The following is a 222,299-nucleotide window of genomic DNA, read 5'->3' on the forward strand; positions in this document are numbered from 1 at the left end:
CAGCGGAACGCGCGGCGGTCTCGGTGCTGGCGTCTATCAAATCGGCAATCGCCTCGGCCTGCGCCAAGTCGATTTTGTCGTTCAGAAAAGCCCGCTCGGTGAACTCGCCGGGCTGGGCCAGGCGCAAGCCGGCCAGCCGCGGCTGGCCGCTAGACGGGTCCAGGTCGGCGGCGGCTTCCAGGCAACGTGCCAGCAACAACTGCAGCACCACCGGCCCGCCGTGGGCTTGCAGCTCGAGCACGTCTTCGCCGGTGTAGGAATGGGGCGCCGGGAAATAAATCGCCAGGCCCTGGTCAATCACCTGGCCTTGCGCATCGCGGAAAGGCAGGTAACTGGCCTGGCGCGGCGACAAGGCGCGGCCGCAAATGGCGGCAATCACCGGCGCCAGCTGTTTGCCCGACAGGCGGACAATGCCGACCGCACCACGACCGGGCGCGGTCGCAATGGCAGCAATGGGGTGGTGATGGCGAGCCAGCATAAGCTGCAATGTTAAAGGGCCGCGGTAGCGGCCCTTTTTTTTATTTGAACTTCGGCAAATTAAACTGCGGCGGCACACCCATGCGGGTGTTGATCACCCACTGCTGTGCAATCGACAGAATGTTGTTGGTGATCCAGTACAAGACCAGGCCGGCCGGGAAGAAGAAGAACATCACACTGAAAATCAGCGGCATGAACCACATCAGCTTGGCCTGCATCGGATCCGGCGGCGTCGGGTTCAGCGCCGTTTGCAACATGGTGGTCATCGTCATCAACAGCGGCAGGATGTAGAAAGGATCGGGCGAGGACAAGTCCTTGATCCACAAAATCCAGGGCGCACCGCGCATCTCGACGCTGGACAGCAAGACCCAGTACAGCGCAATAAACACCGGGATCTGGATCATGATGGGGAAGCAGCCGCCCATGGGGTTGACCTTTTCCTCACGGTAGATTTTCATCATCTGTTGCTGCATTTCCTGAGGTTTGTCTTTCAGGCGCTCGCGCATCTCCATGATCTTGGGGTTGATCGCCTTCATCTTGGCCATGCTGGCGTAAGCCTTGGCATTGAGCCAGTAAAACGCGATTTTCAGCAACACCACCAGCGCCACGATGGACCAGCCCCAGTTGTGGATAAAGCCATGCAGCTTGTCCAGCAGCCAGTACAGCGGCTTGGCCAGAATCGTCAGCCAGCCATAGTCCTTGACCAGTTCCAGCCCGGGGGCAATGGCTTCCAGTTTCTTTTCTTCCTGCGGGCCGACAAAGAAGGTGGCGTTCACGGTTTTGGTCGTGCCGGGGGCAACCGCGTCCAGCGGCGTGATCATGCCGACGGCGTAGAGGTTGGTGTCCACCTTGCGCATGAAAATATCGCGCGGGATGCCGTCCGGAAGAATCCAGGCGCTTGCAAAATAATGCTGGACCATGGCCACGTAACCATTGGTCGCGTGTTTCTCGACATCAACCTTGTTCTTTTCGATGTCCTTGAATTCGACCTTCTGGTATTTCTTAGCATCCGTATAAATCGCCGGACCGGTGAAGGTGGAATAAAACGAGGACTCGCCAGGCGGCTTGTTGCCGTCGCGCACCAGTTGCAGGTACAGCTGCGGCGAAATTGCGTTGCTGCCGGCGTTGACCACGTCGTGGCGCACCGTCATGTTGTAGTCACCCCGCTTGAGCGTGTAGGTTTTGACCAGCTTGACGCCATCAAGCTCGGCCGATTCGAATTTGACTTCCAGGCTGTCCTGGCCATCCTTGAGCTGGCGCTCGCCGGGCACCACCGTCATCGGTGTTTTGTGGGTCGGGAAGCTGCCGCCGCTGGTGCCGGCAATCAGACCGGACTGGGCCACATACACCCGTGATGGGCTTTCGTCGAGCAAGACAAAACCGGAACTCTTGTCCGTCATGTCCTTCAGATGGGTGAAGGCCGAACCGATCAGCGTGCCGCCTTCGGTGTCAAAGGTCAGGGTCAACACGTCGGTTTTGACGACCACATGTTCTTTGGTGTTTGACGGCGTGGTGGCGGGCAGGGCGCCTGGCATGGCCGTGCCCGGCACTTGCGCCGAAGGCACCGCGCTGCTGCTGGCCACACCCGTGGGCACACTGGCGGAGGTGGCCGGCGTGCCGACTGGTGCGGTGCTGCTCACCGCTGGCGCGGACGACGGGAAAAAAGTCGCCTTGTTGCCGTTGAACACCTGCCACTGATCCCACAACAGGATCATGGAAAAACCAAAAATCACCCACAAAATGGTGCGGCGTATGTCGTTCATGACGGTTTCTTTTTAGAGGAGATCGAAGTCACGGGCGTGACCAGACGGGTGAAAAGGGAAACACGAGCGGATGACGGGTCCCGCGCCGACGAGGGCACCGGATCGTAACCACCATGGCACCAGGGATGGCAGCGCGCCAGGCGGTAAAGCGTGAGGTAACTGCCTTTGGTCGCACCATGCTGCTGCAGCGCCTGCAAGGAGTAGGCCGAGCAGGTGGGCTCGAAACGACAAGACGAACCCAGCCAGGGGCTGAGCAAGAGACGATAACCCTTGACCAAGGTCACCAGTGTTTTTTGCGGCAGCCGGCTGAGCCTGAACAAAGTGCCGCGCAAGGTGGACAAAACACTCATGCCGCGGGTGCTCCGGCGCGCATCAAGGCCAACACTTCACTGCGAACGGCTTGTTTGAGCGCCTCGGAGCTGGCGCTGACAAATTCCTTGCGGGAAAAATCGCGGCGCAGGCGAACCACCCAGGCGGCCTGGGAAGCTTGGGGCAAAAAATCAGCGCTCACGGTGTAGATCTGTCTTTTGATGGTGTTGCGCGTGACGGCACGTTTGGCCCAGCGCTTGGGCACCATCGCCCCCACCCATGTGTCCTGAATCGGAAACAGGTCAGATGTTGCGTGGGTCTTGGCGGACACGGTTTGCGCGTTCATGACATTCAGCACATTGCGGTGCAATGCGAAATGCGTTGTTCTTGCAACTATGGCGCCGGCAAGGACTGCCTGGAACTGGGGACGGGTTTGAAGCCGCTGCACTAGCGCCAAGCGTCAGCTCAAAAGCAACAGAAACCTGTCAAAAACAGGTTTAGACAGCCAGGCGTTTGCGGCCTTTGGCGCGACGGGCAGCAATCACTGCGCGGCCGCCACGCGTTTTCATGCGTGACAAAAAGCCGTGCGTACGTGCGCGCTTGACTTTGGAAGGTTGGTATGTGCGTTTCATGATGGGTCCTACGAGCCGGTTAGCTACAAAAGCTTTCCCTGGGTGATTCGAATGATCTTGGTGGCCGTACAACACGACCAGCTTTGCAAGTCCGCAGGACTTGCAACAGACCGGCACAACCCGCGCAAAGCCATGAAATGGACTCGGCAAACAAGGTCACGCAGGCAGTATCAATCCGCTACGAATCGGGGAAACCCATGATTATCGCAGATTTCCCAACGCTGGCAACAGCTTAGCGCCGGCATTGGACGTAAAGACAGAGATCAAAGGTCTGCTCGGTCACTACGCCAGAGGCAAATTCCAGCGCCAAACCCCTTTTTTTGCGGCATGCGACTCAAATTTTCGCCGTGCACGGCGAAAAAATTTGTTTTTTGAGCCGCGGAACGTACGAAAAGACAGACCGCCGCCGGAGTTTTTGCGCGGGGAAGTTGTTCCCTGTCTCTATCTTCATTTCTTTAATTCAAAATAGTAGTAATAGTAAGGGCCGGCCCATTCTGTGGATAGCTTGATTTTTTCCTTTTCGATCAAGGACTTGGCGTTTGTTTAACCATGTGGTGAGAGAACGCTGAAGTCAGCGCCCCGATATGAACAACTTTGACTATTTGGCTTCCCCTGTGGATAAGTCATGGGTTGTTCAAAAGTTGTCCCCATGGTTGTTATTTGGGGCTTCACAGTGTAAAAAAGTAATTCAAAAGTGTTAATTTCATATCACGACGGATTTCTTTTGATTGCCTCTGTTTTGGTCAATGACCCTGTTTTTCTTCGGACATCCGTGTACGAAAACGCAGGCTCAAAAATAAGAGGCTGGCCTTGGCGCTAACACAAAAAGAAGGGGACAGCGGTTTGGGACTAGGTTGAAACCCGGGGGAGATTTTTGTGGATAACTAGGCCAGCCGACTACAATGCGGGGTGCCAAAATTTAATAATATCCACAAGCAAAAGCATGCTGGCTACTGCGACCAACCAGCCAGAACCGCGTATGAGTGAGGGATCCGTTCTCAGTTCCAGCCAGGACCTGTGGCAAAGCTGTGTAGATCATCTGGCTCAGGAGTTGCCTGAGCAGCAGTTCAACGCCTGGATCCGTCCACTGGTGGCCGAGGTCGCCACCGATCTGTCCAAAGTCACGATTCAAGTCGGCAACCGTTTCAAGCTCGACTGGATTCGTGCGCAATATGCCGGCCGCATCTCCGCCCTGCTGGAAAAAATCTCCGGCCACAGCATTCCGCTTGAACTGGCGTTGGCCCAGCGCGAAGCCGTGGTCCGTTCAGCGCCGCTGACCCGCAGCTTTGAAGGCAACGGGGTGTCCGAGCCCGTTGGGCTGGGTGTGCCCGAAGAAGCACCGGGTGCGCCTTTCAAAAGCCGGCTGAATACCGCGCTGACCTTTGACACCTTGATCGAAGGCACGGCCAACCGCATGGGCCGCGCTGCCGCCATGCATGTCTCCAGCAGCCTGGGCCAGCTTTACAACCCGCTGTTTATTTATGGCGGCGTCGGTCTGGGCAAAACCCACTTGATGCATGCCATCGGCAACAAGCTGATGGCCGACAACCCGGCGGCCAAGGTGCTTTACATCCATGCCGAGCAATTTGTCTCGGATGTGGTGAAAGCCTACCAGCGCAAGACTTTCGACGAGTTCAAAGAGCGTTATCACTCGCTGGACCTCTTGTTGATCGACGACGTGCAGTTTCTGGCCAACAAGGACAGGACACAGGAAGAGTTTTTCAACGCCTTTGAGGCCTTGCTGACCAAAAAATCACACATTGTGATGACCAGCGACACCTATCCCAAGGGTTTGACGGACATCCATGAGCGCCTGGTGTCACGTTTTGACTCTGGCCTGACGGTGGCGATTGAGCCGCCTGAACTGGAAATGCGCGTGGCGATTCTGATCCGCAAAGCCGAGGCCGAAGGCACGGTGATGCCGGAAGAGGTGGCGTTTTTTGTTGCCAAAAACGTGCGTTCCAACGTGCGTGAGCTGGAAGGCGCCCTGCGCAAAATCCTGGCGTATTCGCGTTTCAACCTCAAGGAAATCTCCATCCAGCTGGCCCGGGAAGCGTTGCGTGACCTGTTGTCGATTCAAAACCGCCAGATCTCGGTCGAGAACATCCAGAAGACCGTGGCCGACTATTACAAGATCAAGGTCGCCGACATGTATTCGAAAAAGCGCCCGGCCAGCATTGCCCGGCCGCGCCAGATCGCCATGTACCTGGCCAAGGAACTGACGCAGAAGAGCCTGCCCGAGATCGGCGAGCTGTTTGGCGGCCGCGACCACACCACGGTGTTGCATGCGGTGCGCAAAATGGCGGCCGAGCGCCAGCAGATGACCGAGCTCAACCAGCAATTACATGTGCTGGAACAAACCCTGAAAGGCTGACATGACACATGTTTCAGCCGCTTTCCCCCGGTTCCAGGCCTGCCTGACAACCATGGGGACAACTTTTGAAGAACTGATGGCTTATCCACAGCGAGGCTGGATTTCCAAAAGTTGTTCATACCGGACAGCAGGGTTAAGGCGTCGTCTGACCACAAGGTTAAACAAACGCCAAGTCCTTGATCAAAAAGAAGAAAATAGACCTGTCCACAGATGGGTGCTGCCCTTATCTACTACTACTAATTTGAATTAAAGAAATAAGAGGTTAAGACAGTGATCGTTCTCAAAGCTACTCAGGATAAAGTTTTGGCAGTTCTGCAATCGGTTGCAGGCATCGTGGAGCGCCGGCATACCTTGCCCATCCTGGCCAATGTGTTGATCCGCAAAACCGGATCGCAATTGCAGCTGACGACCAGCGATCTTGAAATTCAGATCCGCACCACGGCCGAGCTGGATGGCGACACCGGCAACTTCACGACCACCGTGGGTGCGCGCAAACTCATCGACATCCTGCGTTCCATGCCCAGCGACCAGACCGTGTCGCTGGAGTCGGCGCAGAACAAGCTGATCCTGAAAGGCGGCAAAAGCCGTTTCACGCTGCAGACCTTGCCGGCCGAAGACTTTCCGCTGGTGCAGGAAGCCGCCAATTTCGGCCCCAGCTTCTCGGTGCCGCAAAAAGTCCTGAAAGAGCTGCTGAACCAGGTTTCGTTTGCGATGGCGGTGCACGACATTCGTTACTACCTCAACGGCATCTTGTTTGTTGCTGAAGGCAAACAGCTCAGCCTGGTCGCCACCGACGGCCACCGCCTGGCCTTTTCGTCGGCCACGCTGGACGTTGAAGTGCCGCGCCAGGAAGTGATCCTGCCGCGCAAGACGGTGCTGGAAATGCAACGTCTGCTCAACGACAAAGAAGGCGCGATCGAGATGCAGTTCGCCGGCAACCAGGCCAAGTTTTCTTTCGAAGGCATGGAGTTTGTGACCAAGCTGGTCGAAGGCAAATTCCCGGACTACAACCGCGTGATTCCTAAGAACCACAAAAACATCGTCACCCTGGGCCGCGTGCCGCTGCTGGCCTCGCTGCAGCGCACCGCCATTTTGACCAGCGAGAAGTTCAAGGGCGTGCGCCTGAACATCGAACCCGGCACCCTGCGTGTGGCGTCCAACAACGCCGAGCAGGAAGAAGCGGTGGATGAACTCGACATCGACTACGGTGGTGACGCCATCGAAATCGGCTTCAATGTGACCTACCTGATCGATGCGCTGGCCAACATGGACCAGGACATGGTGAAGATCGAGCTGGCGGACTCCAACAGCTCGGCCTTGTTGACCATTCCGGACAATGCGGCGTTCAAATACGTCGTGATGCCGATGCGGATTTAAGCAAAAAAGACCTGTTATTCCGGCCCGCAATGACAGTCAGCGTAAAACCCGATCTGCCCTCAAAAGCAGCTTGGGTCATTCAAGAGATTGAGAAAAGTTAGTTATGACCGAAGCAAATCACTCCAGCGATGCCACTCCCAAAGAGGCCGGCCGTGAAATTGAAGGTGTTCATTCCGGTGAGGGCGGCGAGGGCAGTTCCAATTTCCAGCCCAAGATCGACTCCAACCAGGCCGGCGCATCCGAAGGCTACGGCGAAGGTTCGATCCAGATCCTGGAAGGCCTGGAGGCCGTGCGCAAACGTCCCGGCATGTACATCGGCGACACCTCGGACGGCACCGGTTTGCACCACCTGGTGTTCGAGGTGGTCGACAACTCCATCGATGAATCGCTGGCCGGTCATTGCGACGACATCATGGTCACCATCCATCTGGACAACTCCATCAGCGTGGTGGACAACGGCCGGGGCATCCCGACCGGCATCAAGATGGACGACAAACACGAGCCCAAACGGTCCGCGGCTGAAATTGCGCTGACCGAGCTGCATGCCGGCGGCAAGTTCAACCAGAACAGCTACAAGGTCTCGGGTGGTTTGCACGGCGTGGGTGTGAGCTGCGTGAACGCGCTGTCCAAAATGCTGCGCCTGACGATTCGCCGCGAAGGCAAAGTCCATGTGATGGAGTTTTCCAAGGGTTTTGTGCAGAACCGCATCATCGAAAAAATCGACGGTGTCGAGGTTTCGCCCATGCAGATCCTGGGTGACACCGACAAACGCGGCACCGAGGTGCACTTTTTGCCGGACACCGACATCTTTCAGCAGAACAACGATTTCCATTACGAAATCCTGAGCAAACGCCTGCGCGAGCTGAGCTTTTTGAACAACGGCGTGAAGATCCGCCTGAAGGACGAGCGCAGCGGCAAGGAAGACGACTTTGCCGGCGCCGGCGGCGTCACCGGTTTTGTCAACTTCATCAACAAAGGCAAGACGGTTCTGCACCCCAACGTGTTCCACGCCATGGGCGACCGCCAGAGCGACCAGAACACCAACATTGGCGTCGAAGTGGCGATGCAGTGGAACAGCGGCTACAACGAACAAGTCCTGTGTTTCACCAACAACATTCCGCAGCGTGACGGCGGCACCCACCTGACCGGCTTGCGCGCCGCGATGACACGGGTGATCAACAAATACATCGACGACAGCGAGCTGGCCAAAAAAGCCAAGGTCGAGGTCACCGGCGACGACATGCGTGAAGGCCTGTGCTGCGTGTTGAGTGTCAAGGTGCCCGAGCCCAAGTTCTCCAGCCAGACCAAAGACAAGCTGGTGTCCAGCGAGGTGCGTGGCCCGGTCGAAGACATCGTCAGCAAGCTGCTGACCGACTACCTGCAGGAACGCCCGAACGACGCCAAAATCATCGTCGGCAAAATCATTGAAGCCGCCCGCGCCCGCGAAGCCGCGCGCAAGGCCCGCGACATGACACGCCGCAAAGGTGTGCTGGACGGCATGGGCCTGCCCGGCAAGCTGGCCGACTGCCAGGAGAAAGACCCGGCGCTGTGCGAAATTTACATCGTCGAGGGTGACTCCGCCGGTGGCTCTGCCAAACAGGGCCGCGACCGCAAGTTCCAGGCGATTTTGCCGCTGCGCGGCAAGATTTTGAACGTGGAAAAAGCCCGTTATGAAAAACTGCTGACCAGCAACGAAATCTTGACGCTCATCACGGCGCTTGGCACCGGCATCGGCAAGGCCGGAGGCAGTACTGGCAACGATGACTTCAACGTCGCCAAGCTGCGTTACCACCGCATCATCATCATGACCGACGCCGACGTGGACGGCGCGCACATCCGCACCTTGCTGCTGACCTTTTTCTATCGCCAGATGCCTGAGCTGGTGGAGCGTGGCCACATCTACATTGCGCAGCCGCCGTTGTACAAGGTCAAGTCGGGCAAGGAAGAGCAATACCTCAAAGACGGCCCGGCCCTCGACAGCTTCCTGCTGAAAATTGCGCTGAAAGATGCCGTGGTGCAAACCGGCGCCGACCCCACCAATGGCCAGGGCACGGTGCTGACTGGCGACACGCTGGCCGAACTGGCGCGCAAGCATCAGTTGGCTGAATCCGTCATCGCGCGTCTGCGTGGCTACATGGACGCCGAAGCGCTCAAAGCCATCGCTGACGGCGTGGCCTTGAACCTGGACACAGTGGAAGACGCTGAACGTTCAGCCGCCGCGCTGCAGGCGCAGTTGCCCACGGCTGAAGTGGCCGGTGAGTTTGACGCCCGCAACGACAAGCCGATTCTGCGCATCAGCCGCCGCCACCACGGCAACGTCAAGAGCAGCGTGTTGACGCAAGATTTTGTGCACGGCGCCGACTACGCGGCCCTGGCCGAAGCGGCCTCCACCTTCAAGGGTTTGATGAGCGAAGGCGCCAAAGTCACACGTGGTGAGGGTGATCGCCAGAAGGAAGAAAAAGTCGAGACCTTCCGCGATGCCATGGCCTGGTTGATCCTGCAGGCCGAAGGCGCCACCGCACGCCAGCGCTACAAAGGCCTGGGTGAAATGAACCCCGCCCAGCTCTGGGAAACCACCATGGACCCCGCTGTGCGCCGCTTGTTGCGCGTGCAGATCGACGACGCGATCGAAGCCGATCACGTGTTCACCATGTTGATGGGCGACGAGGTCGAGCCGCGCCGAGAGTTCATCGAGGCGAATGCCTTGCGGGCTGCAAATATCGACGTTTGATTCAGAAATTGATGAACTCACCTGTAGCGGAATAGCGCAAGCAACTATGCGTTATTGGTGGGTAAATCAAAATCAGACTTACAAACACGAGGTGCCGGGAGGGTACCTCTGGTCGCCAAAAACCAAGGCGAATGGCGCGAGAAATCCGTTCTACGAGTTCATGCGGGAAGTTTCTCCCGGCGACGTGATTTTCTCGTTCTGCGATACCGTTATTAAAGCAATTGGTATTGCCCAATCTCACGCATACGAAGCCCCTAAGCCACTGGAATTCGGTGCGGTTGGCGCCTATTGGGACTTGGTGGGATGGCGAGTTGAGGTTCGTTTTTCCGAACTTCATGGACCGATAAAGCCGGCGGAGCATATGGATCTTTTAAGACCATATTTGGCCCCAAAATACGCCCCTTTGAGAGCTAATGGACATGGTCAGCAGAGTACTTATCTCACGGAACTGTCCGTCTCTCTGGGCAGTTTGTTGGTTGACCTCATTGGGACTCAAGGCCGCGCTATTGTTCAGAACTGGCGGGTCGAGGAATTCTCGTTAACCACTCCTAATCTCGGGCAGCTAGTCTGGGAGGAACATCAGCTCACATTGGTTAGAAGCAATGAACTTCTGAGGGAGACCGAGAAACAAGCAATCGTTCTTGCCAGACGAGGTCAGGGGTTGTTTCGTCAGCGTGTTGCCTCGGTGGAGCGCGCATGTAGGGTGACACGGGTTTCACAACCGGAGTACTTACGTGCGAGTCACAGCAAGCCGTGGCGTGACTCTAACAATGAGGAACGGCTCGATGGTGAGAATGGTTTGCTGCTGACCCCTGATGTTGATTCTCTGTTTGACCGTGGGTTTCTCAGTTTCGAAGACAACGGTGACGTATTGGTATCACCCGTTGCGAACCGGCCTGCAATGGCGAAGATGGGTTTGAGCGCAGACTTACTTAGCAATGTGGGCGCCTTTTCGGAAGGGCAGAAGAAATTCCTCCAGTTTCATCGTGAGAAAATTTTTCTCGAAGCGAAAGTTGCGAAGTCGCGAGCATCTAGAACGGGCTAAAAGCATTTTCAGAGCGGGCGGCAGCCATATGCTTACCTTCGACAAGGCCGCGATGCGTACCGCCAACATGACGCTTTGGTCTGAGCGCTGCACATGAGCCTCATCGCCGTCATCGACTTTGAAACCACCGGCCTGTCGCCGGCCATGGGCGATCGCGCCACCGAGGTGGCCATCGTGCTGGTCGAGGGTGGCCAGGTGGTGGACCGCTTTCAGAGTTTGATGAATGCGGGGGTGCATATCCCGGCCTTCATCACCAGCCTCACGGGTATCAGCAACGCCATGGTGGCAGCGGCGCCCGATGCCGCCACCGTCATGACCGAAGCCAATCGTTTTGTCGGCGCTACGCCCATGGTTGCGCACAACGCTGCTTTTGACCGCAAGTTCTGGGAGGCTGAGTTAACGCGCGCGGGCGTCACTGCGGTGCAGCCGTTCGCCTGTACCTTGCTGGTGTCGCGAAGGTTGTATCCCCAAGTACCCAGCCACAAACTGGGCGTGTTGGTGGACTACCACCGGCTGCCGCGTGGCGGTCGCGCTCACCGGGCGCTGGCGGATGCGGAAATGGCGGCGGCCTTGCTGGGCCAGATTCAGAACGACCTGCGCAGCCGTCACGGCGTGGCCAGACCGGACCATGCTTTGCTGATGGCCTTGCAGCGTTGCGCCAAACCGGCGGTGCGGGCGTTCATGGCGCAATACGCGGGCGCCTGAGTTGCGGCGGCATGCCTGCTTCGGAAAGACAGTTGGAATGCTATTAATTCAATAGCTTACTTCGAGCAATATACAAGGGCCGGAGACCGAATACGCTCAAAGTTTCGACTCCAAATCGCTCACCCGGTTCTTTCTGTCGGTACGCCTGCGCTGCCTAGAGAGTTTTACTGGCAAGGAATGCGAAACTGTTCATCCCTTAACTTCTTTCGCTCTCCTCTTATCCAGTCTTGCATTTGCCCGCTGTGCGGTTGACGTGCCATGGCATCTAGCCCCTTGATTTGCGCATCAATGGCTTCGCATTGAGCCTTGCTGTTGTCAATCGAGGGCGCGCTTTGCGTGACAACGATTTCCTGGCTGAAAGTCGTTTCCGTGGAGGTGACCGTCGGCGGCCGGGCGGCCACCATCAGGTTGTGATCAGCTCGGGTTGTGACTTGGCTGGTGACGGCGCCATGCGCGCAGGAGTTGTCGCCATAAGTGGTTTTTCCATTCACGACGCACTTGGTGACGGTGCGGGTGTTGCTTGTCGCGTCAGACTCGTTTTGATAGGTGGGTGTTTGCGGAGATGGTGGAACTGGCGGTTCAGCAGGACGGGGCATAGTCGCGATGGGTGCGACGGGCTTTTGGCTGGCGATGCCCGCTGCGCGCTGGTTGAGCTTCCAGTCGGCTGCTTTGTAGATGACGAAGAGAAGGATCACAAAAATGAACACCTTGCTCAACGTGCTGAAGCGATCGGGGGGCGGGCTGAAAGGGCGCTGGCGATCTTTGTCGTGCATGTAGTCGCGGTCCATCAAGCCCATGGTTGCCTCCTGCATTTTTGTGTTTATGGCTCAACGATAACGCACACCGCGTATCGGTTAATGGTGCCTTGGCTGAAGAGAGCGCGAGTTGCAAGCCAAATCGACCTCCAGCCCTTTACTCATGTGCACTATCAGCTATTTATTTGGTAGCGTCTCAAGCTAGACACGTTCATAATCGCGCTCAAACTTCAAGGGGCATGTGATGGCGATATTGATTCTGGGACTGGTTATTTTTCTGGGTGTGCATTCCACTCGCATCTTCGCGGACGACTGGCGCACGGCCATGATGGGCCGCATCGGTGAAAAGGCGTGGAAGGGCGGCTATACGCTGCTGTCCATCCTTGGTTTTGTGCTGATCGTCTGGGGCTTTAGCCTGGCGCGGCAGCAGCCGCTGCAGTTGTGGATGCCACCGCGTGGCATGCGGCATCTGGCGGCGCTGCTGACCTTGATCGCTTTTGTGTTGTTGGCCGCGACCTATGTGCCGCGCAATGTGATCAAGGCGCGGCTGCACCACCCCATGGTGCTGTCGGTCAAGGTCTGGGCACTGGCGCATTTGCTGGCCAATGGCAACCTGGCGCATGTGCTGTTGTTTGGGGCTTTTCTGGTGTGGGCGGCGCTGAGTTTTCGTGCAGCACGTGCGCGTGATAGCGCGGCGGGGACGCTGTACCCGGCGGGCACGGCGGCCGGCACGTTGGCCACGGTGGTCGTGGGGATTGCGGCCTGGGCAGTGTTTGCCTTCTGGGCGCATGGCCTGCTGATCGGTATCCGGCCTATTGGTTGAGGCTTGATGTAGCATCGCGATGCGCCATGGCATACACATTGCGTGTGTACGGTCACCGGTCTTAAAACCGGGACAAGATTTATCATCCACGGCGCTGATAAAAATTATTCATTTGGAGAAAGTTTAAGTTTATGCACATCGCAGTTCGTTTTTCATCGCTGGCGCTCGCCCTGGGCGCGGCTTTTGCCGGTTCTTACGCCATGGCGCAAACCGCCAGCCACACGGCCGACATCGAGCGCATTCTGGCCAGCCCGGCCTTCAAGACGGCGGCGGCCACGATCGACAAGGAGCATGGCCGCATTGTGGAAGACGGCATCAAGTTCACCGAAATTCCTGCGCCGCCGTTCAAGGAAGAAGCCCGCGCCAAGGAGTTTGCCAAGATGCTCAAGGCGGTGGGCCTGGCCGATGTGAAAATTGACGAAGAAGGCAATGTGACCGCGCTGCGCAAGGGCACACGCAGCGACGGCAAAGTTGTGGTGGTGTCCGCCCATCTGGACACGGTGTTTCCGGCCGGGACCGATGTGAAGGTCAAACGCCAGGGCACCAAGCTGTACGCACCGGGTGTGGGCGACGACACCATGAGCCTGGCCGTGTTGCTGGGTTTTGTGCGCGCCATGCAGGCCGGCAACATCAAGACGCGTGACGACATTTTGTTTGTCGGCACGGTGGGTGAAGAAGGCCCGGGCGATTTGCGCGGCGTGCGCCATTTGTTCACCAAGGGTGAATACAAAGACAAGATCAAGAGTTTCTTTTCGCTGGAGTCCGGCAGCGTCAGCCAGATCACCAACGGCGGTGTGGGTTCCAAACGTTATCGCGTGACCTACAGCGGTCCTGGCGGCCACAGCTTTGGTGCGTTTGGTCTGGTGAACCCGATGTTTGCGCTGGGCCAGGCGGCCAATGAGTTTTCGCGCATCCAGGTGCCGGCCACGCCCAAAACCACGTACAGCATTGGCGTGATTGGCGGCGGCACCTCGGTGAACTCGATTCCGCTGAGCGGCTGGATGGAAGTCGACATGCGTTCGGAGTCGGTCACCGAACTCAAACGTGTGGAAGAGCGCCTGCTCAAGCTGGTGCAGGAAGCCGCCGAAGGCGAAAACTTTGCGCGCTCCACCAAGGAAGGCAGGATCAAGGTCGAGGCCAAGTTGATCGGCGACCGTCCGGCCGGCAATACCGATGCCAAGTCGGACCTGGTGCAGATTGCCAAGGCGGCGATCGAGGCCGGCGGCTACAAGGTGGCTTACAACTGGAGCTCCACCGATTCCAACCTGCCCATGAGCCTGGGCATTCCCGCGATCACCATAGGCCGCATGGCTCCGGACAAGAGCGGCCGTTCGCATTCGCTGGACGAGTGGGTTGATGTGGAAAAAGAACCCATGGTCAAAGCCATGGCGACCAGCCTGAGCATTGTGCTGGCCACCACAGGCATGGAGTAAACATGAACCACAGGGTGTGGGGAGACCGCTTATGAATCGCCGTCAGCTCGCGGTTTCTCTCGCTCTGTGGCCGGTGGTGCCGGCCTTGTGGGCCGCGCCGCCGCGGATTCGGATGTTTGAGCTCTACAAAGACGATTTGAGCTTTTCAAATACCGCCAAAGAGCTCAACGGCAAAACCATCACCATCCAGGGTTTCATGGCGCCGCACCTGAAAGTCGAATCCGACTTTTTTGTGTTGTCCAACTCGCCGGTGGAGACCTGCCCGTTTTGTGCATCCGAGGACGAATGGATCAACACGATTATTTTTGTACGCATGAAAAAGCGCCAGGAAGCGGTCAAGCCCGGTGACCTGATTCAGGTGCTGGGCCGGCTGGAGATTGGGCCGCAGACCGATGCGGCGACCGGTTTTGTCAGCCGGGTGCGCCTGGTCGACGCCAGCTTTCAGCGTTTATGAGCGCGGACGTTTTGCACAGCGGGCTGAGCGCGCGCTCGGTCAGTGCTGTTTTTGCCGATGCCGGCGGCGCCAGCATCCAGGCGCTGCAGGATGTCAGCGCCGAATTTTTACCCGGCCACCTCACGGCCATCGTCGGCCCTTCGGGCTCCGGCAAAAGCACCTTGTTGCATGCGCTGGCCGGCATTGTGGTGCCGCAACAGGGCGAGATCCGTTTCGGTGCGACCGTGGTGAACCAATTTGGTGAGCGGCAACGCGATGCCTGGCGCCTGGCCCATTGCGGCATGGTGTTCCAGGACTTTCGCCTGATCGATGAACTGGATGCCTTGAGCAACACCTTGTTGCCCGCGCAGTTTCAGCGCGCACGGCTGCCCGAGGCCTTGCGCGAACGTGCGCGGGTTTTGCTCGCACGGTTTGAGGTGCCTTTGCGCGCCGGGCCGGTGGCGCGGCTGTCACGCGGCGAGCAGCAGCGGGTGGCGCTGGCACGCGCCTTGTTGCTGGACCCGCCCATCATTCTGGCCGACGAACCCACGGCCAGTCTGGACCCCGGCAACGGGCAACGCATTGCCAATGAACTCAAAGCCATGGCGCAGGCCGGCAAAACCGTGGTGACGGTCACGCACGACCACAAGTTGTCGGCCTTGGCCGACCAGGTGATACGCATGACGGCGGGACAAGTTCTTTCTCAACAGTTTGCAGACGCGGTGTCATGATGAATCCCTGGCCCGGCATTCGCGCCGCCCTCATACGTTATCGTTTCAGCGCCCTGGCGTTTGTCTTGTTGGTGGCGGCGGGTGTGACCCTGTCGGTGGCCATCGTGTCGCAAGAGCGGGCCTTGCGCAGCGGCAGCGCCCTGGCGGCGGACCGTTTCGACATGATTGTGGCGCCGCCCGGCAGCCGCACCGATGCCTTGATGACTGGCGTCTTTTTGCGGCCCGGCTCCAGCCAGTTGCTGAGCCCGACCTTGACGGCGGCGCTGCTCAACGACAGCCGCGCGAATTTTGTCTCGCCACTGGCGTTTGGTGACAGCCACCGCGGTGCACCGGTGGTGGGTGTGATCGCGGCCCTGGTCGACCATTTGTCTGGCGGGCTGGCCGAGGGCCGGTTGTTTGCGACGCGCCATGAAGCCGTGGTCGGTGCCGCGTCGGCGCTTAAGGTGGGTGACACGTTTCAGCCAACGCATGGGGTGCACCATGGCGGCGAAGAACACGGCGGTGATGACCACCTCGATGCGCATGACGCGACGGTGACCGTGGTCGGACGCATGAAGCCGACCGGCTCGCCCTGGGACAAGGCGGTGACGGTGCCGGTGGAACTGGTCTGGTCGCTGCACAACTTGCCGGCCGGCCACGCGCCTGAGTCGACACAGCTGGGTGCGCCTTTTGACGCGGCCCACACACCCGGCATTCCGGCGGCCGTGGTGCACACTGGCAACCTGGCCAATGCCTACAAATTGCGGCGTGTCTACACCGGCAAGGAGTCCATGGCGTTCTTTCCGGCTGAAGCCCTGGTGCAGTTGTATTCCATTCTGGGTGACATGCGCCAGTTGATGAGTTTGCTGGCCGTGGTGACACAGGCGCTGGTGCTCTTGTCCATCATCGCCAGCGTGTTTATTTTGTTCCGCCTCTTGATGCCGCAGTTTGTGACTTTGCGCGCCTTAGGCGCGCCGCGGCGTTTTGTGTTTGCCATGGCCTGGGGCTTCACCGCCTTGCTGGTTGGCCTGGGCGTGTTGCTCGGGTTGGCCGGCGGTTATGCGCTGTCGTTTGGCATCAGCACCTGGCTGGCGCATCTGACTGGTGTGGCCTTGCGGCCCACGCTGGGTGAGACCGAGTGGCTGATGGCGCTGGCAATTCTGGTGGTGGGCCTGGTGCTGGCTTCCTTGCCGGCCTGGCACATGCAGCGTGTGTCTTTGTCCGCGGCCATGAAAGAATATTGACGCGTCGACGCTATAACCAGCGTGCGCGTTTGAAGCCCCAATACAGCAGGGCGCAGGCGATGAGGATGGTGCTCAGCGCGATGAGGTAGCCGTACTCCCATTTGAGTTCGGGCATGTGTTCGAAGTTCATGCCCCAGACGCCGGCAAAAGCGGTCCACACCGCAAAAATACTGGCCCAGGCCGCCAGGCGTTTGGTGACTTCACTTTCCTCGATGGTGGCCATGGCCAGGTTCACCTGGATGGCGGTGGCGATGGTGTCGCGCATGGTGTCTATCAAGGCATTGATACGTGACAAATGATCCACCACGTCGCGAAAATAATCCTGCACCCCGGCGCAGATTTGCGGCACACGGCCGCCGTGCAACTTGCTGGCACCTTCCAGCAGCGGCGCCACCGCATGTTTTAACACCATGACGCGGCCTTTGAGTTCGTACAGGCGCTCGATGTTGGCGCGCGCCGTGCCTTTGGTGAAGATGTCGCGTTCTATGGTTTCCAGCGCGGTCTCGAAGCTGTCGATCACCGGAAAATAGCGGTCCACAATCGCGTCCATCAAGGCGTACAGCACAAAACCGGAGCCGTGCCGCAGCAGCTCGGGTTCACGCTCACAACGCGCACGTACGCCCAGCAGGCTGATCGAACTGCGGTTGCGCACCGACAACACATAGTTGCTGCCGGTGAAAATGTCGACCTCGCCGACATGCAGCTCCGAGGTATCGCCGGGCACGGGCTCGACCAGGTGCAACACGGAAAACAGCGAGCTGCCGTACTCCTCGATTTTCGGCCGCTGGTGGCCGTGTTGTGCGTCTTCCACCGCGAGTTCATGCAGGCCGAACTCCTGCCGCATTTCTTCCAGTTCCGCCGGCGTGGCGTCTTGCAGGGCGACCCAGACAAAGGTGTCGGGGCGGTCCAGGTAGTCGCTGATCTCGCTGATGGGAATGTCGGCGAGTTTGCTGCCGTCTTGATACACCACACAGTTGATCAGCATGCGCTTCTCCCAAAGATAAACCGCGCCTGACCTACGCGTTCAATGTGTCAGCACCCAGTTGCTGATTTTGCCGACGGCCTCGGCCTCCAGCCCGTTGAAGCCGTGGTAGGCCTTGGCTTCGCAGGGGTCGCCTTGGCTCTGGCCGCCGCTCAGGGCGATCAGTTCGGCCTTGGGGGTTTTGGCCAGCGGGGTCATCAGCAGGGGCATGTCGCTGAAGGCGCAATGTTTGCAGCCGTCTTGTGTGTGATGCACCACCAGCACCGGGATGGTCAGTTTTTCCAGCGGCATCTTGGGCACGGCGCGGCCCGTGTTGTCGGTCAGGATGGTGGCGGTCAGCACCAGGCCGTCGGGGCCGCCCGCTGCGGGGCTGAGTTCGGTGGCGACGTAGGCGGCCGACTGCGTGCCGCGGCTGGTGCCGACCAGCCACACCGGCACCGGCGCCTGCTGTTTGAGCCAGGCGATCACGGCGCGCACGTCGCTGGTGTGCTCCGGCGTTTGCCGAAAGCCGCTGAGAAAAGGTGGGGACTGGCGGTCGGAGGGCGCATCAATCACGGCAACCGCCAGGCCGGCGTCGGCAAACTGCTGGCGCGTGCGCACCAGGAAGTTGCCAGCGCCCCAGGTATAAGCGCCGCTGGCCGAGATCTGCAGGCCGCCGTGGCCGCCCGCCAGCAGGATGACCGCGGCCCTGGGCGCGGCCGGGCTGATGTAGACAAAACGCTGTGTGATACCGGGGCGGCTGGGGATGTCCACCACCTTTTGTGTGGTTTGCGCCTGCACGCCCTGGCCGGCCAGGCCCAGGCAAAGCAGCGCGGTGCTCAGGCTGTAGCGAAGCCATGTGCGGCGATGGGGTGTCATCAGCGATTCTCCGGAGTGTGTGGGCTGATTGTGTCTTGGGGGGCCGGGGGTGGCAAGCCCGCGGCTTATCAAGCAAATTGACCTCTAGCCCTTATGGGATAAGCGCAAGAAGCTACTAAAGTGATAGCGATTGGATTGACTCTAGTTGGCGACGCTGGCCTTGATCCAGGTGATGATCTCGTCGCTGGCAACACGGGGGGTGTCCAGGTGGCCGCCCGAAACTTCCAGGTATTTGTTTTTCGGGTTGGCGGGCAGTTTGTCGACGTAGTAGCTTTTGACCAGCTTGAACAGCGAGTCTTTTTCACCCACCACCGTCATCACCGGCGTGTTGGCAGGAATACGCGGGGCCGTGACCGACATTTCGGCATCCGATGTCGGGTCGAAGTAGGACAGGAAGTTTTTGGCCGTGGTGACCACGGTTTGTTGCCGGCCCTGGTTGATGTCGCTGAAACGTTCGCGCGAATCGCCCTTGCCGGCCGCCACCAGGGCACGTGCCTCATCCACGCTGTCGTGCACGGCCTTGAGGCTGGCCACGGTGTAGTAGCGCAGCGGAACGTGGCCCGGTGCCAGCAGCACCAGCGCATCAATGTCGCCCGCGCGCACCGCATGGCTGAGCGCCGCGGGCACGCCCATGCTATGACCGACGATGACGATTTGGGTCGCGCCCTGCTCGCGCAAGGTTTTCACGTGGCCGGCCATTTCGGCCATGGCTCGGTCCCAGTGGCCATCCAGGTAACGACCGCGTGACCAGGGCATGTCGGGCACGGTGGCGAGCCAGCCCTGGCGCTCGAAGGTGGCTTTCATGGGGCTGAAGTTGGGGTCCTGGTTGTTGCCCGGGCTTTTGCCGTGCAACATCAGCACGCCTATGCGCGGCTGGGCCTGGACGGCGCTGCTGCCGAAGGCGACAACAAGGAACAGGCCGAGGGCCAGGAGCAGGCGGTGGGACATGGTGTGTGCTTTCGGGTGGATCAGGCGTTGACCCTGAGCTCAATTTACCTGTGCCTGCCCGCTGCGTCAGCCGGGTTTTCACGCGGGCGCCGGCAGGCCCTGAGGCGTACAGGGGTTTGGATTTTTGGGCGGCACAGGGCCATACTGGTGGCTCAGGCGGAACGCAGGGTTCGGCCCTTCACTCGGGAGTACGCCATGCTGGATTGGGTCAAATACCGTCAGGAACTGATGGATCGCCTGGGCGAGTTTGGCAGCTTGAGCCCCGACACCCTCAGGGGTTACCAGGCGCTGTCGGGTGCGGGTCAGAAGACCGGGCACCTGGATGCGAAAACGCGCGAGTTGATTGCGCTGGCCGTGTCGGTGACGACACGTTGTGACGGCTGCATCACCGTGCATTCGGCGCAGGCGCTGAAACTGGGCGCAACGCGGGAAGAAATTGCCGAGGCGCTGGGTGTGGCCGTGGCCCTGAATGCGGGCGCGGCCATGGTGTATTCGGCCCGTGTGCTGGATGCGGTGCAGGCGCACGAAGGCAGTTAAGCCAGCGCGCGGCGATGCGGCACAGCAGCACCGGCCCGGGGCCGGTGTTTTGCCGTTTTTTCTAAGCGAAAAATGGCTCTGGCCCAGGCGTACCGGGCGCAAGCAGCTATCAAATCGGGAGCGAGCGATTCGCTCCCCGCCTCACTTGTCGGGCAGCTCGATCTTGACTTCCAGCACATCCAGGTTGTCCTGGCGTTCCAGGTGGACCTTGATGTCTTGCGGGCTGATGTTGATGTATTTGGAAATTACCGCGATCAGGTCGCGCTGCAGCGCCGGCAGGTAGTCGGGCTCGTGGCCCTGGCGGCCCGAACGTTCGTGCGCCAGGATGATTTGCAGCCGCTCTTTGGCGACGCTGGCGGTCTTTTTCTTCTCGCCGAGCAGGAAGGACAAAAATGATGCCATGGCGTTTTACTTGCCTCCAAAGACACGTTTGAAAAAGCCGGCCTTGGGTGCGTCGATAAAACGCAGCGGCTTGTCTTCCCCCATGAAACGGGCGATCACGTCCTTGTAGGCCTCGGACACGTCGCTGCCGGTCATGTGCACGGCGGGCACACCCTGGTTGGAGGCTTGCAGCACGGACTCGGACTCGGGGATCACGCCGATCAGCTTGATGCGCAGGATGTCCTTGATGTCTTCCAGCGACAACATCTGGCCCTGGTCGACGCGGCTGGGGTTGTAGCGCGTGATCAAGAGGTGTTCCTTGATCGGGTCGCCGCCTTCCATGCCGCGTTTGGTCTTGCTCGACAACATGCCCAAAATGCGGTCGGAGTCGCGCACCGAGGACACTTCCGGATTCGTCACGACCAGCGCTTCGTCGGCAAAATGCATAGCCATCAGCGCGCCGGTTTCAATGCCGGCCGGGGAGTCGCAGATGATGTATTCAAAGTCCATGGCGGCGAGGTCGTTCAGGACTTTCTCGACACCTTCCATGCTCAGGGCTTCCTTGTCGCGGGTTTGCGAGGCGGCCAGCACAAACAGGTTGTCGCACTGCTTGTCCTTGATCAGCGCCTGGTTCAGGTTGGCCTCGCCCTGGATCACGTTGATCAGGTCGTACACCACGCGGCGTTCGCAACCCATGATCAGGTCGAGGTTGCGCAGGCCGACGTCAAAGTCGATGACAGCGGTTTTGTGGCCGCGCAGTGCCAGGCCGGTTGCAAAGCTGGCGCTGGTGGTGGTTTTGCCCACGCCACCCTTGCCGGAAGTGACCACGATGATTTTTGCCATGGGTAAAAAGTCCTTTGGGAATTAACTGGTGAAGGGGTTTATGCAAGCGCCAGGCAGCGCAGAAACAAGCGTGGGGGCCTGGCCATTTTTCGCCGGGCCGCCCCAAGAAAATAAGCCCCCTAGGGGGGCAGCGAAGTACACGGAGTGACAAGCGTGGGGGCGATCTCATGCTTTGATGGACTCCATCACGAGTTTGTCGCCGCCTGGGCCGGCCACCAGGCGAACCTGCGTGGCTTGGCCCCACATGCCGTCGGGCAGGGGCACGTCGCTGGTGCGGTAAATGCCGGCGATGGAGAGCAGCTCGGGCTCCAGGCACAGGGAAAAAATTCGCGCATCGGCATTGCCGCGGGCACCGGCCATGGCTTTGCCGCGCAAGGGCGCATAGACGTGGATGTGGCCGTCGGCAATCACTTCGGCGCCGGGGTTGACCATGGCCAGCACCACCAGGTCGCGGCCGCGCGCATAGACCTGCTGGCCGGAGCGCAGCGGTTTGTCGATGATGAGGGCGCCGGGCGGCGGGGCCTCGGCCGGGGGCGGTTCCGGCTTTTGGGCGCTTGGGGGGGCGGGTTGCGACGGCGGCACATGCACACGCGCGTCCGGCGCGGCCACCAGACCGGCTGCGGCGGCCGCGGCCATCTGGGCCGGGCTGCCGCCGCGTGCGGCGATCGGTGCCACACGGTAAGGACGTATCAGCGCCACCAGCGCCGCAAAATCGATAGCTGTGTTGTCGCTGGCCAGCGGCGAGAGGTCTATGACCAGCGGGTCGTTGTCAAAAAAGTCGGGAATGTCGCCAAAACGCAGCGTCAGGTCGCGGGACAAGGCGGCCAGGTCGGTGGACTTGAGCAACAGCGCGACCAGGGGCAGGTTGGCGCTTTTGATTTCGAAGCTGGCGGGGGTGCTGGCCGGGAGGGCAACGGTCATGGGCAATAGGCGTCGCGTCGTCGCGGGAAAAACAGGAAAAATCGCTCGCTGGAAAGCGTAGCCCGAAAAGTGAAGAATCTTAACAGCGGGGCCTGGCGCAGTTGTGAAGGAATGAAACGCGGAGGCTTGTGGGAGGATATTGTTTTTAGGAGTCTGCCATGCCTGTGCCAGTCCATGTTTTGCGTCTGCAGCCCGGCGAGGACTTGCGCGGCGCGCTGGAAACCGCGTTTCGCGCCCTGCATGCCGGCGGTGTGGGTGCGGCCTGTGTGCTCTCGGCGGTGGGCAGTTTGTCCTGTGCGGTGTTGCGTTATGCGGACCAGCCCGCCGGTACGCCGTGGGTTGCGCCGCTGGAATTACTGAGCCTGTCGGGCACCCTGAGCGCCGACGGCCCGCATTTGCATGCCAGTGTGGCCGATGGCCAGGGTCAGGTGCGCGGCGGCCACGTGATGCGGGGCTGCACCGTGCGCACCACGGCCGAGGTGGTGCTGGCCTTGTTGCCAGGCTGGCAGTTCAGCCGGGAAGCCGATGCGACCACCGGTTTCCAGGAACTGGTGGTACGGCGGCTGGATCAAGCGGAATAGCCGGATTCTTGAGAAAAAAGGCCTGTAGCCCTTGAAGTATGGGCGCAGATAGCTATGAATACCATAGCGTTGCGCCGGCCGTGTCGCGATGGTGAGATGGCGTGCCGCTCCTACAGGGCGGCGCGGTGGCTGCCGATACGGACGGTTGCGGGGCGGTCTACACTGGCTGGCGGGGCCGGTTCTTGGGCTTGGCCGCACCCTTTCGCACTCATTACCGCGCCGAGAAGGAGTCATGATGAACAAGCGTTTGCCGATTTTGCTGGTGTTGCTGCTGGCCAGCGGCTTTGTTGTGGCGGCGCAGCGCGAGGCCCCGGCGCCCAAACCACGTATCAACCGCAACCCGGCGTTTCGCGAGAGCTTGCCGCCGGGACCCACCTTGCCGCCGGATGCGCGTGACGCCGCGGTGCCGGCGCCGGATTCGTCGCGCGACTCCAGCAGCCGGCCGGTGTTGCCACCAGGCAGCAGGGATGACCGTGATGTGGTGGTGCCCACGCCGGACACGACGCCTCAGCCCAATCTACGCAGGCCTTAAGCCTGAGCCTCAGGCGGGCTGCAGGCGAAACAGGTCGGCCGCTTCGGCCCTGTCCGAGTCCTCGGGCCTGTCGGCAGGCAGACAGGGTCCGCCGCCTGATCGAACGCTCCGGCGATGGAAGGTGCGCCGGTAAACCCTGAGCCAAAGTTGTTCGCCGGCGTCGAGCGCGGGCGTATCGGCTTTTTGGGCGCCGGGGCCGAAGTGCAACTGGGCGCCGTCCCATTCGGCGCTGCACTCGGGCGTCAGCAAGGCCCAGCGCATTTGCCGGAAGCGCCGCGCAAAAAACGGCGCGACGGTTTCAACAATGTGGTGTTGGGGTTCGAACCAGGCGACATGCAGGGGCCCGATCGCGGGCTGGTTGGTGAAGGCCTCGTCCTGCACACGGCGAAAACGCACAAAGGCCTTGAGTTCGTGGATGTCACGGCGCACTGCTTGCGCCAGGTTCTGGGCCAGGGCCCAGTCGGTGTCCAGCGGCTGGTGTTGCAGATCGGGCTCATGCTGCAGGCGCCAGAGCAGGCGGTACAGCAGCTTGAAACGGTCGGGGTCGCGGTGCTGGATGACGGCTTCAGCCAGGGCCAGAAATTCGGGCGGCAAAGAGAGCTGCGCGCTGTGGCCGGACACGGGGAGGCGGGGACGTGTGTCGTCGTTGCAGCACCAGCTGACTTGTCCGGGCAGGATGTGCTGCGCCAGCAAGCCCTGTGCGGCATGGCAAAAACCTGGCAAATCCGTTTGTCCCTGCAGTTGTATGGGCAGCGGGGCCTCAGGGAAAAGGTCGCTGGTCAGGCGGTCGTTCATGGCACCCATGGCTGGCTCCTTGTTTCTGCACTCACCCATGGTGGCGCAAGCGCCTGCCCCTGCGCTGTAGGCCAAGACGCAAAGCTTGCGCACGCCGTTGGCGCGGCCTGCGCAAGGACGGCGTCGGGCCAGGCGATGGGGGTAGTTTTTGAAAACACTGTATTAATATACAGTCATCTGGAGATTTTTGCACGGGAGTTCCCCCCAGGTGTGGTGCCAAAGCTCGGCTTTGGCGGCCAACGGGGGCTGAACGGGGCTTAACGCCTGGCGAAAAATCCGCACTGCCGTCAGCGGGGGTCTGGGGCCTGTGGTGTGGCCCGGCTTTCGGTGGCGAGGTAGAACAGGCTGGCCGCGGCCAGGGGCAACAGGTAATAAATGACGCGGTAAGCCACCAGCCCAGCAAGCAACTCCGTGGTGGGCATCAGGTGCGACAGCAGCGCAACAAACACCGCTTCGAGCACACCGAGCCCGGCCGGCACATGGGTGATGACACCCGCGACGGCGGCGACCAGCAACACACCAGCCACGGTGGGCAAGGCGACTTTTTGCTGCAACAGCATGAAAATCACCCCACTCATGAGCAGCCAGTTGGCGGCGCCCAGGCCCAGTTGCAAAAGCGCCAGCCGCCAGGAGGGCAGGTCCAGTTCATGGCCGCGCAGGACAAAACGGCGCTGGCGGGAAAAAGCACACAGCAGCGGGTAGGCCAGCGCAATGGCCAGCAGGGCAAAACCCAGCAGCTGCAGGCCTTCGCTGCCCATGGCCCAGTCGGGCGGCAGGGCCGGGGTATCAAAGCCAAAAATGACACCGGCCAGCAGCAGGTAGCCAATCCAGTTGGTCAACATGCTCAGGGACATGACGCGGGTGATCACGCCGGTGTCCAGGCCCAGCCGTGAATACAGGCGGTAACGAAAGGCCACACCGCCGACCAGCGAGCCGAGGTTGAGGTTGAACACATAACTGATGAAGGTGACCCCCATCACCGTGGGCGCACGCAAGGTGTGGCCGGTGTAGCGTCGCCCCAGCAGGTCAAAGCAGCTGTACAAGGTCAGGCTGCTGACCGCCAGCGCGGCAGCCAAGCCCAGCGCGCGCAGCGGGTAGTTGCGCAAGGTGGCCCAGACCTCGTTCCAGGCGATGGCGCGCGCCTGCGAGGCCAGCAGCCACAACACCAGCGCAAAAAATACCGCGGTGAGTGCGCGCACCAGCCAGGGCCACCAGGTCTTGCCGCGGAGGCCGCGTGGTCTGGCAGGGGGGCGCGCCGGGCGGGTGTGGTCCAGCACCTGTTCATGGCTCATGAGGCCTGGCCTTCGCTGATGTGGTCGGTGCCCGGCGTGGCCAGCAGGTGTTCGGCCGGCATCAGGCGCGGCGTGTGGGCCGGCAGCCAGCCAAACCATGCCGGGTAACGGCGCAACAAATGGAACACAAAAAAACTGCGCAGTGTGACCCAGGCGCCGGACTCGGTCAGATCCGCAGCGTGGACTTGTTGGCAGTGCTGGTCCATCAGCTGTGTCAGGTGCTCGCCCAGTTGCTGGTTGAAGGCGTGGTCCTTGATGATGACGTTGGCCTCGAGGTTGAGCGCCAGGCTCAGCGGGTCCAGGTTGCTGGAGCCGACGGTGGCCCATTCGTCGTCGGTCAGCGCGACCTTGCCGTGCAAGGGGCGCTCGCGGTATTCGTAAATTCTGACACCGGCCCCCAGCAGGTGGTGGTACAGCATGTTGGCCGCGGTTTTGACAATCGGCATGTCGGGTTCGCCCTGCAGGATCAGTTGCACGTTCACGCCACGTCGGGCTGCCTTGCGCAACTCCTTGAGCAGGCGGTAGCCGGGAAAAAAATAGGCGTTGGCGATGATGACGCGGCGCCGCGCACCACGGATGGCGATGCGGTAATGGCGCTCGATGTCGGTTTTGTGTTCGCGGTTGTCGCGCGTGACAAACAGGGCTTCGGCGCTGCCCGCCGCCGGTACGTTACTGCTGGCCGGGACGGCCGGCGTACGGCGAAACAGGTGGCGTTTATAACGCTGCGGGTGGCGCTGGCCGATCAGCAACTGGGCCCGCACAAAGTGGTGGATGTTGGTCACCAGCGGCCCTTGAATCTCCACCGCATAGTCCTGTTTGGCCAGCGGGCCAAAGTCCGCCAGGTGGTCGGCCGAATAATTGATGCCGCCCACAAACGCACGTGCACCATCCACCACCACGATCTTGCGGTGCATGCGCCGGAACAGGTTGGTGCGAAAGCCCCATAGCCGGGGCTGCGGGTCAAACACGTGGATCCGAACGCCGGCCTGCGTCAACGCCGAGATGAAGGCGGTCGACAGGTCGGGTGAGCCGTAACCGTCGATGGTCAGGTCGACCTGCACACCACGCCGCGCCGCCGTCAGCAGCGCCGCCTGCAGGGCGGTGCCAACCTTGTCTTCAAACAGGATGAAGGTTTCCAGCAACACCTCGCGCTGCGCCGCGGCAATAGACGCGAACACGCGGGGGGAAAAAGCCTCGCCGTTTTCCAGCAAGGTGAAATGGTTGCCACCGACCCATGGGGTCATGAGGTCAAGGCCCCCACGCTTTTCGCTTCGCGTAATGCGCTGCCCCCCGAGGGGGCGCTGCGCCTGCGGCCCGGCAAAGCCGGTTCCGCGGCCCCGGCTGGTAGGGCGGGAGCCCCGGGGGGCAGCGCACCGCCGAAGGCACACGCAGTGGCAAGCGTGGGGGCCATGTTCACAGTTCGATCTCCGCTGCCAGTGGCGCGTGGTCGGACAGGTGCGACCAGGGTTTGATGGGCAACACCACGGGCGCGTGGCCGATGGCGTTGCGTACATAAATGCGGTCCAGCTGCAGCAGGGGAAAACGCGCGGGAAAGGTGCGGGCGGCTTTGCCATGGGCCTGCACAAACACCTCGTGCATGTTGGCGCCTTTGGCCAGCACATGGTGGGCGCGGCGGCGCCAGTCGTTGAAGTCACCGGCGGCGATCACCGGCGCGCTGGGGGGAATGTCTTTGTGCACCAAGTCGCACAACATCTGGAGTTGTTTGAGGCGGTGGGATTCGGCCAGGCCCAGATGCACACAAATGACGTGCACGTTGGTGTCGCGGCCTGGCACGTCCAGCACGCAGTGCAGCAGGCCGCGCCGCTCCGGTCCGCTGATGGACACGTCACGGTTTTCGAAACGGATGATGGGAAACTTGGACAACACGGCGTTGCCGTGGTGACCGTTGGTGTAGACCGCGTTGCGGCCATAGGCAAACTGCGGCCAGATGCTGTCGGCGAGGAATTCGTAATGCGGCGCGGTCGGGTAGTTGGCCACCTTGCTTTCATGTCTGGCGTGGGTGCCCGTCACTTCCTGCAGGAACACCACGTCGGCACCCACGGTACGCACGGCCTCCCGCAATTCATGCAGGATGAATTTGCGGTTGAAAAAGGTGAAGCCTTTGTGGATGTTGACCGTCAGCACCTTGATGGAAAAACTCAGCGAGGCGGTGGCAATGGCTTGCTGGGTGGCGGCCAATGCATCGTCATCGCTGTGCAAAGGCACAGGCACGGCGGCCGTTTCATGGACCTGGATGAGGGATTCGGGAGAAAGCATGAGGGACAAGGACATGGCAAAGAGACATTGTTGCGCAGCCCCGCCCCAGGCCGGCGTAGGACAGCAAGCCCATTTGCCGTTGGTAAGGTCTTTAAGCGCCGCTTAAGAAGATTTTGAAGGGGGTGATGTCCTACGTTGCCGGACGAGGCCCGCCGATACCCCACTGGGGGCCTGGGCCCTAAATTCATACCAACCAAGCCCTCTGGGGGTCTGGCTTTGCAAGGCGTCCGGTATGCCTTGCAGGATGGTTTTCCCTTCCCAGGCGTTCTTGTCAGGCCTTGTCCGTTTTGGGCTTTTTATCAGGAGTTAGACATGAAAAAACTTTCAATGCGTTTTCTTCCCCTTGTTGTGGCATTGAGCGCCACCACGCTGGCTTTTGCGGCCCCAGCCCAGATGGGCGGCAGTGTGCGAGACGGCAGCAACACCCATATCGACAGCGATGCGCGTGCTCATGCCATGGCCTCGGTGAACGGCAGCACGCCGGCCCAGACCCAGACCCCGGTCGCTGCGCAAAACACTGGCGGTGCCAAAGGCACGATGGGCCGGACCGTTGACAAGGTGGAAGGCGCCATGGGCAAGGCCGCCGACGCGACAAAACGCGGTGTCAAACGCGCAGGCACTGCCGTGGGCAATGTCGCTGAACGTGCGGACCGTGGCATTCAAAACGCCTTGCCCGGCAAGGCAGCCGGCAGCCCGTCGCAATAAACCCGGACAGGTTCCAGTTCACGCAGGCAGGCCTTGTGCGTTTCAGCACGGGCAGTTCGGAATCTTCCATGGCGGGCATGGGGTCTTCAGGGATCTCCCCCAACGCTTTCATTCAAAGATCAAAGGAAACACAGATGCACAAGTCAACGATGTCGATTCTTCTGGCCAGCATGATGGCCGTCTCCGGTTTTGCGGTGGCGCAAACCACCCCTGCACCGGTTCAGGCCCAGGGCGGTGCGACCACGGTTGCCCCGGCGGCTGACGCCGGCACCATGCCGAATACCCGTGCGGATGTCAAAAGCGAAATCAACACCCGCTCCGGCGCCAAAGTTGGCGCACCGGCCCAGGGTGGTGCCATGCCTTCAGGCGCGGCCAGGACAAGCGCAAGCGGCGGCATGTCCGGCACCACCCGTGCGGATGTGAAAGCAGACATCCCCGGTGGCAGCAAAGCCGGTGCGTCGGCACAAGGCGACTCCAGCGTGTCGGGTGCACCGGCCGCCGGTGCCAAATCGTCGACCTCTGCCGAACGCAAGGCCAAGCGTGCCGAACGCAAAGCGGCACGCAAGGCCAAACATGATGCCGCGGCTAACAGCACCGGCAAAGGCATGGACACGGGTCCCAGCAGCACGGCCAAGACCGCACCCCAATAATTCAGTTCTTCACTCGCCCTGACAGGGCTTGGCAACAGCGCCCGCTTCGCAAGAAGTCGGGCGTCTTTTTTTGTGGGATGGCATCAGCGTCGCTGCCATGCCTTAAGCTGCCGAATCCGTTGTCTCTTGAAGGAGTTCTCCATGCCCCGCGCCATTCTTGACGAATCCCGCATCCACCCCGCCATCCGGGCCAAGGTGGCCCAGCATCAACAAGCCATCGTGCAGGAGGTGCAGGCCGCCGTGGCCGCCCATGCCGTGGTCGTGGTGGGCATGGGCCTGAACCCGTTTCCGCGCAAGGCGCGCCGCGCGCTGGACGCCGCCGGCGTGGCCCACCACTACCTGGAATACGGCAACTACCTGAACACCTGGCGCGCGCGCAATGCCCTCAAGATGTGGACGGGCTGGCCGACCTTGCCCATGGTGTTTGTGCGCGGTATGTTGATAGGCGGGGCCAGCGACCTGGAGCAGCTGATCGCCAGCGGGGAACTCACAACGATGCTGGCCGGCGCCTGAGCGCCACAAGAAAAAGCCCGCCACGGCGTCGGGGAGACGCTGTGGCGCGCCGGGTGGTCGCTGTGGTTTAACGCACAGCGTTCAGCCTTTGTGCGGCTGACCGTGGTGTTCACCATGGTGTGAGCCGCGGTGGTCCATGGGCAGGCTGTCAAAGATCTTTTTCTGGTCGGCGTTGAGCGCCGCATAAAAAGTCTTGGTGGCCTCACCGCGTTTGTCCATGGCCGCGGTCATCTCGGCCATGCGCTGGGTGCGCATCGCACGCATTTTGTCAATGCGTTCGGGCGTCGTCAGTTTGGCGAATTCGGCACGCATGGCGGCGCGGTCGGGCCGTGCCGAGGTATCGCGTGCCGCTGGTTTCATGGCAGCGGTGTAGGCCGACCAGGCGCCTTCCTGGGCCGGCGTGATGGCGAGTTTGGCTTTCAGCTCGGCCGCACGTTTGGCCATGCGCGCCTGCATCTTGGCCGGGTCGTGGCGGTGTTCCCCGGCTTTGGCGGCGGGTTGGGCCGGGGCGGCCGAGGTGGCGGGTGCTGCAGGCGCCACGGTTTGCGCTGTGGCGGCCAGTCCCATGGAGGCCATGATGCCGACCAGGATCAGGCTGTTGACGGACTTCAGGGGTTTGAAAACGGATGTCATGAGAGCTTCCTTTCAAGAGAAGACAAAGCCTGCGACCGGGAATTGGCGTCAGGTTGAAGGCAAGTTTGCGCGGCCTGTGTAAGCGCGCCATGACGCGTGCGTGAGGATTTTGTAAAGTTTTTTGCAAATTTGCGGCGTCTTTTGCCAGCGGGTTCTGGCCAGGCGCGTCCGCCCCGGCCCGGCGTTTCTGTACCTCGGATTGAGCATGAAAAAGGCCTGCAGCCCTTGTCCTGTGCACGTCATCAGCTATTGAATCGGTAGCGACTGACGCGCCGCATTCGGCCGTGCTTCAGGCGTCGTCGCGGCCCGCAACCAGCACGGCGTTGGTCCCGCCAAAAGCGAAGGAGTTGGACAAGGCGTAACGCAGGCCGGGTGCGTCACGCGCCGCACCGCGCACGAAGTCCAGCGCAAACGCCGGGTCGGGCGTGTGCAGGTGGGCGGTGGGTGGCAGCGCCTGGCGCGCCAGCGCGCGCAGGCAGGCAATCAGCTCGACCGAGCCGCCCGCGCCCAGCAGGTGGCCGTGGATGGCCTTGGTGGCGCTGACCGGCGCCGCTGCGCCAAACACCTGGTGCAGGGAGCTGGCTTCGGCGGCATCGCCGGCCAGCGTGGCCGTGCCGTGGGCATTGATGTGGCCGATCTGCGCGGCGTCGAGGCCGGCGTCGCGCAGGGCGGCGCGCATCACGCGGGCCTGGCTGGCTGCATCGGGCTGGGTGATGTGGGTGCCGTCGCAGTTGGTGGCGTAGCCGAGCAGCCGCAGGGCGCTATCGGCACCGCGCGCGCGCGCATGGGCCGGCGACTCCAGCACCAGGGCGGCCGCACCTTCGCCCAGCGCGAAACCGGCGCGGTCGGCAGCGAAAGGCCGGCAGGCGGTTTCGGGCGCGCCGGCCGGCGGTGGCGCCATCACCCGCATGCCGTGCCAGCCGGTCATCATGCCGGGTGTCAGCATGGCGTCGTGGCCGCCGACGATGGCCACATCCAGCCAGCCGCCGCGGATGGCACGCATGGCCTCGCCGATGGCGACGGCCGAGGAGGCGCAGGCGCAGGCGTAACTGATGGCGCTGCCTTGCGCGCCGAAATGCAGGGCCAGCTCCGCCACCGCGGCGTTGGGCATCACGGTCAGCACGGTGGTCGGCCGCATGCGGCGTTGTTCGCCGTACAGGGCGGCGGCGGTGGTGTCGAAAAAGCCGGCGCCGGCCATGCCGCTGCCCCAGAAGATGCCCAGGCGTTCGGGGTCCAGGCGGCTGGCGTCCAGTCCGGCGTGGACGGCCGCGTCCTGCGCGGACGCCAGGGCCATGGCCGTGCCCCGGTCCAGCGGCAGGCGCGAGGCGCTGCGCTGGCTGGTGACGTCAAAATCGCAACGGGCGACGGTGATCTGCACGGGATCAAAACCGTTGATGGCCACGCTGTGGGCGCTGACGGCCGAGATGCCGCCAAACAACGCCGCGTCAAAATCCGCCAGCGTGCGGCCTATGGGCGTGAGCAAGCCCAGGCCCGTGACCCACACCGGGGTGGCCGCGGGGTGGTTCATGCCGGCAGGGCTCCGGCGATGGTTTCGTCAATCACCTCGCACAGGCGCTGCAACGTGATGCCGGCCTCGCGCGGGTCGAGTTTTTCTTCGGGAATACGCAGGCCGAACGCGTCTTCCGCGGCGAAGACAAACTCCATCAGGGTGAGCGAGTCCAGGCCCAGATCGCTGATCGCGACGCCGGGCAGGATGGCCTCCGGCTGGACATGGAACTCTTTTTCAAGAAGGCTGGCAATTTTGTGGAAGGTCTGGCTGGTCATGCAACATGCTCCTTGAAAACAGCGGGAAAGAGGGACGGAAAAGCCTGGGATGTGCCATGGGCCACGCTTTCCGCAAAGCTGACGGTTTCGCGCACCACCTGCTGGCGGTCGTTGTCTATGGTGATCATGTGGTAGCTGTTGCCCAGCACCACGGTGCGGAAGGCGCCGCAGCGCAGGCCTTTGGCCAGGATGTCGAGGTTGGCCACGCTGGCGACTTCGTCCTGCTGCGCGTGCAGGGCCAGCACGCTGGCGCAGCGCACCTCGCCCAGGTGGCGCTTGACATGGCGGATCAGGCGGTCGTGTTCGCGCAGGTGGCTGATGCCTATCACCGAGCTGCCGGCACGCGAAATTTTGCGGTCGCGTAATTCGCGCGCAATCCAGGCGCGCACACGTTCGTTCTTGACGCCGTAAGGCGGGCGCTCGCGGTATTGCCAGAAACGCCCGATCGGTGTGTACAGCGCCAGCGGCAGCAGCACCTGCGTGCGCGGAATCGCCCAGCCGTCGAACTTCAGCGTGGTCGACATCAGAACCAGCGCGTCGATGGCCTCGCCGCAGCGGATGGCGGCGCCCAGCGCCAGCGCAGCGCCGGCCGAAATGCCGACCAGGATCACGCGGTCGTGGCTGCTGCGCAAGACCGCCACACGCGCCGCGATGGTGTCCAGCCACGCGCGGTAGGGACGGGCGTGTTGCAGCGGCGCGCTTGCGTCGTAGGAGTAGCCGTCTATCGACAGCGGCTCCACGGCGTAGCCCTGCTGGCGCAGGCCGGCTTGCACGGTGAAGAGCTCGTCCGGCGTGCTGCACAAGCCGTGCAGCAACACCACGGCCGTGCGCTGCACCGCCGGGTGCACCACGCTCAGCAGGCCGCTCGGGTCACGTGAACTCACGGCAGCGCCTCACCTTCCGGCAGCAGCGTTTCTTCGCCGCCCGCCGGTGGTTTGTCCTTGCTGAACCAGGCCACGTACAGGACCGGCAACACCACCAGCGTCAGCAAGGTGGCGGTGATCAGGCCACCAATGATCACGATGGCCAGCGGCCGCTGCGTCTCCGAACCGATCTCATGCGACAAGGCCATGGGCAGCAGGCCCAGCGCGGCCAGCATGGCGGTCATCAGTACGGTGCGCAGGCGTTGCATGGAGCCGAGCTTAACCGCATCCAGCACCTTGTGGCCGGCGTTTTGCAGTTGCTGGAACACCGACAACATCACCACGCCGTTGAGCACGGCCTGGCCCGACAGGGCGATGAAACCGATGGCCGCCGAGACCGACAGCGGGATGGTGAACACCCACAGCGCCACAAAACCTCCGATCAGCGCCAGCGGCACGTTGATGAGAATCAGGGTGGCCATGCGCAGGGACTTGAAGGCGTCGAACAGCAGCACGAAGATCAGCAGCAGCGAGATCGGCACCACCACCGACAGCCGCTTCATGGCGCGCTCCTGGTTCTCAAACTCGCCCGACCAGCCTATGGTGTAACCGGTCGGCAGCTTGACGTTCTGGCTGATGCGGTCTTGCATGTCCTTGACCACGGAGCCCATGTCGCGGTCCTTGATGAAGATGCCAATCGCCGTGGTGCGGCGGCCGGCTTCACGCGCGATGTTCATCGCGCCCGTGCCTTCGTAGATGCGGGTGACCGCACCCAGCTGCACATAACCGCCGTCCGGCGTGGCGATGGGTGTGTGCGGCAGGTTGGCGATGACACGTTCGTTCGAGGGCAGGCGCACGGCCACGGCGAACTTGCGCTCTCCTTCCCACAGGCTGGTGGCGGCCTTGCCCGCCAGCGCGGCCTCGATCACGTCCTGGATGTCGCCCACGTTCAGGCCGTAACGTGCGGCCCGGTCGCGGTCGATGTCGATCAGCAGTTGCGGCACCTGGCCGTCGCGGTCGATTTCGGCACGGGCCACGCCGCGTACCTGCTTGATTTCGCGGGCAATGGCGTCGGTGATTTTTTTCATCTCGCCCAGGTCATCGCCGGCGAGCTTGATCACGATCTGGCCCTTGATCTGCGAGATGGACTCCAGCACGTTGTCGCGTATGGGCTGCGAGAAGGCGGGGTCTATGCCCGGAATGGCCCTGAGCACGCGGTTCATTTCCTCGGTGATCTTGTCGCGCGTCATGCCCTTGCGCCATTGGTCCTCGGGCTTGATGTCGACGAAAATTTCCGCCATCGAGATGGTCTTGGGGTCGGTGCCGTCTTCGGGCTGGCCGGCCTTGGAAACCGTGGTGCGTACCTCGGGCACCGTCAGCAAGGCCTTGCGCGCCATGCGCAGGATGCGTGTGGCTTCCTCGCTGGAGGCATTGGGCGACATGGTGAAGTTGACCCAGGTGGTGCCCTCGTTGAGCTCGGGCAGGAATTCCGAGCCCAGGCGGGAGGCGACAAAAATCGACAGGCCGAAGGCGCCCAGCGCGGCGATCACCACCAGGCGGCGATGCTCCAGCGCCCAGTCCAGCACCGGCGTGTACAGGCGTTTGCAGTTGGCCACCAGGCGGTTGTCGCCGTGCGGCAACTTCTTGCGCAGCAGCCAGAAGGCCAGCAAGGGCACCAGGGTCAGGGAGAAAATCAGGGCCCCGATCAGCGCCGTGGTCACGCTCAGTGCCATGGGCTGGAAGATGCGGCCTTCGTGGCGCTGCAGCGCAAAAATCGGAATGTGCGCGGCAATGATGATCAGCATCGAGAACAGCGTGGGGCGGCCGACCTCGGTGGCCGCGTCGATGATGACGTTGCGGCGTTCGGCCTTGCTCATGGCCTCTTTTTTCTCGGACAGCCGGTGCATGATGTTTTCAATCACGATCACCGCGCCGTCCACGATGATGCCGAAGTCCATGGCGCCCAGGCTCAGCAGGTTGGCCGGCACGCCCATGATCTTCAGGCCCATGAAGGTCGACAGCAAGGCCAGCGGAATGATCACCACCACCGCCAGGCTGGCGCGCAGATTGGACAGAAAGAGGTAGAGCACCAGCGAAACCAGCAGCGCACCTTCGACCAGGTTGCGAAACACCGTGGTCAGGGTTTTGTCCATCAACCAGGTGCGGTCGTAAAAAGGCACGATCTGCACGCCTTTGGGCAGGCCGCGTGCGTTGAGGTCGGCGATTTTTTCCTTCACGCCTTTCAGGACCACGCTGGGGTTTTCGCCTTTGCGCATGATGACGATGCCGGTCACGATGTCGTCATCGTTGTCCTGGCCGACCACACCCAGGCGCGGCACGGCGCCGGTTTTGACCTGGGCGATGTCGCGAATCAGGATGGGGGTGCCGTTGCGTGCGGCCACCACGATGCGGCCGATGTCGTCGGCCGACTGCAGCAGGCCCAGGCCGCGTATGGTGTATTGCTGCGCCCCTTGCGCCACATAGCTGCCGCCGGCGTTGGAGTTGCCGCGGCCCAGGGCGTCGAGCAGGTTCTGGAAGGTCAGCTTGTAGGCGCGCAATTTGTCCAGGTCGGGCTGGACCTCGTATTGCTTGATGGCGCCGCCCATGGCGACCACGTCGGCCACGCCCGGCACCTGGCGCAAGGCACGTTCGACGGTCCAGTCCTCCAGGGTGCGGATGTCGGTGGTGGTGAGGCCATCGCCCTTGAGGCGGTAACGCATGATTTCGCCGACCGGTGTGGCGTTGGGCGCGATTTCAGCTTGCACGCCGGGCGGCAGGTCCACGCTGGACAGGCGTTCTGCCACCTGCTGGCGCACGATGTTGACGTTGGCGGCGTCGTCGTAGGTGACCACGGTGAAAGACAGGCCGAACTGGGTGTGCGAAAAAACGCGGATCGCATTGGGCAGGCCGGCCAGCGCCACCTCAATCGGCAGCGTCACCTGTTTTTCAACTTCTTCCGGCGCACGGCCGGGGTAGAGCGCGATGACGGTGACCTGCGTGTCGGTCACGTCGGGGAAAGCTTCCACCGACAGGTTCTTGAAGGAGAACACGCCTGCCATGACAAACAGCAGCGTGCCGAGCACGATGAACAGCGGCTGGTGCAGCGCGTAATGAATCAGCCTTTTCATGGCTTGGCCTGCGGAGCGGAGGCCGCAGGAGCCGGGGTTGCTACTGATTTTGTAGCTATTTGCGCTGATGGGGAAAGGGCTGCAGGCACTTTTTTGTCTGAAACGCCGGCGGGGGCCGCGTCATCCTGGGCATTGCGGAACTCGCGTGCCAGCAGCAGCATGTTTTCGCTGACCACCTGTTCGCCGGCTTCCAGTCCGCGCGACACCACGGTTTCGTGCGGGCCCTGGTAACTCAGCGTGACCTCGCGCATTTCAAACACGCCGGGTTGCACCTGCACCAGCACGGTGTGCTGGGAGCCTTGCAAGGCGATGGCCTGCGAGGGGATCACCACGCCCTGGCCGATGATGCGCTCGATACGCGCGGTGGCCAGCATCTCGGCCTTGAGGATGCGTTCCGGGTTGGCGACCAGGCCCCTGACCTTGATGGTGCGGGTGCTCGGGTCGATGAAGTCGGCGGCGGCGGTGACGCGGCCCTCGAACTTGCGGCCCGGCAGGGTCGGGATCACCAGCTCGAAGGCGGCGCCGGGCTGCAGGGTGCCGATCTCGGTTTCGCGGGCGTCGATTTGTACCCACAGCGAGCTCGGGTCGGTCACCACAAACAGCGCGGGCACGCCCGGGCCAGACTGGTCGGGCCGCACTTCCTGGCCGGGGTTGAGGTTGCGCTCGACCACCGTGCCGCTGATGCTGGACAGCAGGCCCAACTGCTGGTTGACGTTGCCGCTGCCGCCGCCATACATCCGGGTACGGGCTTCGGCGCGTTGGCTTTCCGCCGTCGAACGCGCGGCATCGGCTTCGGCCTGCTCCAGGTCCTTGCGGGCGACGATGCCGGCCTCAAACAACTCGCGCTGGCGCTGCAGGGATTTTTGCGCCAGGCGGGCATCGGCCTGGGCCTTGGCGGTATCGGCCTGTGCGCCGCCGAAATCCGGCGAAGCCAGTTGTGCCAGCAAGGAGCCGGACTTGACGGCCTGACCCACGTCGGCCTTGATCGCCATCACCCGGCCGGCAAAAGCCGGGTAGATGCGCTGGGTGTGTTCTTCGTTCCAGACCAGTTTGGCGGGCAGCTCCACCACAATGGCCTTGCCCGGGGCGGCGGCCGTCACCCCCAGCAGCGCCAGCTGCGGGTGGCCGGCGGGAAATTGCAGCTGCTTGCCCTGCAGGATGGGTTCCGGCATTTGTTGCGCCGGTGGCGCGGCCTGGTTGCAGGCCGACAGCAAGGCGAGTGCCGAGGCGGTGAGGGTGAGAAGAAGGGTACGTTTCACGATGGAGGTCCGAAAAAGAAAAGAGCCGGTCCGGCGAGGCGTCGGGAAAGGGGTGAAAGTCAGGGCTGGCGCAGCTGCCAGGCCTGGGCCGCCTTGGCGTAGTCGGTGCGCGCGGCCAGCTCTTCGAGCAGGATGGAACGCAAGGTGCGGCGCGCGTCTATCAGGTCGGTCAGGGACAAGGCGCCCTTGTTGTAGGCCAGCTCGGCCATCTCCGCGACCTGGCGCGCGCGCGGCAGGATGGTGTTTTCGTAGCTGAGGGCGCGGGCGGCGGCGCTTTCGCGCTCCTGCTGCAGGCGTTGCAAGTCCGCGCTCGCTTCGCGCCGGGTTTTTTCCAGCAGATCCTGGGCCGCGTCGAGTTGCGCCAGCGCGCGGGCGATTTCGCCCTGGAAGTTGTAGCCGCCGAACAGGCCGTAGAGCGGCATTTGCAGGCGCAGCTCCAGCAGGCGGGTCGAGGTGCCGGGGTAATGGTCCAAGGAGCTGCCCACCGTGATGTCGGCCTTTTTTTGCGCCGAGGCGACGTCCAGCGCGGCCTGTGCGGCTTCGACCCGTTGCCGCGCGGCAATCACGTCGGCGCGGGCTTCGATGGCCGGGTACAGGGCAGCATTGCCGGGAAGCGCGTCCATGGCTTGCCGTGTCGGCCAGTCGGGCAGGGCCTGCAACACGCCGGGTCCGGTGAAACCGGTCAGTTGCGCCAAGGTCAGGGCCGCGCGCTGGCGGTCCAGCTGGGCGGTGCGCAGATCGGTGCTGGCACGCTGGGCCTCGATGTCGGTGCGTGCGGCATCCTGCGCGGCCAGGTCGCCGGCTTTCACGCGGCGTGCCGCCGTGGCGGCGATCTGTTGTGCGCTGCGCTCCAGGACGCTGACCTGCTCGATACGTTCCTGGGCCGACAAGAGGTCGAAAAAGGCGGCGCTGGCGGCCAGCTGTTGCAGCACCAGGGCATCCTCGACGTCGGACTGGGCGGCGGCGGCATTGCGCTGCGCGGCCCGGGTGCGCAACACCCGCTTGTCGCCGCGTTCCCAGGTCCAGTCCAGGCCGACGGATTTGTCGATGCGTTTTTGCGTCAGGATGTTGCCGCCGCCTATGCCGTTTTGCAGGTCCATCTGCGAGGCCTTGGCCGACAGGACCGGTGCCGGCGCATGGTCGGCCGCCGTGACGTCGGCCTGGGCGGCCGCCAGCGCGCGGCGCGCCAGCGAGATGTCGAGGTTGTTGCGCGCGGCTTGCAGCGCCTGCGCCAGGGACAGGCTGGACGTGGCGGGGGTAAGGGGGGCGGTCGCGGCGGCGTTTTGGGCCATGACCGGCAAGGCCACGGCCAAGCCGGCTGCGAAGATTAACTGTCGTATGCTCATGCGGTGTTTATCGCCTGCAGTGGCTGACCGGTGGCTGACCTGGTCACTGCGTAATTCTGCGTAGAAAGTGTCCCCAGTCCATGCGAATCCTCCTGGTTGAAGACGATGTCGTGCTCAGCGGCCTGATGCAGCGCAGCCTGTCCAGCGCGGGTCACCGGGTGGACATGGCCAGCACCCTGGACGAGGCGCGCCACTGGTGGCGGGTCCAGCCTTTTGACGCCGTGTTGCTGGACCTGAACCTGCCGGTGTCCACCCATGAACGCAGCGGCCTGGGCAATGGCCTGGTGGTGCTGCGCGAGGCGCGTGCGCGCGGCGACCGCACGCCGGTGCTGGTGCTGACGGCGCGTGACCGCACGCAGGAGCGGATTGACGGGCTGGATGCCGGGGCCGACGACTATTTGGGCAAACCCTTCGATCTGGCCGAGGTGGAGGCGCGCCTGCGCGCCCTGGTGCGCCGCGTCCACGGCACCGACGACCGGGTCAGCCTGGGCCTGCTGGTGCTGGAGCGCAAAACCCGCCGTTTTTTCCTGCAGGGCCAGCCCTGGGATCTGCCGGCCCGCGAATTCGAGGTGCTGTGGGAGCTGATGACACCGCCGGGTCGGGTGGTCAGCAAACGGGTGTTGTCCGCCAAACTGTCGGAAACCGACGGGGCGCTGGGTGACAACGCGCTGGAGGCCTTTATCTCGCGCCTGCGCAAAAAACTCGCGGGCAGTGGTGCCAGCATTCGCACCTTGCGCGGCCTGGGTTATGTGCTGGAAGAGGACACGGCCAGCACATGACACATCCGCCAGACGCCGATGAAGCGGCCGCCAGCGCCGGGCCGCCCCAAGCCAGGCCCGCCCCCTCGGAGGGCAGCGTCTTGCACGAAGTGAAAAGCGTGGGGGCCCTAAAACCCTCCTTGCGCAGCCGCTTGACCCGGCATGTGGTCTTGCCCCTGGTGTTGACCTGGGCGCTGGGCACGGCGGTGGCCTTGACGGTGGCCAATTATTTTGCCGGGCAGGCCTATGACCGTTCCTTGCTGGACGATGCCTATGCGATCGCGGCCAATGTGCGCAGCGGGCCTTCGGGGCCGGAACTGAACCTGACGCCGCGGGAAATCGCCAAGCTGCTGTTTGACCAGAGCGAGTCCATTTTTTTTGCGGTGTTGCGGCCCGATGGCGAGCTGGTGGCCGGCCATCCCGGCCTGCATGCCTTGCCGCTGTCGGAAACCTCGGCCCATGTGTTTGCCGATATCCGTTTTCAGAACCGTGAGTTGCGTGCCGCCACCTTGAATCGTGGCGACCCGGTCGAGTTCCAGGTGGTGGTGGCGCAAACCACCGCCAGCCGCAACAGCCTGTTGCACCGCATGCTGTTTTATGCCGTGGTGCCGCAGGTGCTGCTGCTGGTGTTTCTGGCCGGCTGGCTGCTGCGGGTGATCCAGCGCGACCTGCAGCCGCTGGCCGAATTGCAGAGCGCGGTGAACCGCCGCGATGCCCGCGACCTGACGCCGGTGCCGTCCTCCGTGACCCGCGGCGCCAGCACCCGCGATGTCGAACACCTGGGCCTGGCCGTGAATTCCATGCTGGCACGGCTGGACCAGAGCATAGGCGCGCAGCGCGAATTCGCCGGCAACGTGGCCCACGAGCTGCGCACCCCGATGGCCGGCATACGCGCCCAGGCCAGCTACGCCCTGTCTCACGCGGACCCGCTGGTCTGGCGCGAGCAGCTGCAAGGCATCGCCGAAGGCGAGGCCAGGGCCAGCCACCTGATTGACCAGCTGCTGGCGCTGGCGCTGGCCGACGAGGCGCGCGCCGGTCTGCGGCTGGAAACCGTCGCACTGAACGAGGTGGCGCGCAACGTGTTGCTGCGTTTTTTGCCCAAGGCCGATGCCACCGGGGTGGACCTGGGTGGCGAGGGCCTGGACGACCGTGTGATGGTGCAGGCCGATGTGGCGCTGCTCGAAGGCATTCTCGGCAACCTGCTCGACAATGCCTTGCGTTACGGCGTCGCCGAGCACCCGCGTGTGACGGTGACGGTGGGGCAGCACGATGGTGCGGTCGTGTTGGCGGTGACCGACAACGGCCCGGGCATGAGCGAGCCGGACACCGCGCAGTTGCGCAAGCGCTGGACCATGGGGGCGGCCGGCCAGCGGCTGGGAGCGGGCGCCGGCCTGGGGCTGGCCATTGTCAGCCGTTATGCGGAGTTGCTGGGTGCCCACTTCAGCCTGGAGGTGGTGGACGGTGAACCGGGGCTGCGTGCCAGCGTGACGTTTGTGTTGGGGGCCGCAGATGGGGGGCCTGTCATCGTTCCGACATAAAGAGCGGGCTACACTCCCCTGTTTTTCCTGCGCGAATCCAGGTCATGCCCCATGAAGCGGTTTTTTCTCCCTTTGACTCTTTGCCTGGCGGCCTGGTTGCCCCTGGCTGCGGCGGCGCAGGACGCGCCTGAGCCGGAACGCGCAAGCGCCAAGTTCCAGGCCACCTACCTCTGGCAGAGCAAACCCGGATTCCCGGCCGCTTATTCAGGCGTCAACAGCCTGTCGCCGCTGCCGGAAAAAAGTTATTCCTTCACGTCCACGGCTTACCTGGGCCTGCGTCTGGCGCCGGACACCGAGCTGTATTTCAACCCCGAACTGGTGCAGGGCGTGCCCATGTCACGCCTGACCGGCCTGGGCGGCTTGACCAATGCCGAACTGCAAAAGACCGCGGGCAGCAACCCGACCTTGTACCGTGCCCGGCTGTTTGTGCGCAAGACCTGGGGCCTGGGCGGCGAGCGCGAGGCCGTGGCCTCCGACTTCAACCAGCTGGCGGGTTTGCGCGACAAGGACCGCGTGGTGCTGACGGCCGGCAATCTGGCGGTCAGCGATATTTTTGATGCCAACGCCTATGCCCATGACCCGCGCACGCAGTTCATGAACTGGTCTTTCCTGACCCATGGGGCCTATGATTTTGCGGCGGATTCGCGCGGTTATTCCTGGGGCGCGGCGCTGGAGTATTACCGCGGCGACTGGGTCATACGCGCCGGGCGTTTCATGCAGCCCAAAGAGTCCAACGGCCTGGCGCTGGACCATGCCTTGCAGAGGCATTACGGCGACCAGTATGAGCTGGAAAAAGCCTACAGCCTGGCCGGTCGGCCGGGCACGGTGAAGCTGCTGTATTTCCGCAACCGCGCCATCATGGGCGGTTTTTCCGACGCGCTGGCCCAGGCGGCAGGCGGCGTGCCCGAGATCGCCCCGGTGCGCAAGCTGCGTGTCAAGCAGGGTTGGGGCATCAACCTGGAGCAGTCGCTGAGCGACAACGTGGGCATGTTTGCGCGGCTGGGCCGCAGCGATGGCGAGTCGGAGACCTATGCTTTTGCCGAAATTGACCACTCGTTGTCGCTGGGCGTGGCGATCAAGGGCGCAAGCTGGGGCCGCGCGAAAGACACCCTGGGGCTGGCTTATGCGCGCAATGGCCTGTCGGCATCGCACCAGGCCTTTCTGGCGGCGGGCGGCAGCGGCTTTTTTGTTGGCGATGGCCGGCTGAACTACCGGCCGGAAGCCATTGTGGAGGGTTATTACAGCCTGGCGCTGGATGTTTTGAAAAACAGTGCGATCAGCCTGGGCCTGCAATACATACGCAACCCGGCCTACAACGCGGACCGCGGACCGGTCAGGGTCCTGTCGGTCCGCTTGCATACCGAGTTTTAAGGGCAGTCCTCAGGCCGCCAGGGCCGGGTAGTCGGTGTAACCCTTGGCGCCGCCGCCGTAAAACGTCATTTTGTCGGGCGTGTTGAGCGGCGCATTGTGGCGCAGGCGCGCTACCAGATCCGGGTTGGCGATGTAGGGTTTGCCAAAGGCGACGATATCGGCGCCCTCGGCCACGGCTTGTTCCGCCAGTGCTTTGTCATACCCGTTGTTGACCATCCAGGCGCCCTGGCCGCCGGCCGCGCGGTAAGCGGCTTTCAGGGCCGCGTAGTCAAACGGCCGATCATCCAGCTCACGTGGGCCGCCGGTGGCGCCTTCGATGATGTGGACATAGGCCAGGTCCAGCGTCGCCAGCTGTTTCACGAGGTAGTCGAACAGCGGCTGCGGGTCGGCGTCGTAAGCGTCGTTGGCCGGCGTGACCGGTGACAGGCGAATGCCGGTGCGGCCACCACCGATGGCGGCCGTGATGGCACGTGTCACCTCGAGCAGCAGGCGGGCGCGGTTTTCTATGCTGCCGCCGTAGTTGTCCTCGCGCTGGTTGGAGCCGCGTTTGAGAAACTGGTCCAGCAGGTAGCCGTTGGCGCCATGGATTTCGACACCGTCAAAACCAGCGGCGTTGACCGCAGCGCGCGCCGCGACTTCGTAGCTGTGCACGATGCCGGGCAACTCGTCGGCCGCCAGGGCACGCGGCGCGGAGGTGTCGACAAAGGTTGGCACACCGTCCCGGATCAACACGGTTTTGGTGTTGGCGGTGATGGCCGAAGGCGCGACCGGCTGGCCGCCGCCCGGCTGCAAATCGGTGTGTGAGACACGGCCCACATGCCAGAGCTGCACCACAATTTTCCCGTCCTGGGCATGCACCGCGTCCGTGACCTGTTTCCAGCCGGCGAGTTGTGCGGGCGCGTACAGGCCGGGCACGTCGGAATAACCCTGGCCCTGGTGGCTGATGGCGGTGGCTTCCGTGATCAACAGGCCGGCGCTGGCGCGCTGGGCGTAATACTCGGCCATCAGCGCGGTGGGGATGGCATCGGGCGCACGGTTGCGCGTGAGCGGCGCCAGGGCAATGCGGTTGGCCAGCTGCAGCTCACCGGCCTGGACGGGGTCGAACAAAGAGGGCATGGGGTGGGAATCCGGAAAGTGAAAACAAGCTGCAGTGTGGGCCGATATGAATGGGCCGTGTGCAACACGGGCTGCTGGATTCGTGTTAGTTGCAGGCGCAGGCGTTGCACCTGCGGCCCAAGACAGATCCGGGACGCAGCGTGAAGCCGCGCCACGGAGTCTGAATTTACCCCAGCAAACCTTCATGTTTCATCGCCAATTGCACCGCCGGACGCGCGGCCATGCGTTCGCGGAAAGCCGCGATGTTGGCAAAGCCGGTGATGTCCACGCCGACACGGGGTGCCCAGTTGGTCACGGTGAAGAGATAGGGGTCGGCCACGCTGAAGGCATCCCCCATCAAATACTGTTTGCCGGCCAGTTGCTGGTCCACCCATTTCAGGCGCGACAGCACTTTGTCGATGACCATGGTTTTGTATTCCGCGGGTGTGGCCGGGTTGAACAGCGGGCTGAAACCCTTGTGGACTTCGGTGCTGATGAAGTTGAGCCAGGCCTGCAACTGGGCCCGTGCGACGGTGCCGTTGGCTGGCGCCAGTTTTTTGGCGGGCACCTGGTCGGCGATGTATTGCACGATGGCCGGGCCTTCGGTGATGCGGGTGCCGTCGTCTAGCTCCAGCAGGGGCACATAACCGAGGGGGTTGATCGTGTAGTAGTCGGTGCCGTCTTCGAGCTGGTGGGTTTTGGTGGGCGCCAGCAGATGTTCAAAGGCCAGGCCCGACTCGTGCAGGGTGATGTGGGGTGACAGGGAACAGGCGCCGGGGGAGTAATAAAGCTTCATGGGAGTCCTTGAAAGAAAGATGAGGTGGCACAGGTTGGCGTTGATACCTGTCCGTGGGCCACCCCGCATGCTAGCGCGTGCCGGCTTTTCCTGCAGCGGAGCGTCGGGGGGCGGGCGAACTCGCCACAATACGGTCATGGCAAGATTTTTCAAATGGCTGTTGCTGCTGAGCCTGGCCGTGTTGCTGCTGCTGGGCGCCGTGGCGCTGGCGTTGCAGCACTGGGTCGGCAGCGACAACTTTCGGCAAGACATGGCGCGAGAGGCCTCGGCGGCACTCGGCCTGCCGGTGCAGCTGGGCGGTATCGAGCTTGCGTTGTGGCCGCTGCCGGCGGTGGCGGTGCGCGACATCCGCGTGGCGAGCCAACCGGCCTTGACCCTGGCCCGGGTCGAAGTGCGGCCGGGCTGGACCGCTTTGTTGAGCGGCCGACTGGAGATTGCCACGCTGGTCTTGCGCCAGGCCGTGTTGCCGCAGCAGGCGGTTGATGCGATTTTGTTGTCGCTACAAAAAAGAAGCTATCCACGCCCGCTGCATCTGGGACAGAGGCCGAAAAGGCTCGCAAAAATAAGGCAAGCGGCGAGGCCGCGGTGAGCGACTGGTTGCCGCGGCGCACGCTGCTGGAGGGCGTGCGCTGGGTCAGCCTCAAAGGTATCAGCACCACCTTGGACGCCGAGCTACGCCTGGGGGCCGACAGTTTGCCCGACGAGGCCACACTGAAGGTGGTGCAAGGGCATTTGACCGGGCTGCAGGCCAGGCTGCAGCGTGAAGAGGCCGGCCAGTGGGGCTTGCGTGTCACGGTGGGCGGCGGCACGGTGGCGGGCCGGATTGGCCTGCAGCAGCAGCCGGCCCAGGGCGGCCCCTTGCTGGTGGTGCGGGGCCAGCTGGAAACGCGTGGTGTGGAGGTGGCGGCTCTGACAGCACCGAACAAACCGCTGAGTGGCCGGCTCGAGGCCTCAACCACGCTGAACGCGAAGGCGGCCACCACCGGCGGCCTGGTGGACGCCTTGCAGACCCAGACACGTTTCACCGTGAAGGATGCGGTGGTGCATGGTTTGGATCTGGTCAAGGCGGTGCAGACCGTGGGCCTGAACCGCGGCGGGCAGACCCGGCTGGACACCTTGGCCGGCCAGGTTCATTCGCAGGGCCGTGCGCTGCAACTGAGCAACCTGGTGGCCAGCTCGGGCGCACTGAGTGCCACCGGCAACGTGGCGGTGTCGCCGGCCAAAACACTGAGCGGACGGATCAGCGTGAACCTGGCCGGCGACAGCAAGCTGGGCCAAACCCTGGGCGGTGCGGTGGGTGTGCCGCTGATGGTGAGCGGCACGCTGGACGCGCCCGAAGTCACGCTGACACGCGGTGCGCTACTGGGCGCGGCGATAGGCACGGCGGTGATGCCGGGCGCGGGCACGGGTGCCGGTTTGCAGCTGGGGGACAGGTTGGGGCAGGGTCTGAAAAAACTCTTCGGCAAATAGGGTCTTGTTTCCTTTTCATCAGATAAAGCCGGCGCTGGCCCTCATTGGACGGACGCAAGCAGCTATGAATATCAGAGCGAATGCGGGCAGGCCCGGTCTTGTCCTACAGGGGCTGGGGCCGGCTGCTTAGCTGGTGGCATCTAGCTGCCGCCTACCATGGACTTCATCCATCGCGCGCACGCGGCGCGACTGTTCTTCTGGAGAGAAACCATGTTGAAGTACGCGATTATTTTCGGGATTATTTCCCTGATCGCCGGGGCCTTGGGCTTTGGCGGTATTGCCGCCGGCTCGGCCGGTATTGCCAAAATTTTGTTCGGCCTGTTCCTGATCCTGGCCGTGGTGTTTGTTGTGCTGGCGGCCCTGGGTGTGGGTGCGGTGAAAAAGGCCCTCAAATAGATGCCGCTTTTTTTCCTGCAGAAACCGGTGTTGTCATGTCCGGCGTAAAGGGGCGCACGCCCGAGAGCAAACCACAAGAGGTCGCGCGGCGCGACGAGGTGCAGCGCGCCAGTATTGCCGAGTTGTTGCTGGTGGCACGCCTGCGTGCACGCAACCGGCGCGATCTGGCGGTGGACACGCTGGAGCGTGCGGCCCAGGTTTTGTGGGTGACCTGCAAAAACTGGTTCACCCGCAGCAGCCGCAAGCCTAGCGACCAGGACGATTCGTCCGGCCCCAACCGCGAGGCTTGACTAGGTGCGTGCGGTGACGGTGGCCGCGGCCGGCTTGCCGCTGCGCCGCAACACCAACAAGCCGAACAAGGTTGCCGTGAGGTACATGCTGACCGAATAAATCGCGGCCGGCAACGCGAGCTGGAAGTTGTCCAGTACCGCCAGCGCGACAAAAATCGCCAGGGTCGAGTTGTGGATGCCGATTTCGTAACTGATGGCCGTAGACATGGGTTTGTCCAGACCGGCCACGCGCGAGAGGTAATAACCGGCCAGCAGGCTGATCAGGTTGAAGGCCACCACGGCCGGACCCAGGCTTGCAAAACTGCTGCTCAGCGCCTGCCATTCCTTGAGCAAGGCGCCTATGGCCACCACGGCCAACACCACGGCGCTGAAAATTTTCATGGGTTTTTCGCAGCGGGCGGCAAAACCAGGCTTCAGGGTGCGCACCCACATGCCGATGAAAACCGGAATCAGCACCACGGCAATCACTTCCACCACCTTGCCGGTTTGCAGCGGCACGACCTGGCCGGTTTTGGCAAAGGTGCTGATGGCCCAGTTGCTGATCAGCGGCAGGGTGACGATGGACAAGACGGTGTTGATGGCGGTCAGCGAAATATTCATGGCCACATTGCCGCCGAACAAATGGCTGAACAAATTCGCCGAGATGCCGCCTGGCGAGGCGGCCAGCAGCATCAATCCGACGGCGAACAACGGTGGTACTTTCAGCGCAACAATCAGCCCGTAACAGGCCAGCGGCAACACCACAATTTGCAGCAGCAAGGCCACGACCACGGCCTTGGGGTGTTTGAACAGGCGTGTGAAGTCCTGCGTGCTCAGCGACAGGCCCAGACCCAACATCACCAGGGCCAGCGCAGCCACCAGCAACTGGGTGACGAGCGGCGAGCCGCTCATGTTGCGTAGCTGCTGTCGAGGCGGTCCAGCTTGCGGATCAACGAGGGCCAGACAAAAGCACCGCCCAGGCCGCCGGTCTGCACGCGCATGGCTTCGGCCACGCCTTTGACAATGAGCGGGTTCACCTCGGTGAGTTCACCACCGGCCTGTGCGTCGATCTGGATGCGGCAGGTGTTTTCAAAGGTGTACATGCTGAGAAATGCATCGGCAACGGTTTTGCCGACCACCAGCAGGCCATGGTTGCGCAACATCAAAAAGTTGGCACTGCCCAGATCGGCTTGCAGGCGTGGTTTTTCATCGTCGCGGAAAGCCACACCTTCGTAGGCGTGGTAGGCCAGCGAGCCCAGCACAAACGTCGATTGCTGGCTGATGGGCAGGATACCGGCCTTCTGCGCGCTGACGGCGACACCGGCGCGGGTGTGGGTGTGCAAGACACAGCCGGCGTCGGCGCGGGCCTCATGCACGGCGCTGTGGATCACAAACCCGGCCGGGTTGACCGGGAAGGGCGACTCAATCACCTTGTTGCACAACTCGTCGACCTTGACCAGGCTGGACGCGGTGATCTCGTCAAACATCAGGCCATAAGGGTTGATCAGGAAATGGTGCTTGCCCGCGCCGGTAACCGACTCGGGCAGCTTGGCGCTGATGTGGGTGAACACCAGGTCGCTCCAGCCGTAAAGCGCCGCCAGCCGGTAACAGGCGGCGAGCTCGCAGCGCAACTGCCATTCTTCAGCACTGACAACTTCTTTGAGGGAGGGGATGTGCATGGCGGGTCTCCTGGTGTGGACGGAATGAATCATCTGTTGCTATCAATAAAAGAGCTATTGGCGTCTGTGGGTATTGGGCTAGAGGCCTATTTGATATTTGAACCTCAATGCGGGAGCAAACCCGCCGCGTTTTGGTGTGCGGCCTGGCGCAACTCGCTGGGGCTGTGTCCGGTGTGGCCGCGAAACACGCGGCTGAAGTGCGAGAGGTTGTTAAAGCCCCAAGACAAGGCGATGTCGGTGATGGCGCGGGCTTGTGGGCCGGTGCGTTGCAACTCGCGGCTGCAGGCCTGCAGGCGCAGGCGCAGGATGTAGCTGGCCAGGGTGTCGTCTTCGTCGCTGAAGGCGTTGTGCAAATGGCGCTTGCTGCAGTTGAGCGCCTGCGCAATTTGCTCGATCGACAAGGCCGGGTCGCGCAGGTTGACGCTGACGTAGGCACGTATGCGGTCTTTCAGCGCCTCGCGCTGGGTCACGGCCGTGCCCTGGCCGGCCAGTTCGATCAGCGAGAGCCGCACCAGTTGTGCAATCAACTCGCCCGCACCCTGGGCGGCGGCCGCGCTCATATTCGGCAGTTCCTGGTAGGTGCTGCGCATGGTGGCCAGCGCCACACGCGAGATGCCGCTGGCGCCACCGACATGGCGCGCCATCAAGCTGTGCAAGGGCAGGCCGCGTTCGGCGATCTGGGCCTTGGGCAACATCACGATCAGGTGTTCGACACGGTCGGGGTTGTCGACGGCGTAACAACCGGTGGTGTCGTAAATGGTCCAGCCGCCGGGGCTGACCCAGGCCTGGCGCCCCATTTGTTCGACACCGGCGCGGCCCTGCATGGGCGCGACAATTTTCAGGTAACCGGCGTCGCTGGCACGCACCATGTCGGCGGTGCGCACCACGCGGTGGCGGTTGGCTTCGAGCTTGGTCAGGATCACCTCACCGGCGCGGCCCGAAGCCATGTGGCCATCGAAGTCGGTGTCGCCGTAAAGGTCGGACTGCAGGCCACCAAAGTGTTTCCATATCCATTCGCGCCACACCGGCGCACGCTCGCGCGGGCTGACGTTATCGGTGGATACCTCTGTGGCGGTCATGCATGTCTCCGGTTGGGGGGCTCAGAGCCCATGGAAAGATTATGGGCGCTGGGCCCGCTGGCGGCGCGTCGTGGGGACAAGGGTTAACCCCAGCGGGCATGCGCTGCTGGACTAGCGCTTTGTGCACGCTCAGCAAAGCGGCCAGATCGACCTTTGCCTACCATCCCTTTTTCCGCAGCCCGCCGGGCGCGTACACAGGAGACACCATGGTCCAGCCATCCAAACGTCATTTGCTCAAAGGCGCTGCCGCCGCCCTGGGCGCCGCTGCTTTTGCCCCGCAACTGTGGGCCCAGGCCAAACCGGTGCGTATCGGTTATGCCATGTCCCGCACCGGCCCGTGGACCGGTGGTGCGCAGGTCAGCCAGGAGCCCAACTATTTGCTCTGGGCCGAACAAGTCAACGCGGCGGGCGGCCTGGATGTCAAGGGTGTCAAACGCCCTATCGAGCTGATCAGTTCGGACGACCGCAGCGACATCGAAACCTGCGTGCGCTCTTATGAAAAACTCATGGGCAGCGACAAGGTCGATCTGATCCTGCCGCCCTGGGGCAGCAATGCCAACTTCGCGATTGCGCCGCTGGCCAATCGTTTTGGTTATCCGCTGATGGCGCCCACGGCCTTGTCGCGCAAGCTGATCGACATGAACCTGCCGTTTTTCTTTTCCATCCTGCAGCAGCCCGACCGCATGATGGGCGCGCTGGTCGACATGCTGGTGGCCAACGGCGCCAAAACCGTCGCCATTGTCTACATGGACGACTTGTTCGGCCTGGAGAATTTTGCGGCGCTGAACAATGCGCTGAAGAAAACCAGCATCCAGGTGGTCGAGCGCAAGAGTTACCCACTGGGCGTGAAGGATTTGTCGCCGGTACTGCGTGGTATCAAGGGCCTGAACCCGGATGCCTTCATCGGCATCACCTACCCGCCCGACACCATTCTGGCGAGCAAGCAGGCGAAAGAGATTGGTTTCAATCCGAAGTTTTTCTACGCCTCGGTCGGCACGGCTTTCCAGCTCTACAAAAACGTCATGACACCGGCCGGCGCCGAAGGGGTGATCGGCATGGGGTCGTGGAACAGCAAGACCAGCCCGGGCGCCAAGGCTTATTTCGATGCCCACACCAAAAAGTTTGGCGGCAAGGAACCCGATCGTTGGGCCAGCGGCCACTGCTGGGCCGGCCTGGAAGTCCTGCAGGCGGCTGTCGCCAAGGTGGGTCTGGACCGCAAGGCCATGCGTGACTACATCGCGGCCAACACCCACAAGACCATCATCGGCGACGTCAAGTTCACCGGCAGTGAAAACACCGCCGTGCCGGGCACTGTGAGCCAGTGGCAAAACGGCGAGTTCGAAGTGGTCTGGCCGACAAACCTGGCCACAGCCAAACTCAACCCGAACAAGTCCGCCTGGAAATAAACCGCCAGACCTGCCACCCTCACCGTTCAGGCTGAGGCTACCGACGCCGCTGTCAGCAGCGCTTCGGCAGTCTCGCTGCGAACGGGTTTTTTGCGACCTCATGTCTTCCCATGTCATTTACTTCCTGGCTTGAACTGCTGGCCTCCGGTCTGATCACCGGCGGCATTTACGCATTGGTCGCGCTCGGGCTGAATCTGCAGTACGGCCTGATGCGCATCCTGAACATCGCCCATGGCGAGTTCCTGATGCTGGGCGCCTACCTGACCTGGATGGCCCAGACCTCGTTAGGCCTGTCACCGCTGTTGATGGTGCCGGTCTCCTTCCTGATCCTGATGGCGCTGGGCCTGGTGATACACAAGCTGTGTTTCAGGCGCCTGACCGCCACCTCGCCGAACCTGGACATCTTCGAGGCGCGTGGCCTGATGGTGGCGTTTGGCCTGATGTTTCTGGTGCAGAACTTTGCCTCCTTCATGTGGGGCGGCGACCTGCGCGGTTACGACTACCTGACCGATCCGGTGAAGTTTGGCGAGGCCCAGTTTGCCGGCAACAAGCTGCTGGTGTTTGGCCTGGCCCTGGTGTTCAGTGGCGCGCTGATTGTGCTGCTGCGTTACACCTTGCTGGGCAAAGGTGTGCGTGCGTTGATGCAGTCACCGACCGGTGCGCAACTGGTCGGCATAGACACCCAGCGCCTGCACCCGCTGATGTTCGGCATTGGCCTGGGCCTGTCGGGTGTGGCCGGTTGCCTGCTGTCCATGGCTTACACCATCACGCCGTCCATGGGTGAGCCCTACACCGTGACCGCGCTGATTGTGATCACCCTGGGCGGCTTCGGCAGCATGAGCGGCGCCTTGGCCGGTGGCCTGTTGCTGGGAGTGATCGAGGCCTTGGGCATGCATTTCACCAACCCCTCGCTGAAAGCCTTGTTGTCTTACAGCGTGTTTATCGCCGTGTTGCTCTTGCGCCCTCGCGGCCTGTTTGCGAAATAAAAAGAAAAATGAAAGATAAACAAATCCTGGTTCGCGACCTGCTGCTTCTGCTGGCTTTTGCCGGCTGGGCGCTGGCGCTGCCGCATTACGGCAGCGAGTTTGTTGTGTCGATGGTGTTGACCTGCCTGATGTATGTGGCCCTGTCGTCGAGCTGGGGCCTGTTCTGCGGCAACACCCGTTACCTCTCGCTGGCAACCTCGGCTTTTTTCGGCATAGGCGCGTACACCAGTGCCGTGGCGCTGGAGAGTCTGCCCTGGCTGGCGGCCATCGCCCTGGGTGCCGGCCTGGCCAGCGTGGTGGCCGTGGTCATGGGTGCGGCCGTGCTGCATTTGCGCGGCACTTACTTTGCCGTGTTGACCTTTGGCATGACCGAGTTGATACGCCATGCGGTCACCTATTTTGAAAAAGCCGTGACCGGCACCGTGGGCCGGGTGTTGACGGTGGTGCCCGACCGCGACACGATTTACCTGACGGTGCTGGGTCTGGCCGTACTCGCGGTCTTGGTGTCCATCGTCGTGCGGCGCAGCCGCTTCGGCCTGGCGCTGATGGGCATAGGCGCCGACGAACAACGTGCGCAAACCTTGGGCGTGAACACACGCCTGATCAAGATCGCCGGTTTTGCCATGACGGCGGCTTTTGCCGGTGCCGTGGGTGCGGCCATGGCCGTGCGCTGGACCTACATCGATCCACACACCGTGTTCAATCCCTTCATCGGTTTCCAGACCGTGTTGATTGCGCTGATAGGCGGCGCGGTCACGCTTTGGGGGCCGCTGATTGCCGCCGTGGTGTTCAGCGTGTTGGCCGAGACCTTGCGCCTGCAGGCACCGCAGGTCTACATGATGTCGCTGGGCCTGTTGCTGATCCTGAGTGTGCTCTACCTGCCGGGCGGCCTGGCCTCGCTGCGTGGCAGCACCTTCACGGCCTGGTGGCAGGACAGCCGCGGCTGGCTGCGTGGCCTGGGTGCCAACAAGGGGCGCGACCATGGCTGAAATGTTGTTGCAAGCCCGTGAGGTCACGGTGCGTTTTGGCGGCCTGACGGCGGTTGACGGCGTGAGCGCCACCTTTCATGCCGGCGAGCTGGTCGGTATCATCGGCCCCAACGGTGCCGGCAAGACCACTTTTTTCAATGCGATTTCGGGCGTAACCGCGCCGACCTCGGGCCAGTTGCTGGCGGGCGGGCGCGAACTGAGTGGCCAAGGCCCGCACCGTTATGCGGCGGCAGGCATTGCGCGCACCTTCCAGACACCGCGTGTGTTTCCCGAGATGACGGTGACGGCCAACATTGACTTCGGTCTGCAGTTCGCTGGCCGGCAGCGCCAGGGCGCGCGGCAACTGCGTGACGCCGCCAGCATTCTGGCGCTGATTGGCCTGAGCGCGCAGGCCGCGCTGCCGGCGGGCGACATCACCCCCTCGCAGCAACGCCTGCTGGAAATCGGCATGGCGCTGGCGACACGCCCGCGTCTATTGCTGCTCGATGAAGTGGCGGCCGGTCTGACGGAAGTGGAGGTCGAAAACATGGCCTTGTTGATCAAACGTATGCGCGACGAACTGGGCTTGAGCGTGGTCTGGATCGAACACGCGGTCACCACCTTGTTGCGCCACGTGGAACGTGTGATCGTGTTGCACCAGGGCCGAAAAATTGCCGATGGCACGCCGCAGGAGGTGGTGCGTGACACCGAGGTGATTGAAGCTTATTTGGGCGATGAAATGGCGACAGCATGATGTGGTTTGCTCCTCCTTTTGTTCTGGGCGCGCAAAACCAGGGTGCCCATCTCCAGGTGTCAGGCCTGAGTGCCGGTTACGGCGCTTTCCTGGTGTTGCGTGATTTGCAGCTGGAGATCAAACCCGGCCTGACCGTGATCCTCGGCCCCAATGGCGCCGGCAAAACCACTTTGTTGCGGGCGCTGGCCGGGCTGATTCCACGTGGTGGCGAGGTCATGCTGAACGGCCAGGCCTTGCCCACCAAAACCAACGAAATTGTGCAAAGCGGCATGGCCCTGGTGGCCGAGGGCCGGCAGTTGTTTCCGCAGATGACGGTGACGGAAAACCTGGAGCTGGGCGGCTGGCTGGTGGCCCGCGCCGAACGGGCCCGGCGTCTCGAACAAGCGTTTACCGATTTCCCGAAATTGCGCGAACGCGCGCAACAACTGGCCGGCACCATGAGTGGCGGCGAGCAACAAATGGTGGCCGTGGCCCGCGCCATGATGAGTGCGCCGCGCCTGCTGATGCTGGACGAACCTTCCTTAGGCCTGGCGCCACGCATGGTGGACGAGTTGCTGGCGATCACACGCCGCATCGCCGACGCCGGCACCACCGTCTTGATGGTCGAGCAAAACGTCAAGAAGGCGCTGGCCGTGGCCGACCGCGGCTACGTGCTGGAACGCGGCACCTTGGTGGCCAGCGGGCCGGCCGCGCTGCTGGCGCGTTCGACGGTGATACGCGAAGCCTATCTCGGTGCCGGCGCGGCCGCACCGGCCAACCCGGTTTGAATTTTTCCTTGTTTGATGGAGTACCCGAATGTCTGACCTGACCATGTTGATCAACGGCCTCAAAGTAAGCGCCGAGAAAGGCGCGACCTTTGAGCGCCGCAACCCGCTAGACAACAGTGTCGCCACCCGTGCGCCGGCTTGTTCGCCGGCCGATGCGCTGATGGCGGTGGAGGCCGCGGCCGAAGCCTTCAAGTCCTGGAGCCAGACCGGCCCCAGCGCGCGCCGTGCGCTGCTGCTCAAGGCCGCCGATGCGCTCGAAGCCAAGGCGCCGCAGTTTATTGAGGCCGTGGCCGCCGAGACTGGCGCCTCGGGTATGTGGGCCGGCTTCAACGTGATGCTGGCCGCTGGCATGTTGCGCGAAGCCGCTTCGCTGACCACACAAATCAGCGGCGAGGTGATTCCCTCGGACGTGCCCGGCAGTCTGGCCATGGGTGTGCGCCAGCCCGCCGGTGTGGTGTTGGGTATTGCACCGTGGAACGCGCCCGTGATCCTCGGCGTGCGCGCGATTGCGACGCCACTGGCCTGCGGCAACACGGTGATTTTCAAAGGTTCGGAAAACTGCCCGCACACGCATCAACTGATCGTCGAGTCCTTCCTGGATGCGGGTTTTCCGCCTGGCGTGGTGAACTACATCACCAATGCGCCTGAAGATGCGGCCGTGGTGGTGGACACCATCGTCGCGCACCCGGCGGTGCGGCGTGTCAACTTCACGGGTTCGACCCGGGTCGGCAAAATCATCGCGATGACCTGCGCCCGTTACTTGAAGCCCGTGGTGCTGGAACTGGGCGGCAAGGCGCCGCTGGTGATCCTGGACGACGCCAACATCGACGATGCCGTCAACGGTGCGGCCTTTGGCAGTTTTGCCAACAGCGGCCAGATCTGTATGTCCACCGAACGCATCATCGTGGACCAAAAAATCGCCGACGAATTTGTCAAACGTTTCACCGCCAAGGCCAAGGCTTTGCCGCTGGGCGACCCACGCAAACCCGAGCCGGTGGTGTTGGGTTCGGTGGTGGGCATGAGCACGGTCACCCATTGCAATGCGCTGATCGACGATGCGCTGGCCAAAGGCGCCAAACTCATGTGTGGCGGCAAGTCCGACACCACCTTGATGCCGGCCACGGTACTGGATCATGTCACGCCGGCGATGAAGATTTACCACGAAGAAACCTTTGGCCCGGTCAAATGTGTGGTGCGTGTGAGTGGTGTGGAAGAGGCCGTGGCCTGCGCCAACGACAACGAATACGGCTTGTCGTCGGCGGTGTTTGGCGCTGACGTGGCGCGGGCCTTCACGGTGGCGCAGCGGATTGATTCGGGCATCTGCCACGTCAACGGCCCGACCGTACACGACGAGGCGCAAATGCCTTTTGGCGGCGTCAAGGGCAGCGGCATGGGCCGTTTTGGCGGCAAGGCCGGCGTGGCCGAGTTCACCGAGTTACGCTGGATCACGATCCAGACCACGCCGCGTCACTACCCCTTCTGAACCTCTGCAGGCGGCCTAGCGGGCCGCGGCGACCCGGCTGAGGAAGGCCGCGACGGCCAGCAGCCTTTCGTCGTCGCCATAAGCGCCTATGGCTTGCACGCCCAGCGGCAGTCCCGCCGGTCCTTGGGTCACGGGCAGGGAGATGCACGGCAGATGCAGCAGACTCCAGAGGGCGCCAAAACGCGGCGAGCCGGAGTCTGCAAGCCCGACGTCCGCCTCACCCTCCGCGGGCGGGTAGAGCAGCGCGTCCACGTCCGCAAAGAGGGCCTGGACCTTGACGCGGGCCAGGGCCGCGCGACGCCGCATGTCCAGGTAGTCCTGGGGCGTGATACCGAGGCCGCCGTCCAGGCGTTTGTGCAAGCGCTCACTGAACTGGCTGCTGTTGTTCGCCCGTTCGCAGGCCAGGGACTGACGCGCTTCGAACGCGAATAGCCGTGCTTGCAGGTCGACCAGATCTTCGATGTCCGCCGGCAGGGTGATGCGCTGTACGCTGGCGCCCTGACGTTGTGCGTCGGCCGCCAGTTGCTCGATGGCCTGCGTCATTTCAGGGCGGGCATGCGCCCATTGACGCGACTCGCAAACGGCCAGGCGCGGCCGGATGTCGGTTTGGCTCGTGATGCGGGCGCCGTGCAAGCCGAAGCTGAAGAAGGCGGCATCGGCCACGGTTCGGGTCAGCAGGCCTATCGTGTCCTGCATCGGGCTCAGCGGCTTGAGGCCGGCCACGCCGATGAAGCCGAAGGTCGGTTTGTAGCCAACGACGCCGCAGTAGGACGCGGGCCGCACGATGGAGGCCGTGGTCTGGGTGCCGAAAGCGACCGGCACCATGAAGTCGGCCACGGCAGCGGCCGACCCGCTGGACGATCCGCCGGGCGTGTGGCCCAGGTTCAGGGGATTGCGCGTTTTGCTTGGGCTCTGGGTGGCGAATTCGCTGGTGGCGACCTTGCCCAGCACCACGGCCCCGCGCTCACGCGCAATGGCCACACAGGCAGCGTCAATACGCGGGCGGTGGCCGGTATAAATCGGCGAACCGTAGGCCGTGGGGTAGTCTGCCGTATCGATCACGTCCTTGACCGCGAACGGAATGCCGCGAAGCGAGGCCGCGGCAGAGCGGTCGGCCAGCCGGGCATGGTGCAGTGCGGTATCCACATCGAAGGCCGTGAAAGCGAGCACGGCGTCGTTGCGTTCCGCGATGCGGTCCAGGCAGGCCCGCACGAGCGCTTCGCTGGTGAGCGTGCCGGCCTCTAACGCGCGCGCAGCGTCCAGTGCACTGAAATGGTTGGCGGGGGTCATCGGGTGAATGTTCCTTGTGGTTTATTGCAGCGTGATGCCGGTGTCGCGGATGATCTTGGCCCAGCGATCGTGTTCCTTCTTCACAAAGGCGGCGAACTCTTCGGGAGAATTTCCCACCGGCTCGGCACCTTGGGCCAGCAGCTGTTCCTTGACCTTGGGGTCCTTGAGAATATGAACGACCTCGGCATTGAGGCGCTGCAGGATGGGCTTGGGAACGGCGGCCGGGGCGAACAGCCCGAACCAGCCTTCCACCTCGTAGCCTGGCACCCCCGCTTGTGCGATGGTCGGCACCTCGGGCAGCAAGGGTGAACGGCGTGGTGAGGTGACGCCCAGCGCCGTGAGCTTGCCCGCGCGAATGTGTTGCAGGCACAGCGGCAGATTGCAGAACATCGCGCTGACGCGTCCGCCCATCACATCGGTGACAGGCGCACTGCCGCCTTTGTAGGGAATGTGCAGCAGGTCAGGCGTCTGGGTCATCACCTTGAACAACTCGCCCGCGAGGTGCATGCTGCCACCCGCGCCGCTGGAGGCGAAGCTGTACTTCTCCGTGCGGGCGGCCTGGATGAAATCCTTGACCGTTCGCGCGGGCACCTGTGGCCCGACCACCAGGACGTTGGGCACGGATGCCACATTGGTGATGGGTGCGAAATCGCGCAGCGGGTTGAAACGCAGATTTTTGTGCAGGCTGGGGTTGATGGCGTTGGTGCTGGCCGCGCCCATCATCAAGGTGTAGCCGTCCGGTGCCGCTGCTGCCACATAGGCGGCGCCGATGTTGCCGTCGGCGCCGGCCTTGTTGTCCACCACGACGGGCTGGCCCAGAGCCTCGCCCAGGCGCTGCGCCACGATGCGTGCCAGCAGGTCGGTCACGCTTCCGGCCGCAAAAGGAACGACCAGCTGTATCGGCTTGCTGGGGTAGGGCGCCGCGGTCTGGGCCAGCGCGGTGCCGGCGCTGGCGAAAACACAGAGGGCACCGCCCACAAGCATGCGGCGAAGGAGTTGCAGTTCCATATCGGGGCTCCAGAAATAAAAGAAGGGCGGCGCTGAGGCCGGTGAGTTGCTCAGAATAGGCGCCCCTTATTGATATGTCTAATATAAAATTTGCTGCATATTGATTTGAATAACGACCTAATGTCTTTGCTCTCACGTTCGCTCAAGGCTTTTATCGTGGTTGCCGAAGAACTGCATTTCGGCCGGGCGGCCAGGCGCCTGTACATCAGCCAGCCACCACTGAGCCAGCAAATACGGCAGTTGGAGGAGGAGGTCGGGGCGCAACTGCTGACGCGCACCACACGCGCTGTGCAACTGACGCCGGCCGGCAAACTGATGCTGGAGCGTGCGCGCCAGATGCTGGCGGAAGCCGATGCCGCGGTGAAGGCGGTGCAGCGTGTGGCCCGTGGCGAAGCGGGCAGCCTGACGCTGGGTTTCACACACAGCTCGGTGTACCGCGTGTTGCCGCAGGCACTCATTGCCTACCGCGCGCGTTACCCTGACGTGACGCTGGACTTGAAGCAGCTGACCTCGGACCTGCTGATCGAGGGCGTCCATTCCGGGCGCATTGACGTCGCCTTGTTACGGCTTTCCGCTTCCATGATGGCGCCGGACTTTGAGGTGTCTGTGGTGGCGCGCGATCCGATGCTGCTGCTGTTGCCGGCCGGCCATCCGCTGGCGGCGCTGGAGGTGGTGCCTGTGCAAGCCTTGCACGGTCTGCCCTTCATCACGTATGACCCCGTAGGCGCACGTTACTTCCACGAACTGGTCGAGAGCATTTTTGCGGCGGGCGGGGTGCGGCCACAAGTCACACACACCAGCATCCTGCCCACGCTGCTGGCGCTGGTGGAGGCCAGAATGGGCGCGGCCCTGGTGCCGGCGCCGGTGGTGCCCCTGCACGAAGGTTCGCTGGTTGCCCGGCCGCTGTCGGGCGTGGGTGAGGCGGCGTTGGCGACCCTGTGTTGTGTCTGGCGGCGCGACAATGCCAACCCGGCCGTACGCGCCTTCGCCGATACCCTGCCCGGCCATGGGCTGGGCACTTCCGCGTAAACCTGAGAGCCTCAGGCGGCGCCGGGCTGTGTCTGCCGTTCCAGCAGGCTGAGAAAACGCATGGCCTGGAGGCTGGAATCGCCGCACATGTCCGCCGAGGGCTTCAGCTGGCCACAGACGGCAGGCCGCTCGGGTCGGCCGAAAATGCGGCACTGGTTGGCCTCGTCCAGCTGCACGCAGCGCACCCCGGCCGGCTTGCCATGGGGCATGCCGGGAATGGGCGAGCTGATGGAGGGGGCGATGCAGCAGGCGCCGCAGCCGGGTCGGCAATTCATGGGTGGCGATTCGCTATCAAAACAGGAGCTGATTGCGCCCGTGTGGATTGGGCGAAAGCCCTATTTGATCATCAAATCGCCAGGCTCGGGCGTGTGGGGGCTTGTCGGCTTAATCCGGTTTGATTTTGGCGCGGTCGGCGACCAGCTTCCAGCGCGCCTGCTCGGTCTTGATGAAGGCGGCGTATTGCGCCGGCGTGTCGCCCACGGGCTGGGCCGTGTCGCCGCGTAACCGTTCGGTGGCCAGCGGGTTGCGCATGGCTTTGGCGCAGGCCTCGGCAATCCGGTCGATGGCGGCTTGTGGCATGTTGGCCGGGGCATTCAGGCCGTACCACTGGGTCATTTCGAAACCGGGGTAACCGCTTTCGGCCACGGTTGGCACATCGGGCAGTTGCGGCAGGCGCTCCTTGGTGCCGGTGGCGATACAGCGCAGCTTGCCCGACTTGATATGCGCCAGGATGGCCGGTGCGCCCACGCTGGCGGCGTCCAGGCGGCCCGCCAGCAGGTCGGTGAGTTGTGGGCCGGTGCCGCGGTAGGGCACATGCAGCACAAAGGTGTTGGTCACCATCTTCAGGTATTCAAAGGCCAGGTGGCCGGCGCTGCCGTTGCCGGCCGAGCCGTAGTTGAGCTGGCCCGGTTTGGCCTTGGCCAGGGCGACAAATTCCTTGAGGTTGTGGACCGGCAGGTTGGCGTTGACCACGTAGAGGCTGGGCACCTTGGCCAGCAGCGAGATCGGTTTGAAGTCGCGGTTGGTGTCAAACGGCAGCTTGTCGAAAATATAGGGGTTGACCGCAAAGGTGCCGATGTGGCCCAGGATCATGGTGTGGCCGTCGGTCGAGGCGGCGCATTCCTGCATGGCGATGTTGCCGCTGGCACCGGGCTTGTTTTCCACATACACGGTCTGGCCCAGGCTTTTGCCGATTTCATTGGCGGCTGAACGCGCCACGATTTCAGAGCTGCCGCCGGGCGCAAAAGGCACGAGCAGGCGGATCGGCTTGCTGGGCCAGTTGCCCTGTGCGTGGGCCGTGCTGAGCAGGCCGGGAAAGGCCGAGACGGCCGCCAGGGGTGCTACCGGCCTTGAGGCCGAATTGAAGGGCGCTGCGGCGCGTTTTGAGGTCTTGCATGGGTGGTCTCCCAGTTGTTATCGTGGGGCCCAATATAGGCCCGCCCGTGAGACCCCGGCCTACGTGGTTCCGCTAATGCGGGCGTCCCCATGTGTCAGCTCGTCAGCCGGCCAGCCGGCTGCTGGCAAACAGCACCTGGTCAATCACCGCCTGCACATTTTTCAGGTGGGCTTCGCTCTGCAGCTTGCCGTCGGCATCAAAGGCCTCACCGGCGTGGCCCAGCGCAAAGGCCTTGGGGGCAACCCAGCATTGCGCATTGAGCAGCAGCGGCACCAGGTGGCTTTGTGAGCGCAGGCCGCCCAGGCCGCCGGGCGAGGCGCTGAGCACCCCCACGACCTTGCCGCGAAAGGACTTGAAGCCTTCCTGCCAGGCCGGGTCGCTCTTGACCGGGCTGGAGACCCAGTCGATGGTGTTTTTGAGCAGGGCGGTGTAGCTGCCGTTGTATTCGGGTGAACAGATGATCCAGGCCGGGTGCTCAAACATGATTTGTTTGAGCCGGATCACGTCAGCCGGCGTGCCTTGGGCTTCGAGGTCGGCGTTGTACATGGGGATGTCGAAGTCGGCCAGTTCAAGGTGGGTGACCTCGGCGCCGCTGGCCCGCGCCAGCGTGGCGGTGGTTTGCGCGAGCTTACGGTTGTAGGAGTTTTGGCGGGTGCTGCCAGCGAAGATGAGGAGTTTCATGCCCGCTATTGTGGCGCGGCCGCCGCCCTTGGGTTGGGCTTCAAACGTTTCAGGCCTCCCGCCCATGCTCGACAAGCGCCATCAGCTATTAAATCCATAGCAAATCAGCGGCCAGCCATCGGGGCCAGACGGGCAAGGCATAAGCCGTGGCGCAGCACAAAACAGGGCCCGCCTGATAAAATGCCTTTTTGGGTCCTGCGTGGCAGGCCTGGCGTTTTGTGGCGCCGGCCGCAGCAGGTATGACCGGCCCGGGTCATTCACCCAAATCGGGCAGCTCCATGGCGTACAGGCATCTGGCCTGAAGGCCGCTTTATTGAAGGAGGCGTGATGCACTCGCCTTATATTTATCCGCAAGAATTTGACGTGATCGTGGTCGGTGGCGGCCATGCCGGGACCGAGGCCGCGCTGGCTGCCGCCCGCATGGGCTGCAAGACCCTGCTGCTGACGCACAACATCGAGACCCTGGGCCAGATGAGCTGCAACCCCTCGATAGGCGGTATCGGCAAGGGCCACCTGGTGAAAGAGGTGGACGCCATGGGCGGCGCGATGGCGCTGGCCACCGACGAGGGCGGCATCCAGTTTCGCATCCTGAACAGCTCCAAGGGCCCGGCCGTGCGCGCCACGCGGGCCCAGGCCGACCGCATTTTGTACAAGGCGGCGATACGCCGCATGATCGAGAACCAGCCGAATCTGTGGCTGTTCCAGCAGGCGGTCGATGACCTGATGGTCGAAGGCGACCGCGTGGTCGGTGCCGTGACCCAGGTCGGCATCAAGTTCCGTTCGCGGACTGTGGTGTTGACGGCCGGGACCTTTCTGGACGGCAAGATCCATGTCGGCCTGAACAACTACGCGGCGGGCCGGGCAGGGGACCCGCCGGCGGTGTCGCTGAGCGCACGCCTGAAAGAACTCAAGCTGCCGCAGGGCCGGCTGAAAACCGGCACACCGCCACGGATTGACGGCCGCAGCATAGATTTCAGCAAATGCACGGAACAGCCGGGTGACGGCATGCCGGGCGGCATCGCCGGGCCAGTGCCGGTGTTCAGCTTCATGGGCGGGCAGATCGCCCACCCCCAGCAGGTGTCGTGCTGGATCACGCATACCAATGAACGCACCCACGACATCATTCGCTCCGGCTTTGACCGCAGCCCCATGTTCACCGGCAAAATCGACGGTGTGGGTCCGCGTTATTGCCCCAGCGTGGAAGACAAGATCAACCGTTTTGCCGACAAGGACAGCCACCAGATTTTCCTGGAGCCCGAAGGCCTGAGCACGCATGAGGTTTACCCCAACGGCATCTCGACCAGCCTGCCGTTTGACATCCAGTACGAGCTGGTGCGCTCCATGGTGGGCATGGAAAACGCCCACATCCTGCGGCCTGGCTACGCCATCGAATACGACTACTTCGACCCGCGTGCGCTGAAAACCAGCTTTGAGACCCGCGCCATTGGCGGCCTGTTCTTCGCCGGCCAGATCAACGGCACGACAGGTTACGAAGAGGCGGCAGCCCAGGGCATGTTTGCCGGCATCAATGCCGCGCTGCAGTGCCAGGGCAAGGAGGCCTGGCTGCCCAAGCGCGACGAGGCCTACCTGGGCGTGCTGGTGGATGACCTGATCACCAAGGGTGTGACCGAGCCTTACCGCATGTTCACCAGCCGGGCCGAGTTCCGCCTGATGCTGCGCGAAGACAATGCCGACATGCGCCTGACCGAAAAGGGCAGGGCGCTGGGCCTGGTCGATGACGCGCGCTGGGATGCTTTCAACCGCAAACGCGATGCTGTTTCACGTGAAACAGAACGCCTGCGCGCCATCTGGGTGAATCCGCGCAGCCTGCCGGTGGCCGAGGCCGAACGGGTGTTGGGCAAGGCGATTGAACACGAATACAACCTGCTGGACCTGCTGCGGCGCCCGGATGTGAACTACGCGGCACTGATGTCGCTGAACGAAGGCAAGTACCTCAACCCCGAACTGGCGCCGGCTGTTTCACGTGAAACATCGGCCGTCGCCGACATGGCGCGCAGCGTGATCGAGCAGATTGAAATTGCCGTCAAATACGCCGGCTACATCGACCTGCAGAAAACCGAGGTGGAGCGTGCTTCCCATTACGAGAACCTCAAACTCCCGGCCGACCTGGACTACCTGCAGGTCTCGGCCCTGAGTTTCGAGGCAAGGCAAACCCTGGCCAAACACCGGCCGGAAACCTTGGGCATGGCTTCGCGTATCTCCGGTATCACGCCAGCCACGGTGTCGCTGCTGCTGGTACACCTGAAGAAAAACCTCTGGAAAAACACGACACCCCTGACTGCCACCGCGCAGGTCGACGCCTGATGTCGGGCGCGGAACAGGATTTGCGCGCGGGCCTGAAAGCGCTGCAGCTGGAGTTGAACGACCAGCAGGTGGGCCAGTTGCTGGACTACCAGGCGCTGATCGGCAAATGGACCAAGGTCTACAACCTGACGGCGGTGCGCGACCCGGCGGAAATGATGACCCATCATCTGCTGGACAGCCTGGCAGCCATCGTGCCTTTGCAGCGTCATCTGCAACAAGCCGGGCTGGGGCAGGGCAGCCGTTTACTGGACGTGGGTTCGGGCGCCGGCTTGCCGGGCGTGGTGATCGCCATCTGTTGTCCGGCGGTGGCCGTGACCTGTGTGGACACAGTGGCCAAAAAAGCCGCGTTTATCAAACAAGCCGTCTTGGCGCTGAAGCTGCCGAACCTGACCGGCCTGCACGCCCGGGTGGAAAACGTGGCCCAGCCCTTTGACGTGATTTGTTCGCGGGCCTTTGCCTCGCTGGTCGATTTCACGCAGTGGTCAGCCGGGGCGCTGGCGCCTGCCGGGGTCTGGCTGGCCATGAAAGGCAAACACCCGGCCGATGAAATCACCGCCCTGGCGCCTGGCGTCGAGGTGTTTCACGTGGAACAACTGCAGGTGCCCGGCCTGGCGGCCGAGCGCTGCATCGTCTGGTTGCGGCCCAAAACCACGGTTTGAGACGGCCGGGCCGCGTTGAAGTGGCCCGGCAAGCGTTGATATTGTTGAATCGCCTGAATCCCAGCCGCGTGGGCTGACGTAAACTCAAGACCTCAATTTCTGGGGATTTCCATGCTGGGCTCATTTGTCGGCGTTGCCGATTACGGTGCTTTTGTTGTCGCCATCATCGTGTTTCTGCTGATTCCCGGGCCCGGCAACCTGGCGCTGATCACCTCGACCGGCAAAGGCGGCCTGGCCGGCGGCATGGGCGCCACCTTGGGTGTGATTGCCGGTGACCAGCTCCTGCTCTGGGCCGCGGTGGCCGGCGTGTCGGCCTTGATGGCGGCTTACCCCACGGCCTTTCATGCGGTGCAGTGGCTGGGCGCGGCCTACCTGGCTTTCCTGGGCATCAAGATGCTGCTGGCCAAACCCGGCGATGCGCCCCTGCTGCAGATCAAGCCGCACCACTACTTTCGCCAGGCCATGTTGATCACCTTGCTGAATCCCAAGGCGATTGTTTTTTACATGGCCTTTTTCCCGCTGTTTGTTGATCCGGCCCACCATCAGGGCCTGAAAACCTTTGCCGTGATGGCCGCGACCATTGCCTCCTTGACCTTTTTGTATGGCCTGATCGCCGTGCTGCTCACCTATTACCTGGCCGAACGTATCCGGGCCAATCCTAAAATCTCGACCGCGCTGGAAAAAGCCGCGGGCGTGTTTTTGATTGGCTTCGGTATCAAGCTGGCCATCTCCAAATGAACACAGAACCCCAGCCCCTGCCCACCGCTCACTTTTTTGCTGCCATGCCCCCGGAAAAATTAGTCCCCAATGCGGCCAACGAACGCGGCGACGGCTCGCCTCCCGTCAATTCCGCTTCGTCGGGCAGCAGCCCAAGCGCCGAAGTGAAAACGGTAGGGGCCAAAAAAGCCAAGATTTTCTGTGTGGCCAACCAGAAGGGCGGGGTGGGTAAAACCACCACCACGGTCAATCTGGCGGCCGGCCTGGCCCAAGTCGGCCAGCGCGTGTTGATGATTGACCTGGACCCGCAAGGCAATGCCACCATGGGTTCGGGCGTGGACAAACGCAAGCTGGAACTCACGGTCTACGACGTCTTGCTCGAATCGGCCACGGTCGCCGAGGCGCGTGTGCACAGCGAAAAATGTGGCTACGACGTGTTGGGCGCCAACCGCGAGCTGGCCGGTGCCGAGGTCGAGCTGGTGGAAGTCGAGCGCCGCGAAAAACGTCTGAAGCTGGCCCTGGAAGCCGTCGCCACCGACTATGACTTCGTGCTGATCGATTGCCCACCTTCGCTGTCCATGCTGACGCTCAACGGCTTGTGTTGCGCCCATGGCGTGGTCGTGCCCATGCAGTGTGAATATTTTGCGCTGGAAGGGCTGACCGACCTGGTCAACACCATCAAGCAGGTGCACGCCAACCTCAACAAGGACTTGTCCATCATCGGGCTGCTGCGGGTGATGTTTGATCCGCGCATCACCTTGCAGCAGCAGGTCAGCGAGCAGCTCAAGGATCATTTCGGCGACAAGGTCTTCAACACCGTGATCCCGCGCAATGTGCGCCTGGCCGAAGCGCCCAGCTACGGCTTGCCCGGCGTGGTGTTTGATCCTTCGTCCAAGGGCGCGCAGGCCTTTGTCGCGTTTGCCGAAGAGATGGTGCAGCGCATCAAGGTCATGTGAGGCCGCATTTATATAAGAAATCGGCCTCCAGCCCTGGCAGCATGAGCGTAAATAGCTATCAAAAACAGAGCAAAAAGCCCCTCCAGCAATGAAACCTTCGAATGTCCTGATGCTTCCCGGCTGGCAAAACAGCGGCCCCGACCACTGGCAAAGCCTGTGGGAGAAGGCGCATGGTTACCAGCGCGTCGAGCAGCACGACTGGCAGCGGCCACTGCGCGGCGACTGGGTGGCCAGGCTGGAGGATGTGGTGCTGGGCAGCGACGAGTCCGTCGTGCTGGTGGCACACAGCCTGGGTTGTATCCTCACCGCGGCCTGGGCCGCACACTCGCGCAACACCCATCGCGTCAAGGCGGCGCTGCTGGTGGCGCCGCCCGATGTGGACCGCGAGGAAGTGCGGCAGATGCTCACCAGCTGGGCGCCTGTGCCTTTGCAGAAGCTGCCGTTTCCGTCCGTGGTGCTGGCCAGCAGCCGCGACCCCTATTGCCGGCCCGAGCGTGCCCGTGAGTTCGCTGCAGCCTGGGGCGCCGAGGTTGTCGATGTCGGCCCGCTGGGCCACCTCAACGCCGACAGCGGCCTGGGTGATTGGCCCGAGGCCCACGCCCGGTTGCAGCGCCTGCAGGCGCTGGCGGCACCCACTCCGCAGGCCGCAGCTTGAACGCCCGCATGCCCCGCGCCGCATGGCTGCTGGCCGCCTTCGCGGCACTGGTCACGCCGGCCTGGGCCGAACCCGATGAAGCCTTGCTGGGCAAGGCGCAGAACTACCCGCTGGGCACGGCTCGCACCTGGTACGACAACCCCTACCGTGTGGGTGCCTGGTCGGCGCTGAACAAGGTGCCCGGTATCCTGACCCGGGCGGTGCCGCACGCGGCCGAGGCCAGCGCCTTGCCCCAGGCCGCACAGCCGCCGGCCATCCGTTACCGCTATCGCAACATTAGTTACACCCTGGCCGAGTATCTGGAGCGTCAGCGTGCGACGGGTTTGCTGGTGCTGAAAAACGGTGAAATCGTCGCCGAGTATTACCGCTACGGCCGCAAGGACGACGCGCGCTTTTTGTCCTTCTCCATGGCCAAAAGCGTGACCTCCTTGCTGGTCGGCAAGGCGAACGCGCTGGGCCTGATCGCCTCGCTGGACGACAGGGCCGACCAATACGTTCCCGCCCTGGCCGGCAGCCCTTACGGCGCCACGACCATACGCCAGCTGTTGCGCATGAGTTCTGGCCTCATCTTCACGGAGCGGTATGACGGCACTGACGACGTCGCGCGTCTGGCGCGTGCAGCAGCCGGTGCACCGGGTGCCGGCAAGCCGCTGGATGTGCTGAAGTCCATCACCGACCGGCACTCGCCGGTGGGTGAAAAATTTGTCTATGCCGGCGCCGAAACCGATGTGTTGGGCCGTGTGCTGGTCGCCGCCACCGGCAAAAACATGGCAGCCCTCACCAGCGAGTGGTTGTGGCAACCCATGGGTGCCGAACACGACGCCTTCTGGCGTGTCGGTGTCGATGGGCAGGAACTAGCCCATGGCGCCTTCAATGCCAGCCTGCGCGACTGGGGCCGGCTCGGCCTGCTGCTGGCCCATGACGGCCAGGTCGGCACACAACAGGTGCTGCCGCGCGACTACCTGCTGGACGCCACCGATCCGGCGCGCCAGCCGCCGGCCTTCAAGCCGCGCCGGGCCACGCCGTATTTTGGTTACGGCTACCAGTTCTGGCTGATGCCGATGAAGGCGCGCACGTTTGCGATGCAGGGCATCCACGGCCAGGCCGTTTACGTGCAGCCCGCCAGCGGCGTTGTGCTGGTGCTGACCTCGGTCTGGGAGCGCGCCAGCGGCCGGCAGGATGCGCAGCCTTATGAAGAGCGTGACGCCTTGTGGCGCGGCGTGTTGCAGTCGCTGGGCGGCAACACGGCCGAATAAGCCAAAACCGAATATCTGAGAAAAAGGAAACCATGGTCACGAAAAAACCCAAAGGCTTGGGCCGAGGATTGCAGGCTTTGTTGGGCCCCACCGTCGGCGAGTCGGCCAACGTGCTGGAAAACAGCCCGGGCAGCCCCAGCAACCCGGGGCTGCCGGCCTCCTTGCTGCTGACCGACCTGGTCGCCGGCCAGTACCAACCGCGCACCCGCATGGACGAAGGCGCGTTGTACGAGTTGGCCGAGTCCATCAAGGTCCAGGGCATCATGCAGCCCATCCTGGTGCGGCGCCTGAGCAGCGGTGTCAACGACGGCAAATACGAAATCATTGCCGGTGAACGGCGCTTCCGCGCGGCCAAAATTGCCGGCCTGGACAGTGTGCCGGTGCTGGTGCGTGATGTGCCCGACGAGTCGGCCGCGGCCATGGCCTTGATCGAAAACATCCAGCGTGAAGACCTGAATCCGCTGGAAGAGGCTCAAGGCCTGCAACGCCTGGTGAAAGAGTTTGGGCTCACTCACGAAATGGCGGCCCAGGCCGTGGGACGTTCGCGCAGTGCCGCGTCCAACCTGCTGCGCCTGCTGAATCTGGCCGATCCGGTGCAGACCATGCTGATGGCCGGTGACATCGACATGGGCCATGCGCGGGCCTTGCTGAGCCTGGACCGGGCCACCCAGATCACCGCCGGCAACCAGATTGCCGCGAAAAAAATGTCGGTGCGTGAAGCCGAAAGCCTGGTCAAAAAACTGGGCGCCGAGTTTTCCCTGAGGCCGCAAAAAGTGCACAAGGAAAAATCCCGCGACACCCGCCGCGTCGAGGAAGAGCTGGCCGACCTGCTGATGGCCGAGGTCGAGGTGCGTGTCAAAAAGCAGGTCAAACGTAATGGCCGGCGTGAAGACATGGGTGAAGTCGCGATCCAGTTCAGCTCCCTGGACGAACTCAACGGCCTGATCGAACGCCTGCGCGGCGGCAAATAAGCCGCGCCGCAGGGCGCTTAAAACATGGTGTTGGTATTGGCCGAGGTTTTAGGCACCTGCTGCAGCACATCCCAGTGTTCGACAATTTTGCCTTCGTGGTCGAGGCGGAAAATGTCGATGCCGGCCCAGTCGTCGCCGCCCGGCCATTCCTGGTGGCAGTGCAGGACCACGTAGTCGCCCTCGGCGATCACACGTTTGAAATGCACGCGTTTGCCGGGATATTCCCTGGCCATATGTTCGAAGTAGGCAATGAAGGCCGGGATGCCATCGGCCACCTGCGGGTTGTGCTGGGTATAGGCCAGGCCGACGAAATGGCGCACCGCCTCGGCCGGCTGGCACTGGTTGAACATCAGCTCGTAAAAACTCGTGACGTTGTGTTTGTTGCGTTCCAGTTGCGTGCTCATGCCCACTCCTTGTAATTGAGTCTGCTGACCGGTCCCGGGCCGTCCGCTTACTGCTCGCGCTGGCGCCGCCTGAGGCCGAAAAACGCGGCGATCACCAGCACAACCACCGCCAGCATGCCCAGCCGTGCTATCCAGACCAGGTTGGACGAGCCGCCACCGGCCCGCAAGCTTTTCACCTGCTCGGCGCTGACGCGGGCTTGCGGGTTGCCGTAACGCTGGCCCAGGTAGGTGCCCAGGGTGGCAATCTGCCGGTCGGACAGCTGCTTGGCGAAAGCCGGCATGCGGATCTCGGTCGTGTCGGCCTGGCGCTGAATGCCTTCCAGCATCACCATGACCAGGTTGTTGGTGTTGGCCCGGCCCAGCGCCGTGTTGTGAAACAGCGGTGGCAAACCGCCATCGAAACTGCCCTGGCCGCGGGCCTGGTGGCAGGTGGCGCAGTGGGCGTCGTAGAGTTGCGGGCCGGTCATGTCGTTGAGGTCCTTGGGCAGGGCCACGCCGCGTATGCTGTTCAGGTCATCGGAGGCCTTGCCCCAGGCGTAGACCGGCTGGGTGTCGGCCGCATCGCGTTGTGCCGGCACGGTTTTCAGGTAGACCGCCATGGCGCGCAAGTCGGCCTCGTTCAGGTGGCGCAAGCTGTGGTCTATGGCTTCGGCCATGGGGCCGGAGGCCTGGGCCTTGTTGGCGGCATAACCCTGGCGCATATAACTCACCAGCTCTTGCTCGCTCCATCCGCCTATGCCGCTGTTGCTGTCCGAGGTGATGTTGGGCGCATGCCAGGGGCCGACATCACCACCGCCCAAATCGCGCGAGAAGTCCTCCGCCATCATCAGGTTGCGCGGACTGTGGCAGGTGCTGCAATGTGCGAGTCCGCGTGCCAGGTAGGCACCGCGGTTCCACTCGACACTTTGGCTGGCATCGGGGGAGAAGGTCCGGCCGTCGAGAAACAACAGGTTCCACGCGGCCATGGACAGCCGGATGTTGAAGGGGAAGGGCAGGGCTGTGGCCGGCGGCGCGCTATCGACGGGCGGGACCGCCTGCATGAAATAGGCATACATGGCCTTGGCGTCATCATCGGTGACCAGCGCGTAAGAGGTGTAAGGCATGGCCGGATAGAGGTGTTGCCTGTCCGCGCGCACGCCCTTGCGCAAGGCATCGGTGAACTGCGCCAGCGTGTAGTTGCCTATGCCGTGGGTTTTCGAGGGCGTGATGTTGGTCGATACGATGGCGCCCAGCGGCGTCGGCAGCGATAAGCCGCCGGCCATGGCCTTGCCGCCGGGGGCGGTGTGGCAGGCCACACAATCCCCGGCCGTGGCCAGGTATTGGCCGCGCTGGACCAGGGCCGGGTCGGCGTTAGCTGCTGCCTGGGCCGCAGCCGGGCCGTGAAGCGCCAGCAGCAACGCGGCGAGAGGCAGGGCCAGAGGCGTCAGCGCTTTCATCGTGTGGCCCCTTGCGTGGGCGCACCCGGGGTGCCGGGGGCCGCACTTTTTGGCAGGATGTGTTCTGCCGTTCGCAGCGCCACGGCCAGCCCGGTTTGTGTCGAGTTGCAGGTGCCCGCGGTCGGCAACACGCCGGTGCTGGTGATGAACAGGTTCTCGTGGTCATGGCAACGGCCGAACTCGTTGACGACCGAGGTTTTCGCGTCCTTGCCCATGCTCATGGTGCCGCAGATATGCTGGTTGTTCGCGAAGCTGCCGTCCTTGCTGTAACGCAGGTTGCTGCCGCCCATCAGCTCGGCAATACGCGCAAAGTCGGCCTTGGACACCTCGGCGCCTTTGCGTGTGTACTCGTCGATGGCGTAATGCGCCTGCGGCTTGGGGATGCCCATGGCGTCTTTCTGGTCGCTCAGGGTGATACGGTTGTCCGGGTGCGGCAACACCTCCAGCACGTTCTTGACGTTGAGTTCATGCGCGGCGCTGTAGCGCAAACGTTTTTCCAGTTCCGGGCCATACACGCCCTGGTCAATCAGGGCCTGCGTGGCGCCGGCCACCCGCGAGATGTTGGTGAAGTCCAGGCGGTACGGCGCATGTTCGGCGCGGAAGGCGCCATCACGCAAGGTGTTGATGGAATTGGGGCTTTGTGGCCCGCGTCCCAGCCACAACTCTTCCTCGGCATCGAAGGTCAAGGAGGTGCTGGGGTGGTCCATCAGGTTGCGGCCCACCATGCCGGAGCTGTTGGCCAGGCCTTGGGGATATTTGTCGCTGGCGGAGAGCAACAAGAGTCGTGGGCTTTCGATGCCGTTGGCCGCCAGAATAAAGGTCTTGCCAGTGACGCGGTGGCTGGCCTTGTCGGGGTCGTAATAATGCACCGCCGCGATGCGCCCCTGCGCGTCATGTTCGATCCGATAGACATTGGCGTTCGGGATCAGTTTGGCGCCAGCGGCTTCGGCGTCTGCAGCCGCAATGCCGCCGTGGTACTGGGCATCAATCGGGCAAATCGGCTGGCAACTGTTGTTGCCGCAGCAGGCGGGCCGGCCGCCGTAGGTGCGGCTGTTGCGTGCGACCGTGTTGCCCACCACAGCATAAACCGGTGCCAGCCGCTCACGCAGACGGCGCATGGCATAAGGCTCGGCCACAGGCTGCATGGGAAAGGGTTTGCTGCGCGGCGAGCCGGTGTTGGGCGCGCCCGCGACCCCCATGATCTCCTCGGCCTGCTGGTAATACGGGTCCAGCTCTTCGTAGCTGAAAGGCCAGTCAACACCCACGCCATACAGGCTTTTGATCCGCATGTCGTTGGGCACCATGCGCCAGGCCTGGGCCGCCCAATGCCAACTGGTGCCACCGACCACACGGATGTATTCGGCGGGGTAGGGGTAGGGGCCGGCCTGGACCAGGTAGCCGTCGTCCTTGGGCTGGTACACCGGGTGTGGCGCCCAAGGGGCAGCCGGGTAGGGCGACATCCAGTCGCTTTTGCGGGGGGAGTTGCGAAAACGCACAACAATTTCATCGCGTGTGACACGTGGCCCCGCCTCCAGGATCAGCACGGAGGCACCGAGTATTAAAAAATGCTGCGCCGTGATGGCGCCCAGGATTCCGGAGCCGATGACAACGAAGTCAGCCGACAACTGCTCTGCCATGTTGCGCTCCTCAGGTTGGTTTCTTTTCCCAGCTGGCGTAAACACCGTAGGAGTAGGTCGGCGGTTTCAGGATGTCTTCAACCACCGCGGCGTTGAGTGCATGTTCATAAGCCAGGCAACGCGCCTTGTCGCCGTTGCCGACGATGCCCATGTACCAGGCGGTGACGATTTTGCGCGGCAGCGCGGCGAGTGGCGACTGTTCGCTATCCAGCAGTTGCTGCAATTGCAGGGGATCGATCTTGCGTTCGTTGATCAGTGTGAGCAGGGCTTTGGTCGCCGCCGGAAAGCCGGGATCGTCCGCCTTTAACGCGTCGTAGAGGCGTGTGGCCAGGACGTTGTCCAGGGCCTGACGTCCGGCCAGCAGGGCAGAGACAGCAACAAACGAACCCTGCTCGGCGCCGGCCACCGGTTGCGCCAGCGCCCAGGGAATCAGGGAAGCGGTGTAGGCCGATAACAGGCCCACCAGCAAGACACGCCGTGTGGGCTGGGAAGGGCTGGCGGCGTTGTCCAGCAAGTCGTCGAGAGTTTTCATCGCGCGTACCTGCCTTTGTGGGTTTAATTGTTGTTTTTGGCATCCTACGCTTTCCGGCCGAAATTGCAAAAACGCCGGATCCGTTCATGCATCCAGCCGTGACCTGCGTACGCAGGCGGCGTCGTTGCGTTGTGGCGTGGCACCAAAATACAAGTCAAATAGGCCTGCATCCCTTGCCTGGCAAGCACAAGCAGCTATCAAAATGAAAGCAAAATCTGCGTCGCGGGTGCGTGGGACCGCGTGGCCGTGATAATCGTTTTTTACTTATTGTTTTTGAAGGTGGCTTATGCGTTCTGATGCCCTTGTCCGTTACCCTTCTTTCCGCCCACACGTGCTCGTCGTGGCGCTGGCCCTGGCCGCAAGCGCCGCGTATGCCGCCCCGGTGGCCGAGGTGTATACCTTGGCCCAGCAGCAGCAGCAGCCCCTGCTCGACACGTTGCGTGACCTGGTGCACATCGAATCGGGCAGCAAGGACATAGAAGGCCTGACGAAGATCGCCGCGCTGGTGGCCGATCGCTTCAAACAACTGGGCGGCCAGGTGCAGGTGTTGCAGCCCAGCGATGTCTACCGCATGGACGACACGCCGGAAAAGGTCGGCCCCATGGTGCAGGCCGAGTTCAAGGGCAAGGGCACACGCAAGATCATGATGATTGCGCACATGGACACGGTCTACCTGCGCGGCATGCTCAAAGACCAGCCTTTCCGCATCGACGGCGAGCGCGCCTACGGCCTCGGCATCTCGGACGACAAGCAGGGCGTGGCGGCCATCATCCACACCGTGGCGATGCTGCAAAAACTCCAGTTCAAGGACTACGGCACACTCACCGTGCTGATCAACGGCGACGAGGAAATCAGCTCGCCCGGCGCGCGCAGCACCATCACCCGCGTGGCCGCGGACCAGGACGTGGTGCTGTCGTTTGAAGGCGGCGGCACCGACGGCAGCCTGCGCCTGGCGACCAGCGGCATAGGCGCGGCCTACCTGACGGTCGAGGGCAAATCGTCCCATGCCGGCGCCAAGCCCGAAGACGGCGTGAACGCGCTGTACGAGCTGTCGCACCAGTTGCTGCAGATGAAGGACTTGTCGAAGCCTGAAAATGGTTTGAAACTGAACTGGACCGTGGCCCAGATCGGCACCAACCGCAACGTGATCCCGGCCCTGGCCAAGGCCCAGGCCGATGCGCGCGCGCTCAAGGTGTCCGACTTCACCGCCCTGCAAACCGCGTTGCAGGACAAGGTCAAAAACAAACTGCTGCCCGACGCCAGGGTGCAGGTCAAGTTTGAAGTGCGCCGCCCACCGCTGGAAGCCACGGCCGCCAGCCGCAGTGTGGCCAAGCTCGGTCAGGCCATCTACGAAGAGCTGGGCCTGCCCATGAAGGTGCTTGATGTGGCAACCGGCGGCGGCACCGATGCCGCTTTTGCCGCTTTGCAGACCAAGGGTGGTGTGGTTGAAGGCATGGGCCTGAGCGGTTATGGCGCACATTCGAACAACGCCGAATACGTGCAGATCAACACCATCGTGCCGCGCCTCTACCTGGCCACACGCATGGTCATGGACCTGTCGCAAGGCAAGGCGAAATAAGGCCAGCAGCGTTTCAGGTGACATTTGCCTGAAACGCTGGCAGCGGTCAAAAAAACAAAGCCCTGGCGAGGAGGCTCGCCAGGGCTTTGTGCTGTCAGCGCCTGTCTGTTTGATCCGGCAGCGTCATGCCGGTCGCAACGTGACGCCGGTTATTTCCCGCCGCGGCTGGCCTGGGCGACGTAGGCCGACAACGCCTGGATCTGCGCTTCGCTCAGGCTGGTCTTGAAAGAAGGCATGCTGCCCAGGCCATCACGCAAGACCTTGGCGACACGCGCCGCGTCGGGCTGCAACTCGTCCAGCACCGGGCCGACAGCGCCTTCAGCACCGGCGTCCTTGAGCGTGTGGCAGACCGCGCAGGCTGGCACGGAGGTGGAGAAGAGTTTTTTGCCGATGGCCAGTTGGTCGGCGTTGCCGGCCGCAGCGGCCAGGCCGCAGCTCAGCAGCAGCGCCGGCAGGGCCAGGGCGCGCAGGTGGCGGGAGGAGGATGTCTTGAAAATCATGGTCATGGTGTCTTAAAAAATGAAGGGGCTTGCGTCAAGCAGCGGCCCACCCAGGCCCGAGGGACCAGGGTGGGGCGGCGCTGTGAAACGGCAGGTCGGTGCTTAGGCCACGGTGACCTTGACCGCGTGGTCGGCCCAGCTGGTGTTGTTGTAGCCGCTCTGGTTTTCACCACGCGTCTCGGGCTGGACGTTGCCCGCTGTGTCGGTGGCGCGGCTGGCCAGGGTGTAGGTGCCGGCTGGCAGCTTGGCCTGCAGCACGAACTGGCGCCAGGCGTATTTGCCCATGTCGGGGCCGATGAAACGGGCCTTCTGCCAGCTCTTGCCGCCGTCGATCGACACCTCCACACCCTTGACGGCATGCAGGCCACCGAAGGCCACGCCCTGGATCTGCACCACGCCGCCAGCGGCCAGCGTGCCGCTTTCGGGCAGGGGCGAGTTGATCCAGGACTTGACACTCATCTCCTGCACCGAAGGCTGGCTCGGGTCGCCCTTGCCGCCTGGGGGCGACATGCGGTAGCCGTGCGACATGATCTTGGCGTCGCTCTCCTGCGCCGTGAAGGCCAGCTGTTTGATGTACTTGATGTTGTTCACACCCTGGTAACCCGGCACGATCAGGCGCAGCGGCCCGCCATGGGCCAGCGGGATGGGCTCGCCATTCATTTCCCAGGCCAGCAGCGCATCCTGCATGGCGGCGGCGGGTACCGAACGCTCGACGATGATGCTTTTCGGGTCAATGCCTTCGGGCAGCTTTTCGCCGCCTGTGCCGGTCAGGTAACGCATGCCGGCGCTCACGCCACCCAGGGACTCGACCACGGCGCGCACCGGCACGCCGCTCCAGACCACACAACCGGCGGCGCCCACTGTCCAGGGTGTGCCGCTGGGTTTGCTCGGGAAAAAGCCGCGGCCGTTGCCCGAACACTGCAACACCGTGGTCACGGTTTCCAGGCCCAGGGTCTTGAGCTCGCGCACAGTCAGCTTGCGCGGGTTTTTCACACCGCCCACGGCGATTTCCCAGGCGTCACGGTCGGCCACGATGGCGGCATCGGGTGCCGGCAGGTTGTTGCGGATGTAGAGCTGGCTGCTGGGTGTGATGCCGCTGGTGCCGAAGGCGCTGCGTTTGGTTTCCAGCGTGGTGCTGCTGTGCACGATGACGTCGGACGCGTTTTTCCAGCCCACGTAGGCCGGCAGCGGCTTGGCGGCAGCGGCCTGCGCCAAGGCGCCTTGTGACCAGCTGGCCAGGCCGACGCCGGCAAGGGCGGCGGCGCTGCCTGTGAGCAGGCGGCGACGGGGCAGGGAAGTGAGGGCAACAGTCATGGAGTCTCCTGTGAAATGGGTGGGGTGGGAAAAACAAAAGAGCCCGGCGGCGGTGTTGCCGTGGACGGTCGAGGGGAAGTGACGGCTGACGTGAGCGGCGGCGCGGCCTGCAGCGCGGCTTGCGCCACGCCCAGGGCTTTTTCTTTTTGCGCCACCAGCACCAGCGGTTTGCCATTGCGCGCGGTGATGACTTGCCAATAGACATTGCCCCACCAGCCGCTGGCGTCGGGCAGGGCGGTGGCGTCGTCGAAGGCAAACACCGTGACCATGCCGCCTTTTTCAAAAAAGGTGGTCAGGTGGTAGGCCAGGTGGCCGTCGATGTCGCAGGGACGAATCAGTTGCGGGTAGCCGGGCAGCGCCTGTTCCGGGCTCAGGCCCAGGTGTTGCAAGACTTGGCGGCTGTCGATGAAGTTGCCGCGCAAGGTGCGTTCGTAATATTCGTGTTCAATCGCGTCGCGCACCAGGGCCGGCGGACGCATGGCCAGCACGGCCGTGGTGCCGGTGGCGGCCAGCAGCAGGGCGGCTACCGCGCGTTGCACGCCGAGACGCGCCCACAGCGGCGTGTGGCGAAACAGTTGCGCGGGCGGCTGGCCGGGGTCGAAGGCCAGGGCCAGTTCGGCGCGGGCGCGCAGATCGAAGGCGCTGTCGGGGGGGCGTTGATCCGGCATCTCAGACCTTTCGCAGACGTCTGTCCAGGGGCACAGCGGCCACAGTGGCCGGGGTGAGGGCGGCGGTGGGGCGCATCGCGGTTTTCAGCGCTTCGCGCGCCCGTGCCAGCCGCGACAGCACGGTGCCGGGCGCGATTTCCAGCGCCTGCGCCATCTGCGCGGTGGGCATGTCGTCGAAATAAAACAGCACCAGCACCTCGCGGTGTATGGGTGCGATGCGTGCCAGGGCCTTGACCACGTCGAGCTGGTCGTCCAGGCTGCCTTCGGGCGCGGCCTCGTCGGCCAGCAGGTCGTCGTCATCCAGCGCCTGCGGTTGCGGCGCCATGTGGCGCAAGGCGTGGCGCCGCATGATCTGGAACAGCCAGGCACGCGCCAGCGCCGGGTCGCGCAGTTGTTTGCGGTGTTTCCAGGCGCTGGTGAAGCAGTCCTGCACCACGTCTTCAGCGACCGCGCGCGAACCCATCAGCGCCCAGGCGCTGCGTAGCAAGAAGCGGTAGTGCTCGCGCACCCATAGGTTGTAGCGGGACTCCGCCGTCAGGATCATGCGCATAAGAGCGCGGGGCGCAGGGTTTTATTCCCTCGGATGCGAAATAATTTTCGGCCGCGCCAGCAGCGGACTCGTGGCTTATCAAAATTGATAGCTGCTTCCGCAGGTGAGGTCAGGGCTGGAGGCCGATTTGGCTTGAAAAATGGCGCCACGGGCTGGGCCTGGCGCCCAGCCTCTTACAGCGTAAAAATCTTGCCCGGGTTCATGATGTTTTTCGGGTCCAGCGCCCGTTTGATGGTGCGCATCATGTCCACCGCGCCGTGGCCGGCCTCGGTGACCAGGAAGTCCATCTTGTGCAGGCCCACGCCGTGTTCGCCGGTGCACGTGCCTTCCAGGCTCAGGGCGCGTTCCACCAGCTTGTGGTTCAGGGCTTCGGCGACTTCGCGTTCTTCGGGAATGGTCGGGTCGATCAGGTAGCCGAAATGGAAGTTGCCGTCGCCCACATGGCCGACCAGGAAATAAGGGATGCCGCTGGCATCGACCTCGGCGATGGACTCCAGCAGGCAGTCGGCCAGGCGCGAGATCGGCACGCAGGTGTCGGTGGAAATGGCGCGGCAGCCGGGCCGGCTCTGGATGGCGGCGAAATAGGCGTTGTGCCGAGCCGTCCACAGCCGTGTGCGTTCTTCGGGCGTGCTGGCCCATTCAAAGGCGTTGCCGCCGTGGCCGCTGGCAATTTCCTGCACCAGCTCGGCTTGTTCCTTGACACTGCTGGGCGAGCCGTGAAACTCCATCAGCAACATCGGTTCTTCGCGCAGGCTGAGTTTGGAGTGGGCATTGACCATACGCACGGTGTTGTGGTCTATCAGTTCCACACGCGCAATTGGCACACCTAACTGGATCACTTCAATCGTGGTGCGCACGGCCGCTTCAATGCTGGGGAAAGAACAGATCGCCGCCGAGATCGCTTCCGGCAGGGGGTAAAGCTTGACGGTGACTTCGGTGATCACGCCCAGGGTGCCTTCGCTGCCCACCATCAGGCGCGTCAGGTCGTAGCCGGCCGATGATTTTTTGGCGCGTGTGCCGGTGCGGATGACCTCGCCGCTGGCCGTCACCACTTCCAGCGCCAGCACGTTTTCACGCATGGTGCCGTAACGCACGGCGTTGGTGCCGCTGGCGCGTGTCGCGCTCATGCCGCCCAGGGTCGCGTCGGCGCCCGGGTCGATCGGGAAAAACAGGCCTGTGCTTTTGACTTCTTCGTTGAGTTGTTTGCGGGTCACGCCGGGCTGCACGGTGACCGTCAAATCTTCGGCATTGATATGCAGCACCTTGTTCATGCGGCTCACATCGATGCTGATGCCGCCCTGCACCGCCAGCAAATGGCCTTCCAGCGAGGTGCCGACACCAAAAGGGATCACCGGCACGTTGTACTGGCTGGCGAGTTTCACGGCGTCGGCCACATCGGCCGTGGTTTCGGCAAACACCACGGCGGCGGGCGGCGGCGCGGCAAACGAGGACTCGTCGCGGCCATGCTGCTCACGCACCACCAGGGCGGTGGAACAACGTTCGGCAAAACGGGTCTTCAGCGCGTCTATCAGCGCGGCCGGTGTTTCACGCTGGGCGATTTCGGGGAGCAAATGCGAGGGCAGGGGTGCGTTCATGGTGGCTTTCCAAATACTTCACGTCGTGATGTTTTTTCTCGGCGCGCCAGGGCGTGGGGCGCGCAGATCCGGTTTACAGGATACCAGCGGCCTCCTAAGATGCCCGAGGCTTCAAACAACAAAACATTATGGAGTAGCGCAATGGATTCAGCAAAATTGACCGGCTGGGTAGACCAGGCCCAACCCATCCTGGTGGCTTTTGGTCTCAAGGCCATAGGCGCCATCGCTGTTTTTATCATCGGGCGCTGGCTGATTGGCCTGGTGACACGCCTGGTGGGCGCCGGCATGACGCGGCAGGAAATCGACCCCACGGTGCAGCGTTACCTGGTGAGTCTGATCACCGTGGCGCTGAACATCATCCTGGTGGTGGCCATCCTGGGTTACTTCGGTGTCGAGACCACCAGTTTCGCGGCCCTGGTGGCGGGCGCGGGTGTGGCGATTGGGGCCGCCTGGAGCGGGCTGCTCGGCAATTTTGCGTCCGGCATTTTCCTGCTGGTGCTGCGCCCTTATGTGGTGGGTGACTATGTCAACGCCGGCGGGGTGGAAGGCACGGTGCTGGAGATCGGTTTGTTCGGTACCACCCTCAACACGCCGGACAACGTCAAAACCATTGTCGGCAACGGCAAGGTCATGGGCGGCGATATCAAGAACTACACCGCGAATCCGCACCGCCGTGTGGAACTGGTGGCGCAACTGGCGGGCAGCGCCGACGTGCACAAAGCCATCGTCCTGCTCAAGGAGGCCGTGGCCCAGGTGGCCAACATCACCCAAACGCCGGGTGTGGATGTGGAGATTCTGGAGTTCAACGAGTTTGGCCCCAAGCTGGCGGTGCGCCCGCATTGCCATACCGACCACTACTGGCAGGTGTATTTCGACACCAATAAAACCATTGCCGACACCCTGGGTGCGGCCGGTTTCCCGGTCGCCACACGGCCGGTGAAGGTCTACCCGGTCTGAGGCCTTGCCGCCTGCACCGAGCGCAGGCGCTTGAGGGGATCAGGAGCCTGCGGCCTTGATGAACTCGTCGCGCGAAATAAACGCGTCGTGGTTGAGGTCGATTTGTTCGAAGCGTTGCTCCAGGGCCGGAAAACGTTCGGCTTCCTGGCGTGTCAGCCGGCCATCGTGGTTGGTGTCTGCCCGGTTGAAGGCGGCATCCAGCTCCCGGTTGGTGATGGCGTTTTGCGGGATGGCTGTGCTCGTGGTGACAACATGCGCTGCTGGGGCGTGCGTATCGACCGGTGACGGGGCGGTCTGGGCCCGCACGGCGCCTGCCGCACCCATGGCCAAGGCGGCGAGCAGCCAGACGCTGGGGACGCCGACGTTGGGAATAGAATGTTTTTGAACGCGCATGCCGATGCCCTTGGAGATAAAACGAAGGGGCTATTGCATCGCAGCAAGTGAGAAGCGGCCAGCACTTTTGCAGGGTGTTTCCTTGCTGACATGTGGGCGCACGACCTCACATTTCCTTGCCTCGCGTAACGCTTCTCGCGCAGGCTTTGCGCTTAGGCGCCCACCTCTTTTCACCGAGTTTCTTATGGCCAACAGACTTTCACAAATCGCCACCCGCACCGGCGACAACGGCACCACCGGGCTGGGCGACAACACGCGGGTCTCCAAGGACAGCCTGCGGGTCCATGCCATGGGGGATGTGGACGAGCTGAACTCGCAGATCGGCTTGCTGCTGTGTGAAGAGATGCCGGCCGATGTGCGTGAGCTGCTGGTCGACGTGCAACACCAGCTCTTCAACCTGGGCGGCGAGTTGTCGATTCCCGGCTTCGAGCTGCTCAAGGCCGAGGCGGTGGCACAACTGGACACGGCGCTGGCCACTTACAACGCCACCTTGCCGCGCCTGGCGGAATTCATTTTGCCGGCCGGCTCACGCGCGGCTTCACAAGCCCATGTCTGCCGCACGGTGGCGCGCCGTGCCGAACGCGCGGTGGTGGCGCTGGACAAGCTGGAGACCTTGAAAGAGGCGCCGCGCCAATACCTGAACCGCCTGAGTGACCTGCTGTTTGTGTTGTCGCGTGTGCTGAATCGCATGAACGGCGGCGACGACGTGTACTGGAAAAGCGAACGTATGGCCCGGGCTGCCAGCGAATAAGTGCAGCGATTTTTTTTGCTATCAAGTAGGTAGCTACTTGCGCCCGCTGCATATGGGCTAGAGGCCAATTTTCCTTAAAAACAGCTTGGCCTCAGGCCGTTAAACCTTGTTTGCCCGCATGTCCCCGGTTTTGACATAACGCTGGTGCCAGCTCAAGGCCTCGTCCAGCAAATGTGGCGTGTGGCGGCCCGGGCCGTGGTCCCAGGCGCGTTCGGTGTAGTCCAGCAAGGCGTCCTTGAAATCCGGATGGGCGCAGTTCTCGATGATGCGTTGGGCGCGCTGGCGTGGTGACAGGCCGCGCAGATCGGCCAGGCCTTGTTCGGTGACGATGATTTGCACATCGTGTTCGGTGTGGTCCACATGCGAGACCATGGGGACGATACAGGAGATGCTGCCGCCTTTGGCCACCGAGGGCGTCACAAAAAAGGACAGGTAGCCGTTGCGTGCAAAGTCGCCCGAGCCGCCTATGCCGTTCATCATGTTGGAACCCATGGTGTGGGTGGAGTTGATGTTGCCGTAGATGTCGGCTTCTATCATCGCGTTCATGGCGATGATGCCCAGACGCCGCACCAGCTCGGGGTGGTTGCTGATCTCTTGCGGGCGCAGGACGATGCGTTCGCGGTAAAAGGCCAGGTTGGCCGTGAAGTCGGCCAGCGCCTCGGCGCTCAGCGAGATCGCGGTGGCCGAGGCGAAGTCCATCTTGCCCGAACGCAGCAGGTCCAGCATGCCGTCCTGCAACACTTCGGTGAAACCCGTCAGGTGTTCAAACGGCCCGTCGTTCAGACCCGCCAGCACGGCGTTGGCGACGTTGCCCACGCCGGACTGCAGCGGCAGCAGCTTCTCGGGCAGCCGCCCTTGTTTCACTTCCTCTTGCAGGAAGTCGATGATGTGGCCGGCGATACGCTGGGAGTTGTCATCGGGCGCGGCAAAACTTGTGTTGCGGTCGGCCTGGTGCACACCGACGATGGCGACAATTTTGTCCGGGTCGCAGCGCAGATAGGGCTCACCAATGCGGTCGTCGGTATAGACCAGCGGAATCGGCTTGCGGTTGGGCGGCAGCGCCGTGCCGTAATACACGTCGTGCATGCCTTCCAGGGCCTCGGGCTGCAGGGTGTTGACTTCGATGATGACCTTGTCGGCCAGGTCCAGCCAGGTCTTGTTGTTGCCCACGGCCATGGACGGGATCAGGCGCCCGTCCGGCAGGATGCCGACCACCTCGATCACCGCCACGTCCAGCTTGCCCAGAAAGCCGAACCAGGCATGTTGCGCCACGTGCGACAAATGCATGTCGGCGAAATGCATCTGGCCGGAGTTGATTTTCTGGCGGCAGATCGGGTCCGACTGAAAGGGCAGGCGCATTTCGATGCCGTCCACCTGCGCCAGCGCGCCGTCCAGCTCGGGCGCGGTCGAGGCGCCGGTCCAGATGCTGATGCGGAATTCTTCGCCGGCGGCGTGCAAACCTTCAATACGTTTGGCCAGTGCCTGCGGCACGGCCTTAGGATAACCCGAGCCAGTGAAACCACTCATGCCGACGTTGGCGCCGGCGGGAATCAGCGCGGCGGCCGCTTCGGCCGACATGATTCGGGATTGCAGGCCAGGGTGGCGTACACGGTCAAGAACAGACATCGGGGGACGGCTCCGTAAGAGGGACGACGGCGCCAGGGCGCACGACTGAAGTCCCAAATCTTAGCAGCCGGCAACCTGAAATCTAGGGTAAACCCTATATTCCGGTGCGGGCTAAGCCGTCATTTGCTCCTGAACCCATAGCGGCTTGCGCCCGTCTTGCAAGGGCTGGAGGCCGATTGGATGCTTAACGTGGGCTCAACATGGCCATGGTGATACGCGAGACACAGGTCAACTCGCCGGCGTCGTTGGTCAGTTCGATGGCCCAGACCTGGGTGCTGCGGCCAATGTGCACCGGGCGGGTGATGCCGGTGACCCAGCCGCTGGTGGTGCCCTTGAGGTGGTTGGCGTTGATGTCCAGGCCCACGGTGCGGTGGCCGGCGGGGGCGGCAAACGCGGCGCCGCAAGAGCCCAGCGTTTCGGCCAGCACCACCGACACGCCGCCATGTAACAAGCCATAAGGCTGGCGCGTGCGTTCATCGACCGGCACGCGGGCGCGTATGAAGTCGTCGCCGACCTCCAGGAACTCGATGCCCAAGTGAGTCACCGCGCTGTTGGCGTTGTTGGCGTTCAGCAGTTCGAGCGAAATGTCTTGTTTCCAGATACGCATTGCAAATGTCCCATGGCTTGAATGCCTTGACTATAAAGAGATTGCAGCCTACATGGCGGGCCCAGACCGGCGGCTAAGCTGGGCTGACATGCAAGCTAGACACAAATGGATGGTGGGCGCCGGCGTGCTGGCCACGCTGGCGGGCGCCGCGTGGCTGGCTCTGGCGCTGTGGCTGCCCCATGACGCATCGCTGGCCGCCAGGGCAGCGGCCGAGTTGCAGCGCCGCCTGGGTGTTCCGGTGACGGTAGGTGCGCTGCGCTGGCAACTGCTGCCGGTGCCGGCCGTGGTGTTGATCGACACGGCGACCCAGCAGGCGCCAGCCATCACGGCAAAAAAAATCACGGTCTACCCGAACCTGAAGGCGCTGCTGGCGCGCCGGCTCACACTGGATCGCCTGGCGCTGGACGGCGCCGTGGTGCCGCAAGTGGCCTTGCGCGCGCTGGACCAGACGCTGGATGTGGCCAACGAGCATGCCGGGAGCACGCCTTTGGCGCGTTTGGAGTTTCGTGACTTGACCTGGGTCTCGCGCCGCGGCGTGGCCGTGGTTTACGAAGGCGAGATCGACTTTGACCCGGCCTGGCGGCCCCGCACGGCGCAGCTCAGGCGCCCGGGTGTGCAGCCCGTCACCGATCTGGCTCTGAGCCGGCAAGGGCAGGGCGGCGTGTGGGCAGTGCGCATCCGTACCGGCGGCGGCACGGCACACGGCCAGGTGCAGCTGCAAACCAGCGCCCATGGCCGGCTGCAGCTGGACGGCCAGTTGCAGCCGCGCGAGATCGAGCTGACGCAGGCGTTGGCGGCCTTCAACCGCCGCTCCGTGATTGCCGGCAAGGTGTCGGGGGAAACCACCTTGTCGGCCCGTGGCGACACGGTGGGCCAAATCGCCCAATCGCTGCACACCCAAACCCGCTTCACCATGGGCCGCGCCACCTTGCTGCGCTTGGACCTGGACAAGGCCATTCGCAGTTTCGGCCAAAGTTATGGGGGGCAAACCGCGCTGGATGCCGTTGCCGGCCAGCTCGCCACGCAAAACACGCCGCAGGGCATGGTGCTGACTTACACCGGCATCACCGCGCGGTCGGGGGCGTTCAGCGCCACCGGCCAGGCCCGCATCGCCAACCGGCAAATCGAAGCCGAGTTTGCGGTCGATCTGGTGGACGGTGTGGTCGGGCTGCCGCTGAAACTCAGCGGCCCGCTGGACCAGGTGAAGGTCTCGGTGCCCCGGGGTGTGGTGACCGGCGCCGTGTTGGGCACAGCGGTGTTGCCAGGTGTCGGCACGGCCATAGGCGCGCGGCTGGGTGCCACCCTGGGCAAGCTGTTCAACTCGCCGCCCGAGCCTCCCAAAAGCGGCCAAACCGCGCCCGGAAAGTCGCCGCCTTGAGGTCCTCCTGGTGATCTGGCGGCTTAAAACCCGCTCGCGGTATGGGCCTTTGCCTGGGCCCTACCCGTCGCGGGGTATATTGGCTGTGGCGCTGAGGGCCGCGTCGCTCGTCGCGGTCAGTCCACGCTCCGTTCCATCCACCACCTTATCTCCATCATGCCCCAGCCGTCCAAAACCTCTACCGTGACCACGCCCCTGGAGCGTGCGCTGGATCAGAACGAAGCCGTCAAAGACACGGTGGCGCAATCGGCCGACGAGTTGCTGGTGATCAACACCGTGCTCAAGCAGGAAATTCCCGGCCAGCTGCAAACCGGTGAAGTGGCGCAAGCGCTGCAGAAAACCGATTTGCTGGAAACCCGTATCCAGGCCTCGGCCGAGGACCTCGCGCAGGTGAATCAGGTCTTGGAGCAGGAAATTGATGAACGCGCCAGCCTGGAGCAAGAGCTGGAAAAAACAAAGGCCGCCCTGGCGCAAGCCAAGGCAGCCTCATCGAAGTAAGCCTCCGCGCAGGGCGTTAGCTTTTGGCCTGGCGGTTCAGCAAGGCGTAAAGCAGGATGGCGCCAAAGGTGGCGGTCCCGATGCCGCCCAGCGCGAACTGGCCGAACTTCAGGGTGAAGTCGCCTGTGCCCAGCACCAAGGTGATGGCCGCGACCAGCAGGTTTTTGTTGTCCGAAAAGTCAACCTTGTTGGTGACCCAGATCCGGGCGCCGGCAATCGCGATCAGGCCAAACACCACGATGCTCACGCCGCCCATCACCGGCAGCGGAATCGCCTGGATCAGCGCGCCGAACTTGGGGCTGAAACCCAGCAGCACGGCAATCAGCGCTGCCACCACAAACACGGCGGTCGAATAAATCTTGGTGGCCGCCATCACGCCTATGTTTTCGGCGTAGGTGGTGACACCGGTGCCGCCGGCGCTGCCCGAGACCATGGTCGCCACACCGTCGCCTATGAAGGCCCGGCCCATGTAGACGTCCAGGTTTTTGCCGGTCATGGCCGTCACGGCCTTGATGTGGCCCAGGTTTTCGGCGACCAGAATAATCACCACCGGCACGATCAGCATCATGGCGTTGGCCGTGAACACGGGGGCCGTGAAGTTCGGCATGCCGACCCAGGCGGCGTTGGCGATGCCCGAGATATCAATCGGTTTGCCCCAGCCCAGGCCGTTGGTCAGCAGCGCATAAATAATGCTGGCCATGATCAGGCCAACCAGGATCAGCAAGCGCTGCACCATGCCACGTGTCATCACGGCGACCAGCGCCACGCTGACAAAGGTGACCACCTGCATCCATGAATCAAAGTTGCTGGCCGCCATGTTTTTGACCGGGATGCTGGCCAGGTTCAGGCCGATCACCGCGACCACCGCGCCGGTCACCACGGGTGGCATGAAACGTTCGATCCAGTTCGTGCCGATGGCCTGCACGATGAAACCAACCAGGGTGTAGACCGCGCCGCAGGCAATGATGCCGCCCAGCGCCACACCGATGTTGGCATTGGCGCCTTTGCCGGCATAAGCCGTGGCGGCAATCACCACACCGATGAAGGAAAAGCTGGAGCCCAGATAACTCGGCACCTTGCCGCCGGTGATGACGAAGAAAATCAGCGTGCCTATGCCGCTCATCAAAATGGCAATGTTGGGATCAAAACCCATGAGCAGGGGCGCCAGCACCGTGGAGCCAAACATGGCGATCACGTGTTGCACCCCCATCACCGAGGTTTGCGGCCAGGGCAGGCGCTCGTCAGGGCCTATCACACCGCCTTGTTGCAACACATCGCTGCTTTTTTCTGTCCAGCTCAACATTCCCATCAATCTCTCTCCTCAAGTTGTAAGTGCCGCAATGCTAGGGGCAATGTTGGCCCGGCACAAGAGGAAAAAAGGTGGGTCGCGGCGCAGGCCGGAAGCGCTGCGATGTCTTGCAAAAGCACCGTGTCGTTGAGGAAGCGACGGAGTCAACGTCCTGCGTGGCCAGTAGACGCGCACCGAGGATGGCCTCGCAGTCGGCAAAGCGGTTGATGCTGTCGTGGAGGTCTACACCACCACCAGCGTCGGCGGGTGAATGCGCTGGCTGACCGCGGTGGGCTCAAACTGTGGCATCCAAATGCCCTCGCGCGAACCTATGCGCGAAAAACACAGCGCTTGGACAAACCCAGCCGGTCGGCAACTGTGTGCGGGGTGATCGCCTCCAGTCCGGCACGGGGAAATTCGCTTTTTTGGGTTTTAGCGTCCATGGCGCGAATATCAGCATGATCGTGCGAAATTTCAAACATGCTGCCCAATCCTTTTCTTTTTTAGGTCGCCGGCGGCGACTGGGCCATCAGCGAAACGCCTGGTGGTAACACCTGCATCCGGATATCTGCCAAAAGAATATCCAGCAGGCGTTGTGCGCTGGGTGAGAGCGAGCGTAGCCGACGCGTGATCAGGCAAATTTCGCGAGACAGGGGTGGGTCGTGCAACTCGCGGAATACGAGTTCCGGGAACTCCCGGCCCTTCAGCGCCAGGGCAGGCAGAATCGAATAGCGATTGCCCAAGCTGAGGACGGCGAACAACGACGTAGTGCTCGCGACCTCATCGTGCATGCCTCCCAGAACCGGCCAGTGTGCAGCGTGACTGCGCAGGAACTGGCCGATGCCTGTATCGGCGCTAAACGCCACGTATTGATCCGGCAGCAGGTCGGCCCAACGCAATGGGCGATCATTCCGGGCCAACGGCGAAGCCCGGTGACACACCAGGCCGTAGCGGTCGGCCACGAGGGGCGTGTAATCCAGGCCGTCGTAGCCCTGGTGCTTGCTGTCGATGGCGAAGTCCACCTCGCCTTCGACCACCAGCCGCTCCACCTGCTGCGCCGCAGGGTCGCGCAGGGAAATGGTGATATTGGGATAACTGTCACGAAACTTCGGGATGGCGTGCACCAGGAACTGATAGATCACGGATGCCGCCGCGCCGATGCGGATGTGGCCTCGCTCGCCCTGAGCGAGTGCCATCAGGTCGCCGATGGCGCTGTCGAAGGTGTTCACCACTTTTTCTGCTTCCGGCCTGAAGCGTTCGGCGGCCTCCGTCATGGCCACGCGGCGTGTTGTGCGGTCGAACATTCGCAGCCCGATGGCCTCTTCGAACTGCTGGATGGTTGCCGTCAATGCGGACTGCGTGAGGAACAGGCGCGAAGCGGCGATGGTGAACGAACCGGTCTCCGCCACGGCGAGAAAGCAGCGCAGGTGCTTAAGCGAAACATGGTGTCGCATGCTTGTATTTTTCGTCAAATCAGAATAATCAAGTACTTTAATTTGTTTGTCACGATCAAAGGGCCCGCCTAAAATTTTTTTTGTCACAGGCAAGTGACGCGCTGCCAAGCGCTTGGAGACACCGTTTTTCGATAAAAAGGAGCAACCCCCATGAAGGTCTTGACGCGCGCAAGCGCCACACTTCTCGCCTGCCTGACACTGTTATCCGCTGCGACCACCACGCATGCCCAGGACGATGGCTACCCGAACAAGCCGGTACGCATCGTCGTGCCGTTTGCCGCGGGCGGTTCGACCGACGTGGTGGCACGCCTGCTGGCGGACAAACTGACCGCCGAATTCAAGCAGCCCTTTGTCATCGACAACCGGGGGGGCGCCGGCGGAAATATTGGTGCCGACGCGGTTGCGAAAGCGCCGGCCGACGGCTACACCCTGCTCATGGGAACCACCGGTGTTCTCTCGATCAACGGCTATCTGTACAAGAACATGAGCTACGACGCGCTCAGGGACTTCGCCCCGGTCAGCTATACCTCGCTGATCACCAACATCCTGGTCGTGCCAACCGAGGTGCCGGTGCGTTCGGTCGCCGAACTCGTCGCGCTGGCCAAGGGCAAGCCCGGTTCCCTGAGTTTCGCTTCGTCGGGCGCGGGCAGTTCCACCCACCTGTCGGGCGAACTGTTCAAGGCGATGGCCGGGATCGACATCCTGCACGTGCCGTACCGCGGCAGTGCCCAGGCCTTGACCGACGTGGTCGCGGGCCAGGTGACCATGTTGTTCGACAACGCGCCGTCGTCCATCGGCTTTATCCAGCAAGGCAAGTTACGCGCCCTGGCCGTGACCAGCAGCAAGCGCCTGTCCAATCTGCCAGAGGTACCCACCGTGGACGAAGCCGGGATCAAAGGCTACGAATCCCTGTCCTGGAGCGGCATCGTCGCGCCGACGGCAACACCCAAGCCGGTGATTGCCAAGCTCAACCAGGCCATTGACCGCATTCTGAAAAGCGATGAGATCAAGCGCAGGCTGGCCGCGTTGGGCGTCGACCCCGTGGGCGGCCCGCCCGAAGCCTTTGCCCGCCACATTCGCACCGAAAGCGACAAATGGGGCAAGCTGGTCAAGAGCGCCAACATCACCGTCAACTGATTTTTCAGCCCATGCCGAGCCATGCAGAACAAAGCATCCCTGCCATGAACATACGCGGCAAGACAATGGCCGAAAAGCTGCTTTCGCGTGCCGCAGGCCGCGACCTGCACGCCGGGGCGGTCGCGGTGTGCGAGGTCGATGGCGCCATGGGCACTGACGGGTCGATTCCGATGGCGCTGGACTACTTTCAGGACATGCAGGACGACGGCGGCCTGCCTGCCCCGGCCCGCCCGGATCGGCTGGCCTTTGCCCTCGACCATTACGGGCCGTCTTCCGGTGCGCGTGCCTTGCAGTTGCAGGAGCGAGCCCGCCGCTATGCCCATGCCCATGCCATCCGGGTGTTCGAGGTCGGAGAGGGCATTGGCCACCAGCGCATGCTGGAATGCGGCCGGGTGCTGCCGGGTTTGCTGATTGCCGGCGCAGACTCGCACGCCGTGTCCTACGGTGCCCTGAACGCGTTTGGAACGGGCATCGGCTCGTCCGATCTGGCCGGAATACTGCAATGCAACCAGCTCTGGCTGAAGGTGCCGGCATCCCTGAAGATCACCTTGCTCGGCGCCCTGCGCGGCCAGGCATCGGCCAAGGATGTGGCCCTGACGCTTGCGCGCAGGCTGGGCGCGGACGGCGCCAGCTACCTGGCGCTGGAATTCGACGGCCCGGGTGTGGCCACGCTCGACATGGACGACCGCATCGTGCTGGCCAACATGTCTGTGGAAATGGGCGCCAAGGCCGGCCTGTTTCCGTTTGACGCGACAACCCAGGCTTACCTCGAAGGCCGCGCCGGGCGGCCGTACACCCCGGTCCACGCCGATGCGGATGCCCAGTATGCGAAGACCCTGGTGCTCGACCTGGCTGAGGTGGTGCCGCAGGTGGCCTTGCCGCACCGCGTCGACCAGGTGGTGGACCTGCTGGAGGTGCCTGCCACGGCAATCGACATGGTCTACCTCGGTACCTGCACCGGAGGCCGCACCAAGGACTACCGCGAAGCCCTGGAGGTGTTGCGCGAAGGGGGGGGAGTGGCAGCCGGTGTGCGCCTGATCGTGACCCCGGCCTCCGAAGAAGTGCGTGCCGAACTGCAAAGCAGCGGCATGTTGTCGGCCTTCGAAGCGCTGGGCGCCGAGGTTCAAGCGCCCGGCTGCGGCGCCTGCTGCGGAACCTGCGGCAGCATTCCGGAAGATGGCGCGCGCGTCGTCTCGACTGCCAACCGCAACTTCAAGGGTCGCATGGGCAACAGCCAGGCACATATTTACCTGGCCTCGCCGAAAGCCTGCGCAGGCGCCGCGGTGCGCGGCAGCCTGGGTGGTGCGGCAGCATGAGCGACCGTGCCATCCGGGGGCGTGCCAGGGTGCTGGGCAACGACATCAATACCGACTACATCATTTCCTCGCGCCGCAAGAAGGAAAGCCTGGATCCCTCCGTGCTGAGAGGCTTCCTGCTGGAAGACCTGGACCCCGGGTTTGCCGCCAGTGTGTCCGAGGGCGACATCCTGGTCGCCGGCAGCAACTTTGGCTGCGGCTCGGCCATGGAGGTTGCGGTGACCGTTGTGCTTGGCGCCGGCATTCGTGCGGTGGTGGCAAAGAGCTTCTCGCGGACCTACTGGCGCAACGCGATCAACAACGGATTGCTGCTGGTGGTGGCCGACACAAGCGGCATCGCCGAAGGCGCACCCCTGGCCTTGCGCCTGGACGGTGCCCGGCCCGATGTAAGCGTCGGCGCCGAGCCTGCAAGCAGCATCGCCTGCGAGCCTGTTTCCGACTTCATGCGGGCCATGCTGGAGGCCGGCGGCCTTGTTCCCTATTTGCGCAAGCACCGCAAGCTGGCCTGAACCCTTTCAAGAAAGACTTTTCCATGCGTTTTATTGCCGACCGTCTCAACCGGATCAAACCCTCCCCGAGTTCCATGGCGGGCCAGCGTGCACGCGAACTGCGCGCCACGGGCCGCGACATCATCGGCCTGACCTCAGGCGAGCCGGACTTCGACACGCCGCCCAACGTCTGCGTGGCGGTTATGCAAGCGATGACGGCATCCAAGACCAAGTACACCGACGTCGGCGGCACGCCCGAGCTCAAGGCCGCGATCCAGGCCAAGTTCCGCCGCGACAACGGCCTGGACTATGCGGCCAGCGAACTCATTGTCGGCACGGGCGGCAAGCAGATCATCTTCAATGCGCTGATGTGCACGGTGGAGACCGGGGACGAGGTGATCGTGCCGACTCCCTACTGGGTGTCCTATCCCGACATCGTGCTGCTGGCTGACGGCAAGCCGGTGTTTGTGGCCTGTCCGCCGGACAATGGCTTCAAGATGCGGCCGGCGGACCTGGAGCGCGCGATCACGCCCCGCACCCGCTGGCTGGTGCTGAACGCCCCCAACAACCCCAGCGGCGCGGCCTACTCGCACGAAGAGCTGAAAGCGCTGGCCGAGGTGCTGCTTCGCCATCCGCATGTCTGGATCATGACGGACGACATCTATGAGCACATCCTCTACGACGGCCGGCGCTTCGCGACCATTGCCGAGGTCGAGCCGGCGCTCAAGGAACGCACACTGACGATCAACGGCGTGTCCAAGGCCTACGCCATGACCGGCTGGCGCATCGGCTACGGCGGCGCGCCGGCGGCGCTGATTAAGGCCATGGTCAAGCTGCAGTCGCAGAGCACCTCCAATGCTTCGTCCATCAGCCAGGCCGCGGCACTGGAGGCGCTCTCCGGTCCGCAGGAGTTCATCGCCGAGCGGACCCGCATTTTCCAGAGTCGCCGCGACCTGGTGGTCGCGGAGCTCAATCGCATGCCGGGCATTGTCTGCCATTCTCCGGAGGGCGCTTTCTATGCGTTCCCTTCGTGCGCGGGCGTGATCGGAAAGACCACGCCCGAGGGCAAAGTGCTGCGCAGCGACGAGGACTTCGTGCTTTATTTGCTGGAAGCGCAGAACCTCGCCGTGCTGCAAGGCGACGCCTATGGCGTCTCGCCTTTCTTCCGTATCTCGTTCGCGACCTCCGTCGCACAGCTTGAGGAAGGCTGCCGCCGCCTGCGCCTGGCCTGCGAGGCCTTGCGTTGACCCACCATTCAAAAAAGGAAAAACCATGAGCATCGGATTTCGAATTCTTCCTGCTGCACAGCGCGCACCCGATGCGCTGCTGGACCGCTTTGCCGGCGTGATCGCGGCCCACCTGAGCGACAACATGAGCCGCCTCGTGGCGGGTGGCCCGCGGCTGCGGCCCATGCACAAGGGCGGCCACCTCGTCGGCAACGCGCTAACGGTCAAGGTGCGCCCGGGCGACAACCTGATGGTGCACAAGGCCATTGACATGGCCCAGCCGCGCGACGTGATCGTGGTCGATGCGGGCGGCGACCTCACCCAGGCCATCATCGGTGAACTGATGATGCGCCATGCGCAAAAGCGGGGCGTGGCCGGGTTGGTCATCAACGGCGCGATCCGCGACCTGGCAACGATAGGCGCGGACAGTTACCCGGTCTATGCCGCCGGCGCGACCCACCGCGGCCCCTATAAAGACGGGCCTGGCGAGATCAACGTGTCGATCGCGATCGACGGCATGCTGGTGCAGCCCGGTGACATCGTGGTCGGCGACGAGGACGGCGTGGTCGCCGTGCCGCTGGCTGAGGCCGAACTGCTGCTGGAGCTGGCCGCCAGGCATCGCGCCAAAGAGGACACGACCATGGCGCAAATCCTCGCAGGCACGGTCGACCGCAGCTGGGTCGACGCGCTGCTCAAGAGCCGCGGCTGCGAGGACCTGCGGTAGGGCGCAGATCCTCTTGCCACCCGAAAAGCATCGATCCCAAAGCAACAACCGTGAATCCCACCGGCGTACTGCAGATTCCCTCGATGAAAGCGCATTGCTCCGAAGCCGAGTGGCAGGCGCGGATCGACCTGGCCGCGTGCTACCGGTTGATCTCCCTCTACGGCATGTCGGACATGATGGCCAACCACATCTCCTCGCGCGTGCCCGGCGAGGACGGCGCCTTTCTCATCAACGCCTACGGCCTGATGTACGAGGAGATCACGGCGTCCAGCCTGATCAAGGTGGACCACGACTGCAAGATCCTGTCCAGGCCAAACTTCGGCGCGCTGGACTATGGCATCAACAAGGCCGGCTACGTGATCCACAGCGCGGTGCACGCGGCGCGGCCCGAGGTCGGTTGTGTGATCCACACCCACAGCTGGGCCTCGATGGCGGTGTCGGCGCTCGAGGGCGGCTTGCTGCCCATCACGCAGACCGGCATGCGTTTCCTCAAGATCGGCTACCACGACTACCAGGGCGTGGTGCTCAACCTGGACGAACAGGTCTCGCTGGTGCGCGATCTCGGCGACGGCGAAGCGCTGATCCTGCGCAACCACGGCGTGCTGACCGTCGGCCGCAGCAACGGCGAAGCCTTTAACTGGATGCACCGCCTGGAGTTGGCCTGCCGCGCCCAGCTCGCGGCCATGGCTTGCAATGTGCCTCTGAGATCGGTGCCTCAGCCGGTGCTTGAAGAGACCTGGAGCAACTACCAGCCGGGCACGCGCCGTCCCTATGGCTTGATGGAGTGGCCGGCGCTGCTGCGCAAGCTCGATCGCCTGGACCCGAGTTACCGGACCTGAACCCGTGCGCCTGCCGGTTCGTTATTCGTGACAAAGGAGACAACCATGCAAACTCGCCCACGCCCGAACGTCTTGAACGACCTGCTGGCGGGTCGTCGTGCGCGAGTCGGGTGCGACCGTAGACCAGGAAAGCCATGCCGACGCCTTTGAGAATCCTTTTGTCTGACCAGGCGCGCGCGTGCCTGGAGGAGCGCATTGCCAAGGCCCTCGGTCCGCGGCCATTTCGTCTGGTCTCGATAGATGCGATGGGCACGCAGCCGTCCGGGGACGTGGACATCGCCTTCATCTCACGCGATGTGACCGGGCGCTCCACCAAACATGTGCTGAGCCCTTCGCTGCAAGCCTGTTATGACGCCTTGCGCAGCGCGCCCAGCCTGCAGTGGGTGCACATCCATTCCGCGGGAGCGGACCGGCCCGTGTTCGCCGAACTGCGGGAACGCGGCGTGGCTGTCACCACCTCCTCGGGAACCAACGCGCAGGTCGTGGCGCAGACGGCGATTGCGGGCCTGCTTGCGTTGGCGCGGCGCTTTCCGCAGCTGATGGCTGCCCAGCGCAGCCACACCTGGGCGCCGCTGATTGGCACCGAGCTGCCGCGCGACCTCGACGGGCAGACCGCCGTCGTGGTGGGCTGGGGCCCGATCGGCCAGTATGTGGGGCGGCTGTTGGACGTCCTGGGGCTGCGCACCATCGTCGTACGCAACAGCGCGCGCCCTGTGCAGGGTGTTCACAGGGTTGTGGGCTTCGATGCGCTGAACGAAGTCCTGCCGCTGGCGGACTGGCTGATCCTGGCCTGTCCGTTGACTCTGATCACCCGCGAACTGATAGGCCGCGGCGCACTGGATTTGCTGCCATCAGGCGCGCATCTCGTCAATGTCGCCCGCGGTGAGGTGGTGAACGAGCCGGACCTGATCGAGGCCTTGCGCAACGGGCGGCTGGCGGGGGCCTTCCTGGATGTCTTTGCCCATGAGCCCCTCAGCGCGGATTCACCGCTGTGGGATCTGCCCCATGTCATTGTTACGCCGCATGCGGCCGGCCACTCCGACGGGCACTTTCGGCGTGTCGCGCAGGTATTTGCTGACAACCTGGCGCGGTGGGCGGCCAACGAAACCCTGGCGAACCGGGTTGCTTGAACACCCGTCCACCCGGCGGAGCGGTTTGTGCCGTGCTACCGCGACGCCAGTGTGACGGCGCCGTGGACTGTGAGCTGTTATCTTTCCTGCATGACAGTTCCCTACATCCCCCAAATCGCGCTTTACCGCAACTGGTTGCGAGACTCCCGTAGTCTGGAATTCGATTCCTACGATGCCTTGTGGCGCTGGTCGGTCACCGATCTGGACGCCTTCTGGCAAAGTGTCTGGGACTACTTTGAGCTGCAGTCACCGACGCCACACAGCGCCGTGCTGGCCGACAGGCGCATGCCGGGCGCACGCTGGTTTCCCGGCGCGCAGTTCAACTACGCGCAGCAGGTGTTCCGGCATGTGGACCCAGCCCATGCCGCCGGTTTTCCGGCCCTGATCAGTCACAACGAAAAAAGCCTGGCCGGCGGCGAGCCGGCGCGCGAGCTGAGCTGGCCGGAACTGCGCCGCCAGGTCGCGTCGCTGGCGCTGCACCTGCAGGCGCAAGGCGTGTTGCCGGGTGACCGTGTCGCCGCCTATCTGCCGAATATTCCCGAGGCCATGGTGGCGTTTCTGGCGGTGGTCAGCATAGGCGGCGTCTGGAGTATTTGTGCGCCCGACATGGGCACGAACGCCGTGCTGGACCGCTTCAAGCAGATTGAACCCAAGGTGCTGATTGCCTGCGACGGCGTGAGTTATGGCGGGCGCGATGTGGACCGGACTGCCGTGCTGGCCGAGTTGCGCGCGGCCTTGCCCAGCGTGCAACATGTGATTCTTCACAACAACTTAAATGCTAGCAATTCAATAGCTGGTTGCGCCCTGTTTGAAAGGGCTACGGCACGAAATGATGCACAAACGCAGGCCTTTGAGCCGATGTGGCTGCCGTTTGACCATCCCTTGTGGATTGTTTATTCGAGTGGCACCACCGGCCTGCCCAAACCGATTGTTCATGGCCACGGCGGCACCGTCATCGTGGCGCTGGCGCTGAAAACGCTGCACAACGACATCGGCTGCAGCTACGCGGCCAACTCCTGGGGCGAACGTTTTCACTGGTACAGCTCCACCGGCTGGGTCATGTGGAACGCGCAGATGAGCGGCCTGCTCAACGGCACGACTTGCTGTATTTACGATGGCAACCCGGGCGGCAGCAAGGAGCAGCCGGACTGGACCACCTTGTGGCGTTTTGGCGCCCAGGTCGGTGCGACATTTTTCGGTGCCGGCGCGGCCTTTTTTGCCAACTGCATGAAGGCCGGTATTGATCTATCGAGTTGTGGCGACCTGACGCAAGTGCGTGCGCTGGGCACCACCGGTTCACCTTTGTCGGAAGAGTCGCAGCGTTGGGGCACGGCGCAGTTTGAAAAGGTCGGCACACCGGACATCTGGTGGTGCAATATTTCGGGAGGTACAGATTTCGCAGGTGCGTTTATAGGCGGCAACCGCGAGCTGCCACAAGTCCCCGGCGAGATGCAATGCCGCTTGCTCGGCTGCGCCGTCGAGGCCTGGAACGAAGCCGGCCAGCCCGTCATCGGCGAAGTGGGTGAACTGGTCTGCAGCCAGCCGATTCCATCCATGCCGCTGTATTTCTGGGGCGACACCGGCAATGCGCGTTACCTCTCCAGTTATTTCGACATGTACCCGAATGTCTGGCGCCACGGCGACTGGTTGAAGATCACACCGGCCGGCGGCTGCATTATTTACGGCCGTTCCGACGCCACCATCAACCGCCACGGCCTGCGCATGGGCACCAGCGAGTTGTACAGCGCGGTCGAGGCCTTGCCCGAGGTGATCGACTCGCTGGTCGTTGATCTGGAGTATCTGGGCAAGGACAGTTACATGCCGCTGTTTGTGGTCTTGCGCGATGGCGTGACGCTGGACGATGCCATGACGGTCAAACTGAACAACGCCATCAAGACCGCCTTGTCGCCGCGGTTTGTGCCCAATGCGATTTTCCAGGTGGCCGACATCCCGCGCACCCTGTCGGGTAAAAAGCAGGAGTTACCGATCAAGAAGTTGTTGTTGGGCCAGCCGCTGGAGAAGGTCGTCAACCGCGATGCCATGGCCAATCCGGCCTGCCTGGCATGGTATGTTCAGTTTTCGGAAAACTACCTGAACAAGAGAGCGCTATGAAACGACGACTGATGACCATGGCCGCGCTGGGTGTGTTCGGTTTACTGACGGCTTGTGCCACGGGCCCGGCCTCTTCGCCGCCGGCCACAACGCCGGCCACGCCCGCCGCATCCACCGGCTTGCGCGTGAGCGGCACGATTTCTTATCTGCAGCGTATCGCGCTGCCGCCCGATAGCGAGGTGATTGTGCAACTGCGTGATGTTTCGCGCATGGACGCCAAGGCCGACATCCTGGCCGAGCAACGTTTCACGACACGCAGCCAGGTACCGCTGCCTTTCGAGTTGATCGTGGACCCCGCAAAAATCGACCCGCGCGCGCGTTATGCCGTGGCCGCACGTATCGAGCTGGGCGGCAAACTGCTGTTTATCAACGACAAGCTTTACCCGGTGCTCACACAAGGCAAGGGCAACCGTGTCGATCTGATTCTGCACATGGTGGCCCGGCCCTGAGCCAGGACGGGCTGCTTTAACGGTTGCCCAGCTCCGCCAGGATGGCGGCCCGGTCCTGGTCCAGCAGCGGCGGCTGGCTGCGCACCGTGGCGCCATGGCTGCCGACACGCACCGGGTTGCCCGCCACCGTGAGTATTGTTCCGTCAGCGGTGGACACCGAGGTCAACATGCCGCGCGCCTTGACTTGCGGGTGGGCCATGATCTCCGGCACGGTGTTGTATTCCCCGGTGGGGATGCCGTTGCGGGTCAGCAGGTCGCACCAGTGCGCGCGTGACGCGCTGGCCAGGCGGGCCTCCAGCAGTGTCTTCAGCGCCTGATGGTGTTCGCAACGTGCGGCATTGCTGGCAAAACGCGGGTCCTCCAGCAAGGCCGGCAGCTCCAGCAAGGGGCACAGGCGCTGGAACACCGCGTCGCTGCCGGCGGCGATGACAAACCAGCCATCGGCGGCCTTGAACACATCGAAGGGCGTCATGGACGGATGGCGTGAACCGATGGGCCCCGGCACCTGGCCGCTGGCGCTGTAACGTGCAATGGGGTTCTCCAGCAGCGCCACCTGGCAGTCCAGCATGGCCACGTCGACGCGTTCGCCCAGGCCGGAACGTTCGCGTTTCAGCAGGGCGGACTGCGTGCCGATGACGGCATACAGGCCAGCGCCCATGTCGCCGATGGACACGCCCACACGCGCCGGTACGCCGTCGGGTGCGCCCGTGACACTCATGATGCCGCTCATGGCCTGCACCACCATGTCGTAGGCCGGTAAGGTGCGGTAGGGGCCGGTCTGGCCAAAACCCGAGACCGAGGTGAACACCAGGCGCGGGTAGCGACGGTGCAACATCTCCCAGTCGTAGCCGAGTTTCTCCATGGTGCCGGGGCGAAAGTTCTCCACCAGCACATCGGCGCCTTCCAGCAGCGCTTCAAAAACCTGGCGGTCGGCCGGCGCTTTCAGGTCCAGCGCAATCGATTCCTTGTTGCGGTTCACTGACATGAAATAAGCCGATTGCCCATCCACAAAGGGCCCGATCTGGCGCGCGTCGTCACCCTGGCCGGGTTGCTCGACCTTGATGACGCGGGCACCGAGGTCGGCCAGCATCTGGGTGCAGAAAGGACCGGCAAGCACCCGTGTCAGGTCCACGATGGTGATGCCGCTCAGCGGGGCGTCGGTGGGCACGGCGGAGTGATGGGTCATTGCAGGGAGGCTCCGGATTGCTGCGTCAGTCCCTTGGAGATACGCCCCTCGGCCAGAGCCCACTCGCGGAAGGCCTCGATCGAGGCCGATGGCGCCGCTTCATTGCCGGACTTTTCCAGCCTGGCCTTGACCTCGGGGTCCTTCAGCGCTTCGACGCTGGCATCAAACAGCTTCTTGCTGACGTCTGCGGGCAAGCCGGCCGGGCCGAACAGCCCGAACCAGAAGGTGAAGTCGTAACCCTTCACACCGGCGTCCGCCATGCCTGGCGAGTTGGGAAACAGCGCCGAGCGTTGCGCCGTGGTGGCCGCCAGAATACGCAGCTTGCCGGCTTGCACCAGCGGAAGGATGGAAGGCGGTGTGCCGAAGGTCATTTGCACGTCGCCGGCGGCCACCGCCTGGATGGCGGGCGCGCCGCCCTTGAAGGGGACATGCAACATGTCGATGCCGGTGGCTTGTGTGAAGGACAGGCCGGCCATGTGTGTGATCACGCCGCTGCCGGACGAGGCATAGGTGAGTTTCCCCGGGTTCTGGCGTGCCAGCCGGATCACATCGTTGACCGACTGGGCGTCGAAATCCTTGTTGACGGCCAGCAGCAGGGGCGCGGACGACCAGCGCGAAATCGGCGTGAAACTGCGGGCGCCATCGTATTTGACACTTTTGTACAGCAACTGGTCCGAGCCATACAGGTTGGCACTGCCCAAGAGCAGCGTGTAGCCGTCGGCGGGCGCTTTGGCCACCAGGTCGGAGCCTATGGTGGTGCCCGCGCCGGCGCGGTTGTCGATGATGATGGGCTGGCCCAGGATGCGGCCCATCTTGTCGCTTACCAGGCGGGCCACGGTGTCGGCGCCGCCGCCGGGTGGAAAACCCACGACCAGGGTGATGGGTTTGGCCGGGTAGCCCTGCGCCAGGGCCCCGGTGCACAGGGCGAGCAGGGCCAGGCCCAGCGTGGATCGAATTTTTTTCATGTTTTGTCTCCTAGGTTTTTTTGAGAGCCCGCGCCCAAGGCTGTGGATGCGGGTCGGCGGCCGGCTTTATCGGCCGTGGAACAGCGGTGCCCGTTTTTCGCGCCAGGCCAGGCCACCTTCGCGCAGGTCGTCCGAGGCGATGCTGCGTTGCACCTCGCGGGCGATCGCGTCCGGGTCCGTTTGGCCCCGGGCAATCAGGTTCAGATGTTTCTTCATGCCCAGCAGAGCGATAGGCGCCATGGCGGCCAGGGTCTGGCTGAGGTCTTGCACTGCCGCTTCGGGCGAGGGGCCGTCCACCAGCTGGGTGAGGAAGCCGCAGTCGCGCATGGCCGCGGCGTTGAGTTTTTCGGCGGTCAGGAACAGGCGTTTGGCGGTGTCCAGGCCCAGGCGGGTCACGTAACGTGTCAGCCCGCTTTCGTAAAAATGCAGGCCCAGGCGGGCGGCCGGCATGAACATCTCCGCGGTTTGACCGCCGACCCGGAAGTCGCAGGCCAGGGCCATGTCGGTGGCACCGCCATAAATGCCGCCGTGGATGGCGGCGATGGTGACGGCCCGGCAGGCCTCCAGCGCATCCACCATGTCGCCAAAGGCGCTGCCCTTGTTTTGGCTTTGGCCGACCTCTGATATATCATAGCCGCTGCAAAAATGTTTTCCCTGCGATTGCAGGACCAGCACCCGCACCTCGGGCGCCTGGTTGACCGCTTCAAAGTGACGAATCAGGACAGGCAGGTCGTCCGGCGTGAGTTTGTTGGCGACTTTGGGGCGGTTCAGCGTGATGCTGGCGATGGGGCCAGCGATGTGAAGCAGGGGTAACATGTGTATTAGATTGACTATTAGATATATCTGAAAATTTAATGGATATCCCTATGAGCCGGCAACCCGTAAAAACCCTAGACCCCGACCGTTTGCAAGACCGCATTCGCCTGCAACTGGAGCAAGACATCCAGACGGGAAAGCTGGCGCCCGGCATGGCGATTGACGAAAAAGCCCTGGCGCAAAGTTTTGAAACCTCACGCACCCCGGTGCGCGAGGCCTTGTTGCTGTTGGGCGCCAAGGGCCTGGTCGACATCATTCCGCGCACCGGGATTTATGTGCACCGGCCCAGTGCCAGTGAGTTGGTGGCCATGATGGAAGCGCTGGGGGAGCTGGAGGGCGTGTTGGCCCGGCTGGCCGCCCTGCGGCTCAACCCGGCACTGGCCGAGGCCTTGCGATTGGCCCTGCAGGGCACGGCCGAGCAGGCCGCGGCCCAGGATGCGGCGGCTTATGAACGCGCCAACGCCGCGCTGCACGAGGTGATTTACACGGCCAGCAGCAACCCGTTTATCGTGGAGCAGACACGCACGGTGCGGCTGCGCATGTCCGCCTTCCGGGGGCAGTTGTTCGAGAAAGCCGGGCGGCTGGCCCGCTCACAGGCCGAACATGAGGCCGTCGTGAGCGCCATCCTGGCGGGTGACGCCGAGGCTGCGGCCGAGGCCATGCGCGAGCATATTTCGCAAGGCGGCAAGGTGTTTGCCGATCTGGTGCTGAGCCACCAGCTGCAGTGAGCCGGCCAGCGCTCAGGCGGCGACACGCGGCTTGCGGTTGACCAGCACAATGCCTAACGCCACCAGCACCAGTGCCGCCAACAGGCTGGGTGTCGCCGCTTCTTTCAGCCACCAGGCGCCGAACAGCAGGGCAAACAGCGGCGTCAAAAACACAAACACCGAAATTTTGGTGGCCGGGTAACGGCCCAACATCCACATCCAGGCCAGGTAGCTGGCAAAAGCACCAACCACGGTTTGCAGCACCAGCGAGGAGATGGCAAACGGGCTGAAGGACCAGACCCGGGCTTCGCCCAGCGCCAGTGACAAGACCGGCAAGGCCAGCGTGCTGACCGCCACCTGGTAGAACAGCAGCTTTTCCGCCGACACCTTGGCCAGCGACGAGGCGCGTATCACCACCGTGGTCAGCCCCCACAACATGCCGGCGACCAGCGCCATGGTGTCGCCGACCCAAGTCGAGGCGACGCCGGCGCTGAACCCTTCGCGCAAGGCAAACGCCACGGCCGCAAACGCACAGGCCAGGCCCACCCATTGCACCGGCCTCAGGGTTTCGGACTTCACCCAAAAGGGCAGCAAGATAGCCACCCAGAACGGCGAGGTGTAGAGAAACACCGTGAGCCGCGAAGCACTGGTGTATTGCAGCCCCACATACAGGCAGGCAAATTCGGCCGCAAACAGGCCGCCAGCCAGCAGGCCCGCACGCAGCGAGCCGTCGGCCGAAAACAGCTTGACCCCGCGCCAGGCGCACCAGAGCAGCAGCAGCAAGGTGGCACCGGCAAAACGCAGCGAGGCCTGGAAAGCTGGCGCCATCTCCACCAGCGTGGCCTTGACCAACACCTGCTGGAAACCCCAGAACAGGCAGCAGGCCAGCAGCAGGGACATGGACAAGGTGTCGAGGTGGGTTTTGCGTGGGGTCATATGGAGGAAAGGTTGAAATTCAGGGCGCTTGGACCGCGTAACGCGGCTTGGCCCGGGTGCCTGTCATCAGCAGGGGCACCACGGCTTCGACGTCCGGCACGGCTTGGGCCGCCTGCACCAGGCGCGGGATCAGGGCGGACTGCGATACGCAACCTTCAAGAAACACCCAGCGCCGCTGGATGGTGACCCAGACGCTGCTGGCGGCCATCCCCGGCACCGCCTGGAGCGCGGCCTGCACCGGTGCGGCCAGCGTTTTGTCGTAGCGGTAGGCGTTGAAATCCTGGCACTGGCCGGCCCTGAAGCAACGGGTGCCGCGTTCGATGCGGCCGTGGGCTTGCTGGCGTTGTTCGTCCTCGGTCAGCAGCGGCCCCAGCGGCACCGGACAGGCCGGCAGGCCGCTACTCACCTGGAAAAACGGGTCGTCGAACCAGTTCTTTTTTTTCGGGCGCGGCTTGTGCATGAACGTTGGCGGCCAGCAGCGCCATCAGCACGCCAGGCAGGCAGGACAAGGGCGACCAGGTCCGCGCCATGGGTTCACAAGGGATGTTCGGTGTAAAACCGGCCACCGTGAAACAGCAGCGGCGCCGCCCCGGCGCGGTGGCTGCAGCGCTCCACCTCGCCGACAAAAATCACATGGTCACCTTCTTCATAACGGCTGCGGTTGAAACATTCAAAGGTGGCGGCGGCGCCGGTCAGCAGCGGTGCACCGCCCACCCCTTCGGTCCAGGCCACATCGGTCCAGCGGCCTTCGCGCTTGGCGGCAAAACGCTCGGCCAGCTCTTTTTGGTCGGCTGCGAGGATGTTGATGGCGTAATGGGAGCCGGTGCTCAGGGTGGGCATGGAGCCGGCCGCCTGCGCCAGGCTCCAGAGCACCAGCGGCGGCGCCAGCGAGACCGAATTGAAGGAGTTGGCCGTCAGCCCGACCAGTTCGCCGCTGGCGGTGCGCGCGGTGACGATCGTGACCCCGGTGGCAAACATGCCCAGGGCGGCGCGGAACTCGCGCGGTGAAAAACTTGGTCGGCTGGCTTGACGTGGGGGAGCGGGGGGCAACATCCGGCTAATTTACCTGAAGCGCCATGAGGTTGCCCGGCCCCGCTCGCCACAGGCCGCCGCGTAAACTTGCTGAATGCAAATCCGTTGGCCCGCCGCCGCCCTGGCTGCTTCACTTTTTATAGCGGCTGGTGTTCATGCGGCGGCGCCTTGTGATGATTTTGTTCGTAGATTGCCGAACGTCAAGCGCAGCCTGTGCGAGGCCGCCCAGCTCCAGGCCACGACGGCGCGGTCGGTTCAGGGGCGGACTTTATGGGCGCGCGACATCCAGCCGGAAGAGACCAAGCTGCGTGTGCTGGTGCTGGGCGCCATCCATGGGGACGAGTTGTCCTCGGCCGCGGTGGCGCTGCACTGGATCACGTTGGCCGAGCAGACGGCGGCGCCCTGGTCGCAGGCCATCCACTGGCGTTTTATCCCCGCGCTCAATCCTGACGGCCTGCTGGCCACGCCGCCGCGCCGCGTCAATGCCAACGGCGTGGACCTGAACCGCAACTTCCCGACACCGAACTGGGCGCGGGATGCCAAGGTGTATTGGGAAAAACGCACGCGCAAGGATCCGCGCCGCTGGCCGGGCCACCAACCGCTGTCGGAGCCGGAGTCGGCGTTTTTGCATAGCGAGATGCAGCGCTTCCAACCGAACCTGATTGTCAGCATTCATGTGCCTTATGGGGTGCTGGACTTTGACGGCCCGTCGGTGCCGCCGTCCAGGCTCGGGCGCCTGTACCTCGACCAGGTCGGCATCTTTCCGGGATCGCTGGGCAATTACGGCGGTGTGCACAAGGGCGTGCCGGTGGTTACCATCGAGCTGCCCAACGCGACACGTACACCTCTGGACGCCGAAACGCGCCAGATGTGGCTGGATTTGTTGCGCTGGATGGGGGAGCGCCTGGGCCCCGAGCAGCCGCAGCGTTTGCCGCGCGCACCGTGAAGATTTTTTGCCGCGCGTCGGTCCAGGGCTGAATTTTTAAGAAAATTAGCCGTTAGGCCTTCAGGGGATGACTGCAACAAGCGATAAAAGGACGCGCACTTGCCGTGGCCAACGCGATGGCGTTTGCGTTTTGGACAAACGGTGACCACTTGGACGTTTTTTGCAAAAAAACATCAATACGCACCTTGTCCAAGTTTGTTTCGACGGGCTACGATGACAGCCTCAGTTGCACGGGGCTGACAGTGTCATTCGTCCGGCACACTCGTCTTGTCCAGCCGGGCAGGGCGCACGGTGGCTGTGAAAAATAGAAAGGCACAAGAAGGCGATGGCATGTTGAGTTCATGGGGATTGCGCTCCCGGTTGGTCTTGCTGGTCGGGGTGGCGCTCACGCCGGTGTTTGGCCTGTTTGGCTGGGTTTCTGCCGAGAACCAGGACGCGGCGCTGCGGCTGGCCCAGGCCCGCCTGCAGTCCGATGCCCTGCTGATCGCGGCGCACGAGCAACCCCTGGTGGAGTCCGCCAAGCAGTTGCTGGGCGACATCGCCAACTCCTCTACCGTTCAAAACAAGCAGGCCAATTTGTGTGGCGACTACCTGCGCAGCCTGCAGGCCTTGCAGCCGGCCTATGCCGGCCTGGGCGTGGTGGCGACGGATGGCACGGTTTTATGCCACTCCAGGCCGGTGCGGGTCGGTATTGACGCCAGCGCGCACCCCTTGTTCAAGCGGGCCTTGCTCAGCCGGCAATTCGAGATCGGGGAGTACGACACCGAACGCAGCAGCGGCAAAGCCGGCGTGGGGTTTGTGATGCCGGTGTACAGCCCGACCGGGGTCCTGAGCGCCGTGGCCTTTACGGCGGTGGACGTGCATGCGTTCCGCGCCGCACTGGCCGAGGTTGCGGTTCCGGCGGGTGTCAGCGTGAGCCTGACCGACCGCAAGGGCACGGTTTTGGCGACGCACCCCGTGGGTGGCGCGGCCGTTGGCACGGTGTTGTCTGACGCCGCGGTCCGCGCGTTTTTGCGGGACCCGCAGACCGGCACCGACGAAGCGCTGGACGCCGAGGGCCAGCAGCGCCTCTACGCTTTTGCGCCCGTGCCGGGGGCCGCGAGCGGCGCGCTGTTTGTGGCGGTCAGCATGCCGCGCGCGTTGATTGCCGAGAAATCCTGGCACGTGTTTGTGCTGGAGCTGGTCGTCCTGCTGGGCACGGCCCTGTTCGGCATGGCTTGCGCCTGGTGGATGGGCCGGCGCCTGATTGTCACGCCGGTACAGGCCATCCTGCACGAAGCCAATGAGCTGGCTGTCGGCAACCTGGCGGCCCGGGTCGAAGTCGGGCCTGTGGGCCAGGGGGAACTGGGCCACCTCGCCAGAACCTTCAACCGCATGGCCGAATCACTGCAGCTGCGCCAGACCGAGCTGGACGGCGCGCTGGCCCGCATCGGCAAGGAGCACGGGCTGCTGGAGCTGATCATCAACAGCATGAGTGAAGGCGTGATTGCGGCCGACGTCGATGGTCGTTTTCTGCGCTTCAACGCGGCGGCAAAAAAACTCTTTCCCACGGTGGAGGCTGGCACCACGCTTGAGGAGTGGCGTGGGCACCACACGCTGATCTCGCCGGACGGCCAGACAATTTATACGTCGCAGGACAGGCCGTTGAGCCGTGCCATACGCGGCGAAAGCATAGACAACTGGGACCTCGTGCTGCGCAGCAAAAAAGGCGGTGATCGGGTGTTGCGCATGAACCTGCGGCCCTTGCGCGACCAGGGGGGCGGGCTGATAGGCGGGCTGGCGGTGTTCACCGACATCACCGAGCGCCAGCTCGCGGACCAGGAACTGGCGCGCACCAACCGGGCGCTGAAAATGCTCAACCGCTGTAACGAAGCCCTGACCCGCATGGACGACGAAGCCGGCCTGTTGCAGCAGGTGTGCCGCCTGGCGGTGGAAGGCGGCGGTTATCAGATGGCCTGGGTCGGTTATGCGCAGGACGATGCGGCGCGCAGCATCCTGCCGATGGCGCATGCCGGTCGCGAGGAGGGCTACCTGTCCAGCATCCATCTGAGCTGGGACGCCGACCGGCCCAACGGTCGTGGGCCGGCCGGTCAGGCCATACGCAGCGGCCAGGCCACGGTCAGCGAAGACATCACACGTGGCGACAACCAGTTCCACTGGGCGGAGGAGGCTGTGCAGCGCGGCTACCGCAGCGCCGTGGTGTTGCCTTTGCGTGACAGCAGCCGCACCTTTGGTTTGCTGGCGCTGTACTCCGCATCGGTGGAAAAACTCGCCGACGACGAAATCAAGCTGCTGCAGGAACTGGCCGACAACCTGGCCTTCGGCATCGGCAACGTCCGCTCGCGCCTGGAGCGCCAGCAGGCCCAGGCAGAAATCCTGCGCCTCAACGCCGGACTCGAAGAACGTGTGCGGCAACGCACGGCGGAGTTGCAGATGGCCAACCAGGAGCTGGAGGCGTTTTCGTATTCGGTCTCTCACGACTTGCGCACACCGCTCAGCGCCATCGACGGTTTCAGTGGTTTGCTCGAGAAGGACTTCAACGAAGGCGGCGTGGTCAGCGACAGTTGCCGGCATTACCTGAACCGCATACGCGCCGGGGTGGCGCAAATGGGTGAGCTGATTGACGCGCTGCTGTCGCTGGCCCGGGTCTCGCGCACCAACTTGCGCTGGGACCGCGCCGACCTGAGCGCCATGGCCAACGCGGTGCTCGGCGGTTACCGCGAGCGTGAGCCTGGCCGCAACGTGCAACTGGCCATCGCGCCCAACCTGCGGGCCCAGGGCGATCCACGCCTGTTGCAGCAGGTGCTGGACAACCTGCTGGGCAACGCCTGGAAGTTCAGCGCCAAACAGCCGCAAGCCCGCATCACCTTTGGCTGCGCGCGCGGCCCGGACGGCCAGGCCGTGTACGCCGTGCGCGACAACGGCGCGGGGTTTGACATGACTTATGCGGACAAGCTGTTTGGCGCCTTCCAGCGCCTGCACACGGTGACCGAGTTTGCCGGTACCGGCGTGGGCCTGGCCACGGTGCACCGCATCATCACGCGGCATGGCGGCCGGGTCTGGGCCGAGTCGGCGCCGGGCCAGGGCGCCACGTTTTATTTCACCCTGGGCGAGGCGCCGGGGCTGGCCGTGCCGGCGATGGCCTGAACGCGTGAATCGGCGCTGAAGCGCTAGAAATTCTGGGCCAGCAGGGTTTCGCGCAGGTTTTGCGCCTTGTCGGGGTCAAACCCGCCTTCAACCCGGGCCAGCACCTCGCCCCGGCGGTTGATCACCACCGCGTAGACCTGGTCGGTGCCGTTCAGGCCGGCGGCGCGGACAAACTGGTCGCGGTCGGTGAAGACTGGCATCAGCCGATCGCGTTCGGCCTCAGCCGGGTACTTGCGCGACAGCTTGGTTTCAATGGCGCTGCGCCTGTCGGCGTTGCCCGTGTCGTTGAGCACCGGCATACGAACCCAGACGATGGCCGGATCATCCTGCAGCCGCAGGCCATGAATCCAGCCTTCGATAGACGCCTGCTGGGCGCCGTGGAAGGTGATCAGGGCCAAGGTGCGTTCGGCCGGCAAGCCGTGCGGCAGGGCGATCGCCTGTCGGTCCGGGGTGTGCGCCGTGAGCACGGGCAACTGGCCCATTACGCGGGTTTCATTGGGGGCGAGCCAAGCCAGCAGCAGGGCGGCTGAAACGGCGCCCAGCCAAACCAAGGCGGAAGTCCAGGTTTTTCTCATGATCATCCTCCGGGCACCCCTGGCAAAGAACCAAGGCATAAGCACAAGATACAGCGGCGGCAAGAAAAAAGGAACGCCGATTTGAAACAAGCCGTGCATCAGGACTGAGTCACGGCCTGGCCCAAAGGTTCAAAAACCCGGCGCCGGTGTTTTCCGGGCTGTATCGGGGGGCTGCTGTTTGCTATAAATTTAATAGCTAGCCATGCCTGAGGATTAAGGGCTAGTTGCCTACTTTGATCAGAAGATGGGGCTGGTAGCCGTCCTGCTCGCCATTGCGCGCATACCCCAGTGGGTTGGCCATCACGCGGCAGCCGCTCTTGACATAGTCGATGGGGCAATGCAAATGACCATGCAGCCAGAGCTGGGCCAGTGGCAACAACTCGTCGATGGAATTGCAAAATCCTGCCGTGCCGGGGGTCAGGCCATAACGCGGGTCGGCGCTGAGCAGGCTGGGTGCAAAGTGGGTGATGACCACGGTGGGGCCGTCAAAGGGCTGAGCCAGCGCCTGCCGCAGCCAGGCCTGGCTTTGCAGGCCTTGCTCGCGCACGGCCTCGGCCAGCATGGGTTCGCCGTTTTGAAAGCTGTGGTTTTTGTTGAGGTAAAAATTCGCCGCGCGAAAGGCTTTTTCCCGCGCCAGGAGTTGCTGGCCCAGCGTGATGTCGCCGGCGCGGGCGGCGTCGGCGCTTAAGGCATCAAAGTCGGCCCACAAGGTGCAGCCGATAAAACGCAGGCCCTGAAAAACCACGGTTTCACGCTCCAGCCAGACCATGCCCAGACGCTTGCAGGTTTCGCGCAGGCGTAGGTGGGTGGCCTCGAAGTCCAGTCCGTCGTACTCGTGGTTGCCGGGCAGGAAAAACACCGGCGTCGGCCAGCCCGCGCCGCCCTGCGCCAGCGGCAAGGGCGAAAAACGCGCCAGCCCGAAGTCGCTGACGCCCAGTTCGCTGAGCCGCGAGCCCTGTTGGTAAGAGCCTATGTCGCCGGCCAGCACCAGGAGATCGGCGCCGGGCAGGGGCTGGGCCGTGAAGTGTGGGTTGGACTCAAGGTGCAGGTCGGAAAGGAGCTGGATATTCACCCCTTGATTGTGCGGGAAGCCCGGCTATGCCCGCCCGCTGCGGCAACTATGCGTTTTATGCATGAGAATCGGACGCTTCTAGGCTTGCAAACCTAGGGAAAACCCTTAATCTCAAGTCATCGCCATTTTTCAACATCTTGAGGTGACTTTGTCATGAACACGCTGATCGCTCGACTCGCCCGTTTGCTGCCTTTTTCCAAAGCCTTGGCCCCGGCCCAGGACTTTGCGCAAAAACTGATGGAAAGCGCCGGTGACCGTGCCGGCCGCAACCCGGAGCAGGCCCAGGAATTGCGCCGCGCCGCATTTGCCTATCTCAGCGTGGTCCGCTGAGGTTTTGAACTGCTACCAATAAGATAGCTGTTTGCGCCCGCGTAGCAGGGGCTGCGGCTATGATTTATATCAATTCCGGGGTGACGCCGGAAAACGCATGTTTGGCGGCCCGCATGACGGCTTGGCGCAGCCACATGTGGGCGCTGCGTTGCTCGGAGCGCCGGTGCCAGAGCGCATCGACATGCACCGGCGACACGTCAAAGGGCAGGGAGCGGCGCACCAGTTGATCGGCGATGCCGGTGACGCTGATGAAGTTGCGCGGCAGCACGGTGAGCAGGTTGGAGTTGGCGACCACCCGGCCGGCGGTGAAAAACTGGTTGACGGTGAGCACCACGTGGCGTTTGCGCCCCAGCGAGGCCAGTGACTCGTCGATAAACCCATACGGCCGGCCGGAAAAACTCACCAGCATGTGGCGGGCGGCGCAATAGCGGTTGAGTGTGAGCGGGCCGCTGGCCAGCGGGTGGTCTTTGCGCATCACACAGACGTATTCGCCGTCATACAGCCGGTGAAACAAAAATGGCATGGGTTCGCCGCTTTGGGCGTGGGCCGTCAGGTCGGCCAGCACCGAGGGGAAGTATCCGACCGCCAAGTCGCAGCTTTCTTCGTCCAGCAGGCGCCGCGGGTCGCGGGTGGTGAGCGGCACCACACGTATCGAGACGCCGGGCGCTTCATGCTCCAGGATGTCGGCCAGGCCGGGGATCAGCGTCGCCGCCGTGGCGTCGGCCATGGCCAGCACAAAGGTGTTGCTGGCGCTGGCGGGCACAAAGGCGTTGGGCACCAGCGACTCCTGCAGTTGCTGCAGGGCTTCACGCACGGCCGGCCAGATCGCGAGGGCGCGGGGTGTGGGCGCCATGCCCTGGCCGCTGCGCTGCACCAGCTCGTCGCCCAGGGTTTCACGCAGGCGGCGCAAGGCATTGCTGACGGCCGGTTGCGTCAAAGACAGGTTGCGCGCGGCCCGGGTCAGGCTGCGTTCGGCCATGACTTCGTCAAACACGCGCAGCAGGTTCAGGTCCAGGGTGCGGAAGTTGAGCTGATCCATGAGTTTTCCATTGGAATCATCCAATTATCACTGTTGTGAATGAATTGAATCACAAAGATAAAGTTGAGTAACATCAGTAAAAACCCTAATATTCGTCTGTGCCCAAACCAATGTCGGTGGTGGCACTCTTTCAGGAGAACCACTATGAGCAGCAGTTTCGTCAACATCAGCTATCCCACCGAACACCCCGCCGTGGCTCGTTTCGAGTCGGCTGTGGACGCGGCTGGTCAGCTTCGCCGCAACTTTGACAGCGGCAAAGGCCTCGCGACCCTGCTTTTGGCCGCCCTGGTGGCCGCCATGATGGTGGTGGCCGACCAGTTGATCGCGAGCTGGGCCGACGGCCATCTGCTGGCGATCTGGGTCGCTTTCTGGGCGGTGACGTTTGCCGCGCTGGCCCTGTTTGCCGGCACCGCACGCCGTCTGGCGGCACGTGTGATCACGGGTCTGGACGCCTGGTCGAGCAGCATTGCCCGCGGCCGCGCCGACTTGCGCATGTGGGAAGCGGCCAAAGCCGACCCCCGCATGATGGCTGACCTGCAGGCCGCGATGGCACGCCGTGAAGCTGACACGGAAGTGGCAACGGCGCCCCAGGTGGCCGCAGCGGTGGCGGTGTTGCCCATGCTGCCAGTCTTGCCGAAGCGCAGCATCCGTCTGGGTGGCGCAGAACTGCGTGCCTACCAGCGCAACTACATCTAAGCGCTGACACCGGCCGCCCTTGCGGCGGCCATAAAAAGCCACCGGATCGGTGGCTTTTTTGCGTCTGGACGATTTGACTAAGACGCGCATCAGGCAAGGCGCAGGTCATGCGCCCTGCCGCAACTGCGGCAGGGTCCTGGGGGCCGGTCAGGCTGCCAGGCGGCGCTCAATCGCAGCTTTGGTCTCCTCCAGCTCTTTCGGCAGGTGATGTTCGAGTTGCTTGAACAGTTCGGCGTGTAATGCCAGCTCCTTGAGCCAGGCGGCCTTGTCGATGCTGGTCACGCTGTCGAACTGCTGGGCGCTGAAGTCCAGGCCCTTCCAGTTGATGTCTTCATAACGCGGGCTGACGCCGGTGATGTGTTCCACGCCCTGGCCGGTGCCTTCAACGCGATCAATCATCCACTTCAGCACACGCATGTTTTCGCCGTAACCTGGCCAGACAAACTTGCCGTCTTCGCCTTTGCGGAACCAGTTGGCGGTGAAGATTTTCGGCAGTTTCGCGCCGGTGGCTTCCAGTTGTTTGCCCATGTTGAGCCAGTGCTGGAAGTAGTCCGACATGTTGTAGCCGGCAAAAGCGATCATGGCGAAGGGGTCGCGGCGCACCACGCCAACCTGCCCGGTGATGGCGGCCGTGGTCTCGGAGCCCATGGTGGCAGCCATGTACACGCCTTCGACCCAGTCGCGGCTTTCGGTGATCAGCGGCACGGTGTTGGAACGGCGGCCGCCGAAGATGAAGGCGTCGATGGGCACGCCGGCCGGGTCGTTCCAGGCTGGGTCCAGCGCCGGGTTGTTGGTGGCGGCGACGGTGAAGCGCGAGTTGGGATGGGCCGCTTTGGCGCCGGTTTCCTTGGCGATTTGGGGTGTCCAGTCCTTGCCCTGCCAGTCGATCAGGTGCGCTGGCATGGGGCCGTCTTTTTCCATGCCTTCCCACCAGACGTCGCCGTCGTCGGTCAGGCCGACGTTGGTGAAAATCACGTTACGGTCCAGGCTGCGCAGGCAGTTCGGGTTGGTCAACATGTTGGTGCCCGGTGCCACGCCAAAGTAGCCGGCTTCCGGGTTGATGGCGTACAGACGGCCGTCCTGGCCGGGTTTGATCCAGGCGATGTCGTCACCGATGGTGGTGACCTTCCAGCCCTCGAAACCTGCCGGTGGCACCAGCATGGAGAAGTTGGTCTTGCCGCAGGCGGACGGGAAAGCCGCTGCCACGTGGTATTTTTTGCCTTCAGGCGAAGTCACGCCCAGAATCAGCATGTGTTCGGCCAGCCAGCCTTCGTCCCTGCCCATGTTGGAGGCGATACGCAACGCAAAACATTTCTTGCCCAGCAGCGCGTTGCCGCCGTAGCCGGAACCGTAAGACCAGATCTCGCGCGTCTCGGGGTAATGCACGATGTATTTGGTCTTGTTGCAAGGCCAGGTCACGTCTTTCTGGCCTTGGTTCAGCGGCGCGCCCACGGTGTGGACACAGGGCACAAACTCGCCGTCCGTGCCGAGCACGTCGAACACGGCCTTGCCCATGCGCGTCATGATTTTCATGTTGACACCCACATACGGGCTGTCGGACAGTTCGATGCCGATGTGGGCAATCGGCGAGCCCAGCGGACCCATGGAGAAAGGCACCACATACATGGTGCGGCCTTTCATGCAGCCGTCAAACAGCGGCTGCAGCGTGGCACGCATCTCGGCGGGCGCCATCCAGTTGTTGGTCGGGCCGGCGTCTTCTTTCCTGGCCGAGCAGATGAAGGTGCGGTCTTCCACGCGTGCCACGTCGGTCGGGTCGGAGCAGGCCAGAAAGCTGTTCGGGCGTTTGGTTTCGTTGAGTTTTTTGAAGGTGCCGGCATCGACCAGTTGCTGGCACAGGCGCTGGTATTCGGCGTCGCTGCCGTCGCACCAGTAAACACTGTCAGGCTTGCACAAGGCCACCATGTCGGCGACCCAGGCGATCAGTTTGGCGTGTTTGACATAGCTGGGCGTATTCAGCGTAAGCCCTTGCATGGCGGGGTGGTTCATCGAAAGCTCCAAAGTTAAAAAACGTTATTTCGGCAAGCGTCGGATGGGGACATCGAGACGTTTGTCGAAATGGCGCTTCAAGCGGCTTCACAATCTGGCCCGCCAAGCCGTTAAGCAGATACGGCGTGCCCTCACACGTTTCCCGGTCGGCGGGTGGGGGCTGCAGCCGAAGGGGCTACGTCGCCAAGCCTCAAAAAAAGCAGCAGGTCACCTGCTTTTCCAGGCGCCACGGATCGACCAGAAAATTCATTTTAAGAACTTCGGGCGGAGTTACCTGGCGGTTACGGGTAAAACATATGCAAAACTTGCATGAGGTTATGCATAGACTTTGCTGCGGTTCTGGTAGTGATGACAATCCGGGCGGGAATGCGCCGGCCGCGCGTGAGTGCCGGTCTTGCGGCCTGATCAAACCCGCAAGAGGTGGCCGCTTCAGAGGGGTCTACGACCCCGTCCGTGAATCAAGATGTTTGTGCTGGAGGGGGTGCGTGACACAGCAACAGCGTTTTTTCAACGATCTCTTGCACGGAGGCATCGTTGACATCCGCCGAGTTCGAACAAACAAAGGCGATGCCCGGCCGAGGGTGGAGCCGCCATTCCGGCTGGATGGCGGCGCTGAACAGACCCAGCACGGGTGTGGCGGTGGTGGCCGCCAGGTGCATCAGGCCACCGTCGGTGCAAACCGCCACCCGGGCGGCGGCCAGCAGATCATGGCTTTGCGCCAGCGAACATTTGCCCACGTAGTTATGTATTCGCGCCGAAGCGCCCAGTTCCTGCTCTATGCGCTGCGCATCGGCCAGGCCGTTGTCACTGCCGATAAGAAGAAATTCATGGATGCCATGACACATCAAGGCCGACATCACCTGGGGCCAGGCGCTGTAGGTGCGCAAGGGGTCCACGCCGCCTATCGACAGGGCAACCGCCTTACCCAGGTGCGCGGTTTCCTGCTCAAAGCCGGCAGGCGCCAGGCGCGGCTTGAGCTTCTGGCGGGCGTGCTCGGTAAATTCGGTAGGGCTTAGTTCCAGCCCCAACAAGTCGGCAAGGCGCTGGGTGGCGTAACCCGAGCGATCGAAATTCGGGCCCGTGAAGTTTTCCAGGATGGACACCCAAGGCAGCTTCTTGAAGTGTTTGCTCTTGGGTTGGAGCGAGCGTCGCTTGTGGCTCAAGACGATGACAAAATCGTAAGGCACCGCGGCCAGCACGGAGGCGTCATCCGTGACACTTGCAAACCATGGGTCGTCCTGAAACAAGCGGGCCAGGTGCGGGTCGGTCAGCAAGTCCATGTGAAAGCCCTGACCTTGCAGCAGCGATCGCGGCGCCAGGTCCATCAAGGCATCACCCACTTGCCCTTCGCCAGCATAGAGCCACAGTCCTCTTTTTCCGGCATTTTCCAGTGAATTGATCTTGACGTTTGCCTGACCCGAAGCCATGAACACCAGGCTTCGTCGCCAGGCTCGCCACCCGACCTTCTGATAGCCAGCCTCGGCAATGTACTGTTGCGGAGACGCGGTGCCGATGGGCTTTGTCAACTGCGGCGTGGTGGTTGCCAGGGCCAGTTGCTTCAAGCGGCCATCCAGCGCGGAGGTGAGTTTTTTGAGCATGCGCTTAAGCAACTTCTGGGGATGCAGAAGATCGCAGCTTGGCTGCGTGCACTACGGAGATGTCCGGGTTAAGGCATGCCGCGCTGTTCGGGTTGCGTCAATCATGATGGATGCGGACGTCAACAAAAACAAGTAGAGCCATCAAGCGGCGTGTGAAGGCCGTCAGGCAATGACTTGTTTGAGCGCAGAGACTTGATTTCGGCAACAAATGCAGTTACCGAAAATGTTGGGAAATTAGCCTTGACGCCTCAAGCCATGTAGACGGCGATGAAGGCCAACAGGAACATCAAGACGCCGCCCGCAAGAGGCAAGACCAGGGGCATCAGCGGCACGATGGCTTCAACGGCGTCCTGTTCCTGGTCCTGGAGAGGGTTGCTGTGCGCGGCGGGGGTAGCGTGGTGGGAGCTGGACATGGTGATGATTCCTGGAAACTGGGACAACTGATCTATTTTACCTTTTTGAGCCGATGGATCACAAACCGGCCCGCGCGCTACTAATATCTTGTTGTGATGGTCCGGCACTGCGCCGGACAACATTTGTTTTGGAGTTCGAGATGTCTCTTTTTGCCAAGCGAGGACTTGTCGTTGTGTCGGTCTTGCTGCTGGGTGGCTTGACGGGTTGTGCCAGTACCGGGGCCAACAGCCCGTCGGCTCGGCCGGTGTTGTACCCCAACGCGACCTTGAACCGCGTCGGTGATGCCCAGGGGTGTGCCGAGGCGGATGCTTGCATGGTCAGGGCCGTGTCTGCCGGTCTGAGCCCTGACGAAAAAACCAATGCCGTCGCTCGTGGTGCCGGGGCGGGTGCCGCGACTGGTGCAGTGGCGTCTGCCGTGGGCGCATTGATCACTGGTCGGGGCAGTGAAGGTGTCTTGCGTGCCGGGGTCGGAGGGGCTGCCGTGGGAGGTTCGGCCGGCGCGGTGCAGGGCGCTTTCCGCAATGACCGGCCCAGCGGTACCTACCGCAACTTTGTGCAGCGCTGCCTGGGCGAAAAGGGTTTTGATGTGATTGGTTGGAATTAGGCGCCTGTAGTCTGGGCGGATGACCGGCTGTACCAGCCGAGCGCGAGCATCAATCCCAAGGTCACGCAGAAGAAATCACCAATGGTTGCGTCAAACAGGCTGGAGTTGAACAGACAGACGAGGGCCATCGCCGCCAAGACTGACTGGGTGGCTCTGGCCATGGGTGTGTTCATGCGCAAGGCATCGCGATAGACCGCCAACAAGATATTCAACAACAACAGGATGCCGATCACACCGGCCTCGACGCCCCAAAGCAGGTATTCCTGGTGAGGATTGCGTACATTTTGAGAGTCCGCTGAGCCTTTGCCCTGGTCCAGTCGCCGGTACTCGGCGTTCCAGCTGCCTACGCCCGATCCGATGACGGGGTGTTGCGACATCGATTCCAGGGAACGGGACCAGTAGTTCAGTCGCTCGCCAGAGGAGGAATCGATTTTGCCTACCGTTGCGTAAGAGTTAATCTCTTGACCCACTGCCATCATCCGGTCGCGCACCAGGGTCGAGCCCAGCATGACAGCCAGCAACACGACAAAGGGGACGACGACGGCCAGCAGCCGATAGGGCTTTGGCAACGCCCACATGATGGCCAGCGAGATCAGTGCGATCAACACCACATGGCCGCTTCGCCCATTCATGACAAAAAGGACGTTAGCCAGTGCTAGTGCTATCACCGTCAAAACGAGTGTGCGCCCCCAACGCCCTGGCGCCAGATGCCTCAGGTGCCAGCACAGGGCCGCCGTGACGCTGCTCATGATGGACTGGTCCAAGTAGCTGGAAAAAACCGCGTAGTGCGTCAAGGCCATGTCCGAGGTTGCCCAGGGCAAGGGGACACGCAGGACCAACAGCCATGAACTGAGCAGAAGAAACACCTGGGCGCCCATGAAAGACAGAAAGGCCAGCTTGGCGTCGCGTTCACTGCGTATCAACCACAGGAGCACCGGAATCACAAGCAGTTTGGCATGTTTGGCCCAGGCTTCCAGCGCTTGCTGCAATGGCGCGTCTGACCAGGTGATGCTCAAAGCCAGGCCGGCGAGAGCAAGCAAAATGGCCGTCGGGGTGCGCAGGGCCCTCAAGTGGGCAGCGGACACTGGCTTGCGACCCAACCAGAGCAGCGACGCCAGGGCAAGCAGCAGCAAAGCCGCCTTGGAGAGGCTGATGATGGCCATGGACAAACCGACTGACGCGGCAACCAGGCAAACGAGGATCAGGCGAAAATTGACGGCAATAGGGGGCATAAGAGCGGAGGAGGCCGTGAAATGAGCAGGCCTGCATTATCGTGGAGCCACTGAAGAGGCAGCGAGAATCCCTTGAAAAGCGCTATCGTTCCCGGAGGATCGGAGAAAGGCCCGCTCAAAGAACTTAAGAAGAGCGCAAAAAGTCTATCTTGGCGAGGGTTTCTTCCGGCGCGTTACAACAGCGCGTAGGTGGTCGTGACGCGGCTCACACTTTTGCCGTCATCGGCGCCGCGAATGTCGATCTCACCAAAGGCCAGTGATTTGCCGGCGCGTAACACGCGTGCCTCGATCAGCGCATCCTGACTGGACAGGGGTTTCAGAAAACTGCTGTTCATTTGCACCGTGGTGCAGGGCCTGAATTCGCCGAAGTGGTTGATCAGCGCCAGCACCATGGCGGTATCTGCCGCCGCCATCATGGCTTGTCCGCACAACATGCCCACCGACGCGTGAAAGCGCGGTGTTCTGGGGCAGGCGCAGTAGGACGCTGTGTTCGTCCCGCGACTCGACGATCAGTCCCAGCGCCTGCACCCAGGGTGCAACATATTCCGGCAGGGCCGCTTGCAATAGCGCTGGGTTCATAGTTGTTCCTCGGCCTCAAAACCGGCGGTTTTCAGAACTGCCAGGACCTGGACGATATGGTCGCGTCCGCGGGTCTGGATCACCAGTTCAATGTCCACGTTTTGCGCCGACAACATGGTGAAGGCCCGCTGGTGGTGCACTTCGTCGATGTTGGCGCCGGCATCGGCCACGGTGGCGGTGATTTTGGCCAGCGAGCCCGGCACGTCGCGCGCGCTGACACGGATGCGGGCCAGCCGTCCGGCGCGCACCATGCCGCGCTCGATGATGGCCGCCAGCAACAGCGGGTCTATGTTGCCGCCGCACAGCACCAGGCCGACTTTTTTGCCTTTGAAACGTTCCGGGTACTTGAGCAAGGCGGCCAGGCCGGCCGCACCCGCGCCTTCGACCAGGGTTTTTTCAATTTCGAGCAACATCACCATGGCTTGCTCGATATCGCCCTCGTCGACCAGCACCAGGTCATCGACCAGGCGCGCGATGATGGCCTGCGGAATCACGCCGGGGCTGCCGACGGCAATCCCCTCGGCAATCGTGCTGCTGCCTTGCGGGTAATGGGTGCCCTTGATGGCATTGACCATGGCCGGAAAACGCGAGGTTTGCACGCCTATGATCTCGATGCTTGGCTTCATGGCTTTGGCTGCGGTGGCCATGCCGGCGATCAGGCCGCCGCCGCCTATCGCCACGACCAGGGTGTCGAGTTCGGGCACGGCGCGCAACATTTCCAGGCCCACCGTGCCCTGGCCGGCAACGATGGCTTCGTCGTCATAAGGATGGACAAACACCAGGCCCTCGCGTTCGGCCAGCGCCAGGGCATGGCTGCGTGATTCTTCTAGTGTGTCACCATGTAACACCACTTCGGCGCCGAAGCCACGAGTGCGATCGACTTTCACGCCGGGGGTAAAACGCGGCATCACAATCACCGCGCGTAAACCGAGGCGTTGCGCATGGTAAGCCACGCCCTGGGCGTGGTTGCCGGCGCTCATGGCAATCACGCCGCGGCGCTGTTCTTCAGCCGAGAGCTGCACCAGTTTGTTACAGGCCCCGCGCTCCTTGAAGGATGCGGTGTACTGCAGGTTTTCAAACTTCAGAAAAATCTCCGCCCCGGTGATCTGGGACAGCGTTTTGGACGCGACACAGGGGGTGTCGAGCAACTGGCCTTGCAAGCGCAGCGCTGCGGCCTCAATATCGGTCAAGGCCAGCATGTGGTTTCCTTTGGGATGACGAACAAACGTGAGCGTGGGGGCGCATATTTTCTCCGGGGGCGTATCGATTGTGGCCGGTTTTGTGGCGCAATCCACGGGCGCTTGAAAGCCGCGTCTTCCCTCATGCCTCAAGCTGCGTTATGGTTAGGTTTGAGTCAACTGTGCGTGCAGGTGAAAATCGTTTTCCTTCTATGCCGGAGGTCCTCCATGAACAAGCGTTTGGGTGCCGACAAGCAGGGTCCACTGCTGCTGTCTCCCGGCCTGAAGGATGCGCCGGTGCTGGACCTGATGTGTTCCCATTTTGTGCTGACTCTGGCGGCGCGCCAAGGCGCCAAATTCAATGTGCGGCGCGACCTCAACAGCCTGCTGTCGCTGTCGGGCCGCCACCTGGTGTGGCCCTTGCCCGCGTTGCAGCGCCTGCGCGAATTCCTGGGCCGGCGCTGCAAGGACAACGAGTTCTGGCGCGGCCATGAGGCGCTCAGCGACACTGCTTTCATGAGCCGCCACGGCGCCTGGCGTGGGCCGTATGAAGAAGGCACCTTGTTTTTTTACCTGGACGAACACGCCAAGGACCAGCCCAAGGACTTGTTGTCGGTGCTGGGCGCCACCGGCGACTGGTTGACCCATGCACTGAAAAAACAGTCCACGCTGGTGGAGAAAAACATCGATGCTCTGGCCAATTTGCTGCAGCTCAACCAGGCCGAACGCGCCTTGTTGCTTTACGGCACGCTGGCACGTTACCAGCGCGACCTGCGCTCCCTGCTGGTGGAGTTCAAGGTCAGCAACGCGCCGGAAGCGTATGCGGCGATCGCCGAGGTGGCCGGTGTCAAGGCCAACGAGGTGGCCGAAGCCTTGCGTGCCGGCTCGCGGCTGGAGCGTATCGGCATGGTCGAAAACCTGATTTCCGAACACAACATCACCGACCTGGCCGACCTCATGAAAGTCAGCGAAAAACTGCCGCCGGTGTTGATGCGCGAGTACCGCGACCAGAACGAGTTGATGGCCGTTTTTACCCGGCCGGTGGAGCGCAGCACGCTGGGGCTGGCCGATTTTGCTTTTGCCCGCGAAGATACCCAGGTGCTGGTGTCGTTGTTGCGCCATGCGGTTGCGGCCAGGGAGCTCGGTGTCAATGTGCTGCTTTACGGCCCGCCGGGCACGGGTAAAACCGAGCTGGCCAAGGTGGTGACGCAGGCCGCCGGGCTGGACTTGTTCGAGGTTGAATACGCCGACCGCGACGGCAATTCCCTGAGCGGCCGTGACCGTTACCGCTCCCTGCAGATCGCCCAGGTGTTTCTCAAGGGCAGTGCCCATGCGGCCTTGTTGTTTGACGAGGTGGAAGACGTGTTCCCGACCATCTCCAGCGAGGCTGCGCAACTGATGGCGCGCTCCGAACAAATGGCGGCACCCGCGACAGGCTCGGTCAGCGGCAAGGCCTGGGTCAACCAGATTCTGGAGTCCAACACCGTGCCCACCTTGTGGGTGACCAACCGCATCGAGCAGATCGACCCGGCCTTCCGACGGCGTTTTGCCTACCACCTGGAGCTCAAGTCGCCGCCGCCTGGTGCCCGCGAGGGCCTGGTGCGCAAAACCCTGGAAGGGGTGGCCGTCAGCGACGCCTTTGTGGCCAGGCTCACCGGGCGCAAAGGTTTGACGCCGGCGCAGATCCGCACGGCGGTACGTTTTGCCAAACTGGCCAGCGAACCCGGCAAGGACACCGATGGCGAAGGCATACAAGCCATTCTGTCTGGTGGGAACACGGCCCTGACGGAATCGCTGATCGAGCGCCAGCTCAAAAACGCCGATCTGGCGCTGGGCAACAAGGCCGATGTCTCCGGGCGGCGCAGCGTCACCACCTACGACCTGGCCATGCTGAACGTGGAGTCGCGTTTTGACGTGCCGCGCATCGTGCAGGCGCTGAAAGCCCGCGGCCACGGCAGCTTGTGTTTTTACGGCGCGCCCGGCACCGGCAAAACCGCACTGGCCGAACACCTGGCCAAGACGTTGGAGCGCCCGCTGATCATCAAGCAGGCCAGCGATTTGATGAGCAAATACGTGGGCGAAACCGAGCAGAACATGGCGGCGATGTTCAGCGAGGCCGAAACCGAAAAGGCGGTGTTGCTGCTGGATGAAGCCGACAGTTTTCTGCAGGACAGGCGCGGTGCGCAACGCACTTACGAGGTCACCGAGGTCAACGAGATGTTGCAGGGCATGGAACGTTTCGGCGGTATTTTTGTCTGCACCACCAACCTGCTGGAAAGCCTGGACCAGGCGGCCCTGCGGCGCTTCACCTTCAAGATCAAGTTCATGCCGCTGACGATGGTGCAGCGCGAAACCATGTTTGTCACTGAAGCGCTGGCCGGCGAGGCGGCGGCGCTGACTGCCGACATGCGTGACCGTCTGGCCAGGTTGACGCAGCTGTGCCCCGGTGACTTTGCCGCCGTCAAGCGCCAGATCGACATACTCGCGGCGGCGTTCACGGCCGACGAATTTCTCGGCCAGCTCGAAGCCGAACACCGCATCAAGCCCGAGGTGCGGGAGGCCCGCCCGATTGGCTTCAAGCCTTGATGCCGGCCGTCGCAGGCAAGATTAACGAAGCCGGTCAATGGACCGGAACACCCGGCGCAGTTCGGGGTCCGACGAGGTGGCCCCGGCCTCGATTTGTTCGGCGAAGTGCGCGAGAAAACGCTGCGCAGGGAGCGAAGGTGTTTCGTGCCGGCGGCGCAGAGTGCCGACGGTCCGGAGCGCAAATTCCTCCTTCAGGAGCAAGGCTTGTACGCCGGCGTTGCGGAGCAGGTCGGTTTCGACCAGCGGCCATGGGCACAGGGTGAGCATGTCGGAATGCTGCACCATGTTGAGCATCAGCGACGCCGAGTGCGCGATGTGAATACGTTTGGGCAAGGGCGCGCCGTGCTGAAGGAACAGGTCGTGTTGCCAGGCGCTCTGCTCTTCCTGCGTGAAATTCAGTATCCACTCCTCGTCAGCGAGCTCGTGTATCGACCGCGCCTTTTCCTGCGGGTGGCCCGCACGTGCCACGACGGTGGCGCTGTAGGAAAAAAGCGGCACCACATCCAGGTCGGTCAGGAGCTTGCCTTGCGGAATGCGCCCGAGCAGCAGGTCGATGGCACCGTCGCGCAGGCGCGGGTAGGCGACAGCGGACAGGCCCTCGAACAACTCCAGTTGCACATGGGGCATTTCCGCACGGAATGAGTGCAGCACACGCGGCAGCAAGGCCTGGGCAATCCACGGTGTGACACCAATGGACAGCCGCGCTGCCGCGGTCGGGTTGCGCCGCTGGGCCATGTCCTCGCCGGCTTTGGCCATCTGTTCTACAACGAGGTGCGCATGTTGCTGTAGCGCGCGGCCGGCCTCGGTAAAGCTGATGCCGCTGCTGTTGCGCTCGAACAGCGCCACGCCGCATTCCGCCTCCAACTCGCGCAGCCCCTTGGTGATGGCCGCTTGCGTCACGCCCAGGGTCCGCGAGGCGGCGCGAATGCTGCCGCAGTCCGCGATGGACACCAGGTAGCGAAGTTGGTGCAGTTTCATCGCTCCCATTATCCGGGGAGGGGACGACCACAGGTGTGCATGACGACTTTTTGGCGTCTTTCGGGACGACGGGTCCACTCCTACACTTTCTGATCGAGACGGCGCTGCGCAGTCCCACGCGCACCCGCCCTGTCAACAAATAAGGAGAAATTGCCGCATGGACCCTGTATTGCCCGGTATCCGGAACATCGAAAAGGACATGGTGGCGCTGCGCCATCACCTGCATGCCCACCCCGAACTGGCGTTCGAGGAGCATGCCACGAGCGAACTGGTGGCGCAGCGTCTGGCCGAGTGGGGCTACGACGTGCATCGCGGCCTGGGCGGCACCGGCATCGTCGGCACCCTGAAGCTGGGGGCCGGCACGCACACCCTCGGCCTGCGGGCCGATATGGACGCCTTGCCGATTCATGAACAGACCGGGCTGCCTTACGCCAGTCGCCATGCGGGCAGGATGCACGCCTGCGGCCACGACGGCCACACCGCGATCCTGCTTGCCGCGGCGCGGCACCTGGCCAGCGAGCGCGCCTTCGACGGCACGCTGCACCTGATCTTCCAACCCGCCGAGGAGGGCTTGGGCGGGGGCCGCAAGATGATCGAGGACGGCTTGTTCGAGCGCTTCCCCTGTGACGCGATTTTTGCCCTGCACAACATGCCGGGTTTTCCGACCGGCAAGTTTGGTTTCCGTGCCGGCTCCTTCATGGCCTCGTCCGACACGGTCATCATCAAACTTCATGGCCGCGGTGGCCATGGCTCCTCACCGCATTTGGCGGCGGACCCGGTGCTGGCAGCAGCGCACGTCATCCTGGCGCTGCAGGGCATCGTGTCGCGCAACACCGATCCGCGGGACATGGCGGTTATCACGGTGGGCGCCATCCATGCCGGCGACGCGCCGAATGTCATCCCCGAGGTGGTGGAGATGCGGCTGTCGGTGCGTGCCTACCGGCCCGAGGTCCGCCAGATGCTGCGCGAACGCATCACAGAGGTGGTGCAGGCGCAGGCGGCCACACTGGGTGCCCGGGCCGAGATCGAGTACCGCTGGCGTTACCCGGCGCTGGTCAACGACGGGGCGGCGACGGCGTTTGCGCGCGAGGTGGCGCTGGACTGGCTGGGAGAGGACGGCCTGATTGCCGATCTTCAGCCGCTGACCGGCAGCGAGGACTTTTCCTTCATGCTCGAAAAATGCCCGGGCAGCTACCTCATCGTCGGTAACGGTGTCGGCGACACCCATGGGACGGGCGGCTGCATGGTGCACAACCCGGGCTACGACTTCAACGACGCCTGCCTGCCGATCGCGGCCACCTATTGGGTCAAGCTGGCCGAGCATTTTCTTTTCGAGCAACCGCGCGGCATGGTGAATCGCCTGCCTTTCTTTTACCTCCCACTCCTCCTTCCACCATGAACCTATCCTCACTTCTGGCTTGCCGCCGTACCATCCTCGCCGCTGCCCCGGTCCTTGTGGCCGCCATGGCAGCACCATGGGCTGCAGCCCAGTCCGACTTCCCGTCCCGGCCCATCAAGATCATCATCGGTTACCCGCCCGGCGGGTCGGTGGACTTTGTCGGCCGTGTGGTGGGCGAGGCCCTGGGGAAACACTTGCAGGCCACGATCGTGATCGACAACCAGGGCGGCGCTGCCGGCACCATTGCGACCCAGCGCACGGTCGGCAGCCCGGCGGACGGTTACACACTGCTCCTGGGTTCCAGCAACGAACTGGCCGGCACCGGCGCCATCAACAAGGTGCAGAAGTACGACGCGCAGAAGGACTTGTATGCCCTGGGCCTGGTCGGCACCGCACCCGTGCTACTGGTGGCCGGCCCCAAGGGCAAGGTGAAAACGACCGGCGAGTTGATTGATGCAGCCCGACGCATGCCAGGCCAGTTCAGTTATGGCAGCTCCGGCGTGGGCTCCTCCCTGCATTTTGCGGGTGAACTTTTCAAGCAGAAGGCGGGCGTCTTCATGACGCATATTCCCTACCGCGGCGTGGCACCACTGACCAGCGACCTGGCCGGCGGCAACATTGAACTCGGGGTGTTGTCATTGAATGCCGCGCTGCCGTTTCTGCAAACCGGCCGCTTGACGGCCCTGGGCGTCACCAGCGCCAAACGCCTGCCGAGTTTGCCCAACGTGCCGGCCTTGGGTGAGCATCCTGCGCTGAAGGGTTACGAGCTGGTGGGCTGGTTCTCCCTGATGGCGCCGCGCAAGCTGCCGCCGGAGATTGCCCAGAAGATCAGCCAGGCCTTGCAGGCCTCGCTGCAAGAGCCCGACGTGCGCCGCAAGCTCGATGAAATGGGTATCTTCGCGGCCACCGGCAAGGAAGACCTGCCGGCACTGATTCGTCAGGAAACGGCCAAGTACATCGGTTTGGCTGAATACGCCAACATCCGCGATTGATTCGGCTGGCGTGCAGAGATCATGAGCCGGTTCCAGCACTTTCCTCCGGCTACGCCGGCGCCGGCCATGTGGTCCGGCCGTCTTCTAGCCGCGTGGCCAGTCAGATGCACGCCCTCACAGTTGAACCAGGCGAATCGCCTTGCGTGAACCGTCGTTCATGTCCTTGACCACCTGCAGCAGCTGAGCTAGGCAGTCCTGCGGCTTTGTTTTGGCCAGTCTGGCCGGGTCGGGCATGTAGCCGATGGCGATGCGAAAAAGCAGCGGGTCGGCGTCGGGCAAGCCCCGGGACGGTCGCAAGCCGCTGGCCAGAATCTTGGTGGCCACGTCGTTGACCGAGTCGCTGGTCATGGGCCCTTCCATCAGCAAGGCGAAGTGGCTGTCGCCGACCCGGGCCACTGTGTCCGTGGTCTGGGCCACGGCGCGTATGCGTGAGGCGGCCATCACCATGGCGCGGTCACCGGTCTCGCGGCCATGTTGGCGTTGCAGCAAGGGCAGGTTGCCCAAATGGATGATCAGCAGGGCGCAGGGTTGCTGGTAACGTTCTGCCGTGCTCAGGGCCTGGCGCAGCTTGTCCAGCAGCAGCTGGGTGGTTCCCAGGCCAGTCAGCGGGTCGGTGGTTTGCAAGGCGGTGGCCCGGACCTCGGGTTCGCGCTGCTGCGTGACGCGGCGCAGCAAGCCGTAAAACAAAATCGGTGCCTCGATCGCCGAGCCCAGGATCAAGGCGTTTTCCGTCAGAAAGCTGGAGGCCAGCACGCCATAGTTGCGCAGCAGCGGAAAGACCGTGGCAATCAGGATGGGCAAAAAGCCCAGCGCAATCCAGCGCGTGTGGCGGTCGCCTTCAAACAAGGACACGCCGATCACCATCAGCAACACCGCGATGCCGGCGCTGACCAGGACGTTGCAGATGGCAAAAACTTCGGGGCTGGGGAATAGGGTGTCAAAAATGCCTATCAGCGGCAGCAGCCAGATCAGGGCCAGCATGAACCAGTCCAGCGCCCGTGAAAAACGTTTGGGCGTGGTGATGGTGCGTACGAACCACATGGCGGCCGCGGCGGCGAGCAGGGGCAGCAGAAAAGTGGCGGCGTTGTTCAGCACCGGCCATTCGGGCCACCAGTACAAGCCGGCCACGCCGGTGAACGCCCCTATCGCCCCGGCAAAGGTGGCCAGGTAAACGGCATAGGAAGCAAAGCCCCAATCCCGGTACGTGATCGCGTTGAGCAGGGCCAGCAAGGTCACCAGCACGGCCAGGCCGAAGTACGCGCCCAGCAGAATGTGGTCGAGTTGGCGCGCGGTGGTCATCTCGGCGTCGCTGATCGCACGTGGCATCACCGAAAAAGGCACACGTGCGTGTTCGATACGCACGTAATAACGAACCACCTGGTCCTGTACCGGGCTGAGCGACAGCGCCGGGTAACGGCCGGGTTGCGGCCAGGCACTGATGGGCAAGGTGTCGCCGGCTTGCTGCACCACCCATTGGCCCTGGGGGCTGCGGTAATACAGCGCGATTTTGTCCACCCCGGTCATGGGCAGTTCGAGTTTCCAGTGAAAGCGCGGGTCCCGCACTATGGCATCAAAACGCAGCCAGAGTGCCGCGTTCTCCAGCACTTGGGGCTGGCCGACTAGCACGGGGGCAAACGGCAGGGTCTGGGCGCCGGCCTCGACCTTGTCAACGGAGCTTTGGCCTTGCGGGTCCAGCCAGTACTCCAGCACGGTCGTCATGCGGATGGGGCCGCTGCGTTCGCCCAGGTTCAGCAGCTCGGCCGCGCTGGCCAGCAGCGTCATCTGCAGGAAAAGCAGGCTCAGCCATGCCCGGGCCAAAGCGCTCAGTCTCCCACCGACGCTGATTTTTTTTGGAGTTCTCACGAGTGCGTATTGTGCCGCAGCTGATCGCGAAAGAGGTGTGAGAGCAGGAGGGCAATCAGGCCGCTGCTTGGCTGAACAACTGGCGTTGGAACAGCCGCTGGCGCCCAAGCGGCTTGGGATCAGGCTGTTTAAGCGTCGGCGGCGCAAACGCGCAACACCTCGCTGCCATAAGCTTCCAGCTTTTTGACACCGATGCCGCTGATGCCTTCCAGGTCGGCGATGTTTTGCGGCGCCCGTTCGGCAATGGCGCGCAAGGTGGCATCGTGAAAGATCACAAAAGCCGGCAGATTGTGCTCGCGTGCCACCTCGGCGCGCCAGGCTTTCAGGCGGGCCAGGCGCTCCAGCGCGCCGGCATTGAGCGTGGCTTCGGCCAGGCCCTTGGTCGAGGTCTTGGTGTTTTTTTTGCGTCTGTCGGCTTTGTCGCCCGCAGCCTGCTCGCGCAGCATCACGCTGACGTCGCCCTTGAGCACCTGGCGCGCATCGGGCAGCAGTTGCAGGGTGTTGAAGGCGTCGGGGTCGACCCGCACCATGCTTTTGGCGATCAGCTGGCGCAACACGCCGCGCCACTGCACCTCGGACAGGGCTGTGCCTATGCCAAAGGTGCTGAGTTTGTCGTGGCCGTATTGCAGCACTTTTTCGGTGGACTTGCCGCGCAGGATATCCATCAGGTGGCCGGCGCCGAAGCTGATGCCGCTGGCCTGCTGCACGCGGTAAATACAACTGAGCATCTTGCGCGCCGCTTCGGTCGCATCCCACACGGCCGGCGGGTTCAGGCAGTTGTCGCAGTTGCCACAAGCGCTGCTTTCTTCGCCGAAATAATGCAGCAAGCTGACGCGGCGGCAACGCGTGTCTTCGGCCAGGCTCAAGAGCGCGTCGAGCTTGCCGCGCATCACCTGCTTGAACTCCTCGCTGGCCGCGTCGCTGGTATCTATCATGCGGCGCTGGTTCACCACGTCCTGCAGGCCATAAGCCATCCAGGCGTTGGCCGGTAGCCCGTCGCGGCCACCACGCCCGGTCTCCTGGTAGTAGCCTTCGATGTTTTTCGGCATGTCCAGGTGCGCGACAAAACGCACATCGGGTTTGTCGATGCCCATGCCGAAGGCGATCGTCGCCACCATGATCATGCTTTCTTCACGCAGAAAGCGGTCCTGGCGTTGCTGGCGCAGGCTGCTGTCCAGGCCGGCGTGGTAGGCCATGGCCTTGAGGCCGGCGCCTTGCAGTGTTTCGGCGATTTCCTCCACACGTTTGCGCGACTGGCAATACACAATGCCGGCTTCGCCCGTGTGTTCGCTCTCGATAAAGCGCAGCAACTGGCGCGTGGCATCGGTTTTTTCGACGATGGTGTAACGGATGTTGGGCCGGTCAAAACTGCTGACAAATTCGCGTGCGTCCTCGAGCTTGAGGCGCTCGATCATGTCCTGCCGCGTCAACGCATCGGCGGTGGCCGTCAGCGCGATACGCGGCACATCGGGGAAAGTCTCGTGCAGCAGGCTTAAAGACCGGTACTCGGGCCGGAAGTCATGGCCCCACTGGCTCACGCAATGCGCCTCGTCAATCGCAAACAGACTCAGCAGGCCACGCTCGTGCAGCGAGCCGAGCAGGCCTTTCATGCGCGGCGTGTTGATACGTTCGGGCGCGGCGTAAAGCAGGGTCAGCTCGTTGCGCAGCAGCTTTTTTTCCAGCTCATTGCTTTCTTCGTAAGTCTGGGTGGAGTTGAGAAAAGCCGCCGAAACGCCGGCCTCATGCAAGGCGCCGACCTGGTCGTGCATCAGCGCAATCAGCGGCGAGATCACCACCGTCACGCCGTGGCCGGCGTTTTGCCGCGCAATCGCCGGGATCTGGTAACACAGCGACTTGCCGCCGCCGGTCGGCATCAGCACCAGGGCGTCGCCGCCTTGCACCACGTGGTCGACGATGGCTTGCTGCGAGCCGCGGAAATCCGAATAACCAAAAACTTGGCCAAGAATGTCCAGCGGAGAAGGGTGGGGCGTGGCGTTTGGCAAGGGCGAAAGGTTGTGGGTAGGGCGCGATTTGCTATTAAAAGAGTAGCTGTTTGCGTCCGTGGGATATGGGCTAGAGGCCAATTTTCCTCAAGAAAACAGGCTACATCTGCTCCCAGGGCAAACCGTCAAAACGCCAGCCGGTCAGGGTTGAGCGGCGAAACTGCTCGTCCAACTCGCCTTCGAAACCGTGCATGACGTTGATCACCTCGCTGAAACCCGCGGCTTCCAGCGCCTGCGCCGCCGCCAAGGTGCGTTGGCCTGAACGGCAGATCAGCAACACCGGCTGCGCCTTGCTGCTGGCTTCACGCGAGACAGTCTCGGCAAACTTGGCTGGGTCGGGCAGCAGGTCGGGGTATTCGTACCAGGGCACGTTGACCACGCCGGGCGGTCGGCCCACGTACAGCGACTCGATTTCCATGCGCACGTCGACAAACAGGGCGTCGGGATGCTGCTGCAGGTAGTTCCAGGCTTCTTTGGGAGGGAGGTGTTTCATGGGTCGGGCTCAGACGGAAGCGCTATTGTCAGGCATGTTGGCGGCGCCGCGGAATTCGGGGGACAAGCCGGCGGGTTATGACCGGTGATGGGGCCGGCTGTGGCGGGTCGTCCTAAAATGCAGCCATGAAGCAAGCCATCTACACCCGCGGAGCCGCGCTCCCAGCCATCCTGGAAAAACGCATCGCCATTCTCGACGGCGCCATGGGCACCATGATCCAGCGCTTCAAGCTTAACGAAGCGCAATACCGCGGGGAACGTTTCAAGGACTTTCACAAAGACGTCAAGGGCAACAACGAGTTGCTGAGCCTGACCCGCCCCGACGTGATCCAGGACATCCACGAAGGTTATCTGGCCGCCGGCGCCGACATGGTCGAGACCAACACCTTTGGCGCCACCACCGTGGCCCAGGCCGACTACGACATGGCCGAGCTGGCCATTGAAATGAACTACGAATCGGCACGTATCGCCCGCGCCGCCTGCGACAAATTCTCCACGCCCGAGAAACCGCGTTTTGTGGTCGGCGCCCTGGGCCCCACGCCCAAAACCGCCAGCATCAGCCCCGACGTCAACGACCCGGGCGCACGCAACACCAGTTTTGAAGAACTGCGCAAAGCCTATTACGAACAGACAGAAGCCCTGGTCAAAGGCGGCGCCGACGTCTTGCTGGTCGAGACGATTTTCGACACCCTCAACGCCAAGGCCGCGCTGTTTGCGATCGACGAATATTTCGACAACTCCGGCGAGCGCCTGCCGCTGATCATCAGCGGCACGGTCACGGACGCCTCGGGCCGCATCCTGAGCGGGCAGACCGTCACCGCCTTCTGGCACAGCATCCGCCACGCCCAGCCGCTGGCCGTCGGCCTGAATTGCGCCCTCGGTGCGGCGCTGATGCGCCCTTACATCCAGGAACTGGCGCGTGTCGCCGGCGACACCTACATCAGCTGCTACCCCAACGCCGGCCTGCCCAACCCCATGAGCGACACCGGTTTTGACGAGACCCCCGACGTGACCTCGCGCCTGCTGCGCGAGTTTGCCGACGAAGGCCTGGTCAACATCGTGGGCGGCTGCTGCGGCACCACGCCAGAACATATAGGCGCGATCCACCAGGCGGTCCAGCCGGTGGCGCCACGCAGCATCCAGCGCGGGTTTTTCTACAAGGACGCGGCTTAACGCGCTTTTGTCTCGCGCTGCGTCCGGCAAGCCACGGGCGCAGCGTGACGCCCTGCTTCCGATTCGGAAGCCCAAGGCCCGCAACACGACCGAAGTCGGCATCTGCAGGGCCGCATTTTCACCACCGCCGACGCGGCAGGCGCCTACAGTGATCTCCAACAGGAGAATCACCATGAGCGCAAAAACTGTAGCAACATCACAAGACTTCATGCGGACTGAGGCGCAGTTTTGTGCGCGTAACTACCATCCGGTGCCGGTGGTGGTGGACCATGCGCGGGACTGTCTGGTGTGGGATGTCGAGGGCCGCGAGTACCTGGACATGATGAGTGCCTACTCGGCCGTCAGCCATGGCCATTTGCATCCGCGGCTGGTGGCTGCGGCGCAGCGGCAGCTGGCGCGGGTGGCCGTCACGTCGCGGGCTTACCACGGCACGACCTTGGGGCCGTTTCTGGAAAAACTGTGCCAGGTGGCCGGTTTTGAGCGGGCTCTGCCCATGAACACCGGCGCCGAGGCGGTGGAAACCGCGATCAAGGCGGCGCGGCGCTGGGGCTACCGGGTCAAAGGCGTGGCTGACGGTCAGGCCGAAATTTTGGTGGCGCGCGGCAATTTTCATGGTCGCACCACCACCGTGATCAGCGCTTCCAGCGAGGCCGATTACCGCGCCGGTTTCGGGCCGTTCACGCCGGGGTTCAGTTTTTTTGATTTTGGCGACATGGCGAGCGTGCGCGCCGCGACCTCGCCCAATACTTGTGCGGTGCTGGTCGAGCCCATTCAGGGGGAGGCCGGCATTGTGTTGCCGCCGGCCGGTTTTTTGTCCGAGCTGCGCGACTGGTGCACGCAGCAAGGCATGTTGTTAATCCTCGACGAGGTGCAATCCGGCCTGGGCCGCACCGGCCGCTGGTTTGCGTTTGAACACGAGGGCATACGCCCTGACGGCCTGATCCTGGGCAAGGCCCTGGGCGGCGGCCTGCTGCCGGTCAGCGCCTTCCTGGCGGACCAGGCGGTGATGGATGTGTTCACGCCGGGCAGCCACGGCTCGACTTTTGGCGGCAATGCGCTGGCCGCCGCCGTCGGGCTGGAGGCCTTGCAGGTCATGGAAGACGAAAACCTGGTGGCCCGCAGCGCGGCCTTGGGCCAGCATTTGCTGCAACGCCTGGTCGCGGTGCAAGGGCTGGCCGCACCGCTGGTGCGCGCCGTGCGCGGCCGCGGCCTGTGGGTGGGGGTGGACATGGACCCGGCTTTTGCGGATGCGCGCGAAGTGGTCGAGCGCCTGGCCGCGCGCGGGGTCTTGTCCAAGGAAACCCATGAGACCGTGATCCGTTTTGCGCCGCCGCTGACCATCAGCCGGGCGCAGATAGACACCGCGGTGGATGTATTTACGGCGGTGCTGCTGGAGATGAAAGGGCGTGCCGTGATCCATCCCGTCGCGGCTGCCTCGGAAGTGGCCCCGGTTGCGGCCACGGCGCCACAACTGCTGATGAGCCCGCCCGATTTTTTTGAGGTGAGTTACACCATCAACCCCTGGATGGACCCGGACCAGTGGTCGCTTGATGCCCACCGGCTGGCGCAGGACGCACGCAGCGGCTGGGCCGCGCTCAAAGCCTGTTACGAGGCCTTGGGCGCGCGGGTAACCGTCAAGCCGGCGGTGCGCGGGCTACCCGATCTGGTGTTCACCGCCAACTGCGCGCTGGTGCTGGACGGCAAGGTCTTGCTGGCGCGTTACCTCAAACCCGAGCGGGCCGGTGAAGAAGCCCATGGCCGGCGCCTGTTTGAACAACTGCGCCTGCGCGGCGAGGTGGATAGCTTGCATGCCATGCCGGCCGGCGTGTTTTTTGAAGGGGCGGGCGACGCGATTTTTGATGCCGGCCGCGGCATGATGTGGATGGGTTACGGCCAGCGCTCCAGCCTGGCGGCGCGTGACAGCGTGGAACAGGTGTTTGCTATTCCCACCTTGTCGCTGGAACTGGTTGATCCGCGTTTCTATCACCTGGACACCTGTTTTTGCCTGCTCTCGGGCGGCGAGGTCTTGTATTACCCGCCGGCCTTCAGCGAAGCCGGTCGGGCGCAGATCCAGGCGGTGGCCGGCGATCAGTTGATAGCAGCGGGCAGCGACGATGCCTTGCACCTGGGCATCAATGCGGTGTGTATAGGCCGCGACGTGGTCATGTGCCACTGCAGCGCGGCGACGCGGCAGGCGCTGGAGGCACGCGGTTATCACGTGCATGTGGTGCCGCTGGGCTCCTTCAACCGATCCGGCGGCGCGGCGTATTGCCTGACACTGAGCTTGAACAATCTGTACCGGGGCCGCAGCGCTGCCGCCGGGCGGGTGTGGCCGCAGGCCGCGTAAACTTGAGGCCATGCAGCTTGCGCCGTCCCAACTTCAACAACACCTTCAGCGCGGCCTGAATTCCCTTTACACCCTGCACGGCGACGAGCCCTTGCTGGTGCAGGAGTTTGCCGATGCGCTGCGCACGGCGGCCCGCGCACAGGGTTACACCGAACGCACGGTGCACACCGTGGCCGGCGCACATTTCGACTGGAGCGAGGTGCTGGCCAGCGGCGGTTCCTTGAGCCTGTTCGCCGACAAGCAAATCATCGAAATCCGCATTCCCAGCGGCAAACCCGGCAAGGACGGCTCGGCCGCCTTGCAACAAATCGCCGAACGTTCGAAGGGCGACGACAGCACCCTGACCCTGGTGCTGCTGCCGCGGCTCGACAGCATGACCACCAAAGGCGCCTGGTTTGGCGCGCTGGAGAGTTTTGGCACCACCGTCAAATTCGACCCGATAGACCGCCGCAGCCTGCCGGCCTGGATTGCCCAGCGCCTGCAGCAGCAGGGCCAGCGTGTGGCGGCCGGCGAGGAAGGCCAGCGCACCCTGCAGTTTTTTGCCGACCGGGTCGAAGGCAACCTCTTGGCCGCGCACCAGGAAATCCAGAAGCTCGGGCTGCTGTATCCCTCCCCGGAAGAAGCGGTGCTGAGTTTTGACCAGGTTGAAAACGCCGTGCTCAATGTCGCGCGTTACGACGTCTTCAAGCTGTCCGAAGCCGTGTTGGGTGGCCAGGCGCTGCGTGTGCAACGCATGCTGGACGGCTTGCAGTCCGAAGGCGAGTCCGAGGTGCTGGTGCACTGGGCCTTGGCCGAAGACATCCGCAGCCTGAAACGGGTGAAAGACGCCTTGAACGCGGGCCGGCCCATGCCCATGGCGCTGCGCGAAAACCGCGTCTGGGGCATCAAGGAAAAACTGTTTGAACGGGTGTTGCCCCAGATCGGCGACACCGCCCTGGCGAATTTGCTGCACGCCGCACACAAGGTGGACGGCATCGTCAAGGGCCTGAAACAGCCCGACTGGCCGCAGGATGGCTGGCAGGCGCTGCAGCGCCTGGCCGGCATGGTGTGTGAACAGTGCACGCCCAAGGGCCGGGTTCACTAAGCGAACGTGGGGGCTTGAGGTTTTGGAGGAAAATGGGGGGATGAACGCGCCCGATTCCTCCTCCGCCCTGGCTGCCCGCAGCGAGCTCCCGGCCCTGATCCAGACCATGGGTTCCAAGGCAAAAGTGGCCTCAGCCCAGATGGCGCGGGCGTCAACAGCTATCAAAAACAAAGCATTGCTGGGGCTGGCGACCTTGCTGCGCAGCCAGCTTGCGCCGCTGCAGGCGGCCAATGCCATCGATATCGAGCGCGCGCAGACCGCCGGCCTGGCCGGGCCGATGCTGGACCGCCTCAAGCTCACCCCCAAAATTCTGGAAACCGTGGCCATCGGCTGCGAGCAGTTGGCGGTCATGCCCGATGTGATCGGCGAAATCATAGGCATGAAACAGCAGCCCAGCGGCATACGCGTCGGTCAGATGCGTGTGCCCATCGGCGTGTTCGGCATGATTTACGAAAGCCGGCCCAACGTCACAATCGAAGCCGCTTCGCTGGCCATCAAAAGCGGCAACGCCTGCATCTTGCGCGGCGGCTCCGAAGCAATTGAGTCCAACAAGGCCTTGGCCGCGCTGGTGCAGCAGGCGCTGCTGGACGCCGGCCTGCCGGCCGACGCCGTGCAACTGGTGCCGACCACCGACCGCGAAGCCGTGGGCCTGTTGATCACCATGCCGGCGTACGTGGACGTGATCATTCCGCGCGGCGGCAAGGGTCTGATCGAACGTATCAGCCGCGACGCCAAAGTGCCTGTCATCAAACACCTGGACGGCAATTGCCATGTTTATGTGGACGATCCCTGCGACATCGCCATGGCGGTGAGCGTGGCCGACAACGCCAAGACCAGCAAATACAGCCCCTGCAACGCCACCGAAGGCCTGCTGGTGGCGAGCGGTGTGGCCGCCGAATTTTTGCCAAAAATCGCGGCCATTTATGCGGCCAAAGGGGTGGAAATGCGCTGCGACGAGGCGGCGACCCAGATTCTGCGCGCGCAACCCGCGATGGCTTCGGTCGCCAAGATTGTTCCGGCCACCGAGCAGGACTGGTCCGAGGAATACCTGGCGCCCATCATCTCCATTCGCGTGGTGGCGGGGCTGGACGAGGCGATTGCCCACATCAACCAGTACTCCAGCCACCACACCGACGCCATCCTCACGCGTGACCACATGCATGCGCAGCGCTTTTTGCGTGAGGTGGACTCGGCTAGCGTCATGGTGAATGCGAGCACCCGCTTCGCGGATGGTTTTGAATACGGTCTGGGCGCCGAAATCGGCATCAGCACCGACAAGTTCCACGCCCGTGGGCCGGTCGGCATCGAAGGCCTGACCTCGCTCAAATACGTGGTGCTGGGCCAGGGCGAAGTCCGCCTCTGAGGGCGCGCGCCGACTGCCCATCCGGCCATTTTCCGCTGCTTGTTGCCTCTTGTAACCGGGACGGCCATCCCAATATCCCTAAAATCCGGTCAAGATATAGCCGAAACATATAACAACATCTTCCATTGAAAGTGGCCGCATGGTTCCGCACCTCATCACCGCCCTGAACGGCCCCATCAACGAGCTGGAGCAACGCATCCTGGACTTCACGCCAGCGATAGAGCGCTGGTTCCGCCTGGAGTGGATGGAGCACACGCCGCCGTTTTACAGCTCGGTTGATGTGCGCAACGCCGGTTTCAAGCTGGCGCCTGTGGACACCAATCTTTACCCCGCCGGCTGGAACAACCTGACGCCCGAGATGTTGCCGCTGGCGGTGCAGGCGGCGATGGCGGCGATTGAAAAAATCTGTCCCGAGGCGCGCAACCTGCTGGTCGTGCCCGAGAACCACACGCGCAACAGCTTTTACCTGGCCAATGTGTTGCAGCTCAAGCGCATTTTTCACCAGGCCGGGCTCAACGTGCGTTTTGGCTCGCTGGACCCGGAGATCAAGGCCCCCACCACCCTGACCCTGCCGACCGGCGAGCAGATTACCCTGGAGCCGCTGATCCGTACCGACAGGCGCCTGGGCCTGAAAAACTTCGATCCCTGCACCATCCTGCTGAACAACGACTTGTCGACTGGTATTCCGGGCATGCTGGAAGACCTGAACGAGCAGTTCCTCTTGCCGCCCTTACATGCCAGCTGGTCGGTGCGGCGCAAGTCGCGCCACGCCCAGGCCTATGAAGAAGTGTCCAAACGCTTCGGCAAGTTGTTGGGTGTGGACCCCTGGCTGATCAACCCGATGTTTGCCAAATGCGGTGAAGTCAACATAGCCGAGGGTGTCGGCATGGACTGCCTGACCAGCAACGTCGATGCGCTGCTGACCAAAATCCGCCGCAAATACAAGGAATACGGCATCAACGAGAAGCCTTTTGTCATCGTCAAGGCCGACAACGGCACGGACGGCAAAGGCATCATGACGGTGCGCGACGTGAAAGACCTGGACGCACTCAGCCCCCAGACCAAAAACAAGATGAGCATCACCAAGGACGGCCAGCCGCTGTCCGAAGTCATCATCCAGGAAGGCGTGCAAACCCACGAACGGATCAACGACGCGGTGGCCGAGCCGGTGGTTTACATGATGGACCGTTATGTGGTGGGCGGTTTTTACCGCGTGCATGCAGACCGCGGCATCGACGAAAACCTGAATGCGCCGGGCTCGAGTTTTGTGCCGCTGGCTTTTGCCGACAGCGGCCGCCTGCCGCAGCCGGGTGAAAAACCAGGCTCCAGCGGCCCGAACCGCTTTTATATGTATGGCGTGATTGGCCGCCTGGCCATGCTGGCCGCCAGCTACGAGCTGGAAGCCACAGACCCGGACGCCGAGGTGTACGACTGAAAAAGGCCCTTCGGGGCCTTTTTCACAAGCTTTTTTGGCCTCCAGCCCATATCCCACGGGCGCAAGTAGCTATCAAAGTCGTAGCGAATGCCGCGCCCGCGCTGGTGCTCAGTTGTTGCACTGCAACACAAAACCGGAATCTCGCATTTAGGTATCTCTCCCAACTTGCTTAGTCCCGGGCGAGGCGCAAAATAGCGTTCCTCCAGTTACCATTCCCGCCGCCAGGGGCCAGCTTCTGACCTCCGGCCTCCGCGGGAATTTTTTGTGTCAAGTAAAAAATCCTCTCTTGCGGCGCTGACCCTAGGCGCCATCGGTGTTGTCTACGGCGACATCGGCACCTCGCCCCTTTATGCCTTCAAGGAGGTTTTCGGCGGCGGCCATGTCCCCATCACCACGGACAACGTGCTGGGGGTGTTGTCCCTGTTTTTCTGGACCCTGACGGTGGTGGTGTCCATCAAATACGTGGCCCTTATCATGCGTGCCGATAACGCCGGTGAAGGGGGCTTGATGGCCTTGCTGGCCCTGGCGTCCCAGTCGGTCAAGGACCAGCCGCGGCTGCGGCGCGGCTTGCTGATCCTGGGTGTGTTTGGTGTGGCCCTGTTTTTTGGTGACGGCATCATCACGCCGGCGATGTCGGTTCTGTCGGCGGTGGAAGGGCTGGAAATCATCACGCCGGCCGCCAAGCCCTATGTGGTGCCGATTTCGCTCTTGGTGCTGTTTGCGCTGTTTGCGGTGCAAAAACGCGGCACAGCGGACATCGGCAAGTTTTTTGGCCCCATCACGGTCTTCTGGTTTCTGGCCATCGCGGCCACCGGCCTGGTGCAAATTGTCCAGAACCCCAGCGTGCTGGTGGCAGTTTCCCCCTGGTATGCCTTGCGTTTTGCGGCGGAGCATTACGGGATCGCCTTCATCACCTTGGGCGCCGTCTTCCTGTGTGTCACGGGCGCCGAAGCGCTGTACGCCGACATGGGGCATTTCGGCAAACGGCCCATCCAGCTGGCTTGGTTTGGGCTGGTCATGCCCTCCCTGATGCTCAACTACTTTGGCCAGGGTGCGCTGGTGTTGGCCAACCCCAAGGCGGCCAGCAATCCGTTTTACCTGATGACGCCGGAGTGGGCGCTGATCCCCATGGTGATCCTGGCCACGCTGGCCACGGTGATTGCCTCGCAAGCCCTGATCTCCGGGGCGTTTTCAGCCGCCAAGCAGACGATTCAGCTGGGCTTTTTGCCGCGTTTGACCATTCGCCATACCTCGGTGCGCGAAACCGGGCAAATTTATATTCCCGCGGTGAACTGGACCTTGCTGGCCGGCGTGGTGCTGGCGGTGTTGATGTTCGGCTCCTCGTCGGCCCTGGCCGCGGCCTACGGCATCTCGGTGAGCCTGCTGATGGTGATCACCACGGCGCTGACCTTTTTTGTGATTCGTTACGGCTGGGGTTACCCGCTGTGGCTGTGTATTGCCGCGACCGGCTCTTTCTTTGTGGTGGACATCGCCTTCTTCGCTTCCAACGCGCTGAAAATTGCCCACGGCGGCTGGTTCCCGCTGGTGATGGCCGGGGCCTTGTACATCCTGATGACCACCTGGAAAGACGGCCGCCAGTTGCTCAACGACAAACTGCATGCCGACGCCATTGACTTGCCGAGTTTTCTGGACGCCGTGTTTGTCAGCCCGCCGGTGCGGGTGGCGGGCACCGCCGTGTTCCTGACCGCCGAGCCCGGCTCCGTGCCCAACGCGCTGCTGCACAACCTCAAACACAACAAGGTGCTGCACCAGCAAAACCTGTTCGTGACCGTGCGTTACCACGAGGTGCCCTGGATAGGCCTGGAAAAACGCCTGGAAATCCACGCCCTGGGGCACGACAGCTGGCAACTCACGGTGCACTACGGTTTCAAGAACGACCTGGACCTGCCCAAGGCGCTGCAACTGATGCGGGGCCGGGGCTGCGAGCTGGAGGCCATGACCACCAGTTATTTCCTGTCGCGCGACACCGTGGTGCCGTCGATAGGCAGCGGCATGATGCCCTGGCGCGAAAAACTCTTTGCGCAAATGCACCACAACGCCAGCGGCGCGGCGGACTTTCTCAACCTGCCCAACAACTCGGTGGTGGAGTTGGGCAGCAAGATTGAGATCTGAGTTTTTGGGTGTTTCTGGCTGCCAGACCTTATTTCACGGGCGCTGGCAGCTATTTAATTGGTAGCGAGTGATGGGCGGGCGTCTCCATCGCCCAGCGGGGCGGCGCGAGCCGCTCGCAAGCCTGCCAGAATCCCCCCATGCAATTTTTCAAAGACCTCAACCTCTCGGCCTTCACCGCTGGTTTTGTCGCCGTGCTGGTCGGCTTCACCAGTTCGGTGGCCATTGTTTTCCAGGCGGCGCTGGCCTTTAACGCCACGCCGGAGCAGATCAGTTCCTGGATGTGGGCCTTGGGGCTGGGCATGGGTTTGTGTTCGGTTATTCCTTCCTTGTGGTTGAAAAAGCCGGTGATGGTGGCCTGGTCCACACCGGGGGCGGCGGTGCTGGCCACGGCCGGGCTGGCGGGTGGTTTTTCCATGACCGAGGCGGTGGGTGCGTTCATGGTCAGTGCGGCGCTGATCACCTTGTTTGGCGTGACTGGCTGGTTTGAAAAAGTCATGAACCGCATTCCGATGGCGATTGCTTCGGCGCTGCTGGCCGGGGTGCTGGCACGGTTTGGCATCCAGGCTTTTGCCGCCGCACAAAGCGCGCTGGTGCTGGTGGTGTTGATGCTGGTGGTCTACCTGCTGGGCAAACGCCTGCTGCCGCGTTATGCGGTGGTGCTGACTTTGCTGGCCGCCGTGATGTATGTGGCGGCGCGTGGCCAGATGGCTTGGACCGCGATCACCTTTGACTTTGCCAGACCGGTGTTTGTGATGCCCAGCTTCACGCTGGCGGCGGTGGTCAGCCTGGCCTTGCCGCTGTTTGTGGTGACCATGGCGTCGCAAAACCTGCCCGGCGTGGCGGCGATTCGTGCCGCTGGCTACGGGCCCGACAGCGCCGACGGCGGCATCCCGGTGTCCAAGGTGATCACCCTGACCGGACTGGCCAGCCTGGTGCTGGCGCCGTTTGGTGCGTTTGCGCTCAACCTCAGTGCCATCACGGCCGCGATTTGTATGGGCAAGGAGGCGCATGAAGACCCGGCCAAACGTTACACCGCGGCCGTGTCTTGCGGTGCGATTTACCTGGTGATCGGTATTTTTGGCGCGGCCGTCACCGGCCTGCTGACGGCTTTCCCCAAGGAGTTGGTGATCGCGATTGCCGGGTTGGCCTTGCTGGGCACCATCAGCAGCGGCCTGGCGCAGGCGTTGCGCGACGAGCCGCACCGTGAGGCCGCGCTTATCACTTTTCTGGTCACGCTGTCGGGCGTGGTGATTGCCGGCATAGGCTCGGCCTTCTGGGGTGTGGTCGCCGGCGCGCTGGCGCTATTTGTACAACAATACCGGCAGCGCACGGCCTAAGCCGTCTTCAAGCAGCCCCGTCCCTTTTACCGACTGACCCGCTATGCACATTCTTTTTGTCGCCGATCCGCTTGCCTCTTTCAAGATCTACAAGGACACCACGTTTGCGATGATGCGCGAGGCCCAGCGGCGCGGCCACCAGATCAGCGTGTGTGAGCCCAAAGACCTGCGCTGGCAGACCGGCGAACAAGTCACGGCCCTGGTGACCCCGATCACCCTGACCGGTGATGCGACCGACTGGTTCAGTGCTGCGCCGGCCTTGCGCAGACCGCTGCAGGCCTTTGACGCCGTGATCATGCGCAAGGACCCGCCTTTTGACAGCGAATATTTCTACAGCACCCATTTGCTGGAGCAGGCCGAGCGTGAAGGCGCACGGGTGTTCAACAAGCCGCGCGCCTTGCGCGACCACCCGGAAAAACTCGCGATCCTGGAGTTTGCCCAGTTCAGCGGCCCGACCCTGGTCACGCGCAGCGCGGACGACATCAAACGTTTTCACGCCGAACACCAGGACATTATTCTCAAACCGTTGGACGGCATGGGCGGCATGGGCATTTTCCGCGTCAAGGCAGACGGCCTGAACCTGGGCAGCATCATTGAAACGCTGAACAAGGATGGCGCGCAAAGCGTGATGGTGCAGAAGTTTCTGCCCGAGATCAGCCAGGGCGACAAACGTGTGCTGGTCATAGGCGGCAAACCCGTGCCTTACAGCCTGGCACGTATTCCCCAGGGCAGCGAGGTGCGCGGCAACCTGGCGGCCGGCGGCCTGGGTGTGGCGCAAAAACTCTCGGCCCGTGACCAGGAGATCGGCGACGCGCTGGGGCCGGTGCTGGCGGCGCGCGGTTTGTTGCTGGCCGGGGTGGACGTGATTGGCGACTACGTGACGGAAATCAATGTCACCAGCCCGACCTGCTTCCAAGAAATTTTTGACCAGACCGGTTTTGATGTGGCGGCGATGTTTATCGATGCGCTGGAAGCTGCTCTGAAGAATTGATCAAAAAGGCCTGTGGCCCTTATTCAGCGAGCGCCAATGGCTCCTGAATTAATAGCGATCTGATTCAGGTGCGCAAGGCGCCGCCCTCAAACACCTTCAGCTCGCCGGGCGCAAACGCCTGCCAGGCTTCGTTGGTGGTCAGCGGCGCCGTCACCACCACAGCGACCCGGTCGCCCGGTGCGGCCTGGTCGGCAAAATTGACGCTCAGATCCTCGTCGCTGAGCGTGGCGTGCGAAAACGGGTGTTTGCGCTCCACGTAATACAGCTGGGTCGAGGCGTGGGCCCAAAGCGCCAGGCCGTTGCTCAGCAAAAAATTGAAGGTGCCATGTGGCGCGATGTGTGCCGCCAGTTCGCGCAGGGTCAGGGTCAGCTCTGCGATGCTGGGCACGCCGGCGTGGGACTTGGCCAGCTCCTGCATGATCCAGCAAAAAGCCCGTTCGCTGTCGGTGTTGCCGACCGGCCGGAAGCTGCCATGCAGGCGCGGATTGAAGTCTTTCAGGTCGCCGTTGTGCGCAAACACCCAGTAGCGCCCCCACAACTCGCGCACAAAGGGGTGGCAGTTTTCCAGCGCCACGCGGCCTTGTGTGGCCTTGCGGATATGGGCGATCACATTGCGGCTTTTGATCGGGTAGCGGCGTATCAGCTCGGCCACCGGCGATTCGCTGGCCGACTGGTGGTCGACAAAATGGCGCAGGCCCTTGTCGCAATCCGCCCCTTCACCACCTTCAAAAAACGCAATGCCCCAGCCATCGGCGTGGTGGTCGGTTTTGCCGCCCCGCTGCGCAAAACCGGTGAAGCTGAAGGTCACGTCGGTGGGCGTGTTGCAGTTCATGCCTAAGAGTTGGCACATGGCTCAGTCTCTGTGGGGTGGGATATTGTCATCGCGCGGGCCACCGCCGGGCCGCCCCAAGGTGGCCCTGGCCCCCTCGGGGGGCAGCGAGGACACATCGTGCCGAGCGTGGGGGCGTAACCCCCAGGCCGCCAGCAAGGCCAGCGTACACAGGGCCGCCAGCAACATGAAGGACTCGTTGAAGGCGGCGAGCCGGGCCGGGCTGGTGGCGCTCTGGCTCAGGGAGTCGCCGTGGGCGGTCAGCCGCCATTCGAGCACGATGCCGCACAGACTGACCCCGATCGCGCCGCCCAGCATGCGCACAAAATTGATGGCGCTGGAGCCTTGTGAAATCAGGTCGGAACTCAGCGGCCGCAAGGAGCCGAGGTTCAGCGAAGGCAGGATAAAACCCAGGCCGATACGCCCCAGAATCGCCCAGAGCACCAGCAGCCAGATCGCGGAGCTCAGTGTCACGGTCAGCATCAGGGCAAACGACAGGGCCAGCAGCGCCAGCCCGATACACACCAGCAGCCAGGTCGGCTGGCGGTCGGCCAGGCGGCCAACCAGGGCAATTGTCACGGCCAGCACAAAACCGGCGGGCAGCAAAATGCTGCCGACATAAGAGGCCGACAGCCCCAGGCCCAGCTGCATGTAGACCGGCAACAGATAGGTCGAGCCGAACAGCGCCGTGCCGTAAATAAACGCCACGATGCTGCCCATCGCAAAGGGCCGGTAGCCAAACAGCGCGAGGTTCATCAGCGGCTCGCGCCCGGTCTTGGCCATGCGCCGCTGCCAGGCGATAAACACCAGCAAGGCCAGCACGGCGGCGGCCAGCAGCAGCGCCGCCTGCAGCGTTGCGCCTTCATGCAGGGCCACCATGCCATTGAGCAGGCACAAGGTGCCGGCGCCGCCCAGCAGCAGGCCACGCCAGTCCAGCGTCGCGCCATTGCGGTTGGCCGCCGCGCCGCCCGGCGCCGTGACCGGCACATAACGGTAGGCCAGCCACAGCGAGGCCAGGCAAAAAGGCACGACCATGAAAAAGATGGAGCGCCAGCCGAACAGATCCACCAGCACGCCGCCTATGCTGGGCCCGATGGCGGGCGCCAGCACCACACCCATGCCGAAGATGCCGCTGGCCCGGCCCTGCTCGTGCGGCTCGAACGCCCGCATGATGATGATGGCCGGAATCGGCTGCACCACACCGGCCGCCAGGCCTTCGGCCACCCGGGCGCCCAGCACCAGGGTGAAGCTGTTGGCAAAACCGCCGACGATGCCGCCGACCAGCAGCAGCAACATGGTGCCCACATAAGTGCGGCGGTAGCCGTAACGCGAGAGCAGCCAGGGCGTGGTCAACATGGACACCGTCATCGCCACCATGAAACCGGAAGTCACCCACTGGGCCCGCCCCTGGCCCAAGGTGAAGTGGTGGCTCATGTCGGGAATCGCCACATTGACGATGGTCGAGGACATGATGGAGGCCATCGTGCCGACCATCACCGAGAGCAGCAGCAACCAGCGGAAACGCGGGCCATAACGCGCGCGCATTTCGGGCAGGGTGGACGGGTTGCTCACGGGTGGCTGCGGGTAAAGCCCGGGACGCGTGGAGGCATCAGCCGCGCGGCTCGGACCAGAGTTTGCCGCCTGTGGCCCAGTTTTCGCGCTTGATGTCGGTGATGATGATGTCGACGGCATCCGGCGCACCGCCCAGGATTTCAACGCTGACACGGGTGATTTCCGCGACCAGTTTTTTCTTCTGCTCGACGGTGCGGCCTTCCATCATTTCGACGTGGTAAGTGGGCATGGTGATCCTTGGATTGATTGACGCGGGGTATGACATGATAAAAGAAGCCCCGGCGTGAATCGCTATTGTCCGTCAGCCCAGGCGCGTGATCAGGGGCTTTCTTGGTCCAGGTTTTTCATCTCCCAGAGCACCCGCCCCAGTTCCGCCTTGAGTTGCAGGCGCGCTGCTTCTTCATGCAGGCCAGCCAGGCTGTGTGTCAGGCTCATGTGGCGCGGTGAAATCGGCTTGCCCCTGGACGCAAACACCAGGCTGTTGCTTTTTTCGGCGGCAATGACTTCGACCGCGTTGCCGCTGTAGCTGCGGCGGATGCGTTCAACCAGCACCGGGTAATCGGGGTGCTCGTAATGCAGGTTGACCACCAGCACGCCGTCGGTGCTCAGGGCCGCAAAACAGTCGTCGTAAAACCCTTGTGAACACAAGGCGGCAGGTTGCCCTTCGTGGTCGAAACCGTCGACCAGCAAGACATCAAAATCCGGCGTTTCGGTCTGCAGAAAAAGCGCGCCGTCGGCGGCGATGACCTGGAAACGCGCGTCATCGTCGGGCACCTGGAACTCCCGGCGCAAGGCCAGCACATGCGGGTTGATCTCCAGCACCGTCATCTGGCTGGCCGGCAATTGCCGGTAACAGAATTTGGCCAGCGAGCCGCCGCCCAGCCCGATCATGCCGATGTGGGCCGGCACCGGCTGGAACAGCAAAAACCCCATCATGGTCCGGGTGTAGTCCACCGCCAGGTCCCAGGGCCGGTGTCTGAGCATGCGGCTTTGCAACTCGCCCAGCGTGAAATGCAGCGACTTGCCGGTCTCATCTTCATGCACAAACGGCTGGGCGTGTTGTCGCGAGTAGAAGTCGCCGCAGGCCGAGGCTTCCAGGCCTGCAGCTTCCGGCATGGCGGGCGCGGCTTTCACGGTGAGCGCGCCATTCTGCGCAGATCAATCACGACCGACGGCAAAGCCATGGCCACCAGCAGCAAGGCGAGCGGCAAGGTGGCGCTGAAACCCATGGCCCGGAAGGCCAGGGCGCCAACCAGGCCGCCGGAAAAGAACAGGCCAAGCAGGGCGGCGTGGATGAACAACTTGTCGGTGTTGGCCCGGACAATCTGGATGTCGTTGGCTTTTTTGGAATGGTTCCAGTAGATCAGTCGCCCCAGTTCAATGCCCAGGTCGGTGATCACGCCGGTCATGTGGGTGGTTCGGATCTCGGCGTTGGAAATCTTGGTGACGATGGCGTTTTGCAGGCCCATGATGAAACACAGCAGCAACACCGCCGTGGGCACCAGCAGGCTGGCCAGTGAACTCAGGTTGGCACCCAGCAGGCCGAACATCAGCAGCAGCGCCGCTTCCAGCAACAAGGCCAGCGCGTATTTGCTGCGCAGCTCGTGGCGCCTGGCCCAGCTGATCAGCAGCGTGGTGGTGATGGCCCCGCCGATAAACGCCGCCAGCGACACCAGGCCAGCCAGCGCCAGCGCGATGCTGCCCACCACCAGGTCATCGGCGATGGCGGACACGATGCCTGTCATGTGTGAGGTGTAACGGTGCACCGCCAAAAACCCGCCGGCATTGATCGCCCCCGCCACAAACGCCAGTATTCCGCCGAATTGCCGATTGCTGCGGCGTGTGCGTTCCCGGGCGGTAAGCTGGAGCAGGAAGGAGAGGAGCATGGAAGCGCTTCATTATCGGCCTGTGGTGCGGCCAGCGCTTTTTCTAGCTTGAGGCGCGAGCAGGGCCGATGGCGCTGCTCCTTCGGGATGTACAAGCGGTATTGAGCCTTAGCCCTTTCCCCATAGGCTTGAGAAGTGATTGAATTTATAGCGGATGACTTCCCCCGTTCGAGCGGCGTTGGTCGAAGCCGTTTTTGCGTCAGCCCGCCCGGCTTGGGCGGACAAGGCCCTAGCTCAGCACCACGCTGCTCAAACGCCGGCGGTAGGTGGCCACGGTCGGGTCGTCTGGCGGGATCTGGCCGTCGGCGACCTTGACCTTGGGTGGCTCGATGATTTCCAGAATCGAGACAAAAGTCTTGCGCGCCAGTTCCTCGTTCCAGGATTTGTCGCGCATCAGGATTTCCAGCAACTCGTCCATGGCCGGCACCCAGTGCTGCTGGCTCATGTGGAGCTGCGCCAGGGCGTAACGGGTCTCAAAATCCCGCTTGTTGGCCAGCAGTTTGGCATCAAAATCGGCCTGCGCCCTTGCCAGGTCTGCGTGAGTAGCTCCTGTTTCAATAGCGTTGAACCAGTGCCGCAAGGCTTCGAACTTGCGCACCCCCGCAGCCTTGTCGGCTACCGGTGCAAACGCGGCCTGGGCGTGTGCTACCTGGCCGTGTTGCAGCAGCAGGCGGATGTAGTCAAACCGTGCGTTGTCGTTGGCCGGATCGGTGGCCACGGCTTCCTGCAGTTTTTCCAGCACGGCGGCCGGGTCCATGTCTTCCGGGGCTGGGGCATCCTCCTCGGGCGGCAGTTCGTCGGCCTGCGGCAGGTGTTTGTCGAGAAATTCCTTGACCTTGCCCTCGGGCAGGGCGCCGGCAAAACCGTCCACCGGCTGGCCGTTGATCATCAGGATGCAGGTTGGAATGCTCTTGATGCCGAAAGCGGCGCCCAATTGCTGCTCCTGGTCCGAGTCAATCTTGACCAGCTTGAACCGCCCGCCGTAGGCCACTTCGACCTTTTCCAGAATCGGCCCCAGCGATTTGCAAGGCCCGCACCAGGGCGCCCAGAAATCAATCAGCACGGGGGTGGTCATGGAAGCCGCAACGACTTCCTCTTCAAAGTTGTGTATGGTGACGTCGATCATGATGCGGGGCAGGTAGGGGTGAGGCGATGGTTTTCAAGCGGCGTGCGTGCCGGGATGGGACGATAGCACGCCGGCGTCCGGCCCAGCCCTTAAAATCAGGGCCGGCAAGCGCCCGGCCCGTAAACCTTCCCAGACCTTGAAGATCCCCCTATGACGACGACAAGCAACAATCCGGTCAGCCCCCTGGTGGGTGTGGTGATGGGCTCCAGCAGTGACTGGAACACCATGCAACACGCCGTGCAAATTCTCCAGCAGTTCGGCGTGGCGCATGAAGCCCGTGTGGTGTCGGCCCACCGCATGCCTGACGAGTTGTTTGCCTACGCCGAACAGGCCGCCGGCCGCGGCCTGCGGGCCATCATCGCCGGCGCCGGCGGCGCGGCCCACCTGCCGGGCATGCTGGCCGCCAAAACCGCCGTGCCGATTTTGGGTGTGCCGGTGGCCAGCAACCATCTGCAGGGCGTGGATTCCTTGCACAGCATCGTGCAAATGCCCAAAGGTGTGCCGGTCGCCACCTTTGCCATCGGCAACGCCGGTGCGGCCAATGCGGCCTTGTTTGCAGTCGCCATGCTGGCCACCCACGACCCCGTCCTGGCTGACAAGCTGCAGGCGTTTCGCGCGGAGCAAACCGCTGCCGCCCGCGCCATGACCTTGCCGCCGCTATGAAAGCCGTGTTTCCCGGCACCGTGTCGGCCTCCGGCCAGCCCGCCACCCTGGGCGTGATGGGCGGCGGTCAGTTGGGCCGCATGTTTGTGCACGCCGCGCAACGCCTGGGTTATTTCACCGCCGTGCTGGACCCCGATCCCCACAGCCCGGCCGGCCGAGTCAGCCACCACCATATCCAGACTGCTTACGACAACAGCGCCGGCCTGACGCAACTGGCGGCCTTGTGCGCGGCCATCACCACCGAATTTGAAAACGTGCCGGCGCAAGCCCTGCAAGCGCTGGCGACCAGCCGGCCGGTGGCGCCCGGCGCCGCGGCGGTGGCGATTGCGCAAAACCGCATCGAGGAAAAAGCCCACTTCACGGCCAGCGCCGGCGTGGCGGGCGTGACCTGTGCGCCGTATGCGGTGATAGAAACCCCAGCGCAGCTCAGCGCCGTGCCGGAAAATCTGCTGCCCGGCATTCTGAAAACCGCACGTATGGGTTATGACGGCAAGGGCCAGGTCCGCGTCAAAACCGCCGCCGAACTCGCCGCCGCCTGGGCCGATTTGAAGCAGGTGCCCTGTGTGCTGGAAAAGTTGCTGCCGCTGAAGGCCGAATGTTCGGTGATCGTGGCGCGCGGCTGGGACGGCCGCACTGTCGGGTTTGCACCGCAATACAACGTGCATGTGGACGGCATTCTGGCGGTGACCCTGGCTTATGAAGGAAATATGCCTCCCGCCCTTGCACAACGGGCGCAAGCAGCTACTAAGTTGATAGCGAATCACATCGGCTACGTGGGTGTTTTGTGTGTCGAGTTTTTTGTGATCGACGACGGCAGCACCGACGGCGCGCTGGTGGTCAACGAAATGGCGCCGCGCCCGCACAACAGCGGCCACTACACCCTGGACGCCTGCGATGTCTCGCAGTTTGATTTGCAGGTCCACGCCATGGCCGGTTTGCCGCTGCCCCAGCCGCGCCAGCATTCGCCGGCCATCATGCTGAATTTGCTGGGTGATGTGTGGCTGGATGCCCAGGGCCAATCCCGCACACCCGACTGGCAGGCCGTGCTGGCCTTGCCCGGCACGCATTTGCACCTGTACGGCAAGCTGGAGGCGCGCGCCGGCCGCAAGATGGGCCACCTCAACATCACCGGCGCCGACATCGCGAGCGTGCAAGTCGTGGCGCGCCAGGCGGCAGCCATCCTGGGCCTGCCCGGCCTCGAGAACCTCTGATGATTTTTCCCGGCTCCGATCCGCAAGCCATTCAGGACGCCGCCCGTTGCATCCAGGCCGGCGGGCTGGTTGGTTTTCCGACCGAGACGGTGTATGGCCTGGGCGCCGATGCGTCCAGCGATGCGGCGGTGGCCGGCATTTTTGCCGCCAAGGGCCGGCCCGCCGATCATCCGCTGATTGTTCATGTGGCCGAGGCCGCGCAGGTGCTTGAGTACGCCAGCAGCGTGCCGCCGTTTGCGGCCAGCCTGATAAAGGCCTTCTGGCCCGGCCCGCTGACCGTGATCCTGCCGCGCAAGCCCGGTGTCGCGGCCGCGGCCGCCGGCGGGCAGAACTCCGTGGGCCTGCGTTGCCCGGCGCACCCGGTGGCGCTGGCGTTTCTGAAAGCCTGCAACACCGGCGTGGCCGGCCCCAGTGCCAACCGTTTTGGCCGCGTCAGCCCGACCACGGCGCAACATGTGGCCGGCGAGTTTGGCGATACCTTGCTGGTGCTCGACGGCGGGCCGTGTACGGTCGGCATCGAGTCCAGCATCGTCGATTGCACCCGTGGCCGGCCGGTGCTCTTGCGTCCCGGCGTGCTGACCCGCGACCAGCTGGAAGCCGCTTGCGGTGAGCCGGTGCTGACCAAGGACGAAGTCCTGGCTGAAGAAGGCGACGCCCCACGCGCCTCCGGCACGCTGGACGCGCATTACGCGCCCAACGCCAAGGTGCGCCTGATGGACGCCGCCGCCATCCAGGCCGCGCTGGACTTGTTGGGCGCCGACGCCGCCCACCTCGCGGTTTATGCCCGCAGCATCGTGCGTATCTCCTCCAGCCGGGTGGTTTACCGCCGCATGCCCGATGATGCGTTGGCCACGGCGCAGCAACTGTTTGCGGTGCTGCGTGAGTTTGATACCCAGGGCGTCAAGCTGATCTGGATCGAACACCCGCCCGAGACAGCGGAATGGGACGGCGTGCGGGACCGTTTGGGGCGGGCGGCGGCGAGCTGAGATGCGACTCTTGTCCGAAACCTCGTCCACCGACACAACACCCACCGTCGCCGCCTTGCTGCAGCAATGGCCAGGCGGCAGCGAGCACGCCGCGGCGCAGGCCATCCTGCGCATCACCACCGACCTCGAAGATCAGCTGCGCCAGCGCAGCGCCGAGCTTGCCGCCGCGCACCAGGCGCTGGAGTCGTTTTCTTATTCGGTGTCCCATGATTTGCGAGCGCCGCTGAGCACCATAGACGGCTTCAGCCGTTTGCTGGAAACCTCGTTGACCAAGGGGACAACGGAGCGCAGCCCGCATTACCTGGCGCGCATCCGTTTTGGTGTGGGCCAACTGAACGAGTTGATCACCGCCTTGCTGACGGTCTCGCGCCTGCTGCGTGCCAAACTGGTGCCACAAGCGGTCGACCTGAGCGCCCTGGCGCAAGCGGCGTTTGCCACCTTGCAGGCCACCGATGTGGCGCGCACGGTGCGCCTGGATGTGCAGCCGGACCTTGTGGTCCACGGGGACCCGGCTTTGCTGGCGCAACTGGTGCACCACCTGGCCAGCAACGCCTGGAAGTTCAGCTCGAAAAAAGGCAGCGCCGAGATCACGCTGGGCAGCCAGCCGGGGCCGGACGGCGAAACCATTTATTTCTTCCGGGACAACGGCGCCGGGTTTGAGATGGCGCAGGCCGACAAATTGTTTGGCATCTTCCAGCGCCTGCATACCGCGTCGGAATTTCCTGGCCTGGGGGTGGGCTTGATCAGCGTGCAGCGTATTGTTGCGCGGCATGGCGGGCGGGTCTGGGTGAAGGCTTCACTTGAGCGGGGGGCTACGGTTTATTTCACCCTGGGGCACGGGTCTTTGGCCGCCTGACCGGTACGTGTGCTTCGGGCAAGCCGGGTCTCGGCCCGGCGGCCGACTTACTTTCTTTTGCTTCGCCAAAAGATAAGTAAGCAAAGAAAAGGCGACCCCGCTGTCTGCGTCCCCTTCGCTGACGCTCAGGGGCAACCTGCGGTGCTCGGTCCAGTCGGGGTCGAGCTCGAACTCGCCTGCGGCTCAGACAATCGCTCGCCCTGATCCGACTGGCCCTGCGCTCCTAGTCGCAGACAGAAGGGGTTGAGGAAGAACCGGAACGGATGCGGGGAGACGATGACGCGCTTTGCGCGCCATCGTGGGCTCAAGAGGCTGACATTCATGCACGCGAGCGCAGCACACGTAGCCAAATGAAGTCCCCCTCCATCGCCCAGCGGGGCGAGGGAGGGGTTAGGGGTGGGAGTGGGGAGTTATGCCTACTGTCCAAAGCCAACCCGAGGCGCAGCGTGACACCAACCGCCCAAGGCCACAAAAACTCAGCGCTCCTGCACCGCCCACTGAATCAAGGCATCCAGCGCGCCGCGCCCGGCCCCGGCGTTCGGGTGGTTGATGATGCCGACCACGATGTAACGTGCGCCGCTGGCGCCGTTGGCATAACCAGCCACGGCGGCCACGTCGCGCAGCGAGCCGGTTTTGATAAAAGCCTGGCCGGCCACGCCTTTGGCGCGTTCGCGCATGGTGGCGTCGGTGCCGGCGATGGGCAGGGAGTCGAGCAGGTCTTGCGCGACCCGGCTTTGTGCCGCGTGTTGCAACATGGCGGCCAGGCTGGCGGCGCTGATACGTTCGCTGCGGCTCAGGCCCGAGCCGTTGTCCAGGATAGGCGCGGCTTGTTGCGGCAGCGATTTTTTCCACCAGGCGGCCAGGGCAGTGCGGCCGGCTTCCGGCGTGGCCTGGGGATTGGGTCCCGGCTGGGCCTGGCGGCCCATCGTGAGGAACAGGTGCTGCGCCATCACGTTGTTGGAAAACTTGTTCACATCGCGCACGATGTCGCGCAGCGGCAGCGAAGGCGCGTCCAGGCGCAGCGATGCCTTGTCGCCGGACAAGCTGCCGCGGGCGCGCAAGGTCGCCAGTTCCACCTCGCTGGCGTCACGCACGGTGCCGGTTAGCAAACCGCCGAGTGCACGCCAGGAACCTTCAATCGCACGTGCCGCAAAGCTGTCGGGTTCGGGGTAGGCCGTGGGCCAGAAGCGTTCGCCGCAGGCCGACGCATAGGTGCCGGCAAACTGCAGGCGGTTCGGGTTGTCCACGCTGGCGCGTAGTTCGCTGCGCCAGTCGCCGCAGCGGCCGACGCGCAACATGGGCACACTCTCGTCGATCACGATGCCGGCCAGGGGCGGCTCGACCTGCACCAGCGCGCGCTGGTTGAGCGGGTCCGGCGTGAACTTCAGAACCAGCGACTTGAAGTTGATCAGCAAGGCATCGGGGCTGGCGTTGTAGGGCCGCAGCGGCTCACCGTCGAAGTCGGCGGCGTCGCGTGCCGGCATCCGGAAGGCGCTGCGGTCCAGCACGATGTCGCCGCGAATCGCCTTGACACCGCTGCTTTGCACCTGCGCCAGCAAGGCCTGCAGGCGCTCCACCACCAGTTTGGGGTCGCCGCCGCCGCGCACCACCAGGTTGCCGTTCAGCACACCGTCGGTGATCTGGCCGTCCATCAACAACTGGGTGGTCCAGAGGAAGTCGGGGCCCAGCACGTCCAACGCGGCGTAAGTGGTCACCAGCTTCATGACCGAGGCCGGGTTCATGGGCACCAGACTACGGTAATTCAGGCGCGCCGGCTGCTTGCCCGCGGCATCCACCACCAGCAGGGTCACGGCCTCGCGCGGAATCTGCGCACGGACCAGGGCCTTGTCGATGGCGGCGGGCAGCAGCGTTTTGGGGGAAGAGGGAGAGGGGGCGGTTTTCTGGGCCAGCACCCAGGCTGGGGCCAGGCCCAGCGCAACAACAGCAGCCAGCCGGCCAACAAGAGGAGTCAAGAACATGCGGCCGATTATCCGTGCAGCCCTTGGCCGGGCCGGGTGAACAGCTTGCCCGGATAATCGGGACATGCGTTTTTCTCCCAAGACGGTCGGTGTGGCGGCTGCCATCGTGACCGTCGCCATCTGGACCTCCTTCATCGTGATTGCCCGCGCCACCGCGCACCGCAACCTCACGCCACTGGATATCTGTCTGCTGCGTTTTGCCGGCGCGGCCCTGGTGCTGCTGCCCTGGGGCGGCTGGCTGGTGTGGCGGCGCGCGCGGGACAGCCGCGCTGCCGACCTGGCCGTCCCGCCCAGTTGGCTAGCCTTGTCACCGCTGGGGTTCAAGCTCACCGCGCTGATCGGCAGCCTGGGCGGACTGGGCTATGCCTGTCTGGCCTACAGCGGCTTTTATTTCGCGCCGGCGGCCCATGCCTCGGTGCTGCTGCCCGGCACCTTGCCGCTGACCACCACCTTGATGGCGGTGCTGATCCTCAAGGACCGAGTCACGCCGGTGCGCGCCATCGGCCTGGGCCTGATTTTCCTGGGCGACGTGCTGGTGGGCGGGGCCAGCCTGCTGCAGGCCTGGACCCAGAGCGGCAGTCAGGTCTGGAAAGGCGATCTGTTGTTCCTGGGCGCGTCGACCTGCTGGGCCGTGTATTCGGTGCTGGTGCGCAAAACACGCGCTGCAGGCCGTGCAGGCGACGATTGCGATCAGCGTGTTTGCCTTTGTGGTCTATGTGCCGGTGTATGGCCTGCTGACCCTGTCGGGCGCCTTGGCCACCCAACTGGCCAGCACGCCCTGGGGTGAGATCCTGTTCCAGGTGGTGTTCCAGGGCATGGGATCGGTGGTGATTTCCGGCATCAGTTTCACCAAGATGGTCCAGCATTTCGGTCCGGTACGGTCCACCATGATCACGGCCGTGGTGCCTGGCCTGTCGGCGCTGGGCGCGGTCTTGTTCCTGGGCGAGCCGCTGTATTGGCATTTGCTGGCCGGGCTGGCGCTGGTGACGGTGGGCATTCTGTTCGGCGTGCGGGTGCAGGCCAAGCCGGGGCTTGCCGTTGCTCCTGATTTAATAGCTGGTCGCATAGACCCTACCAGGGCCAAGGCCTGATTTGACTGTGAATCCCATGAAACTCCTGGCTTTTGACACCAGCACCGAAAACCTGTCCGTGGCCGTGACGGACGGCAGCCGCACCTGGCAACACACCGGCCCGGGCGCGGCGCTCTCGTCGACCACCTTGATCCCGTCCATCCTGGACCTGCTGGCCCAGGCCGGGCTGAAGTTAGGCGAGCTGGACGCGCTGGTGTTTGGCCGCGGCCCCGGCTCCTTCACCGGCTTGCGGACCGCCTGTTCGGTGGCGCAGGGCCTGGCCCTGGGCGCCAAGCTACCGGTCCTGCCCCTGGACACCTTGCTGGCGGTGGCCGAAGAAGCGCGTTTCCAGCGTGCGGGCGACCTGGGCACCGGCCGCCAGCAGCTCACGGCGCTGCTCGATGCACGTATGGACGAGATGTATGTGCAGCGTTTTATGCTGGAGAACGGGTTGTGGACCGCGCAAGCCGCCTGCACCTTGATCCGCCCTGAAAATTTACAGCTCACGCCGGCCGACACGTTTCTGGCCGGCAATGTGTTTGGCGTGTACGCGGAGCGCCTGCCGGCCTGGCCGGCGTCTGTGCAGTGTGTGACGGCCTTGCCCACGGCCACGGCTATGTTGCGCCTAGCCCCGGCCTTGCTGGCCGCCGGTCAGGGTGTGGACGCCGAACAGGCCTTGCCGCTTTATATTCGCGATAAAGTAGCATTGACCACCGAAGAGCGCGCCAAGGTCAAAGCCGATGCGGCCCTGGCGGCCCGGGGATGACCCTATTTATTTCACGCACCCATGAGCGCCCTCCTGCAACCTCGCGAAGCCCAGTTCGAGCCCATGACCCCGTCCTGGTTCGAGGCCGTGTTGCGCGTCGAGCAAAGTGCCTACGACCATCCGTGGACGCAGGGCAACTTCAGCGATTCGCTCAAGGCCGGTTACCAGGCGCAACTGCTGACGGCCGGCGAGCCACCCCAGGCCGAGTTGCTGGGCTATTTTGTGGCCATGAAAGGCGTGGACGAGGTGCACCTGCTCAACATCACCGTGGCGCCGGTACACCAGCGCCAGGGCTGGGCCCGCGTGATGCTCGATGCGCTGGTGATCTGGTCGCGCGGCCAGGGCGCGCAATGGTTGTGGCTGGAGGTGCGTCTGGGCAATGCCCGCGCCCGCGCCGTGTACGAGGCTTACGGTTTTCGCCATGTCGGCACCCGGCGCAACTACTACCCCGCAGCGCAGGGCACGCGCGAAGATGCGGTGGTCATGAGCCTCGCGTTATGAGGGCGTTGCCATGAGCCTGGACCTGGACAAACGCCAGCGCGCCATCTTGCGCGAGATGGGCATACGGGTGTGGCAGCCGATGGCGCCCGCCACGGCGGTCGAGGTTGCTCCTGATTTGGTAGCTGCTTCCGAACAACCAGCAAGGGCTGCAGGCCAATTTGATGCTGAAAGGCCAGTGACGCCCGCTGTGATGGCACCTGCGGCCGCGCGCCCCATGCCCGCGACTGTTGTCCTGCAGAAAACCCCTGTGCCAGAGCCGGTCCCCGGCCTGCAGCCGCATCCGGACGGGATCGAACTGATGAGTTGGCCCGCCCTGCAAAACGCGGTGGCCGAGTGCCGCGCCTGCGCCTTGTGCCAGAGCCGCAAAAACACGGTGTTTGGTGTGGGCCCGGCCTTGGCCGGGCAAGCCGCGCCGCAGGTGGACTGGCTCATCGTCGGCGAAGCGCCGGGTGAAAACGAAGACATCGCCGGCGAGCCTTTTGTCGGCCAGGCCGGCCAGTTGCTGGACAACATGTTGCAGGCCATGCAATTGCAGCGTGGCAGCGCGGACGTACCGCCCAAAACCGGCCTGTCGCAACGCGTGTTCATCACCAATGTGCTGAAGTGCCGGCCGCCCGCCAACCGCAACCCCGAGCCGGCCGAAGTCGCGCAATGTGCGCCTTATCTCAAACGCCAGGTCGAGTTGTTGCAGCCCAAAATCATTCTGGCACTCGGCAAGTTCGCTGCGCAGTCGTTGCTGCAGGACAGCGTGCCGGATCTGCAAAAAATCCCGCTGGGCAAGTTACGCGGCCAGGTGTATCGCTACCTCGGCGTACCGGTGGTGGTCAGCTACCACCCGGCGTATTTGCTGCGCAGCCTGGGCGACAAGGCCAAGGCCTGGGACGACTTGTGCCTGGCGATGGGGCAGATTTAGCCCCCACGCTCCCCGCTGCGTGTGGTCGCTGCCCCACTAGGGGGCCGTTGCGCCTGCGGCCCGGCTAAGCCGGTTCCGCGGCCCTGGCTGGTTGGGGAGGGCGCTTCACGCGTGTCGTTGCGCTCCCTTGGCCGGCACCAGCACCGAAGCCATTGCCACCACCATCAGCCCGACCGCGGCCCAGTCCTGCCAGTGCAGCACCTCGCCCAGGCCGATGGCGCCTGAAAACACACCGAGGATGGGGATCATCATCACGCTCAGGGACGAGGCCACCGGCGGCAGGCTGCGCGCCAGGACGTACCAGACGGCATGGGCAAAACCAAAAATCAGCACGGCGTTGTAAAGAATCGAAAACCAGGTGGCGCTGCTGGGCGCTTTCCACTGCGGCATCTCGAACAGCAGGCTGAGCCCGCTCAGCACCACGGCGGTCATGACCGTCATCCAGAACGAAATCGTCAGGGTCGCCACCGGCATGGTGGTGCGGCTCAGCTTGCGGGTGCCCAGCGCCCAGGTGGCCGCGCCTATCAGTGTGCCCACCACGGCCATCGGCTGACCGCTCAGGTTGGTCAGCTCGTACCACAGCAGCAGGCCCACGCCCAGCGTCGCTGCGCCCACGCCGACCCAGCTGCGCGCCTTCAGGCGGTCGCCGAAAAACCAGGCGCCTATCAGCGCCGAAAAAATCGGCATGGTGTAACCCAGGATGGCCGCGCGGCCGCTGCTCAGGTGTTTGACCGACACAATGATCAAGGCGTGCCAGACAAACATATTGGTGAAGGCCAGCCAGAACAACTCGCGGTAACGTTCGCGCGGCACAAAAAACGGCACTTTCATGAGGACCAGCGCCAGGCCCAGCACCGGCACGCCCAGCCAGATCGACATCGCACGGAAAGTCAGCGGCGGAAAATCGGCCAGGCCGAACTTCATGACCGGCCAGTTCAAGCCCCAGACCAGCGTGAGCAGGACCAGAAGAATCAGTTGTTGACGGCTCAGTTGCATGGTCTGTCGGTCTCCCTTATTGATATGTATGCTTATTGTGCGGCTTTGCCGCCGCGGCCGTTTTTGCGGATTGCGGCGGGTTCTTACAATAGGGCATGACTTTTCTCGACATGCTGGGCGCCGCAGAACGCCAGAACAACTCCATGCTGTGTGTGGGCCTCGACCCGGAGCCGACCCGTTTCCCCGGGAAATTCAAGGGCGACTCGAACAAGATTTACGATTTTTGTGCCGCCATCGTGGATGCCACGGCCGACCTGGTGATTTCTTTCAAGCCACAAATCGCCTACTTTGCCGCACACCGCGCCGAAGGCCAGCTGGAGCGCCTGATGGAACACATGCGCCGCGTCGCGCCGCAAGTGCCCATCATCCTGGATGCCAAGCGCGGCGACATCGGCAGCACCGCCGAGCAGTACGCCATCGAGGCCTTTGAGCGCTACGGCGCCGACGCCGTGACCTTGTCGCCCTTCATGGGTTTTGACTCGGTCGCGCCCTACCTCAAGTACCAAGGCAAGGGCGCCTTTCTGCTGTGCCGCACCTCCAACCCCGGCGGCGATGACCTGCAGAACCAGCGCTTCGCCTCCATCGAAGGCCAGCCGCTGCTGTACGAACATGTGGCGCGCCTGGCGCAAGGCCCGTGGAACCTCAACGGCCAGCTCGGGCTGGTCGTGGGCGCCACCTACCCGGCGGAAATCGAGCGCGTGCGCAGCGTGGCGCCGACCTTGCCGCTCTTGATTCCCGGCGTGGGTGCCCAAGGCGGCGATGCGGTGGCGACGGTCAAGGCCGGCTGGAAGCCGGGCGCACCCATCATCGTGAATTCCTCGCGCGCCATTTTGTATGCCTCCTCGGGCGACGATTACGCCGAGGCCGCGCGCCGCGAAGCCCTGAAAACCCGCGACGTGTTGCAGGCCGCCCGGGCCTGAGCCCCGGTTTGCCCTTCTGGCCAGCATGCAGATCAAGTGGCTGGAAGATTTTGCCGCGCTGGCGCAGACGCGTAATTTCAGCCGCGCGGCCGAGTTGCGCCATGTCACGCATCCGGCTTTTGGCCGGCGTATCAAGGCGCTGGAAGCCTGGGCCGGCGCGCCGCTGATCGAACGCGGCAGCAGCCCGGTCACGCTGACGGCGGCCGGCACCAGCCTGCTGGACAACGCCCAGCAAATGATGCGCAGCCTGGGCCACGCCCGGGAAGAGTTGCTGGGCGCGGCCGGCCGGCAGCAAAACACCGTGACCCTGGCCACCGGCCGCACCCTGGCGCGCACCCTGGTCGCCGACTGGCTGACGGGTGTGCAGCCCTTGCTTGTGGCGGCCGAGGGCGAGTTGCGCATCCTGACCCGGGCGCTGGCCGACACGGTGCTGCTGCTGGAGCGCGGCGACGCCGACTTCATGCTGACCTACCACCACCCGCTGCTGGCGCTGCCCATCAATGCCCGGCAATACAGCCATCTGTCGCTGGTCCAGGACGGCCTGGTGCCGGTGACTCGCGCCAACGCGCTGGGCCAGGGACAACACCACTTCCAGCCCGGCCGCGCCGCACCTTACCTGGCTTATGCCAGCACCCTGGCGCTGGGCCGGCTGGTAGAAGACCACTTGGCCAACAACCCCGATGCGCCGGCCTTGCGCCGCATCGTCGAGTGCGACTCGGCCGACGCCCTGATTGAATACGCGCTCAAAGGCCTGGGTGTGGCCTGGTTGCCGCGTTCCATGGTGGCGGGCGCCCTGCAGGCTGGGCAACTGGTGGTGGCGGGCGACAAACGGCTGGAGATTCGTTTTGAAGTACGTATCTACCGCGCCAAACGCCGGCTCAGCCCGCTGGCCGAGACACTCTGGCGCAGTTTTGAGCGCAGCTAGCGTGGCATGAGGTTTGCTTATAAAGCATAAGCCTGTGCTTTATTGGCACCAAATCGTAACCCAGCCATCCGCACAATGGGCCGACTCATTTCATCCAGGATTTGCCCCATGACCTCCTTCACTTTTTCGCGCCGTCTTGCCGTTTTGGGCGGCCTGGCCTTGCTGGCCTCCGTGCCTGTCGCGGCCCAGACCGACAGCTACCCGAACAAACCCATCACCATGGTGATTGGTTATCCGCCAGGCGGCAGCACCGACCTGACCGGCCGCATCATGGCCCATGAGTTGTCGAAAAAGCTGGGTGTGCCGGTGGTGATCGAAAACCTGGGCGGCGCCGGCGGCGCGATCGGTGCGCAAAAAGTGGCCAATGCCGCGCCCGACGGTTACACCCTGCTGGTGGGCGCCAACAACGAAATCGCCATCAGCCGCCTGGTGTCCAAGTCGGTCAAGTACCAGATCAAGGACTTCACGCCGATTGGCCTGATTGCTTCCCAGCCTCTGGTGCTGGTGGCTTCGCAGAAGTCCGGCGTCAAAAACCTGGGCCAGTTCCTCACCCTGGTCAAACAAAACCCGGGCAAATACAGCTATGGCAGTTCGGGCGTGGGCACCTCCCTGCATCTGGCGGGCGAGATGGTCAAGCAACAAGGCGGCCTGTTCATGACCCACATTCCTTACCGCGGCGTCGCGCCGCTGGCCAATGACTTGCTGGGCAACAACATCGACTTCGGCGTGTTTGTGTTGTCCAGCGGTATGCCGCACATCCGCAGCGGCAAGGTGGTGGCGCTGGGCACGACGGAAGCCAAGGCCTCGGCCCAGATGCCCGAAGTCGCGCCCATGGCGACCAACCCGCAACTCAAGGGCATAGACATCAGTGTCTGGTTTGCGCTGATGGGCCCGGCCAAGCTGCCCGAGCCGGTGCTGACCAAGTTGAAGAAGGCCTATGTCGAAGCCATGCAGTCGCCCGAGCTGCGCAAAAAGCTGGAAGACAGCGGCTCCACACTGGCCTCGCCGAATTTGGACCTGGCAAAGTTTCTCGAGACGGAAACCGTCAAGTACAAAAAAATTGTTGACTACGCCAACATCACAGAATGAACACCACGTTGACGTTTGATCTGGCGCAGCCGGACATCTCGACCTGGCGCGCCGGCAACACCGGCGTCGAAGGTGTCTGGCACTTTGACTCCGGGATCAGCGGCCCCACGGTCATGATCAGCGCGCTGGTGCACGGCAACGAGTTGTGCGGCGCCTGGGCGCTGAAAGGCCTGCTCGAAGCCGGCCTCAAGCCGCAACGCGGCCAACTCACGCTGGCCTTTTGCAACCTGGCGGCGTTTGACCGTTTTGATCCCGCCAGCCACGATGCCTCGCGTTTTGTCGATGAAGATTTGAACCGGCAATGGCTGACGGATCGCATCGACAGCGGCAACACGCGGGAGCGCCGCCGCGCCGCCGAGCTGCGGCCTTTTGTTGAGCGTGCCGACTGGCTGCTCGATTTACATTCCATGCACGAACGCGCCGCACCGCTGTTGCTGGCCGGCATGCAGGCGCGCAACCTGGAACTGGCCAAACAACTGCGTGCGCCCGAATACATCGTGGTCGATGCCGGCCACAAGGACGGCGTGCGTATGCGCGACTTCGGTCGTTTCGGCGAGCTGGCGCCCGAGGGTGCGGACGCGGACACACGCTCCTTGTTGCTGGAATGTGGCTTTCATGGCGACGTCATCAGCCGCACCGTGGCCTATGACATGTGTGCACGGTTTTTGCGCGCCGCCGGTACGCTGGACGCCGAGTCCCTGCAACAAACCCTGCCGGGCTGGCTGCAGGCCGATGCGCCGCGCCAATGGGTGCTGGACGTCACAGGCCCGGTGGTGGCCAACAGCAAACACTTCCGCTTCACCGAACCTTTCCAGGGCCTGGAGCTGATAGAAAAGGCCGGCACCGTGATCGGCTGGAACGACGCTGAGCCCGTGACCACGCCTTACGACAATTGTGTGCTGGTGATGCCTTCTGTGCGCCAGGCGCGCGCTGGTGTTACTGTGGTTCGCTTCGCCCGGCGCCGGCCCTTGTGAACGTTAAAAGCCCTGCACTGCGGGGCTTTTTTGGCATTGTTTGTGAGGGTGGCTGGCCGGGGGTAGCCCGGCGGCTAGCAACTTTTCTTTGCTTCGCCAAAGAAAAGTCACCAAAAGAAAGGCGACCCGCAGTCTGGGTCCCTTCGCTGCGCTACGGGCAACCTGCGCTGCACAAGAAAAGCGGGGGGCCGCGCAAACTCGCCTGCGGCTCAAACAGCGCGCGGCCCTGATCCCGCTTTTCTCGCACAGCACAGGCCCAGCCAGAACGGGTTTGGGGAAAAGAAATTGGGAACGGGGTCGGGGAGCAGAACGCGCAAAGCGCGTTCTGCGGAGCGTGGTGGTTGGTATTGGCTGTTTGCATTCTTTCCCCACCCTTTCTGAATGCGCTGAGGAGCGGAGGGCCAGACGGATCAGGGCTCGTGCTTGTCTGAGCCGCAGGCGAGTTTGCACGAGACCCCGGCTGGACCGAGCACCGCAGGGTGCCCGTAGCGCAGCGAAGGGTCGCAGACAGCAGGGTCGCCTTTTCTTTGCTTACTTTCTTTTGGCGAAGCAAAAGAAAGTGAGTAGCCGCCGGGCTACCCCCGGCCAGCAGAATCAAAAAAACCAAGCAGCTATCAAATAACTAGCAACTTACGCAAGTATTGATTGGGCTGCAGCCACGTATTGTCGCGAAATGATGCCGCCCAGGGCTTCCAAGCCAAGGCCAGCAGCTAGCGCAAGGAAGACAGACCTGACGCCATGTACTGCAACATCTTGTTGGCACCAAACGAAAGCTTGCGCCCGGTTCGTGTGATCAGATGGGCTTCCGCGTTTTCAAGGATGCTTTGCCGCACCGGCAGGGCGAACAGCTCGCCGGCCGCAAGCTCGCGGCTCACCACGAATTCGGGCAGAAAGGTCACGCCCAACTGCAGCTTCACAAACTGCCGCAGGATGTCAAAGGAGTTGGTCGTCAGCCTGGGGCTGAGCCGGATGTTCTCGGTTTCCTCCGCCAGCTGCAACACCTGACGCATGCCGTAGCTGACATGGTTGAGTGCCAGCGGATAGGGCAAAAAGTCGGCCATGTTGAATGGCCCGGCCTGGCCCAGCAAAGGGAAATCCGGCCCGACAATCGCCTTGACCGCTTGCTTGCTGATGCTGCGTGAGACCAGCTTCACGTCGGGCGGCGGGCTGAACACCAGGCCTATGTCAGCCTCATCCTCGACCACCCGGCGCATCACTTCATTGGTGCCGCCCACATCGAGGGCGACCGACATGGCCGGGTAGTCGCGCGCAAAACGGCTCAGCGGCCCGGCCATCAGGTCGGACACAAAACCTTCGCCCAGCGCAATGCGCACGGTGCCGCGGCGCAGCCCGCGTATCTCTTCGAGCTGCGACAACAGGTCTTCCTGGTGCGAACGTTGCTCGCGGAAATACGCCAGCAGCAGTTGGCCGGCCTCGGTCGGTTTGACGCCGCGGGTGTGGCGCTCGATCAGCGGAATCGCCAGCTCCTGCTCGAGCAGGCCGATTTGCCTTGTCACGGCGGAAGGCGCAACATTGAGTGCGTCGGCGGCCGCCCGCATGGTGCCGCGCTGCACGGATTCGAACAGGAAAACGATGCGTGCGTCACGGATGTTGTCGTGCATGGCAGGGCTCCTGTGATTCTGAAAATCAGAATGAATTTTGCAGCCAAGTGATATTGATCATAGGACGGAATCCACGGATGATGCGGGGCGCAAAAGCCCCGCAGCGCGCTTTCAGGGCACCGCATCACAGACACCGGAGACACCATGGAACATCGCATCGCCCTTGCAACGGGCGGCAACGAGGGCTTTCGCTATGCGAAGCTGTATTTTTTTGCAGCCATCCTCCTGCTGATCGCCGAGCTGATAGGTTCCGTCAGCTTCAACGTGGGGCCGGGCAAGGTGGTGTTGCTGCCCATGATCTGGGCGCTGCTGCTGGGCGCGGCCTGGGGTTTGGCGAAAGACCGCCTGCCCAGCTTTCTGAGCGTTGACACCCGCATGCAGTTCAGCGCGGCCGCTATTTTGCAGCCCGCGCTGCTGCTGTTTGTGGCCAAGCTGGGCTTGCTGGTCGGCTCCTCGCTGCCCAGGCTGGCCGAGTCGGGCTGGGCGCTGATGTTGCAGGAGTTTGGCCACTTTGTCGGCACCATTCTGATTGGCCTGCCGCTGGCGTTGCTGTTGGGTATCAAGCGCGAGGCGATAGGCGCGACCTTTTCCGTCGGCCGCGAGCCCAGCCTGGCCATCATTGGCGAAAAATACGGCATGGACTCGCCCGAAGGCCGGGGCGTGTTGGCCGAATACCTGACCGGCACGGTGTTTGGCGCCGTCTTCATTGCGATTTTGGCGGGCTTTGTCACCAGCCTGGGCATTTTCGATCCGCTGGCCCTGGCCATGGGTTCGGGCGTGGGTTCGGGCAGCATGATGGCCGCCGCCGCCGGCGCCATTGCGGCACAGCAAAGCCCCGAGGTGGCCAAGGAGGTGATGACCTTTGCCGCCGCCAGCAACCTGATCACCACCACCATAGGCACTTACTTCACGCTTTTTATCTCGCTGCCGCTGGCGGTCTGGGCCTACCGCGTGCTGGAGCCGGTGATAGGCCGCACGCGCGCCAACGCGCCGCGGGAAGAAGCGAAAGTGGCGAAGGTCGCGCAGGCCGATGAGCGCCTGGGTGCGGTGGGTACCGCCTTTGCCTGGGTGGTGTCGGGCGCACTGGCGCTGATGGCCGACTGGATTGCCCGCGGCAGCCAGCCGCTGGAATCGCTTCCCGGCATGGCCATCGTCATTGGCGCCGTCGTCGTGGGTGTGCTGCTGAACCGCGCCACGGGTCGGAAAATTCCGGCCGTCTGCTGGGTCTCGCTGGTCGCCATGGCGCTGACCTCGCCGATCTGCCCCTGGGCGGCGCAAGTCGACACCCTGACCGGCAAAATCAACTTCCTGGCGCTGATCACGCCCATGCTGACCTTCGCCGGCCTGTCGATTGCCAAAGACATCCCGGCCTTTCGCCGCCTCGGCTGGCGCATCGTGCTGGTGTCGTTTGCCGCCAATGCCGGCACTTTTCTGGGTGCGACGCTGATTGCGCAGTTTTTCCGCCATTGAACGCTTCGCCTTCATTTTTAAAGGTTAGACATGTCCATCCCTGAAGCCCTGATCGCCGACATGATCCAGTGGCGGCACACCCTGCACGCCTGCCCGGAAATGGCCTTCGAAGAGGTGTCCACCGCCCAACTCGTCGCCTCGGTGCTGCGCGCCCACGGCATCACCGTGCAGGAAGGTGTTGGCCGGACCGGCGTGGTTGGCAGCCTGAGCCGGGGCACGGGCCCCAGCATAGGTTTGCGCGCCGACATGGACGCGCTGCCGCTGGTCGAGAAAAACCAGTTCGCCCACAAATCGCAGCACGAAGGCAAGATGCACGCCTGCGGCCACGACGGCCACACGGCCATGCTGCTGGGCGCGGCGGTGGCGCTGAGCCAGCGCAGCGACTGGCAGGGCACGGTGCACTTTATTTTTCAACCGGCCGAGGAAGCGGCGGGCGGCGGCCGCGTCATGGTGGAGGACGGCCTGTTCGAGCGTTTTCCCTGCGACGCGGTGTTTGGCATGCACAACTGGCCCGGCCTGCCGCTGGGGCGCTTTGCCATCAACCACGGCCCCATGATGGCCTCGTTCGACACCTTCGAGATCCAGATCCAGGGCGCGGGCGGCCATGCCGCCATGCCCGAGAAAAGCATTGACTCGCTGGTCTGTGCCAGCCATCTGGTGGTGGCCCTGCAGACCATCGTCAGCCGCCGCCTGCCGCCGCAGGAAACCGCAGTGGTCAGCGTGACGCAAATCCACGGCGGCGAAGCCTGGAATGTGCTGCCCGACAGCACCGTTATACGCGGCACGGTGCGCTGCTTTTCCATCGCCACCCAGCGCCGCATCCATGCGCTGCTGACCGAACTCAGCGAAGGCACGGCCAGGACGCACGGCGCCACGGCCAGTGTCAGCTACCACTACGCCTACCCGGCCACCATCAACTCGGCGGCCGAAACCGACATGGCCATAGTCGCCGCCACGGCCACCGTGGGTGCCGGCCAGGTGCAGCGCGACTGCTCGCCGTCCATGGCCTCGGAAGATTTCGCCTTCATGCTCAACAACAAACCGGGCGCCTACATCTGGCTCGGCGTGGACCAGGACAGCTCGGTTCCGCTGCACAACCCGCATTACGACTTCAACGACGAGGCCCTGGCCCTGGGCGCGGCCTACTGGGTGGCGCTGGTGAACAGCCGGATGGGGCCGGGCGCGCGCTAGTTTGCTATTGTTTTCGTAGCTGCTTGCGCCCGTATCTGTTGGGTCGACTGTCGATTCGGCTTTAGTTGGCCACGGTGAAGCGTTTTTGCAGATGGCGCGGCTGCTCGATCTCGTCGACGATGGCCACGGCCAGGTCGGCCACCGAGATGCCGGCCGGCTGCTCGCCCTGGCCCGGCAGCAAGTTGTCGGCGCCAAGGCGGTACTGGCCGCTGCGTGCCCCCGGAGCCAGGCCGATCGGCGGCGAGACAAAACTCCAGTCCAGCGTGGTCTCCGACTTGAGCCGGTTCAGCGCTTCGCGTGCCGCCAGCGCGCCCTGTTTGTAGGCGGTAGGAAACTCCGGCGTGTCCACCAGTTGCAGGCCGGGCGCCACATACAAGCTGCCGGCGCCGCCGACTACCAGCAGGCGTTTCACCCCTGCGGCTTTGACGCCAGCGATGATCGCCTGGCTGCCCTGCAAAAACAAGTCGTGAATTTTCGGCTCGCTCCAGCCCGGGTTGTAGGCGCTGATCACGGCGTCGTGGCCGGCCACCGCTTGTGCGACCTGGGCCGCGTCCAACACGTCCGCCTTCACCACCGTCAGGCCGGTTTGCGGCGCCAGTTTGGCGGGGGTGCGGGCCAGCACGGTGACCTGGTGGCCGCGGCTGAGTAATTCGGGAAGGATGGCCGAGCCGACAAAACCGGTGGCGCCTATCAGTGCGATGTTCATGGCAATCTCCTGCAAATGAAAGAAGCCTCTAGTTTGATGACTTCATAAATACTTGAATAGATGGATCAATCCGCTAATACTGTGAAGCTCAGCTAACTAATCACCGTTTAAACCATGGACCAACTCAGACGTATGGCGATTTTTGCCGAGGTCGTGGCCGCCGGCTCCCTGAGCGCGGCGGCACGCCAGCTGGGCATGACACCTTCGGCCGTCAGCCAGCATTTGCGCCAGCTGGAGCAGGCCCTGGGGCTGGCCTTGTTACATCGCTCGACGCGGCGGCTCAGCCTGACCGAAGCCGGTGAGCGTTACCACGCGGGTTGCGCCGCCATGGTGGCGGCGGCACGTTCGGCCGAGCAGGCGCTGGCCCGTATGCGGGACGAGCCCGAAGGCGAGTTGCGCCTGGCCGCGCCCATGGGTTTTGGCGGTCTGCTGGCCCATGCGCTGGCGCCGCTGCGGCGCTACACCAAACTCCGGCTGCAACTGCTGCTGGACGATGTGGTGATTGATTTGATAGACGCCCGGGTGGATATCGCCTTGCGCGTCGGGGCGTTGGCCGACTCCACCCTGGTGGCGCGCAAGCTGGGCAGCATGGCGCGGCAGTTGTGCGCCTCACCGGCCTACCTGGCCGAGCGCGGCTGGCCGGCCCATCCGCAAGACCTCTTGCAACATGACTGGCTGGGCGGCAAACCCGGCAGTACCGGGGCGGAAATCCTGGAGCTGCAAAACCCCGCCGGTGAACGCGAGACCTTGCGCCTGGCGGCCCGCGTGCAGGCCTCGCAGGTGACGGCCTTGCATGCGCTGTGTGTGGCGGGCTGGGGTCTCAGCGTGGTGGTGAGCGAGGATGACAGACGGGCGCTGGCCGACGGGCGTTTGTTGCCGGTGTTGCCGGGCTGGCGGCTGGACGATTTGCCGGTGTACGCGGTGACACCCAGACGCGGCGAACAGCCGGCCAAGGTGCGGCACACGCTGGACCTGCTGGCGCAGTATTTCGGCCAGGCGAACGGCCAGCCGGCGGCGTCCTGAGCAAGCCCCTGGCGGCAGGAGGCCGGCGCAGGCCGCAGTAAGATGAATTGACGGCCGCACGCAGGCGCGGCAACACGGAGACGCAGATGGAGCCCAGGGCCAGCAGTGGCAAGACCGCTTTTGTGTTTGCCGGCGGCGGCAGTTTCGGCGCGATTCAGGTCGGGATGTTGCATGCGCTGGTGGCCCACGGTGTGGTGCCCGATCTGGTGGTGGGCGCCTCGGTAGGCGCCATCAACTGCGCGTATTTCGCTGGCCACCCGACCCTGGCCGGGGTCACGCAGCTGGAGCAGCTCTGGTGCCAGCTCAAACGCAGCACCATTTTCCCCATGACCTTGAGCCGCATCGCCGGCCTGTTTTCGCGTTCGCCTTCGCTGGTTGATGCCAGCGGGCTGCGCGACTTGATCACCCAATATTTGCCTTTCCATCTGCTGGAGCAGGCGACGTTGCCGCTGCATGTGGTCGCCACCGGGCAGTTACACGGCAACCCGGTCTGCCTGTCGTCCGGCCCGGCGGTGGAGGCCATCCTGGCCAGTTGTGCGATTCCGGCGATTTTTCCGCCGGTGCTGATAGGCCAGAACTACCTGATCGACGGTGCGATTGCCAGCAACACGCCGGTCACCACGGCGGTGGCGCTGGGCGCGACCCGGCTGATTGTGTTGCCCACCGGTTACGCCTGCGCCCTGACCGAGCCGCCGACCAGCGCCATCGCCAGCGCCTTGCATGCGCTCAACATGCTGATTGCGCACCAGCTGGTGCAAGACCTGGAGTTGCTGGCCGATCGTTTCGAGGTCTTGACGGTGCCACCGCTGTGCCCGCTGTCGGCCTCGGCCTATGATTTTTCGCGTGCGCCCGAACTGATAGACCGGGCCAAACAAACAACCCGGCACTGGCTGGAAACCGGTGGCTTGTTGCAGCCACGTATCCCCGGCGCCTTGCGGCCACACGTGGACTGAAGCCCGCGCAAAAAACGGCTAACGGCGCCGGAACAAGCCGCCCAGCACCACGCAGCCCAGCGCCGCCACCACCAGCGCCACGCCGGCCCATTGCCAGGGCGTGATGCTTTCCCCGAGGATGCCCATGCCGGCCGCCAGCCCGACCACCGGCACACCCAGGCTGAAAGGCGCGACGCGGTTGGCCGGGTGGCGCTTGAGCAACCCGGTCCACAAGGCGTAAGCCGTGATGGTGGCAACCCAGCCCAGATAAGCCGCCGAGGCCCAGCTGCGCCAGGGCGCGTTGACCCATTCCCAACGTGTGGCTGCCGGGTCAAACACCAGGGTCAACAAGACAAAAGGAAGAATAGGCACCAGGCTGCTCCAGACCACAAAACCCAGGGCGTCGAAGTCGCTGCTGGCCTGCTGGGCTTTGCGTGCCACGATGTTGGAGGCCGCCCACATGGCGGCCGAGCAGAGGTTGAGCACCAGACCCCACAAGGTGGTGGCGGGCGCCGCGCCGGGTGCGGCGTAATTGATGCCAAAGCAGCACAGGCCCAGCGCCGCCAGCAGCAGGCCGAGCTGCAGCGGCCGGCTGGCGCGTTCGCGCAGCAACACAAACCCAAACACGGCGGTGAAAAACACCTGGGTCTGCATCAGTACCGAGGCCAGCGCCGCCGTCATGCCGACACGCAGCGCCGAAAACAAGAACCCGAACTGCCCCACGCCCTGCGCCAGGCCATACAACAAGACCCATTTCCAGTGCAGCCGCGGCGCCTTGACAATAAAAACCAGCGGCAGGATGGCAAACACATAACGCACGGCGCCCAGCTGGAAGGGTGTGAAGTCCTGCAGCGCGAACTTCATCGCGACAAAGTTGGAGCCCCAGATCACCACCACCGCGAGGGCGGCGGCATAGTCGCGGGCGCTGAAACGGGCCGGCGCCTGTGTCACGGCGCAGCGGGCGCGACGCCGGAAAGCGCTGCGAGGTTCGCAGAAAACAGGGTGACGGCGGGCATGGGCTTCCTTGTTTGCTAGCTATTTGATAGCTGATTGCGCAGGTGGGACAAGGGCAGGGGCCCGATTTTTCTTAAGGATTGACGTGGTGAGCCGGCTGGCGCTTCAGACGCCGGGTGCCGCCGCGCGGGCCGCATCCAGGTGTGCCTTGACGCGTTGCGCCAGCGCAATGTCGCCGGGCGTTTCGGGCAACCAGGCCTGCACCGGAATGGTTTGCCCGTCCGGCTCCACCGCCACAAACACCACCAGGCATTCGGTGATCACCGCCATCTGGCCGGTTTTCATATCGCCGGCACGCACCTCGACCGCGATGTTCATGCTGGTGCGGCCGGTGTAGGCCAGCCGCGCTTCAACCTCCACCAAATCGCCAATCATGATGGGGCGCTGAAACCGAATGCTGCCCACCGAGACCGTGACGCAATAACGCTTGGCCCAGCTGGTGGCGCAGGCGTAACCGGCCTCGTCTATCCATTTCATGACGGTGCCGCCATGTACCTTGCCGCCGAAGTTGACGGTGCTGGGTTCGGCCAGAAAACGCAGGGTGATGGAGGACATGGAAATCCTTGCTAGCTTGTGGTGAGTGTGGTGGGTTTGCCTGGAGAATTATCCGGCAAGCGGGTTCAGGTGCGCGCCGGCTTTTCTTCCTTGGTCACCAGCCAGATGCCCCAGCAGACCAGCAACAGCGCCGCGCCGTTTTTCCATTCGAGAAAACGCTCATCCAGGAACAGCGCCGACAACAAGGTGCCAAACACCGGGATCATGAAGTTGAACACGGTGATCATGCTGACCTTGTTGTACTTGAGCAAAATCGTCCACAGCGAAAAAGCGGCGGACGACAGCAACACCAGGTAAACCATCAGCGCGACGGACTCAAGCGTGAAGCCGGTGAGTGTGCCGCCGGTGGCAAAACCGATCAGCAGCAGGGCCAGGCCGCCTATGCTCAGTTGCCAGCCCGTCAGCACCACCGAGTCCACCTGTTGCGACACTTTTTTGCCGTAGATGCTGGCGGCGGACAAGACAAAGGCCGCGATCACGACAAACCCTTCGCCCAGCAACGTGAAGTCAAAGCTCAAAAGCCCATCGCTGAAGTTGACCACCATCACGCCGACAAAACCGACCACGCAGCCCAGCACCTTGTTGAAACTGAGCCTGTCGTTTTTGTAGATGTAGTGGGCCAGCAGCACGCTGAAAAAAGTGCCGGTGGCGTTCATGATGGAGCTTTTCACACCAGTGGCATAGGCCAGGCCGATGTAGAAAAACACATATTGCAAGCTGGTCTGGGTCAAACCCAGCAGCGTGATCTGGCCGAAGGTGCGCCCGCTCAGCCGGAACACCGGCCGCTGGCTGAGGGCCGCAAACACCAGCAACACCAGGCCGGCAAACACAAAACGCCAGCCGGCAAACACCAGCTTGGACGGGATGTCGTTGGCGGCGATGTGAAACAGCGCGTAGCCGTTTTTGATGGCCGGGTAGGCGCTGCCCCAGAGCAGGCAACACAGCGAGGCCAGAAGAAAAACCACCTTGCGGTTGGTGAAAAACGAAGAGCTGCGCACAAGCCACCCTGTGAAAAAAAGATGCGCCTGACGCGCGGGGAAAAAAGAAAGAAAGCCCTATCGGCGCTCAGAGCAAACGGGCCAGGTAACGCCCGGTGTGGCTGGCCGGGTTGGCCGCGATGTCTTCCGGCGTGCCCACCCCCACCACCGTGCCGCCGCCATCGCCGCCTTCCGGGCCCATGTCGATCAGCCAGTCGGCGGTTTTGATCACGTCCAGGTTGTGCTCGATCACCACAATCGTGTTGCCGGCATCACGCAGCTGGTGCAGCACCTTGAGCAGCAGGGCGATGTCGGCGAAATGCAGGCCGGTGGTCGGCTCGTCCAGGATGTACAAGGTGCGGCCGGTGTCGCGTTTGGACAGTTCCAGCGCGAGTTTGACCCGTTGCGCCTCGCCGCCCGAGAGTGTGGTCGCCGCCTGGCCCAGCTTGATGTAACTCAGGCCCACGTCGAGCAGGGTGTGCAACTTGCGCGAGATGGTCGGCACGGCCTTGAAAAACTCGGCCGCCACTTCCACCGTCAGGTCCAGGATCTGCGCGATGTTTTTGCCCTTGTATTGCACCTCCAGCGTCTCGCGGTTGTAACGCATGCCTTTGCAGATATCGCAGGGCACATACACGTCAGGCAAAAAGTGCATCTCCACCTTGACCACGCCGTCGCCCTGGCAGGCTTCGCAACGGCCGCCGGCCACGTTGAAGGAAAAACGCCCGGGGCCGTAGCCGCGTTCACGCGCGCTGTTCATCTCGGCCATCAACTCGCGGATCGGCGTGAACAAGCCGGTGTAGGTGGCCGGGTTGCTGCGCGGTGTGCGGCCTATCGGCGACTGGTCCACATTGATGACCTTGTCGAAATGTTCTATGCCTTCAATCGCTTCATGCGGCGCCGGCTCTTCATGCGCGCGGTACAGGGTACGCGCCACGGCGGCATACAAGGTGTCGTTGACCAGGGTGGATTTGCCCGAACCCGAAACACCGGTGACACAAGTCAGCAGGCCCACGGGGAACTCGACGCTGACGTTTTTCAGGCTGTGGCCGCTGGCGTTGACCACCCGGATCGCCTGCATGTCGCCCTGCGTGAGCAAATGCGCGGCTTCACGCGCGGCGCGTTTCACGCCGGCCGCGCTGGGCGGGAATTTGGACGGTTTGGCCGGATCGCGAAAGGGGGCTTGCACCACCGTTGGCAGCCAGGGCGTGCGCTGCATGGGCACGGCGATTTTCAGGGTCTGCGCCAGGTATTGGCCGGTCAGCGAATCCGGGTTGTCCCGCACGTCTTCAAACGTGCCTTGCGCCATCACGCGGCCGCCATGCACGCCGGCGCCCGGCCCCATATCTATCACATGGTCGGCGGCGCGGATCATGTCTTCGTCGTGTTCCACCACCAGCACGCTGTTGCCGATGTCGCGCAGATGTTTGAGCGTGCCTATCAGCCTGTCGTTGTCGCGCTGGTGCAGGCCGATGCTGGGTTCGTCCAGCACATACATCACGCCGGTCAGGCCGGAGCCGATTTGCGAGGCCAGGCGAATCCGCTGCGACTCGCCACCCGACAGGGTTTCGGCGCTGCGGTCCAGGCTCAGGTAGTTCAGGCCCACGTCGTTCAAAAACTTCAGGCGCAGGCCAATCTCGCGCACCACCTTGCCGGCGATTTCGGCCTTGGCGCCTTCCATGACCAGGCTGTCGAAGTAGTCGAAACTTTCGCGCAGCGTGACGCTGCTGATTTCGAAAATCGCCTTGCGGCTGGTGGGTCCGCCAGCGCTCACCGGTGCACTCACCAGGTAGACATGGCGGGCTTCGCTGCGCAGGCGTGTGCCCCGGCAGTCCGGGCAAGGCTGCACGCTGCGGTAACGCGAGAGTTCTTCGCGCACCACGGCCGAATCGGTTTCGCGGTAACGCCGCTCGAAGTTGGTGATCACGCCTTCAAATGCGTGTTTTTTGCTGACTTTTTTGCCGGCGCTGGCGCCCGAATCCATCACATAACTGAACTTGATTTCTTCCTCGCCCGAGCCATGCAAGACCACCTGGCGCACTTCCTCGGACAGGTTTTCAAACGCCGTGTCGATGTCGAACTTGTAGTGTTTGGCCAGGCTTTCCAGCATGGCGAAGTAATAACCGTTGCGTCGGTCCCAGCCTTTGACGGCGCCGCTGGCCAGGCTCAGCGACGGAAAAGCCACGACCCGCGCCGGATCAAAAAAGTCGCGGTGGCCCAGGCCGTCGCAACTCGGGCAGGCGCCTACCGGCGAGTTGAAGGAAAAGAGGCGCGGTTCCATCTCGCTGAGCGAGTAGCTGCAGATCGGGCAGGAAAACTTGGCGCTGAACAGATGTTCCTTGCCCGTGTCCATTTCCATGGCCAGCGCCTTGCCGTCGGCCAGGCGTAACGCGGCTTCAAAACTTTCGGCCAGGCGTTGCTGCATGTCGGGCCGCACCTTGACGCGGTCTATCACCACGTCGATGTTGTGTTTTTCGGCTTTTTTAAGCTTGGGCAGCTCGTCAAACTCATAGGCTTGGCCATCCACCCGGAAACGCACATAACCCTGGGCCTGCATCTCGGCAAACAGCTCGACAAACTCGCCCTTGCGCTCGCGCGCCACCGGCGCCAGGATCATCAGCTTGGTGTCTTCCGGCAGGGCCAGCACATGGTCCACCATCTCGCTGACCGTTTGCGCCTGCAGCGGCAGATCATGTTCGGGGCAATAAGGCGTGCCGGCGCGTGCAAACAGCAGGCGCAGGTAGTCGTGGATTTCGGTGACCGTGCCCACGGTGGAGCGCGGGTTGTGGCTGGTGGCTTTTTGTTCGATGGAAATCGCCGGCGACAGACCCTCGATCAGGTCCACGTCGGGCTTGTCCATCAGTTGCAAAAACTGGCGCGCGTAAGTGGACAGGCTTTCCACGTACCGACGCTGGCCTTCGGCGTACAAGGTGTCAAACGCCAGGCTGGATTTGCCCGAGCCGCTCAGGCCGGTGATCACCACCAGCTGGTTGCGCGGAATGTCCAGGTCTATGTTTTTGAGGTTGTGCGTGCGCGCCCCGCGGATGCTGATGCGTTGCGCCGCCAAGGCCTGGGCCAGGTAGCGGCTCTGATCGGGTTCGGTCACAGTCCGGCCGTCTGCGGCTGCGGGAGCGAGGTATTGGCCGTCGGTAGAGGAGTTCACTGTGTTGGGGCGCCGCAAAACCCACCATCATAGACGGATGTGCGTTTTTTGGCAGGGCAGTCGCCGGTGGCCTTTGTCATGGGATTTGGGGCCGGCCGGCGGGCTGTCAAAGCCCCAAGGCCAATTCAAAGACAATAGACGTTTTGCCCGCTGGCGCCCGCCGCGTCCCCTTCACCAGTTTGAGCCCTTGACCGTGCCTGTCGCTCCCTCCGCCCCGCCTTCCTTTCCCATGACTGCCACAGAGCGGCGCGCCAGCCTGTCGCTGGCCTCGATTTTTGCGCTGCGCATGCTCGGCTTGTTTCTGGTGCTGCCGGTGTTTGCGCTGGAAGCCGCGCGTTACCCGGGCGGTGACGACCCGGCGCGTGTCGGCCTGGCCATGGGGATTTACGGCCTGACCCAAGGCTTGTTACAAATTCCCTTCGGCCTGGCCTCGGACTGGTTGGGCCGCAAAAAGGTGATCGTGGCGGGCCTGGGCCTGTTTGCGCTGGGCAGTTTTGTCGCCGCCTGGGCGCCTGACCTGAACTGGCTGGTGGTGGGCCGCTCCCTGCAGGGCGCCGGCGCCATCTCGGCGGCCGTGACCGCGCTGCTGGCCGACACCACCCGCGACGAGGTGCGCACCAAGGCCATGGCGCTGATAGGCGCCAGCATAGGCCTGATGTTTGCGCTGTCGCTGGTCTTGGCCCCGGTGCTGGCCGCGCAGGTCGGCCTGGCCGGCCTGTTTGTGCTGACCGGCGGCCTGGCACTGGCCGGCATGGCGGTGGTGATCTGGTGGGTGCCGCCCGAGCCGCTCCAAGCCGTCAACCGGCCGCGCGGCAGCCTGGTCGAAGTTTTGCGCCATGTGGCTTTGTTGCGCCTGAATTTCGGCGTGTTTGTGTTGCACGCGGTCCAGCTGGCCATGTGGATGGCGGTGCCGGCGCTGCTGGTGCAGGCCGGGCTGGACAAAAACAACCATTGGCAGGTTTACCTGCCGGCGGTGCTGGCCTCGTTTCTGGTGATGGGGCTGACCTTGTTCCCGCTGGAAAAACGTGGCTACCTGCGCGCGGTCTTCCTGGCCGCTGTGGGGCTGATTGCGCTGGTGCAACTGGGCCTGATGGGTGCGGCGGCGCAGGGCACGCCCAGCCTGGTCTGGCTGGGGGCCTTGTTGTTCCTGTTTTTCTGCGGCTTTAATGTGCTCGAAGCCAGCCAGCCCAGCCTGGCCTCCCGCGTGGCGCCGGCGCATTCGCGTGGCGCGGCGCTGGGTGTTTACAACACCTTGCAGTCGCTCGGATTTTTTGCCGGTGGTGCCTTGGGCGGTTGGCTGGCCAAAACCGCAGGTGCACAGGCGCTGTTTGCCGGCTGTGGTGCCTTGATGCTGCTGTGGCTGCTGGTGGCCTGGCCGATGCGGGCGCCGGGTCGGCACGCGGCGGCGCCGGCTTCCGGCCCGGCTGGTGCGGGAACGGCTCAGCCAGTTAAACTGTGAAGATTAGGAGTAAAGCCAATGGCATCCGTCAATAAAGTCATTCTCGTCGGCAATCTCGGCCGCGACCCCGAAGTTCGTTACCTGCCCAGCGGCGACGCTGTGGCCAACATCGCCATTGCCACCAGCAGCAAATACAAGAACAAGGCCGGTGAAATGGTCGAAGAGACCGAATGGCACCGCGTCAGCTTCTTCGGCCGCCAGGCCGAAATCGTCGGTGAATACCTGAAAAAAGGCCGCTCGGTTTATATCGAAGGGCGCCTGAAAACCCGCAAATACACCGACAAAGATGGTGTTGAAAAATACGCCACCGACATCGTCGCCAGCGAAATGCAGATGCTGGGTGGCCGTGAAGGCATGGGTGGCCCCGGTGGTGATGGCGGCGGCGAGGGTGGCGAACCCCGCCAGTATTCGCGTCCGCCAGCCGCCGCCCCGCGTGCGCCGGCCCCCGCGCCGCGCCCGCCCGCACAGCCCAAAGCCGCCAGCGGCTTTGACGACATGGACGACGACATTCCGTTCTGATTCTTTCACGCAACGCTTTTGTCCACCGCTGCCCTGGCACGTTGTAGGCGCCGGCCCTGTTTGCAGGCGCGGGCTGCTTCTGCGGCGCTTTGTTGGCTAGGATCCAAGCTTGTCAACCCAGGGAGTCCGTGGCCATGTGCCTGAACAACAACAAAAATACACCGCGGGTGCCCCGCTTGCGAACTTGGCTGGGCGCTGCCCTGCTGGCGGCCGGCAGCCTGGCTTGGGTGCCGGCGCAGGCTGACATCGATCCTTTTGGTGACTTGCTGGTGGCACCCGGCAGCGCCGGCCTGGGTTTTGTCGTGCGTGCCGAGCAGTCGCCTTATGTAGGCGGCGGTACGCGTTATGACCTGTCGCCGCTTTACCTCTACGAAGGTGATCGCCTGTTCCTGCACGCCAACCGTGTCGGCGTGAAACTGTTCAAGGACGAGACGCATCGTGTGGACCTGTTCCTCGACCAGCGTTTCGAGGGTTACACCAAGGACCATATGCCGACCAGCGTGGCCGGCATGGCCGAGCGCGGTGCCGGCCTGGATGCCGGCGTGTCCTACCGCTACCGCCAGCCCTGGGGGACGGTGCAGGCGGAGTTTGTGCACGACGCCGGTGGTTTTTCCAAGGGCAATGAGGCACGGCTGTCCTACGCCTACGACTGGCGTTCCGGCCGGCTGGCCTTGCGTCCCAGCCTGACCTTGTCGGCACGTGACGCCAAGCTGAACAATTATTACTACGGCGTGCGACCCGGTGAAGCCACGGGCACGCGGCCAGCCTACGAGCCGGGCAGCGGCATCAACACCAGCGTGAGCTTGTATGCCACTTACGACCTGAGTGAGCGCTGGCGCCTGCTGGGTGGTGTGAGCTGGACCGCGCTGGACAGCAAGATCAAAGCCAGTCCCATCGTCCAGCGAGGGACGCAGACCGCGCTGTTTTTGGGCGCCGCCTACGATTTCGGCAGCCCCCAGCGGAGCTGGGGCGGGAAAACTCGCCGACCTATGTGAAGGTCCTGTACGGCAAGTCGACGGAAGACGGCTGCCACCTGGCCAAGATCGTGACCCTGCGTTGCGCCTCGACGGCCAAGGTCAATTCGACCCAGATCGCCGGCGTGCAGATCGGCAAACCTTTCATCGAAAAGCTCAACGGCTGGCCGGTGGAGATTGTGGGTTATATCGGTCTGCTGCAGCACGATGACCGCGGGCTGGCGCCCAACGGCCTGCAAATCGATGCCTTCATGAAGGCCTATTATTCCGGCTTCCCCTGGAACGACCGGGTCAAGACCCGGCTTGGCCTGGGTGTGGGCTTGTCGCTCGCGCAACGTGTGCCTTACAGCGAGGCCAGCAGCCAGGCGGAACGTAACCGATCCACCTCGCGCTTGCTGAACTACCTGGACCCGAGTATTGACTTCAGCGTGGGCGACCTGCTGGGCAGCCGCCGTCTGAAAGACACCTACCTCGGCTTCGGCGTGTCGCACCGCTCAGGCATTTTCGGCGCCTCGCGCCTGCTGGGCAATGTCAACGGCGGCTCCAACTACATCTACACCTACCTGGAAACGGTGTTGTAGAACCGAAGGCGGGTCGCAGTCGCTATTTAATTCATAGCTGCTTGCGCCCAACCATCAAGGGCCGAAGGCTGATTTGGCTTAAGAAAAGGCTGAAAAGCCGGGTTTAAAGCAGGTTCTGCACATTGCTGGCGGTGATCACGCCGCCACCCAGGCAGACCTCGCCCTGGTAGACCACGGCCGACTGGCCCGGCGTCACGGCCCACTGCGGCTGCTCAAACGACAACTCGGCCTGGGTCGCCGATGACGCGACCAGGGTGCAAGCCGCGTCGGCTTGGCGGTAACGCGTTTTGGCGGCCATCGCCCCTTGGGCGGGCGGCGTGCCGGCGACCCAGCTGCAATCCTGGGTCTGCAACACCGTCGACAACAACCAGGGGTGGTCGTGGCCTTGCACCACCCACAAGGTGTTGCTGTCCATGTCCTTGCGTGCCACAAACCAGGGCTCGTGTTCGCCCACGCCGCGCTGGCCCAGCGCCTGCACCGCCTTGAGTTCGGCGCCGCGCGCTTTCACGCCGCCTATGCCTAGACCCTGGCGCTGACCCAGGGTGTAAAAAGAAAGGCCCACATGTTCTCCCAGCACCCGGCCCTTGTCGTTTTTGATGGGGCCCGGCGCCTTGGCGATGTAGCGGTTCAGAAAATCACGAAACGGCCGCTCACCGATAAAACAAATGCCGGTCGAGTCTTTTTTCTTGGCGTTGGGCAGGCCGATCTCGTCGGCGATACGCCGCACCTCGGTCTTGTGCAGCTCGCCGACCGGGAACAGGGTTTTGGACAGCTGGGCCTGGTTCAGGCGGTGCAAAAAGTAGCTTTGGTCCTTGGCCGGGTCCAGGCCTTTGAGCAGTTCGTGCAGGCCGGTGGCGCTGTTCTGGCGCACGCGTGCATAGTGGCCGGTGGCGATTTTTTCGGCGCCCAGGCGCATCGCGTGGTCTAAAAAGGCCTTGAACTTGATCTCGGCGTTGCACAGGATGTCGGGGTTGGGCGTGCGGCCGGCCTGGTATTCGCGCAAAAATTCGGCAAACACCCGGTCCTTGTAGTCGGCGGCGAAGTTGACATGTTCGATCTCGATGCCGATCACGTCGGCCACGGCGGCCGCGTCGACAAAGTCGATGTTGGACGAGCAGAACTCGCTGTCATCGTCATCTTCCCAGTTTTTCATGAAGATGCCTATGACCTCGTGGCCCTGCTGTTTGAGCAGGTGCGCCGTCACCGCGGAGTCCACGCCGCCACTTAAACCGACCACAATGCGTTGTTTTTGCATCGCCGGATTTTAGGCGGGCGGCCTGAATCGGGCGGTTTCAGGGTTTTGTGTCGTAAACGCTGGGGTCGGTCGTGATGAGGTCCAGCGGATAACGTTTGCCGGCCAGGTAGTCTTCCATACAGGTCAGCAGCAAGGGGCTGCGGTGTATGTGGGCACAAGCCCGGATCTCTTCGGGGCTGAGCCACAAGGCGCGCACAATGCCGTCGTCCAGCGCCTGGCCAATCACCTCGTCACCCAGGGTGCCACAAAAAGCAAAGCGCAAATAGGTGACGTCCAGCGGGATGTCCTGGCCGGGCACCGGCCGCTCGAAGCGCGACATATAGATGCCGGTCAGCGCATCGGGCCGAAAGTGAAACGCGGTTTCTTCCAGCGTTTCCCGCACGCAGGCCTGGGCCGGACTTTCGCCCGGGTCCAGGTGGCCCGCCGGGTTGTTCAGGCGCAGGCCGTCTTGCGTGTGTTCTTCCACCAGCAGGAATTTGCCCTCCCGCTCAATAATCGCCGCGACCGTGACGTTGGGTTTCCATCGTGTGTTCATCGCTTCATTATCAGCGGCGGCGGGCTCGTACCGGCCCTGTTACCGGTCGGCCAAAAAGGCGCGAAACTTCATGTAAGCTTGCCGACAGCTTTAATTTCACCCAGAACGACATACACGCAACGAGGAGACACGCATGCGAATAGGGGTACCGGCCGAAATCACGGCGGGGGAAACACGCGTCGCCGTCACGCCAGAGACGGTTAAAAAACTCAAAAGCCAGGGTCACACCGTCAGCATCCAGTCGGGTGCCGGCGTCGCTGCCAGCGTGCCGGACGAGGCCTATGCCGCCGCCGGCGCCGAGATCACCGATGCCGCCGGCGCCTACGCTGCCGACATCGTGCTCAAGGTGCGTTGCCCGCTGGACAGCGAAATCGGTCTGGCCAAGGCCGGCTCGGTGCTGGTCGGCATGCTCAACCCCTTTGATGCGACTGGCCTGCAACGCCTGGCTGGCGCCCAACTGACCGCGTTTGCGCTGGAAGCCGCGCCGCGCACCAGCCGTGCGCAAAGCATGGACGTCTTGTCCTCGCAGGCCAACATCGCCGGCTACAAGGCCGTGATGATGGCGGCGGACAACTACCAGCGCTTTTTCCCCATGTTGATGACCGCCGCCGGCACCGTCAAGGCCGCCCGCGTGGTGATCCTGGGTGTCGGTGTGGCCGGCTTGCAAGCCATTGCCACGGCCAAGCGCCTGGGCGCGGTGATTGAAGCCAGCGATGTGCGGCCCAGTGTCAAGGAACAGGTCGAGTCGCTGGGCGCCAAGTTCATCGACGTGCCTTACGAGACCGACGAAGAGCGCGAAGCCGCCGTCGGTGTCGGTGGTTACGCCAAACCCATGCCGCCCAGCTGGCTGGAGCGGCAAAAGGCCGAGGTCGCCAAACGTGTGGCCCAGGCCGATGTGGTGATCACCACCGCCTTGATCCCGGGCCGCGCCGCCCCCGTGCTGGTGACCGAAGAGATGGTCAAGGCCATGAAACCCGGCAGCGTGATTGTCGACCTGGCCGCGCCGCAAGGCGGCAACTGCCCGTTGACCGAGCCCGGCAAAACCGTGATCAAACACGGCGTCACCCTGATCGGCGAGACCAATCTGCCGGCGCTGGTGGCGGCCGACGCCAGCGCGCTGTATGCGCGCAACCTGCTGGACTTCCTCAAGCTGATCATCAGCAAGGACGGTATCCTCAACATCGACCTGGAAGACGACATCGTGGCGGCCTGCCTGATGACCCAGGGCGGCGACGTCAAGCGCAAATAAGCTTTCGCGAAGTTCAAAGAAATCAACCATTTCAGTGGCTGGCGGCAAGGCCAGCTCACCAGGAGAAGAAGACCATGGATGCCGTGTCACCCACCATCATCAACCTCATCATCTTTGTGCTGGCCATTTACGTGGGTTACCACGTGGTGTGGACCGTCACGCCCGCCCTGCACACACCGCTGATGGCGGTGACCAACGCCATTTCGGCGATTGTGATTGTCGGCGCCATGTTGGCCGCCGCCTTGACGGTCACGCCGCTCGGCAAAACCATGGGCGTGCTGGCCGTGGCGCTGGCCGCCGTCAATGTGTTCGGTGGCTTTCTGGTCACGCGCCGCATGCTGGAGATGTTCCGCAAGAAAGAAAAGAAAGTCGTCGCCGTTGACGCAGGAGCCGCGAAATGAGCATGAATCTCGTCACGCTGCTGTACCTGGTGGCTTCCGTCTGTTTTATCCAGGCGCTCAAAGGCCTGTCCCATCCCACGACCTCGATTCGCGGCAACCTGTTCGGCATGGTCGGCATGGCAATTGCCGTGCTCACCACCGGTGCGCTGATTGTTGAAACCGCCGGCGGCAAGGCCACAGGCATGGTGTATGTGCTGGCCGCGCTGGTGGTCGGCGGCGGCGTGGGTACCTTGATGGCCAAACGCGTCGAGATGACCAAGATGCCCGAGCTGGTCGCCTTCATGCACAGCATGATCGGCCTGGCCGCGGTGTTTATCGCCGTGGCGGCCATGGCCGAGCCCGATGCTTTCGGCATCGTGGCGCATGGCTTGTCGACGGCCGCGATCCCGGCCGGCAACCGGCTGGAGTTGTTCCTGGGGGCGGCGATTGGCGCCATCACCTTCAGCGGCTCGGTGATTGCCTTCGGCAAACTCAGCGGCAAATACAAGTTCCGCCTGTTCCAGGGCGCGCCGGTCACCTTCGCCGGCCAGCACATGCTGAACCTGGTGCTGGGTGTGGCGACCTTGGTGCTGGGCCTGGTGTTCATGTTCACCGGCAACTGGACGGCTTTCTTCGCGATGCTGGCACTGTCATTTGTGCTGGGTGTGTTGATCATCATCCCCATCGGCGGCGCCGACATGCCGGTGGTGGTGTCCATGCTCAACAGCTACTCGGGCTGGGCCGCGGCCGGTATTGGTTTTTCGCTGAACAACGCCATGCTGATTGTTGCCGGTTCGCTGGTCGGCTCCTCCGGTGCCATCCTGTCCTACATCATGTGCAAGGCGATGAACCGTTCCTTCTTCAACGTGATCCTGGGCGGCTTCGGCGGCGAAGCGGGCACGGCCGTGGCCGGCGCCAAAGAGCAGCGGCCGGTCAAGTCGGGTTCGGCCGATGATGCGGCCTACATCCTGAGCAATGCCGAAACCGTCATCATCGTGCCGGGTTATGGCCTGGCGGTGGCGCGTGCCCAACATGCCGTGAACGAACTGGCCGAAAAACTCATCCACAAGGGTGTGAATGTCAAATACGCGATTCACCCGGTGGCTGGCCGTATGCCCGGCCACATGAATGTGTTGCTGGCCGAAGCCGAAGTGCCTTACGACCAGGTCTTCGAGATGGAAGACATCAACGCCGAGTTTGGCCAGGCCGACGTGGCCATCATCCTGGGCGCCAACGACGTGGTGAACCCCGCCGCACATGTCAAGGGCAGCGCGATTTACGGCATGCCGATTCTGGAGGCCTACAAGGCCAAAACCGTGATCGTCAACAAACGTTCCATGGCCGCCGGTTATGCCGGTCTGGACAACGAGTTGTTCTACATGGACAAAACCATGATGGTGTTTGGCGATGCCAAAAAAGTCATTGAAGACATGGGCAAAGCCATCGAGTAATTGCCGCCGTTTGGCTGTCTTGCTGCCAAAAGATTGGAATTAGAGGGTTTCCCCCTCTAATTTCCAGGTTTCCTAGGGAAAACGTAATAACCCCGCAGAGGGTGAAGCCATGAAAATCCGTGGCTGATATTCAATCGTAATCTGGAGAAGACAAGCATGACCGCATCCACCGCTGAGCGTCCCTGGCTGAAGGCCTATCCCCCGGGCGTGCCTGCCGACATCGACGCCTCCCAGTATCCGTCGCTGGTGGCGCTGATGGAAGAAAGCTTCCGCAAAAACGGCAGCAGCGTGGCTTACAGTTTCATGGGCAAGGACATCACCTTTGCCCAGACCGACAGCCTGTCGCAGGCCTTTGCGGCTTATCTGCAGGGGCTGGGTCTGGTCAAGGGCGACCGCGTCGCCATCATGATGCCCAACGTGCCGCAATACCCGGTGACGGTGGCGGCCATCCTGCGTGCCGGTTTTGTGGTGGTCAATGTCAATCCGCTGTACACCCCGCGCGAACTGGAGCACCAGCTCAAGGACTCCGGCGCCAAGGCGATTGTCATCATCGAAAACTTCGCCGGCACGCTGGAGCAGTGTATCGCCAACACGCCGGTCAAACATGTGGTGCTGACGGCCATGGGCGACCAGCTGGGCATGCTCAAGGGCGCGCTGGTCAACTACGTGGTGCGCAATGTCAAGAAGATGGTGCCGGCTTTTAATTTGCCCGGCGCCGTGCGGTTCAACGACGCGGTGGCGCAAGGCACACGCGGCACGCTCAAGCGCCCCGAACTCAAGCCCGACGACGTGGCGGTGCTGCAATACACGGGCGGCACCACCGGTGTGTCCAAAGGCGCGGTGCTGCTGCACCGCAATGTGATCGCCAATGTGTTGCAATCCGAAGCCTGGAACGGCCCGGCCATGGCCAGCATGGTGGCCGGGGTGCAGCCCACCTATGTGTGCGCGTTGCCGCTGTACCATATCTTCGCCTTCACGGTGAACATGATGCTGGGCATGCGCACCGGCGGCAAAAACATCCTGATCCCGAATCCGCGCGATCTACCGGCCGTGCTCAAGGAGCTGGCCAAACACAAGATTCACAGCTTCCCGGCCGTCAACACCTTGTTCAACGGCTTGGCCAACCACCCCGACTTCAACACCGTGGACTGGTCGCACCTGAAGGTGTCGCTGGGCGGCGGCATGGCGGTGCAAAGTGCCGTCGCCAAGTTGTGGCTGGAAAAAACCGGCTGCCCGGTATGTGAAGGTTATGGCCTGTCGGAAACCTCGCCTTCGGCCAGTTGCAACCCCACCAACAGCAAAGCCTTCACCGGCACCATAGGTGTGCCGATTCCGGGCACGTATTTCAAGCTGCTGGACGATGACGGCAACGAAGTGCCGGCCGGCCAGCCCGGCGAAATCGCCATCAAGGGCCCGCAGGTGATGGCCGGTTACTGGCAACGTCCCGATGAAACCGCCAAGGTCATGACACCCGACGGTTATTTCAAATCCGGCGACATCGGCATCGTGGACGAGCGCGGTTTTTTCAAGATCGTGGACCGCAAGAAAGACATGATCCTGGTCAGCGGTTTCAACGTCTACCCGAACGAGGTCGAAGACGTGGTCTCCGGCATGGAAGGTGTGATGGAATGCGCCTGCGTCGGTGTGGTCGACGACAAGTCGGGCGAAGCCGTCAAGCTGGTCATCGTCAAGAAAAACCCTGACCTGACCGAAGCCCAGGTGCGCGAGTTCTGCAAGGCCAACCTGACCGGTTACAAACAGCCCAAGGTGGTGGAGTTCCGCACCGAACTGCCCAAAACCCCGGTCGGCAAAATCCTGCGCCGCGAATTACGCGACAAGAAGTAAGCTCTGCGCGCGCAGACGGATTCAAGGCGGCTCAGGCCGCCTTTTTCTTTGGGCCAGCGCTGGCGAGCCGGCCATTTCGGGCACACTGGCGGCCATGACTTTCACCGCCATTCTCAGTGCCCTGGCCGAAGAGCAGCAGGGCTTGCTCGAACTGCTGCAGCAGCCGCAAAAAATCAATCACGCCGGCCGCGACTTCTGGCAAGGCAGCTTGTACGGCCAGCCCGTGGTGCTGGCCTTGTCGCGCATAGGCAAGGTCGCGGCGGCCACCACCGCCACCGCGCTGATCGAACGTTTCAAGGTGAGCCGGATTGTGTTCACCGGTGTGGCCGGCGGTTTGGGGGCCGGGGTGCGAGTCGGCGATGTGGTGGTGGCGACCGAGTTTGTGCAGCACGACCTCGACGCCTCGCCGATTTTTCCGCGTTACGAAGTGCCGCTGTACGGCCAAAGCCGCTTTGCCTGTGATGCGGCGCTGAGTGCCTTGCTGCTGGCGGCGGGGCGGGCGAGTCTGCAAGGCCTGGCGCTGTCCCCAACGGTGACGCTGCACCATGGCCTGATCGCCAGCGGCGACCGTTTTGTCTCCGGCGCGCAGGAGGCGCAAGCCTTGCGGGAGTCCTTGCAGGACCAGGGCCATGCGGTGCTGGCGGTGGAAATGGAAGGCGCCGCGGTGGCGCAAGTGTGTTTTGACTACGGCCTGCCGTTTGCCGCGGTGCGCACCATTTCCGACCGCGCCGACGACCAGGCGCATGTAGATTTCCCGGTGTTTGTCCGGGACGTGGCCAGCCTGTATGCGCAGGCCATGGTGCGGCAGCTGCTGCAGTCGCTATAAAAACAATAGCTGCTTGCGCTCACTCTATATGGGTTGGAGGCCAATTTCATTCACAAGTGCGGCCCCAGGCCGCACAAAACCCCTATTTCAGCCAGCCGCGTTTCCTGAAATAAATCATGGGCACCACGGCGCTGGCCACCATCAGGGCCAGGGCATAGTGGTAACCCAGTGACCAGTCAAGTTCGGGCATGAACTTGAAGTTCATGCCGTAGACGCTGGCGATCAGGGTGGGCGGCAGCAGGGCGACGCTGGCCACCGAGAAAATCTTGATGATCTTGTTCTGGTTGATGTTGATGAAACCGACGGTGGCATCCATCAAGAAGTTGATCTTGTCGAACAGGAAGGCCGTGTGTGAGTCCAGCGAGTCGATGTCGCGCAGGATTTGCCGCGCTTCCTCGAATTGTTCGGCGTTCAGCATCTTGCTGCGCATCATGAAGCTGACGGCGCGGCGGGTGTCCATCACATTGCGGCGTATGCGGCCGTTCAAGTCTTCGTGGCGGGCGATGGCGCCCAGCACTTCGCCAGCCAGGGCGTCGGTCACGTCGCCGGACAAGACCTTGGTGCTGACTTTTTCGAGCTCGTCGTAAATGCCTTCCAGGGTGTCGGCCGAATATTCGGCATCGGCGTCGAACAGCTTGAGCAACACTTCCTTGGCGTCTTCCAGCAGGCCCGGCGCGCGGCGCGCACGCATGCGCAGCAGCCGGAACACCGGCACGTCTTCGTCGTGGATGGAAAACAGCACACCCTTGCTTTTGAGGTTGTCGTTGACCAGGTTCAGGATGAAGGCGACCCGCACCGTGCGGGGTTCGTCGTCGGCAATCAGGAAGTCGGAGCGGATATGTAACTCGCCGTTGTCTTCTTCGTAGAAACGGGCGGACTCCTCAATGTCCTCGTCCATCGCGTCTTCGGGAATCGACAGGCCGTAATACTGTTTGATCCAGCGCTTTTCTTCCAGCGTGGGTGATTCCAGATCAACCCAGATGGGCTGGAACTTGGAGAGCTCTTCCAGGGATTCGATTTCTTCCTGGAACAGGCGCCCGTTGGCGAGCGTGAAAATATTGAGCATGACTGGTTCCCAATCGGTTTGGGGCACCGGCACCAGGGCTTAACCGGGTGGACGGCGGGGGTTGCGGATGGTGGCATCGCTTTCAACCCCGGCAACATCAGTCTGCGGCGTTGAAAGCTAGCGACTGGGGCTGCTTTCCAAGGATTTCTCCATCATTAAGATGGCGTGATTATGGCATCAGCCCGGCTTCAAGCACCTGTTCCCGGCCCTAAACCAGGCCAAAAAAGGCCAGCAATTCGTCCTTGCGCGTATAGGCGTCGCGCTCCCCCAGGGCCATCAGCGCCCGGATAAAACCCGGTTCAAACAAGAGGTAGCTGGCCAGGGCCGCGCCGCTGGGGCCGCTCCGCGAGCCCAGCGCGCCCAGGCCGGCCATGGCGTTGTAGGTGGCGGCGGGCAGTTCGCCGGCCTGGGCCTGGGCCAGCGCGTCCAGGGACTGCGACGGGGCGATGGCCAGCACGTCGACCGCCCGGTAAGGCATCAGGGCGGCCGTTTCTCTCGGCATCTGGCGCAGCGTGTGGGTCACGCGCTGGGCTTGTTCGACATCGGCTTGCAAGGTGTCCTGAAAAACGCTGGCCAGGGCGTGACCGGCAATGGCGCCCAGGGTAGGCCGGGCCGCGACGGACGGGTTGCCATTGCCCGCCAGACCGGCGCGTTCCGGCTGGCCGACGCCTATCACCAGGATTTTGTTGGCGCCCAGATGTAAGGCCGACGACAGCGGTGCGCTCTGGCGCATGGAGCCGTCGCCAAAATACTCGCGGTGGCCGTCCACCCACAAAGGCGTGGCCGGAAAAAGAAAGGGAATGGCGCTGGAGGCCGCCAGGTGTTCGATGGTGATGGGCTGGAACTCGGCGCGCCGGCCCGGCCGGTCCCACAAACCGGCGCTGTCGCCGCGCGCGGTTTGACAAAACGTCCAATGCACACCGCTGGAATAACTCGACGCCGTCACGGCCAGCGCCAGCAGGGTGTTGTCCTGCAAGGCCTGGTCGATGTTGGGCAGGGAGATCACGCGGTGCAAGGTGTTCACCAGCGGCGTGTTGTTCAAAAAAGCCTGTTGTTTGCGCACATGTTGCGACAAAAACAGGGCGGCGGCAATCCGGCTGGAGCGTATCCAGCCCGGCACCTTGAGTTCATAGACCTGCGCCGAACGCAGCGTGGTCCAGAACTCGGCCAGTTGCTCGAACGCGGCCAGGCCTTGGCCGGCCCGGCTGGCCAGGTAGCTGGCATTGAGCGCGCCGGCCGAGGTGCCGGCCAGGATCTTGAACGGGAAGGGCTGGGCGCTGTCGCCCTGCAGGCTCAGGATGCGGGCCAGCGCCTGTAACACGCCGGCCTGGTAAGCGGTGCGGGCGCCGCCGCCCATCAGCACCAGGGCGTTCAGGCCTGGGGCAGACATAAAAAGAACTTGGCCTGAGGGGTGTCCATGCGCTGCCCGGTTAGACGTGAGGGAACCGGTCCTGATTCTAGGACGGCGTTGCGCAAGAGGCGCGGCGGCGGCGACCACGGTCTTGCCAAAAGCTTGAGCAAAGTAGCAGGCCTTTCGCTGCAGCCTTCGAGTGGCTGCAAGCTGCCCTGGGCCACCGGCGGTTTGTCGGTGACTGCAAAAACACCATACAAATCAACAACTCTTGCGGCGTGGCCGACCGCGATTTTTGGGGCTTGCAAGTTCGCCAGAAACGGCCGTCAAGCGCCTTTGCAGACCGTTGCATTTTTTGTTGCGGCGCGGGATTGTTTTTGCCAGGGTTCGGGCGCATAGTGAAAGCAAGAGAGTTGCCCGTCCGCCGTTTTGCACCCTTGCCAAAGCGGTGTTTTTAACCCCCCTCCAGCCATGGAAAAGGAGTCTCTTTATGAATTTGACGATCAGCGGCCACCATCTTGAAGTGACACCCGCCCTGCGCGGCTATGTGACCAGCAAGCTGGATCGAATTACCAGGCATTTTGATCAGGTAGTAGATGTAAAAGTCCTTTTGACAGTGGACAACATGACGGAAAAGGATAGACGACAGAAAGCGGAGTGCAACGTACGCGTCAAGGGGCGTGATCTGTTTGCCGAAAGTTCACATGCTGATTTGTACGCCGCGGTCGATGAGTTGACCGACAAACTGGACCGCCAGGTCGGGCGTTACAAGACCAAAACCCAGGATCATCACCACGAGACCGTCAAACGGCTGGCGTGATGGGCGGGCGGGATGGTTTTCCCGCTGAAAATTTGAAGCAAAATCTGAAAGCCGCCCGGTCAACGAGGCGGCTTTTTTGCGCCCATCATGCCCCTCTCCTTGCGAAAGTGCATAATTCGGCGACTAAAAGATCGTTATGAACCGTCTTTCGCAAATATTGCCCCCTACCCAAGTGCTGGTGAGTGTTGAAGCCACCAGCAAAAAACGCGCTTTTGAAGAAGCCGGCCTGCTGTTTGAAAATCAGCATGGCCTGAACCGCGCGTTGATCACCGACAGCCTGTTCGCGCGTGAGCGCCTGGGTTCGACCGGTCTGGGCCATGGCGTGGCCATTCCCCACGGCCGTATCAAGGGCCTGAAGGCGCCCATGGCGGCGCTGTTCCAGTTGCGGACCCCGATCGGTTTTGATGCGCCCGACGAGCAAGCGGTGGCCTTGCTGATTTTTCTGCTGGTGCCCGAGGCGGCGACCCAGAAACACCTGGAAATCCTGTCCGAAATTGCCGAATTGCTCAGCGACAGTGCCTTGCGCGAACAACTCAAGGCCAGCACCGATGCGGCCGCGCTGCATCAGCTGATTGCCTCCTGGCAGTCCAGCCACGCCGTCAGCTCCTGACTACATGAGCCCGGTTTTTTCGCGGACTAAGCGGGCATGAAGCCTACCGTCGTCAGTGCCGATGTCCTGTTCGAGGACCACCGCGCCGCCCTGAAGTGGGAATGGATTGCCGGTCTGGGCGCTTCGGAGCGACGCTTTGACGAGGTGGCGGTGCGCGCCGCCCGCTCCGGAGCCGACCTGGTCGGTTACCTCAACTACATCCATCCCTACCGGGTACAGATACTGGGAGAGCGCGAGGTCGCCTACCTGACCAGCGCCAGTCCCGAAGACTGTGCGCGCCGGATTGCGCGCATCGTCACCCTGGAGCCGCCGGTGCTGATCATTGCCGACGGCCAGGTCGCACCCGATACCCTGCTGTCGATGTGCGAACGCGCCCAGATCCCGATGTTTGCGACCAAGGAGTCGGCCGCCTTTGTGATCGACGTGCTCAGGGCCTATTTGTCCAAACATTTTGCCGACCGCACCTCCATGCACGGCGTGTTCATGGACATTCTGGGCGTGGGTTTGATGATTACCGGTGAGTCGGGCCTGGGCAAAAGCGAACTGGGCCTGGAGCTGATTTCGCGCGGCCACGGCCTGGTGGCCGACGACGCGGTGGATTTGTACCGCATCAACCAGACCACCATCGAGGGCCGCTGCCCGGAACTGCTGCAAAACCTGCTGGAAGTGCGCGGCATTGGCCTGCTCGACATCAAGGCGATTTTTGGTGAAACCGCGGTGCGGCGCAAGATGCGGCTCAAACTCATCGTGCACCTGGTGCGGCGCGAGACGCTGGAGCGCGAGTACGAACGGATTCCCTATGAACCGCTGACGCAGGACGTGCTGGGCATTCCGGTGCGCAAGGTCGTGATCCAGGTGGTGGCCGGGCGCAATATCGCGGTACTGGTGGAGGCGGCGGTGCGCAACGTCATTTTGCAGTTGCGCGGCATAGATACCTACAAGGAATTTGTCGACCGGCACCGCCAGGCGATGGAGCGGGGCGGCTAGAAATAAGCCCCTGCGCTTGTCGCTTCGCGCACTGCGCTACCCCTCCTGGGGGCTAATTTTCCTTGGGGCGGCCCGGCGGAAAATTGCTGGCAACCTCCGGTTGCTATCAAATTGATAGCTGTTTGCGCCCGTCCATCAAGGGCTAGAGCCCTATTTTTCTTGAAGCTTTGAGGGAAAGCCGCCTGTCAGGCCACTTCAGCCATGGTGCCGCGGCGAGGTCGGCCGGTTCGGGCACTTGTCCTTGGTGCAGTTGGCGTACATGGACAGCGAGTGGTCGGCAATCGCAAAACCCTTGGCCTTGGCGACCGCGTGTTGGCGTTTTTCAATTTCCGCATCGTAAAACTCTTCGACCTTGCCGCAATCCAGGCACACCAGGTGGTCGTGGTGCTGGCCTTCGTTGATTTCATAAACGGCTTTGCCGGACTCGAAGTTGCTGCGGTTGAGCAGGCCGGCCTGCTCGAATTGGGTCAACACCCGGTACACCGTGGCCAGTCCGATGTCGGAGCGGTCTTCCAGCAAGACCCGGAAGACGTCTTCGGCCGTCATGTGCCGCTGTTTGCCGGCCTGGAAAATTTCGAGGATCTTCAGGCGTGGCAGTGTCGCTTTCAGACCGGTGTTTTTGAGTTCGTCGATGTTGCTCATGGACATATCCTGAGGAAAAGAGGGCATAAAAAAGGGTCGCAAGGCGGGGGCGTCAAAGCCGGCCCGCAGGACAGTGGGGGTGCTCGGGCAGGGCGGCACCCTGCCGCTACAATGATTGATCATATCGCTACACCCTATCCCATGTCTGCAAAATACCGTTACGGCATCCAAACCGCTCTTACCGTTCTGGCGTGCGTCGGGCTGGCCGCCTGCGGCAGCATGAAAAGCGGCTTGAGCGAAAGCAAAGTCAACCCCGTCAACTGGATCACCCCTTACAAAATTGATATTGTCCAGGGCAACTTTGTGTCCAAGGAGCAGGTGGAGCTGCTCAAACCCGGCATGGGCAGGGCGCAGGTGCGCGAAGTGCTGGGCACGCCCTTGCTGACCAGTGTGTTCCACGCCGATCGCTGGGACTATGTATTTACTTTCAGGCGCCAGGGCGCCGAGCCGCAGTCGCTCAAGCTCACCGTGTTTTTCAAGAACGACGCTTTGGAGCGTTTTGAGGGCGACACCATGCCCAGCGAAACTGAATTTGTCTCCAAGCTCGATACCCGCCGCAAGCTCGGCAAGGTGCCGGTGCTGGAGCTGACGGACGAGCAACTCAAGGCCATGGAAAAGAAACCTGCCAGCAGCACTGCGGCCGCCCCGGTGACAACGCCCGCGCCCCTGGCGCCGGCCACCAGCTACCCACCGCTGGAAAGCGCGTCCAAGTGAGCGCGGCCAACATTGCCGGCGGTGCAGCCCGCCTTCGTATTGCCGTGGCCGGTGCCAGTGGCCGCATGGGCCAGATGCTGGTCGAGGCCGTGCGCGCCAGCGACGACTGCCAGCTGACCGGCGCCCTGGATGTGGCCAGCAGCCCGGGCCTGGGCTCCGACGCCACGGCTTTTCTGGGCCATGCTAGCGGCATCGCCATCACGGCAGACCTGACGACCGGCCTGAGCGGCTCGCAGGTGCTGATCGACTTCACGCGGCCCGAAGGCACGATGGTGCACCTGGCCAAATGCCGTGAACTCGGCGTCAAGCTGGTGATAGGCACGACCGGGTTTTCCGACGCGCAAAAAGCCGAAATCGCCGCAGCCGCCAAAGACATCGCCATCGTCATGGCGCCCAACATGAGTGTGGGCGTCAACGTCACACTCAAGCTGCTGGAGATGGCGGCCAAGGCCATGGCCACTGGTTACGACATTGAAATCATCGAAGCCCACCACCGCCACAAGGTGGATGCGCCTTCGGGCACCGCGCTCAAGATGGGCGAGGTGATTGCCGGCGCGCTGGGTCGCGACCTCAAAGACTGCGCGGTTTATGCCCGCGAAGGTGTGACCGGCGAACGTGACCCGTCCTCCATCGGTTTTGCCGCCATACGCGGCGGCGACGTGGTGGGCGACCACACCGTGATGTTCCTGGGGACCGGCGAGCGCATAGAGATCAGCCACAAGTCGTCCAGCCGGGCAGGTTATACGCAAGGCAGTTTGCGTGCAGCGCGCTTTCTGGCCGGCCAGCGTACCGGTCTGTTCGACATGTTTGACGTGCTGAATCTGAAGTGACACGATGAACGTGCTCGCGCTGATCACCCAGGGCGACGCCGTGACTGGCCTGGTGGCGGTCTTGCTGCTGGCGATGTCCGTGGCAAGTTGGGTCGTGATTGTCTGGAAAGCCTGGCTGCTCCAGCGGGCGAGCGGCGATGTGGCGCGCAGCACGGCGGTGTTCTGGCAGTCCACGGCGATCACCGACGCGCAGCAAAAAGTCGCTGCCTTCGACCGTGAAGCACTGGTTCTTCCCCTGATCACCGCCACCAACCTGCAGGCCAGCGGTACCCTGGCCTCGGCCGGCGACAAATCCCAGCAACTGACACGTGTGTTGCGCGATGCCTTGCATGCCGTTTTGAACAAGCTGCAGCACGGTCAGGTCTTGCTGGCCACCGTCGGCTCCACCGCACCGTTTGTCGGCCTGCTGGGAACGGTCTGGGGTATTTACCATGCACTGGTGGGGATGGCCGCCGCCGGCCAGATCACCATCGACAAGGTCTCGGGCCCGGTCGGCGAGGCCCTGATCATGACGGCCGCCGGCCTGGCGGTGGCGATCCCGGCGGTGCTGGCTTACAACATCTTTGGCCGCCGTATCAACCGCATCGAAGCCGATCTGGAAGGGTTTGCGCGCGACCTGCGTGAACTCTTGCTCAGCCGCAAGGATTGACTGTCGTGGGCTTTGGTCGGCTTGAACGCACCCCCGGCGCCCAGCCCATGAGCGAGATCAATGTCACGCCGCTGGTCGATGTGATGCTGGTGCTGGTGGTGATTTTTATCCTCACCGCACCTTTGCTGGCCGGCTCCATCAAGCTCGATTTGCCGAAAAGTGATGCGACCCAGCCGAATGAAGCGCCCAAATACGTCACCTTGGTGGTCGACAAGGCCGGCCAGACCTATCTGAACGATCAGGCGATGACGCCGGCCCAGCTGACCCAGAGCCTGCAGCAAAGCGCCGCACGCAATCCCGACACCGAAGTGCAACTGCGCGCCGATGAAACCGTACCTTATGGCAAGATCGTCGAGGTCATGGGAATGGCCCAAAAAGCCGGGCTGAACCGCATCGGTTTTGTCGCAGATGCCCCGAAAACCGCCGCCACCCCGGCCGCGCCAGTCGTCCGGCCCTGAGCCTGCTGACGCTGCGACCCAGCCCGGCGGGTTCAGCGCCTAAAATCCCTGCAGTCGGCAGCATTGTGCTGCCTTGTCATTTTTTCTTTTCCGTGCGCCATGCAAGACAAATACAACCATCTCGACGTTGAGCGCCATGCGCAAACCCACTGGACTGCCGCGGACGCTTACCGCGTGACCGAAGACACGTCCAAAAAGAAGTATTACGCTTGCTCCATGCTGCCTTACCCCAGCGGCAAGTTGCACATGGGCCATGTGCGCAACTACACCATCAACGACATGCTCACGCGTTACCTGCGCATGAAGGGTTACAACGTGCTCATGCCCATGGGCTGGGACGCGTTTGGCCTGCCGGCCGAAAACGCCGCGCTGAAAAACGGCGTGCCGCCGGCGCAGTGGACTTACGACAACATCGCTTACATGAAGAAGCAGATGAAGGCGATGGGCCTGGCCATCGACTGGAGCCGCGAGATCGCCACCTGCGACCCGAGTTATTACAAATGGAACCAGTGGCTGTTCCTGAAAATGCTGGACAAGGGCATCGCCTACCGCAAGACCCAGGTCGTCAACTGGGACCCGGTGGACCAGACCGTGCTGGCCAACGAACAGGTCATCGACGGCAAGGGCTGGCGCACCGGTGCGGTGGTCGAAAAACGTGAAATCCCCGGTTATTACCTGAAGATCACGGCCTACGCTGAAGAGCTGCTGGGTAGCGTGAGCGGCGGCCTGCCCGGCTGGCCGGAGCGCGTCAAGCTGATGCAGGAAAACTGGATTGGCAAAAGTGAAGGTGTGCGTTTTGCGTTCACGCACGACATCAAAAACAGTTCTGGCGCGCTGATCAGCGACGGCAAGATGTATGTTTTCACGACACGCGCCGACACCATCATGGGTGTGACTTTTTGCGCCGTGGCACCCGAACATCCGCTGGCCGTGCATGCCGCGACCAGCAACCCCCAGCTCGCTGCCTTCATCGAAGAATGCAAGGCCGGCGGCACCACCGAAGCCGAACTCGCCACGCAGGAGAAAAAGGGCCAGCCCACCGGGCTGATGGTCACGCATCCGCTGACCGGTGAACAGGTCGAGGTCTGGGTCGGCAACTACGTGCTCATGAGTTACGGCGACGGCGCGGTCATGGGCGTGCCCGCGCACGACGAACGCGATTTTGAATTCGCCAAAAAATACAAGCTGCCTATCAAACAGGTCACCGATGTCGCTGGCAAAACCTACAGCACGGCGGCCTGGGCTGACTGGTACGGTGACAAGCAGCAGGGCGTGGCGATCAACTCCGGCAAATACGACGGTCTGGGTTTCAAGGACTGTGTCGACGCCGTGGCCGCCGACTTGGCCGCCAAAGGCCTGGGTGAGAAAAAAACCACCTGGCGTTTGCGCGACTGGGGCGTGAGCCGCCAGCGTTATTGGGGCACGCCCATCCCCATCATCCACTGCGAGGAACACGGCGCCGTGCCGGTGCCGGAAAAGACCTGCCCGTGGTGTTGCCGCAGGACTGCGTGCCCGACGGTTCGGGCAACCCCTTGCACAAACACGAAGGGTTTCATGCCGGTGTGGTCTGCCCCGTGTGTGGCAAGGCCGCGCGGCGCGAGACCGACACCATGGACACCTTTGTCGATTCGTCCTGGTACTTCATGCGTTATTGCGACCCGAAGAACGACGAAAAAATGGTGGCCGAAGGCGCCAATTACTGGATGCCCATGGACCAGTACATAGGCGGCATCGAACATGCGATTTTGCATTTGCTCTACGCGCGTTTCTGGACCAAGGTGATGCGTGACCTGGACCTCGTCAAGGTCGATGAACCTTTCACCAAGTTGCTGACGCAGGGCATGGTGCTCAACCACATCTATTCGCGCAAGGGCGCCAAAGGCGGCGTCGAGTATTTCTGGCCGGCCGATGTGGACGATATCCAGGACGAAAACGGCAAGGTCACAGGCGCCAAACTCCGCAAAGACGGGACCATGGTGAACTACGAAGGCGTAGGCACCATGAGCAAGTCCAAAAACAACGGGGTGGATCCGCAGGACCTGATCGAAAAATACGGCGCCGACACGGCGCGTCTGTACACCATGTTCACCTCGCCGCCCGAGGCCACGCTGGAGTGGAACGACGCCGGGGTCGAAGGCAGCTACCGCTTCCTGCGCCGGGTCTGGAATTTTGGCGTCAAGCTCAATGCTATGAATTTGGGAGCTGATGGCGCTCATCCAAAAAGGGCTGGAGCCGTATTTGACAAGGAAGCCCAGGCCTTGCGCCGGGAGGTGCATACCGTGCTCAAACAGGTCGACTACGACTACCAGCGCATGCAATACAACACGGTGGTGTCGGGCGGCATGAAGCTGCTGAATGCGCTGGAAGACTTCAAAGGCCAGACCTCCAGCGGCGCAGCCTTTGCCCTGCGTGAAGGCCTGGGCATTTTGCTGCGTTGTCTGTACCCGGCCACGCCGCACATGGCGCATGCCTTGTGGTCAGACCTCGGCTTTGCGACAGAATACGGTGACCTGCTCGACGCGCCCTGGCCCGAGGTTGATCCCGGCGCGCTGCAGCAGGACGAAATCGAACTGGTGCTGCAGATCAACGGCAAGCTGCGTGGTTCTGTGACGGTTCCCGCCGGCGCCGACAAGGCCGCGATCGAAGCGGCGGCCCTGGCCTCGGAGGCGTTTGTCAAACAAGCCGCCGGTGCCCCGGCGAAAAAAGTCGTCGTGGTGCCAGGCCGGCTGGTCAACATCGTCATCTAAAAGGGATAGCCATGCAGCGTCGCATTTTTTTGGTGGCCGCCGCGGCCTCGGCGGGTTTGAGCGCCTGCGGCTTTGCGTTGCGCAAGGCGCCCAGCTATGCGTTCAAGACCTTGTTTAACAGCGCGCCCGAAAACTCGATGCTGGCGACAGAACTCACCCGAAACCTTGAAGCTGGCGGAACAGTGCGCGTGCTCCGTGACCCGCGCCTGATCAAAGACGCGGACGTGATCTTTGACGTACTGGGCGATCAGCGTGAAAAAACCGTGGTCGGCGTCAACGCCGTCGGCCAGGTGCGTGAGTTCCAGTTGCGCACACGTTTTCGTTTCCAGCTGCGCACGCTGGCGGGCAAGCTGTTGATTCCCCCCGCCGAAATTCTGCTGCACCGCGACATCACCTTCAACGAGTCCGCCGTGCTGGCCAAGGAAACCGAAGAAGCACTGCTCTACCGCGACATGCAGAGCGACATCGTCCAGCAGGTCCTGCGTCGGCTGGCCGCGGTCAAGGAGTTGTGAGCATGATTTCCTGCGCAAGCCATGGCCGCCTGACGGACTGACACTCCATGGAGCCCGACCGCGCCGACCTCAAGCTGCTGGAGTTGCTCCAGCGCGACGGGCGTACCAGCGTGCAGGCGCTGTCGGAGGCGATCCACCTGTCGGCGCGTGCCACACTCAACCGCGTGCGCCGGCTCGAAGCCGAAGGTTTGATCCAGGGCTACCGGGCCCTGGTCAACCGGACCGTGTTGGGTGAGCAGGTGGTGGTTTTTGCCGAGATCGCGCTGAAAGACCAGCGCCAGGCCACGGTACAGCGTTTTCAGACGCGCATGCTGGCCAGTCCCGAGGTGATTGCCTGTTACCAGATCAGTGGACCGTATGACTACCTGGTGCGCATCTGCTGCCGCGACCTGGCGCGTTACCGCGAATTGACCGATGGCTGGCTGGATGACGTCGGCCTGGGCATCGAAAAAATCGTGACCCATACCGAGTGGCAGACCCTCAAGGAATTTGGCGGGTTTCCGTTGCCGGCGGTTAAAAGCTGAGCGTCCGCAATAGTCGTTCTTGTGGCGACTAGGTGGAAGATTTTTCTGCCTCCAGAGGCGCGACCTCCCTGACCAGACTGTTCAGAGCTTGTGCCACCACACCGTGGGTGTCCACGGGCCGCAGCAAACCTTCCTTGAGCAGGCGCTCGCAGCTGCGTTTGGTCATGGAATGGGGTTGACCGCCGTGGCTGACAAACATGAACAGGGTGCCGCGTGTGCTGGCCCAGATCAGTTGCGCGCGCAGCCAATGGCGTTTGGAATACAGGTCCACCCAGCTGCCTTCGCGCAGGCCCAGCAAGACTTGTTCGGGGCTGGGCCCGTCGCCAGATTCAGCGGGGGGCGCTGTCTCCTCCTCTGCCGCCGGGTCGGGTTGCGGCGCCGGCTCGGCGTCGTCGGCCTTGAGTTCGGCAGGCCCGGACGGCACGGTTTCTTCAAAACCAGCGTCGTCCAGTTCTTGCGGCGTCAGCCAGGGCCGGCCGGCGGTTTTGGCTTTTCTCTGTTCGGGGCTGGCCTGCAGAAGGTCGCCCAGTTCCGGGTCCTCGGCCAGCGCCATCTCCAGCGGTGCGGCGGCCGATTCCTCGGCATCGCGGCGGCTGCGCAGGCGGCGCAGCTTGAGCACCGGGCGGTGCAGTTTTTCCATCACCTTGAAAAAAGCTTCGGTCTCGCGCGGGTCTTGCCCCAGCGAGGCCAGGCCAGACTGCAGCTTGCCGAGCAGGCCAGGAATCATCTCGATCAACTGGCCTGGCCGTTTGAGCGTGACCTGGGGCTTGACGCTCCACAACAGGTCGCTGACCAGCGAGCCATAACCACCGGGGTCGATCTGGCGCGCCGTATCGGTCAGGCGGGCATGGGCCAGCACCAGCGCCCAGGGGCCAAACAAAAAGTCCAGCACCACGCCCGGCACCTGGTCCAGGTCGGCGCGCAGGCTCAGGTCGTAGGCGATCTGGTCGGCCTGGCTTTGCCGCTCCTCGGCAAACTGCATGGTCTGGCGCATGTTGCTGCGTTGCGCCTGCTCCTGCTGGTCCTGGCCATCCCACAGGTTTTGCAGTTCACTCAGCGCTGTACCAAAAGGCTGGGCATCGGCGATGTCCTGGGCATTGAGCGCATTGAAGGCCTCACTCACCGACTGGAAAAAGACCACAAATTCCGGGCTGGCGGCATCGTTGTACTTGAAGCTGCGTTGCGCCACCCGTTCCATCAGGCGCCGGCCGGGGTGGTTTTCTTCGCTGAAAAAACGCGAGTCAACCATGGCCAGGCGCAGCAGCGAGGGCTCCAGCGCGACGATGGCCTCGCGCACCGGCACCAGCAGACGCGGGTCTTGCGCGACCTGATTCACCAGTTTGCGCACCACCTCCATGCCTAACACTTGGCCGACACGGGTGGCGTCTTTTTTCAGCTGGGTGCGCACCAGCGCACGTTCGCGGGCGCGCCCGTAAACGCCCCAGACCTGGGAGCTGAGCTGGCTCAACACATCGATGATGCGCGAAGGGTTGTCCTGTCTGTCCTGGGCAGGCAACACCGGCCGCTCGGGGTCGCTGCGTGTGCCGCGGTAATCGTCGTTGGGTGCGGGCGGTGGCTCGGCCTGCAAGGCCGCTGGCGCCGAGTCGGGGCTGGCTTTGAGCGCGCTTAATTCTTCTTCGATGCTCGCGTAATACGAGGGCGCCAGCCCGTGGTTGGCGTTGCTGCCGCCGCGAAACAAGAAGTCCTGGAACAGTTCATCCCGGATTTCGTAATTCGACAGGTCGGCGTATTGCGACGGCACCCTGGCCAAGGGCTCGTCCGATACATAACCCAGGGGGGCAGGGCCTGATGAGCCGGCTTCTGTGCCGACACCGGCCGAGGTTGGCGCTGCGCCGCTGCCTGAGCCTCGGCCGCTGTTGGCCGGCGTCGGCAAGACCCGGTAACTGGCGGCCCGCACCTGGGCCAGCTCCAGCACATTGATCAGGCGTTCGTACACACGTTTGAGTTCGCGCCCCAGCGGTTCGGCCAGGTGTTTGGCCCACAAGGCGCTGACGGTCGGCTCAACCGCCGCGCTGGCCAGCAAGCTGCGCAGGGTGTTTGTATACACCTCGGGCCGCACCGGGTTGAACTCCGGGCTGACATTGACCAGGCCCTGGGCCGAACTCATCAAGGCATCCAGCTCGGCCAGCGCGCGCTCGACCACCGGCAAGACCTGCTGCTGCAGCCGGGAGGACTCAATACTTTCTTCGACCTGGGCGTTGTCCACCAGCGAAAACAGGTCTGCCCCGCTGTGGGCGCGCGCGGACGTTGTCGTCGGGAAGGGCTGGGCCACGGGGTGTTCGCTGGCCGTGTTGTTGAACACTGTCAGCAGCGCCTGCGGGTATTGCGCGCACCAGCTGTCCTTGTTTTTAAGCAGTTCGCGCCAGGCCTGGCCCAAGGCGTCGCGCTCGACGGTTTTCATGCTTTGGGTTTCGGCCACCTGCAGGGCCGCGACCGCATGGTCTATGCAGTGTTCAAGCGCCGGTTTGGCGGCGCTGGCAGCTTCCTGCAGGCAATGGTGAAAAACGTCGGCTTGCAATGCCATCTTGGGCGGCGGGTGGTGTGACAAAGTAAAAGCGTGTTCCGTGATTTTGTTGGCAAAACCCCGGATTTGGTACGAGCTAGGAGTTTGGTCTGAACTGGGGCCCGGCGGATGAAGATGTCGAAGTATCTTGTAACAATTTCTAACCTGCACCGGATCAAAAAGAGGCTGCTTACATCTGGTGGGCTCATCGCCGCGGTATATCGGCTACCTCTGTGGCGCAGTGGGATGCAGCATGAAATAGGCCTCTAGCCCTTTAAGCATGGTCGCAAGCAGCTATGGTTTGAATAGCGTTCCTGATGCCTGAATCCCTGTTTTGCGTGGTTGGTATGGGGGCGGCAATGGAAAAATGCCGCCAAGTGACCCTGTTAAAAAGCCACCACAAACCGTGGCGGTCTGGGGTGGCTGGTGCACCGGCTGTCCCGGCGCTTGGCCCTGTCGGGGCCGCAACTCAAGCGCGGCCAGGGGCGGCGTTGAACATCGCGCTGCTGCGTGCTTGTGTGCCTTCTGCACGCACGTCGCTGCGGCTGCGCTGGCTGGTCCGCGGTGTCATGGTGACCATGCCGCCGTCCACCTGGGTGCTGCTGGTAACAGCGCCTGGCTGCTGCAGGCTCACGGTTTGCATACGCATGGTGCTGTGGGTGGGGCTGCTCGCGAGCGTGCGTGTGGGCTCCAGCGGGTTGTCTGCGCCGGCGGCGAAGGCATTCATGGAGGCCAGGGCGGCAACAGCGATCAGGGCGGAGGAGAGGTGTTTCGAGTTCATGATAAATATCCTTGTTAAAGAGTTACGCGTGAAGAAAACGTTGCTGGTTCAGTTAGGCACCAGCACCCGGTTGACCACGTGGATCACACCGTTCGATTGGTAAACATTGGCAATGCTCACCAGGGCGGTGCCGCCTTTTTCGTCGGTCACTATCAGATTCGGGCCGCTGCTGGTCACGACCAGGGTGTCGCCGCTGACCGTGGTCAACACGGCGCGGCCATTGCCGGCCATCACGCGCTGACTCAGCGCGGCGGCGTCCAGCCGGCCCGACACCACGTGGGCGGTCAGCACCTTGGTCAGCAGGGCTTTGTTCTCGGGTTTGAGCAGCGTGTCCACAGTGCCGGGTGGCAAGGCGGCGAAGGCCGCGTTGGTCGGTGCAAACACGGTGAACGGCCCCGGTGTTTTCAGGGTCTCGACCAGGCCGGCGGCCTTGACGGCGGCGACCAGGGTGGTGTGGTCTTTGGAGTTAACGGCGTTGTCGATGATGTCCTTGCTCGGGTACATGGCCGCGCCGCCGACCATGACAGACGGTTCGCCGGACATATTGCTGCCCGACATACCGCTGTTGGACATGCCGCCGGCGCAGGCGCTGAGAAGGACGGCCACACCGGCTGCAATGATGAGTTTTTTCATAAAAGGCTCCTGATGATTCTTGGGTTGAAAGTCCTGTGGAATCCGCCACAGCGCGTGAGCGTTTTGTTGGGCGCTTGTTGGGAATACGCGGCAGATGTGCGACTGGATGTGGTGGCCACACGCAGGACGAAAAAAAGCACCTCAAAGTGCTTTTCTAAGTGGTTACAAGAAAAATCTGCCGCTGGCCCATATGGGACGGACGCAAGCAGCTATGAATTCAGGAGCAACGCTCAAAGGCTGCTCGCCTTGGCCTTGCGCCTGGCAAGTGCACGCGGCCCCGCCTCAGCGCAGCGCGGCCTCAGTCGCGCAGCCGCTCCGCCACAAACTGGCGGAACAAACCCATGGACGGGGCTTCGGTGCGCCCGGCCAGCGTGACAAACGCAAAACGCGCGCCGCTGGTGAATGGGGGGGGTGGTCACCAGTTCGGAGAGTTGTCCCGCCTCGATGCCGGCGCGTGCAGGCGCCAGGATGCCGAGGTAAATCGCGTCCGAGGCCTTGACCGTTTCGATCAGGCTGGTGATGTCGTCGCAGCGCAGGCTCACGGCCTGCTGCGGGTCGGCTCGCGGGCCGAAGCGGGTGACCAGCAGGTGGGCGACTTCCGTACTCAGGGGGATGCAGGCCAGCGGGTAGCGCAGCATGTCGTCAAACGACACCGGCGCGCCAGCTTGCAGCAAGGGATGGCCGCTGCGGCAGACAAAGCCGGCGCGCAGTTCGGTCAGGTTCTCGATGGCCAGGTCGGGTGCTGGCGCGATGCGGCGAACGTCGACCACCAGCGCGTCCAGCGTGCGCTGGCGCAGCTGCATCAATTGCAACTCGGTCGCCCCGGGTGACACGCTGACCTGCACGCCCGGGTGGTGCTGGGCCATGTGGATCAGAAACGGCGTCATCAGCATCGCGCCGGGTCCCGACCCCAGACCGATGCGGATGGCGCCCAGGTCGCCTTGCTTGAGCAGCTCGGCACTGCGGCGCAGCTCGGCCGCTTCGAAGACCATGCGCCTGGCGCGCACCGCCACGGCCTGGCCCAGCGGCGTGAGTTCGTTGCGTTTGCCGCTGCGGTCTATCAGGCCCGCGCCCAGATCTTCTTCCAGGGCCTGGATGCTGCGGCTCAGGGCTGACTGCGTGAGGTGTTGCCGCTCGGCGGCGCGGCTGAACGAGCCGGTCTCGGCCACGGCCAGCAGGTGTTCGAGTTGTTGAAGGTTCATGGTCCAGGCGCATCAAATGAGCAAAATGAATAGTAATCACAAAAATAATGCATTGGACACATTAAATCGGGCTATCTAGCATTCGTGAGGTGCACCCGCTGCACCCATTCAAGTATTACAAGGAGACATCTCATGAACGCATTCAAGAAACCCAGCCTGCTGCTGGCCGGCCTGTTGTTGGCCGCTGGCGGCGTGCTCGCCCAGAGCTACCCGAGCAAGCCTGTCAACCTGATGGTGCCCTACCCCGCTGGCGGGCCGTCCGATGCGCACGCGCGCATCTTCACCGTGCCGCTGGGCAAGGAACTGGGCCAGTCGGTCATCGTCGAAAACCTCGGCGGCGTCAGCGGCGCGCTGGCGGCGCAGAAGGTGCTGGCCGCACCGGCCGATGGCTACTACCTCTTTCAGGGCTCGCCGAACGAGTTGATCCTGTCGCCGCTGGCCAACGCCGCCGTGAAGCTCAAGACCGAGGACTTCCGCCTCGTGCATCCGGCGAGCGATGCGGTGATGGTCTTCGTCGCGCGCAAGGACTTGCCGGCCAACAGCGTCGACGAACTGATCGCGTTGGCGCGCAAGTCGGGCGACAAGCCGCTGACTTACGGCAGCGTGGGCATAGGCTCGCTCTACCACCTGATCCTGGAGGACGTGCAGCAGCGCGCCGGCATCAAGCTGATCCACGCGCCCTACAAGGGCAATGCGCCTTTGATGCAGGACATAGGCGGCGGATCGGTCGATTTCGCCGTGCTGGTGTACAGCGCGGCGATGGGGGGGCTGGCCGACCAGGGCCGGGTCAAGATCATCGGCCAGCTCGGCGCGCAGCGCTCTGAATTGCTGAAGAATGTACCCGCCGTCAGCGAAGGTAAGGAACTGAAAAACTTCTCCTATGGCATCTGGAGCGGCTTCTTCGTGCCGAAGAACACGCCGGAAGCCGTGGTCGAGCGCTTGCACAAGGCCATCGGCACCACGCTGCAAGACCCCGCTGTGCGCTCGCAACTGGCGGCGCAAACGGCTCTGGCATCGTCGCCCACGTCACTGGCCGACGGGGCGAAGTACTTCGCGGCCGAAACCGCGAAGTACCGCGCCATCGCCAAGGCGATCAATCTGCAGCCGCAGTGAGCGCCCGCATGAGCACGCATTTACTGGAGGCGCTGAGCGAGAAGGCCGATGAGTTCATAGCCCTGCGGCACGACATCCACCGCCACCCCGAGCTGGCCTTCGACGAACACCGCACCTCGGCCCTGGTGGCCGACAAGCTGCAAAGCTGGGGTTACGCGGTCGAGCGTGGCCTGGGCGGCACCGGTCTGGTGGGGCGCCTGGTGCGCGGCGACGGCCAGCGCCGGCTGGGCCTGCGCGCCGACATGGACGCGCTGCCCATCTTCGAGGCCACCGGCCTGCCGCACGCCAGTTGCCACGCCGGCGTGATGCACGCCTGTGGCCACGACGGCCACACCGCCATGCTGCTGGCCGCCGCGCAGCACCTGGCGCAGAGCAGGAATTTTTCCGGCACCTTGAACCTGATCTTCCAGCCGGCCGAAGAAGGCGGTGGCGGCGCGCTGCGCATGATGGACGACGGCCTGTTCGAGAAGTACCCCTGCGACGCGGTGTTTGCCATGCACAACATGCCCGGCACACCGCAGGGCCGGCTGGTGCTGCGCGAAGGCGCCACCATGGCCTCGTCGGACTACGCCACCGTCACGCTGACCGGCGTCGGTGGCCATGGCGCCATGCCGCACCAGGCGACCGACCCCATCGTGGCGGCGGCCAGCATCGTCATGGCGCTGCAGACCATTGTTTCGCGCAACATCGACCCGCTGCAGATGGCGGTGGTCACCGTGGGTGCGCTGCACGCCGGCAAGGCCAACAACGTGATTCCGCAAAGCGCGACGCTGGAGCTCAGCGTGCGTGCGCTGGACCGCGAGGTGCGCCGCAAGCTCGAGCAGCGCATCAAGGCGCTGATCACCGCGCAGGCCGAAAGTTTTGAGGTGAGGGCGCAGATAGCCTGGCGGCCCGGTTATGCCGTGCTGGTCAACACGCCAGAGGAAACCGCCTTCGCGCGCGAAGTGGCCCTGGAACTGGTCGGGGAGGAGCGCGTGACCCGGCAGGGCCTGGCCTTGTCCGCTAGTGAAGACTTCGCTTTCATGCTCGAGCGCGTGCCCGGCAGCTATTTGTTTATCGGCAACGGCGATGGCGACAGCGCTGGCGCCTGCATGGTGCACAACCCCGGTTATGACTTCAACGACGCGAATCTGCCCATAGGTGCGGCCTACTGGGTGCTGCTGGCGCAACGTTTTTTGGTCTGAGTCAGCGGCAGCACCGTCAAAAACGGTGGTCGAGGACGTCGTTTTTTTGACGCGCCCAGCGTGGGCGCGATCTTGGCGGTGCAAATTCTCCCACGAGCTGACCACAGCGAGCCAAGTGAAGCGCAACTGCGTGAGGGCGATCGAGCTAGGGACGAAAGTGTGGAGCGCATACCCGTAGCTACTTGATCACTAGTCATTGTCTTGCCGCCCGTATCAGGCCAGGCCGGTGGTTGCGCGGCGGCCGGTTGCAGCGTCTTCGGTGAAGTTGGTTGCCGGGCGGTCCGGCGGGCACTGCCGAGCGTTCCCATCATCAGGGCGCTCAAAAGTTAGCGTTAACATGACGCCATGAAAGAGCCAGCAGTCCCCTTCAGAAAGCTCCCTCGTGCCGCCCGGCCCGGTACGGGTGGCATCACCCTGAACGATGTGGCCAGACTCGCCGGCGTGTCGGCCATCACCGTCTCGCGTGCCCTGAATACCCCAGCGGCCGTGTCGCCAGACACGCTTGAGCGTGTGCGTAGCGCCATCGCGCGCAGCGGTTATGTGCCCAATCTTGTGGCGGGCGGACTGGCCTCCAATCGCAGCCGGCTGGTGGCTGCGCTGGTGCCCACGATTGCCGGGCCGGTGTTTTTGGAAACCATACAGGCATTGACCGACGCACTTGCTGACGCCGGCTGCCAGTTGATGCTGGGCCAAAGCGGTTATGGCGGCGCGCGTGAAGACGCGCTGCTAGACGCCATCATTGGCCGCCGTCCCGATGGCATTGTGCTGACCGGCATCATGCATTCGGCCGAAGGCCGCAAGCGCCTGCTGGCCTCAGGCATCCCGGTGGTTGAAACCTGGGACATCACGCCCACGCCGATTGACATGATTGTGGGGTTTTCCCATGAGAAAGTGGGCATCGCGGTCGCCAACTACCTGCATGGCCAGGGTTTTCGCAAACCGGGCATGGTGACCGCCAGCGATGAACGTGCAATGCGGCGGCAAGCCGGTTTCGAGCAGCGTTTTGCCGAGCTTGGCGTCCGGGAAGTTCCGGTGTGTCTGGTGCCTGCGCCTTCCGCGCTGGGCAATGGCCGCATGGGTTTTGCCGATTTGCAGGCCCGCCACCCCGGCATAGATGTGGTTTTCTGCGGCTCAGACGTGATCGCGCATGGCGTGATCACCGAGGCCCAAGCGACGGGGCTGTCCGTGCCGGGCGATGTCGCCGTCATGGGTTTTGGCGACCTGCCGTTTGCGGCCTTCACCCATCCGCTGTTAAGCACGGTGCGCATTGATGGGACGGCGATAGGCCGGCAGGCTGCGCGCTTCATCCTGGACCGGGTTGAAAACCGCGAAGCAGGGCCCCGGGTGCGCGACCTCGGGTTTTCGATAGTCAAAAGGGCCAGCGCCTGACTTGACGCGCCAAATCGTCCTGCTTAACATTCATTTGTTAGCGCTAACATTTGAAAATCAAAGCTAATCTTCAAGTGGTCAAGCGATGACTGATTCAAACAGGAGACTTCAATGAACACCAATTTCTCGCGGCGCAAGGCGGTACTGGGCCTGGGTGGCCTTGGCCTCGGCATCCTGCTGCCCATCTCGGGCACAGCCCAGGCGGCCGACATTGCCTCGCCGGGCTGGCCCGTCAAGCCCATCACCTATGTGGTGCCCTTCACGCCAGGCGGCTCGACCGACGTGATAGGCCGTACGCTGTCGCAAAAACTCGCTGAAATCCTCGGGCAACCCGTGGTGGTCGACAACAAGCCGGGCGCCGCCGGGGCGGTGGGTGCCGCTTATGTTGCCAAGGCCAAACCCGACGGCTACACGCTTTTTGGCGGCACCATCAGCACGCACGCCATCAATGCCAGCCTGTACAAAAACCTGCCTTACGACCCGGTGAAGGATTTCGAGCCCGTGGCCCTCGTGGCCACGCTGCCCAACGTGCTTATCGTCAATCCCGCCCTGGGCGTGAATTCGGTGGCCGAGCTTGTGGCGCTGCTCAAGCGCGACCCGTCCAAGCGCAGCTTTGCCTCGTCGGGCGCCGGCACATCTACACATCTGGCCGGTGAGATGTTTGCCGAACTGATAGGCGTGCCGCTCACACACATCGCTTACAAGGGTACGCCGCCGGCCATGATGGATGTGTCCTCCGGCCAGGTGCCTTTCATGTTTGACCAGATGACGGCGGCGGTTTCGCTGGTGCAGGCCGGCCGCCTCAAGCTGCTGGCCGTGACCTCACCGAAACGCATGGCGCTGGCGCCCAACCTGCCGACCATGATGGAAGCCGGCATCAGGAACTTCCAGATGTCGTCCTGGCAGGCGGTTTATGCGCCCAAGGGCACACCGCAGCCCATCGTGCACAGGCTTAACGCCGAGATCGTGAAGATCCTCAAGATGCCGGATGTGATGAGCAAACTCACGGACCAGCTGGGCATGGAAATCGTCGGCAGTTCGCCCGAAGAACTTGCCGCCTTCATGAAGGTGGAAATCGCCCGCTGGGCGGAGCTCGTCAAAAAATCCGGAGCCACGGCCAGCTGACATGAGAAAAGACATACGGATCAAACAGGTGCGCGTCACGCCTATCGCTTTTCGCGACGGGCCGCTGCTCAACGCCAGCGGCATTCATGAGCCCTGGGCGCTGCGCAGCATTATTGAAGTTGAAACTTCCGATGGCCGCGTCGGCATTGCCGAAACCTATGGCGACGAGCCCATGGTGCGGGTGCTGGAGCAGGCCAGGGTGTTGTTGATAGATCTTTCCCCCTTCGACCTCAATGTGATGGAAGAGCGCGTGCGTGCCGCCATCAAGCCGGGCCGTGCCGGGGACGGCAGCGTGCAGTTTGAGCTGGCGCCCGGCTCGCACACCGCCAAAAATGCCGACAAGGTCATCAGCGCCATGGAGGTCGCCATGCTGGACCTGCAGGGACAGATACTCGGCCTGCCCATCTGTGACCTACTGGGTGGCGCGGTGCGCAGTGAAGTGCCTTACAGCGCTTACCTGTTTTACAAATACGCCGAGCATGCGGGCAAACCTTATGCGCCGGATGCCTGGGGTGAGGCTGTGACGCCTGCGCAAATCGTCAGGCAGGCGCAAATGATGGTCGCGCAATACGGCTTCAAAAGCATCAAGCTCAAGGGCGGTGTGTTTGAACCGGCGCAGGAGATTGCCGCCATGAAAGCGTTGCGCCAGGCCTTTCCGGGCCTGCCGCTGCGGCTGGACCCGAATGCCAATTGGTCGCTGGAAACCAGCATCGCTGCGGCAAAAGAACTGGACGATCTGCTCGAGTATTACGAAGACCCGACGCCGGGCCAGGCGGGCATGGCCGAACTTGCGAAACACTGCCGTGCGCCGCTGGCCACCAATATGTGCGTCACGACCATGGAAGAGTTCAGGTGCAATGTTTCCACGCATGCCGTGAAGATATTGCTGTCGGATCACCACTATTGGGGCGGCCTGCGTGCCACGGCTTCGCTGGCGCGCATGTGCAGCGTATTTGACATGGGCATGTCCATGCATTCCAATTCACATTTAGGCATCAGCCTGATGGCCATGACGCACGCGGCGGCGGCCATCCCCAACCTCACCTATGCCTGCGACACGCATTACCCGTGGCAGGAGGAAGAGGTGGTCAAGGGCGGCAGGATTGTGTTCAATGAAGGCGCGGTGAAGGTTCCGATCGCGCCGGGACTGGGTGTGGAAATCGACCAGGCGCAGCTCGCCAGGCTGCATCAGCAATACCTCGATTGCGGCGTGCGCAACCGCAACGACCTAGCGCAGATGCGCAAATACGATGCCGCCTTCTCGGGTGTCAGTCCGCGCTTCTAGGCGTGCACAAAAAGAAAGAAAAGAAAGAAAAGAAAGACGACAAAAGGACAAGAGTCAGCAGCCAGTGTTCATCACCTAAAACGGAGACAACGTCATGAAGATCACATGCCTTTTCCAGAGTCGGGTTTGCAGCCTGCGTGCTGCAGGTTTTGTTGCAGCGGCAATCGGCCTTTCAGTGGCGACCATAGGCACGGTGCAGGCCCAGCCTGTGACACTCAATGTCGTGGACGTGGCGGGCAACCTGGCGCTGACGCAGGATGCGCTGGAGGCTTTTGCCGCGAAAAACCCGACCCTGGTGTCGCGCATCACCTTCACCAAAGCGCCTGCACCCGAACTGCCGGGGAAGATACGGGCAATGCAGGCCGCCGGGCGCACCGACATTGACCTGGTGCTGACCGGAACCGATGCGCTGGCTGCCGGCATTGCGCTCAATCTCTGGGAGCCCTTGCTGCCGGCGCAGGCGGCAAAATTCCCGGGCCTGCTGGACAACTACCTGCCCAGCGCACGCAAGATGCAGGACCTCTCCAACGGTCAGGGCATCATGGTGACCTATATGCCGGCAGGCCCGCTGCTTGAGTACAACCCCGACAAGGTCAAGGTGCCGCCAAAGACGCCCGCTGAACTGCTCAGTTGGTGCAAGGCCAACCCCAACAAGCTCATCTACGCACGGCCTGCCAACTCGGGACCGGGCCGCACTTTCCTGATGGGCCTGCCCTACCTGCTTGGCGACAAGAACCCGAAAGATCCGATGGCAGGCTGGGACAAGACCTGGGCTTACCTCAAGGAACTCAACAGCTGCATCGAGTACTATCCCACGGGCACAGGCGCTGTCATGAAGGAGCTGGGCGAGGGCTCGCGCGACATGACCGTGACCGTGACCGGCTGGGACATCAATCCGCGTGCCCTGGGCGTGGTGCCCAAATCGTTCAAGGTTTCTATGCTCAACGGCTTTACCTGGATCAACGACGCGCATTACATGGTGATGCCCAAGGGCTTGTCCCCAGCCCGCCAGGCCGTGGTGATGGACCTGATGGCCTTTTTGCTCAAACCCGAGCAACAGGCCCTGACCTATGACTCCGGTTATTTTTATCCTGGCCCTGCCGTCAAAAATGTTCCCCTGAGCGCCGCACCGCAAAAGAGCCAGGACGTGATCAAGGAGTTCGGCCGTCCTGAATACGCCGACTGGATCGCCAAACAGCCGCATGCCCAGCCGCTGGAAGACAAGGCCATGGTCGCCGCCTTCAAGAAGTGGGACCAGGAGATTGGCTCCGGCAAAGCCAAGTAAACCCCGAACCCGCCAACCTGCGAACAACACGCCCGCATTGGCGGGCCACAAAAGGGGTTTTGATGGCCGGTCAGCAGAACGCCGCAGCGAATGGCGCGCGAAAAAATGAATTCAGGCAATTGCGCCTGGACGGGGTGAGCCGCCAGTTCGGCGGCGCCAACGCCCTGGACAAGCTCTCCCTGACGATAGAGCGCGGGGAGTTCATCGCGCTGCTGGGGCCATCGGGCTGCGGCAAGTCCACGGCGCTTAACTGCATGGCCGGTTTGTTGCCGCTCACCAGCGGCAGCATCTGGCTGGACCAGCAGCGCATAGACCCGCTGCCGCCTGAAAAGCGCGGCTTCGGCATGGTGTTCCAGAACTATGCGCTGTTTCCGCACCTGTCGGTCAGCCGCAATGTGGGTTTTGGCCTGAAGATGCGCGGCGTTCCAGCGGCCGAAATCGATCGCCGGGTAGCCGCCGCGCTGGATACCGTGCAACTGCAGGCGCATACGGCCAAGCTGCCGGGGCAACTGTCGGGCGGGCAGCAGCAGCGCGTGGCGATTGCGCGCGCGATTGTCATAGAGCCGCCGCTGATCCTGATGGATGAGCCGCTGTCCAACCTGGACGCCAAGCTGCGCATAGAGATGCGTTCCGAGATACGCCGCATTCACCGGGCACAGGGTTGCTCGACGGTGTATGTGACCCATGACCAGGACGAGGCGCTGGCCATGGCCGACCGCGTGGTGGTCATGAAACTCGGCGTGGTGCAGCAGATCGGCACACCGCAGGAGGTGTTTGCCCGGCCCGCCAAACTCGACATCGCGCGTTTCATGGGCTACCGCAATGTGTTGCCGGTCAAGGTCGTGCAGTCCGACGGAACGCATGTGACGGTCGAAGGTGCGGGCAGCCTGCGCCTGGCGGGCACAGCCATGCAGGCCTTGCAGCCCGGTGCCGCCATGGCGGCGATAAGGCCCGACGAAATCGTTATCGGCGACGGCCCGAACGCCTTTGCCGGCACGGTGGAAACCGCGGAATACGGCGGGCGTGAATGGCTGCTCCAGGTCAGGACGGCATTCGACGACCTGCTGTATGTGCGTTCAGCGGCCGGGGTCACGCCGGGCGACCGCGTCATGCTGAACGCCCCGCCGGAGCGGGTGCTGGTTTACGCGAAAGAGGACTGAGATGACGGCCGTGATTGCCAGCCAGCCCGGTATCAACCCGCGTCCGCCGTTTGACCCGGCCGTGATGCTGGTGGCGCCGGCCGCCGCCTTGATGGTGATGTTTTTTGTCTACCCCTTCGCCTACGGGCTGCTGCTGTCGTTCCGGCCGGCGGAAGGCGGTGTTTTCCAGAATTACATCCACTTCTTCCAGACCGGGGATCTCTGGAAGACCCTTGGCAACACCATGCAGCTGGCCCTGCCGGCCACCGTGATCAATGTGGCTTGCGCGCTGGCGATCGCCTATGCCACGCGCAGCAAAAGCCCCAACCAGCGGCTGCTGTCCACCTTGCTGGTGGTGCCGCTCACGCTGGGCACGGTGCTGATCGCCGAGGGCATGCTGACCTATTTCGGCCCGCAAGGCTGGCTGGTCCATAGTCTGCGCTGGCTGCATGTGTACGAGGGCTCGATACGGCTGACGCACAACTACTGGGGGGTGCTGATTTCACTGATCATCACCGGCTTTCCATTTGCCTACCTGCTGATCCTGTCCTATATCACCGGCATAGACCCCGCGCTGCCGCGCGCGGCGGCGACCTTGGGCGCCGACGGCTGGAACCGCTTTCGTCATATCTACCTGCCGCTGCTCACGCCGGGCCTGGTGATGGCCTTCTGCCTGAGTTTTGTGCAGGCTTTCTCGGTCTTTCCTTCCGCCGTGCTGCTGGGCTCGCCGGCCGGCACCACCCGGGTGATTGCCATTGCCGCCTATGAAGCCGCCTTTGAGCAGTACGACTATTCATTGGCCTCGGCCGTCGCCATGATCATGGGCCTGGCCCAGCTGGTCATTGTGGTGGCGGCGCTGGGCCTGCGCTCCATGTTCTATCGCGGCCCGGTCGCCGGAGGCAAGGGATGAGCACAAACGCATGGAATGCTGGAGCCTTGCGTGACCGTGCCTGGCGCGCGCTGATCTGGGGCGTGATTGCCTTTTTCCTCGTCAACGTCGGCATGCTGATTGTGGCGGTCGCCACCAACTCCGTGGCCACACGCTGGCTGGGCACCTGGCTGCCCGAGGCCTACACCACGGGCTGGTATCTCTCGGCCTGGAAAGAGTTCCAGCTCGGCCACGTGCTGGTGGTGACGGTAGTGGTGGTGTTCTCCGTGGTTTTCTTTTCGCTGCTGCTGGGTGTGCCCGCGGCCTACACGCTGGCGCGCAAGGACTTTCGCGGCAAGAAGCTGCTCATGCTGCTGTTCCTGCTGCCGCTGATGGTGCCGCCCATCACCTACGGCATTCCGCTGGCCACCGTGATGTACCAGCTGCACCTGGCAGGCACGCTGCCGGGCGTGATCATTGCCAACATGATCCCGGCGCTGCCCTTTGTGATCCTGGTCATGACGCCTTTTGTCGAGCAGATAGACACCAACATCGAATCCGCCGCGCGTGTGTTTGGCGCCAACACCCGGCAGATGTTCATCTACACGCTGGTGCCGCTGCTGGCACCCGGCGTGCTGGCCGCCGGCTTGCTGGTGCTGGTACGCACCGTGGCCATGTTCGAGCTGACCTTCCTGGTGGCCGGGCCGGACACGCAGACGCTGGTGGTGGCGCTGTACTACGCCGTGTTTGCGGCGGGCGTGCGGGCCGGGCAGTCGGTGGACGCCATGGCCATGATCTACATGGCGATCACCATGTTGTGGCTGCTGATCGCACTGCGCTTCGTCAACCCGACGCAACTGGTCAGCCGGGTCAAGGAACACCCGGTGAATGCCTGAGCGGGTTTTTCAAACAGTTTCCGTTGGTGGAAATTAGGCACGGGAAGAGGTTGCAGACGCTTCCCGTGCTGTTTTTTTAGTGAAATTGGCCTGTGGTCGTCGTGTAATGCGCACAGCCAGCTATTGATTTGATAGCGGCTGAGTTGCGGGGACGTCGCTGGCTGGCAAACGGGTGTGCCTTACCACGCTGGTGCGCCCGAGTGCCGCGACGGCGTCCGTCTCAAGGCCCATTTCCGTGAGCAGGGCATGTGTGTTTTGTCCCAGCGCCTCGGCTCCTTGGGCGCTGGACTCGCCCTCCTGCGTGAAACTGAAACCCAGGCTCCTTGCGTCCCCGCACAACTCGTTCATGTCGAGTCCGGTCGCGAGTTTGCGAGACGGTGCCACCGTGTTGGCCGCGACGGCCAGCCTGCCGTCGGTACAGCGGGCGGTGCCGCTTTAGCGGATCTTCAAGCCAATATGGCTTTTGACCGACGCAGGTTTTCTGCAGTCAGCTACCTAATTGATGGCAACTCTCAGGCGCTTGCTGCTTTCACTTTAAGGCGCCAGGCATGCAGCAGCGGCTCGGTGTAGCCGCTGGGTTGGACCAAGCCCTTGAACACCAGGTCGCAGGCTGCCTTGTAGGCCGCCGAGGTGTCGAAATGGCCGGCCATGTTTTTGTACAGCGGGTCGCCGGCGTTCTGGCCATCAACCACGGCAGCCATACGTTCAAAGGTTTCGCGGACTTGAGCTTCGGTCACCACGCCGTGCAACAACCAGTTGGCGATGTGCTGGCTGGAGATGCGCAGGGTGGCGCGGTCTTCCATCAGGCCGACGTTGTGGATGTCGGGCACCTTGGAGCAGCCCACACCCTGATCTATCCAGCGCACCACGTAACCCAGAATGCCTTGGGCGTTGTTGTCCAGCTCCTGCTGTTTTTCCGCGGCCGACCAGTTGGTGTTTTTCGCCACCGGCACTTCCAGCAGCGCGTTGAGCAACTTGTCGTGTTCGGCATGGGCGTCGATTTTTTCCAGCACCTGTTGCACGTCGCTGACGCTGACCTGCAGGTAGTGCAAGGCGTGCAGGGTGGCGGCGGTGGGCGAGGGCACCCAGGCGGTGTTGGCGCCGGCTTTGGGATGCGCGATTTTTTGTTCCAGCATGGCGGCCATCAGGTCCGGCATGGCCCACATGCCCTTGCCGATTTGCGCCTTGCCGCGCAGGCCGCTGGACAGGCCGACCAGCACATTGCTTTTTTCATACGCAGCAATCCAGGCGCTGGCTTTCATGTCGCCCTTGCGGATCATGGGGCCGGCGTACATGGCGGTATGCATCTCGTCGCCGGTGCGGTCCAGGAAACCGGTGTTGATAAAAGCCACACGGGCGGCGGCTTCGGCAATACAGGCCTGGAGGTTGACGCTGGTGCGGCGCTCCTCGTCCATGATGCCCAGCTTGACGGTGTTGGCCGGCAGGCCCAGCAGGTTTTCCACGCGGCCAAACAGTTCCGACGCAAACGCCACTTCCTGCGGACCATGCATCTTGGGTTTGACGATGTAGATCGAGCCGGTGCGCGAGTTGACGATGGCTTCCTTGCCACGGCGTTGCAGGTCGTGCATGGCAATCGCCACGGTCACCACCGCGTCCAGAATACCTTCGGGAATTTCCTTTCCGTCCGCGTAGAGGATGGCCGGATTCGTCATCAGGTGGCCGACATTGCGCAGAAACATCAAGGAGCGGCCATGCAGCTTGACGGGCTGGCCATCGGCGCCGGTGTACACGCGGTCGAGGTTCAGGCCCCGCACAAAGGTCTTGCCACCCTTGGTGACGTTTTCTGTCAAGGTGCCCTGCAAAATGCCCAGCCAGTTGCTGTAGGCCAGCACCTTGTCGTCGGCATCGACCACGGCCACCGAGTCTTCCAGGTCCAGGATGGTGGAGAGCGCGGCTTCCAGCACCAGATCGCTCACGCCGGCCGCGTCGGTTTTGCCGATGGCGGTGTTGCGGTCGATCTGGATGTCCAGGTGCAGGCCGTGGTGGGTCAGCAGCACCGACGAAGGCGCGCTGGCCTCACCCTGGTAACCGACAAATTGCGCGGGATTGGCCAGGCCGGTCTTGCCGGCGGTCGTGGTCACGGTCAGCTGGCCGTTGTCGACGCTGTACAAGGTGGCGTCGGTGTGTGAGCCACTGGCCAGCGGCACGGCCTGGTCCAGCACCTGGCGCGCAAAAGCGATGACCTTGGCGCCGCGCACCGGGTTGTAGCCTTTGCCTTTTTCGGCGCCGCCGGTTTCGGCAATCGCGTCCGTGCCGTACAAGGCGTCATACAACGAGCCCCAGCGTGCGTTGGCGGCATTGAGCGCGTAACGCGCGTTGAGCACCGGCACCACCAGTTGCGGGCCGGCCTGCAGGGCCAGCTCGGCATCGACATTGGTGGTGGTGGCTTGCACCTTGGCCGGCACCGGCACCAGGTAGCCGATTTTTTCCAGGAAGGCGCGGTAAGCCGGCATGTCCTGGATGGCGCCGGGGTGGGCCTTGTGCCAGTTGTCCATCTCGGTCTGCAGGCGGTCGCGTTCGGCCAGCAAAGCGATGTTTTTCGGTGCCAGATCGGCCACGATGGCGTCAAAGCCGGCCCAGAAGGTGTCGCTGGCCACACCGGTGCCGGGCAGCACCTGGTCTTCCACAAAACGGTAGAGATTGGTGGCCACCTGGAGGTGGTGGCGGGTGGTGCGTTGGGTCGGGCTGGTCATGGAAGACTCCTTTTGAAAATAGAAATGAAAGCGCTTAAAAAGCGCACGCCTGGGTTCAGCCCAGCGACTGGTAAAAATAGTAAAGCGTGAGTGCGCCGCCCACGGCAATCACCATGCGGCGCAGCCACGAGCCCTGGATTTTTCGCGCCATGCTGGCGCCCCAATAGCCGCCCAGGCTGGCGGTCAGCAGCATCACCAGCGTGTGCTGCCAGCTCACCGCGCCGGCAACAATAAAGGTCATGACGGTGACGCTGTAAATCAGCGCCGACATCAGGTTCTTCAGTGCGTTGATGTGCTGCACGTCTTCATGGCCGCCAATCGCCAGGCTGGCCATCATCAAAATGCCCATGCCGGCGCCAAAAAAGCCGCCGTAAATCGACACCAGCAACTGCACCGCCCAGCCTATGGGCGAGCCGGCGTCGTGCTGCGTCTGGGCGATTTTTTTCGCTGCCGGGCGCACCCGCTTCAGGGCGGCCGACAACTGCGGACTGAAGGCAAACAGCAGCGTGGCAAAGGCCAGCAGCCAGGGAATCAGCGCGGCAAAGCGCGCGTCACCGGCGGCCAGCAGCAGCATGCCGCCGGCGGCGCCGCCCAGCAGTGAGGCCAGGCCCATGGGCAGCAGATAGCGCTTGTAGCGCGACAGCTCGAGCCGGTAGGCCCAGGCGCTGCTCAGGCTGCCCGGCCACAGGGCGACCGAGTTGCTGGCGTTGGCCGCCACCGGGGGCAGGCCCACGGCCAGCATGGCTGGAAACGAGAAAAAGGTGCCGCCGCCAGCAATGGCGTTGACCGCGCCCGCGGCAAAGCCGCCAGCGCCTATCAGGATGATGTCTATGGGTGTCATGCGGCGGCTCCCGGCAGGGGCGCCAGACCCGGCAAGGCCAGTACGTCGCGCAGGCTGTGGCCGGTGTGTGTGGGTTGCGTGCCCAGCTCTTCAAAAGGCAGGGCATACCGGTTGACCCACAAGGTCTGGTAGCCGTACCAGGTCGCGGCCAACGCGTCCCAGCTGTTGCAGCTGACAAAGGCGATCTGCCGGGCGGCCAGGCCGGTGGCCTGCGATCCCAGGGCGTAGGCGTCGGGGTGGGTTTTGTATTTGCGAATGCTATCTACACTGAGCACATGGTCGAGCAGGCCTTCCAGACCGGCGGAGCGCACGGCGATGTCCAGCATGCCGGTGTCGCCATTGGACAAGATGCCGGTGACGATGCCGCGGCTTTTTAGCGCCTGCAAGACCTCGCGGGTTTCGGGAAAGGCCGACAGGTGGCGGTACTGGTTCATCAGCCGCTCTTCGTTGCCAGCGTCCAAGTCCAGGCCCAGGCGTTTGCAGGCATAACGCAGGCCGGCGCGGGTCAGGTCCCAGAAGGGCTGGTAGTGCTCGCCGTGATTGCTGGTGGTGACCAGCCGGGTGTACTCGATCTGTTTGTCGCGCCAGAGCAGGCCCAGCGCCTGGCCCTGGCCGGGAAACAACTGCTCCGCCAGCAGGCCCACGCTGTACACATCGAACAGCGTACCGTAAGCATCAAATAAAACAGCCCGTGGCGCCATAGGCCCGGCTTTGGGTTTTTCCATCCCTCTACTTTATTTGATACTCAAGCGCTTATTAATGATCAAAAAATCCGTTTATCCATGACCTAAATGAATGCAATCAAAGCAGGCTGCTGAGTTTGCGTGCGCATTCCAGCACCGGTTTGACGTAGGTCTGGTCGTAACGGGAGACCGGCATGGTCAGGGTCAAGGCGCCGGCCAAGCTGCCGTCGGCCTTGAACACCGGCGCGGAAATGCCGGCAACTTCGGCCAGGCGGTCGCCGACCGCCGTGTAATACCCCTGTTCCCGGATTTTTGCGTAAAGTTGACGGTCTTTTGGGGCTCTGGCCCTTGTCTGCTGGGCGTCAAATGCTATCAAAATACGAGCGCCTGTGCCGCGATCGGCCGGCAACACGTCGCCGGCCTTGATGTGGTCGCGGATAGGGTGCGGCGAGTCCACGCGGTACAGGCACAAACGGGCCTCGCCCTGGCGCACATGGTAGGCCGCACTTTCACCGGTGATCGCGACCAGTTGGCGCAACACCGGCAACACCACCTTGTCCAGCGAAAACGAGGCGGCATAAACGCCGTGCAGCCGCGCCACTTCGGCACCCAGCGCATAACGGCCGTCGTCGAGTTTCTGGATCAAGTGCGCATGTTCCAGCGAGGCCAGCAGGCGCAAGACCGTGCTTTTGTAGAGCTGCGTGCGTTGCGCCAGCTCGATCAGGCCCAGCGAGGTGTCGCCGGCCTTGAACGCCGACAACAAGGTGAGGGCGCGGTCCACGGCGGCGGCACCGCCGGGGGCGGCATGGGCATCGGCGACGGATTCGGTCTGGGCTTTGCGCGGCATCACTTCAACTCCTGAGCAGCTTGCCGCTTGACAGCGGCGGCCAGCTGCTTCAATATTTCATTAGAAAGAATATTGTTCTATCTTACAGAATACTGAAAACCATGCCAACCCATCCTGAATCCTCTGTGCTGATCAGCGAAGTCGGCCCGCGCGACGGCCTGCAAAGTGTCGCGCGCACCATGGCCACCGCCGACAAGCTGCGCTGGATCACCGCCCTCTACGCCGCCGGCCTGCGTGAAATCGAGGTCTGCTCCTTTGTGCCGGCCAAACACCTGCCGCAGATGGCCGACGCCGCCGAGGTGGTGGCACACGCGCTGAGCCTGCCCGGCCTGACCGTGATGGCGCTGGTGCCGAATCGCCGGGGCGCCGAAGCCGCGCTGGCCGCCGGTGTGCACAAGCTCACGATGCCGGTGTCGGCCAGCGCCGCACATTCGCTGGCCAATGTGCGCAAGACACGCGAAGAAATGATAGCGGAGGTGCGTGCGATCTCCGATCTGCGCCGCGCCATCGCGCCGCAGGTCAGGCTGGAAGCCGGCATCTCCACCGCCTTTGGCTGCACCTTGCAGGGGCTGGTGCCGGAGGACGAGGTGATCTGGCTGGCGGCCCAATGTATTGCCGCCGGCGCCGACGAATCGGGCCTGTCCGACACCGTCGGTTATGCGAATCCGGCGCAGGTGCGCCGGTTGTTCCGGCGTCTGCGCGCCGAGATAGGTGAGCACGCCGGCGCCGCCCACATGCACAACACGCGCGGCCTGGGCCTGGCCAACTGCCTGGCGGCTTACGACGAAGGGGTGCGCACCTTTGATGCCTCACTCGGCGGCCTGGGCGGCTGCCCTTATGCGCCCGGTGCGTCCGGCAATGTGGTGACCGAAGACCTGGTGTTTATGTTCGAAGCCATGGGCGTGTCCACCGGTGTTGATCTCGGCCAGTTGCTGGCCGCCCGTGCGCCGCTGCAGGCCGGTCTGCCGGGCGAGCCGATTTACGGCATGACACCGGAGGCGGGCTTGCCCAAAGGCTTTGTGCAGGGAGGCGCTCATGTCTGAACCAGCGAACCCCAAAAAGCATTGCGCATTCCGCGGCAGACATCGAGGCGCTTTCCGGCCACCACGCCATCCCGCCGGCCGGATCACCTTTTTCGAATTGACCAACCTCGCTTCTTCAGGAGACAACGCATGATTTTCCAGCGCCGTACCGGCCTTTTATTCGCCTGCGCCGCCTTGGCCATCTCAACCGCAGCCCTCGCGCAAGCGCCCTGGCCCAGCAAGCCGGTCAAACTGGTGGTGCCCTACGCCGCGGGCGGACCGGCCGATGTGGTCGCCCGGGAAATCGCTCAGCGGCTGGCTGTTGAACTCAAGCAGCCTGTGGTCATCGAGAACCAGGGCGGTGCCATGGGTATGCCCGCACTGACCGCGGTCGCGCGTGTCGAACCCGATGGGCATACCTTGTTGATGCCCGCCTTGGGCAATGTGGTGCTGCAGCCCCTGCTCAGCAAAAATGGCGGGGCCGACATGCTGGCCAAATTGCGGCCGGTCAGCATGGTCTCCACCAGCGCACATGTGCTGGTGGTGTCGGCCAAGCTGCCGGTCAAGACGGTGCGGGAACTGGTGGACTACGCCAAGGCCAATCCAGGCAAAGTGAGCTTTGCGTCTGCGGGCACCGGCGGAACGGCGCACCTGGGAATGGAAATGTTCAAGGTATTGTCCAAAACCGACGTGCTGCATGTTCCCTACAAGGGCAGTTCCGCCGCCGTCGGCGACCTGGTGTCCGGTCAGGTCAGTGCCATGTTCAGCAGCCTGCCGTCTTTGCAGGGGGTGGTGGACAAGGGTTACGTACGCGTCATCGGCGCGACCGCCGCCAGCACCTCGGCCGCCACCCGATCCCTGCCCCTGCTATCGGCCACGCTGCCCGGCTTCGACTACACCACCTGGTACGCCCTGTATGCCCCATTGGCCACACCCACGCCGGTGGTGGCGCGCCTGAACGCCGCCTTGCGAAAGGTGCTGCAGGATCCTGCACTGCAGGCAAAAATCGAACCCCATGGTGTCGAGTTGCTTGGCAGCACGCCCGAGGAGGTGCAGGCCTGGACGAAACGCGACACCGACAAATGGGGGCGCGTTATTCGCGATGCGCAGATCTCCCTCGATTGATCCGCCAGCGACGGGCGCACCGTGGACCAGTTCAAGCAACTTGAATCCCTTGTCTCGGTGACGACCGGCGACAGCTCGAAGGCGCCTGTCGGGAATTTTGATTTGAATGACTGCCATGACCACCCAAGACACTGACCCTCCTCTGACCAACCCGGCCACCCTGCCGTATGCCGGCATCCGTGTCGTCGAATTCACCCACATGGTCATGGGCCCGACCTGCGGCCTGTTGCTGGCCGATCTGGGCGCCGAGGTCATCAAGGTCGAACCCATAGAGGGCGACAACACGCGACGCCTGCTGGGCTCGGGCTCGGGATTTTTTCCGACCTTCAACCGCAACAAAAAAAGCATCGCGCTTGATCTGAAAAACCCCGAAGGTGTGGAGGCCGCGCTGCGCCTGATTGCCACCGCCGACATCGTCAGCGAAAACTTCAAGCCAGGCACCATGAAAAAGCTGGGCCTGGATTACGACACCCTGAAAAAGCTGAATCCGCGCCTGATCTACGTGAGCCACAAGGGTTTTCTGCCCGGCCCCTACGACCACCGCACGGCGCTGGACGAGGTGGTGCAGATGATGGGTGGCCTGGCTTACATGACGGGGCGTGTGGGGGATCCCTTGCGTGCCGGCAGCAGCGTCAACGACATCATGGGCGGCATGTTCGGCGCGATTGGCGCCATGGCCGCGCTGGCCGCACGCGAGAAAACCGGCCGGGGGCAGGAAGTGCAATCGGCGCTGTTTGAAAACAATGTTTTTCTGGTGGCGCAACACATGATGCAGTTTGCCGCCACCGGCAAGGCCGCTGACCCCATGCCCAGCCGCATCTCGGCCTGGGCGGTGTACGACGTGTTCACCGTCAAGGACGGCGAGCAGATTTTCCTGGCCGCCGTGAGCGACAAGCAGTGGCTGATTTTCTGCAAGGCTTTTGGCCTGGAAGCGTTGCTGGCCGATCCGCGCCTGAAAACCAACAACGACCGGGTGCTGGCGCGCGACTGGATGATGCCGATGTTGCGCTCCCACCTGGCGGGTTACAGCGCGGCCGAGCTCAGCGCCGTGTTTGAGCAAAACGAATTGCCGTTTGCACCCATCACCAAGCCGCAGGATTTGTTCGACGACCCGCACCTGAATGCCACCGGCGGTCTGGCGCCGATTCGCATGAACGACGGCAGCACCGCCAAGGTGCCGCTGATGCCTTTCACGATGGACGGAGAACGTCCGCAAATCCGGCTCCAACCCCCGACGCTGGGGCAACACAGCCAGGCGCTGCTGGAAGAGGTCGGCTACAGCGCAGCCGACATCGCCCGCCTCAAAGCACACAACATCACTTTCGGAGAAACCCCATGACCGCCATGACCCGCCCCTCACGTTTTGCCCGCATCACCCGCACACTGCTGCTGGCCAGCGCCGTCGGCATCGCCGGCTTGCCGGTCCTGGCGCAGACCGCCTGGCCCGACAAACCCATCCGTTTTGTCGTGCCTTACACCCCGGGCGGCGGCACCGACACGGTCACGCGCCACATCGCCAACACCATCACGCAAGACACGCAGTGGACTTTTCTGATTGACAACAAGGCTGGTGGCGGGGGCAACATCGGCCTGGACATGGTGGCCAAATCCAAGGCCGACGGCTACACCATAGGCATGGGGCAAACCGCCAATCTGGCCATCAACCCGGCCTTGTTGCCCAGCATGCCGTTTGACCCGGCCAGGGATTTCGCGCCCGTGGCCCTGGTGGCCGAACTGCCGACCGTGATGGTGGTGCGCGCCGATTCGCCGTGGAAAACACTGGGCGATGCGATCAAGGCGGCGAAGGCCAAACCCGGCGAGGTCAAGCAGGCGCTGGCCGGCACCGGCACGGTCGGGCATCTGGCCGGCGAAATGCTGGCGCGCCGCACCGGCATCAAGGTCTTGAACGTGCCTTACAAAGGCGCGGCGCCGGCCATCACCGACCTGCTGGGCGGCCAGACCGACTACATGTTCGCCACGCCGCAAGCCGTGATCGGCATGGTCAAGGGCAACAAGTTACGCGCGCTGGCCGTGACCTCGACCAAACGCCTGGCCATCCTGCCCGAGGTGCCGACCGTCGCCGAGTCCGGCTACAAGGATTTTGAAGCGGTGGACTGGAAAGTCATCGTGGCGCCGGCCGGCACGCCGGCCGAGGTGATCAAACGGCTGAATGCGGCCGTGGCCAAAGCCCTGACCCATCCGACCATGATCGCCCAACTCGCGGCGGAAGGCAGCGCACCCCTGAGTGGTGATCCCGCGCAAGTGGCCAAGTACCTGAAAGCGGAACAAGCCGAATGGGGCAAACTGATCCGCGACGCAGGCATCAAGCTGGAGTAAGCGCCGCCCACGCAAAAGCCCCGCCCTGGATGACACCGGGAGCGGGGCTTTTTTCAACACATGGCGGCCATCGGGCCTTCATGGTTCAGGACAGTGCTGGGAACTTAGCGCGAGGGTGTGGCCGGAACGATGACCAGGGTTTCGCCGCTTTTACCGGTCTGGCCTTGCGCCCCGGTATTGCCGGTATTACCCGTGCTGCCGGTGGCGCCGGTATCTCCGGTCGCGCCGGTGTAACCGGTCGAACCCGTGGAGCCCGTCGATCCTGTGGACCCGGTTGCGCCTGTCGGGCCGGCAGGGCCTGGCACCGGGACGTTCACCACGGTGGGGGGTGTCACCACAGCGGCCGGGCGATCACAAGCGCTCAAGGCGATAGCCATCAGTGTGGCTGAAAAAATGAGGGGGTAGTTCATAAAAATCCTTTGGATAGTGGACGACAACCACCTGTCTGCACAGGCCGGCCGCCGTTGGGGGTATAAAAAATACGCTGTATGTGCGTACGGTTGCGTTCAATGGCGCACGTAACCCCGCTTCTCCGTAGCCGGAACAGCCGATGGACGGCTGCTTCCGCGCATTTTTTGGCATCGGTGCGCTTGGATGTCTCCGGAACGGCTGATCTGGAAACCTCTTTGCACTTGCCTGTCCAGTTGTAAGCGGCAGCGAGGTGGCCGGCTGTAGGCGCATGGCCGGACACCGCGTGGGCACAACGCTTTGCTTTTCCTGCCCATGCGCTTTCTGCCATCAGCGCACGCCGTGTCGCCGGCCGCCCCTATACTGCCGAAATGGACCAGTCAGTACATTCCACGCGCCCGGTGAAACCGGCGGCCAAGGTGTCGTCGCGGGAAACCACCCGCACCAACGACCCGGTGCGGACCATGGCCGGGATTCTCGAGGTGGCGACCACGGAGTTCGCCAGCAAGGGCCTCAGCGGCGCACGCATCGACGAGATCGCGGCCGCCACGCGCACCAGCAAGCGCATGATTTATTACTACTTCGGCAGCAAGGAAGGCCTGTACATCGCGGTGCTGGAGGAAGCCTACCGCCGCATGCGGACCATCGAGGCCGAGCTGCACCTTGAAGACCTGCCGCCTGAGGACGCCTTGCGTCGCCTCGTGGGTTTCACCTTCGACCATCACCATGACAACCAGGACTACATCCGGCTGGTGATGAACGAAAACATGGAGCGCGGCGTTTACCTGGCGCAAAGCGAAGTTATCGAAGCGCTCAACGTGCCGGCCATCCAGGCCATACGCCAGCTTTATGACCGTGGTGTGGCTTCGGGGGTGTTCCGGCCCGGCCTGGACGCTATCGACATCCATGCCTCCATCTCGGCGCTGACCTTCTTCAATGTGTCCAACCAGCACACCTTTGGCCTGATCTTCAAGCGTGACGGCCAGTCGCCCGAGGCCCTGGCCGTCCGGCGCCAGAACATCGTGGAGATGCTTGTGCGTTTCGTGCGGGTCTGAACGGCGCCTGTCGCCGCCGCCGGTCGGCGGCATGGGGTAATCACTGATTTGTAAAAACTAACTAGTTCGTACATTATTGGATGCAACCCAGGCAGGAGACAAAGCGTGATCCAGAAACTGATAAACCGTTATTGCCAGGCCCTCTCGTGGCTGATCGTGGCCTGTCTGGCGCTCATGGTGGTGCTGGTGTTTACCAATGTGGTCTTGCGTTACGCCATGAACTCCGGCATCGCCGTTTCGGAAGAGTTGTCGCGCTGGCTCTTCGTCTGGCTGACCTTTCTGGGCGGCATTGTGGCGATGAACGATGGCGCGCACCTGGGCACCGACAGCCTGGTCTCGCGTCTGCCGCTGCGAGGCAAAAAAACCTGTCTGTTCATCGGCCATTTGCTGATGCTCTACATCTGCTGGTTGCTGTTTCAGGGTTCGCTGGAGCAGGTCAAGATCAACTGGGACTCCACCAGCGCGGCGATGGAAACCTCCATGGCCCTCTTTTACGGCTGCGGCCTGGTGTTTGCCGTTTCGGGCGCTGTGATCCTGCTCAACCAACTCTGGCGGTTGCTGTCCGGCCAGCTGTCGGAGGCCGAGCTGATAGGCATACGCGAGTCCGAAGAAGAGCCTCTCGACCTGCCCAAACCCTTGTGAACCTTTGCGGGACAGACCGCAGCTACACGCAGTGAGCCAGCTCTGTCCCCAACTGACTAAAGCATCGTCATGACCATTGCT

At 63.1% G+C, this 222,299-nt stretch carries 214 protein-coding genes and 2 pseudogenes (2 of these 216 running past the window's edge); 121 read left to right on the top strand and 95 right to left on the bottom strand.

The window, feature by feature from the left end:
* The 5 genes in view from mnmE to rpmH are tightly spaced (at most 49 nt apart) and all read right to left on the bottom strand, a layout consistent with a single transcriptional unit that may run on beyond the window.
* Window positions 1–478, bottom strand: the beginning of a protein-coding gene (mnmE, locus tag ACHMXK_RS21915) for a tRNA uridine-5-carboxymethylaminomethyl(34) synthesis GTPase MnmE (RefSeq protein ID WP_397442803.1). It extends 971 nt beyond the left edge of the window; only the first 478 of its 1,449 coding nucleotides appear in the window; it begins with the start codon at window positions 476–478; the stop codon falls past the left edge of the window.
* 40 nt (window positions 479–518) lie between these two features.
* Entirely contained in the window at window positions 519–2,240 is a 1,722-nt protein-coding gene (yidC, locus tag ACHMXK_RS21920) for a membrane protein insertase YidC (RefSeq protein ID WP_397442804.1), read from the bottom strand.
* Window positions 2,237–2,590 (bottom strand): membrane protein insertion efficiency factor YidD, encoded by a 354-nt coding sequence (gene yidD / locus ACHMXK_RS21925; RefSeq protein WP_397442805.1) that lies wholly within the window; start codon window positions 2,588–2,590, stop codon window positions 2,237–2,239. The genes yidC and yidD overlap by 4 nt, the downstream gene beginning before the upstream one ends.
* Window positions 2,587–2,997, bottom strand: a complete 411-nt coding sequence (locus tag ACHMXK_RS21930; RefSeq protein ID WP_397443105.1) for a ribonuclease P protein component — start codon at window positions 2,995–2,997, stop codon at window positions 2,587–2,589. The genes yidD and ACHMXK_RS21930 overlap by 4 nt, the downstream gene beginning before the upstream one ends.
* A 49-nt stretch (window positions 2,998–3,046) precedes the next feature.
* Window positions 3,047–3,181 (bottom strand): 50S ribosomal protein L34, encoded by a 135-nt coding sequence (gene rpmH / locus ACHMXK_RS21935; RefSeq protein ID WP_077595646.1) that lies wholly within the window; start codon window positions 3,179–3,181, stop codon window positions 3,047–3,049.
* Between the two features lie 979 nt (window positions 3,182–4,160).
* Here rpmH and dnaA point away from each other — a divergent pair.
* The 5 genes from dnaA to ACHMXK_RS21960 all read left to right on the top strand — a co-directional run bounded on the left by dnaA (window position 4,161) and on the right by ACHMXK_RS21960 (window position 11,413).
* Window positions 4,161–5,555: a chromosomal replication initiator protein DnaA gene (gene dnaA, locus ACHMXK_RS21940; RefSeq protein WP_397442806.1), complete on the top strand. Its 1,395-nt coding sequence runs from the start codon at window positions 4,161–4,163 to the stop codon at window positions 5,553–5,555.
* Window positions 5,556–5,825: 270 nt separating this feature from the next.
* Window positions 5,826–6,932, top strand: a complete 1,107-nt coding sequence (gene dnaN / locus ACHMXK_RS21945) for a DNA polymerase III subunit beta (RefSeq protein ID WP_318403908.1) — start codon at window positions 5,826–5,828, stop codon at window positions 6,930–6,932.
* A 103-nt stretch (window positions 6,933–7,035) separates the two neighbouring features.
* Complete coding sequence (gene gyrB / locus ACHMXK_RS21950) at window positions 7,036–9,663, top strand: DNA topoisomerase (ATP-hydrolyzing) subunit B (RefSeq protein ID WP_397442807.1); 2,628 nt, start codon at window positions 7,036–7,038, stop codon at window positions 9,661–9,663.
* 46 nt (window positions 9,664–9,709) lie between these two features.
* On the top strand, window positions 9,710–10,708 hold the full coding sequence (locus tag ACHMXK_RS21955; RefSeq protein ID WP_397442808.1) for an HNH endonuclease: 999 nt from the start codon (window positions 9,710–9,712) through the stop codon (window positions 10,706–10,708).
* 93 nt (window positions 10,709–10,801) lie between these two features.
* Complete coding sequence (locus tag ACHMXK_RS21960; RefSeq protein WP_397442810.1) at window positions 10,802–11,413, top strand: PolC-type DNA polymerase III; 612 nt, start codon at window positions 10,802–10,804, stop codon at window positions 11,411–11,413.
* Between the two features lie 164 nt (window positions 11,414–11,577).
* Here the strand turns inward: ACHMXK_RS21960 and ACHMXK_RS21965 are convergent, their stop codons facing one another.
* On the bottom strand, window positions 11,578–12,210 hold the full coding sequence (locus ACHMXK_RS21965; RefSeq protein WP_397442811.1) for a hypothetical protein: 633 nt from the start codon (window positions 12,208–12,210) through the stop codon (window positions 11,578–11,580).
* A 202-nt stretch (window positions 12,211–12,412) separates the two neighbouring features.
* Between ACHMXK_RS21965 and ACHMXK_RS21970 the strand changes: the two genes are divergently transcribed.
* The 5 genes from ACHMXK_RS21970 (at window position 12,413) to ACHMXK_RS21990 (ending at window position 16,811) form a co-directional block, all read left to right on the top strand.
* Window positions 12,413–12,991 (top strand): NnrU family protein, encoded by a 579-nt coding sequence (locus ACHMXK_RS21970; protein WP_397442812.1) that lies wholly within the window; start codon window positions 12,413–12,415, stop codon window positions 12,989–12,991.
* A 131-nt stretch (window positions 12,992–13,122) separates the two neighbouring features.
* On the top strand, window positions 13,123–14,424 hold the full coding sequence (locus ACHMXK_RS21975; RefSeq protein WP_397442813.1) for a M20/M25/M40 family metallo-hydrolase: 1,302 nt from the start codon (window positions 13,123–13,125) through the stop codon (window positions 14,422–14,424).
* Between the two features lie 31 nt (window positions 14,425–14,455).
* Entirely contained in the window at window positions 14,456–14,878 is a 423-nt protein-coding gene (locus tag ACHMXK_RS21980) for a hypothetical protein (RefSeq protein ID WP_397442814.1), read from the top strand.
* Complete coding sequence (locus ACHMXK_RS21985) at window positions 14,875–15,588, top strand: ABC transporter ATP-binding protein (protein WP_397442815.1); 714 nt, start codon at window positions 14,875–14,877, stop codon at window positions 15,586–15,588. Before ACHMXK_RS21980 ends, ACHMXK_RS21985 begins: the two co-directional genes overlap by 4 nt.
* On the top strand, window positions 15,585–16,811 hold the full coding sequence (locus ACHMXK_RS21990; protein WP_397442816.1) for an FtsX-like permease family protein: 1,227 nt from the start codon (window positions 15,585–15,587) through the stop codon (window positions 16,809–16,811). The genes ACHMXK_RS21985 and ACHMXK_RS21990 overlap by 4 nt, the downstream gene beginning before the upstream one ends.
* A 10-nt stretch (window positions 16,812–16,821) precedes the next feature.
* Here ACHMXK_RS21990 and ACHMXK_RS21995 read toward each other — a convergent pair whose 3' ends face one another.
* The 3 genes from ACHMXK_RS21995 to ACHMXK_RS22005 form a co-directional block, all read right to left on the bottom strand.
* Window positions 16,822–17,796, bottom strand: a complete 975-nt coding sequence (locus tag ACHMXK_RS21995) for a magnesium and cobalt transport protein CorA (RefSeq protein ID WP_397442817.1) — start codon at window positions 17,794–17,796, stop codon at window positions 16,822–16,824.
* Window positions 17,797–17,835: 39 nt separating this feature from the next.
* Window positions 17,836–18,651: an alpha/beta hydrolase gene (locus tag ACHMXK_RS22000; protein WP_397442818.1), complete on the bottom strand. Its 816-nt coding sequence runs from the start codon at window positions 18,649–18,651 to the stop codon at window positions 17,836–17,838.
* Window positions 18,652–18,792: 141 nt separating this feature from the next.
* Window positions 18,793–19,599, bottom strand: coding sequence for an alpha/beta fold hydrolase (locus ACHMXK_RS22005; RefSeq protein ID WP_397442819.1), 807 nt, complete (start codon window positions 19,597–19,599; stop codon window positions 18,793–18,795).
* Window positions 19,600–19,794: 195 nt separating this feature from the next.
* Here ACHMXK_RS22005 and ACHMXK_RS22010 point away from each other — a divergent pair, with 195 nt between their 5' ends.
* Window positions 19,795–20,136 (top strand): carboxymuconolactone decarboxylase family protein, encoded by a 342-nt coding sequence (locus tag ACHMXK_RS22010; RefSeq protein ID WP_397442820.1) that lies wholly within the window; start codon window positions 19,795–19,797, stop codon window positions 20,134–20,136.
* Between the two features lie 141 nt (window positions 20,137–20,277).
* Here ACHMXK_RS22010 and minE read toward each other — a convergent pair whose 3' ends face one another.
* The 3 genes from minE to minC all read right to left on the bottom strand — a co-directional run bounded on the left by minE (window position 20,278) and on the right by minC (window position 22,281).
* On the bottom strand, window positions 20,278–20,538 hold the full coding sequence (gene minE, locus ACHMXK_RS22015; RefSeq protein WP_318403925.1) for a cell division topological specificity factor MinE: 261 nt from the start codon (window positions 20,536–20,538) through the stop codon (window positions 20,278–20,280).
* 6 nt (window positions 20,539–20,544) lie between these two features.
* A complete protein-coding gene (minD, locus tag ACHMXK_RS22020; protein WP_397442821.1) occupies window positions 20,545–21,360 on the bottom strand; it encodes a septum site-determining protein MinD in 816 nt (271 codons plus the stop codon).
* A gap of 165 nt (window positions 21,361–21,525) precedes the next feature.
* On the bottom strand, window positions 21,526–22,281 hold the full coding sequence (gene minC / locus ACHMXK_RS22025; RefSeq protein ID WP_397442822.1) for a septum site-determining protein MinC: 756 nt from the start codon (window positions 22,279–22,281) through the stop codon (window positions 21,526–21,528).
* A gap of 158 nt (window positions 22,282–22,439) precedes the next feature.
* Here minC and ACHMXK_RS22030 point away from each other — a divergent pair, with 158 nt between their 5' ends.
* Both ACHMXK_RS22030 and ACHMXK_RS22035 read left to right on the top strand, forming a co-directional pair.
* Window positions 22,440–22,862 carry a PPC domain-containing DNA-binding protein gene (locus ACHMXK_RS22030; protein ID WP_397442823.1) on the top strand — a complete coding sequence of 141 codons (423 nt, stop codon included), beginning with the start codon at window positions 22,440–22,442 and terminating at the stop codon, window positions 22,860–22,862.
* A 235-nt stretch (window positions 22,863–23,097) separates the two neighbouring features.
* Entirely contained in the window at window positions 23,098–23,394 is a 297-nt protein-coding gene (locus tag ACHMXK_RS22035) for a hypothetical protein (protein WP_397442824.1), read from the top strand.
* 9 nt (window positions 23,395–23,403) lie between these two features.
* Here the strand turns inward: ACHMXK_RS22035 and ACHMXK_RS22040 are convergent, their stop codons facing one another.
* The 4 genes from ACHMXK_RS22040 to ACHMXK_RS22055 form a co-directional block, all read right to left on the bottom strand.
* Window positions 23,404–24,198, bottom strand: coding sequence for a TIGR03915 family putative DNA repair protein (locus ACHMXK_RS22040; protein ID WP_397442825.1), 795 nt, complete (start codon window positions 24,196–24,198; stop codon window positions 23,404–23,406).
* 278 nt (window positions 24,199–24,476) lie between these two features.
* Window positions 24,477–25,481 carry a lysylphosphatidylglycerol synthase domain-containing protein gene (locus tag ACHMXK_RS22045; protein ID WP_397442826.1) on the bottom strand — a complete coding sequence of 335 codons (1,005 nt, stop codon included), beginning with the start codon at window positions 25,479–25,481 and terminating at the stop codon, window positions 24,477–24,479.
* Window positions 25,478–26,725 (bottom strand): cardiolipin synthase ClsB, encoded by a 1,248-nt coding sequence (gene clsB, locus ACHMXK_RS22050; RefSeq protein WP_397442827.1) that lies wholly within the window; start codon window positions 26,723–26,725, stop codon window positions 25,478–25,480. Before clsB ends, ACHMXK_RS22045 begins: the two co-directional genes overlap by 4 nt.
* 169 nt (window positions 26,726–26,894) lie before the next feature.
* Window positions 26,895–27,773, bottom strand: a complete 879-nt coding sequence (locus ACHMXK_RS22055) for an endonuclease/exonuclease/phosphatase family protein (RefSeq protein WP_397442828.1) — start codon at window positions 27,771–27,773, stop codon at window positions 26,895–26,897.
* A 297-nt stretch (window positions 27,774–28,070) separates the two neighbouring features.
* Between ACHMXK_RS22055 and ACHMXK_RS22060 the strand changes: the two genes are divergently transcribed.
* From ACHMXK_RS22060 to ACHMXK_RS22070, 3 genes are all read left to right on the top strand, one after another.
* Entirely contained in the window at window positions 28,071–28,463 is a 393-nt protein-coding gene (locus tag ACHMXK_RS22060) for a hypothetical protein (protein ID WP_397442829.1), read from the top strand.
* A 134-nt stretch (window positions 28,464–28,597) separates the two neighbouring features.
* Window positions 28,598–29,113: a hypothetical protein gene (locus ACHMXK_RS22065; protein WP_397442830.1), complete on the top strand. Its 516-nt coding sequence runs from the start codon at window positions 28,598–28,600 to the stop codon at window positions 29,111–29,113.
* 141 nt (window positions 29,114–29,254) lie between these two features.
* Window positions 29,255–29,626, top strand: coding sequence for a glutaredoxin domain-containing protein (locus tag ACHMXK_RS22070; RefSeq protein ID WP_397442831.1), 372 nt, complete (start codon window positions 29,255–29,257; stop codon window positions 29,624–29,626).
* A gap of 81 nt (window positions 29,627–29,707) precedes the next feature.
* On the opposite strand, the gene ACHMXK_RS22075 is transcribed toward ACHMXK_RS22070, so the two are convergent.
* The 7 genes from ACHMXK_RS22075 to ACHMXK_RS22105 form a co-directional block, all read right to left on the bottom strand.
* Entirely contained in the window at window positions 29,708–30,259 is a 552-nt protein-coding gene (locus tag ACHMXK_RS22075) for a Spy/CpxP family protein refolding chaperone (RefSeq protein ID WP_397442832.1), read from the bottom strand.
* Window positions 30,260–30,548: 289 nt separating this feature from the next.
* Entirely contained in the window at window positions 30,549–31,787 is a 1,239-nt protein-coding gene (locus ACHMXK_RS22080; protein ID WP_397442833.1) for a beta-ketoacyl-[acyl-carrier-protein] synthase family protein, read from the bottom strand.
* The gene (locus ACHMXK_RS22085; protein WP_397442834.1) at window positions 31,784–32,044 is read right to left on the bottom strand and encodes a phosphopantetheine-binding protein; all 261 of its coding nucleotides are present in this window, start codon (window positions 32,042–32,044) and stop codon (window positions 31,784–31,786) included. The genes ACHMXK_RS22080 and ACHMXK_RS22085 overlap by 4 nt, the downstream gene beginning before the upstream one ends.
* Window positions 32,041–32,928, bottom strand: a complete 888-nt coding sequence (locus tag ACHMXK_RS22090) for an alpha/beta hydrolase (protein WP_397442835.1) — start codon at window positions 32,926–32,928, stop codon at window positions 32,041–32,043. The genes ACHMXK_RS22085 and ACHMXK_RS22090 overlap by 4 nt, the downstream gene beginning before the upstream one ends.
* Complete coding sequence (locus tag ACHMXK_RS22095; protein WP_397442836.1) at window positions 32,925–36,035, bottom strand: efflux RND transporter permease subunit; 3,111 nt, start codon at window positions 36,033–36,035, stop codon at window positions 32,925–32,927. The genes ACHMXK_RS22090 and ACHMXK_RS22095 overlap by 4 nt, the downstream gene beginning before the upstream one ends.
* Window positions 36,032–37,294, bottom strand: coding sequence for an efflux RND transporter periplasmic adaptor subunit (locus tag ACHMXK_RS22100; RefSeq protein ID WP_397442837.1), 1,263 nt, complete (start codon window positions 37,292–37,294; stop codon window positions 36,032–36,034). The genes ACHMXK_RS22095 and ACHMXK_RS22100 overlap by 4 nt, the downstream gene beginning before the upstream one ends.
* Before the next feature lie 59 nt (window positions 37,295–37,353).
* A complete protein-coding gene (locus ACHMXK_RS22105; protein WP_397442839.1) occupies window positions 37,354–38,640 on the bottom strand; it encodes a TolC family protein in 1,287 nt (428 codons plus the stop codon).
* An 80-nt stretch (window positions 38,641–38,720) separates the two neighbouring features.
* Here ACHMXK_RS22105 and ACHMXK_RS22110 point away from each other — a divergent pair, with 80 nt between their 5' ends.
* From ACHMXK_RS22110 to ACHMXK_RS22120, 3 genes are read left to right on the top strand one after another with little or no spacing between them, the layout of a single operon-like run.
* Window positions 38,721–39,419 carry a response regulator transcription factor gene (locus tag ACHMXK_RS22110; RefSeq protein ID WP_397442840.1) on the top strand — a complete coding sequence of 233 codons (699 nt, stop codon included), beginning with the start codon at window positions 38,721–38,723 and terminating at the stop codon, window positions 39,417–39,419.
* Window positions 39,416–40,936, top strand: coding sequence for a sensor histidine kinase (locus tag ACHMXK_RS22115; RefSeq protein WP_397442841.1), 1,521 nt, complete (start codon window positions 39,416–39,418; stop codon window positions 40,934–40,936). The genes ACHMXK_RS22110 and ACHMXK_RS22115 overlap by 4 nt, the downstream gene beginning before the upstream one ends.
* A 51-nt stretch (window positions 40,937–40,987) precedes the next feature.
* Window positions 40,988–42,307, top strand: a complete 1,320-nt coding sequence (locus ACHMXK_RS22120) for a carbohydrate porin (protein WP_397442842.1) — start codon at window positions 40,988–40,990, stop codon at window positions 42,305–42,307.
* A 9-nt stretch (window positions 42,308–42,316) separates the two neighbouring features.
* Here the strand turns inward: ACHMXK_RS22120 and ACHMXK_RS22125 are convergent, their stop codons facing one another.
* A complete protein-coding gene (locus ACHMXK_RS22125; RefSeq protein ID WP_397442843.1) occupies window positions 42,317–43,423 on the bottom strand; it encodes an alkene reductase in 1,107 nt (368 codons plus the stop codon).
* Between the two features lie 166 nt (window positions 43,424–43,589).
* Window positions 43,590–44,198, bottom strand: coding sequence for a glutathione transferase GstA (gene gstA / locus ACHMXK_RS22130; protein ID WP_397442844.1), 609 nt, complete (start codon window positions 44,196–44,198; stop codon window positions 43,590–43,592).
* Window positions 44,199–44,334: 136 nt separating this feature from the next.
* Here gstA and ACHMXK_RS22135 point away from each other — a divergent pair, with 136 nt between their 5' ends.
* From ACHMXK_RS22135 to ACHMXK_RS22150, 4 genes are all read left to right on the top strand, one after another.
* The gene (locus ACHMXK_RS22135; RefSeq protein WP_397442845.1) at window positions 44,335–44,787 is read left to right on the top strand and encodes an AsmA family protein; all 453 of its coding nucleotides are present in this window, start codon (window positions 44,335–44,337) and stop codon (window positions 44,785–44,787) included.
* Window positions 44,784–45,668: a hypothetical protein gene (locus ACHMXK_RS22140; RefSeq protein WP_397442846.1), complete on the top strand. Its 885-nt coding sequence runs from the start codon at window positions 44,784–44,786 to the stop codon at window positions 45,666–45,668. Before ACHMXK_RS22135 ends, ACHMXK_RS22140 begins: the two co-directional genes overlap by 4 nt.
* Window positions 45,669–45,878: 210 nt before the next feature.
* Entirely contained in the window at window positions 45,879–46,064 is a 186-nt protein-coding gene (locus ACHMXK_RS22145; RefSeq protein WP_318403965.1) for a DUF1328 domain-containing protein, read from the top strand.
* Window positions 46,065–46,099: 35 nt separating this feature from the next.
* Entirely contained in the window at window positions 46,100–46,354 is a 255-nt protein-coding gene (locus ACHMXK_RS22150) for a hypothetical protein (RefSeq protein ID WP_397442847.1), read from the top strand.
* Here the strand turns inward: ACHMXK_RS22150 and ACHMXK_RS22155 are convergent, their stop codons facing one another.
* The 3 genes from ACHMXK_RS22155 to ACHMXK_RS22165 all read right to left on the bottom strand — a co-directional run bounded on the left by ACHMXK_RS22155 (window position 46,355) and on the right by ACHMXK_RS22165 (window position 49,091).
* On the bottom strand, window positions 46,355–47,245 hold the full coding sequence (locus ACHMXK_RS22155) for a bile acid:sodium symporter family protein (protein ID WP_397442848.1): 891 nt from the start codon (window positions 47,243–47,245) through the stop codon (window positions 46,355–46,357).
* Window positions 47,242–48,012, bottom strand: a complete 771-nt coding sequence (locus ACHMXK_RS22160; RefSeq protein ID WP_397442849.1) for a class II aldolase/adducin family protein — start codon at window positions 48,010–48,012, stop codon at window positions 47,242–47,244. Before ACHMXK_RS22160 ends, ACHMXK_RS22155 begins: the two co-directional genes overlap by 4 nt.
* A gap of 104 nt (window positions 48,013–48,116) precedes the next feature.
* Window positions 48,117–49,091 carry a helix-turn-helix domain-containing protein gene (locus ACHMXK_RS22165; protein WP_397442850.1) on the bottom strand — a complete coding sequence of 325 codons (975 nt, stop codon included), beginning with the start codon at window positions 49,089–49,091 and terminating at the stop codon, window positions 48,117–48,119.
* Between the two features lie 206 nt (window positions 49,092–49,297).
* Between ACHMXK_RS22165 and ACHMXK_RS22170 the strand changes: the two genes are divergently transcribed.
* The 6 genes from ACHMXK_RS22170 to ACHMXK_RS22195 all read left to right on the top strand — a co-directional run bounded on the left by ACHMXK_RS22170 (window position 49,298) and on the right by ACHMXK_RS22195 (window position 55,455).
* A complete protein-coding gene (locus ACHMXK_RS22170) occupies window positions 49,298–50,497 on the top strand; it encodes an amino acid ABC transporter substrate-binding protein (protein ID WP_397442851.1) in 1,200 nt (399 codons plus the stop codon).
* Between the two features lie 110 nt (window positions 50,498–50,607).
* Entirely contained in the window at window positions 50,608–51,483 is an 876-nt protein-coding gene (locus ACHMXK_RS22175) for a branched-chain amino acid ABC transporter permease (RefSeq protein ID WP_397442852.1), read from the top strand.
* 8 nt (window positions 51,484–51,491) lie between these two features.
* Window positions 51,492–52,472, top strand: a complete 981-nt coding sequence (locus ACHMXK_RS22180) for a branched-chain amino acid ABC transporter permease (RefSeq protein ID WP_397442853.1) — start codon at window positions 51,492–51,494, stop codon at window positions 52,470–52,472.
* Window positions 52,465–53,205, top strand: a complete 741-nt coding sequence (locus ACHMXK_RS22185; protein ID WP_397442854.1) for an ABC transporter ATP-binding protein — start codon at window positions 52,465–52,467, stop codon at window positions 53,203–53,205. Before ACHMXK_RS22180 ends, ACHMXK_RS22185 begins: the two co-directional genes overlap by 8 nt.
* Window positions 53,202–53,972 (top strand): ABC transporter ATP-binding protein, encoded by a 771-nt coding sequence (locus tag ACHMXK_RS22190; RefSeq protein ID WP_397442855.1) that lies wholly within the window; start codon window positions 53,202–53,204, stop codon window positions 53,970–53,972. The genes ACHMXK_RS22185 and ACHMXK_RS22190 overlap by 4 nt, the downstream gene beginning before the upstream one ends.
* 28 nt (window positions 53,973–54,000) lie before the next feature.
* Complete coding sequence (locus ACHMXK_RS22195) at window positions 54,001–55,455, top strand: aldehyde dehydrogenase (protein ID WP_397442856.1); 1,455 nt, start codon at window positions 54,001–54,003, stop codon at window positions 55,453–55,455.
* Between the two features lie 15 nt (window positions 55,456–55,470).
* Here ACHMXK_RS22195 and ACHMXK_RS22200 read toward each other — a convergent pair whose 3' ends face one another.
* Together ACHMXK_RS22200 and ACHMXK_RS22205 are read right to left on the bottom strand one after the other, a co-directional pair.
* The gene (locus ACHMXK_RS22200) at window positions 55,471–56,745 is read right to left on the bottom strand and encodes an amidase (protein WP_397442857.1); all 1,275 of its coding nucleotides are present in this window, start codon (window positions 56,743–56,745) and stop codon (window positions 55,471–55,473) included.
* Between the two features lie 21 nt (window positions 56,746–56,766).
* Window positions 56,767–57,753, bottom strand: coding sequence for a Bug family tripartite tricarboxylate transporter substrate binding protein (locus ACHMXK_RS22205; protein WP_397442859.1), 987 nt, complete (start codon window positions 57,751–57,753; stop codon window positions 56,767–56,769).
* A gap of 120 nt (window positions 57,754–57,873) precedes the next feature.
* On the opposite strand from ACHMXK_RS22205, the gene ACHMXK_RS22210 reads away from it, so the two are divergent.
* The gene (locus ACHMXK_RS22210; protein ID WP_397442860.1) at window positions 57,874–58,782 is read left to right on the top strand and encodes a LysR substrate-binding domain-containing protein; all 909 of its coding nucleotides are present in this window, start codon (window positions 57,874–57,876) and stop codon (window positions 58,780–58,782) included.
* 11 nt (window positions 58,783–58,793) lie between these two features.
* Here the strand turns inward: ACHMXK_RS22210 and ACHMXK_RS22215 are convergent, their stop codons facing one another.
* The 3 genes from ACHMXK_RS22215 to ACHMXK_RS22225 form a co-directional block, all read right to left on the bottom strand.
* Window positions 58,794–59,057: a YkgJ family cysteine cluster protein gene (locus ACHMXK_RS22215; protein ID WP_397442861.1), complete on the bottom strand. Its 264-nt coding sequence runs from the start codon at window positions 59,055–59,057 to the stop codon at window positions 58,794–58,796.
* 109 nt (window positions 59,058–59,166) lie between these two features.
* Window positions 59,167–60,117 carry a Bug family tripartite tricarboxylate transporter substrate binding protein gene (locus ACHMXK_RS22220; protein ID WP_397443107.1) on the bottom strand — a complete coding sequence of 317 codons (951 nt, stop codon included), beginning with the start codon at window positions 60,115–60,117 and terminating at the stop codon, window positions 59,167–59,169.
* Between the two features lie 163 nt (window positions 60,118–60,280).
* On the bottom strand, window positions 60,281–60,859 hold the full coding sequence (locus tag ACHMXK_RS22225; protein ID WP_397442862.1) for an NADPH-dependent FMN reductase: 579 nt from the start codon (window positions 60,857–60,859) through the stop codon (window positions 60,281–60,283).
* 327 nt (window positions 60,860–61,186) lie between these two features.
* Between ACHMXK_RS22225 and mnmG the strand changes: the two genes are divergently transcribed.
* From mnmG to ACHMXK_RS22260, 7 genes are all read left to right on the top strand, one after another.
* Window positions 61,187–63,184, top strand: coding sequence for a tRNA uridine-5-carboxymethylaminomethyl(34) synthesis enzyme MnmG (gene mnmG, locus ACHMXK_RS22230; protein WP_397442863.1), 1,998 nt, complete (start codon window positions 61,187–61,189; stop codon window positions 63,182–63,184).
* Complete coding sequence (gene rsmG, locus ACHMXK_RS22235; protein ID WP_397442864.1) at window positions 63,184–63,843, top strand: 16S rRNA (guanine(527)-N(7))-methyltransferase RsmG; 660 nt, start codon at window positions 63,184–63,186, stop codon at window positions 63,841–63,843. The genes mnmG and rsmG overlap by 1 nt, the downstream gene beginning before the upstream one ends.
* Window positions 63,844–63,954: 111 nt before the next feature.
* A complete protein-coding gene (locus ACHMXK_RS22240) occupies window positions 63,955–64,581 on the top strand; it encodes a LysE family transporter (RefSeq protein WP_397442865.1) in 627 nt (208 codons plus the stop codon).
* Entirely contained in the window at window positions 64,578–65,516 is a 939-nt protein-coding gene (locus ACHMXK_RS22245; RefSeq protein WP_397442866.1) for a ParA family protein, read from the top strand. Before ACHMXK_RS22240 ends, ACHMXK_RS22245 begins: the two co-directional genes overlap by 4 nt.
* Before the next feature lie 88 nt (window positions 65,517–65,604).
* Window positions 65,605–66,171 (top strand): RBBP9/YdeN family alpha/beta hydrolase, encoded by a 567-nt coding sequence (locus tag ACHMXK_RS22250; RefSeq protein WP_397442868.1) that lies wholly within the window; start codon window positions 65,605–65,607, stop codon window positions 66,169–66,171.
* 8 nt (window positions 66,172–66,179) lie between these two features.
* Complete coding sequence (locus tag ACHMXK_RS22255; RefSeq protein WP_397442869.1) at window positions 66,180–67,427, top strand: serine hydrolase domain-containing protein; 1,248 nt, start codon at window positions 66,180–66,182, stop codon at window positions 67,425–67,427.
* 32 nt (window positions 67,428–67,459) lie between these two features.
* Complete coding sequence (locus ACHMXK_RS22260; RefSeq protein ID WP_397442870.1) at window positions 67,460–68,398, top strand: ParB/RepB/Spo0J family partition protein; 939 nt, start codon at window positions 67,460–67,462, stop codon at window positions 68,396–68,398.
* A gap of 17 nt (window positions 68,399–68,415) precedes the next feature.
* Here the strand turns inward: ACHMXK_RS22260 and ACHMXK_RS22265 are convergent, their stop codons facing one another.
* The 4 genes from ACHMXK_RS22265 to ACHMXK_RS22280 are packed head-to-tail and all read right to left on the bottom strand — an operon-like array spanning window position 68,416 to window position 72,407.
* Window positions 68,416–68,802: a nuclear transport factor 2 family protein gene (locus tag ACHMXK_RS22265; RefSeq protein WP_397442871.1), complete on the bottom strand. Its 387-nt coding sequence runs from the start codon at window positions 68,800–68,802 to the stop codon at window positions 68,416–68,418.
* A gap of 47 nt (window positions 68,803–68,849) precedes the next feature.
* Entirely contained in the window at window positions 68,850–70,238 is a 1,389-nt protein-coding gene (locus ACHMXK_RS22270; RefSeq protein WP_397442872.1) for a c-type cytochrome, read from the bottom strand.
* Window positions 70,235–71,875, bottom strand: a complete 1,641-nt coding sequence (locus ACHMXK_RS22275) for a GMC family oxidoreductase (protein ID WP_397442873.1) — start codon at window positions 71,873–71,875, stop codon at window positions 70,235–70,237. Before ACHMXK_RS22275 ends, ACHMXK_RS22270 begins: the two co-directional genes overlap by 4 nt.
* A 10-nt stretch (window positions 71,876–71,885) precedes the next feature.
* Entirely contained in the window at window positions 71,886–72,407 is a 522-nt protein-coding gene (locus tag ACHMXK_RS22280; protein WP_397442874.1) for a sugar dehydrogenase complex small subunit, read from the bottom strand.
* A 286-nt stretch (window positions 72,408–72,693) separates the two neighbouring features.
* Between ACHMXK_RS22280 and ACHMXK_RS22285 the strand changes: the two genes are divergently transcribed.
* Complete coding sequence (locus tag ACHMXK_RS22285; protein WP_397442875.1) at window positions 72,694–73,986, top strand: M20/M25/M40 family metallo-hydrolase; 1,293 nt, start codon at window positions 72,694–72,696, stop codon at window positions 73,984–73,986.
* Window positions 73,987–74,135: 149 nt separating this feature from the next.
* Here the strand turns inward: ACHMXK_RS22285 and ACHMXK_RS22290 are convergent, their stop codons facing one another.
* From ACHMXK_RS22290 to ACHMXK_RS22310, 5 genes are all read right to left on the bottom strand, one after another.
* Window positions 74,136–74,486 (bottom strand): c-type cytochrome, encoded by a 351-nt coding sequence (locus tag ACHMXK_RS22290; protein WP_397442876.1) that lies wholly within the window; start codon window positions 74,484–74,486, stop codon window positions 74,136–74,138.
* 102 nt (window positions 74,487–74,588) lie between these two features.
* Window positions 74,589–75,800, bottom strand: coding sequence for a sulfite oxidase (locus ACHMXK_RS22295; protein WP_397442877.1), 1,212 nt, complete (start codon window positions 75,798–75,800; stop codon window positions 74,589–74,591).
* A complete protein-coding gene (locus tag ACHMXK_RS22300) occupies window positions 75,797–76,468 on the bottom strand; it encodes a hypothetical protein (RefSeq protein WP_397442878.1) in 672 nt (223 codons plus the stop codon). The genes ACHMXK_RS22295 and ACHMXK_RS22300 overlap by 4 nt, the downstream gene beginning before the upstream one ends.
* A gap of 1 nt (window position 76,469) precedes the next feature.
* Window positions 76,470–77,012 carry an RNA polymerase sigma factor gene (locus tag ACHMXK_RS22305; RefSeq protein WP_397443108.1) on the bottom strand — a complete coding sequence of 181 codons (543 nt, stop codon included), beginning with the start codon at window positions 77,010–77,012 and terminating at the stop codon, window positions 76,470–76,472.
* A gap of 179 nt (window positions 77,013–77,191) precedes the next feature.
* Window positions 77,192–78,613, bottom strand: coding sequence for an FAD-binding oxidoreductase (locus tag ACHMXK_RS22310; RefSeq protein WP_397442879.1), 1,422 nt, complete (start codon window positions 78,611–78,613; stop codon window positions 77,192–77,194).
* 141 nt (window positions 78,614–78,754) lie between these two features.
* On the opposite strand from ACHMXK_RS22310, the gene ACHMXK_RS22315 reads away from it, so the two are divergent.
* Window positions 78,755–79,570 carry a mechanosensitive ion channel family protein gene (locus tag ACHMXK_RS22315; protein ID WP_397442881.1) on the top strand — a complete coding sequence of 272 codons (816 nt, stop codon included), beginning with the start codon at window positions 78,755–78,757 and terminating at the stop codon, window positions 79,568–79,570.
* Between the two features lie 39 nt (window positions 79,571–79,609).
* Here the strand turns inward: ACHMXK_RS22315 and ACHMXK_RS22320 are convergent, their stop codons facing one another.
* Complete coding sequence (locus ACHMXK_RS22320; protein ID WP_397442882.1) at window positions 79,610–79,963, bottom strand: EF-hand domain-containing protein; 354 nt, start codon at window positions 79,961–79,963, stop codon at window positions 79,610–79,612.
* A 184-nt stretch (window positions 79,964–80,147) separates the two neighbouring features.
* Here ACHMXK_RS22320 and ACHMXK_RS22325 point away from each other — a divergent pair, with 184 nt between their 5' ends.
* Entirely contained in the window at window positions 80,148–80,714 is a 567-nt protein-coding gene (locus ACHMXK_RS22325) for a cob(I)yrinic acid a,c-diamide adenosyltransferase (RefSeq protein WP_397442883.1), read from the top strand.
* 99 nt (window positions 80,715–80,813) lie between these two features.
* On the opposite strand, the gene ACHMXK_RS22330 is transcribed toward ACHMXK_RS22325, so the two are convergent.
* Together ACHMXK_RS22330 and ACHMXK_RS22335 are read right to left on the bottom strand one after the other, a co-directional pair.
* Complete coding sequence (locus ACHMXK_RS22330; protein ID WP_397442884.1) at window positions 80,814–82,340, bottom strand: acetyl-CoA hydrolase/transferase family protein; 1,527 nt, start codon at window positions 82,338–82,340, stop codon at window positions 80,814–80,816.
* 184 nt (window positions 82,341–82,524) lie between these two features.
* A complete protein-coding gene (locus ACHMXK_RS22335; RefSeq protein ID WP_397442886.1) occupies window positions 82,525–82,947 on the bottom strand; it encodes a hotdog fold thioesterase in 423 nt (140 codons plus the stop codon).
* An 88-nt stretch (window positions 82,948–83,035) separates the two neighbouring features.
* Between ACHMXK_RS22335 and ACHMXK_RS22340 the strand changes: the two genes are divergently transcribed.
* The gene (locus ACHMXK_RS22340) at window positions 83,036–84,325 is read left to right on the top strand and encodes an AsmA-like C-terminal region-containing protein (RefSeq protein ID WP_397442887.1); all 1,290 of its coding nucleotides are present in this window, start codon (window positions 83,036–83,038) and stop codon (window positions 84,323–84,325) included.
* 156 nt (window positions 84,326–84,481) lie between these two features.
* Window positions 84,482–84,823 carry a hypothetical protein gene (locus ACHMXK_RS22345; RefSeq protein WP_397442888.1) on the top strand — a complete coding sequence of 114 codons (342 nt, stop codon included), beginning with the start codon at window positions 84,482–84,484 and terminating at the stop codon, window positions 84,821–84,823.
* 16 nt (window positions 84,824–84,839) lie between these two features.
* Here ACHMXK_RS22345 and ACHMXK_RS22350 read toward each other — a convergent pair whose 3' ends face one another.
* The 3 genes from ACHMXK_RS22350 to ACHMXK_RS22360 all read right to left on the bottom strand — a co-directional run bounded on the left by ACHMXK_RS22350 (window position 84,840) and on the right by ACHMXK_RS22360 (window position 87,652).
* Entirely contained in the window at window positions 84,840–86,132 is a 1,293-nt protein-coding gene (locus ACHMXK_RS22350; protein WP_397442890.1) for a solute carrier family 23 protein, read from the bottom strand.
* 308 nt (window positions 86,133–86,440) lie between these two features.
* Window positions 86,441–86,593: a hypothetical protein gene (locus ACHMXK_RS22355; RefSeq protein WP_397442891.1), complete on the bottom strand. Its 153-nt coding sequence runs from the start codon at window positions 86,591–86,593 to the stop codon at window positions 86,441–86,443.
* Between the two features lie 21 nt (window positions 86,594–86,614).
* Window positions 86,615–87,652, bottom strand: a complete 1,038-nt coding sequence (locus ACHMXK_RS22360) for a LysR family transcriptional regulator (protein WP_397443109.1) — start codon at window positions 87,650–87,652, stop codon at window positions 86,615–86,617.
* Between the two features lie 63 nt (window positions 87,653–87,715).
* Between ACHMXK_RS22360 and ACHMXK_RS22365 the strand changes: the two genes are divergently transcribed.
* From ACHMXK_RS22365 to ACHMXK_RS22405, 9 genes are all read left to right on the top strand, one after another.
* Complete coding sequence (locus ACHMXK_RS22365) at window positions 87,716–88,702, top strand: Bug family tripartite tricarboxylate transporter substrate binding protein (protein WP_397442892.1); 987 nt, start codon at window positions 87,716–87,718, stop codon at window positions 88,700–88,702.
* Between the two features lie 11 nt (window positions 88,703–88,713).
* The gene (locus ACHMXK_RS22370; protein ID WP_397442893.1) at window positions 88,714–90,018 is read left to right on the top strand and encodes an aconitase/3-isopropylmalate dehydratase large subunit family protein; all 1,305 of its coding nucleotides are present in this window, start codon (window positions 88,714–88,716) and stop codon (window positions 90,016–90,018) included.
* A complete protein-coding gene (locus ACHMXK_RS22375; RefSeq protein ID WP_397442894.1) occupies window positions 90,015–90,527 on the top strand; it encodes an alpha-IPM isomerase in 513 nt (170 codons plus the stop codon). The genes ACHMXK_RS22370 and ACHMXK_RS22375 overlap by 4 nt, the downstream gene beginning before the upstream one ends.
* 23 nt (window positions 90,528–90,550) lie before the next feature.
* On the top strand, window positions 90,551–91,753 hold the full coding sequence (locus ACHMXK_RS22380; protein WP_397442895.1) for an aminotransferase class I/II-fold pyridoxal phosphate-dependent enzyme: 1,203 nt from the start codon (window positions 90,551–90,553) through the stop codon (window positions 91,751–91,753).
* A gap of 25 nt (window positions 91,754–91,778) precedes the next feature.
* Window positions 91,779–92,456, top strand: a complete 678-nt coding sequence (locus ACHMXK_RS22385; protein WP_397442896.1) for an RraA family protein — start codon at window positions 91,779–91,781, stop codon at window positions 92,454–92,456.
* 83 nt (window positions 92,457–92,539) lie between these two features.
* A complete protein-coding gene (locus ACHMXK_RS22390; protein WP_397443110.1) occupies window positions 92,540–93,295 on the top strand; it encodes a class II aldolase/adducin family protein in 756 nt (251 codons plus the stop codon).
* Between the two features lie 134 nt (window positions 93,296–93,429).
* A complete protein-coding gene (locus tag ACHMXK_RS22395; protein WP_397442897.1) occupies window positions 93,430–94,425 on the top strand; it encodes a D-2-hydroxyacid dehydrogenase in 996 nt (331 codons plus the stop codon).
* Window positions 94,426–94,515: 90 nt separating this feature from the next.
* Entirely contained in the window at window positions 94,516–96,537 is a 2,022-nt protein-coding gene (locus tag ACHMXK_RS22400; protein WP_397442898.1) for an acetoacetate--CoA ligase, read from the top strand.
* The gene (locus tag ACHMXK_RS22405; RefSeq protein ID WP_397442899.1) at window positions 96,534–96,986 is read left to right on the top strand and encodes a YbaY family lipoprotein; all 453 of its coding nucleotides are present in this window, start codon (window positions 96,534–96,536) and stop codon (window positions 96,984–96,986) included. The genes ACHMXK_RS22400 and ACHMXK_RS22405 overlap by 4 nt, the downstream gene beginning before the upstream one ends.
* A 16-nt stretch (window positions 96,987–97,002) precedes the next feature.
* Here ACHMXK_RS22405 and ACHMXK_RS22410 read toward each other — a convergent pair whose 3' ends face one another.
* The 3 genes from ACHMXK_RS22410 to ACHMXK_RS22420 form a co-directional block, all read right to left on the bottom strand.
* Window positions 97,003–98,172: a CaiB/BaiF CoA transferase family protein gene (locus ACHMXK_RS22410; protein WP_397442900.1), complete on the bottom strand. Its 1,170-nt coding sequence runs from the start codon at window positions 98,170–98,172 to the stop codon at window positions 97,003–97,005.
* The gene (locus ACHMXK_RS22415) at window positions 98,169–99,137 is read right to left on the bottom strand and encodes a Bug family tripartite tricarboxylate transporter substrate binding protein (RefSeq protein ID WP_397442901.1); all 969 of its coding nucleotides are present in this window, start codon (window positions 99,135–99,137) and stop codon (window positions 98,169–98,171) included. The genes ACHMXK_RS22410 and ACHMXK_RS22415 overlap by 4 nt, the downstream gene beginning before the upstream one ends.
* A 66-nt stretch (window positions 99,138–99,203) precedes the next feature.
* On the bottom strand, window positions 99,204–99,953 hold the full coding sequence (locus tag ACHMXK_RS22420) for an enoyl-CoA hydratase/isomerase family protein (protein ID WP_397442903.1): 750 nt from the start codon (window positions 99,951–99,953) through the stop codon (window positions 99,204–99,206).
* A gap of 50 nt (window positions 99,954–100,003) precedes the next feature.
* Between ACHMXK_RS22420 and ACHMXK_RS22425 the strand changes: the two genes are divergently transcribed.
* Window positions 100,004–100,681 carry a GntR family transcriptional regulator gene (locus ACHMXK_RS22425; RefSeq protein WP_397442904.1) on the top strand — a complete coding sequence of 226 codons (678 nt, stop codon included), beginning with the start codon at window positions 100,004–100,006 and terminating at the stop codon, window positions 100,679–100,681.
* 12 nt (window positions 100,682–100,693) lie between these two features.
* Here ACHMXK_RS22425 and ACHMXK_RS22430 read toward each other — a convergent pair whose 3' ends face one another.
* The 3 genes from ACHMXK_RS22430 to ACHMXK_RS22440 form a co-directional block, all read right to left on the bottom strand.
* Window positions 100,694–101,596, bottom strand: a complete 903-nt coding sequence (locus ACHMXK_RS22430) for a DMT family transporter (RefSeq protein WP_397442905.1) — start codon at window positions 101,594–101,596, stop codon at window positions 100,694–100,696.
* Window positions 101,597–101,615: 19 nt separating this feature from the next.
* Window positions 101,616–102,056 (bottom strand): BON domain-containing protein, encoded by a 441-nt coding sequence (locus tag ACHMXK_RS22435; protein WP_397442906.1) that lies wholly within the window; start codon window positions 102,054–102,056, stop codon window positions 101,616–101,618.
* Between the two features lie 74 nt (window positions 102,057–102,130).
* A complete protein-coding gene (locus tag ACHMXK_RS22440; RefSeq protein ID WP_397442907.1) occupies window positions 102,131–102,649 on the bottom strand; it encodes a flavin reductase family protein in 519 nt (172 codons plus the stop codon).
* Between the two features lie 73 nt (window positions 102,650–102,722).
* Between ACHMXK_RS22440 and ACHMXK_RS22445 the strand changes: the two genes are divergently transcribed.
* Both ACHMXK_RS22445 and ACHMXK_RS22450 read left to right on the top strand, forming a co-directional pair.
* Entirely contained in the window at window positions 102,723–103,574 is an 852-nt protein-coding gene (locus ACHMXK_RS22445) for a M14 family zinc carboxypeptidase (RefSeq protein WP_397442908.1), read from the top strand.
* 330 nt (window positions 103,575–103,904) lie between these two features.
* Complete coding sequence (locus ACHMXK_RS22450; RefSeq protein ID WP_397442909.1) at window positions 103,905–106,721, top strand: ATP-binding protein; 2,817 nt, start codon at window positions 103,905–103,907, stop codon at window positions 106,719–106,721.
* Window positions 106,722–106,744: 23 nt separating this feature from the next.
* On the opposite strand, the gene ACHMXK_RS22455 is transcribed toward ACHMXK_RS22450, so the two are convergent.
* Together ACHMXK_RS22455 and ACHMXK_RS22460 are read right to left on the bottom strand one after the other, a co-directional pair.
* Window positions 106,745–107,296, bottom strand: coding sequence for a hypothetical protein (locus tag ACHMXK_RS22455; protein WP_397442910.1), 552 nt, complete (start codon window positions 107,294–107,296; stop codon window positions 106,745–106,747).
* A gap of 220 nt (window positions 107,297–107,516) precedes the next feature.
* Window positions 107,517–108,368: a metallophosphoesterase gene (locus tag ACHMXK_RS22460; protein WP_397442911.1), complete on the bottom strand. Its 852-nt coding sequence runs from the start codon at window positions 108,366–108,368 to the stop codon at window positions 107,517–107,519.
* 153 nt (window positions 108,369–108,521) lie between these two features.
* On the opposite strand from ACHMXK_RS22460, the gene ACHMXK_RS22465 reads away from it, so the two are divergent.
* Complete coding sequence (locus ACHMXK_RS22465; RefSeq protein WP_318404074.1) at window positions 108,522–108,698, top strand: hypothetical protein; 177 nt, start codon at window positions 108,522–108,524, stop codon at window positions 108,696–108,698.
* 64 nt (window positions 108,699–108,762) lie between these two features.
* Here the strand turns inward: ACHMXK_RS22465 and ACHMXK_RS22470 are convergent, their stop codons facing one another.
* A complete protein-coding gene (locus ACHMXK_RS22470) occupies window positions 108,763–109,737 on the bottom strand; it encodes a LysR family transcriptional regulator (RefSeq protein WP_397442912.1) in 975 nt (324 codons plus the stop codon).
* Between the two features lie 144 nt (window positions 109,738–109,881).
* On the opposite strand from ACHMXK_RS22470, the gene ACHMXK_RS22475 reads away from it, so the two are divergent.
* Window positions 109,882–110,433, top strand: coding sequence for a hypothetical protein (locus ACHMXK_RS22475; protein WP_397442913.1), 552 nt, complete (start codon window positions 109,882–109,884; stop codon window positions 110,431–110,433).
* 147 nt (window positions 110,434–110,580) lie between these two features.
* Here ACHMXK_RS22475 and ACHMXK_RS22480 read toward each other — a convergent pair whose 3' ends face one another.
* Complete coding sequence (locus tag ACHMXK_RS22480; RefSeq protein ID WP_397442914.1) at window positions 110,581–112,440, bottom strand: phosphoenolpyruvate carboxykinase (GTP); 1,860 nt, start codon at window positions 112,438–112,440, stop codon at window positions 110,581–110,583.
* Here ACHMXK_RS22480 and ACHMXK_RS22485 point away from each other — a divergent pair.
* Entirely contained in the window at window positions 112,424–112,753 is a 330-nt protein-coding gene (locus tag ACHMXK_RS22485; protein WP_397442915.1) for a hypothetical protein, read from the top strand. The genes ACHMXK_RS22480 and ACHMXK_RS22485 overlap by 17 nt on opposite strands.
* Window positions 112,754–112,898: 145 nt before the next feature.
* Here the strand turns inward: ACHMXK_RS22485 and ACHMXK_RS22490 are convergent, their stop codons facing one another.
* Window positions 112,899–114,038: a glycosyltransferase family 9 protein gene (locus ACHMXK_RS22490; RefSeq protein ID WP_397442916.1), complete on the bottom strand. Its 1,140-nt coding sequence runs from the start codon at window positions 114,036–114,038 to the stop codon at window positions 112,899–112,901.
* A gap of 248 nt (window positions 114,039–114,286) precedes the next feature.
* Window positions 114,287–114,451 (bottom strand): hypothetical protein, encoded by a 165-nt coding sequence (locus tag ACHMXK_RS22495; protein WP_318404086.1) that lies wholly within the window; start codon window positions 114,449–114,451, stop codon window positions 114,287–114,289.
* Window positions 114,452–114,591: 140 nt separating this feature from the next.
* Here ACHMXK_RS22495 and ACHMXK_RS22500 point away from each other — a divergent pair, with 140 nt between their 5' ends.
* Window positions 114,592–115,056, top strand: coding sequence for a glycine zipper family protein (locus ACHMXK_RS22500; protein WP_397442917.1), 465 nt, complete (start codon window positions 114,592–114,594; stop codon window positions 115,054–115,056).
* Here the strand turns inward: ACHMXK_RS22500 and ACHMXK_RS22505 are convergent.
* From ACHMXK_RS22505 to ACHMXK_RS22515, 3 genes are all read right to left on the bottom strand, one after another.
* Entirely contained in the window at window positions 115,053–116,219 is a 1,167-nt protein-coding gene (locus tag ACHMXK_RS22505; protein ID WP_397442918.1) for an O-antigen ligase family protein, read from the bottom strand. The two genes, ACHMXK_RS22500 and ACHMXK_RS22505, sit on opposite strands and share 4 nt — an antisense overlap.
* Before the next feature lie 242 nt (window positions 116,220–116,461).
* Window positions 116,462–116,722, bottom strand: coding sequence for a PaaI family thioesterase (locus tag ACHMXK_RS22510; protein ID WP_397442919.1), 261 nt, complete (start codon window positions 116,720–116,722; stop codon window positions 116,462–116,464).
* A 141-nt stretch (window positions 116,723–116,863) separates the two neighbouring features.
* Window positions 116,864–118,066, bottom strand: a complete 1,203-nt coding sequence (locus ACHMXK_RS22515; protein ID WP_397442920.1) for a threonine ammonia-lyase — start codon at window positions 118,064–118,066, stop codon at window positions 116,864–116,866.
* 207 nt (window positions 118,067–118,273) lie between these two features.
* Between ACHMXK_RS22515 and ACHMXK_RS22520 the strand changes: the two genes are divergently transcribed.
* Window positions 118,274–120,631 carry an ATP-binding protein gene (locus ACHMXK_RS22520; protein ID WP_397442921.1) on the top strand — a complete coding sequence of 786 codons (2,358 nt, stop codon included), beginning with the start codon at window positions 118,274–118,276 and terminating at the stop codon, window positions 120,629–120,631.
* 21 nt (window positions 120,632–120,652) lie between these two features.
* Here ACHMXK_RS22520 and ACHMXK_RS22525 read toward each other — a convergent pair whose 3' ends face one another.
* Entirely contained in the window at window positions 120,653–121,609 is a 957-nt protein-coding gene (locus ACHMXK_RS22525) for a LysR family transcriptional regulator (protein ID WP_397442922.1), read from the bottom strand.
* A 157-nt stretch (window positions 121,610–121,766) separates the two neighbouring features.
* Between ACHMXK_RS22525 and ACHMXK_RS22530 the strand changes: the two genes are divergently transcribed.
* Together ACHMXK_RS22530 and ACHMXK_RS22535 are read left to right on the top strand one after the other, a co-directional pair.
* Window positions 121,767–123,008, top strand: coding sequence for a M20 aminoacylase family protein (locus tag ACHMXK_RS22530; RefSeq protein WP_397442923.1), 1,242 nt, complete (start codon window positions 121,767–121,769; stop codon window positions 123,006–123,008).
* Window positions 123,005–124,000, top strand: coding sequence for a Bug family tripartite tricarboxylate transporter substrate binding protein (locus ACHMXK_RS22535; protein ID WP_397442924.1), 996 nt, complete (start codon window positions 123,005–123,007; stop codon window positions 123,998–124,000). Before ACHMXK_RS22530 ends, ACHMXK_RS22535 begins: the two co-directional genes overlap by 4 nt.
* Window positions 124,001–124,114: 114 nt before the next feature.
* On the opposite strand, the gene ACHMXK_RS22540 is transcribed toward ACHMXK_RS22535, so the two are convergent.
* The 3 genes from ACHMXK_RS22540 to ACHMXK_RS22550 all read right to left on the bottom strand — a co-directional run bounded on the left by ACHMXK_RS22540 (window position 124,115) and on the right by ACHMXK_RS22550 (window position 128,359).
* On the bottom strand, window positions 124,115–125,818 hold the full coding sequence (locus ACHMXK_RS22540) for a 7TM diverse intracellular signaling domain-containing protein (RefSeq protein WP_397442925.1): 1,704 nt from the start codon (window positions 125,816–125,818) through the stop codon (window positions 124,115–124,117).
* A 173-nt stretch (window positions 125,819–125,991) separates the two neighbouring features.
* Window positions 125,992–127,866, bottom strand: a complete 1,875-nt coding sequence (gene recQ, locus ACHMXK_RS22545; RefSeq protein WP_397442927.1) for a DNA helicase RecQ — start codon at window positions 127,864–127,866, stop codon at window positions 125,992–125,994.
* Window positions 127,867–127,966: 100 nt separating this feature from the next.
* Window positions 127,967–128,359, bottom strand: coding sequence for a rhodanese-like domain-containing protein (locus ACHMXK_RS22550; RefSeq protein WP_397442928.1), 393 nt, complete (start codon window positions 128,357–128,359; stop codon window positions 127,967–127,969).
* A 125-nt stretch (window positions 128,360–128,484) separates the two neighbouring features.
* On the opposite strand from ACHMXK_RS22550, the gene ACHMXK_RS22555 reads away from it, so the two are divergent.
* The 8 genes from ACHMXK_RS22555 (at window position 128,485) to gshB (ending at window position 140,221) form a co-directional block, all read left to right on the top strand.
* Complete coding sequence (locus tag ACHMXK_RS22555) at window positions 128,485–129,531, top strand: homocysteine S-methyltransferase family protein (RefSeq protein WP_397442929.1); 1,047 nt, start codon at window positions 128,485–128,487, stop codon at window positions 129,529–129,531.
* 172 nt (window positions 129,532–129,703) lie between these two features.
* Entirely contained in the window at window positions 129,704–131,878 is a 2,175-nt protein-coding gene (gene rocD / locus ACHMXK_RS22560; protein WP_397442930.1) for an ornithine--oxo-acid transaminase, read from the top strand.
* A 10-nt stretch (window positions 131,879–131,888) separates the two neighbouring features.
* Complete coding sequence (holA, locus tag ACHMXK_RS22565; RefSeq protein WP_397442931.1) at window positions 131,889–132,962, top strand: DNA polymerase III subunit delta; 1,074 nt, start codon at window positions 131,889–131,891, stop codon at window positions 132,960–132,962.
* A gap of 40 nt (window positions 132,963–133,002) precedes the next feature.
* Window positions 133,003–134,325 carry a glutamate-5-semialdehyde dehydrogenase gene (locus tag ACHMXK_RS22570; protein ID WP_397442932.1) on the top strand — a complete coding sequence of 441 codons (1,323 nt, stop codon included), beginning with the start codon at window positions 133,003–133,005 and terminating at the stop codon, window positions 134,323–134,325.
* A gap of 139 nt (window positions 134,326–134,464) precedes the next feature.
* Window positions 134,465–135,760 (top strand): glutamate--cysteine ligase, encoded by a 1,296-nt coding sequence (gene gshA / locus ACHMXK_RS22575; protein WP_397442933.1) that lies wholly within the window; start codon window positions 134,465–134,467, stop codon window positions 135,758–135,760.
* A gap of 264 nt (window positions 135,761–136,024) precedes the next feature.
* Entirely contained in the window at window positions 136,025–137,893 is a 1,869-nt protein-coding gene (locus ACHMXK_RS22580; protein WP_397442934.1) for a potassium transporter Kup, read from the top strand.
* 137 nt (window positions 137,894–138,030) lie between these two features.
* A complete protein-coding gene (locus ACHMXK_RS22585; RefSeq protein ID WP_397442935.1) occupies window positions 138,031–139,230 on the top strand; it encodes a benzoate/H(+) symporter BenE family transporter in 1,200 nt (399 codons plus the stop codon).
* A 43-nt stretch (window positions 139,231–139,273) separates the two neighbouring features.
* Complete coding sequence (gene gshB, locus ACHMXK_RS22590) at window positions 139,274–140,221, top strand: glutathione synthase (RefSeq protein WP_397442936.1); 948 nt, start codon at window positions 139,274–139,276, stop codon at window positions 140,219–140,221.
* 64 nt (window positions 140,222–140,285) lie between these two features.
* Here the strand turns inward: gshB and ACHMXK_RS22595 are convergent, their stop codons facing one another.
* The 6 genes from ACHMXK_RS22595 to trxA form a co-directional block, all read right to left on the bottom strand.
* Window positions 140,286–141,071 (bottom strand): class II glutamine amidotransferase, encoded by a 786-nt coding sequence (locus tag ACHMXK_RS22595; RefSeq protein WP_397442937.1) that lies wholly within the window; start codon window positions 141,069–141,071, stop codon window positions 140,286–140,288.
* A gap of 3 nt (window positions 141,072–141,074) precedes the next feature.
* Window positions 141,075–142,595 (bottom strand): DHA2 family efflux MFS transporter permease subunit, encoded by a 1,521-nt coding sequence (locus ACHMXK_RS22600; protein ID WP_397443111.1) that lies wholly within the window; start codon window positions 142,593–142,595, stop codon window positions 141,075–141,077.
* Between the two features lie 64 nt (window positions 142,596–142,659).
* Window positions 142,660–142,851, bottom strand: coding sequence for a 4-oxalocrotonate tautomerase (locus ACHMXK_RS22605; protein ID WP_397442938.1), 192 nt, complete (start codon window positions 142,849–142,851; stop codon window positions 142,660–142,662).
* A gap of 89 nt (window positions 142,852–142,940) precedes the next feature.
* Entirely contained in the window at window positions 142,941–143,756 is an 816-nt protein-coding gene (locus ACHMXK_RS22610; protein ID WP_397442939.1) for a fused MFS/spermidine synthase, read from the bottom strand.
* A complete protein-coding gene (locus tag ACHMXK_RS22615) occupies window positions 143,753–144,508 on the bottom strand; it encodes a YoaK family protein (protein ID WP_397442940.1) in 756 nt (251 codons plus the stop codon). The genes ACHMXK_RS22610 and ACHMXK_RS22615 overlap by 4 nt, the downstream gene beginning before the upstream one ends.
* Before the next feature lie 229 nt (window positions 144,509–144,737).
* Window positions 144,738–145,634 carry a thioredoxin gene (trxA, locus tag ACHMXK_RS22620; protein ID WP_397442941.1) on the bottom strand — a complete coding sequence of 299 codons (897 nt, stop codon included), beginning with the start codon at window positions 145,632–145,634 and terminating at the stop codon, window positions 144,738–144,740.
* Between the two features lie 150 nt (window positions 145,635–145,784).
* Between trxA and purE the strand changes: the two genes are divergently transcribed.
* From purE to ACHMXK_RS22640, 4 genes are read left to right on the top strand one after another with little or no spacing between them, the layout of a single operon-like run.
* Window positions 145,785–146,297 (top strand): 5-(carboxyamino)imidazole ribonucleotide mutase, encoded by a 513-nt coding sequence (purE, locus tag ACHMXK_RS22625; RefSeq protein WP_397442942.1) that lies wholly within the window; start codon window positions 145,785–145,787, stop codon window positions 146,295–146,297.
* A complete protein-coding gene (locus ACHMXK_RS22630; RefSeq protein WP_397442943.1) occupies window positions 146,294–147,508 on the top strand; it encodes a 5-(carboxyamino)imidazole ribonucleotide synthase in 1,215 nt (404 codons plus the stop codon). The genes purE and ACHMXK_RS22630 overlap by 4 nt, the downstream gene beginning before the upstream one ends.
* Window positions 147,508–148,494 (top strand): L-threonylcarbamoyladenylate synthase, encoded by a 987-nt coding sequence (locus ACHMXK_RS22635; protein WP_397442944.1) that lies wholly within the window; start codon window positions 147,508–147,510, stop codon window positions 148,492–148,494. The genes ACHMXK_RS22630 and ACHMXK_RS22635 overlap by 1 nt, the downstream gene beginning before the upstream one ends.
* A 1-nt stretch (window position 148,495) precedes the next feature.
* The gene (locus ACHMXK_RS22640; RefSeq protein ID WP_397442945.1) at window positions 148,496–149,350 is read left to right on the top strand and encodes an ATP-binding protein; all 855 of its coding nucleotides are present in this window, start codon (window positions 148,496–148,498) and stop codon (window positions 149,348–149,350) included.
* A gap of 476 nt (window positions 149,351–149,826) precedes the next feature.
* On the opposite strand, the gene dacB is transcribed toward ACHMXK_RS22640, so the two are convergent.
* On the bottom strand, window positions 149,827–151,329 hold the full coding sequence (gene dacB / locus ACHMXK_RS22645; protein ID WP_397442946.1) for a D-alanyl-D-alanine carboxypeptidase/D-alanyl-D-alanine-endopeptidase: 1,503 nt from the start codon (window positions 151,327–151,329) through the stop codon (window positions 149,827–149,829).
* Between the two features lie 64 nt (window positions 151,330–151,393).
* On the opposite strand from dacB, the gene ACHMXK_RS22650 reads away from it, so the two are divergent.
* Genes ACHMXK_RS22650 through ACHMXK_RS22670 form a run of 5 tightly spaced genes read left to right on the top strand, consistent with a single transcriptional unit; the run spans window position 151,394 to window position 154,579 of the window.
* A complete protein-coding gene (locus ACHMXK_RS22650) occupies window positions 151,394–152,116 on the top strand; it encodes a DMT family transporter (RefSeq protein WP_397442947.1) in 723 nt (240 codons plus the stop codon).
* The gene (locus tag ACHMXK_RS22655) at window positions 152,025–152,420 is read left to right on the top strand and encodes an EamA family transporter (protein WP_397442948.1); all 396 of its coding nucleotides are present in this window, start codon (window positions 152,025–152,027) and stop codon (window positions 152,418–152,420) included. Before ACHMXK_RS22650 ends, ACHMXK_RS22655 begins: the two co-directional genes overlap by 92 nt.
* Before the next feature lie 16 nt (window positions 152,421–152,436).
* Entirely contained in the window at window positions 152,437–153,165 is a 729-nt protein-coding gene (gene tsaB, locus ACHMXK_RS22660) for a tRNA (adenosine(37)-N6)-threonylcarbamoyltransferase complex dimerization subunit type 1 TsaB (protein WP_397442949.1), read from the top strand.
* A 21-nt stretch (window positions 153,166–153,186) separates the two neighbouring features.
* Window positions 153,187–153,666: a ribosomal protein S18-alanine N-acetyltransferase gene (gene rimI / locus ACHMXK_RS22665; RefSeq protein WP_397442951.1), complete on the top strand. Its 480-nt coding sequence runs from the start codon at window positions 153,187–153,189 to the stop codon at window positions 153,664–153,666.
* Window positions 153,667–153,676: 10 nt separating this feature from the next.
* The gene (locus ACHMXK_RS22670; protein WP_397442952.1) at window positions 153,677–154,579 is read left to right on the top strand and encodes a uracil-DNA glycosylase family protein; all 903 of its coding nucleotides are present in this window, start codon (window positions 153,677–153,679) and stop codon (window positions 154,577–154,579) included.
* Window positions 154,580–154,684: 105 nt separating this feature from the next.
* Here ACHMXK_RS22670 and ACHMXK_RS22675 read toward each other — a convergent pair whose 3' ends face one another.
* Window positions 154,685–155,575, bottom strand: a complete 891-nt coding sequence (locus tag ACHMXK_RS22675) for a DMT family transporter (protein ID WP_397442954.1) — start codon at window positions 155,573–155,575, stop codon at window positions 154,685–154,687.
* A gap of 95 nt (window positions 155,576–155,670) precedes the next feature.
* Here ACHMXK_RS22675 and pyrF point away from each other — a divergent pair, with 95 nt between their 5' ends.
* From pyrF to ACHMXK_RS22695, 4 genes are all read left to right on the top strand, one after another.
* Window positions 155,671–156,495, top strand: a complete 825-nt coding sequence (gene pyrF / locus ACHMXK_RS22680; protein WP_397442955.1) for an orotidine-5'-phosphate decarboxylase — start codon at window positions 155,671–155,673, stop codon at window positions 156,493–156,495.
* A 25-nt stretch (window positions 156,496–156,520) separates the two neighbouring features.
* Window positions 156,521–157,420 (top strand): LysR family transcriptional regulator, encoded by a 900-nt coding sequence (locus ACHMXK_RS22685; protein WP_397442956.1) that lies wholly within the window; start codon window positions 156,521–156,523, stop codon window positions 157,418–157,420.
* Window positions 157,421–157,528: 108 nt separating this feature from the next.
* On the top strand, window positions 157,529–158,509 hold the full coding sequence (locus tag ACHMXK_RS22690; protein ID WP_397442957.1) for a Bug family tripartite tricarboxylate transporter substrate binding protein: 981 nt from the start codon (window positions 157,529–157,531) through the stop codon (window positions 158,507–158,509).
* Entirely contained in the window at window positions 158,506–159,483 is a 978-nt protein-coding gene (locus ACHMXK_RS22695) for a succinylglutamate desuccinylase/aspartoacylase family protein (RefSeq protein WP_397442958.1), read from the top strand. The genes ACHMXK_RS22690 and ACHMXK_RS22695 overlap by 4 nt, the downstream gene beginning before the upstream one ends.
* A gap of 710 nt (window positions 159,484–160,193) precedes the next feature.
* On the opposite strand, the gene ACHMXK_RS22700 is transcribed toward ACHMXK_RS22695, so the two are convergent.
* Window positions 160,194–161,105: a LysR substrate-binding domain-containing protein gene (locus ACHMXK_RS22700; protein WP_397442959.1), complete on the bottom strand. Its 912-nt coding sequence runs from the start codon at window positions 161,103–161,105 to the stop codon at window positions 160,194–160,196.
* 144 nt (window positions 161,106–161,249) lie between these two features.
* Between ACHMXK_RS22700 and ACHMXK_RS22705 the strand changes: the two genes are divergently transcribed.
* Both ACHMXK_RS22705 and ACHMXK_RS22710 read left to right on the top strand, forming a co-directional pair.
* On the top strand, window positions 161,250–162,575 hold the full coding sequence (locus ACHMXK_RS22705) for a DUF3100 domain-containing protein (RefSeq protein WP_397442960.1): 1,326 nt from the start codon (window positions 161,250–161,252) through the stop codon (window positions 162,573–162,575).
* A 30-nt stretch (window positions 162,576–162,605) separates the two neighbouring features.
* Window positions 162,606–163,766, top strand: coding sequence for a M20 aminoacylase family protein (locus ACHMXK_RS22710; protein WP_397442961.1), 1,161 nt, complete (start codon window positions 162,606–162,608; stop codon window positions 163,764–163,766).
* Between the two features lie 61 nt (window positions 163,767–163,827).
* Here the strand turns inward: ACHMXK_RS22710 and ACHMXK_RS22715 are convergent, their stop codons facing one another.
* Window positions 163,828–164,472, bottom strand: a complete 645-nt coding sequence (locus ACHMXK_RS22715) for an NAD(P)-dependent oxidoreductase (protein WP_397442962.1) — start codon at window positions 164,470–164,472, stop codon at window positions 163,828–163,830.
* A 114-nt stretch (window positions 164,473–164,586) separates the two neighbouring features.
* Between ACHMXK_RS22715 and ACHMXK_RS22720 the strand changes: the two genes are divergently transcribed.
* Both ACHMXK_RS22720 and ACHMXK_RS22725 read left to right on the top strand, forming a co-directional pair.
* On the top strand, window positions 164,587–165,495 hold the full coding sequence (locus tag ACHMXK_RS22720) for a LysR family transcriptional regulator (RefSeq protein WP_397442963.1): 909 nt from the start codon (window positions 164,587–164,589) through the stop codon (window positions 165,493–165,495).
* Window positions 165,496–165,581: 86 nt separating this feature from the next.
* Entirely contained in the window at window positions 165,582–166,448 is an 867-nt protein-coding gene (locus ACHMXK_RS22725; protein WP_397442964.1) for a patatin-like phospholipase family protein, read from the top strand.
* 18 nt (window positions 166,449–166,466) lie between these two features.
* On the opposite strand, the gene ACHMXK_RS22730 is transcribed toward ACHMXK_RS22725, so the two are convergent.
* From ACHMXK_RS22730 to uvrA, 4 genes are all read right to left on the bottom strand, one after another.
* Window positions 166,467–167,378 carry an EamA family transporter gene (locus tag ACHMXK_RS22730; protein ID WP_397442965.1) on the bottom strand — a complete coding sequence of 304 codons (912 nt, stop codon included), beginning with the start codon at window positions 167,376–167,378 and terminating at the stop codon, window positions 166,467–166,469.
* Window positions 167,379–167,546: 168 nt separating this feature from the next.
* The gene (locus tag ACHMXK_RS22735) at window positions 167,547–167,996 is read right to left on the bottom strand and encodes an acyl-CoA thioesterase (RefSeq protein ID WP_397442966.1); all 450 of its coding nucleotides are present in this window, start codon (window positions 167,994–167,996) and stop codon (window positions 167,547–167,549) included.
* Window positions 167,997–168,061: 65 nt separating this feature from the next.
* Window positions 168,062–168,994 carry a DMT family transporter gene (locus ACHMXK_RS22740; protein ID WP_397442968.1) on the bottom strand — a complete coding sequence of 311 codons (933 nt, stop codon included), beginning with the start codon at window positions 168,992–168,994 and terminating at the stop codon, window positions 168,062–168,064.
* Window positions 168,995–169,061: 67 nt separating this feature from the next.
* Window positions 169,062–172,079, bottom strand: coding sequence for an excinuclease ABC subunit UvrA (gene uvrA / locus ACHMXK_RS22745; protein ID WP_397443112.1), 3,018 nt, complete (start codon window positions 172,077–172,079; stop codon window positions 169,062–169,064).
* Between the two features lie 286 nt (window positions 172,080–172,365).
* Here uvrA and ACHMXK_RS22750 point away from each other — a divergent pair, with 286 nt between their 5' ends.
* The 4 genes from ACHMXK_RS22750 (at window position 172,366) to ACHMXK_RS22765 (ending at window position 175,669) form a co-directional block, all read left to right on the top strand.
* Entirely contained in the window at window positions 172,366–173,595 is a 1,230-nt protein-coding gene (locus ACHMXK_RS22750; protein ID WP_397442970.1) for an MFS transporter, read from the top strand.
* 18 nt (window positions 173,596–173,613) lie between these two features.
* Window positions 173,614–174,114 (top strand): single-stranded DNA-binding protein, encoded by a 501-nt coding sequence (gene ssb / locus ACHMXK_RS22755; RefSeq protein WP_397442972.1) that lies wholly within the window; start codon window positions 173,614–173,616, stop codon window positions 174,112–174,114.
* A 134-nt stretch (window positions 174,115–174,248) separates the two neighbouring features.
* Window positions 174,249–175,109 (top strand): MipA/OmpV family protein, encoded by an 861-nt coding sequence (locus ACHMXK_RS22760; RefSeq protein ID WP_397442973.1) that lies wholly within the window; start codon window positions 174,249–174,251, stop codon window positions 175,107–175,109.
* A complete protein-coding gene (locus tag ACHMXK_RS22765; protein ID WP_397442974.1) occupies window positions 175,106–175,669 on the top strand; it encodes a hypothetical protein in 564 nt (187 codons plus the stop codon). The genes ACHMXK_RS22760 and ACHMXK_RS22765 overlap by 4 nt, the downstream gene beginning before the upstream one ends.
* 103 nt (window positions 175,670–175,772) lie before the next feature.
* On the opposite strand, the gene mnmA is transcribed toward ACHMXK_RS22765, so the two are convergent.
* Window positions 175,773–176,924, bottom strand: a complete 1,152-nt coding sequence (gene mnmA / locus ACHMXK_RS22770; protein WP_397442975.1) for a tRNA 2-thiouridine(34) synthase MnmA — start codon at window positions 176,922–176,924, stop codon at window positions 175,773–175,775.
* Window positions 176,925–176,961: 37 nt separating this feature from the next.
* Complete coding sequence (locus tag ACHMXK_RS22775; RefSeq protein ID WP_397442976.1) at window positions 176,962–177,459, bottom strand: NUDIX hydrolase; 498 nt, start codon at window positions 177,457–177,459, stop codon at window positions 176,962–176,964.
* Between the two features lie 133 nt (window positions 177,460–177,592).
* Between ACHMXK_RS22775 and ACHMXK_RS22780 the strand changes: the two genes are divergently transcribed.
* The 5 genes from ACHMXK_RS22780 (at window position 177,593) to ACHMXK_RS22800 (ending at window position 183,210) form a co-directional block, all read left to right on the top strand.
* Window positions 177,593–178,708 carry a Re/Si-specific NAD(P)(+) transhydrogenase subunit alpha gene (locus tag ACHMXK_RS22780; RefSeq protein WP_397442977.1) on the top strand — a complete coding sequence of 372 codons (1,116 nt, stop codon included), beginning with the start codon at window positions 177,593–177,595 and terminating at the stop codon, window positions 178,706–178,708.
* Between the two features lie 74 nt (window positions 178,709–178,782).
* Window positions 178,783–179,109 (top strand): NAD(P) transhydrogenase subunit alpha, encoded by a 327-nt coding sequence (locus tag ACHMXK_RS22785; RefSeq protein ID WP_397442979.1) that lies wholly within the window; start codon window positions 178,783–178,785, stop codon window positions 179,107–179,109.
* Window positions 179,106–180,539, top strand: a complete 1,434-nt coding sequence (locus tag ACHMXK_RS22790; RefSeq protein WP_397442980.1) for an NAD(P)(+) transhydrogenase (Re/Si-specific) subunit beta — start codon at window positions 179,106–179,108, stop codon at window positions 180,537–180,539. The genes ACHMXK_RS22785 and ACHMXK_RS22790 overlap by 4 nt, the downstream gene beginning before the upstream one ends.
* Window positions 180,540–180,695: 156 nt before the next feature.
* A complete protein-coding gene (locus tag ACHMXK_RS22795; RefSeq protein WP_397442981.1) occupies window positions 180,696–182,384 on the top strand; it encodes a long-chain-fatty-acid--CoA ligase in 1,689 nt (562 codons plus the stop codon).
* Window positions 182,385–182,478: 94 nt separating this feature from the next.
* Window positions 182,479–183,210 (top strand): 5'-methylthioadenosine/adenosylhomocysteine nucleosidase, encoded by a 732-nt coding sequence (locus ACHMXK_RS22800; RefSeq protein WP_397442983.1) that lies wholly within the window; start codon window positions 182,479–182,481, stop codon window positions 183,208–183,210.
* 82 nt (window positions 183,211–183,292) lie between these two features.
* On the opposite strand, the gene corA is transcribed toward ACHMXK_RS22800, so the two are convergent.
* Window positions 183,293–184,276 carry a magnesium/cobalt transporter CorA gene (gene corA, locus ACHMXK_RS22805; RefSeq protein WP_397442984.1) on the bottom strand — a complete coding sequence of 328 codons (984 nt, stop codon included), beginning with the start codon at window positions 184,274–184,276 and terminating at the stop codon, window positions 183,293–183,295.
* Window positions 184,277–184,484: 208 nt separating this feature from the next.
* Window positions 184,485–185,666 (bottom strand): patatin-like phospholipase family protein, encoded by a 1,182-nt coding sequence (locus tag ACHMXK_RS22810; RefSeq protein ID WP_397442985.1) that lies wholly within the window; start codon window positions 185,664–185,666, stop codon window positions 184,485–184,487.
* Window positions 185,667–186,117: 451 nt separating this feature from the next.
* Here ACHMXK_RS22810 and hpf point away from each other — a divergent pair, with 451 nt between their 5' ends.
* The 3 genes from hpf to hprK all read left to right on the top strand — a co-directional run bounded on the left by hpf (window position 186,118) and on the right by hprK (window position 188,044).
* Entirely contained in the window at window positions 186,118–186,447 is a 330-nt protein-coding gene (gene hpf / locus ACHMXK_RS22815; protein WP_318404144.1) for a ribosome hibernation-promoting factor, HPF/YfiA family, read from the top strand.
* Window positions 186,448–186,583: 136 nt separating this feature from the next.
* On the top strand, window positions 186,584–187,057 hold the full coding sequence (gene ptsN, locus ACHMXK_RS22820) for a PTS IIA-like nitrogen regulatory protein PtsN (RefSeq protein WP_397442986.1): 474 nt from the start codon (window positions 186,584–186,586) through the stop codon (window positions 187,055–187,057).
* A gap of 36 nt (window positions 187,058–187,093) precedes the next feature.
* Entirely contained in the window at window positions 187,094–188,044 is a 951-nt protein-coding gene (hprK, locus tag ACHMXK_RS22825) for an HPr(Ser) kinase/phosphatase (RefSeq protein ID WP_397442987.1), read from the top strand.
* A 195-nt stretch (window positions 188,045–188,239) separates the two neighbouring features.
* On the opposite strand, the gene fur is transcribed toward hprK, so the two are convergent.
* A complete protein-coding gene (fur, locus tag ACHMXK_RS22830) occupies window positions 188,240–188,686 on the bottom strand; it encodes a ferric iron uptake transcriptional regulator (protein WP_318404148.1) in 447 nt (148 codons plus the stop codon).
* A 141-nt stretch (window positions 188,687–188,827) separates the two neighbouring features.
* Between fur and ACHMXK_RS22835 the strand changes: the two genes are divergently transcribed.
* From ACHMXK_RS22835 to ACHMXK_RS22865, 7 genes and pseudogenes are all read left to right on the top strand, one after another.
* Window positions 188,828–189,400 (top strand): outer membrane protein assembly factor BamE, encoded by a 573-nt coding sequence (locus ACHMXK_RS22835; protein WP_397442989.1) that lies wholly within the window; start codon window positions 188,828–188,830, stop codon window positions 189,398–189,400.
* Window positions 189,397–190,230: a 4-hydroxy-tetrahydrodipicolinate reductase gene (gene dapB / locus ACHMXK_RS22840; RefSeq protein WP_397442990.1), complete on the top strand. Its 834-nt coding sequence runs from the start codon at window positions 189,397–189,399 to the stop codon at window positions 190,228–190,230. Before ACHMXK_RS22835 ends, dapB begins: the two co-directional genes overlap by 4 nt.
* A 4-nt stretch (window positions 190,231–190,234) precedes the next feature.
* Window positions 190,235–190,879, top strand: coding sequence for a MotA/TolQ/ExbB proton channel family protein (locus tag ACHMXK_RS22845; protein ID WP_397442991.1), 645 nt, complete (start codon window positions 190,235–190,237; stop codon window positions 190,877–190,879).
* A gap of 5 nt (window positions 190,880–190,884) precedes the next feature.
* A complete protein-coding gene (locus ACHMXK_RS22850) occupies window positions 190,885–191,337 on the top strand; it encodes an ExbD/TolR family protein (RefSeq protein WP_397443113.1) in 453 nt (150 codons plus the stop codon).
* A 99-nt stretch (window positions 191,338–191,436) separates the two neighbouring features.
* A pseudogene (gene leuS / locus ACHMXK_RS22855) lies at window positions 191,437–194,084 on the top strand (leucine--tRNA ligase).
* Window positions 194,085–194,095: 11 nt separating this feature from the next.
* Window positions 194,096–194,596, top strand: a complete 501-nt coding sequence (lptE, locus tag ACHMXK_RS22860; protein ID WP_397442992.1) for an LPS assembly lipoprotein LptE — start codon at window positions 194,096–194,098, stop codon at window positions 194,594–194,596.
* 47 nt (window positions 194,597–194,643) lie between these two features.
* Entirely contained in the window at window positions 194,644–195,120 is a 477-nt protein-coding gene (locus tag ACHMXK_RS22865; protein ID WP_397442994.1) for an Lrp/AsnC family transcriptional regulator, read from the top strand.
* 28 nt (window positions 195,121–195,148) lie between these two features.
* Here the strand turns inward: ACHMXK_RS22865 and ACHMXK_RS22870 are convergent, their stop codons facing one another.
* The 4 genes and pseudogenes from ACHMXK_RS22870 to ACHMXK_RS22885 form a co-directional block, all read right to left on the bottom strand.
* Window positions 195,149–197,665 carry a DUF1631 family protein gene (locus ACHMXK_RS22870; RefSeq protein ID WP_397442995.1) on the bottom strand — a complete coding sequence of 839 codons (2,517 nt, stop codon included), beginning with the start codon at window positions 197,663–197,665 and terminating at the stop codon, window positions 195,149–195,151.
* 448 nt (window positions 197,666–198,113) lie between these two features.
* Window positions 198,114–198,425 carry a hypothetical protein gene (locus tag ACHMXK_RS22875; protein WP_397442996.1) on the bottom strand — a complete coding sequence of 104 codons (312 nt, stop codon included), beginning with the start codon at window positions 198,423–198,425 and terminating at the stop codon, window positions 198,114–198,116.
* A gap of 48 nt (window positions 198,426–198,473) precedes the next feature.
* On the bottom strand, window positions 198,474–199,058 hold the full coding sequence (locus ACHMXK_RS22880; RefSeq protein ID WP_397442997.1) for a fasciclin domain-containing protein: 585 nt from the start codon (window positions 199,056–199,058) through the stop codon (window positions 198,474–198,476).
* Between the two features lie 298 nt (window positions 199,059–199,356).
* Window positions 199,357–200,260 (bottom strand): annotated as a pseudogene (locus ACHMXK_RS22885) (LysR family transcriptional regulator).
* Between the two features lie 132 nt (window positions 200,261–200,392).
* On the opposite strand from ACHMXK_RS22885, the gene ACHMXK_RS22890 reads away from it, so the two are divergent.
* From ACHMXK_RS22890 to ACHMXK_RS22930, 9 genes are all read left to right on the top strand, one after another.
* The gene (locus tag ACHMXK_RS22890; RefSeq protein ID WP_397442998.1) at window positions 200,393–201,373 is read left to right on the top strand and encodes a tripartite tricarboxylate transporter substrate binding protein; all 981 of its coding nucleotides are present in this window, start codon (window positions 200,393–200,395) and stop codon (window positions 201,371–201,373) included.
* A gap of 8 nt (window positions 201,374–201,381) precedes the next feature.
* Window positions 201,382–202,557, top strand: a complete 1,176-nt coding sequence (locus ACHMXK_RS22895; protein ID WP_397443000.1) for a M20 aminoacylase family protein — start codon at window positions 201,382–201,384, stop codon at window positions 202,555–202,557.
* A gap of 345 nt (window positions 202,558–202,902) precedes the next feature.
* Complete coding sequence (locus ACHMXK_RS22900; protein WP_397443001.1) at window positions 202,903–203,946, top strand: LacI family DNA-binding transcriptional regulator; 1,044 nt, start codon at window positions 202,903–202,905, stop codon at window positions 203,944–203,946.
* 111 nt (window positions 203,947–204,057) lie between these two features.
* The gene (locus ACHMXK_RS22905) at window positions 204,058–205,071 is read left to right on the top strand and encodes a Bug family tripartite tricarboxylate transporter substrate binding protein (RefSeq protein ID WP_397443002.1); all 1,014 of its coding nucleotides are present in this window, start codon (window positions 204,058–204,060) and stop codon (window positions 205,069–205,071) included.
* A gap of 1 nt (window position 205,072) precedes the next feature.
* Window positions 205,073–206,356 (top strand): glucarate dehydratase family protein, encoded by a 1,284-nt coding sequence (locus ACHMXK_RS22910; RefSeq protein WP_397443003.1) that lies wholly within the window; start codon window positions 205,073–205,075, stop codon window positions 206,354–206,356.
* A gap of 94 nt (window positions 206,357–206,450) precedes the next feature.
* Window positions 206,451–207,641 carry an ABC transporter substrate-binding protein gene (locus ACHMXK_RS22915; protein WP_397443004.1) on the top strand — a complete coding sequence of 397 codons (1,191 nt, stop codon included), beginning with the start codon at window positions 206,451–206,453 and terminating at the stop codon, window positions 207,639–207,641.
* A gap of 62 nt (window positions 207,642–207,703) precedes the next feature.
* Window positions 207,704–208,801: an ABC transporter ATP-binding protein gene (locus ACHMXK_RS22920; RefSeq protein WP_397443005.1), complete on the top strand. Its 1,098-nt coding sequence runs from the start codon at window positions 207,704–207,706 to the stop codon at window positions 208,799–208,801.
* Window position 208,802: 1 nt separating this feature from the next.
* Entirely contained in the window at window positions 208,803–209,690 is an 888-nt protein-coding gene (locus ACHMXK_RS22925; protein WP_397443006.1) for an ABC transporter permease, read from the top strand.
* Window positions 209,687–210,544 carry an ABC transporter permease gene (locus tag ACHMXK_RS22930; RefSeq protein WP_397443007.1) on the top strand — a complete coding sequence of 286 codons (858 nt, stop codon included), beginning with the start codon at window positions 209,687–209,689 and terminating at the stop codon, window positions 210,542–210,544. The genes ACHMXK_RS22925 and ACHMXK_RS22930 overlap by 4 nt, the downstream gene beginning before the upstream one ends.
* Before the next feature lie 512 nt (window positions 210,545–211,056).
* On the opposite strand, the gene ACHMXK_RS22935 is transcribed toward ACHMXK_RS22930, so the two are convergent.
* The 4 genes from ACHMXK_RS22935 to ACHMXK_RS22950 all read right to left on the bottom strand — a co-directional run bounded on the left by ACHMXK_RS22935 (window position 211,057) and on the right by ACHMXK_RS22950 (window position 215,629).
* Window positions 211,057–213,258, bottom strand: a complete 2,202-nt coding sequence (locus ACHMXK_RS22935) for a malate synthase G (protein WP_397443008.1) — start codon at window positions 213,256–213,258, stop codon at window positions 211,057–211,059.
* A gap of 55 nt (window positions 213,259–213,313) precedes the next feature.
* Window positions 213,314–214,099 (bottom strand): sulfite exporter TauE/SafE family protein, encoded by a 786-nt coding sequence (locus ACHMXK_RS22940; RefSeq protein ID WP_397443009.1) that lies wholly within the window; start codon window positions 214,097–214,099, stop codon window positions 213,314–213,316.
* Window positions 214,096–214,824: a haloacid dehalogenase type II gene (locus ACHMXK_RS22945; RefSeq protein ID WP_397443010.1), complete on the bottom strand. Its 729-nt coding sequence runs from the start codon at window positions 214,822–214,824 to the stop codon at window positions 214,096–214,098. The genes ACHMXK_RS22940 and ACHMXK_RS22945 overlap by 4 nt, the downstream gene beginning before the upstream one ends.
* Window positions 214,825–214,900: 76 nt before the next feature.
* Window positions 214,901–215,629: an IclR family transcriptional regulator gene (locus tag ACHMXK_RS22950; protein WP_397443011.1), complete on the bottom strand. Its 729-nt coding sequence runs from the start codon at window positions 215,627–215,629 to the stop codon at window positions 214,901–214,903.
* A gap of 101 nt (window positions 215,630–215,730) precedes the next feature.
* On the opposite strand from ACHMXK_RS22950, the gene ACHMXK_RS22955 reads away from it, so the two are divergent.
* The 4 genes from ACHMXK_RS22955 to ACHMXK_RS22970 all read left to right on the top strand — a co-directional run bounded on the left by ACHMXK_RS22955 (window position 215,731) and on the right by ACHMXK_RS22970 (window position 220,113).
* Window positions 215,731–216,672 carry a hydroxymethylglutaryl-CoA lyase gene (locus ACHMXK_RS22955; protein WP_397443012.1) on the top strand — a complete coding sequence of 314 codons (942 nt, stop codon included), beginning with the start codon at window positions 215,731–215,733 and terminating at the stop codon, window positions 216,670–216,672.
* 129 nt (window positions 216,673–216,801) lie between these two features.
* On the top strand, window positions 216,802–217,776 hold the full coding sequence (locus ACHMXK_RS22960) for a Bug family tripartite tricarboxylate transporter substrate binding protein (protein ID WP_397443013.1): 975 nt from the start codon (window positions 216,802–216,804) through the stop codon (window positions 217,774–217,776).
* 115 nt (window positions 217,777–217,891) lie between these two features.
* Window positions 217,892–219,115, top strand: coding sequence for a CaiB/BaiF CoA transferase family protein (locus tag ACHMXK_RS22965; RefSeq protein WP_397443014.1), 1,224 nt, complete (start codon window positions 217,892–217,894; stop codon window positions 219,113–219,115).
* A 5-nt stretch (window positions 219,116–219,120) separates the two neighbouring features.
* Window positions 219,121–220,113: a Bug family tripartite tricarboxylate transporter substrate binding protein gene (locus ACHMXK_RS22970; RefSeq protein WP_397443114.1), complete on the top strand. Its 993-nt coding sequence runs from the start codon at window positions 219,121–219,123 to the stop codon at window positions 220,111–220,113.
* 104 nt (window positions 220,114–220,217) lie between these two features.
* Here the strand turns inward: ACHMXK_RS22970 and ACHMXK_RS22975 are convergent, their stop codons facing one another.
* A complete protein-coding gene (locus ACHMXK_RS22975) occupies window positions 220,218–220,523 on the bottom strand; it encodes a hypothetical protein (protein WP_397443015.1) in 306 nt (101 codons plus the stop codon).
* Between the two features lie 369 nt (window positions 220,524–220,892).
* Between ACHMXK_RS22975 and ACHMXK_RS22980 the strand changes: the two genes are divergently transcribed.
* From ACHMXK_RS22980 to ACHMXK_RS22990, 3 genes are all read left to right on the top strand, one after another.
* Window positions 220,893–221,576: a TetR/AcrR family transcriptional regulator gene (locus ACHMXK_RS22980; protein ID WP_397443017.1), complete on the top strand. Its 684-nt coding sequence runs from the start codon at window positions 220,893–220,895 to the stop codon at window positions 221,574–221,576.
* A gap of 105 nt (window positions 221,577–221,681) precedes the next feature.
* On the top strand, window positions 221,682–222,218 hold the full coding sequence (locus ACHMXK_RS22985) for a TRAP transporter small permease (RefSeq protein ID WP_397443019.1): 537 nt from the start codon (window positions 221,682–221,684) through the stop codon (window positions 222,216–222,218).
* A gap of 69 nt (window positions 222,219–222,287) precedes the next feature.
* A protein-coding gene (locus ACHMXK_RS22990) for a TRAP transporter large permease subunit (RefSeq protein WP_397443020.1) crosses the window boundary here: on the top strand, window positions 222,288–222,299 show its 5' end (the start). Its footprint extends 1,269 nt past the window's final position; the window shows 12 of its 1,281 coding nt (coding positions 1–12); the start codon lies at window positions 222,288–222,290; its stop codon lies off the right edge, out of view.

Source organism: Polaromonas sp. UC242_47 (assembly GCF_044452385.1).
In the GTDB taxonomy this organism is placed as follows: domain Bacteria; phylum Pseudomonadota; class Gammaproteobacteria; order Burkholderiales; family Burkholderiaceae_C; genus Polaromonas.

Coding starts and splice junctions, on each gene's coding strand:
- ACHMXK_RS22160 (WP_397442849.1), bottom strand. CDS start 48,012: ATGCACATCCCCTCCCTCAAAGAAGTTGTCAGTGCTGAAGAATGGCAG.
- ACHMXK_RS22115 (WP_397442841.1), top strand. CDS start 39,416: ATGACACATCCGCCAGACGCCGATGAAGCGGCCGCCAGCGCCGGGCCG.
- ACHMXK_RS22500 (WP_397442917.1), top strand. CDS start 114,592: ATGTCTCTTTTTGCCAAGCGAGGACTTGTCGTTGTGTCGGTCTTGCTG.
- ACHMXK_RS22315 (WP_397442881.1), top strand. CDS start 78,755: ATGGATTCAGCAAAATTGACCGGCTGGGTAGACCAGGCCCAACCCATC.
- dacB (WP_397442946.1), bottom strand. CDS start 151,329: ATGTTCTTGACTCCTCTTGTTGGCCGGCTGGCTGCTGTTGTTGCGCTG.
- yidC (WP_397442804.1), bottom strand. CDS start 2,240: ATGAACGACATACGCCGCACCATTTTGTGGGTGATTTTTGGTTTTTCC.
- ACHMXK_RS22700 (WP_397442959.1), bottom strand. CDS start 161,105: ATGCACGACAACATCCGTGACGCACGCATCGTTTTCCTGTTCGAATCC.
- ACHMXK_RS22310 (WP_397442879.1), bottom strand. CDS start 78,613: ATGAACGCACCCCTGCCCTCGCATTTGCTCCCCGAAATCGCCCAGCGT.
- ACHMXK_RS22320 (WP_397442882.1), bottom strand. CDS start 79,963: ATGCGCGTTCAAAAACATTCTATTCCCAACGTCGGCGTCCCCAGCGTC.
- ACHMXK_RS22285 (WP_397442875.1), top strand. CDS start 72,694: ATGCGTTCTGATGCCCTTGTCCGTTACCCTTCTTTCCGCCCACACGTG.
- trxA (WP_397442941.1), bottom strand. CDS start 145,634: ATGATCGACGTCACCATACACAACTTTGAAGAGGAAGTCGTTGCGGCT.
- ACHMXK_RS22950 (WP_397443011.1), bottom strand. CDS start 215,629: ATGCCGCGCAAAGCCCAGACCGAATCCGTCGCCGATGCCCATGCCGCC.
- ACHMXK_RS22275 (WP_397442873.1), bottom strand. CDS start 71,875: ATGGCAGAGCAGTTGTCGGCTGACTTCGTTGTCATCGGCTCCGGAATC.
- ACHMXK_RS22630 (WP_397442943.1), top strand. CDS start 146,294: ATGAAAGCCGTGTTTCCCGGCACCGTGTCGGCCTCCGGCCAGCCCGCC.
- ACHMXK_RS22010 (WP_397442820.1), top strand. CDS start 19,795: ATGCTGGATTGGGTCAAATACCGTCAGGAACTGATGGATCGCCTGGGC.
- ACHMXK_RS22930 (WP_397443007.1), top strand. CDS start 209,687: ATGAGCACAAACGCATGGAATGCTGGAGCCTTGCGTGACCGTGCCTGG.
- ACHMXK_RS22795 (WP_397442981.1), top strand. CDS start 180,696: ATGACCGCATCCACCGCTGAGCGTCCCTGGCTGAAGGCCTATCCCCCG.
- purE (WP_397442942.1), top strand. CDS start 145,785: ATGACGACGACAAGCAACAATCCGGTCAGCCCCCTGGTGGGTGTGGTG.
- ACHMXK_RS22785 (WP_397442979.1), top strand. CDS start 178,783: ATGGATGCCGTGTCACCCACCATCATCAACCTCATCATCTTTGTGCTG.
- minD (WP_397442821.1), bottom strand. CDS start 21,360: ATGGCAAAAATCATCGTGGTCACTTCCGGCAAGGGTGGCGTGGGCAAA.
- ACHMXK_RS22270 (WP_397442872.1), bottom strand. CDS start 70,238: ATGAAAGCGCTGACGCCTCTGGCCCTGCCTCTCGCCGCGTTGCTGCTG.
- ACHMXK_RS22675 (WP_397442954.1), bottom strand. CDS start 155,575: ATGCAACTGAGCCGTCAACAACTGATTCTTCTGGTCCTGCTCACGCTG.
- ACHMXK_RS22185 (WP_397442854.1), top strand. CDS start 52,465: ATGGCTGAAATGTTGTTGCAAGCCCGTGAGGTCACGGTGCGTTTTGGC.
- tsaB (WP_397442949.1), top strand. CDS start 152,437: ATGAAACTCCTGGCTTTTGACACCAGCACCGAAAACCTGTCCGTGGCC.
- ACHMXK_RS22145 (WP_318403965.1), top strand. CDS start 45,879: ATGTTGAAGTACGCGATTATTTTCGGGATTATTTCCCTGATCGCCGGG.
- ACHMXK_RS22240 (WP_397442865.1), top strand. CDS start 63,955: ATGCTGGGCTCATTTGTCGGCGTTGCCGATTACGGTGCTTTTGTTGTC.
- ACHMXK_RS22390 (WP_397443110.1), top strand. CDS start 92,540: ATGAAAGCGCATTGCTCCGAAGCCGAGTGGCAGGCGCGGATCGACCTG.
- ACHMXK_RS21995 (WP_397442817.1), bottom strand. CDS start 17,796: ATGCTGATCAACTGTGTGGTGTATCAAGACGGCAGCAAACTCGCCGAC.
- ACHMXK_RS22075 (WP_397442832.1), bottom strand. CDS start 30,259: ATGACATCCGTTTTCAAACCCCTGAAGTCCGTCAACAGCCTGATCCTG.
- ACHMXK_RS22510 (WP_397442919.1), bottom strand. CDS start 116,722: ATGTTGTGCGGACAAGCCATGATGGCGGCGGCAGATACCGCCATGGTG.
- rpmH (WP_077595646.1), bottom strand. CDS start 3,181: ATGAAACGCACATACCAACCTTCCAAAGTCAAGCGCGCACGTACGCAC.
- ACHMXK_RS22480 (WP_397442914.1), bottom strand. CDS start 112,440: ATGAACCACCCCGCCATGCAAGGGCTTACGCTGAATACGCCCAGCTAT.
- ACHMXK_RS22980 (WP_397443017.1), top strand. CDS start 220,893: ATGGACCAGTCAGTACATTCCACGCGCCCGGTGAAACCGGCGGCCAAG.
- ACHMXK_RS22000 (WP_397442818.1), bottom strand. CDS start 18,651: ATGACACCCCATCGCCGCACATGGCTTCGCTACAGCCTGAGCACCGCG.
- ACHMXK_RS22710 (WP_397442961.1), top strand. CDS start 162,606: ATGTCCATCCCTGAAGCCCTGATCGCCGACATGATCCAGTGGCGGCAC.
- ACHMXK_RS22110 (WP_397442840.1), top strand. CDS start 38,721: ATGCGAATCCTCCTGGTTGAAGACGATGTCGTGCTCAGCGGCCTGATG.
- ACHMXK_RS22305 (WP_397443108.1), bottom strand. CDS start 77,012: ATGATCCTGACGGCGGAGTCCCGCTACAACCTATGGGTGCGCGAGCAC.
- ACHMXK_RS22415 (WP_397442901.1), bottom strand. CDS start 99,137: ATGAAAAAAATTCGATCCACGCTGGGCCTGGCCCTGCTCGCCCTGTGC.
- gshB (WP_397442936.1), top strand. CDS start 139,274: ATGCACATTCTTTTTGTCGCCGATCCGCTTGCCTCTTTCAAGATCTAC.
- ACHMXK_RS22200 (WP_397442857.1), bottom strand. CDS start 56,745: ATGACCCCCGCCAACCATTTCAGTGCACTGGACGCTGCGCGCGCGTTA.
- rimI (WP_397442951.1), top strand. CDS start 153,187: ATGAGCGCCCTCCTGCAACCTCGCGAAGCCCAGTTCGAGCCCATGACC.
- ACHMXK_RS22365 (WP_397442892.1), top strand. CDS start 87,716: ATGAAGGTCTTGACGCGCGCAAGCGCCACACTTCTCGCCTGCCTGACA.
- ACHMXK_RS21970 (WP_397442812.1), top strand. CDS start 12,413: ATGGCGATATTGATTCTGGGACTGGTTATTTTTCTGGGTGTGCATTCC.
- ACHMXK_RS22435 (WP_397442906.1), bottom strand. CDS start 102,056: ATGCACAAGCCGCGCCCGAAAAAAAAGAACTGGTTCGACGACCCGTTT.
- ACHMXK_RS22440 (WP_397442907.1), bottom strand. CDS start 102,649: ATGTTGCCCCCCGCTCCCCCACGTCAAGCCAGCCGACCAAGTTTTTCA.
- ACHMXK_RS22600 (WP_397443111.1), bottom strand. CDS start 142,595: ATGCGCGCGCGTTATGGCCCGCGTTTCCGCTGGTTGCTGCTGCTCTCG.
- ACHMXK_RS22970 (WP_397443114.1), top strand. CDS start 219,121: ATGACCCGCCCCTCACGTTTTGCCCGCATCACCCGCACACTGCTGCTG.
- ACHMXK_RS22780 (WP_397442977.1), top strand. CDS start 177,593: ATGCGAATAGGGGTACCGGCCGAAATCACGGCGGGGGAAACACGCGTC.
- ACHMXK_RS22190 (WP_397442855.1), top strand. CDS start 53,202: ATGATGTGGTTTGCTCCTCCTTTTGTTCTGGGCGCGCAAAACCAGGGT.
- ACHMXK_RS22895 (WP_397443000.1), top strand. CDS start 201,382: ATGAGCACGCATTTACTGGAGGCGCTGAGCGAGAAGGCCGATGAGTTC.
- lptE (WP_397442992.1), top strand. CDS start 194,096: ATGCAGCGTCGCATTTTTTTGGTGGCCGCCGCGGCCTCGGCGGGTTTG.
- ACHMXK_RS22430 (WP_397442905.1), bottom strand. CDS start 101,596: ATGACCCCACGCAAAACCCACCTCGACACCTTGTCCATGTCCCTGCTG.
- ACHMXK_RS21975 (WP_397442813.1), top strand. CDS start 13,123: ATGCACATCGCAGTTCGTTTTTCATCGCTGGCGCTCGCCCTGGGCGCG.
- ACHMXK_RS22250 (WP_397442868.1), top strand. CDS start 65,605: ATGAAACCTTCGAATGTCCTGATGCTTCCCGGCTGGCAAAACAGCGGC.
- ACHMXK_RS22835 (WP_397442989.1), top strand. CDS start 188,828: ATGTCTGCAAAATACCGTTACGGCATCCAAACCGCTCTTACCGTTCTG.
- ACHMXK_RS22470 (WP_397442912.1), bottom strand. CDS start 109,737: ATGGATCAGCTCAACTTCCGCACCCTGGACCTGAACCTGCTGCGCGTG.
- ACHMXK_RS22325 (WP_397442883.1), top strand. CDS start 80,148: ATGGCCAACAGACTTTCACAAATCGCCACCCGCACCGGCGACAACGGC.
- ACHMXK_RS22940 (WP_397443009.1), bottom strand. CDS start 214,099: ATGACACCCATAGACATCATCCTGATAGGCGCTGGCGGCTTTGCCGCG.
- ACHMXK_RS22040 (WP_397442825.1), bottom strand. CDS start 24,198: ATGGGTGCCATGAACGACCGCCTGACCAGCGACCTTTTCCCTGAGGCC.
- ACHMXK_RS22955 (WP_397443012.1), top strand. CDS start 215,731: ATGCCAACCCATCCTGAATCCTCTGTGCTGATCAGCGAAGTCGGCCCG.
- ACHMXK_RS22875 (WP_397442996.1), bottom strand. CDS start 198,425: ATGAACTCGAAACACCTCTCCTCCGCCCTGATCGCTGTTGCCGCCCTG.
- ACHMXK_RS22210 (WP_397442860.1), top strand. CDS start 57,874: ATGTCTTTGCTCTCACGTTCGCTCAAGGCTTTTATCGTGGTTGCCGAA.
- ACHMXK_RS22570 (WP_397442932.1), top strand. CDS start 133,003: ATGAACGCGCCCGATTCCTCCTCCGCCCTGGCTGCCCGCAGCGAGCTC.
- ACHMXK_RS22515 (WP_397442920.1), bottom strand. CDS start 118,066: ATGCTGGCCTTGACCGATATTGAGGCCGCAGCGCTGCGCTTGCAAGGC.
- ACHMXK_RS22125 (WP_397442843.1), bottom strand. CDS start 43,423: ATGCCCTCTTTGTTCGACCCCGTCCAGGCCGGTGAGCTGCAGCTGGCC.
- ssb (WP_397442972.1), top strand. CDS start 173,614: ATGGCATCCGTCAATAAAGTCATTCTCGTCGGCAATCTCGGCCGCGAC.
- ACHMXK_RS22720 (WP_397442963.1), top strand. CDS start 164,587: ATGGACCAACTCAGACGTATGGCGATTTTTGCCGAGGTCGTGGCCGCC.
- ACHMXK_RS22105 (WP_397442839.1), bottom strand. CDS start 38,640: ATGAGCATACGACAGTTAATCTTCGCAGCCGGCTTGGCCGTGGCCTTG.
- ACHMXK_RS22735 (WP_397442966.1), bottom strand. CDS start 167,996: ATGTCCTCCATCACCCTGCGTTTTCTGGCCGAACCCAGCACCGTCAAC.
- rsmG (WP_397442864.1), top strand. CDS start 63,184: ATGTCGGGCGCGGAACAGGATTTGCGCGCGGGCCTGAAAGCGCTGCAG.
- mnmA (WP_397442975.1), bottom strand. CDS start 176,924: ATGCAAAAACAACGCATTGTGGTCGGTTTAAGTGGCGGCGTGGACTCC.
- ACHMXK_RS22400 (WP_397442898.1), top strand. CDS start 94,516: ATGACAGTTCCCTACATCCCCCAAATCGCGCTTTACCGCAACTGGTTG.
- ACHMXK_RS22455 (WP_397442910.1), bottom strand. CDS start 107,296: ATGAGAAAAACCTGGACTTCCGCCTTGGTTTGGCTGGGCGCCGTTTCA.
- ACHMXK_RS22255 (WP_397442869.1), top strand. CDS start 66,180: ATGCCCCGCGCCGCATGGCTGCTGGCCGCCTTCGCGGCACTGGTCACG.
- ACHMXK_RS22405 (WP_397442899.1), top strand. CDS start 96,534: ATGAAACGACGACTGATGACCATGGCCGCGCTGGGTGTGTTCGGTTTA.
- ACHMXK_RS22935 (WP_397443008.1), bottom strand. CDS start 213,258: ATGACCAGCCCGACCCAACGCACCACCCGCCACCACCTCCAGGTGGCC.
- dnaA (WP_397442806.1), top strand. CDS start 4,161: ATGAGTGAGGGATCCGTTCTCAGTTCCAGCCAGGACCTGTGGCAAAGC.
- ACHMXK_RS22030 (WP_397442823.1), top strand. CDS start 22,440: ATGCCTGTGCCAGTCCATGTTTTGCGTCTGCAGCCCGGCGAGGACTTG.
- ACHMXK_RS22605 (WP_397442938.1), bottom strand. CDS start 142,851: ATGCCCACTTACCACGTCGAAATGATGGAAGGCCGCACCGTCGAGCAG.
- ACHMXK_RS22535 (WP_397442924.1), top strand. CDS start 123,005: ATGAACCTATCCTCACTTCTGGCTTGCCGCCGTACCATCCTCGCCGCT.
- ACHMXK_RS22890 (WP_397442998.1), top strand. CDS start 200,393: ATGAACGCATTCAAGAAACCCAGCCTGCTGCTGGCCGGCCTGTTGTTG.
- ACHMXK_RS22165 (WP_397442850.1), bottom strand. CDS start 49,091: ATGACCGCCACAGAGGTATCCACCGATAACGTCAGCCCGCGCGAGCGT.
- ACHMXK_RS22705 (WP_397442960.1), top strand. CDS start 161,250: ATGGAACATCGCATCGCCCTTGCAACGGGCGGCAACGAGGGCTTTCGC.
- ACHMXK_RS22195 (WP_397442856.1), top strand. CDS start 54,001: ATGTCTGACCTGACCATGTTGATCAACGGCCTCAAAGTAAGCGCCGAG.
- ACHMXK_RS22385 (WP_397442896.1), top strand. CDS start 91,779: ATGAGCATCGGATTTCGAATTCTTCCTGCTGCACAGCGCGCACCCGAT.
- corA (WP_397442984.1), bottom strand. CDS start 184,276: ATGCTCAATATTTTCACGCTCGCCAACGGGCGCCTGTTCCAGGAAGAA.
- ACHMXK_RS22555 (WP_397442929.1), top strand. CDS start 128,485: ATGAAGCAAGCCATCTACACCCGCGGAGCCGCGCTCCCAGCCATCCTG.
- ACHMXK_RS22585 (WP_397442935.1), top strand. CDS start 138,031: ATGCAATTTTTCAAAGACCTCAACCTCTCGGCCTTCACCGCTGGTTTT.
- hprK (WP_397442987.1), top strand. CDS start 187,094: ATGAAGCCTACCGTCGTCAGTGCCGATGTCCTGTTCGAGGACCACCGC.
- ACHMXK_RS22245 (WP_397442866.1), top strand. CDS start 64,578: ATGAACACAGAACCCCAGCCCCTGCCCACCGCTCACTTTTTTGCTGCC.
- ACHMXK_RS22120 (WP_397442842.1), top strand. CDS start 40,988: ATGAAGCGGTTTTTTCTCCCTTTGACTCTTTGCCTGGCGGCCTGGTTG.
- ACHMXK_RS22085 (WP_397442834.1), bottom strand. CDS start 32,044: ATGACCAGCCAGACCTTCCACAAAATTGCCAGCCTTCTTGAAAAAGAG.
- ACHMXK_RS22055 (WP_397442828.1), bottom strand. CDS start 27,773: ATGTCCTTGTCCCTCATGCTTTCTCCCGAATCCCTCATCCAGGTCCAT.
- ACHMXK_RS22790 (WP_397442980.1), top strand. CDS start 179,106: ATGAGCATGAATCTCGTCACGCTGCTGTACCTGGTGGCTTCCGTCTGT.
- ACHMXK_RS22170 (WP_397442851.1), top strand. CDS start 49,298: ATGGTCCAGCCATCCAAACGTCATTTGCTCAAAGGCGCTGCCGCCGCC.
- ACHMXK_RS22355 (WP_397442891.1), bottom strand. CDS start 86,593: ATGTTTGAAATTTCGCACGATCATGCTGATATTCGCGCCATGGACGCT.
- yidD (WP_397442805.1), bottom strand. CDS start 2,590: ATGAGTGTTTTGTCCACCTTGCGCGGCACTTTGTTCAGGCTCAGCCGG.
- ACHMXK_RS22335 (WP_397442886.1), bottom strand. CDS start 82,947: ATGCGTATCTGGAAACAAGACATTTCGCTCGAACTGCTGAACGCCAAC.
- ACHMXK_RS22375 (WP_397442894.1), top strand. CDS start 90,015: ATGAGCGACCGTGCCATCCGGGGGCGTGCCAGGGTGCTGGGCAACGAC.
- minE (WP_318403925.1), bottom strand. CDS start 20,538: ATGGCATCATTTTTGTCCTTCCTGCTCGGCGAGAAGAAAAAGACCGCC.
- ACHMXK_RS22370 (WP_397442893.1), top strand. CDS start 88,714: ATGCCGAGCCATGCAGAACAAAGCATCCCTGCCATGAACATACGCGGC.
- ACHMXK_RS22640 (WP_397442945.1), top strand. CDS start 148,496: ATGCGACTCTTGTCCGAAACCTCGTCCACCGACACAACACCCACCGTC.
- ACHMXK_RS22380 (WP_397442895.1), top strand. CDS start 90,551: ATGCGTTTTATTGCCGACCGTCTCAACCGGATCAAACCCTCCCCGAGT.
- ACHMXK_RS22505 (WP_397442918.1), bottom strand. CDS start 116,219: ATGGCCATCATCAGCCTCTCCAAGGCGGCTTTGCTGCTGCTTGCCCTG.
- ACHMXK_RS22960 (WP_397443013.1), top strand. CDS start 216,802: ATGATTTTCCAGCGCCGTACCGGCCTTTTATTCGCCTGCGCCGCCTTG.
- ACHMXK_RS22690 (WP_397442957.1), top strand. CDS start 157,529: ATGACCTCCTTCACTTTTTCGCGCCGTCTTGCCGTTTTGGGCGGCCTG.
- ACHMXK_RS22180 (WP_397442853.1), top strand. CDS start 51,492: ATGAAAGATAAACAAATCCTGGTTCGCGACCTGCTGCTTCTGCTGGCT.
- ACHMXK_RS22260 (WP_397442870.1), top strand. CDS start 67,460: ATGGTCACGAAAAAACCCAAAGGCTTGGGCCGAGGATTGCAGGCTTTG.
- ACHMXK_RS21990 (WP_397442816.1), top strand. CDS start 15,585: ATGATGAATCCCTGGCCCGGCATTCGCGCCGCCCTCATACGTTATCGT.
- ACHMXK_RS22760 (WP_397442973.1), top strand. CDS start 174,249: ATGTGCCTGAACAACAACAAAAATACACCGCGGGTGCCCCGCTTGCGA.
- ACHMXK_RS21980 (WP_397442814.1), top strand. CDS start 14,456: ATGAATCGCCGTCAGCTCGCGGTTTCTCTCGCTCTGTGGCCGGTGGTG.
- rocD (WP_397442930.1), top strand. CDS start 129,704: ATGAGCGCAAAAACTGTAGCAACATCACAAGACTTCATGCGGACTGAG.
- ACHMXK_RS22215 (WP_397442861.1), bottom strand. CDS start 59,057: ATGAATTGCCGACCCGGCTGCGGCGCCTGCTGCATCGCCCCCTCCATC.
- ACHMXK_RS22695 (WP_397442958.1), top strand. CDS start 158,506: ATGAACACCACGTTGACGTTTGATCTGGCGCAGCCGGACATCTCGACC.
- ACHMXK_RS22965 (WP_397443014.1), top strand. CDS start 217,892: ATGACCACCCAAGACACTGACCCTCCTCTGACCAACCCGGCCACCCTG.
- ACHMXK_RS22065 (WP_397442830.1), top strand. CDS start 28,598: ATGCACAAGTCAACGATGTCGATTCTTCTGGCCAGCATGATGGCCGTC.
- ACHMXK_RS22060 (WP_397442829.1), top strand. CDS start 28,071: ATGAAAAAACTTTCAATGCGTTTTCTTCCCCTTGTTGTGGCATTGAGC.
- ACHMXK_RS22530 (WP_397442923.1), top strand. CDS start 121,767: ATGGACCCTGTATTGCCCGGTATCCGGAACATCGAAAAGGACATGGTG.
- mnmG (WP_397442863.1), top strand. CDS start 61,187: ATGCACTCGCCTTATATTTATCCGCAAGAATTTGACGTGATCGTGGTC.
- ACHMXK_RS22490 (WP_397442916.1), bottom strand. CDS start 114,038: ATGCTCAAAAAACTCACCTCCGCGCTGGATGGCCGCTTGAAGCAACTG.
- gshA (WP_397442933.1), top strand. CDS start 134,465: ATGGTTCCGCACCTCATCACCGCCCTGAACGGCCCCATCAACGAGCTG.
- gstA (WP_397442844.1), bottom strand. CDS start 44,198: ATGAAGCTTTATTACTCCCCCGGCGCCTGTTCCCTGTCACCCCACATC.
- ACHMXK_RS22615 (WP_397442940.1), bottom strand. CDS start 144,508: ATGCTCCTCTCCTTCCTGCTCCAGCTTACCGCCCGGGAACGCACACGC.
- ACHMXK_RS22520 (WP_397442921.1), top strand. CDS start 118,274: ATGAACAAGCGTTTGGGTGCCGACAAGCAGGGTCCACTGCTGCTGTCT.
- ACHMXK_RS22800 (WP_397442983.1), top strand. CDS start 182,479: ATGACTTTCACCGCCATTCTCAGTGCCCTGGCCGAAGAGCAGCAGGGC.
- ACHMXK_RS22035 (WP_397442824.1), top strand. CDS start 23,098: ATGAACAAGCGTTTGCCGATTTTGCTGGTGTTGCTGCTGGCCAGCGGC.
- ACHMXK_RS22300 (WP_397442878.1), bottom strand. CDS start 76,468: ATGCCGGATCAACGCCCCCCCGACAGCGCCTTCGATCTGCGCGCCCGC.
- ACHMXK_RS22080 (WP_397442833.1), bottom strand. CDS start 31,787: ATGAACCACCCCGCGGCCACCCCGGTGTGGGTCACGGGCCTGGGCTTG.
- ptsN (WP_397442986.1), top strand. CDS start 186,584: ATGAACCGTCTTTCGCAAATATTGCCCCCTACCCAAGTGCTGGTGAGT.
- ACHMXK_RS22725 (WP_397442964.1), top strand. CDS start 165,582: ATGGAGCCCAGGGCCAGCAGTGGCAAGACCGCTTTTGTGTTTGCCGGC.
- ACHMXK_RS22225 (WP_397442862.1), bottom strand. CDS start 60,859: ATGAAACTCCTCATCTTCGCTGGCAGCACCCGCCAAAACTCCTACAAC.
- ACHMXK_RS22420 (WP_397442903.1), bottom strand. CDS start 99,953: ATGTTACCCCTGCTTCACATCGCTGGCCCCATCGCCAGCATCACGCTG.
- ACHMXK_RS22880 (WP_397442997.1), bottom strand. CDS start 199,058: ATGAAAAAACTCATCATTGCAGCCGGTGTGGCCGTCCTTCTCAGCGCC.
- ACHMXK_RS22925 (WP_397443006.1), top strand. CDS start 208,803: ATGACGGCCGTGATTGCCAGCCAGCCCGGTATCAACCCGCGTCCGCCG.
- ACHMXK_RS22450 (WP_397442909.1), top strand. CDS start 103,905: ATGTTGAGTTCATGGGGATTGCGCTCCCGGTTGGTCTTGCTGGTCGGG.
- ACHMXK_RS22865 (WP_397442994.1), top strand. CDS start 194,644: ATGGAGCCCGACCGCGCCGACCTCAAGCTGCTGGAGTTGCTCCAGCGC.
- ACHMXK_RS22845 (WP_397442991.1), top strand. CDS start 190,235: ATGAACGTGCTCGCGCTGATCACCCAGGGCGACGCCGTGACTGGCCTG.
- ACHMXK_RS22280 (WP_397442874.1), bottom strand. CDS start 72,407: ATGAAAACTCTCGACGACTTGCTGGACAACGCCGCCAGCCCTTCCCAG.
- ACHMXK_RS22715 (WP_397442962.1), bottom strand. CDS start 164,472: ATGAACATCGCACTGATAGGCGCCACCGGTTTTGTCGGCTCGGCCATC.
- ACHMXK_RS22495 (WP_318404086.1), bottom strand. CDS start 114,451: ATGTCCAGCTCCCACCACGCTACCCCCGCCGCGCACAGCAACCCTCTC.
- ACHMXK_RS22945 (WP_397443010.1), bottom strand. CDS start 214,824: ATGGAAAAACCCAAAGCCGGGCCTATGGCGCCACGGGCTGTTTTATTT.
- ACHMXK_RS22595 (WP_397442937.1), bottom strand. CDS start 141,071: ATGTGCCAACTCTTAGGCATGAACTGCAACACGCCCACCGACGTGACC.
- ACHMXK_RS21960 (WP_397442810.1), top strand. CDS start 10,802: ATGAGCCTCATCGCCGTCATCGACTTTGAAACCACCGGCCTGTCGCCG.
- ACHMXK_RS22445 (WP_397442908.1), top strand. CDS start 102,723: ATGCAAATCCGTTGGCCCGCCGCCGCCCTGGCTGCTTCACTTTTTATA.
- hpf (WP_318404144.1), top strand. CDS start 186,118: ATGAATTTGACGATCAGCGGCCACCATCTTGAAGTGACACCCGCCCTG.
- ACHMXK_RS22350 (WP_397442890.1), bottom strand. CDS start 86,132: ATGGGAATGTTGAGCTGGACAGAAAAAAGCAGCGATGTGTTGCAACAA.
- ACHMXK_RS22410 (WP_397442900.1), bottom strand. CDS start 98,172: ATGACCCATCACTCCGCCGTGCCCACCGACGCCCCGCTGAGCGGCATC.
- ACHMXK_RS22295 (WP_397442877.1), bottom strand. CDS start 75,800: ATGACTGTTGCCCTCACTTCCCTGCCCCGTCGCCGCCTGCTCACAGGC.
- fur (WP_318404148.1), bottom strand. CDS start 188,686: ATGAGCAACATCGACGAACTCAAAAACACCGGTCTGAAAGCGACACTG.
- ACHMXK_RS22395 (WP_397442897.1), top strand. CDS start 93,430: ATGCCGACGCCTTTGAGAATCCTTTTGTCTGACCAGGCGCGCGCGTGC.
- ACHMXK_RS21955 (WP_397442808.1), top strand. CDS start 9,710: ATGCGTTATTGGTGGGTAAATCAAAATCAGACTTACAAACACGAGGTG.
- ACHMXK_RS22650 (WP_397442947.1), top strand. CDS start 151,394: ATGCGTTTTTCTCCCAAGACGGTCGGTGTGGCGGCTGCCATCGTGACC.
- ACHMXK_RS22175 (WP_397442852.1), top strand. CDS start 50,608: ATGTCATTTACTTCCTGGCTTGAACTGCTGGCCTCCGGTCTGATCACC.
- minC (WP_397442822.1), bottom strand. CDS start 22,281: ATGACCGTTGCCCTCCCGGCCAGCACCCCCGCCAGCTTCGAAATCAAA.
- ACHMXK_RS22910 (WP_397443003.1), top strand. CDS start 205,073: ATGAGAAAAGACATACGGATCAAACAGGTGCGCGTCACGCCTATCGCT.
- ACHMXK_RS22475 (WP_397442913.1), top strand. CDS start 109,882: ATGAGCAGCAGTTTCGTCAACATCAGCTATCCCACCGAACACCCCGCC.
- ACHMXK_RS22525 (WP_397442922.1), bottom strand. CDS start 121,609: ATGAAACTGCACCAACTTCGCTACCTGGTGTCCATCGCGGACTGCGGC.
- ACHMXK_RS22155 (WP_397442848.1), bottom strand. CDS start 47,245: ATGAGCGGCTCGCCGCTCGTCACCCAGTTGCTGGTGGCTGCGCTGGCC.
- ACHMXK_RS22920 (WP_397443005.1), top strand. CDS start 207,704: ATGGCCGGTCAGCAGAACGCCGCAGCGAATGGCGCGCGAAAAAATGAA.
- ACHMXK_RS22095 (WP_397442836.1), bottom strand. CDS start 36,035: ATGAAAAGGCTGATTCATTACGCGCTGCACCAGCCGCTGTTCATCGTG.
- ACHMXK_RS22550 (WP_397442928.1), bottom strand. CDS start 128,359: ATGAAACACCTCCCTCCCAAAGAAGCCTGGAACTACCTGCAGCAGCAT.
- ACHMXK_RS22070 (WP_397442831.1), top strand. CDS start 29,255: ATGCCCCGCGCCATTCTTGACGAATCCCGCATCCACCCCGCCATCCGG.
- ACHMXK_RS22265 (WP_397442871.1), bottom strand. CDS start 68,802: ATGAGCACGCAACTGGAACGCAACAAACACAACGTCACGAGTTTTTAC.
- ACHMXK_RS22810 (WP_397442985.1), bottom strand. CDS start 185,666: ATGTCTGCCCCAGGCCTGAACGCCCTGGTGCTGATGGGCGGCGGCGCC.
- ACHMXK_RS22340 (WP_397442887.1), top strand. CDS start 83,036: ATGCAAGCTAGACACAAATGGATGGTGGGCGCCGGCGTGCTGGCCACG.
- ACHMXK_RS22870 (WP_397442995.1), bottom strand. CDS start 197,665: ATGGCATTGCAAGCCGACGTTTTTCACCATTGCCTGCAGGAAGCTGCC.
- ACHMXK_RS22915 (WP_397443004.1), top strand. CDS start 206,451: ATGAAGATCACATGCCTTTTCCAGAGTCGGGTTTGCAGCCTGCGTGCT.
- ACHMXK_RS22205 (WP_397442859.1), bottom strand. CDS start 57,753: ATGGAACTGCAACTCCTTCGCCGCATGCTTGTGGGCGGTGCCCTCTGT.
- ACHMXK_RS22425 (WP_397442904.1), top strand. CDS start 100,004: ATGAGCCGGCAACCCGTAAAAACCCTAGACCCCGACCGTTTGCAAGAC.
- ACHMXK_RS22045 (WP_397442826.1), bottom strand. CDS start 25,481: ATGAGCCATGAACAGGTGCTGGACCACACCCGCCCGGCGCGCCCCCCT.
- ACHMXK_RS22775 (WP_397442976.1), bottom strand. CDS start 177,459: ATGAACACACGATGGAAACCCAACGTCACGGTCGCGGCGATTATTGAG.
- ACHMXK_RS22330 (WP_397442884.1), bottom strand. CDS start 82,340: ATGTCTGTTCTTGACCGTGTACGCCACCCTGGCCTGCAATCCCGAATC.
- gyrB (WP_397442807.1), top strand. CDS start 7,036: ATGACCGAAGCAAATCACTCCAGCGATGCCACTCCCAAAGAGGCCGGC.
- pyrF (WP_397442955.1), top strand. CDS start 155,671: ATGACTTTTCTCGACATGCTGGGCGCCGCAGAACGCCAGAACAACTCC.
- ACHMXK_RS22670 (WP_397442952.1), top strand. CDS start 153,677: ATGAGCCTGGACCTGGACAAACGCCAGCGCGCCATCTTGCGCGAGATG.
- ACHMXK_RS22135 (WP_397442845.1), top strand. CDS start 44,335: ATGGCAAGATTTTTCAAATGGCTGTTGCTGCTGAGCCTGGCCGTGTTG.
- clsB (WP_397442827.1), bottom strand. CDS start 26,725: ATGACCCCATGGGTCGGTGGCAACCATTTCACCTTGCTGGAAAACGGC.
- ACHMXK_RS22485 (WP_397442915.1), top strand. CDS start 112,424: ATGGCGGGGTGGTTCATCGAAAGCTCCAAAGTTAAAAAACGTTATTTC.
- ACHMXK_RS22635 (WP_397442944.1), top strand. CDS start 147,508: ATGATTTTTCCCGGCTCCGATCCGCAAGCCATTCAGGACGCCGCCCGT.
- ACHMXK_RS22345 (WP_397442888.1), top strand. CDS start 84,482: ATGCCCCAGCCGTCCAAAACCTCTACCGTGACCACGCCCCTGGAGCGT.
- ACHMXK_RS22685 (WP_397442956.1), top strand. CDS start 156,521: ATGCAGATCAAGTGGCTGGAAGATTTTGCCGCGCTGGCGCAGACGCGT.
- ACHMXK_RS22290 (WP_397442876.1), bottom strand. CDS start 74,486: ATGATTTTCAAGACATCCTCCTCCCGCCACCTGCGCGCCCTGGCCCTG.
- ACHMXK_RS21965 (WP_397442811.1), bottom strand. CDS start 12,210: ATGGGCTTGATGGACCGCGACTACATGCACGACAAAGATCGCCAGCGC.
- ACHMXK_RS22905 (WP_397443002.1), top strand. CDS start 204,058: ATGAACACCAATTTCTCGCGGCGCAAGGCGGTACTGGGCCTGGGTGGC.
- ACHMXK_RS22750 (WP_397442970.1), top strand. CDS start 172,366: ATGACTGCCACAGAGCGGCGCGCCAGCCTGTCGCTGGCCTCGATTTTT.
- ACHMXK_RS22975 (WP_397443015.1), bottom strand. CDS start 220,523: ATGAACTACCCCCTCATTTTTTCAGCCACACTGATGGCTATCGCCTTG.
- ACHMXK_RS22465 (WP_318404074.1), top strand. CDS start 108,522: ATGAACACGCTGATCGCTCGACTCGCCCGTTTGCTGCCTTTTTCCAAA.
- holA (WP_397442931.1), top strand. CDS start 131,889: ATGCAGCTTGCGCCGTCCCAACTTCAACAACACCTTCAGCGCGGCCTG.
- ACHMXK_RS21985 (WP_397442815.1), top strand. CDS start 14,875: ATGAGCGCGGACGTTTTGCACAGCGGGCTGAGCGCGCGCTCGGTCAGT.
- ACHMXK_RS22005 (WP_397442819.1), bottom strand. CDS start 19,599: ATGTCCCACCGCCTGCTCCTGGCCCTCGGCCTGTTCCTTGTTGTCGCC.
- ACHMXK_RS22150 (WP_397442847.1), top strand. CDS start 46,100: ATGTCCGGCGTAAAGGGGCGCACGCCCGAGAGCAAACCACAAGAGGTC.
- ACHMXK_RS22900 (WP_397443001.1), top strand. CDS start 202,903: ATGAAAGAGCCAGCAGTCCCCTTCAGAAAGCTCCCTCGTGCCGCCCGG.